The organism is Oscillatoria nigro-viridis PCC 7112, from assembly GCF_000317475.1.
Taxonomy (GTDB): Bacteria; Cyanobacteriota; Cyanobacteriia; order Cyanobacteriales; family Microcoleaceae; genus Microcoleus; species Microcoleus nigroviridis.
The window spans coordinates 6569586-6800271 of record NC_019729.1 but is presented as its reverse complement, the minus strand read 5'-3'; the positions used below and the strand labels follow the sequence as shown (position 1 = coordinate 6800271).

Annotated in this window: 173 protein-coding genes, 1 other RNA gene, 7 pseudogenes and 1 CRISPR repeat array (1 of these 182 running past the window's edge); of the genes and pseudogenes, 88 read left to right on the top strand and 93 right to left on the bottom strand. The window is 46.5% G+C overall.

Going from position 1 to position 230686, the window contains the following annotated elements; all coding sequences use genetic code 11:
- Window positions 1-32: 32 nt before the first annotated feature.
- The 11 genes and pseudogenes from OSC7112_RS28285 to OSC7112_RS28245 all read left to right on the top strand — a co-directional run.
- Window positions 33-1568, top strand: a pseudogene (locus tag OSC7112_RS28285) (ferredoxin--nitrite reductase); the annotation flags it as partial.
- Window positions 1569-1604: 36 nt separating this feature from the next.
- Window positions 1605-1916, top strand: a complete 312-nt coding sequence (locus OSC7112_RS42235) for a 2Fe-2S iron-sulfur cluster-binding protein (RefSeq protein WP_317623963.1) — start codon at window positions 1605-1607, stop codon at window positions 1914-1916.
- 91 nt (window positions 1917-2007) lie between these two features.
- Window positions 2008-3324 carry a CmpA/NrtA family ABC transporter substrate-binding protein gene (locus OSC7112_RS28280; protein WP_015179107.1) on the top strand — a complete coding sequence of 439 codons (1317 nt, stop codon included), beginning with the start codon at window positions 2008-2010 and terminating at the stop codon, window positions 3322-3324.
- 160 nt (window positions 3325-3484) lie between these two features.
- Window positions 3485-4354: a nitrate ABC transporter permease gene (gene ntrB / locus OSC7112_RS28275; RefSeq protein ID WP_015179106.1), complete on the top strand. Its 870-nt coding sequence runs from the start codon at window positions 3485-3487 to the stop codon at window positions 4352-4354.
- A 103-nt stretch (window positions 4355-4457) separates the two neighbouring features.
- The gene (locus OSC7112_RS28270) at window positions 4458-6482 is read left to right on the top strand and encodes an ABC transporter ATP-binding/substrate-binding protein (protein ID WP_015179105.1); all 2025 of its coding nucleotides are present in this window, start codon (window positions 4458-4460) and stop codon (window positions 6480-6482) included.
- A gap of 104 nt (window positions 6483-6586) precedes the next feature.
- Window positions 6587-8329, top strand: a complete 1743-nt coding sequence (locus OSC7112_RS28265; RefSeq protein ID WP_223300708.1) for an ABC transporter ATP-binding protein — start codon at window positions 6587-6589, stop codon at window positions 8327-8329.
- 374 nt (window positions 8330-8703) lie between these two features.
- Entirely contained in the window at window positions 8704-10887 is a 2184-nt protein-coding gene (locus tag OSC7112_RS28260; protein WP_015179103.1) for a molybdopterin oxidoreductase family protein, read from the top strand.
- Between the two features lie 296 nt (window positions 10888-11183).
- Window positions 11184-11330 carry a hypothetical protein gene (locus OSC7112_RS40290; protein ID WP_190274287.1) on the top strand — a complete coding sequence of 49 codons (147 nt, stop codon included), beginning with the start codon at window positions 11184-11186 and terminating at the stop codon, window positions 11328-11330.
- 16 nt (window positions 11331-11346) lie between these two features.
- Window positions 11347-11655, top strand: a complete 309-nt coding sequence (gene rbp, locus OSC7112_RS28255) for an RNA-binding regulator (RefSeq protein WP_015179102.1) — start codon at window positions 11347-11349, stop codon at window positions 11653-11655.
- Window positions 11656-12019: 364 nt separating this feature from the next.
- Entirely contained in the window at window positions 12020-12478 is a 459-nt protein-coding gene (locus OSC7112_RS28250) for a phosphate-starvation-inducible PsiE family protein (protein WP_015179101.1), read from the top strand.
- A gap of 268 nt (window positions 12479-12746) precedes the next feature.
- Window positions 12747-13959 (top strand): annotated as a pseudogene (locus OSC7112_RS28245) (RNA-guided endonuclease InsQ/TnpB family protein).
- An 11-nt stretch (window positions 13960-13970) separates the two neighbouring features.
- Here the strand turns inward: OSC7112_RS28245 and rimM are convergent.
- From rimM to OSC7112_RS28230, 3 genes are all read right to left on the bottom strand, one after another.
- A complete protein-coding gene (gene rimM, locus OSC7112_RS28240) occupies window positions 13971-14612 on the bottom strand; it encodes a ribosome maturation factor RimM (protein WP_015179100.1) in 642 nt (213 codons plus the stop codon).
- Between the two features lie 135 nt (window positions 14613-14747).
- Window positions 14748-15380 (bottom strand): response regulator, encoded by a 633-nt coding sequence (locus OSC7112_RS28235; protein ID WP_015179099.1) that lies wholly within the window; start codon window positions 15378-15380, stop codon window positions 14748-14750.
- A 147-nt stretch (window positions 15381-15527) separates the two neighbouring features.
- Entirely contained in the window at window positions 15528-16802 is a 1275-nt protein-coding gene (locus OSC7112_RS28230) for a molybdopterin molybdotransferase MoeA (protein WP_015179098.1), read from the bottom strand.
- Window positions 16803-16919: 117 nt separating this feature from the next.
- Between OSC7112_RS28230 and OSC7112_RS28225 the strand changes: the two genes are divergently transcribed.
- The 3 genes from OSC7112_RS28225 to cobO all read left to right on the top strand — a co-directional run bounded on the left by OSC7112_RS28225 (window position 16920) and on the right by cobO (window position 18976).
- Window positions 16920-17537, top strand: coding sequence for a DUF8692 domain-containing protein (locus OSC7112_RS28225; RefSeq protein WP_015179097.1), 618 nt, complete (start codon window positions 16920-16922; stop codon window positions 17535-17537).
- Between the two features lie 165 nt (window positions 17538-17702).
- Window positions 17703-18281, top strand: a complete 579-nt coding sequence (locus tag OSC7112_RS28220) for a Uma2 family endonuclease (protein WP_015179096.1) — start codon at window positions 17703-17705, stop codon at window positions 18279-18281.
- Window positions 18282-18340: 59 nt separating this feature from the next.
- Window positions 18341-18976, top strand: a complete 636-nt coding sequence (gene cobO / locus OSC7112_RS28215) for a cob(I)yrinic acid a,c-diamide adenosyltransferase (protein WP_015179095.1) — start codon at window positions 18341-18343, stop codon at window positions 18974-18976.
- Between the two features lie 147 nt (window positions 18977-19123).
- On the opposite strand, the gene OSC7112_RS28210 is transcribed toward cobO, so the two are convergent.
- The 7 genes from OSC7112_RS28210 to ribBA form a co-directional block, all read right to left on the bottom strand.
- The gene (locus OSC7112_RS28210; RefSeq protein WP_041622779.1) at window positions 19124-21661 is read right to left on the bottom strand and encodes a CHASE4 domain-containing protein; all 2538 of its coding nucleotides are present in this window, start codon (window positions 21659-21661) and stop codon (window positions 19124-19126) included.
- Window positions 21662-21864: 203 nt separating this feature from the next.
- Window positions 21865-22362, bottom strand: coding sequence for a hypothetical protein (locus OSC7112_RS28205; protein ID WP_015179093.1), 498 nt, complete (start codon window positions 22360-22362; stop codon window positions 21865-21867).
- Between the two features lie 391 nt (window positions 22363-22753).
- Window positions 22754-23758, bottom strand: a complete 1005-nt coding sequence (locus OSC7112_RS28200) for an RNA polymerase sigma factor, RpoD/SigA family (RefSeq protein WP_015179092.1) — start codon at window positions 23756-23758, stop codon at window positions 22754-22756.
- A gap of 886 nt (window positions 23759-24644) precedes the next feature.
- Complete coding sequence (locus tag OSC7112_RS28195) at window positions 24645-26378, bottom strand: helicase HerA domain-containing protein (RefSeq protein WP_015179090.1); 1734 nt, start codon at window positions 26376-26378, stop codon at window positions 24645-24647.
- A 129-nt stretch (window positions 26379-26507) separates the two neighbouring features.
- The gene (locus OSC7112_RS28190) at window positions 26508-27947 is read right to left on the bottom strand and encodes a pentapeptide repeat-containing protein (protein WP_015179089.1); all 1440 of its coding nucleotides are present in this window, start codon (window positions 27945-27947) and stop codon (window positions 26508-26510) included.
- A gap of 48 nt (window positions 27948-27995) precedes the next feature.
- Window positions 27996-28448: an HAD domain-containing protein gene (locus tag OSC7112_RS28185; RefSeq protein ID WP_015179088.1), complete on the bottom strand. Its 453-nt coding sequence runs from the start codon at window positions 28446-28448 to the stop codon at window positions 27996-27998.
- Window positions 28449-28839: 391 nt separating this feature from the next.
- Entirely contained in the window at window positions 28840-30555 is a 1716-nt protein-coding gene (ribBA, locus tag OSC7112_RS28180) for a bifunctional 3,4-dihydroxy-2-butanone-4-phosphate synthase/GTP cyclohydrolase II (RefSeq protein WP_015179087.1), read from the bottom strand.
- Window positions 30556-30725: 170 nt separating this feature from the next.
- Between ribBA and OSC7112_RS28175 the strand changes: the two genes are divergently transcribed.
- Window positions 30726-31034 carry a DNA methyltransferase gene (locus OSC7112_RS28175; protein ID WP_015179086.1) on the top strand — a complete coding sequence of 103 codons (309 nt, stop codon included), beginning with the start codon at window positions 30726-30728 and terminating at the stop codon, window positions 31032-31034.
- Between the two features lie 17 nt (window positions 31035-31051).
- Here OSC7112_RS28175 and OSC7112_RS28170 read toward each other — a convergent pair whose 3' ends face one another.
- Window positions 31052-31753, bottom strand: coding sequence for an MBL fold metallo-hydrolase (locus tag OSC7112_RS28170; protein WP_263053632.1), 702 nt, complete (start codon window positions 31751-31753; stop codon window positions 31052-31054).
- On the opposite strand from OSC7112_RS28170, the gene OSC7112_RS41340 reads away from it, so the two are divergent.
- The gene (locus OSC7112_RS41340) at window positions 31685-31996 is read left to right on the top strand and encodes a hypothetical protein (RefSeq protein ID WP_223300925.1); all 312 of its coding nucleotides are present in this window, start codon (window positions 31685-31687) and stop codon (window positions 31994-31996) included. The genes OSC7112_RS28170 and OSC7112_RS41340 overlap by 69 nt on opposite strands.
- 111 nt (window positions 31997-32107) lie before the next feature.
- Here the strand turns inward: OSC7112_RS41340 and OSC7112_RS28165 are convergent, their stop codons facing one another.
- Together OSC7112_RS28165 and OSC7112_RS40285 are read right to left on the bottom strand one after the other, a co-directional pair.
- A complete protein-coding gene (locus OSC7112_RS28165; RefSeq protein WP_223300707.1) occupies window positions 32108-32467 on the bottom strand; it encodes an SDR family oxidoreductase in 360 nt (119 codons plus the stop codon).
- Between the two features lie 1031 nt (window positions 32468-33498).
- Complete coding sequence (locus tag OSC7112_RS40285; protein WP_015179084.1) at window positions 33499-33795, bottom strand: hypothetical protein; 297 nt, start codon at window positions 33793-33795, stop codon at window positions 33499-33501.
- Between the two features lie 109 nt (window positions 33796-33904).
- Between OSC7112_RS40285 and rbp (OSC7112_RS28155) the strand changes: the two genes are divergently transcribed.
- Both rbp (OSC7112_RS28155) and OSC7112_RS28150 read left to right on the top strand, forming a co-directional pair.
- Window positions 33905-34225 (top strand): RNA-binding regulator, encoded by a 321-nt coding sequence (gene rbp / locus OSC7112_RS28155; RefSeq protein ID WP_015179083.1) that lies wholly within the window; start codon window positions 33905-33907, stop codon window positions 34223-34225.
- Between the two features lie 409 nt (window positions 34226-34634).
- Complete coding sequence (locus tag OSC7112_RS28150; protein WP_015179082.1) at window positions 34635-35246, top strand: hypothetical protein; 612 nt, start codon at window positions 34635-34637, stop codon at window positions 35244-35246.
- Between the two features lie 301 nt (window positions 35247-35547).
- Here OSC7112_RS28150 and egtD read toward each other — a convergent pair whose 3' ends face one another.
- From egtD to egtC, 3 genes are all read right to left on the bottom strand, one after another.
- Window positions 35548-36603, bottom strand: a complete 1056-nt coding sequence (egtD, locus tag OSC7112_RS28145) for an L-histidine N(alpha)-methyltransferase (RefSeq protein ID WP_041622777.1) — start codon at window positions 36601-36603, stop codon at window positions 35548-35550.
- 397 nt (window positions 36604-37000) lie between these two features.
- Window positions 37001-38353: an ergothioneine biosynthesis protein EgtB gene (gene egtB, locus OSC7112_RS28140; protein ID WP_015179080.1), complete on the bottom strand. Its 1353-nt coding sequence runs from the start codon at window positions 38351-38353 to the stop codon at window positions 37001-37003.
- A complete protein-coding gene (gene egtC, locus OSC7112_RS28135; RefSeq protein ID WP_015179079.1) occupies window positions 38325-39113 on the bottom strand; it encodes an ergothioneine biosynthesis protein EgtC in 789 nt (262 codons plus the stop codon). Before egtC ends, egtB begins: the two co-directional genes overlap by 29 nt.
- A gap of 186 nt (window positions 39114-39299) precedes the next feature.
- Here egtC and OSC7112_RS28130 point away from each other — a divergent pair, with 186 nt between their 5' ends.
- Window positions 39300-39518, top strand: coding sequence for a ssl0294 family protein (locus tag OSC7112_RS28130; RefSeq protein WP_015179078.1), 219 nt, complete (start codon window positions 39300-39302; stop codon window positions 39516-39518).
- 272 nt (window positions 39519-39790) lie between these two features.
- Here OSC7112_RS28130 and OSC7112_RS40280 read toward each other — a convergent pair whose 3' ends face one another.
- Entirely contained in the window at window positions 39791-39985 is a 195-nt protein-coding gene (locus tag OSC7112_RS40280; protein WP_190274286.1) for a hypothetical protein, read from the bottom strand.
- Between the two features lie 506 nt (window positions 39986-40491).
- Between OSC7112_RS40280 and rbp (OSC7112_RS28120) the strand changes: the two genes are divergently transcribed.
- Window positions 40492-40779 carry an RNA-binding regulator gene (rbp, locus tag OSC7112_RS28120; protein WP_015179076.1) on the top strand — a complete coding sequence of 96 codons (288 nt, stop codon included), beginning with the start codon at window positions 40492-40494 and terminating at the stop codon, window positions 40777-40779.
- A 269-nt stretch (window positions 40780-41048) separates the two neighbouring features.
- Here rbp (OSC7112_RS28120) and OSC7112_RS28115 read toward each other — a convergent pair whose 3' ends face one another.
- Both OSC7112_RS28115 and OSC7112_RS28110 read right to left on the bottom strand, forming a co-directional pair.
- Window positions 41049-41495, bottom strand: a complete 447-nt coding sequence (locus OSC7112_RS28115) for a hypothetical protein (RefSeq protein WP_015179075.1) — start codon at window positions 41493-41495, stop codon at window positions 41049-41051.
- A 468-nt stretch (window positions 41496-41963) separates the two neighbouring features.
- Window positions 41964-44450 (bottom strand): putative PEP-binding protein, encoded by a 2487-nt coding sequence (locus OSC7112_RS28110; RefSeq protein WP_015179074.1) that lies wholly within the window; start codon window positions 44448-44450, stop codon window positions 41964-41966.
- A gap of 72 nt (window positions 44451-44522) precedes the next feature.
- Here OSC7112_RS28110 and OSC7112_RS28105 point away from each other — a divergent pair, with 72 nt between their 5' ends.
- Complete coding sequence (locus OSC7112_RS28105; RefSeq protein WP_015179073.1) at window positions 44523-45209, top strand: ComF family protein; 687 nt, start codon at window positions 44523-44525, stop codon at window positions 45207-45209.
- A gap of 132 nt (window positions 45210-45341) precedes the next feature.
- Here the strand turns inward: OSC7112_RS28105 and OSC7112_RS28100 are convergent, their stop codons facing one another.
- Window positions 45342-45926, bottom strand: a complete 585-nt coding sequence (locus OSC7112_RS28100; protein WP_015179072.1) for a 2'-5' RNA ligase family protein — start codon at window positions 45924-45926, stop codon at window positions 45342-45344.
- 164 nt (window positions 45927-46090) lie between these two features.
- Here OSC7112_RS28100 and OSC7112_RS28095 point away from each other — a divergent pair, with 164 nt between their 5' ends.
- The 17 genes from OSC7112_RS28095 (at window position 46091) to OSC7112_RS28020 (ending at window position 61605) form a co-directional block, all read left to right on the top strand.
- Window positions 46091-47287, top strand: coding sequence for an RNA-guided endonuclease InsQ/TnpB family protein (locus OSC7112_RS28095; RefSeq protein ID WP_015179071.1), 1197 nt, complete (start codon window positions 46091-46093; stop codon window positions 47285-47287).
- 105 nt (window positions 47288-47392) lie between these two features.
- A complete protein-coding gene (locus OSC7112_RS28090; RefSeq protein ID WP_015179070.1) occupies window positions 47393-47659 on the top strand; it encodes a YciI family protein in 267 nt (88 codons plus the stop codon).
- 23 nt (window positions 47660-47682) lie between these two features.
- Window positions 47683-47779, top strand: an RNA gene (gene ffs / locus OSC7112_RS34865) — signal recognition particle sRNA small type.
- Window positions 47780-47802: 23 nt separating this feature from the next.
- Window positions 47803-48183 (top strand): phasin family protein, encoded by a 381-nt coding sequence (locus tag OSC7112_RS28085; RefSeq protein ID WP_015179069.1) that lies wholly within the window; start codon window positions 47803-47805, stop codon window positions 48181-48183.
- A gap of 198 nt (window positions 48184-48381) precedes the next feature.
- Entirely contained in the window at window positions 48382-48825 is a 444-nt protein-coding gene (locus tag OSC7112_RS28080) for a hypothetical protein (RefSeq protein WP_015179068.1), read from the top strand.
- Window positions 48826-48840: 15 nt separating this feature from the next.
- Window positions 48841-49416, top strand: a complete 576-nt coding sequence (locus tag OSC7112_RS28075) for a Uma2 family endonuclease (RefSeq protein ID WP_015179067.1) — start codon at window positions 48841-48843, stop codon at window positions 49414-49416.
- A 90-nt stretch (window positions 49417-49506) separates the two neighbouring features.
- Window positions 49507-50853, top strand: a complete 1347-nt coding sequence (locus OSC7112_RS28070; RefSeq protein ID WP_190274447.1) for a DNA phosphorothioation system restriction enzyme — start codon at window positions 49507-49509, stop codon at window positions 50851-50853.
- Window positions 50854-50938: 85 nt separating this feature from the next.
- Window positions 50939-51214, top strand: coding sequence for a hypothetical protein (locus OSC7112_RS28065; RefSeq protein WP_015179065.1), 276 nt, complete (start codon window positions 50939-50941; stop codon window positions 51212-51214).
- Window positions 51211-53277 carry an AAA family ATPase gene (locus tag OSC7112_RS28060; RefSeq protein WP_015179064.1) on the top strand — a complete coding sequence of 689 codons (2067 nt, stop codon included), beginning with the start codon at window positions 51211-51213 and terminating at the stop codon, window positions 53275-53277. Before OSC7112_RS28065 ends, OSC7112_RS28060 begins: the two co-directional genes overlap by 4 nt.
- Window positions 53267-53923 carry a Uma2 family endonuclease gene (locus tag OSC7112_RS28055; RefSeq protein WP_015179063.1) on the top strand — a complete coding sequence of 219 codons (657 nt, stop codon included), beginning with the start codon at window positions 53267-53269 and terminating at the stop codon, window positions 53921-53923. The genes OSC7112_RS28060 and OSC7112_RS28055 overlap by 11 nt, the downstream gene beginning before the upstream one ends.
- Window positions 53924-53972: 49 nt before the next feature.
- Entirely contained in the window at window positions 53973-54629 is a 657-nt protein-coding gene (locus OSC7112_RS28050) for a Uma2 family endonuclease (protein WP_015179062.1), read from the top strand.
- Window positions 54630-54641: 12 nt separating this feature from the next.
- Entirely contained in the window at window positions 54642-54962 is a 321-nt protein-coding gene (locus OSC7112_RS28045; protein WP_015179061.1) for a nucleoside triphosphate pyrophosphohydrolase, read from the top strand.
- Between the two features lie 92 nt (window positions 54963-55054).
- Window positions 55055-55525, top strand: a complete 471-nt coding sequence (locus OSC7112_RS28040; protein ID WP_015179060.1) for a DNA phosphorothioation-associated protein 4 — start codon at window positions 55055-55057, stop codon at window positions 55523-55525.
- Between the two features lie 10 nt (window positions 55526-55535).
- The gene (locus OSC7112_RS28035; protein WP_015179059.1) at window positions 55536-56582 is read left to right on the top strand and encodes an endonuclease/exonuclease/phosphatase family protein; all 1047 of its coding nucleotides are present in this window, start codon (window positions 55536-55538) and stop codon (window positions 56580-56582) included.
- A gap of 505 nt (window positions 56583-57087) precedes the next feature.
- Entirely contained in the window at window positions 57088-58680 is a 1593-nt protein-coding gene (locus OSC7112_RS28030; protein ID WP_015179056.1) for a hypothetical protein, read from the top strand.
- Window positions 58681-59025: 345 nt separating this feature from the next.
- On the top strand, window positions 59026-59412 hold the full coding sequence (locus tag OSC7112_RS28025) for a hypothetical protein (RefSeq protein WP_015179055.1): 387 nt from the start codon (window positions 59026-59028) through the stop codon (window positions 59410-59412).
- 252 nt (window positions 59413-59664) lie between these two features.
- Window positions 59665-61605, top strand: coding sequence for an alpha-amylase family glycosyl hydrolase (locus OSC7112_RS28020; RefSeq protein WP_015179054.1), 1941 nt, complete (start codon window positions 59665-59667; stop codon window positions 61603-61605).
- 203 nt (window positions 61606-61808) lie between these two features.
- Here OSC7112_RS28020 and OSC7112_RS34820 read toward each other — a convergent pair whose 3' ends face one another.
- Window positions 61809-62801 (bottom strand): DUF6006 family protein, encoded by a 993-nt coding sequence (locus OSC7112_RS34820; RefSeq protein WP_015179053.1) that lies wholly within the window; start codon window positions 62799-62801, stop codon window positions 61809-61811.
- 488 nt (window positions 62802-63289) lie between these two features.
- Here OSC7112_RS34820 and OSC7112_RS28010 point away from each other — a divergent pair, with 488 nt between their 5' ends.
- The 5 genes from OSC7112_RS28010 to OSC7112_RS27990 all read left to right on the top strand — a co-directional run bounded on the left by OSC7112_RS28010 (window position 63290) and on the right by OSC7112_RS27990 (window position 67400).
- The gene (locus tag OSC7112_RS28010) at window positions 63290-63514 is read left to right on the top strand and encodes a LuxR C-terminal-related transcriptional regulator (RefSeq protein WP_051041566.1); all 225 of its coding nucleotides are present in this window, start codon (window positions 63290-63292) and stop codon (window positions 63512-63514) included.
- 218 nt (window positions 63515-63732) lie between these two features.
- A complete protein-coding gene (locus OSC7112_RS28005; RefSeq protein WP_015179052.1) occupies window positions 63733-63954 on the top strand; it encodes a hypothetical protein in 222 nt (73 codons plus the stop codon).
- A 310-nt stretch (window positions 63955-64264) separates the two neighbouring features.
- Complete coding sequence (locus OSC7112_RS28000; protein ID WP_015179051.1) at window positions 64265-65104, top strand: caspase family protein; 840 nt, start codon at window positions 64265-64267, stop codon at window positions 65102-65104.
- 270 nt (window positions 65105-65374) lie between these two features.
- On the top strand, window positions 65375-66304 hold the full coding sequence (locus tag OSC7112_RS27995) for a thermonuclease family protein (protein ID WP_015179050.1): 930 nt from the start codon (window positions 65375-65377) through the stop codon (window positions 66302-66304).
- Between the two features lie 331 nt (window positions 66305-66635).
- A complete protein-coding gene (locus OSC7112_RS27990) occupies window positions 66636-67400 on the top strand; it encodes an alpha-amylase family protein (protein WP_223300706.1) in 765 nt (254 codons plus the stop codon).
- Window positions 67401-67500: 100 nt separating this feature from the next.
- On the opposite strand, the gene OSC7112_RS38710 is transcribed toward OSC7112_RS27990, so the two are convergent.
- Entirely contained in the window at window positions 67501-67707 is a 207-nt protein-coding gene (locus OSC7112_RS38710; protein WP_150111618.1) for a hypothetical protein, read from the bottom strand.
- A gap of 67 nt (window positions 67708-67774) precedes the next feature.
- A complete protein-coding gene (locus OSC7112_RS27985) occupies window positions 67775-69367 on the bottom strand; it encodes a DGQHR domain-containing protein (protein WP_015179049.1) in 1593 nt (530 codons plus the stop codon).
- 458 nt (window positions 69368-69825) lie between these two features.
- On the opposite strand from OSC7112_RS27985, the gene dndB reads away from it, so the two are divergent.
- Window positions 69826-70965 (top strand): DNA sulfur modification protein DndB, encoded by a 1140-nt coding sequence (gene dndB, locus OSC7112_RS27980; protein WP_015179047.1) that lies wholly within the window; start codon window positions 69826-69828, stop codon window positions 70963-70965.
- 6 nt (window positions 70966-70971) lie between these two features.
- Here the strand turns inward: dndB and OSC7112_RS27975 are convergent, their stop codons facing one another.
- Entirely contained in the window at window positions 70972-72147 is a 1176-nt protein-coding gene (locus tag OSC7112_RS27975; protein ID WP_015179046.1) for a DNA sulfur modification protein DndB, read from the bottom strand.
- Window positions 72148-72319: 172 nt separating this feature from the next.
- On the opposite strand from OSC7112_RS27975, the gene dndC reads away from it, so the two are divergent.
- The 5 genes from dndC (at window position 72320) to dndE (ending at window position 78084) form a co-directional block, all read left to right on the top strand.
- Window positions 72320-74005, top strand: coding sequence for a DNA phosphorothioation system sulfurtransferase DndC (gene dndC, locus OSC7112_RS27970; protein ID WP_015179045.1), 1686 nt, complete (start codon window positions 72320-72322; stop codon window positions 74003-74005).
- A 7-nt stretch (window positions 74006-74012) separates the two neighbouring features.
- Window positions 74013-74180 carry a hypothetical protein gene (locus OSC7112_RS40275; RefSeq protein ID WP_190274285.1) on the top strand — a complete coding sequence of 56 codons (168 nt, stop codon included), beginning with the start codon at window positions 74013-74015 and terminating at the stop codon, window positions 74178-74180.
- Between the two features lie 180 nt (window positions 74181-74360).
- Window positions 74361-74813 carry an IS200/IS605 family transposase gene (gene tnpA / locus OSC7112_RS27965; protein ID WP_015179044.1) on the top strand — a complete coding sequence of 151 codons (453 nt, stop codon included), beginning with the start codon at window positions 74361-74363 and terminating at the stop codon, window positions 74811-74813.
- A 605-nt stretch (window positions 74814-75418) separates the two neighbouring features.
- Window positions 75419-77416, top strand: coding sequence for a DNA sulfur modification protein DndD (gene dndD, locus OSC7112_RS27960; RefSeq protein WP_015179043.1), 1998 nt, complete (start codon window positions 75419-75421; stop codon window positions 77414-77416).
- 266 nt (window positions 77417-77682) lie between these two features.
- Entirely contained in the window at window positions 77683-78084 is a 402-nt protein-coding gene (dndE, locus tag OSC7112_RS27955; protein ID WP_015179042.1) for a DNA sulfur modification protein DndE, read from the top strand.
- Between the two features lie 192 nt (window positions 78085-78276).
- On the opposite strand, the gene thiD is transcribed toward dndE, so the two are convergent.
- Window positions 78277-79086 carry a bifunctional hydroxymethylpyrimidine kinase/phosphomethylpyrimidine kinase gene (thiD, locus tag OSC7112_RS27950; RefSeq protein WP_015179041.1) on the bottom strand — a complete coding sequence of 270 codons (810 nt, stop codon included), beginning with the start codon at window positions 79084-79086 and terminating at the stop codon, window positions 78277-78279.
- Entirely contained in the window at window positions 79079-79372 is a 294-nt protein-coding gene (locus tag OSC7112_RS38705) for a hypothetical protein (protein ID WP_190274284.1), read from the bottom strand. Before OSC7112_RS38705 ends, thiD begins: the two co-directional genes overlap by 8 nt.
- A gap of 46 nt (window positions 79373-79418) precedes the next feature.
- Between OSC7112_RS38705 and OSC7112_RS27945 the strand changes: the two genes are divergently transcribed.
- A complete protein-coding gene (locus OSC7112_RS27945) occupies window positions 79419-80198 on the top strand; it encodes an MBL fold metallo-hydrolase (protein ID WP_015179040.1) in 780 nt (259 codons plus the stop codon).
- Window positions 80199-80337: 139 nt separating this feature from the next.
- Here the strand turns inward: OSC7112_RS27945 and ftsZ are convergent, their stop codons facing one another.
- The 3 genes from ftsZ to OSC7112_RS27930 form a co-directional block, all read right to left on the bottom strand.
- Window positions 80338-81612, bottom strand: coding sequence for a cell division protein FtsZ (gene ftsZ, locus OSC7112_RS27940; protein WP_041622775.1), 1275 nt, complete (start codon window positions 81610-81612; stop codon window positions 80338-80340).
- Window positions 81613-81732: 120 nt separating this feature from the next.
- On the bottom strand, window positions 81733-82929 hold the full coding sequence (locus OSC7112_RS27935; RefSeq protein WP_015179038.1) for an RNA-guided endonuclease InsQ/TnpB family protein: 1197 nt from the start codon (window positions 82927-82929) through the stop codon (window positions 81733-81735).
- Between the two features lie 522 nt (window positions 82930-83451).
- Complete coding sequence (locus OSC7112_RS27930) at window positions 83452-84342, bottom strand: cell division protein FtsQ/DivIB (protein WP_015179037.1); 891 nt, start codon at window positions 84340-84342, stop codon at window positions 83452-83454.
- Window positions 84343-84680: 338 nt separating this feature from the next.
- Between OSC7112_RS27930 and OSC7112_RS27925 the strand changes: the two genes are divergently transcribed.
- The 3 genes from OSC7112_RS27925 (at window position 84681) to OSC7112_RS34815 (ending at window position 92934) form a co-directional block, all read left to right on the top strand.
- Window positions 84681-86012, top strand: a complete 1332-nt coding sequence (locus OSC7112_RS27925; protein WP_015179036.1) for a P-loop NTPase fold protein — start codon at window positions 84681-84683, stop codon at window positions 86010-86012.
- Window positions 86013-86695: 683 nt separating this feature from the next.
- On the top strand, window positions 86696-92170 hold the full coding sequence (locus OSC7112_RS27920; RefSeq protein ID WP_015179035.1) for a WD40 domain-containing protein: 5475 nt from the start codon (window positions 86696-86698) through the stop codon (window positions 92168-92170).
- Window positions 92171-92217: 47 nt separating this feature from the next.
- Window positions 92218-92934, top strand: a complete 717-nt coding sequence (locus tag OSC7112_RS34815) for a pentapeptide repeat-containing protein (protein WP_015179034.1) — start codon at window positions 92218-92220, stop codon at window positions 92932-92934.
- Between the two features lie 69 nt (window positions 92935-93003).
- Here the strand turns inward: OSC7112_RS34815 and OSC7112_RS37370 are convergent, their stop codons facing one another.
- The 6 genes and pseudogenes from OSC7112_RS37370 to OSC7112_RS37360 form a co-directional block, all read right to left on the bottom strand.
- The gene (locus OSC7112_RS37370; RefSeq protein WP_339374335.1) at window positions 93004-93555 is read right to left on the bottom strand and encodes a DNA/RNA non-specific endonuclease; all 552 of its coding nucleotides are present in this window, start codon (window positions 93553-93555) and stop codon (window positions 93004-93006) included.
- 118 nt (window positions 93556-93673) lie between these two features.
- On the bottom strand, window positions 93674-93940 hold the full coding sequence (locus tag OSC7112_RS27905) for a hypothetical protein (RefSeq protein ID WP_041622773.1): 267 nt from the start codon (window positions 93938-93940) through the stop codon (window positions 93674-93676).
- Window positions 93941-94011: 71 nt separating this feature from the next.
- A protein-coding gene (locus tag OSC7112_RS37365; RefSeq protein ID WP_150111533.1) for an IS5 family transposase occupies window positions 94012-95507 on the bottom strand; the annotation gives its coding sequence in 2 pieces (ribosomal slippage) (window positions 94012-95075 and window positions 95075-95507; 1497 coding nt in all).
- Between the two features lie 274 nt (window positions 95508-95781).
- The gene (locus OSC7112_RS27890; protein ID WP_051041564.1) at window positions 95782-96429 is read right to left on the bottom strand and encodes a hypothetical protein; all 648 of its coding nucleotides are present in this window, start codon (window positions 96427-96429) and stop codon (window positions 95782-95784) included.
- 137 nt (window positions 96430-96566) lie between these two features.
- Window positions 96567-96752: a hypothetical protein gene (locus OSC7112_RS40270; RefSeq protein WP_041622770.1), complete on the bottom strand. Its 186-nt coding sequence runs from the start codon at window positions 96750-96752 to the stop codon at window positions 96567-96569.
- A gap of 947 nt (window positions 96753-97699) precedes the next feature.
- Window positions 97700-98892, bottom strand: a pseudogene (locus OSC7112_RS37360) (ISAs1 family transposase); the annotation flags it as partial.
- 279 nt (window positions 98893-99171) lie between these two features.
- Between OSC7112_RS37360 and OSC7112_RS27875 the strand changes: the two are divergent.
- Complete coding sequence (locus OSC7112_RS27875; protein WP_015179033.1) at window positions 99172-100131, top strand: pentapeptide repeat-containing protein; 960 nt, start codon at window positions 99172-99174, stop codon at window positions 100129-100131.
- Between the two features lie 33 nt (window positions 100132-100164).
- Here OSC7112_RS27875 and OSC7112_RS34805 read toward each other — a convergent pair whose 3' ends face one another.
- From OSC7112_RS34805 to OSC7112_RS27830, 13 genes and pseudogenes are all read right to left on the bottom strand, one after another.
- Window positions 100165-102264, bottom strand: a complete 2100-nt coding sequence (locus tag OSC7112_RS34805) for a DNA/RNA non-specific endonuclease (protein WP_015179032.1) — start codon at window positions 102262-102264, stop codon at window positions 100165-100167.
- Between the two features lie 107 nt (window positions 102265-102371).
- Window positions 102372-103868 (bottom strand): IS66 family transposase, encoded by a 1497-nt coding sequence (gene tnpC, locus OSC7112_RS27865; protein ID WP_015176254.1) that lies wholly within the window; start codon window positions 103866-103868, stop codon window positions 102372-102374.
- 15 nt (window positions 103869-103883) lie between these two features.
- Window positions 103884-105239 carry a hypothetical protein gene (locus OSC7112_RS27860; RefSeq protein ID WP_015179031.1) on the bottom strand — a complete coding sequence of 452 codons (1356 nt, stop codon included), beginning with the start codon at window positions 105237-105239 and terminating at the stop codon, window positions 103884-103886.
- 48 nt (window positions 105240-105287) lie between these two features.
- Window positions 105288-105577, bottom strand: a pseudogene (locus OSC7112_RS38700) (IS4 family transposase); the annotation flags it as partial.
- Between the two features lie 194 nt (window positions 105578-105771).
- Entirely contained in the window at window positions 105772-106491 is a 720-nt protein-coding gene (locus OSC7112_RS27855; RefSeq protein ID WP_223300705.1) for an opioid growth factor receptor-related protein, read from the bottom strand.
- Between the two features lie 4 nt (window positions 106492-106495).
- The gene (locus OSC7112_RS38695; RefSeq protein WP_015179029.1) at window positions 106496-106882 is read right to left on the bottom strand and encodes an ADP-ribosyltransferase-containing protein; all 387 of its coding nucleotides are present in this window, start codon (window positions 106880-106882) and stop codon (window positions 106496-106498) included.
- Between the two features lie 86 nt (window positions 106883-106968).
- Window positions 106969-107169: a hypothetical protein gene (locus OSC7112_RS27845; protein WP_015179028.1), complete on the bottom strand. Its 201-nt coding sequence runs from the start codon at window positions 107167-107169 to the stop codon at window positions 106969-106971.
- Between the two features lie 107 nt (window positions 107170-107276).
- The gene (locus OSC7112_RS37355; RefSeq protein ID WP_015179027.1) at window positions 107277-107483 is read right to left on the bottom strand and encodes a hypothetical protein; all 207 of its coding nucleotides are present in this window, start codon (window positions 107481-107483) and stop codon (window positions 107277-107279) included.
- Between the two features lie 7 nt (window positions 107484-107490).
- The gene (locus tag OSC7112_RS27840; protein ID WP_015179026.1) at window positions 107491-107949 is read right to left on the bottom strand and encodes an ADP-ribosyltransferase-containing protein; all 459 of its coding nucleotides are present in this window, start codon (window positions 107947-107949) and stop codon (window positions 107491-107493) included.
- Between the two features lie 309 nt (window positions 107950-108258).
- Window positions 108259-108447: a hypothetical protein gene (locus OSC7112_RS37350; protein WP_015179025.1), complete on the bottom strand. Its 189-nt coding sequence runs from the start codon at window positions 108445-108447 to the stop codon at window positions 108259-108261.
- Between the two features lie 4 nt (window positions 108448-108451).
- Window positions 108452-108634, bottom strand: coding sequence for a hypothetical protein (locus tag OSC7112_RS27835; protein ID WP_015179024.1), 183 nt, complete (start codon window positions 108632-108634; stop codon window positions 108452-108454).
- A 7-nt stretch (window positions 108635-108641) separates the two neighbouring features.
- Window positions 108642-108842 carry a hypothetical protein gene (locus OSC7112_RS37345; protein WP_015179023.1) on the bottom strand — a complete coding sequence of 67 codons (201 nt, stop codon included), beginning with the start codon at window positions 108840-108842 and terminating at the stop codon, window positions 108642-108644.
- 4 nt (window positions 108843-108846) lie between these two features.
- Window positions 108847-118503, bottom strand: a complete 9657-nt coding sequence (locus tag OSC7112_RS27830) for a DUF4114 domain-containing protein (RefSeq protein WP_015179022.1) — start codon at window positions 118501-118503, stop codon at window positions 108847-108849.
- Window positions 118504-118531: 28 nt separating this feature from the next.
- Here OSC7112_RS27830 and OSC7112_RS41335 point away from each other — a divergent pair, with 28 nt between their 5' ends.
- The 3 genes from OSC7112_RS41335 to OSC7112_RS27815 all read left to right on the top strand — a co-directional run bounded on the left by OSC7112_RS41335 (window position 118532) and on the right by OSC7112_RS27815 (window position 121313).
- Window positions 118532-118888: a hypothetical protein gene (locus OSC7112_RS41335; RefSeq protein WP_015179021.1), complete on the top strand. Its 357-nt coding sequence runs from the start codon at window positions 118532-118534 to the stop codon at window positions 118886-118888.
- Window positions 118889-119761: 873 nt separating this feature from the next.
- Window positions 119762-120568 carry a TPM domain-containing protein gene (locus OSC7112_RS27820; RefSeq protein ID WP_015179020.1) on the top strand — a complete coding sequence of 269 codons (807 nt, stop codon included), beginning with the start codon at window positions 119762-119764 and terminating at the stop codon, window positions 120566-120568.
- A gap of 121 nt (window positions 120569-120689) precedes the next feature.
- Window positions 120690-121313 carry a precorrin-8X methylmutase gene (locus tag OSC7112_RS27815; RefSeq protein ID WP_015179019.1) on the top strand — a complete coding sequence of 208 codons (624 nt, stop codon included), beginning with the start codon at window positions 120690-120692 and terminating at the stop codon, window positions 121311-121313.
- A 116-nt stretch (window positions 121314-121429) separates the two neighbouring features.
- Here the strand turns inward: OSC7112_RS27815 and OSC7112_RS27810 are convergent, their stop codons facing one another.
- Both OSC7112_RS27810 and OSC7112_RS27805 read right to left on the bottom strand, forming a co-directional pair.
- Window positions 121430-122068 (bottom strand): response regulator transcription factor, encoded by a 639-nt coding sequence (locus OSC7112_RS27810; protein ID WP_015179018.1) that lies wholly within the window; start codon window positions 122066-122068, stop codon window positions 121430-121432.
- 167 nt (window positions 122069-122235) lie between these two features.
- Window positions 122236-123432, bottom strand: a complete 1197-nt coding sequence (locus tag OSC7112_RS27805) for a sensor histidine kinase (RefSeq protein ID WP_015179017.1) — start codon at window positions 123430-123432, stop codon at window positions 122236-122238.
- Between the two features lie 443 nt (window positions 123433-123875).
- Here OSC7112_RS27805 and OSC7112_RS34800 point away from each other — a divergent pair, with 443 nt between their 5' ends.
- From OSC7112_RS34800 to OSC7112_RS27785, 5 genes are all read left to right on the top strand, one after another.
- Window positions 123876-124325, top strand: coding sequence for a superantigen-like protein SSL4 (locus OSC7112_RS34800; RefSeq protein ID WP_015179016.1), 450 nt, complete (start codon window positions 123876-123878; stop codon window positions 124323-124325).
- 133 nt (window positions 124326-124458) lie between these two features.
- A complete protein-coding gene (locus OSC7112_RS41975) occupies window positions 124459-124581 on the top strand; it encodes a hypothetical protein (RefSeq protein ID WP_263053561.1) in 123 nt (40 codons plus the stop codon).
- 18 nt (window positions 124582-124599) lie between these two features.
- The gene (locus tag OSC7112_RS34795; RefSeq protein ID WP_015179015.1) at window positions 124600-126600 is read left to right on the top strand and encodes an efflux RND transporter periplasmic adaptor subunit; all 2001 of its coding nucleotides are present in this window, start codon (window positions 124600-124602) and stop codon (window positions 126598-126600) included.
- Between the two features lie 173 nt (window positions 126601-126773).
- Window positions 126774-129911, top strand: coding sequence for an efflux RND transporter permease subunit (locus tag OSC7112_RS27790; RefSeq protein WP_015179014.1), 3138 nt, complete (start codon window positions 126774-126776; stop codon window positions 129909-129911).
- A gap of 445 nt (window positions 129912-130356) precedes the next feature.
- On the top strand, window positions 130357-133497 hold the full coding sequence (locus OSC7112_RS27785) for an efflux RND transporter permease subunit (RefSeq protein WP_015179012.1): 3141 nt from the start codon (window positions 130357-130359) through the stop codon (window positions 133495-133497).
- Window positions 133498-133805: 308 nt separating this feature from the next.
- On the opposite strand, the gene OSC7112_RS27780 is transcribed toward OSC7112_RS27785, so the two are convergent.
- Together OSC7112_RS27780 and dapB are read right to left on the bottom strand one after the other, a co-directional pair.
- Window positions 133806-134522 carry a DUF8619 family protein gene (locus OSC7112_RS27780; protein ID WP_015179011.1) on the bottom strand — a complete coding sequence of 239 codons (717 nt, stop codon included), beginning with the start codon at window positions 134520-134522 and terminating at the stop codon, window positions 133806-133808.
- 168 nt (window positions 134523-134690) lie between these two features.
- Window positions 134691-135518 (bottom strand): 4-hydroxy-tetrahydrodipicolinate reductase, encoded by an 828-nt coding sequence (dapB, locus tag OSC7112_RS27775; protein WP_041622769.1) that lies wholly within the window; start codon window positions 135516-135518, stop codon window positions 134691-134693.
- 302 nt (window positions 135519-135820) lie between these two features.
- Here dapB and OSC7112_RS27770 point away from each other — a divergent pair, with 302 nt between their 5' ends.
- On the top strand, window positions 135821-138343 hold the full coding sequence (locus OSC7112_RS27770; protein WP_015179008.1) for an EAL domain-containing protein: 2523 nt from the start codon (window positions 135821-135823) through the stop codon (window positions 138341-138343).
- Window positions 138344-138811: 468 nt separating this feature from the next.
- Here OSC7112_RS27770 and OSC7112_RS27765 read toward each other — a convergent pair whose 3' ends face one another.
- The gene (locus tag OSC7112_RS27765; RefSeq protein ID WP_015179007.1) at window positions 138812-140686 is read right to left on the bottom strand and encodes an RluA family pseudouridine synthase; all 1875 of its coding nucleotides are present in this window, start codon (window positions 140684-140686) and stop codon (window positions 138812-138814) included.
- A gap of 300 nt (window positions 140687-140986) precedes the next feature.
- Here OSC7112_RS27765 and OSC7112_RS27760 point away from each other — a divergent pair, with 300 nt between their 5' ends.
- Window positions 140987-142669 (top strand): tetratricopeptide repeat protein, encoded by a 1683-nt coding sequence (locus OSC7112_RS27760; RefSeq protein ID WP_015179006.1) that lies wholly within the window; start codon window positions 140987-140989, stop codon window positions 142667-142669.
- A 526-nt stretch (window positions 142670-143195) separates the two neighbouring features.
- On the opposite strand, the gene OSC7112_RS27750 is transcribed toward OSC7112_RS27760, so the two are convergent.
- Window positions 143196-145658, bottom strand: coding sequence for an ATP-dependent helicase (locus OSC7112_RS27750; RefSeq protein ID WP_015179005.1), 2463 nt, complete (start codon window positions 145656-145658; stop codon window positions 143196-143198).
- 456 nt (window positions 145659-146114) lie between these two features.
- Here OSC7112_RS27750 and OSC7112_RS27745 point away from each other — a divergent pair, with 456 nt between their 5' ends.
- Window positions 146115-147110 (top strand): DUF4349 domain-containing protein, encoded by a 996-nt coding sequence (locus tag OSC7112_RS27745; RefSeq protein ID WP_015179004.1) that lies wholly within the window; start codon window positions 146115-146117, stop codon window positions 147108-147110.
- A 259-nt stretch (window positions 147111-147369) separates the two neighbouring features.
- Here the strand turns inward: OSC7112_RS27745 and OSC7112_RS27740 are convergent, their stop codons facing one another.
- A complete protein-coding gene (locus OSC7112_RS27740) occupies window positions 147370-148464 on the bottom strand; it encodes a RuBisCO accumulation factor 1 (RefSeq protein ID WP_015179003.1) in 1095 nt (364 codons plus the stop codon).
- Window positions 148465-148620: 156 nt separating this feature from the next.
- On the opposite strand from OSC7112_RS27740, the gene OSC7112_RS27735 reads away from it, so the two are divergent.
- The 5 genes from OSC7112_RS27735 (at window position 148621) to OSC7112_RS27715 (ending at window position 154020) form a co-directional block, all read left to right on the top strand.
- Window positions 148621-149565 carry a response regulator gene (locus OSC7112_RS27735; protein ID WP_015179002.1) on the top strand — a complete coding sequence of 315 codons (945 nt, stop codon included), beginning with the start codon at window positions 148621-148623 and terminating at the stop codon, window positions 149563-149565.
- A 510-nt stretch (window positions 149566-150075) separates the two neighbouring features.
- The gene (gene ubiE / locus OSC7112_RS27730; RefSeq protein ID WP_015179001.1) at window positions 150076-150789 is read left to right on the top strand and encodes a bifunctional demethylmenaquinone methyltransferase/2-methoxy-6-polyprenyl-1,4-benzoquinol methylase UbiE; all 714 of its coding nucleotides are present in this window, start codon (window positions 150076-150078) and stop codon (window positions 150787-150789) included.
- Window positions 150790-150906: 117 nt separating this feature from the next.
- Window positions 150907-152139, top strand: coding sequence for a DUF445 domain-containing protein (locus OSC7112_RS27725; RefSeq protein WP_015179000.1), 1233 nt, complete (start codon window positions 150907-150909; stop codon window positions 152137-152139).
- 232 nt (window positions 152140-152371) lie between these two features.
- Window positions 152372-153640, top strand: coding sequence for an RNA-guided endonuclease InsQ/TnpB family protein (locus tag OSC7112_RS27720; RefSeq protein ID WP_015178999.1), 1269 nt, complete (start codon window positions 152372-152374; stop codon window positions 153638-153640).
- A gap of 71 nt (window positions 153641-153711) precedes the next feature.
- Window positions 153712-154020, top strand: coding sequence for a DUF3493 domain-containing protein (locus OSC7112_RS27715; protein ID WP_015178998.1), 309 nt, complete (start codon window positions 153712-153714; stop codon window positions 154018-154020).
- A 297-nt stretch (window positions 154021-154317) separates the two neighbouring features.
- On the opposite strand, the gene OSC7112_RS40265 is transcribed toward OSC7112_RS27715, so the two are convergent.
- Complete coding sequence (locus OSC7112_RS40265; RefSeq protein ID WP_190274282.1) at window positions 154318-154458, bottom strand: hypothetical protein; 141 nt, start codon at window positions 154456-154458, stop codon at window positions 154318-154320.
- A gap of 158 nt (window positions 154459-154616) precedes the next feature.
- Between OSC7112_RS40265 and OSC7112_RS27710 the strand changes: the two genes are divergently transcribed.
- The 3 genes from OSC7112_RS27710 (at window position 154617) to epsE (ending at window position 158589) form a co-directional block, all read left to right on the top strand.
- A complete protein-coding gene (locus tag OSC7112_RS27710; RefSeq protein WP_015178997.1) occupies window positions 154617-155192 on the top strand; it encodes an alpha/beta hydrolase in 576 nt (191 codons plus the stop codon).
- 567 nt (window positions 155193-155759) lie between these two features.
- Window positions 155760-156977, top strand: coding sequence for a DegT/DnrJ/EryC1/StrS family aminotransferase (locus OSC7112_RS27705; protein ID WP_015178996.1), 1218 nt, complete (start codon window positions 155760-155762; stop codon window positions 156975-156977).
- A gap of 388 nt (window positions 156978-157365) precedes the next feature.
- Entirely contained in the window at window positions 157366-158589 is a 1224-nt protein-coding gene (gene epsE / locus OSC7112_RS27700) for an exopolysaccharide biosynthesis GT4 family glycosyltransferase EpsE (protein ID WP_015178994.1), read from the top strand.
- A 212-nt stretch (window positions 158590-158801) separates the two neighbouring features.
- Here the strand turns inward: epsE and OSC7112_RS27695 are convergent, their stop codons facing one another.
- The 10 genes from OSC7112_RS27695 to OSC7112_RS27655 all read right to left on the bottom strand — a co-directional run bounded on the left by OSC7112_RS27695 (window position 158802) and on the right by OSC7112_RS27655 (window position 171542).
- Window positions 158802-159026, bottom strand: a complete 225-nt coding sequence (locus OSC7112_RS27695; RefSeq protein ID WP_015178993.1) for a hypothetical protein — start codon at window positions 159024-159026, stop codon at window positions 158802-158804.
- 241 nt (window positions 159027-159267) lie between these two features.
- Entirely contained in the window at window positions 159268-160008 is a 741-nt protein-coding gene (locus OSC7112_RS27690) for a low-complexity tail membrane protein (RefSeq protein ID WP_015178992.1), read from the bottom strand.
- Window positions 160009-160451: 443 nt separating this feature from the next.
- Window positions 160452-163616, bottom strand: a complete 3165-nt coding sequence (gene infB, locus OSC7112_RS27685) for a translation initiation factor IF-2 (protein ID WP_015178991.1) — start codon at window positions 163614-163616, stop codon at window positions 160452-160454.
- 382 nt (window positions 163617-163998) lie between these two features.
- The gene (locus tag OSC7112_RS27680; RefSeq protein ID WP_015178990.1) at window positions 163999-164313 is read right to left on the bottom strand and encodes a YlxR family protein; all 315 of its coding nucleotides are present in this window, start codon (window positions 164311-164313) and stop codon (window positions 163999-164001) included.
- Between the two features lie 117 nt (window positions 164314-164430).
- A complete protein-coding gene (locus OSC7112_RS40260; RefSeq protein WP_190274281.1) occupies window positions 164431-164592 on the bottom strand; it encodes a hypothetical protein in 162 nt (53 codons plus the stop codon).
- Between the two features lie 5 nt (window positions 164593-164597).
- Window positions 164598-165887, bottom strand: a complete 1290-nt coding sequence (nusA, locus tag OSC7112_RS27675; protein WP_015178988.1) for a transcription termination factor NusA — start codon at window positions 165885-165887, stop codon at window positions 164598-164600.
- Between the two features lie 270 nt (window positions 165888-166157).
- Window positions 166158-166625: a ribosome maturation factor RimP gene (gene rimP, locus OSC7112_RS27670; protein ID WP_015178987.1), complete on the bottom strand. Its 468-nt coding sequence runs from the start codon at window positions 166623-166625 to the stop codon at window positions 166158-166160.
- A gap of 482 nt (window positions 166626-167107) precedes the next feature.
- Window positions 167108-167257: a ubiquitin family protein gene (locus OSC7112_RS42230; protein WP_015178986.1), complete on the bottom strand. Its 150-nt coding sequence runs from the start codon at window positions 167255-167257 to the stop codon at window positions 167108-167110.
- Window positions 167258-167328: 71 nt separating this feature from the next.
- Window positions 167329-168705 carry a hybrid sensor histidine kinase/response regulator gene (locus OSC7112_RS27660; protein WP_015178985.1) on the bottom strand — a complete coding sequence of 459 codons (1377 nt, stop codon included), beginning with the start codon at window positions 168703-168705 and terminating at the stop codon, window positions 167329-167331.
- A gap of 11 nt (window positions 168706-168716) precedes the next feature.
- A complete protein-coding gene (locus OSC7112_RS27655; protein ID WP_015178984.1) occupies window positions 168717-171542 on the bottom strand; it encodes a hybrid sensor histidine kinase/response regulator in 2826 nt (941 codons plus the stop codon).
- 698 nt (window positions 171543-172240) lie between these two features.
- Between OSC7112_RS27655 and OSC7112_RS38690 the strand changes: the two genes are divergently transcribed.
- Both OSC7112_RS38690 and OSC7112_RS36285 read left to right on the top strand, forming a co-directional pair.
- Window positions 172241-172441: a hypothetical protein gene (locus OSC7112_RS38690; protein WP_190274280.1), complete on the top strand. Its 201-nt coding sequence runs from the start codon at window positions 172241-172243 to the stop codon at window positions 172439-172441.
- Window positions 172442-172482: 41 nt separating this feature from the next.
- A pseudogene (locus OSC7112_RS36285) lies at window positions 172483-172623 on the top strand (transposase); the annotation flags it as partial.
- Window positions 172624-172636: 13 nt separating this feature from the next.
- On the opposite strand, the gene OSC7112_RS27650 reads toward OSC7112_RS36285, so the two are convergent.
- Window positions 172637-174088: a hypothetical protein gene (locus OSC7112_RS27650; protein ID WP_317623922.1), complete on the bottom strand. Its 1452-nt coding sequence runs from the start codon at window positions 174086-174088 to the stop codon at window positions 172637-172639.
- 609 nt (window positions 174089-174697) lie between these two features.
- Between OSC7112_RS27650 and OSC7112_RS27640 the strand changes: the two genes are divergently transcribed.
- Both OSC7112_RS27640 and OSC7112_RS27635 read left to right on the top strand, forming a co-directional pair.
- Window positions 174698-176197: a GUN4 domain-containing protein gene (locus OSC7112_RS27640; RefSeq protein ID WP_041622765.1), complete on the top strand. Its 1500-nt coding sequence runs from the start codon at window positions 174698-174700 to the stop codon at window positions 176195-176197.
- Between the two features lie 80 nt (window positions 176198-176277).
- A pseudogene (locus OSC7112_RS27635) lies at window positions 176278-177389 on the top strand (IS630 family transposase).
- Window positions 177390-177909: 520 nt separating this feature from the next.
- Here OSC7112_RS27635 and OSC7112_RS27630 read toward each other — a convergent pair.
- Entirely contained in the window at window positions 177910-178437 is a 528-nt protein-coding gene (locus tag OSC7112_RS27630) for a P-loop NTPase family protein (protein WP_015178980.1), read from the bottom strand.
- Window positions 178438-178791: 354 nt separating this feature from the next.
- On the opposite strand from OSC7112_RS27630, the gene OSC7112_RS27625 reads away from it, so the two are divergent.
- The gene (locus OSC7112_RS27625) at window positions 178792-179352 is read left to right on the top strand and encodes an adenylate kinase family protein (RefSeq protein WP_015178979.1); all 561 of its coding nucleotides are present in this window, start codon (window positions 178792-178794) and stop codon (window positions 179350-179352) included.
- A gap of 137 nt (window positions 179353-179489) precedes the next feature.
- Window positions 179490-180209 (top strand): ribonuclease PH, encoded by a 720-nt coding sequence (gene rph, locus OSC7112_RS27620; RefSeq protein WP_015178978.1) that lies wholly within the window; start codon window positions 179490-179492, stop codon window positions 180207-180209.
- Window positions 180210-180496: 287 nt separating this feature from the next.
- Here rph and OSC7112_RS27615 read toward each other — a convergent pair whose 3' ends face one another.
- The 3 genes from OSC7112_RS27615 to OSC7112_RS27605 all read right to left on the bottom strand — a co-directional run bounded on the left by OSC7112_RS27615 (window position 180497) and on the right by OSC7112_RS27605 (window position 187056).
- Complete coding sequence (locus tag OSC7112_RS27615; RefSeq protein ID WP_015178977.1) at window positions 180497-180844, bottom strand: hypothetical protein; 348 nt, start codon at window positions 180842-180844, stop codon at window positions 180497-180499.
- Window positions 180845-180871: 27 nt separating this feature from the next.
- A complete protein-coding gene (locus OSC7112_RS27610; protein ID WP_015178976.1) occupies window positions 180872-181948 on the bottom strand; it encodes an acyltransferase family protein in 1077 nt (358 codons plus the stop codon).
- 224 nt (window positions 181949-182172) lie between these two features.
- The gene (locus OSC7112_RS27605) at window positions 182173-187056 is read right to left on the bottom strand and encodes a CHAT domain-containing protein (RefSeq protein ID WP_015178975.1); all 4884 of its coding nucleotides are present in this window, start codon (window positions 187054-187056) and stop codon (window positions 182173-182175) included.
- An 81-nt stretch (window positions 187057-187137) separates the two neighbouring features.
- On the opposite strand from OSC7112_RS27605, the gene rnhA reads away from it, so the two are divergent.
- The 4 genes from rnhA (at window position 187138) to OSC7112_RS27585 (ending at window position 190274) form a co-directional block, all read left to right on the top strand.
- Complete coding sequence (gene rnhA / locus OSC7112_RS27600) at window positions 187138-188043, top strand: ribonuclease HI (protein WP_015178974.1); 906 nt, start codon at window positions 187138-187140, stop codon at window positions 188041-188043.
- Window positions 188044-188370: 327 nt separating this feature from the next.
- Complete coding sequence (locus tag OSC7112_RS27595) at window positions 188371-189159, top strand: HipA family kinase (protein WP_015178973.1); 789 nt, start codon at window positions 188371-188373, stop codon at window positions 189157-189159.
- Window positions 189137-189535: a DUF3037 domain-containing protein gene (locus tag OSC7112_RS27590; RefSeq protein WP_015178972.1), complete on the top strand. Its 399-nt coding sequence runs from the start codon at window positions 189137-189139 to the stop codon at window positions 189533-189535. The genes OSC7112_RS27595 and OSC7112_RS27590 overlap by 23 nt, the downstream gene beginning before the upstream one ends.
- Window positions 189536-189860: 325 nt before the next feature.
- Window positions 189861-190274 carry an MAPEG family protein gene (locus OSC7112_RS27585; protein WP_015178971.1) on the top strand — a complete coding sequence of 138 codons (414 nt, stop codon included), beginning with the start codon at window positions 189861-189863 and terminating at the stop codon, window positions 190272-190274.
- Window positions 190275-190431: 157 nt separating this feature from the next.
- Here the strand turns inward: OSC7112_RS27585 and OSC7112_RS27580 are convergent, their stop codons facing one another.
- Complete coding sequence (locus OSC7112_RS27580) at window positions 190432-191349, bottom strand: SDR family oxidoreductase (RefSeq protein ID WP_015178970.1); 918 nt, start codon at window positions 191347-191349, stop codon at window positions 190432-190434.
- Between the two features lie 132 nt (window positions 191350-191481).
- Between OSC7112_RS27580 and OSC7112_RS27575 the strand changes: the two genes are divergently transcribed.
- The gene (locus tag OSC7112_RS27575; RefSeq protein ID WP_015178969.1) at window positions 191482-192327 is read left to right on the top strand and encodes a helix-turn-helix transcriptional regulator; all 846 of its coding nucleotides are present in this window, start codon (window positions 191482-191484) and stop codon (window positions 192325-192327) included.
- 163 nt (window positions 192328-192490) lie between these two features.
- Here the strand turns inward: OSC7112_RS27575 and OSC7112_RS41325 are convergent, their stop codons facing one another.
- Window positions 192491-192811 carry a transposase gene (locus tag OSC7112_RS41325; protein WP_015178968.1) on the bottom strand — a complete coding sequence of 107 codons (321 nt, stop codon included), beginning with the start codon at window positions 192809-192811 and terminating at the stop codon, window positions 192491-192493.
- 188 nt (window positions 192812-192999) lie between these two features.
- Here OSC7112_RS41325 and blaOXA point away from each other — a divergent pair, with 188 nt between their 5' ends.
- A complete protein-coding gene (blaOXA, locus tag OSC7112_RS27565) occupies window positions 193000-193872 on the top strand; it encodes a class D beta-lactamase (RefSeq protein WP_015178967.1) in 873 nt (290 codons plus the stop codon).
- A gap of 292 nt (window positions 193873-194164) precedes the next feature.
- On the opposite strand, the gene OSC7112_RS27560 is transcribed toward blaOXA, so the two are convergent.
- Window positions 194165-194710, bottom strand: coding sequence for a protein-tyrosine phosphatase family protein (locus OSC7112_RS27560; protein WP_015178966.1), 546 nt, complete (start codon window positions 194708-194710; stop codon window positions 194165-194167).
- A gap of 57 nt (window positions 194711-194767) precedes the next feature.
- Here OSC7112_RS27560 and OSC7112_RS27555 point away from each other — a divergent pair, with 57 nt between their 5' ends.
- Window positions 194768-195406: a pentapeptide repeat-containing protein gene (locus OSC7112_RS27555; RefSeq protein WP_190274279.1), complete on the top strand. Its 639-nt coding sequence runs from the start codon at window positions 194768-194770 to the stop codon at window positions 195404-195406.
- A gap of 356 nt (window positions 195407-195762) precedes the next feature.
- Here OSC7112_RS27555 and OSC7112_RS27550 read toward each other — a convergent pair whose 3' ends face one another.
- Complete coding sequence (locus OSC7112_RS27550; RefSeq protein WP_015178963.1) at window positions 195763-196827, bottom strand: TIGR03032 family protein; 1065 nt, start codon at window positions 196825-196827, stop codon at window positions 195763-195765.
- Between the two features lie 484 nt (window positions 196828-197311).
- On the opposite strand from OSC7112_RS27550, the gene OSC7112_RS37335 reads away from it, so the two are divergent.
- Window positions 197312-202783 carry an Ig-like domain-containing protein gene (locus tag OSC7112_RS37335; protein WP_015178962.1) on the top strand — a complete coding sequence of 1824 codons (5472 nt, stop codon included), beginning with the start codon at window positions 197312-197314 and terminating at the stop codon, window positions 202781-202783.
- 188 nt (window positions 202784-202971) lie between these two features.
- Here the strand turns inward: OSC7112_RS37335 and cruG are convergent, their stop codons facing one another.
- The 8 genes from cruG to OSC7112_RS27500 all read right to left on the bottom strand — a co-directional run bounded on the left by cruG (window position 202972) and on the right by OSC7112_RS27500 (window position 219058).
- Complete coding sequence (gene cruG / locus OSC7112_RS27540; RefSeq protein ID WP_015178961.1) at window positions 202972-204174, bottom strand: 2'-O-glycosyltransferase CruG; 1203 nt, start codon at window positions 204172-204174, stop codon at window positions 202972-202974.
- 233 nt (window positions 204175-204407) lie between these two features.
- The gene (gene cruF / locus OSC7112_RS27535; protein WP_015178960.1) at window positions 204408-205349 is read right to left on the bottom strand and encodes a gamma-carotene 1'-hydroxylase CruF; all 942 of its coding nucleotides are present in this window, start codon (window positions 205347-205349) and stop codon (window positions 204408-204410) included.
- Window positions 205350-205611: 262 nt separating this feature from the next.
- The gene (locus tag OSC7112_RS27525; protein ID WP_015178959.1) at window positions 205612-208227 is read right to left on the bottom strand and encodes a CHAT domain-containing protein; all 2616 of its coding nucleotides are present in this window, start codon (window positions 208225-208227) and stop codon (window positions 205612-205614) included.
- A gap of 120 nt (window positions 208228-208347) precedes the next feature.
- Complete coding sequence (locus tag OSC7112_RS27520) at window positions 208348-211269, bottom strand: two-partner secretion domain-containing protein (RefSeq protein ID WP_015178958.1); 2922 nt, start codon at window positions 211267-211269, stop codon at window positions 208348-208350.
- Between the two features lie 168 nt (window positions 211270-211437).
- Complete coding sequence (locus OSC7112_RS27515) at window positions 211438-214386, bottom strand: two-partner secretion domain-containing protein (protein WP_051041562.1); 2949 nt, start codon at window positions 214384-214386, stop codon at window positions 211438-211440.
- Between the two features lie 106 nt (window positions 214387-214492).
- Window positions 214493-215110 (bottom strand): Uma2 family endonuclease, encoded by a 618-nt coding sequence (locus OSC7112_RS27510; RefSeq protein WP_015178956.1) that lies wholly within the window; start codon window positions 215108-215110, stop codon window positions 214493-214495.
- 143 nt (window positions 215111-215253) lie between these two features.
- Window positions 215254-217416, bottom strand: coding sequence for a ShlB/FhaC/HecB family hemolysin secretion/activation protein (locus OSC7112_RS27505; protein ID WP_015178955.1), 2163 nt, complete (start codon window positions 217414-217416; stop codon window positions 215254-215256).
- Window positions 217417-218050: 634 nt separating this feature from the next.
- Window positions 218051-219058 (bottom strand): protochlorophyllide reductase, encoded by a 1008-nt coding sequence (locus OSC7112_RS27500; RefSeq protein ID WP_015178953.1) that lies wholly within the window; start codon window positions 219056-219058, stop codon window positions 218051-218053.
- An 81-nt stretch (window positions 219059-219139) separates the two neighbouring features.
- Here OSC7112_RS27500 and OSC7112_RS27495 point away from each other — a divergent pair, with 81 nt between their 5' ends.
- Window positions 219140-219397 carry a hypothetical protein gene (locus OSC7112_RS27495; RefSeq protein WP_015178952.1) on the top strand — a complete coding sequence of 86 codons (258 nt, stop codon included), beginning with the start codon at window positions 219140-219142 and terminating at the stop codon, window positions 219395-219397.
- 191 nt (window positions 219398-219588) lie between these two features.
- Here OSC7112_RS27495 and OSC7112_RS27490 read toward each other — a convergent pair whose 3' ends face one another.
- The 10 genes and pseudogenes from OSC7112_RS27490 to OSC7112_RS27450 all read right to left on the bottom strand — a co-directional run.
- Complete coding sequence (locus OSC7112_RS27490; protein ID WP_015178951.1) at window positions 219589-220707, bottom strand: alkene reductase; 1119 nt, start codon at window positions 220705-220707, stop codon at window positions 219589-219591.
- A gap of 36 nt (window positions 220708-220743) precedes the next feature.
- Window positions 220744-221032, bottom strand: a pseudogene (locus OSC7112_RS41320) (transposase); the annotation flags it as partial.
- Between the two features lie 29 nt (window positions 221033-221061).
- A CRISPR array of direct repeats spans window positions 221062-222554; the repeat unit is 37 nt; unit sequence GTTTCAATCCCTGATAGGGTTTTAGGTTTATTTCGGC.
- Window positions 222555-222805: 251 nt separating this feature from the next.
- Window positions 222806-223081, bottom strand: coding sequence for a CRISPR-associated endonuclease Cas2 (gene cas2, locus OSC7112_RS27485; RefSeq protein ID WP_015178950.1), 276 nt, complete (start codon window positions 223079-223081; stop codon window positions 222806-222808).
- Window positions 223082-223083: 2 nt separating this feature from the next.
- Window positions 223084-224085 carry a type I-D CRISPR-associated endonuclease Cas1d gene (gene cas1d / locus OSC7112_RS27480; RefSeq protein ID WP_015178949.1) on the bottom strand — a complete coding sequence of 334 codons (1002 nt, stop codon included), beginning with the start codon at window positions 224083-224085 and terminating at the stop codon, window positions 223084-223086.
- Between the two features lie 27 nt (window positions 224086-224112).
- Window positions 224113-224706 (bottom strand): CRISPR-associated protein Cas4, encoded by a 594-nt coding sequence (gene cas4, locus OSC7112_RS27475; RefSeq protein ID WP_015178948.1) that lies wholly within the window; start codon window positions 224704-224706, stop codon window positions 224113-224115.
- Window positions 224707-225128: 422 nt separating this feature from the next.
- Window positions 225129-225971 (bottom strand): CRISPR-associated endoribonuclease Cas6, encoded by an 843-nt coding sequence (gene cas6, locus OSC7112_RS27470; protein WP_015178947.1) that lies wholly within the window; start codon window positions 225969-225971, stop codon window positions 225129-225131.
- Window positions 225972-225974: 3 nt separating this feature from the next.
- Window positions 225975-228251 carry a type I-D CRISPR-associated helicase Cas3' gene (gene cas3, locus OSC7112_RS27465; RefSeq protein WP_015178946.1) on the bottom strand — a complete coding sequence of 759 codons (2277 nt, stop codon included), beginning with the start codon at window positions 228249-228251 and terminating at the stop codon, window positions 225975-225977.
- Window positions 228232-229035 carry a type I-D CRISPR-associated protein Cas5/Csc1 gene (gene cas5d / locus OSC7112_RS27460; protein ID WP_015178945.1) on the bottom strand — a complete coding sequence of 268 codons (804 nt, stop codon included), beginning with the start codon at window positions 229033-229035 and terminating at the stop codon, window positions 228232-228234. The genes cas3 and cas5d overlap by 20 nt, the downstream gene beginning before the upstream one ends.
- A 176-nt stretch (window positions 229036-229211) precedes the next feature.
- Window positions 229212-230228: a type I-D CRISPR-associated protein Cas7/Csc2 gene (gene cas7d / locus OSC7112_RS27455; protein ID WP_015178944.1), complete on the bottom strand. Its 1017-nt coding sequence runs from the start codon at window positions 230226-230228 to the stop codon at window positions 229212-229214.
- Window positions 230229-230239: 11 nt separating this feature from the next.
- Window positions 230240-230686, bottom strand: partial view of a hypothetical protein gene (locus OSC7112_RS27450; RefSeq protein ID WP_015178943.1) — the final stretch only. 2295 nt of this gene lie beyond the right edge of the window; the window shows 447 of its 2742 coding nt (coding positions 2296-2742); the start codon falls outside the window, past its right edge — the gene reads right to left on this strand; its stop codon occupies window positions 230240-230242.

Genomic DNA, 230686 nt, shown 5'->3' with positions numbered 1-230686 from the left:
CTCCCCAACAAGCCAGCAGCGAGGGTAAACCGATGACCCAAACAGTAGAACCCAAAGCCCAAGCGAGCCTGAACAAGTTTGAAAAACTCAAAGCCGAAAAAGATGGCTTAGCATTAACAGCCGAACTCGACCACTTCGCCGCAATCGGCTGGGAAGCAATGGACGAAATCGATCGCGAGCACCGCCTCAAATGGCTCGGCATCTTCTTTCGACCAGTAACTCCGGGCAAATTTATGATGCGGCTGCGCTTGCCCAACGGCATCATTACTAGCAATCAAACCAGAACGCTAGCAGAAATCGTCCAACGCTACGGGGACGACGGCAGCGCCGACATCACCACCAGACAAAACCTGCAATTGCGCGGAATTCGCATCGAAGACGTACCCGACATCTTCCGCCGCCTCAAAGAAGCGGGCATGACCAGCATCCAGTCTGGCATGGACAACGTGCGTAACATCACGGGTTCCCCAGTCGCGGGGCTGGACGCGGACGAACTGATAGATACGCGAGAACTGGCGAACCAAGTCCAAGATTTGATTACCAACAGCGGCGAAGGCAACCCCGCGTTTTCAAATTTGCCGAGAAAGTTTAATATTGCGATCGCAGGCTGCCGCGACAACTCAGTCCACGCAGAAATCAACGACATCGCCTTCGTACCCGCTTACAAAGACGGCAACATCGGCTTTAACGTTTTAGTCGGCGGTTTCTTCTCCGCCAAACGCTGCGAAGCGGCAATTCCCCTCAACGCATGGGCAAGTCCCAGCGACGTTGTAGATTTGTGCAAAGCAATTTTAACTGTGTTTCGCGATCGAGGCCCGAGAGCAAACCGCCAAAAATCGCGGCTGATGTGGCTGATTGACGAACTCGGAATCGAACAATTCCGATCCGAAGTCGAACAAGAATTAGGTCGCACTTTGCCCGCCGCCGCGCCTAAAGATGAAATCGTCTGGGACAAACGCGACCACATCGGCATCTACCCCCAAAAACAATCAGGGCTCAACTATGTAGGGCTGCACGTTCCCGTCGGACGGCTGCAGGCATCGGATTTGTTCGATTTGGCCAGAATTGCCGAGGTTTACGGCAGCGGCGAACTCAGGCTCACCGTTGAAGAAAACGTGATTATTCCTAACGTTCCCGACTCGCGGATTGAATCGCTGGTCAAAGAACCGCTGTTGCAGCGTTTTTCCATCAACCCCGCACCCCTGACGCGAGCCTTGGTTTCCTGCACCGGCGCTAAGTTTTGCAACTTCGCCCTCATCGAAACCAAAAGCCGATCCGTGGCAATGATTGAGGAACTCGAACTCGAACTGTCAGTTCCCAAACCGGTCAGAATTCACTGGACGGGTTGCCCCAATTCCTGCGGTCAACCCCAAGTAGCAGACATCGGTTTGATGGGAACAAAAGTTCGCAAGAACGGCAAAACCCTCGAAGGTGTAGACATTTACATGGGAGGCACAGTCGGAAAAGACGCTCATTTGGGTACTTGCGTCCAAAAAAGCATCCCTTGCGAAGACCTCAAACCAGTGCTGCGCCAACTGTTAGTCGATAACTTCGGGGCCGTTCCCAATCCATCTCAAGAAAATGTAGTTTCGCTCAACCGGCAACTGCAACTGACGGTTGACAGGGACGAAACGGCAGTCCCGGCAGCCAAACCTCAGACATCTACTGTTATTTTCGCTCGATCGGGCAAAGAAGTTGCTTGCAGCGAAGATGAGTTCATTCTCGATGTTGCCGAACGGGCCGGAGTCGAACTTGACAGCAATTGCCGGTCGGGAAGCTGCGGCACTTGCCAGCAAAAACTCCTAGAAGGCCAAACAGTCTACGACAGCCAACCCGACGCGGCCCGAGACTTAGAACCAGGGTTCATTTTAGCTTGCAGCGCGCGGGCGATCGGCAAAGTGTCGATCGACGCCTAATCTCATCATGTGAGATGCGATGCCAAAGTCACCAATCAATCTCACATTTCACATTTCCAAGATCTCAAAGTACAACAACAATTCAAGACAAATGAGCAACCTTTCTAGAAGAAAATTCATTATAACCGCTGGAGCAACAGCAGCCGGCACCCTCCTAGCCCACGGTTGCAGTTCCGGTTCCACCACATCTAACGCAACTCCCAGCAGCGCCACACCCAGCGCCGCCCCAGCAGTCAACATCAACCCCGCCGACGCCCCAGAAGTTACCGCAGCCAAACTCGGATTCATCGCCCTCACCGACTCAGCGCCCTTAATCATTGCCCAAGAAAAAGGGCTATTTGCCAAGTACGGCATGAAAGACGTACAAGTTACCAAACAAGCATCTTGGCCAGTTACTCGCGACAACTTAGAACTCGGTTCCGACAAAGGCGGCATTGACGGGGCCCACATTTTATCCCCGATGCCTTACCAGATGACATTAGGCACTATTACCAAAGGCAATCAGCCAGTGCCGATGAACATTGTTGCCCGGTTAAATACTAACGGTCAAGCAATTTCCCTCAGCAAAAAATACCTAGATTTAAAAATAGGTACTGACAGCAAACCTCTCAAAGCAGCCCTCGCCAATCAAAAAATTGCTATGACCTTTCCCGGCGGCACTCACGACTTGTGGATGCGCTATTGGTTAGCAGCCGGCGGTATTAATCCAGATACAGATGTTTCCGTGATTCCCATACCGCCGCCCCAAATGGTAGCGAACATGAAATCTGGCAGCATGGAAGCCTTTTGCGTAGGCGAACCTTGGAATGCTCAGCTAGTTACTCAAAAGGTAGGATACACCGCCTTAGTAACCGGAGAACTTTGGAAAGACCACCCAGAAAAAGCTTTAGGTTTAAGAGCAGATTGGGTTGCAAAAAACCCCAAAGCTACTAAAGCACTTACAATGGCCGTACTGGAAGCCCAGCAGTGGTGCGATAAGGCAGAAAATCACGATGAGATGTGCCAAATCATCTCTCAAGATAAGTGGTTAAAAGTTCCAGTAGCAGATATTATCGGTCGCTCTAAAGGTCAAATTGACTACGGTACCGGTCGCGTTGAAGCTGCCAGCCCAGTGGCGATGAAATTCTGGGCTGACAATGCTTCCTATCCCTACAAGAGTCACGATGCTTGGTTCATCACTGAAAATATTCGCTGGGGTTATATGCCGGCAACTACCGACATCAAAGCCACGGTTGATAAAGTTAACCGCGAAGATATTTGGAAAGCTGCAGCGACAGCACTTGGCGTTCCCGCCGCCCAAATTCCTGCTACGACTTCTCGCGGTGTCGAAACCTTCTTTGACGGCGTGAAGTTTGACCCCGAAAAACCAGAAGAATATCTGAAGGGTCTGGCAATCAAGAAAGCATAATTAGTTTGTTGACTGTTGACTGTTGACTGTTCGCTGGTGATAGTTGACCGAGTTTAAAATTGAGTGGAGTTGGGTTTCCTAACTCAACCCACCCCAGACACGGCGATAGTTTCAAAGTATCTACAAATAATCGATTATTCACAATACTCCAAGAACAAAAATGGCAACAAACCTCGCTGTTACTAAAAGCAAAAATCCCGTAAATTTCGTTTTGGATCGGGTTCAAAAAAACCGCAGAAAAATCATCCGCCCGCTAGTTGCGATCGCAGTTCTGCTCGTAGTTTGGCAAATCCTCTGCCACGATGCCTCATCCAGCTTGCCGGGGCCAATTAAAGCTGTCCAAGAAAGCTGGGAGCTGATTATCAATCCGTTCTTTGACAGAGGCGGCACCGACAAAGGCTTATTTTGGCAACTGGCGGCAAGCTTGCAGCGGGTGGCGATCGGATTTACTCTAGCAGCAGTTCTGGGTATTGGTTTAGGAATATTGATCGGTACAAACTCTCTAATGTTCGATGCTTTAGACCCGCTGTTTCAAGTATTCAGAACTATCCCGCCCCTGGCTTGGCTGCCGATCGCCCTGGCCGTATTTCAACAGTTCAATCCCTTTGAAGGCATGGGGGTGAAAGCTAACGAAGTGTCAGCACTGTTCGTAATTTTAATTACAGCAATTTGGCCGATTTTAATTAATACCACAGTAGGCGTTCAACAAATACCCCAAGACTACAGAAACGTCGCCCGCGTCTTGCGCCTCCCCAACCAAAAATACTTCTGGAAAATCCTGCTCCCTTCTTCAGTTCCTTACATTTTCACTGGCTTGAGAATTGGTATCGGTTTGTCTTGGCTGGCGATCGTAGCTGCGGAAATGTTAGTCGGCGGCGTCGGCATCGGCTTCTTCATCTGGGACGCTTACAACAGTTCTCGACTCAGCCACGTGATTTTGGCAGTGCTTTATGTAGGAATCGTCGGTTTGATTTTAGACAGAATTGTTGGTTTCATCGCTTCCAAAGTTGTTCCAGAAGAACAGAAATAGAATTGGCGCATAGGGCATAGGGCATGGGGCATGCCCGATGCCCGATGCCCGATGCCCCATTAATAATCAGCATCTAGAAATTACAAACTAACCTAAAATTACCATGTCAGTATTTGTTGAAGTAGACCACGTTGACCGCGTATTTAACTTGTCCAATGGAGAGCAATACATCGCTCTTAAAAATATCGAACTGAAAATTAAAAAGGGAGAATTCATCACCTTAATCGGACACTCCGGCTGCGGCAAATCTACGCTGCTAAATATCATCGCCGGCCTCGACAAAGCAAGTCAGGGCGGGATTACTTTAGAAGGGCGCGAAGTCCGCGATCCAGGCCCCGACAGAATGGTGGTGTTTCAAAATTACTCGCTGCTACCTTGGCTGACGGTGCGCGAAAATATCGCCCTAGCAGTAAATGAAATTTACAGCGGTAACTCTCAAGAAGATCGCGAGTTGGTGATCGAACACCACATTAAATTGGTCGGACTCGGGCACGCCGCCGACAAACGCCCGGGCGAAATTTCTGGGGGGATGAAACAAAGAGTTGCGATCGCCCGCGCCCTAGCGATTCGCCCGAAATTGCTGCTGCTAGACGAACCCTTCGGAGCCCTCGATGCTTTAACTCGCGGCGGTTTGCAAGACCAGTTGATGAAAATTTGCGAGGAAAGCAAAGTCACCAGCGTGATGGTAACTCACGACGTGGATGAGGCTTTATTATTGAGCGATCGCATTGTGATGCTCACCAACGGCCCGGAAGCGCAAATCGGGCAAATCCTCGAAGTGAACATTCCCCGCCCCCGCAAGCGCATGGAAGTTGTCAACCATCCGAGTTACTACGCGCTGCGGAACGAAATGGTTTACTTCCTCAACCAGCAAAAGCGGGTCAAACAGCGCCGGGCCAAACAACAACCGCCTGCGATCGCCCGCAACGGCTTGGAAAAAATCAACCTCGACATCGGCTTTATTCCCCTCACCGACTGCGCCCCCTTAGTAGTAGCCAAAGAAAAAGGATTTTTCCAAGCGCACGGCTTGGAAGAAGTTACTCTCAGCCGCGAACCTAGCTGGAAAGCGATCGCCAAAGGAGTCGCCGAAGGACGGCTGGACGCGGCGCAAATGGTCGCAGGAATGCCGGTCGCCATGCTGTTGGGCCTCGACGGTGAAGCCCCTGTGCCCGTCTGCAGCGCCCTCACTCTGTCCCGCAACGGCAATTCGATTGTTTTCAGCAAAGAGCTTTACAAACAAGGCATTCGGACGTTAGAGGATTTCAAAGCTGCGATCGCCAAGAGTCCCGATAAAGTTCACACCTTGGGCACGGTACACTCCGCCTCCATGCACAATCTGCTGTTCCGCTACTGGCTGGCCGCCGGCGGCATCGACCCCGACCTCGACGTGGGCTTGACCGTGATTCCGCCCCCGCAGATGGTAGCGAATTTAAAAGCAGGCAATATTGACGCCTACTGCTCGGGCGACCCCTGGAACTCCCACGCAGTCAACAGCGGCACGGGTTTTGTCATGGCCCGTTCCCTCGATATTCTGCCCGGACACATCGAAAAAGTTCTCGGTGTTACCGAAGATTGGGCTCAGAAATATCCTCAAACCCACCTCGCCCTCGTCAAAGCGCTTTTGGAAGCCTGCGACTACTGCGACGACCGCCGCAACCGCGAAGAAGTCCTAGTATTGATGAGCCAAGAACAATACATCGGCGCCGATCCGAAAGACATCCGTCCGGGATTCATCGACCCGTACAACTCCGGTACGGAGGCAGAACCCGAAATGCTCTACAACTTCAACCAGTTCTACGTTGACAAAACCAATTGTCCAGACCGCCTAGAAATGGTGTGGGTGATGGCGCAGATGGCTCGCTGGGGACTGATCCCGTTCCCGAAAAACTGGGTGGAAGTGGTCGATCGAGTTTTGCGTCCCGATGTTTTCGGTCAAGCAGTGCGCGAATTGGGTTTGCCGGATATTGCAAGAGATCGCCGGACGATCGAGCTATTTGACGGCACTGTGTTTAATCTCGACGACCCGATCGACTATCTTCACAATGTCAAAATCAAGCGCGCCGTCCGCATTGAAGAAATTTTAATTGAACAAATAGGCAGTCAATGTTCTATCAAACTGCCAGCATAACCAGCAAATAGGAAGAGGGAATGAGGAGCAAGAAATCAGGAAACAAGACTCCACATTTTCCGCTTCCTAACTCCCTCATTTCAAATTCTCAATCGAAAGTTGTCATGTCTAATTCCCCTACCCAAAATCCCTCTCCTGAAAATATGCAAACTCTCAAAACCCTCCAAAAAACCACACTTCAAACGCCCAAGCAAGACTTTCTTACTATTAAAGACGTATCGAAAGTCTACGAAACTCCTAAAGGCCCTTACGTCGTTCTCGACGGTGTAAACCTGACTATTAATGAAGGCGAATTTATTTGTTTGATCGGTCACTCTGGCTGCGGCAAATCAACTTTGCTGAATATGATCGCGGGATTCAACGGCCCGACAAACGGAGAAGTGGCCCTGCAAGGTTCGCGGATTACTGAACCTGGCCCGGACAGAATGGTGGTATTTCAAAACTACTCGCTGCTACCGTGGCTGACTGCTACTGAAAATATTCACCTCGGCGTTGAAAATGTTTACCCGGAAAAGTCCGCAGACGAACACAATACGATCGTCAAGGAACACTTGGAATTAGTGGGGCTGACCGAAGCTTGTAACAAAAGACCGGGCCAATTGTCCGGGGGGATGAAACAGCGGGTGGCGATCGCCAGAGCTCTGGCAACTCGTCCCAAACTGTTGATTTTGGACGAACCTTTCGGAGCTCTAGACCCGATTACCCGGGAAGAATTGCAGGAAGAATTGCTGAAAATTTGGCGGAAGGAAAAAATTACCGTCATTATGATTACTCACGATATTGATGAGGCTTTGTTTTTGGCCGATCGCATCGTGATGATGACCAACGGGCCGGCAGCTTCCATCGGCGAAGATATGCACGTTCCGTTCAGCCGTCCCCGCAACCGGGCGCGGATTATGGAAGACCCGAAATACTACGAACTGCGTAACTTTGCTTTGGAGTTCCTGTTTTCTCGCTACGCGCACCACGAAGAAGGTGAAGCAACGGACTCGGAGACAGAAGCCGTGGCGCTACCGATGCCCTTACCTGCTAGCAAAAAGCCTGCGCTTGCGGAGACTGCTAACAAGCCGATCGCACCTGCACCTTTTGTGGCTAACCCTGCCGAACCCCCAGAAGCTTCGCCGGTCAAACGCGGCATCCTGGCAGCCTCGTGGTTCGCAGCAATGGTTACTTTAGCTGCTGTCAATATGTCTGGTATTTCCAGCCAGCTAAAGCAAGCGAAACTAGCAGAAACTGCACCGCAGGCGGCGACTGCGGCGGCGGTTGTGAGTTCTCCCCCCAGCCCGCAAATTGCAGCAAGTTCGATCGCACCCAATGCAAGTCCTGCACCCGTCGCTGCTGCAAGTCCTGCACCCGTCGCTGCTAGCCCTGCACCCATCGCTGCAAGTCCTGCACCCATCGCTGCAAGTCCTGCACCCGTCGCTGCTGCAAGTCCTGCACCCATCGCTGCTGCAAGCCCTGCACCCGTCGCTGCTAGCCCTGCACCCGTCGCTGCTGCCGCTAACAGCGTCGCGCCCAATGCAGCAACCAGTGCCACATCAGAGATTTCTGACCAAGCCGAACTCAATGCGATCGGAGAGAAGTTGTATGCACAAATCGACCAAACATGGAGAACAACTCCGACATTTACCGAAAGTTTGACTTATCGGGTCAAAGTAAAACAAAACGGCGATATCCTACAGTTCGATCCCACAAATAAAGCAGCTAAAGATTTCGTCAAAGAAACTCCTCTGCCGGTTTTGCAAACTCCTGCCGGTGCCGCAGCAGGCGCTGAAAAAACTGCTGAATTCCAAGTAACTTTTAGCCCCAGCAACGGCGGCGTATTTGAAGTTAAATCAGGAAAGTAGGCGACACACTACTCCCGCACTAAATCTCAGATTGCTATCAACAACCAGGTCAAAAGTAGTACCTACACGCTGTTTGAGTCCTGCCAAAAATCCTCCTAGCTACCCTAGCTGGTGGTGACAAGATTTAGGCATGGATTACCTCTATTTGAGAGGGATTGAGGAGCAGCGCTCCACGGGCTAAAAGGGATATCAATCGCGGGTTGTAGTAAGATAGCGGTTAATTTTAAATCAGGGTATTGTCCGTTGCTGTGAAGCATTTTTGCGGTAATTTACTAATTATTCACACGTTATTTGCAGGAGCCCTCAGTTCCGACTATAATGACGAATTACGAATTACCCATTAGCTTTCAAAAATTAGCATCTAAAATCACCAGATGGAAACTATAAAAACTCTTTGCCCATACTGCGGTGTAGGTTGCGGTCTAGAAGTTGTTCCCGACAAAAAACAAAGTTGGAAAGTGCGGGGCGATCGCAATCACCCATCGAGTCAAGGCATGGTTTGTATTAAGGGAGCAACAGTAGCAGAGTCGATTAGGAGCGATCGGCTACTGTATCCGATGATGCGAGATACTCTCGACCAACCGTTCCGCCGCGCTAGCTGGGACGAAGCTCTCGATGCAATTGTTAACCGCATCCAAACAATTCGCAGCACCAGCGGCCCCGATGCTTTGTGCGTTTACGGTTCGGGTCAATTCGTTACAGAAGATTATTATATTGCCCAGAAACTACTGAAAGGTTGTCTGGGTACTAATAATTTTGATGCTAATTCTCGCTTGTGTATGTCTTCAGCAGTCTCTGGATACGTTCAAAGCTTTGGCTCGGACGGGCCGCCTTGCTGTTACGACGATTTAGAATTAACAGATTGCGCTTTTATTATCGGGAGCAATGCAGCGGAATGCCATCCGATTGTGTTCAACCGATTAGCAAAGTACCACAAAAAGCATTCACATGTCAAGATGATTGTGGTAGATCCGAGGCGGACTCCGACTGCTGAAGCGGCGGATTTGCACTTAGCAATTAAACCGGGTACGGATATAGATTTGCTTAACGGAATTGCATATTTGCTGTTACGCAGGCAAGCAATAGATTCTGAGTTTATTGAAGAATGCACGGCGAATTTTTCAGATTTTGCTGAGGTTATTAGCAGCTACACGCCGGAGTTTGTAGCCTCGCGCTGCGGCATTACTATCAGCGATTTAGAAACGGCGGCAAACTACTGGGAACAGTCGCAGCGGGTTTTGTCTCTGTGGTCGATGGGCATGAATCAGTCGTCGGAAGGCACGGCAAAGGTGCGATCGCTGATTAATTTGCACTTGATGACCGGTCAAATCGGCAAACCGGGATGCGGCCCGTTTTCCCTCACCGGCCAGCCAAACGCGATGGGAGGGCGGGAAGCTGGAGGACTGTCTCACTTGCTCCCAGGCTACCGCTTTGTGAAAAATGCCGAACACAGAACCCAAGTCGAGGAGTTTTGGGGAATCGCACCGGGAAGCATTTCCCCGAATCCGGGCCGCACAGCTTGGGATATGATTACCGGTTTGGAAACTGGGGAAGTCGAGTTGCTGTGGATTGCAGCTACCAATCCGGTGGTGAGCATGCCGGATTTGGAACGTACTAAAGCCGCTTTGCTGCGATCGCCCTTTACTATTTATCAAGAAGCTTACTATCCCACTGAAACCTCGGGCTACGCTCACATCCTGCTGCCTTGCCGGCAGTGGAGCGAAAAAACCGGAGTAATGACGAATTCCGAACGCCGCGTTACGTTTTGTCCCGGTTTCGACACTCCCTCCGGGGAAGCCCGCGACGACTGGAGCATTTTCGCCGAGGTGGGACGGCGGTTGGGTTTTGCCGAACACTTTGCTTTCGAAAACAGTGCGGAGGTTTTTAAAGAGTACGCGCAGTTGACGCGGGGTCAGCCTTGCGACATGACCGGTCTGAGCCACGAATACATCCGCCAAGAAGGGCCGCAGCAGTGGCCTTGCCGGGAAAACGAGCCTGTGCATCCACCGAACGAAGCGAAACGGCTGTATACTGACCGGCGTTTTCACACTCCTGACGCGCGGGCGAGATTTTCGGCCTATCACTCCCGGGGACTGGCAGAACCTCCCGATCCGAATTATCCGTTTGTGTTGACGACAGGGAGAGTTTACGGACACTGGCACACGATGACGCGGACGGGTAGAACAGAAAAAATTAATCAATTGCACCCCGATCCGTTTTTGGAAATTCACCCCCGCGATGCTGCCACATTGCAGATTAAGGAGGGTGATTTGCTGGAAGTTCGATCGCGCCGCGGCAAGGCCCAGTTTCCGGCCAAAGTCACAAAGGCGATCGCCCCAGGTACGCTATTTGTACCGATGCACTGGGGTTATCTGTGGGCCGAAAGTGCTGAAGCCAATGCCCTGACTCATGCTGCAAGCTGTCCAGATTCCAAACAGCCAGAGTTAAAAGCTTGTGCGGTGCAGTTGGTGCTGGTTGGGGCGGAAACTGCGGCGGAAGTTGTCGCAGAAGTTGGGGAATTTAATTGGGCAAAATCCACCCTCGCCGTCACTTCTTGAGCTGCCGTCAAACTAGGGGATGTTAAAACTCACATAGTCGTACCAAGGTCGTGACCTTGATTTCTTGGTAAAGACTCACGTAAAATCCTAGTTTTTTGTCAAAAAACTAGGTTTGCGAGCAGTTGCTGAGGCACAATCGCAGGGTGCTCTACTGGACTCAAAAACTCTGTCGAGCGAGCAATTTTGAGCCATTACGCACCCTAAAAGCTAGGTTTCCCCGGCAAAACCGGGGAACAAGGAAAATTAAATTATTCTGAGTTTTTCCTTCTTAAATTCGGGGTTTTTCCTTGTGAGGAATGACTTCTGCCTTGTTTGTAATTAATCGAGTCAGACAATTGCAGTTTGCACCCATAGGTGCTATAATCGTTTTACAAGGCTTTATTTTCGGCAGTACAGTTCGTTCGATCGGCGTTCCTCCGGATTTAAATCTCTACACCCTCTAATTCTGGAGAATGTTCAATGTCAATTTATGTCGGCAATTTATCCTACGAAGTAACGCAGGAACACCTCAACCAAACTTTTGGAGAGTACGGAACAGTAAAGCGCGTTCAGTTGCCTGCTGACCGGGAAACAGGTCGGATGCGGGGCTTCGCTTTTGTAGAAATGTCTACTGAAGCCGAAGAAGCCGCAGCCATTGAGGCTCTTGACGGTGCTGAGTGGATGGGTCGCGACCTCAAAGTCAATAAGGCAAAACCCCGCGAAGAACGTCCTAGTGGCGGCGGTAACTGGGGTAACAACGATCGCGGTGGCAATTCTCGTCGCTACTAAACCACCCGAGCTAAATTTTTAGCTATCTTGTATATTGCGTCGGAGCAAGCTGGGAGTCAACAATCATTCTCTGTTGAAAATAGATAGTTATTTCAGCGATCGCACCGCGCTTTGAAGTCCTCAAAATATTGCTAGACAATAGTTTGAGGTTTTTTTATGGCAAAAATTATTAATCAGGAGGTCGATCGGGTGCGATCGATTCCTCACTGACACGAAAAACTATAAAATATAACAGGCAGAGAAAGTCGCCTTCCCCAGTGCCCGGGCGGCCCCTTAAAACCAGGCAATCACAGAGTTTTGCGCTTGCCAAGTGTACCGAACAATGACAAAATCATTAATTAATAATGAAGACTAAATCACTTTTATGCTGAAAAAAATATTTAGGCAAATTTCCAGGTCAAGCAGTGATGAAAATTTTCTGCATTTTACAGAAAGTGTAGAAGTAGTAATATCGAAAATTTTATCCCTGGCGATGATTTGGGTAATTCTCCTCAGCGTTTGCGATTTGCTGATTTTTTTAGCAAAAGAATGGGCAACCCACGACGATAATTTGTTAAAAGACACGTTGTTTGTCATATTTGGGTTATTTTTAAATGTTTTAATTGCTCTGGAAATCTTGGAAAATATTACAGCTTATCTGAAAAAGCACGTAATTCAAGTAGAGCTAGTTATTGTAACTTCTTTAATAGCAGTATCTCGAAAAATCATTATTCTTGACCTGGAAAAGAAAACCGCAGCCGACTTGATTGGTTTGGCGACTGCAATTTTCGCGCTTTCCATCAGTTACTTGATAGTGCGAGCCACCAATAGAGGAAAGGATTAATATCGGGAATTGAGAAGTGGGAATTTTCAATAACTAATATCATACCCGATCGAGCGACCGGACATGATCTTATAAAGAACACCCTGAAAACCCCGCGACTTCAGTCCGGGGATGAAAGGGGTAAGGAGGCTTTAGCCTCCCAGTATTTTTCATGAGATTTCTGAATTGTATGTACTGTAAATTACAACTATGTAAATCTTTGTGAACAATGAGAACCGGGTTAAGCCAACGCTGCTAGCATAAACCTATCGTGATGAGGGTCGAAGTCATGCTAGTTTTCGAGTTGAAAGCATACGGTAAAAAGCAGCAATTTGAAGCTGTAGACGAAGCAATTAGAACGGTGCAGTTCATCCGCAACAAAGCATTGCGCTTTTGGATGGAAAACGAAAAAGTCAACAAATACGACTTGAATAAATACAGCGCCATTCTAGCGAAGGAATTCCCGTTTTGCGACGACTTAAACAGCATGGCCAGACAATCGAGTTCAGAAAGAGCGTGGTCGGCGATTTCACGATTTTACGACAACTGCAAAAAGAAAGTCCCAGGAAAAAAAGGGTTTCCGCAATTCCAGAAAGACAACCGCTCGGTAGAGTACAAAACTACGGGCTGGCGTCTGGCAGATGACCGGAAATCAATCACTTTTACCGATAAAAAAGGAATCGGAAAGCTCAAGTTAAAAGGAACCCGCGACTTGCATTTCTACCAGCGCAGTCAAATCAAACGAGTACGTTTGGTGAGACGAGCAGATGGATATTACGTGCAGCTTTGCGTGCAAGTTGACCGTTCTGAAGAAATTGAAGTTACCGGAAAGACCATCGGATTAGACGTGGGACTCAAAGAGTTCTACACGGATTCTCATGGCGTTGCAGTTGATAACCCGCGTTTCCTCCGCCAGGGAGAACGCAGGTTGAAGAAAGCCCAAAAACGAGTTTCAAAACGAGTTAAGGGTTCGCAAAACCGGAAAAAAGCTAGAGCGATTCTAGGAAAGCGCCACCTCAAAATAAGCAGACAGCGTAAAGATTTTGCCGTGAAGTTGGCAAGATGCGTCATCCAGTCTAACGACTGTGTAGTCTACGAAGATTTGAGGATTAAAAATATGGTGAAGAATCACTGTCTGGCAAAATCGATTAACGACGCTTCTTGGTATATGTTCCGAATTTGGCTGGAATATTTTGGCAAAGTATTCGGAAGAATTACGATTGCCGTGCCAGCCAATGGAACCAGCCAAGAATGCTCTAGCTGCGGAACGATTGTTAAGAAAAGTCTGTCAACGCTCCCCTCACGCTTGTCGGTGCGGGCTTGTCTTTGACAGAGATTGGAACGCAGCTAAAAATATCCTAAGTCGGGGATTGAGTACGGCGGGGCACGTCGGAACTTGGATCTTAGATCCGAACGCTTGTGGAGAATTGACCGCTACCGATGTTGAAGTAATTCTGCATCGGCAAGTCGATTCTGCGAATCAAGAATCCCCTCGGCTTTAGCCAGGGGAGTGTCAATCCAATAAACCAGGAGGAGGCACAATTTCAATTCTGCCTTGTTCTAAGTCAACAACTGGCACAATCTCTTCCACAAAAGGAATCAAGATTTTTGTGGATTTAGGCTCTTTAACGCGAATTTTCCGTGGTTTGCGAGTATTTCTGGGGTCAGCGTTTGGTTGGGGAGTTTCAGGCTGTTTTGGCTTTTCTAATTCTGCAGCGACAGTTTCCGGCGCCGTTAGATTCGTTTCTACTTCTAAAAGGTCGTTACCTGCGGGAATAATATCACTTACCTTGCCTAAGATTTCCCCGGTTAACTGGTTATAAACTTCCATACCGATCAAATCTTGGACGTAAAACTCATCAGGTTCGAGGTAAGGTCGATCGGTCTTTTCAACAAACAACTTGCAGCCCCGCAGCGCCTCAGCACTATCGCGGTCTTCCACACCCTCTACCTCTACAGCATACAGCCCTTTGCCCGGAATGTAGCGACCGCCCAAAAACTCGATCGGTTCCGGTTCACTTTTGTTAGGGCGCAAAATCCACCGCTTCCCCGGTTCGATAAACCTTTCGGGGAAATCCGAATCGGGATAGACTCGCACTTCCCCGTCCAAACCTTGAGCTGCTACAATTTTACCGATTTCTATCCATTCAGACATAAACTTTTTGGGAATTAGGAATTGGGAATTAGGAATTGGGAGTTGGGAATTGGGCATGGGGAATTGGGCATGGGGCAGAAAAGCATTGGTAGCAGAAAAGCCTTGGTAGCAAACAACAAATAACTACTGACTTCTTTACACCAATCCAGTTCTCAGCGCTACAACTGCTGCTTGCACGCGGTCATCCACTGCCAACTTATTCATAATACCGCGAACGTGAGTTTTAATAGTATTTGGACTCAAGTAAAGCGCCGCTGCTATCTCCGGATTGCTGTTACCTTCAACCATTAATTTTAACACCTCCAATTCCCGCTGCGACAACTGGCCAAAAGTAGTTGTAGAGGCAGGTATCGGCGGTTTGAGGTGTTCGATGACAGTCCGGGCAATTTGAGGGTCAAGATATGTAGCGCCCTCTGCTGCGGCTGCAATCGCTGCTAACAGCCTGTCAACGGAAGCACCTTTAATACAATAAGCATCAGCCCCACTAGAAAGGGCAGCAATAATTTCAGTTTCTGCCGTGTGAGAAGTTAACATTACTACTCGAACTTCTGGCAGTTGTGCTTTAATTTGCTGCGTCGCTGCTATGCCGTCGAGCCGCGGCAAACCGATATCCATTACAATAATATCAGGTTTGAGTTTCAGTGCGGCTGCTACGCCTAAATAGCCGTCTTCTGCTTGTCCTACTATTTCTATTTCTGGGGAATCGGCTAAAACTTGCTCTAATCCCAGTTGCATCATCGGGTCATCTTCAACAATTAAAATTTTCATAATACGAAGGAAGTTCGGCAACGAGCAATGTACGGGATGTAACGGATGTAACGGATGTCAGCAAGAAGGAAGATTACTTAGTTATTAATATTTTACATCAACTTACACCGAACCAATAACAAATGACTAATGACAAATGACAAATGACTAATGACTAACTTTTAAAACTTCAACGAATTCGCCCGGTACAATCCAGGTGTCCGCTGGTGGCAAAACTGCTAAACCACTCGTATTTGCGAGGTTAATTAAATTCGCTGAATTTTGGCTGCCGCTAGCAGGTTCAAATTCCCACACCCCCGCAACTAAATGTAGTTTACCCCAAACATAAGTTTCGCGTCGGCCGGGCGATCGCAATTCAGCATTACACCTAGCTTTGACAAACTCCGGCCCCCAAGCATCCGCGCCAAGCCCAGACATCTTTCTCAAAGCAGGCACAACAAACCGCCAACAGCAGACTAAAGCCGAAACCGGATTTCCCGGCAAACCAAAATAGAGACAATCCGAACTCAACCTCGGCGAATCCTGATTTTTTTCACCTCGTTGAAACCCAGCAACCGTTAAAGGTTTCCCCGGCTTAATCGCCACAGAAGTAATGTGAACTTTTCCTCCCAACTCTGCCAATATTTTCTCAATATAATCGTAGTCTCCTACCGAGACGCCGCCCGTAGAAAGCACCACATCCGCCGTCGCCACAGCCCGGGATATCGCCTTGTTTAACGCCTCTTCATTATCAGGAACAATGCCCAATCGAATCGGTTCAAATCCCATTTGTGCCAACAAAACTGTCAAAGCATACTGATTCGAGTCTACCAGTTTCCCCGGTGCCAAAGGTTCGTCTGGCGATACCAATTCGTCGCCAGTCGAAAAAATTGCCACCCGCAGCCGCCGATAAACGGGAACTTGAATGCACTGTGCAGTTGCTAACACCGCCATTTCTGGGGCGTTGATAACCGTACCGGGAGTTAGCAAAGTTGTTCCTGCTTGATAAAAAGCGCCTTTGTGTCTGACAAATGCTTGCGGTTTTTCAGGAGAAACTAAGATAAAAATACGATCGCCCTCACGCCTTGTTTCTTCCTGCATTACCACCGTATCAGCACCCGCTGGCATCATCGCACCTGTAAAAATTCGCGCCGCTTGCCCCGATTGGACGGTATTTTGAGGCTGATATCCGGCTGGAATCTCTTCAACTACTTCGAGTACCGCTGGTGTTTCGGCGCTACAGTTTTCCACATCAGCAAACCGCACCGCGTACCCATCCATTGCTGAATTATCCCAATAAGGAAAATCCAGCGAACCAGTGACGGGTGCAGCCAAAATGCGCCCCGATGCTGCCAGCAAGTCTACAGTTTCTACATCCCGCTGACTGTCGGGGGGTTGCGCTAAATTTAGAACGATCGATTCTGCTTCTTTCACTGACAGCATGACTGTCTCCTTGTTTTGATAACACTCATGATTAAGTTTAGCAAAATATCCCCAGATAGTGGTGATATAATTTTTTTGTATTTCGGCAGTAAACCTAATTTTTGGTATTCATAGCTTATGACTATTTCTCGTTTGGTTGTTAGACTAAATTGTTTATCCTTATTCCTGGTGACGCTGCTAATAATTATAACTCAATTTTCCGGCTTAAAAGTCAGCGATTTATTCTTTCATCCTTATTTTTCCCCCAATCCCAATGTCGCCTTATTAACTCGGACATTCCAGATTTTATGTTCTGTACCAGTCATTGTTTGTACTTTCACCTATGGGTTAGCACAAACTCTTCAACCGCGCCATTTAGAAAATCGATTTATTTTATTTTCCGCTCTTTTAACAGGTGGATTTCTGCTCAATGAAATTTACAGAATTCATATATATATGATAGCATTAGGAATTCCCAAGCTAGGAGTAAGTCTTTTGTACGCCGTTGTTTTGTCCTCCTACGGATGGGTTTTTCGGCGAGAACTGCAGTTGACTCCCTACCAAATATTGTTAGCTGGTTTGGGGCTGTTGTTTTTGGCGATCGGCGTTGATGCGCTCCATTTAAAAAGCAAGATAATTTCCAGTTTGCTAGAGGGAGTACCTAAATTGTTTAGCGAAATCAATATTGCATTTTATTATTGGTATGTATGCAAGTGTTTTGTAGAAAAAGCTTTTTATGAAAAAATTGATTCCTAGTTATAAGTAGATGATATAATTATCTCACAAGTGCCTCCAAAAAACTCCCATTCAAATCCTCCTTCCTCCCTCAATAATATTTACGCCATCCGCATTGCTCGGCATTTATCTGCCTTCATCTACATTATGTGGCTTAAAAATCGCAACCCATCCTGATAAAATACCATGATAGCAGTTACCATCAAATTTAACTCGATCGCCCAAATCACCGACGACCAATTTTATCAACTGTGCCGCGAAAACCCCGATGTCAAATTTGAACGCAACGCCAAAGGAGAAATAATCGTCATGCCACCCACAGGAGGAGAAACTGGAAATTACAATTTTGAAATAGCGACTGATTTTGGAATTTGGAACCGACAAACTCAACTGGGAATTTGTTTCGATTCTTCAACTTGCTTCAAACTGCCCAGCGGTGCCAACCGTTCTCCCGATGTCTCTTGGATTGAAAAATCAAGATGGGATGCACTCACTCCCGAACAAAAACAAAAATTTCCTCCGATTGCCCCAGATTTTGTCTTAGAGTTAATGTCGCCCACCGATAGCCTAAAAGACACTCAAGACAAAATGGAAGAATACATGAATAACCAAGTAAAACTAGGCTGGTTAATTAACCGCAAAACCCGCAGAGTTGAAATCTATCGCCAAGGACAAGAAATAGAAGTTTTGGAATGTCCAACAGAACTTTCAGGAGAAGATGTTTTGCCCGGTTTCGTGCTAAACTTGAAAACACTGTGGCAATAACTAGACATCCTGCACCTATCAGCGTTTATTTGCGTTCATCTGCGGTTAAAAAAAATCTAATGGAAACCAATACAGAAACCACTGCAACCACTGGCTTAACAGCCCAACAACACAAACAGAAAATGCAGCGGCGCCAAGAAGTGCAATCACAGCGAATCGCTAACTCCTCCAAAGAAAAAGGTTTAATTATAGTCAATACGGGTAACGGTAAAGGCAAAACCACGGCTGCCTTGGGAATGGTTGTGCGATCGCTCGGTCACGGATACCGCGTCGCCATAGTACAATTTATCAAAGGCGCGTGGGAACCCGCAGAAAAAGCCGTTTTTCAACTCTGGGAAAAACAGCTAGAATTTCACGCAATGGGAGAAGGTTTTACCTGGGACACGCAAGACCGCGATCGAGATATCGAAACAGCTCAAAAAGCCTGGGAAAAATCCCTAACTTTTATCTGCAATCCCGAATTTAAATTAGTTCTTCTAGATGAAGTCAATATAGCATTAAAATTAGGTTATTTGCAAGTCGAGCAAGTGCTTTCCGGGTTAGACCAAAAACCAGAAGAAACCCACATTATTTTAACCGGCCGAGGCGCCCCGCCAGAGCTCATCGAACGGGCAGACTTGGTGACAGAAATGACTTTAGTTAAGCATCCATTCCGAGAACAAGGCATTAAAGCTCAAGCAGGTATTGAGTATTAATGTTGTTTGCAGTCAAGAGTTTAGTCCTAATTAGCTAAAAGCTGATTAGGAGTGAACTGAAGCCCTGACTACAAACCGTATTTATGTTGTTTCTAGTCAGGACTTTTTACCCAATCTAAAATCTAAAATCTAAAATCTAAAATAGAGCTATGCTGGCAACATCAGAGTAAAAGTTGACCCCTTACCAAACTCGCTAATCACAGTAATTTCTCCCCCCAGCATCTGAGAGTATTTCTGCGCTATTGCCAAACCCAAACCCGTACCGCCGTACTTGCGGGTAGTCGAAGCATCAGCTTGCGTAAAAGGTTGAAATAACTTTTGTAGCTGTTCGGGAGTAATCCCAATCCCCGTATCCGTACACTTAACAATTAACTCTTCCGAATCCCAACTATTTTCATCATTTTTAATTCTTTCAACGCTGAGTGTAATTGTCCCTTTATGAGTAAACTTAGCTGCATTACTGAGCAAATTAAATAAAATTTGAGTAAATTTAATTTGATCGGAATACAATTCGCCAATATTATGAGGACACTCTACATTCAGGCGATTAGTGTTTCGCAAAAATAGCGGTTCAACAGTTCGGGCTACATCTTGAACTGCCTCCGACACGTCAAAAGTTTCTAATTCAAGTTCCGCGTGACCGGCTTCAATCTTCGACAAGTCCAGAATATCATTAATTAAGGAAAGTAAAAGCTGGCCTGAATTGTGAATCCTCTCCAAATCAGATACAAAATTTTCTTCGCCCAAATCTAAAGCCTCTTCTTGCAGAATCTCGCTGTAACCGATAATCGCATTCAGAGGAGTTCGCAGTTCGTGGCTCATGTTAGCTAAAAACTGACTTTTAGCCAAACTAGCTGCTTCTGCGGCTTCCTTTGCCTTGTAGAGTTCTGCCTCGGCTTTCAAGCGGTCGGTCACGTCGTGAGCAAGCACTAATTCAGCATTTCTGCTATCAAATAGCATGGCATAAGAAGTAATTTCTACATCAATAATTGTTCCGTCTTTTTTCAGGTGCTGCCACACACCTGCAAACTCAATACCGACATCTAGTTGGGATATATTTTCTAGCAATTTCGGCAGTTCTTGGGGGGGGCGAATGTCCGCAACGGTCATGTTGAGAAATTCGTCGCGAGTGTAGCCGTAGTGTTGGATAGCAGCCTGATTGACGGCTATAAATTCCAGAGTTTCTAAATCGTAAACCCACATCGGATGGGGGTTATTTTTAAACAAAAGTCTGTAGCGTTCTTCCGAGGCTCGCAGTTCGGCTTCTGCTTGCTTGCGCTCGGTAATGTCGCGGACAACAGTGCAAATAATCTCGCGGCCTCCGTAGGAAATCACGCTCCCGCTCACTTCTACATCCACGCAGGAACCGTCTCGGCGGCGGTAGAGAACTTCGCCAATTCTGAATTGTTTGTCCGTCAGCAGCAAATCGATATTGCTGTCAATTAGGTCTTTAGAGTAAGCGATGATATCGTAAATAGTCAGTTGCGAAATCGCATCAAGACTGTAATCGAGCAAGTCGGTAAACGCTGTATTGGCTTCCAAAAGACGTTTGGTTTGAGCGTCCCACAGGAATATACAATCTGTAGCTTGCTCGACTACGGCTCTGTAGCGGGCTTTTTCCTCAAGTTGTTCGCTTTCAGCTTGGGCGATCGCGCTCAACATTCCGTTGATAGTATGGGCAAGGTCTGACAACTCATCTTCGCCCGTCACCGGCAGTCGCACCGAGAGGTCTTGGCTGCTGCTGATTTGGTTGACCGCTTTCGCCAAACCGCTCAACCGAGACAGTACAAGACGCTCTAGCAGTAGCAGAGTGCAGCCGACCAACCCAACTCCAGCTAAGGCTACAGACCCCAGCAGGTACAGCAAACTAATTTGACCTTGCCTGTATATTTCTCTGGGGATATCCACTCGCAATAGCAGCGCAGGTTGGTTGTAAATATCCCGGATCAGGGCGTAACCCGCCATCGACTCTTCGCTTAAAGGACGCACCAAAATCTGTTTTTTTTGCGACAGTTTCTCCCGCGCTTGCTGAAAGTCGGCAGGCAACCGAGCCTCATTCACGCTGTGTACGATTAGCGGCAAGCGAGTAATTTTAGAAACCTTCGCAATACCAGCAGCATCCAAAGTGCGCCCGAATATCAGCGTACCTCGGATCGGGCCGGTGCTTTTAGTCGTGAGAATTGGGCGGGAAGCGATCAGTATTGGCCCTGACGGTAGCAGCAGGATACCAGCGAGGCTGCTTTTGGCGTTGGGGTGCTGCAACAGCGGGTCGCTGAGAGAAATGCGCCGTTTTAGCGCTTCTGGAACAGGCGTTAGTTTCAGCTTTTCGCTGTCTAAACCCGTACCGTAAACTATTTGGCCAGAAGTATTGACAAATACGGCTATATTAACTCTTATATTAGCCAGCCCTTCGGGAATTAAATTGGAGGCAATGAATTGTGAGTTGCGGTTTTGGATAAAATCGTAGGTGTCGTCCCAGGCAGACCAGTCGGCAAAGCGCGAGTTGAAGTCATCTGCGGTTTGCCCGAACACGCTGAGCACTCCCTTGATAACCTGTGTAGCTTCTTGTTCCTCTGCTTTGATCAGGCTGCCCAAGAGGATGCTTGAGGAGGCGACATACAGAATGCTCGTCAGTCCAGCGATGGTAATGCCAATTATCGATAGTGTTTTCCGACGCAGTTTCATCGTGCCATGTGTGTGGTGTCCGTCCGAAATTCTCAAACCTAGGAGCAATTTTACTACTGTTTCCTGAACCCTGACCGAAAGCAATTTAGTCCGGGGGCCCCCGATGTATCAGTGGAGTTGCTTTCTTCAATTCTCAAATCTAAAATCTCAAATCTCAAATCTCAAATCTAACATCGATTGACTGGTCTCCCAGCGCGTGTTTCCTACTTTTCCCACACCTGCTGTTTGTGAGCTTCCTTGCAAATACCTAAGATACGCCGATCGTTCTCGCTGATGGTGGAAATTGGGTAATATTGTTGCAGGTTTACCGAGTAGGGAGAGCGACTGCCGTCGTAACTGTCCACTACTATTAAATTTAACTGAGTTCGATCGCTTGTGCCGTAAAAACAGTAAAAATCAGACCGAGGCAGGTAAAAAGCGCCGACTACCTTACTCTGCCGCATTTCAAATACAAAATATTCTTGTTTAATTTCCTCTGGCTGGCTCGACTGACCGTAGAGGTAAATGCCATCTGCTAAACCTGTGCTAGCTGTATCTTGCCCGGGATTTGGCGGAGATTGCGAGCTTAAAACGCCGGATTTGATGTCCGAGTTGTGTGCCCGGCGTGCGGGGAATGCGATGCTGAAGTTACCGGGCGAGAGAGCAAGCAAGATCGCGATCGCTTCTAAACTTCCTGTTAATATCAAATAAGTCAAAACCACTCCAGACCCCAAAATTTAAAATAGCTGGTTCCAAGCGCCTCTTGTACTACTTTCAAAAATATCGCAGAGAAACCGGGTATTTGGCTTAATGTTGGCTATTAACTTCAAGGAACGATCGCCCGCCCGATGCCTGAACTGAAATCTAAGATTAGTTTTCACAAATTTTGCGTCCGCCCCGATCGGGCGATCGACCCCTCAAATAATACCATTTTAGATTTTTAATTTTAGATTAAAGAATTGAAAAATTTGGCGTGACCTATCCCATAAGGGTTGGGATCGCGTGCCTACAGTTGCAGTCTTTTTTTTAACTGGTATAAAAGTATCAATCCCAGCAGCGCCAACACGAAAAAAAAAGTTGAGATTTTGGGAAAAATCTCAACTTTTTTAGTGACTAACTCGCCAAGTATTCTCGGACTTGAGATTGGCGGCGGCGCAGGTGGGCAAGGGCTTGATGTTCTAGCTGCCGCACCCGTTCCCGGCTGAGATTTAGCCGTTCTCCGACTTTCGCCAGAGACATTTCGGTGCCGTCTTCCAAACCGAAGCGCAGAATTATTACATCTCGCTGCTGGGGGGTAAGTTCTGATATCAAAGTATCGAGGTCTTGCCGCAGCAATTCCGAGGTAATGTAGTTGTCTGGAGATGCCGTTTCGTCTTCTAAGAGTTCTTGCAGTTCGGTATCTTGGTTGTCTCCTACCCGCAAGTCCAAAGAAACTGGATGTCTTGCCATCAGCAGGTATTCCCGAATTTGGGAAGGGTGCAGTTCGAGGGCGGTGGCAATTTCCCCAGGGGAGGGAGACCGGCCCAACTGCTGGGTGAGTTCCCGCTGCACTTTTTTGATTTTGTTGAGTTTTTCGGTGATGTGAATTGGCAGTCGAATGGTGCGGGCGTGTTGGGCGATCGCGCGGGTAATTGCTTGCCGAATCCACCAGTAGGCGTATGTCGAAAATTTGTATCCCCGCATCGGGTCAAATTTTTCGACTCCTCGTTCTAAACCGAGGGTACCTTCTTGAATTAAATCCAAGAATTCCATATTGCGTTTCTGGTATTTTTTGGCGATCGCCACTACTAGCCGCAAATTCGCTTCAATCATCTTTTGCTTGGCCCGCCGCCCTATGTGTAAGATGCGGCTAAGTTCAGGTTCGGTCAACTCCATTTCGGCAGCCCACTCTTGATTCGTCAGATCCCGCTGCCATTCTTTAGCAAGTGCTTGTTTTGCTTCGATTAATTTCATCATTTGCTGCACCTGCTTCCCGAAAACAATTTCTTCTTCTCGGGTTAGCAGGGGCACGCGACCGATCTCGTGCAGATAGGCACGAACCGTATCCGTTGAGGAGTATGGCCGGCTGCCCATGCGATCGGCTTTCACTGTTTTGTTTTTGGGGGTTGTGGTGGACATGGGTGAGTATTGCACTCCTTGTAACAACAGATAAAAAGTTGGTGATACCCTGTCCCACTTTTACAAGTGGGATAAAGACTGCGACAAAGGGGATGTTTCCCCTCTTGTTTATCGGTGACGATCGGTAGAAGCTTTTTGTTTGGGATTACTTTTGTGCTTGATTTCCAGTAATCGCCGTCGATTTTCGGTAGCTTGCTAGCTTGAATGGCTAGTTTAAGGCGAAGTGAAGCAAGAGTTTAGTTTTCTCAATATTATTCCCAATTTTGAGGATCGTAAAGAGTAAAAACCTCTGTCTTAAGGTCAAGATTCTACATTTTTCCTTAAGGTTTTGAATTCCCTGTTCGTTTTAACTGCAACTCAACTTCACAATACTCATGCAAACAGACTCATGCAATTCGAGGGCTTTGTTTTGCTCTCTGTTCCATCATCGCTTGAAATTTTCTCGCTGCCTAGATGGTGGGATGCGAGATAACCGAACTCGATCGCCGTATCAGATGGGAGTAACTGTTTAAAATATTTCTTGACATTTTTATGAAAATATGCTATTCCACTTCTGCTACGAGTAACGACAAGGTGTATAAAGGCTGGCTGTTGCCCTGTTTGACTTTCATTGTGCCCCTAGGCTCCATCATCTCCATCATCTCCATCATGTTTAAGCTTAAGCAAATTTTGGGCTGTTAGGGATGAGGGGTGAGGGGGTGAAAGGGGAAAAGCTTCTGACTCAAAGCTGGGGCCTAACTTTTTTGACGTTCGATCGCACTTTTTCGTTTATAACTGAGGCAAAAATGAGATATTTCTGTCATTGCCAGCGATCGCCAATTGTTCGCACAGACTAATTTACAGTAACATTTGCCTAAGTTCTGTAATGAATCTAGCCGTTGTCAATCTAAAATCCCAAATCCATTTTAGCAGATTCTGCCTCGGCAAATACTTGTTCGTCGGGCATTTCTTGCCAGTCAATATCCCCAATCTCTCTGTAGAATTGCTCGTCATAGGGGCGAGTTTGCACGACTACGGGCATCGGTACGGCGTGCCCCAAAACTAATGCTTGCTGTTTGGAGTCGAGTTTTGCCAAAACAGAACGCAAACTCTGCCCTCCCGAAACGCCGGTAAAGATAGCATCAATGTCTTTATCGTCGTTTAGCAAAGCAGTGATCCGCGTTCCGACTTGCGACATGACTTCGGCATCGATGCCGGACGGACGCTGGTCTACAATTAGCAGGGTGACAAAGTATTTTCGCATTTCTCTGGCGATCGTACCGAAAATAGTCGATCGCACGATCGCCGGATCGAGAAAGCGGTGAGCTTCCTCAATGGTAATCACCAACGGCTGCGGCTTGTCGCACGGATTTTTGCTCATCAAAAACTTTTCAGCTTTCCCCACGTAAGATTCGTGAATGCGGCGAGTAATCACATTTGCTGCTAACATATACGACAGCAAATCCGAGTGGGAACCGAACTCAATCACTACATTTTTTCCACTATCCAAACACTGCAAAACTTCAGTTACATAATTTTTCGGACAGCGTTGGCGAATATATTTCAACTCTTTCAACCGCTCTAATTTCCGCTGCAAAGCCATAATCGAAGATTTATTCCCGCGCTTTTCTTCACAGAACATTTGGATATCTTCGTTGGTCATTTCCAGCAACTTGTTGATCCAACCACTTCCCAACTCATTTCGCAAAATAATCGCATTTTCGATACTAGCTTCCGACAAATTTAGCTCGCGCTGCACCAGCGCGATGTCTTCGACTTCAATTTGATCGAAACTCAAAAACAACTCTTGAGCGTCGCGGACTCCCCGGCGTTTGGTCGATTCTGGATCGAGGGTATAAATCTGCATTTTATCGGGAAACAACTGCCGCAAACCTTTAACAGTGCTGAACTGTTTCCCTTCCGAAACTGCTTCCCACCCGTACTCCGAGTGCATATCAAAAATTAAATTAACAGCAGCTTGCTTCCGAATAATTCCCGACAGAAGCAAGCGCGTCAGAAAAGATTTTCCCGTTCCCGACTTGCCAAAAACTCCGTTGCTGCGTTCCACAAATCGGTCTAAATCCAAGCACACAGCAACGTCCATGTCAATCGGTTTGCCGATCGCAAAATTGCGGCGGTACGGGTCATCTTCCCAGCCAAAAACTGCCCGAAAATCAGTTTCTTTGGCATCAAACACCTGGGAAAAGTGGCTGGGAATAGTTTTGACAGGCAGCAACTCAATATCCGCGCCCGTTTGTGACTCAAAAGAAGCCAAATTTCCTAACGCCAGCTTATTCTGGCGAACTCCGCCGTTTTTCGTCGGGTCGAAAATTGCCTGCTGTTTTTCTCGTTCCGCAGTCAACATCAACATCGGCGACAGTTCGATCGTACCGTAGGTGCTGCTACCGGCTAGCACTGCTAGCAGAAAATCGTCGTCGGGATTGGGAGGATTCGATAAAATGCGGGCGCTGGATGTTCCGAGAGACACGTCGGTGAGCATGCAGAAAAAGTGCGATCGCACCCCCCGCACTACTAGAAATTTCCCCACCCTCATATCTTCCACCGAAACATCGGCGTGCAGTCGCACTTCTAATCCCTTGCTCAGGGAACCTTGAATAACAGAGCCTAACGGTCGATCCATTTTAGATTTTAGATTTTAGATTTTCGATTGTTCAGATAGATTTTAGATTTTAGATTGTTCAGATAAATGACTGCTTTCCTGTCAAATCTCAAATGTCAACTGCCAACTGCTTTCCTGCCAAATGACTAATTACCATTCCGATTCTAGCGGCAATTCAAAAAAATTCGGACTCAGATCTATATCTGTCACATCCGTTTCGCTCAAATAAGCGTCAGTCAAAAATACCCCTTTTAAACTTGCGCCTTTGAGGTTAGTACCTTTCAGGTTAGCACCTCTGAGATTAACTCGGAATAAATGAGCATCGCTCAAGTCGGCCTCAGTTAAATCTGCTCCCTCCAAATTTACTCTCATCAAATCTGCTTTTCGGAGATCGGCTTCGTTTAACTTAGCGCCGCTGAGGTCAGCTTTTGTCAAGTCTACACCTCTCAAGTCGGCCCCGCTCAAGTTAGCGAACAGCAAAGTAGCTCCGGTGAAATCTGTCTCCCTCAAATCGGCATCCCTTAAATTAGCGCCGCTGAGGTCAGCCCTTGTTAAGTCTACACCCCGAAGGTCAGCAGAACTCAAGTTTACTTGGTGTAAAATTGCGCCGCTTAAATCGGCTCCTCTTAAATCAGTTCCCTCCAAGTTTGCACCTTTGAGGTAAGCTTTTTTTAAGCTAGCTCTGCTGAGGTCTACATTTTTGAGATTGACCGAAGTTAAGTTAGAAGCGCTCAAATTAGCTCCGCTTAAATCTGACCCGTTTAAGTCGGCTCCGGTTAAATTTACCCCTTGCAGCGATACATTGGGAGCAATTAAATAAGCTCCCCCCAGAGCGGGGTCAATGCCTTCTGAAAACAAAGTCTTGTTGCTGTAAACAGCTTTCTCCAAAATCGTGCCGCTCAAACTGGCTTCCCTCAAGTCCGCTGCGCTGAGGTTGGCTCCTGCTAAGTTTGCCCGATCGAGTTTGGCGCCAAATAAAATAGCTTTGTATAAGTTTGTCCGCCGCAAATCGGCTCCTTTTAAATCGGCTTCGGTCAAATCTACCATAGCCAGATTTAAGCCGGGGAGCGAAGCATTGGGAGCTAGCAAAAATGCTCCCATTGCACCCGGATCGATATCCTCGGGAAAGATAGTCCGGTTGTTGTATACGGCCTTGTCTAAAATGGCACCGCTCAACTGAGAACCGCGCAAATCGGCTCCGCTGAGGTTGGCTCTGGTTAAGTTGGCTTCGTGGAGATTGGCTCCAACTAAATTAGCCTTGATCAAACTTGCTTGTTTGAGGTTGGCGCCGGTGAATTCGACTCCTACGAGATTAGCTTCTCGGAGGACAGCACCAGTCAAATCGGCTCTAGTGAGGTTAGCTAAATTGAGAAATGATTCAGCTAAATCCGCCCCGCTGAGATTTGCACCGCTGAGGTCGGCTTCAATCAGGTCTGCATACCTGAGCATAGCGCCGCTGAGGTTGGTTTCTCGGAGATCCGTGCCTCGGAGGTTGGCTCCCCGGAGTTCCGCACCGCCAAGGTTGGTGCCTTTAAGTGCTTGTCCCCTGAGGTCGAGTCGGTGCAGAAAGTCACCAACGTTCATTTCCATGTCAAATTTACCCTCTCTATTCCGATACTTTTTTCCTAACCTTTGAAATTAAGTTAGATATTCTGAAAGTATCTTTGCTGAGTTCTGGTCAAAACCATTGTAATCATCAATAGCCACAACAGGTGCATCTGGCGGATAGTGTTCTGGAATATCGTCAATGGCTACCCAAGGTGAGTTTTCGGCTTGATTTTGTCGAAGATACTCAAGAACTTCCTGGTGTCGTAAATATTTGTGTTGGTGAATATTTTTGGGGTTGAGAAAAGGGGTGAATCCGATAATACGGGTAGCGATATCTGGTGAAAATAATGGCGGGATTACCTCGAAGGGGAATATTTCACGCCATGATGATGAAATTACTACTCGCACATTAGGATAGGAACGAAGCACATTCTCAAAGTGATTAAGGCAAGTTGAATTAAATTTCATTGTATCTGTTTGCAAACTCGATCCATTTCTTCTGTCAGGAATAAGTACACCATCAATGTCTAAAAAAATTAACATTAACTAAAAGTCCTAGTGAATAATTTGATGAGTATTAATACTGCTTAATAATATAAATGTGCAGCGACAATTCTCTCTCAAGTGTTCGCTGCATCGACTTGTTATATCATGTCCGATCGATTGACCATAATATCTCGGTCGGGCGGGTTTTTGAGATTGTCAATTATTGGTCGATATTGTTGGTGAACCCGCCCCTACCTGATTTCTGGTAATCGACCGGACATAATATTAGACGGCAATCAACATTGTTATTCACTGTTTTTCTTGGCTGCTGCTTTCTGACGAAAGGAAGATGCTGGTATCAACCAGTATTGTTCTGTAATTCACAGTTTTTCTTGGCTTCTGCTTTCCCCCCTGCTGGGGTAGGGGGGTTGCCTTTTACCTTCTGCCTTCAGCGAATAGGGGCAAAACTGTAGATTTTTTGAGGTTCGAGCCGATCGCAAATTCCGGTTAATTCCGACAAAAGGAATGTCTCGCGATCGAGCTGGACTTGCAGGGTTTTGAGCGGATCTGCACCGGAGGAAACCATGAATTCTAATGTTTGCAAATTGGGCTCAGTGCTGATTTCTGCCAGAATGTGGCCGATCGCCTTGACGTAAGGATGGTTTACCTCCGAGTACCAGTCGGGGGCTGCGAGTCCGGGTTGATCGAAGCCCAGGTGAACGATGAGGGAGCCTTCTCCGAAAAGGGCTATTCCCACCGGCCGCGCTTCTTCTTGCAGCAGCAAGTGCTGGTTAGCCGCCAAATGCCGCAGTTTTTCGAGGTGTTCGTACCGATTTTGAATAGCAGAATCTTCCTCTTTTCCTTCTGCTTTCTGGCTTCTGGCTTCTTCCTTCGTTTCGTTCCACTGAATTGCCACTGTTACTAAATAAGTTTGCAGCAGCATATGACCGAGTTTTTCGGCTTTTGTTGCCAGATAGATCGAGTTGTAATCTGTGGCTTCAATTAGTAATGGGACGCGATCGGCTACTTCAATGCCGTAACCTTTCAACCCTGCAATTTTGCGCGGGTTGTTGGTAATCAACCGAATTTTTTGCACTCCCAAATCGTTGAGCATTTGTGCTCCGACGCCGTAATTCCGCAAGTCGGCGGGAAATCCCAACCGTTCGTTAGCTTCTACTGTATCGAATCCCAAATCTTGCAGCGAGTAAGCTTTTAGTTTATTTACCAATCCAATGCCCCGACCTTCTTGGCGCAAGTAAACGATAACGCCAGAACCGACATTTTCGATCATTTTCAGTGCCGCTTGCAGTTGCATCCGGCAGTCGCAGCGCAGGGAACCCAAAGCATCGCCGGTCAGGCATTCGGAATGCACCCGCACCATCACGGGTTTGTCTTTAAATTCTGCCGGGTCGCCCTTGACAATAGCAACGTGTTCTGAATTGTCTTGGGTGTCGCGGTAGGCGTAAATCATAAACTCGCCGAATTGAGTGGGCAATTTGGCGACGGTTTCGCGGCGGACGAATCGATCGTGCTTGAGCCGGTAGCTAATTAAGTCGGCAATACTGATTATTTTAAGGTTGTGGGTTTTGGCGTAGTCGATTAATTCGGGCAGCCTCGCCATCGAACCGTCGGGGTTTTGAATTTCGCAGATGACGCCGCTGGGATACAGCCCGGCGAGTCTGGCGAGGTCAACCGAGGCTTCGGTGTGACCGGCGCGTTTGAGGACGCCGCCGTCGATCGCCCGCAGGGGGAAAATGTGACCGGGACGGCGCAAGTCTTGAGGTTTGGTGTCCGGGTGGATGGCTACTTGAATGGTGCGCGCCCGGTCTTCGGCCGAGATGCCGGTGCTGACGCCGTTGACTGCATCGATGCTGACGGTGAAGGCTGTTTGGTTGTTGTCGGTGTTTTTGCTGACCATCAGGGGCAGTTCCAGGCGATCGAGCCTTTCGCCGCTCAATGCCAGACAAATCAAACCCCGCGCGTTCACGGCCATGAAATTGATGTTGTCGGGGGTGGCGAATTGGGCGGCACAAATCACATCGCCTTCGTTTTCGCGATTTTCGTCATCGACTACTACCAGGGGGCGACCTGCTTTCAGGTCTGCGAGGGCGCTGTCAATTGAGTCAAATTGAAAGGATTGAGTTGAGGAGTTGTTATTGGGCACAGAGAAGTTCAAGCTATAAACAGTAATGTTATGGAAATAGAATCTATTTTTGATTGTAACCTTTTGTTTCCGGCAGGGCGATCGCCCAATCCAGATGAGTTTGACAATATTTCTCAAGTCACTTACTATAAACCTTGTACTTTGTCAACAAAATATCTCCCTAATATTTCATGAGCTTGACTGAGATCGCGAATATTTTAGGTAAACCGTACTTCCAAGCTCCTAATTGCCTAATTTATAACCTGGATTGTTTGGAGGCAATGAAGTTGCTGCCCGATCAATTTGTAGATTTAACCCTTACCAGCCCGCCTTATAACATCGGCAAAGAGTACGAAAAATTCTTGGTGTTAGATGAGTATTTAAACTGGTGCCAGCAGTGGATAGGGGAGGTTTACCGGGTAACGATCGATCGAGGAGGGTTTTGGCTGAATTTAGGTTATTTGTCAATTCGCGATCGGGCAAAAGCAATTCCGAACTAAGGATGAAATTTCTAGTTTTAAGAGCTCCTAGACTCGTCAACGAAGGCTTTTAACTCAATAGCATCGTGACTGCAAAACAGGCGCACATCTTTACTATGCTGCACCGATAATGCGTGCAGCCGGCCTTGATTGAGCAACCTAGCCTTGCGATCGACCTCCATCATCCATTGGTAGGCGCGCAGACCGGGCGTGCAGCGTCGGTTAGCCGCATCCATCTCGTGTCGGTAGAAATAGGCATCCCCTGCGTGCAGAAGCCAGCCATCGGGTGTATCAATGGCAATGCCCGCATGACCGCGCGTGTGCCCCACCAACGGGATTAACAAAATTTCCGGCGGCAACCCGTCGAGGTCGCGGACTGCTTCAAAACCGAACCAAGGTTCGCCACCCGCCGAATAGTATTTCCAGTGTTTGACTTCATCCCACTGCCCCGGACGATAGCGCCTTTTTGTGATGAAACCGTGCCGATCGTGTGCGGCATCGATTTCAGCCTGCATGACGTGTACTGTTGCTTCAGGGAAATCCTCTAGACCGCCGGCACGATCGAAATCGAGGTGGGTTAGCACAATATGGCGCACATCGCTTGGTGAAAATCCGAGCTGTTCAATTTGATGGATTGCCGTGTACTTGCGATCGAACTGGATGTTATTAAAATGGACGAAAAACGCGCTGAGTCGCGAGTAAGGGGACTTGATATCCCGCAATCCGAAACCGGTATCAATCAGAACCAGCCCCTGATTCGTTTCAACAAGCAGACAGTGGCAGACGAGGTGAGCCGTCAGACCGCGACTAAAGCCATCGAAAAGCGCCCCTCCAATGGGACACATACAGCCACAATTGAGATGATGAATTTGCATAAATGTCCTGTACTAAATTACTTAGGCGGGAACCATTTATTCCTCAGTTCGCATCCAATGCCAATGCTGCATAATGCCATCGATGAACGCCTGAGAAAACTGTGCTAAATTGCCACTACTGGGAGAAGTAAAGACGATTTTATTGGCAGCGACCCTGCCATGATCTGCGATATTTACTTTCTTTAAATCTGCACATAAGAATAGTAAGACGGGCGCGAATTATTTGTGAGCCGATCCCGGTTTAGTAAGTTGACTGTGCAGTTCGGCATTGACGGTATCAGGTAAAACTTGGCTCGCGCTGGCCAAAATCTTGGTCTTGAGTGAACCTGCAACGATCTTGTCCTTACCGGCCATCAAGGCTTCAAATCCCTGCTTGGCAACCGCGACTGGATCGTCTTTCTTGTCGGCGCCCGCCTTCGTGTCGTCCATTCCCGCCCGATGGAAGAAGTTAGTATCGGTTGGGCCCGGCATGAGCGAGGTGACAGTTACAATGCTAGGGATGCAGGAGTGCGATCGCATCTTTCCCAGAACATAAGCTGTTAGGCATTTAAATACGGTACAATCGCCAACTAAATTCATGCAATTAGTGTAAAAATAACAGCAGATAATCCTCTCAGAGAAAAAGCCAATAGAGAAATTACAGAAAGCGTTAAAAAATGAATAAAAAGAAAATTTTAGAGAAACAAGTTGATTTTTTTGTAAAAAAATGAAAAATTAGCTAATATTTATTACTTTTTTGTTAAATAAAGTTTTTTTTAGTGCATTTTGGCCAATCTAGACAATCTAGCAAGTCTAAGATACGAACAGATTGATATATTGAAATATTCTTAAATTATCTCACCCAATCAGCCAATAATTAGGATATAAATTTGACAGATAGACAGCTCTAAGATTAGCTGATAATTTTAAAAATAGCGTCGCTACAAAATTAAGTAGCTTACAAATACAATCACGGATACTTTGTATAAGCGACTCGCCATCGTCAACTATTTTGTTTTTTTTAAAATCAGTTCGTGTCTCGAATCCCTCACCTCTCGTCTTCCCCCATCTAGAAATTTAAATTTTTTTGTCCTTGTGAGTGCGACAATTTTTTACAATATATTGAGAGTCGCAACTGGGATATTGAATAAGCTAAAACATAATCTACAGCGGTTCTCAAGCGTGGTGAGGTATGCCCGCTCCAGCCCGCGGAGACCTAGAGTACCTCATATGAGAGCTCGAAAGGCTATATTTTGAATAAAAATTACAAGTAATTGTCCTCAGCATGCAGGAAGACGCGCAATTCAAGAGGGCAATTTTGGCAAAGTGGCTCTATCTCTTGTGAACTTTGATGTCTATATGTATAAAATGCGCGTAGATATGGCTAATAAATCTTTTGATAATTATTCGGGAACCGCCATTCTCTGGCGCTAAATCGGATGCGATGAGAGACGGGAGATGGAAGATGGGAAATTGACTCCGAAGATTAATCCCGGGCTAAAAACATTTATCTCTGGTGGAACGGGCAGGAGGCTTGTCCAGGGAGAACAGTGCGTGATGTCAGTTATAACTGAATCTCATGCACTGCGATCGATCAGACCCAATAAACCTGGTAACAGCGACGAAAAATCTCAGATATCAGGTCGATCGCGCAGCAAGAAACCAAGTGGATGATGCCAAGAGTGTAAGATGTCAGTTGGGAGCATCTCATATTTGTAAAAATACTTCTTCTGGCTCCTGACTTCTGACTTTTTCCCCGCAGCAAGAGAGCCTCGCAGCAAGAGAGCCTCAAAACTCCAATTTATAGCTGGGCTGCTTTCATTGAGATGCTTCCTGTCAGTTATCACGAATACTTTCTGTTGGCGATTGCCCGACGCCACCGAAAATTGAAAGTTATGACAGCCAATTGCTGATTCTGCTGACTTCATGTTATAGTGGTTGTCCAAGAATTAAATTCGGTTGCGTAGTTTGTTGGTGTTTATTTACAAGCGTCTCTCCGAATCTAAATCTCTGCACCCTAATGATTCTGGAGATTTTATGTCGATTTACGTGGGTAATCTTTCATATGAGGTAACATCAGACGACCTCAACGAAGTATTTGCCGAGTACGGTACTGTAAGCCGCGTCCAAGTGCCAGTGGACCGGGAAACAGGCAGGATGCGGGGTTTTGCATTTGTGGAAATGGCAAGCGAGGCAGAAGAAGCAGCAGCCATCGCAGCTCTAGACGGTGCTGAATGGATGGGCCGCGACTTGAAAGTCAACAAAGCCAAACCTCGCGAAAACAACAACAACAGACGCTCCTCGGGCGGCGGCGGTGGCTGGGGCGACAACGATCGCTCTTCACGCGGACGCTACTAAGCTTTGATACTGAAAATTTGAGTTTTGGTAGTTGACGGCAGGTGCGAATGCTGCTTTTTTTTCGGGTTGTTCGATCGACCCATTAAATAAAACTCCCAAACCTCTAAATCAGTTTTGCCCCCTCCTTCGAGGGGGCTTTATTTTTGGCGAAAAATCCCGCGAGGTACGTCGGCGGTGCACTTCCCAGTCTAGTTCGTGATTCATTACCCTCTTAACTGCTTTTGTTAAGAGGCTGTCGGGATTTCGCGGCTCGACTCCTGTAAACTATCAAACTAGAATTAAGCAGCAAGAAAAGTTAGAATAACGGCAAAACTGAATATTGCCCAGAAGTGCCAAACTATCTTTACCGAAGATTAGTCGAGAAAACCAGCCGAATATCAGCCAATATCTTGATTTTGCCTCAATAAAGATGTCCAAGGTCTACAGCACGGCGGAACTCATTAAAATCCTCGAAGAAGAGCGCCAAGCCTGCTTGCATGGGCGGCGTCTCAATTTGACTGAAACTCCTGCTACAGGCAACCCCGTGATTGACCGCTTTCTCAAATCTGAGGGAGTTCAGAAGTTCACTGCTTATCAAAATTTTAAGGCTGCCGTGCACGAATACCAGCGCGAACATCAAGTTTCTGGGATTGTCTGGCGGGAAATGGCGGTTAAAGGCAATACTCTACGCTATCCGGCAGTGGATGACGAATTAATAGCTCTACCGGTTGATTTGATAACGCTCAAGGCCGCTAAGATTTCTATGTTGGAATTCTGGCAGCAGGTAACTGCCGGGATGGATTTGTATTTAAGCATTAACAGCGGGAAGGATTTTCGATCGATCGAGCCGGTTGATGTAGAGGCTATAGCCCAGCGCACAGAATGGGCCAGTCTCTCGAAGTGGGAAAAGTTGGATTTTCTAGAAATTTTGTTGCAGTTGGGCTGGGGGAAGCCGGAGGAAGCTTATTATAAGCGGGGATGGCCGACCTCGGGCAGCGAGTACATTCACGCCGTCAAACCCGGACAGCAGCCGATTTGTTAATTGGTAATTGGTAATTGCTAAGTGGTAATTTGTTTGTAGTAAGGACTTTAGTCCTGATTTGACTTGTTAAACGTTAAACCCACAATCCGGCAGGGAATGAATTCCCTGCCTCAAAGCGAAAGTCCTCGCTATGAGGACTGAGATAGGACTTACGCATTAACAACTAACTATGTCATTCTGAGTCCTGAGCATTGCGAAGGAACTGAAGAATCTCAAAGCCTTGCAACACCATCTAGAGTGCGTAAGTCCTGTTAAACTCCTTAGTCCTCATAGCGAGGACTTAAGCTATTAGCCGGGGAATTCATTCCCCGGCGGAATTAACAACTGACATCTGACAAAGCATCAAGCCAAACCACTGATTTGGATCTGTCCAAACCTGCACAGGCATTAAACCACGCTGGGAAAGTTCTTTTTTTACCGTATTGAGATTAAACTTGCGCGATATTTCGCTGCGGATAGTTTCTCCCGCTGCAAATTCAACCGTTAAATTGAGAGAACGCAACTGCACTGTTTGCGCTTTTTTACTTTTTAAGTGCATTTCAATTTGACATTCCTCTTGATTGTAAAAAGCCCAATGCTCGAACTGTGCTAAATCAAAATTTCCCTCATATTTTCGATTTAAATGCCGCAGCATATTCAAGTTAAATGCTGCCGTTACTCCCTGACTGTCATCGTATGCAGGCTCTAAAATATCCTTAGATTTGTCCAAGTCAATTCCCAGCAAAAAATACTCTCCCGGCTGCAATGCACCCACAATTTGCGAGAAGAATAAATCGCATTCTCGATCGTTGAGATTGCCGAGGGTACTGCCGAGAAAGCAAATCATTCGGGTTGGCAGCGGCGACGGTGCAATTTTAGCTAAGGCTAATTCGTAAGTGCTGACAAGTCCGTGAATCTGGAGCGACGGATAATCGGCCAACAGTTGACAAGCGCTGGTTTCTAGGATAGTAGGACTGATGTCGATCGGCAAATAATGCAGGGGATATTCCAGTTGACTGTAAGCATCAAGGAGAATCCGAGTTTTGGTGGAACTGCCGCTGCCGAGTTCGACGATTTCGCAGGGGCCCGTTAAATTTGCGATCGCCCCCGCGCACCCCTGCAAAATTGCCGTCTCAGTGCGCGTCAAGTAGTATTCCGGCAACTGGCAAATCAACTCAAACAGCTTCGAGCCGCGATCGTCGTAGAAATACTTTGGAGGCAGGGATTTGGGGGTTTGAGTCAACCCCCTAACTGCATCGCTGCCAGCATTGATTTCTGCGGGTGTCAGTGCCGCAGCGCTCACCAGGCGCTCTAGGTGCAGCCGGTTTTCTTTCGTTGAGGCTGAGTTGGTTGTGTCGGACAGTCTTGGGGATTTCATAGAGTAATTTTTAGATGCACATATCGGTATAGCACGCAGTCGCGTTGCCAAATATCGCGCTCAAGTCAGATTTTTTAGGCCACTCTCCGTTATGTATTGTCTCACCCAATGGCGATCGCATCCACAATTAAAACTTATCCACAATTAAAACTTAAAGTTTCTCCACAAAAATTATTAAATACTTAACCAAACTTGTTTTCTTTGAGCTTGTTACATGGAAAAAAGTTGGCTATTTCGCAAACAATTTTTTTTCCCTATTCCCTCTCCAGCCATTTATCTGATGTTCGTCAAATAAGCTTTATAATGCAAGTATTAAGGAATTTGTTCATCAAAAAAGTCCGATGAATAAATTTTTCACTATCAACAAATTTGATGGTAATTATAATTACCTAGCAAACTAATTAGCGCAGCGAAAACCAGCAATAATTTGCCGCACGCCCGGATAGTACCAATTCCGAAAGGTCGATCGCAGTGCCTGCGGAAAAGTCGCCCAACTCCCCCCTTTCAAAACCCGGTGTTCTCCATCAAAATAAACTTGAGAATATCCCCTGTAAGGATAACTTTCAAATCCCGGATAGGCGTCAAAGGTTGAAGCCGTCCACTCCCAAACATTGCCCAACATATCCCAGCAGCCGATCGCACTTGCTCCTTTGGGAAAGGCATCAACAGGCGAGGTATTGGCAATATTATTGCCGTGATTGCACAGGCTGCCGTTTGGCGGTTGTTCTCCCCAAGGATAGATGCGATATGTTTGATTTGCGGCGTCCCAACTTGCCGCTTTTTCCCATTCGGCTTCCGATGGCAAACGCTTGCCGATAAAGTTGCAGTAAGCTTCGGCTTCGTACCAACTGACTCCGCAAACTGGATGGTTGTTGAAAGCAGGATTTTCTGACCAGTAAAGCGGTTGAGAGACGGCTTCGCCTTGCAGCCATTTCCAGCCGTCGGCTGACCACCAATCAGGGTTTTGATAGCCGCCGGATTCCATGAAATCTCGGTATTGACCGCAAGTGACGGGATAGCGATCGATCGAGTATGCTTCTAAATAACACAGGTGGCGCGATCGCTCGTTATCCAAAGCCTCAGCAGCATCGCTTCCCATGTAAAATTCCCCGCCCGGAATTTCAATCGCCGAATCGGTAATTGGGAATCGGGAATAGGGAATTGGGAATTGGGAATTGGGCATTGGGAATTGGGCATTGGGCATGGGGAATTTCTGCTGCTTTATTCCTCGCTTTATTCCTCTCTGTTGTAGAGAATTAATCCCTGTATCCGTGTCCAAATTCGTGTCGTGCCTTCCTTCCTTATTCCTTTGCATTTGCAACACAAAAGCAACAGTTTCGCAGTGCTGGCTTTCGTGCTGAATAATAAACCGCCAGAGACGTTCTTGCTCGTCGATCGGCGCTACTTCCAAATAATCTAACACCTTTTTTCTCACCGCGTCCAGATATAATGCAACTTCAGGTAACGTCGGCAGAAAAACCCGTTGTTTTTTCGGCAAAATATCAGCAGCAAACAGTTGGTGATACTGAGGAAAGACAGGTTGCAACCCAGCACACCGCTGCAACAGCCACAAATCCTCAGTATAAGCAATGTGACCTAAGTGCCAGCCAACTGGACTGAAATCAGGATGAGCTTGACGGCAAAAAGTATCATAATCTATGTCTGCAAATAGCTTGAAAGTGCCGCTGCGACACTGCTGCAAATCGCGATAAATTGCCTCTCTACAAGATTGGATAGATTTCGATATCACGCTCTACTCCGGTACTGATAATGCTCTGGACTGGGCACGAGTGCCAATTGCCAGCAAATAAAGGTTCAGAAGCAATGATGACAGAATTCGGGCAATTTAAATCGTCTCGCAGCCAATAGAGGGAAGGAGGGGTTTTTTGGGAAGCAAAGCGAGAGGCAACGAGCTGGTGTCCGTCGCTGATAATTATATTAGCTGAAAATTCTACTTGGTGAAAGTTTGCTAGCTCTGCCAAAATTTTCAGCGACTTTTGCAAAGCTGCTTGTACGGTCAGATTTCCGGCTGTCAATTCATTGACAAACAAGCCGAAGATATGCTCTGAATCTGTAGTACCGTTAATTGATTGATACAGCGTATCGCTGAGCCGATCGCGAATTGGTCTGTAAAGAGTTTGCCGAAAATTCTTCACGAAGCCGTTGTGTACGAACAGCAGGCGATCGTTCTGAAACGGCTGACAGTTGCTCAAATCTACAGCTTGTCCTGAAGTAGCACTGCGAACGTATCCGATCGCGCATCTAGATTCAACGTATCGACTGATACTCGGAAGGTTAATGTCGCTCCAAATTGGCTGTACATTTTTATAGGTAAACGGGTCAGTCTCTAAGTGCGGGTGATACCAACCAATACCAAAACCGTCAGCATTGAGTAGGCCAGAAGTCATTTCGCGGGGCTCGTAACTCTGCACAATTAGGGAATGTTCCGGCTTGTACAGAATAGCATCGAGTAAAATCGGCTCCCCGAGGTAGCCAAGCAAACGGCACATAAAATTTTTGCAGCAAATTGATTAGCATTGTAAGTCATGAGCCGAAAAATTGCCCGTTAGCGAAGCCCTCGAAGAGGATCGGGCATCTTCAGCGCTGGCAACAAGGTTTTTTGTAGCCCGCTGCCAGCATCGCAGTACAAACGATACAGTTAAGGTAGAACCCCAGCAGCACAAGGAGACTCTTGAATGTTCCTCGACGAACTCATCCCAATGGCGAAAGAATTGATCGAACAGCCGATCGCCTTCGCGGGCGGATTTTTATCTGGCCTGCTTCGACTCAACCTTCACGAAGATCCCGTTAAAAGCTGGATCGACTCGCAAGCTGGTTCAACTTCCTACACTGCTCCCCCAGCCGAACCCACCAACGGTAAAAGCACGGGGCCTCAGTCAATCTCGATCGACTAAGGAAAAGCAGTAACATCCTCCCAACGCCAAACTGATTACAGTTATGGCGTGGGTTTCCAAACTTCACAGTTTGGCTTTTCGCGTTTTTCCCTGACGGGATTTCCACACTTGGCTAGACTGAATTTCTCAGTCCCCGCTAGTCAGTCTGCACAGACACAAGCAATTCCCGTATAGCCTTTCTCAGATAGATGAAGTACAATAACAGCAGTGTGTAAACAAGTTCCAAATATTTTGCTGAGAAAGTTGACGCAATGCAAACTCGATCGCCTTTCCTAATTATTGATAATTTGTTGTGTTGATAAAACTGAAAATATTTTTAAGTTTTGACCGTAAATTCTCAGGTTTGTGATAAATCGGGTGAAGGGGGCGACAAGTATATTACTTTCGCCCTTTTTCTTGATTACTTTCTTTACTGATTTTGCCGATTTATATGACCATTCTCTCTCGCTACCAATATATTTTTCCATAGTTTCGGTAGGTTTTCGGAGCATAAAAGTATCAAATGTAATTGTATCATTTTCCTTCTTAAGTTAACTTATATTAGAACTTTATGAAGCGTTATATAGCAATCGTAAATGAGTCGTAAATTTTTTACCCCACCCCAACCCTCCCCGAAGCCGCGGGGAGGGAGTAAGAAATTCACAAATGATGCGAGGATTGCTATACCTTGTGAGTCGCTTTGTTTCCGAAGATGCTTGGTGGTTCGTCGCCCACCTATCACCGATCTGATTAAAATCAAGTATTGTTCAGGGGTGAGATTCCTCGCCGCCCCAAAACTCATATCCTGACTCGCCCTGCGGATGAGTGAGGATATGAGTGTTGATTAAGCTAACTATTCCAGCCAGTACCAAGGGTTGGTGAGTGTGGCAAACCCTTTTAGTCAGAGTCGATTGCCCTGTTGTATGCTAGATAGCACTTGACAGTTAAATTAAAAGGTTATTATGTATAGCACAATAAGTTCAGTTCGATCGACATGACTATCTACATTGGAAATCTGTCTTACCGCGCCACCGAAGAAGACCTGAAAGCAGTATTTGCAGAATACGGCACAGTCAAGCGAGTTGTCTTGCCTACCGACAGGGAAACCGGTCGGATGCGCGGTTTTGCATTTGTTGAGATGATGGAGGATGCCCAAGAAGACGCTGCAATTGCCGAATTAGACGGTGCAGAGTGGATGGGACGCCCCTTGCGAGTGAACAAAGCTAAACCGAAAGAAGAGGGAAATCGAGGCGCCGGTATCAAGAGAAACGACGGATATTAGTCCCCGATGCGGCGGTTGACATCCTCTCGAAACCAACCTGATGCAGCAGTGCGCCACTAGCGCCGAATTGCTAGCAGCAGTTGATTTTGGGGATGCAATGTCAAATCCGCTGCACAAAAACATCGATTCTTTGTGGGCTGCACTTGATTGATAAATTTTTGAGAAAGACAGAATTTATGCACGCTAGTCTAGAAACCCGATTTCTTCCGCGATACCTCGCTGCTAAAAGCAAAATTTATCAGGAGAAACCGGGTTGATGAGCGTTAATCTTAGAAAGAGTAAACTCGCCCTTTTTCATCAATATAAACCGATCGGTCTTGCCTAGTGCGGGGGTCGGATCTGGTGATGCGAATCGTCACAAGGTTTGTCTGCGAGTCAACGTTATAGTCGTATTTCAAAGTTGCGGTTCCTCCTGTGGCATTAATCGGAATATTGGCAATGTCGCCGGTGCGATTGCTGATACGAACAATGATGTTTTTGCTGGTTCCGACGGGCAAGGACGACAAGCTGCCACCTGATGGGCCGTATTCTAGGTTTAATCCAGTTTCATTTAACAGTCTGAGGGTAATGTTGCGAGTATTGTCAACCTGCGCTTGAGGTTGCCAGAATCCCGGTTTTTTGCCGCCGTCAGTTGCAGGTTGAGATAATGCTGGGTGAGGGTGCAGAAAGGCCAGGGCGGCAAGTATTGCTGCGGTTGCAATAATTTTTGATTTCACGGTTTGTACCTCCGGGTCATTCGATTTTAGATTTGAGATTTGAGATTTTGGATTGACCCCACGGATAAATGCGGGGGCTTGAGGATTGGAGATTTTCGATTTGGGATTGATTCCACGGATAAATCAGGTGGCGGGTACCACCTTTGAAATTCGCGGTCAAGAATTGGTGATATTTCTATCCTAGCTTTAAAATCGGATGTTAGAAGAAGGAAGAAGGAAGAAGGAAGAGGAAAGAAGGAAGAGGGAAGAGGGAATAAAAGGAATGAAAGCCGGGGTTTGAGAAATTAAGAATTTCCTAACCGTCGGGCGCGGTTGGTAGATATACTCAGAAACCGGGCTTCTGTAGTTGTTAATATTCCTGGACGCACGGGTTGTCTAGAAATCCGATTTCTGAGCTGGTGGCTGCTTGCCAAAGCTATGATTTAGAGTAGAAACCGGATTTCTGGGGTCAAGTGCGTCCGGGAGTGGTTAATTGTTAATTATCGATCGAGCGGCTTCTAGCAGCAGGCGCTGTTCGGCGCGGACGATCGCCCTGGCAGTTTGTTCTGCAGCATCGACATTGACCGAAATAGACGAAATTCCCCACCGCACGAAGGATTCAACTGTCTCGGGATACAATGCGGGAGCGTCGCCACAAATCGAGCAAGGAATGCCGGCGGCCCGGGCCTGTTTGATTAATTGTTCGATCGCCCTCATCACTGCTCGATCGCGCCCGTTGAAAGCACCTGCTACCTGGTCGGAGTTGCGGTGAATGCCTAACAGCAATTGGGTTAAATCGTTGGTGCCGATGGAAATTCCTTGAACTCCTGCTTTTACGTAATCTGGCAATAAAAATAACACCGAAGGAACTTCCGCCATAATCCACAGTTGAAATTCGGATGAGCGGTTTTTCCAAATTGTTTCTAAGCGCTGGCGGCAGTAGATAAACTCGTCAACCGATCGCACGAAAGGCAAAATTAAATTAACATTGGTATGGCCTGACTCGCCGACTTTTTGAAGTACGCAGAGTTCCCAATCAAATAATTCCGGTTCAAAGGTATAGCTGAAACTGCCGTGGGCGCCGGACTCGCGTAAATCGAGAGAACGATAAAATATTGGCTGCGGCGAAACGGCTGCAGCAAACAAGCTGAGGCAATCCGCCATGCGATCGACAAATTCTGATTGGCGGCCGTCTTGTAGCCAAACTTTGGGGTTTTGACAGTCCAAAGCTTCTAATGCCATTAATTCCGATCGCAGCAATCCGATGCCGTCTATTGGCAGATTTTTGAGGCGGTCGATCGAACTTGTTTGGCTGACATTAACTAGCAGTTGAGTCGCCGTTGGTGGGCCCCAAACATATTGATTAGACTCAGATTGTCGAGATTTAGGCCCGGAATTGAACGGTCGATCGGAAGTAGAAGATTGGTGCTTGGCTATTGACATTTTGGCTGCTGTACTGTATGTATCTGCCTTTTTTGCTGTGTCCCGAAGTCGGCGGCTGTCTCCTGTCTCGACGGCATCGGGTTGGGCGAGGGCAAAAACTTCTCCGCTATCGCCGTCTACCAACACCGAATCGCCCGAGGCGATCGCCCGAGTGGCCCCGGCCACTCCCACAACGGCGGGAATCCCCAATTCTCTCGCTAAAATGGCGCCGTGGCCTGTCATACCTCCTTGTTCCGCAACCACCCCAGCAGCAACCTTCAGCCAAGGCAGCCAATTCGGATCGATTGCCCGGGCTACCAAAATGCCTCCGGCTAAGAATTCCGCGTTTTCTGGGTGGGAATTAGTCATAACTTGGGCAATTGCTTCGGCTTTTCCTGATGCTGCTGCCACACCTCTGAGTATGGCAGGAGTTCGGGTTCTTGCGATCGAGTTTGGGTGCGGGAGGGCGATCGAATTTTCCTCTAGTGGGGCGACTTTTTCCCCTTTCACCAGACGAACTTGAGTGAAATAAAACTGCGGTTCGCCGCTGTTTGCTGTCTGGTTTAGCGTCCACTCTAAAATTAAATCTGAGTCAAATTCTGCGCTTGCTTTTTTACTCAATTCAATGATTTCTTGCAGTTGCGATTCCTCTAAAACGTATTCTGTTTGTGCTTCCTCTCCCAGCCCTAAAACTTGCACGCAACAGTCAGCAAAATCAGGAATTATAAATGGAGAATCGGGAATTGGGAAAGCAGCAAACTTGCCCAGCAACAGTTTTTTTTTCGGTTCACCATCGCCGACTTTGAGATTGTATGCTAAGGTTTTGTAACCGATCCGCTGGAATTTAACCGCGCTTGTTTCCGGCTGCACTTGATAGTAATCGGGGATGGTTTCTCCCCTAGCGAGGGACAATCCCAAACCGCTGGTGGCTTGGATTTCCCACTGTGCACCCGCCTTTGTTTTCACCTCGCCCGCGGCGATCGCTTCTTGAAGTGGCTGCACCAAAACTGCAGGATTGATTTGCTGTACCCGCAGCCCGCACCGCTGCCAGTAAAATAGACTTCGGGCTCTGAACATTTCTGCCCAAGCTCGTTTGAGTCCGACCCCAATGGCTTCGGGTTCTGCCCGAACTGCCTGAGATTCCAGAATGCCGACTGTTTTCGGGTTCCAGGAAGTCAGGGAAGGGCGAAAAATTAAGGCTGTGGAGTTTAAGTTTGACTGTGAGTTGAGTTGAGAAACAGCAGACTCTAGGGTGGAGAGCAGTGAATCTGGCAGTTTGCCGGCGAGGATTTGGTGGCGGATGCTGCGGGCGATCGATTGCAGTTGTCTGGGTTCATCGACATTCAAGTGCAGGGAAGAGTGTGGCCAGTCAGCAAACAGCGGTTCTAGGCAGTCGATCGACTCTAAAAACTGCCAGAATGTGCTAGCCGGCACGACAAAACCCGGTACAACAGGATGATTTTTCTGGAGCAAACAGCTCAAGTAAAATGCTTTTTCTCCCACTGCATCTCGGTCTGAAAGTTGAATTTTGTCTAACCAGTAGAGGTTTTTCACGCTGCGAGCCTGTCGGTGGAAACTGATTGAAGTTGAAAGTTTTTCCCATTAATCACTTACGATAATTTTAGGATGAACAAGCGACAATGGACGGGATTAGTCAAATCTTTTCTCAATCTATTTCTTAAGTCTAACTGTCCTCTTTGTCAGCGACCGGCCGCCGGAGAGTTTTGTCCGTACTGTCACAAGCAACTTCAGCGATGTCAGTTAAGCGATCCCGGTCGATTTTGGCATTCTCAACAGCGTGTTTTTGTGTGGGGTGAGTATGGCGGGGCTCTCAAACGGGCGATCGCAGCTTTGAAATATGACGGCAATCCGCAATTAGCCAAACCTCTAGGCGGCTGGCTGGCGGAAGCTTGGCTGAGTTTTCCCGAATTAGCTACAGACAATTTAACAGTTGTACCGATTCCCCTGCATCAAGAAAAGCTCGAGCAGCGCGGTTTTAACCAGGCGGAACTTTTGGCTGAAAGTTTTTGCGATCTGACTGGTTTACCTTTGCAGCGGCACGGTTTGGAGCGGGTGAAAAATACTCGGGCTTTATTCGCTCTGACGCCACAGCAGCGACAAGCGGAAATGAAAAATGCTTTAGGTTTGGGGAAAGATTTTCGGCGCAGGCTCCCGCGCGATCGAGTGCTGTTAGTTGATGATATTTACACTAGCGGTACTACGGTTAAGTCGGCAATTCAAATATTGGAACAGTCGGGAATTTCGGTTTACGGAACTGTGGCACTTGCAACTCCGAATAAGATTAATCGGTAAGCTGTGAGTGGCTTTAATTTTAAACAGGTTTGTAGTGAGTAAATGATATTTATCAGGATTGGCTAACAGGATTTTTTTGCAAAAACTAACCGCGAAGACGCTAAGGACACGAAGAAAGAGAAGTGAGAGGGTTTAGGAGGGATTTAGTAGGATGGTTGGAGGCTCGGCTGCAAGCGGGAATTGGTTGCTGATGTTCCACCGGCTGCCGTCGTGAAGCAGTAAAGTTAACGCCGAAGCGGTAAACTCAAAGTGGAGCGATCGCCCGGAGAATTCCAACCAAGCCGTTTGAAAATTCTCCTTACTTAAATCGCGAAACGCTACTGTCATGTGCGGTACAAATGGGCGACTTTGAGAAACTCGATCGACAATTCCCAAATTTGCCTCCAAATAACTCATCAAATCTTTGTGTATTTCCAGCAATGCGGGCGATTTGACAGCATCAACGTAAATGACGCGGGGCGCGAAAGCAGCAAAACCGGATAGAGTAACGGGAATTGGCAGCCGATTGGCAGAAAACTCCTTCAAACTTTGCTCTAATTTGGGGACATCCGCCGCTAACCATTCAAAAGGAGGTTGCAGCGTGATGTGCGGCGGTGAATTCAAAGCACCGCGACTGTTGTAGTGTTCCGCAAAATATAGTTTAATCTCAGTAATGTGTTGTTGAATATCGGGAGGCGGCACTAGGGCAATAAAAAATCGCTGTTTTGACGGGCTCATAGGATAACATCGCAGTGAGGAAGAAATGGCGAAGTATGGAAAATCGAGTATTTACCGAGAAAATGGGTTTAAAGCCCTGCCCTTCTAGGGCGACTTTTTTCTTATAAATCGTGTTGTCCCTTTGTAACAGTATGGTACAATACTGAGACAAGGAGGTACTACAAGTGTTTTCTCTAACCTACGAGTTTAAGCTCAAACCTACCGTCAGCCAAGTTTCACTGTTTGAAGACTGGCTAGAACAGTGTCGGCGGGTGTATAACTACGCACTTGCTGAACGGAAGGCTTGGTATAAGTCTCGTAGTTGCCTGGTTAATGCTTGTTCCCTACATTCCGAGTACATTATTCCTGCTGATGCTAAGCGTCCTACTTATGCTTCTCAGTGCAAAAGTTTAACAGCAGCAAAAGAAAAAATCCCCGCTTTGAGGGTAGTTCAATCGCAAGTTCTACAACAAACACTTAAACGGTTAGAACAAGCTTTTGTTTCAATGTGGGAGAGAAACTTTGGCTTTCCTCGGTACAAGAAGCCAGGTCGCTGTAAATCTTTTGTTTTTCCACAACTGGGGAAATCGCCTTTGAAAAACGGGATGATTAACCTACCCAAAATAGGTTGGGTTAAGTTCCGACAATCAAGGGAGATACCTGGTGATGCCTTGGTGAAACAAGCTCGAATTGTTAAACGAGCTAGCGGTTGGTACGTGATGCTTAGTTTGCAATGGGGTGTATCTGTACCTCAAGCAACACCATCAGGAGAAGCAGTAGGAATCGACGTAGGATTAATCAGTTTTCTCGCTACATCATCTGGGCTAACACTACCAAGACCGAGGTTTTTTGTAGACCTTCAACGCAAGCTTAAATTGCTGCAACAAAGAGTCAACAGAAAGAAACTTGGGTCAAATAATTGGCGTAAAGCTCAAACGAAAGTGGCAAAACTCCATGAACATATAAGCAACACCCGCAAGAACTTTCATTGGCGTACTGCTCACTTGCTTTGCAATCAGGCAGGAATGATATTTGTTGAAGACTTAAATTGCAAAGCTCTAGCTGCGGGATTGTTAGCCAAGCACTGCCTAGATGCGGCTTGGGGACAATTCTTCAACATCCTGAAACAGTGTTGTTTTAAGCGTGGAGTCTTTTTTATGGAAGTTGACTCTAGAAAAACAAGTCAAATTTGCCCTAACTGTGGAGTTGAGACAGGTAAAAAAGATTTGTCAGAACGTATCCACAAATGTAATAGTTGCGGGTATACAACTGATAGAGATGTTGCCTCCGTCCAAGTAGTTCTACGACGAGGACTTGCAGCGGTAGGACATACCGTCAAGATGCTTAATGAGGGCAAGGTCGTTGGACTCCCTACGAGTTAAGAATCTTCGCGCTTATAGGGCGGAGAGTGTCAATCAAGGCTTGTACCAAAAACTCCATTCCCAATCTACAATCCAAAATCCAAAATCTAAAATCTAAAATTTAAAATGCCTTGGTTTGTCAAAATTGAGCAAGGAATTGTCGAAAAGCCTGTCTTTGACCAATACGTGCCAGCTCACAGAGCTTATGTCCGAGAGTTGATTTCTAAAGGACACCGAGCGAAAACTGGCTACTGGGCGCGGCGGGGCGGGGGTATGTTGCTGTTTGAGGCGGGTTCGATGGATGAGGCGAAGGCGATCGTCGCTGAAGACCCGCTGGTGAAGAACGGTTGCGTTATTTATGAAATTTATCACTGGTGTGTGGTTGAAGAATAAATAACTGTGTTATACTCAGAAATGAACTGGACCCACGCGATTCCAACGCCCAAATCTTGTCAGGACCGGAAGGTAGCAGCAACACGGGATGCTTGTAATAGGCGTGGTCTCCGGTTCACCCAGTTTTATGAGGTGTAGCTCCTATGCCTGGTTTTGGAGATATTTTACAAAAAGCAGTGTACCTTGGTGTCGGGCTAGCTTCCTACGCTGGTGAAAAAGCTGGCAGCAAGTTAACTGAATTACGCACTGAAGCCCAAAAGCTGGCAGACGAATTGGTGAAGCGGGGCGAGATGTCCACGGAAGAAGCTCGCCGCTTTGTTGATGAAATGGTGCAACAGGCTCAGCAGCAGCCCCCCGTAGCCTCGGCTGGGAACGAAAAACCCCCTGAACCTCGGCGGATTGAAATTATTTCTGAGGAAGAAGATGTCTCGGCAAAAGATGCTAAAGAGACAGGCGGCGTAGACAAGCTCCGCGAACAGGTGCAGAATTTACAAGAGGAATTGCGGCGGCTGAAGCGGGATTAAGCAGGAAAAAGCTCGCTCAGCAAAGCATGAAGGGAACTCAAGATTATTATCTTGAGTTCCCTTTTTGAATATCTCCCCTGTCAGATGTGGACGGATATCAGGCAATAGGTAATAGAATTGAAAGTAGGTGCGATCGCTTCGCATGAGGCTGGCTCCACCTGTCTGTAAAATATTTTGTAATAGCAAGCTGTCAAATTCATGGAAGATTGGTCTAAAGATTTTTTTGGAGTAATGGAAAATGCTGTTTCTGAAGTAGAGCATTTTTTCAGCGAAATGAGCGAAGAGTTTGTCGAAATGCTGGACGTTTTGGCAAAAATGTCGGAAGAGTTTACAGAACAAGTACAAAATAATCTGATTAACGACATTGACGGTTATTTCAATGAATTTGACGGTTTATTTAATGAATTTATCGAACCGATAATTGAAATTTGCCGCGACTTCGACCCGCAATTGAATGAGATAGATTTGTCGATGGTGACTTATGTAGACCCTTCGCCGACGCAGCAGCCGGCTTGTCGCGGTTGTCGCAACTATCACGGTCAAGTTTACGGTGGCAATTTGTTGGTTTGTGCGATGCACCCTACCGGTGTGGAATCGGAGAGTTGTGCGGATTGGGAAACTGACAGCGATATGAATTTTTAGAGGGGTTAATGGCTTATGGTAACGTCAATTCAGTCTCCGTCCAAGATTTCTCTGGAAGAGTTTCTGCTATTGCCGGAGACTAAGCCGGCTAGCGAGTATCTTGACGGTGAAATTTATCAAAAAGCTATGCCCCAAGGAAAACACAGCACGTTACAAATCAAATTTTCATCCGCTATTAATCAAGTTGGCAAACCGCAAAAGTTAGCTTTTGCTTTTCCCCAATTGCGCTGCACTTTTGGGGGAGGTGCTGTTGTTCCAGATGTAGCAGTATTTGAGTGGCCGCGGATTCCTCTGAATTCTCTGGGAGAAATAGAAAATAGGTTTGAAATTGCTCCAGATTGGATAATTGAGATTTTATCGCCGGATCAAAGTTCAAGTCGCGTGATTAAGAAGATTCTGTTTTGCCTCAAAAATCACACTAAATTGGGTTGGCTGATTGACCCGGAAGAAGAATTGGTAATTGTTTTTAAACCGCAGCAAGAACCTGAGATTAAGGAGAATGAAGATATTTTACCTGTGCTCGATGTGCTGTCGGGTTTGCAAATGTCGGCGGCGGATTTGTTTGGGCTGTTAAGTTTCGATCGCCCGTGAGTTAAAGTTGAGTATAGGGAATATTGCATCTAACGGCATTTAAAGGTGAATCGCTCAACGGCTAATAATTCGCAATTTGGGTTTCCGAAGATGCCGCCATCGCTGCAATTGCGACAGTATCAGCGAGTGGCGGTTGCTAATTGGTTTGCGAATCAGGGACGCGGTACGCTGAAAATGGCGACGGGTAGCGGCAAGACGATTACTGCGCTGGCGATCGCCACTGAATTATACAATAAAATTAACCTGCAAGTCCTGCTCGTAATTTGCCCTTACTGCCACCTAGTTAATCAGTGGGCGCGCGAATCCGAGAAATTTGGTTTAAAACCTATTTTGGCTTTTGATAGCGCCCGCAGTTGGCAGAATAAGCTGGCTGCGGGTTTGTATGAAGCGATCGCGGGCGATAGAGGATTTCTCACAATCATCACTACTAATGCTACCTTAATGGGAGATAGTTTGCGATCGCAACTGCGCTATTTCCCAGAAAAAACCCTGATTATTGGAGACGAAGTTCACAACTTAGGCGCGCCCCGTTTAGGAGAAAGTTTGCCGCGCAATATTGGACTGCGACTCGCCCTTTCCGCCACCCCAGAAAGGCATTTCGACGAACAAGGAACCGAAGCTATTTTAGATTATTTCGGCCCTGTTTTGCAGCCGGAACTCACCTTAGCCGACGCCATCCGCCAAAAAGCATTAGTACATTATTTATACTATCCAATTTTAGTGGAATTGACCGAAGCTGAAACCCGGAAATATTCCCGCTTAACTCAAAAGATTGGCTGGGCGCTTTGGGGCGATGAAAAAGTAGAAGAAAACGATGCTTTAACAACTTTATTAATGCAGCGATCCCGATTAATTGGGGCAGCGGCTAATAAATTAACAGCTTTGCGAGAATTAATGATTCACCGTCTCGACACAGCCCACACTTTATTTTACTGCGGCGACGGTACGATCGAAGGAGGTGCGCGCCGAAATAACAACCGCCAGCTAACAGAAACCGCGAAGTTATTGGGTTCAGAATTAGGCTACCGAGTTAACACTTATACGGCGGCAACTCCTTTAGCAGAAAGAGAACGATTGCGCCAGCAATTTGAAAGCGGAGAATTGCAAGGTTTGGTAGCGATTCGGTGTTTGGATGAAGGCGTGGATATCCCTGCAATTCGCAATGCTGTAATTTTAGCAAGCAGCAGCAATCCGCGCCAGTTTATTCAGCGCCGGGGACGGATTTTGCGGCCGCATCCGGGGAAGGAAAGGGCAACTTTATTTGACATGATAGTTTTACCTCCAGATTTGGGTCGGGAAACCTTAGAAGTCGAGCGCAATTTGCTGCGAAAAGAGTTGAAGCGCTTCTTGGAATTTGCCGATTTAGCTGACAATGCTGGGGAAGCTAGAGTGAAATTGTTGCAACTTCAGAGGCGTTACGGGCTATTAGACATTTGACATTTATTAAGGTTCGGTTTATGTTTGAGAATAGAGAATTATTCGATCGTAGTTTGAGTTGCTAGTTTTTAATATTTGAAAAAAAATGACTGAAAATCTGCATGAAAATCTGATTATGGCATTTAGATATGAAGATAGTGCGATCGCAGCCGTACCGACAAGCATTTTAGCAGAAAAGCGTTCTTCTTATCACACTCATCAGGAATTCAGCGACGTACAGCAACCAATTACTAGCGCGCCACCGGAAGTACGTCAAATTATCGAGCGGGTATTGGAAATTGAAAAAGATAAGTTGTACATGAGAGCTCCCCGCCACATTAACGATGACATTTTAAAAATTATTAAGGAAGCAATTGTATGAAGTTAATCTCAATTACTCTGTGCAACTTTCGTCAATTTTACGGCAAAAGTCCGGAAATTAAACTAGCTTCTGACCTGCAAAACATTACAGTAATTCACGGCAATAATGGCGCTGGAAAAACGGCATTAATGAATGCCTTTACGTGGGTACTTTACGGAAAATTTAGCGCGGCTTTTGCGGCGGAAGAACAATTAGTAAACAAGCGCGCTCTGGCTGAGGCAGAAATGGGAAAAGCCGTAGGTTGTTGGGCGGAAATTGTGTTTGAACACGACAGCACGCGCTACCAAGCAAGACGGATTTGTCGTGCTTATAAAAGTGAAAATACTGTAGAACATGGCAAGGCTGAATTGTTCCTGAATGTAGCCAAAGATAACGGTCTCTGGCTGAAGCCGGATCAGCATCCCGATGATATTATCGGGCGGATTTTGCCGGAAAGTTTACATAAATATTTCTTTTTTGATGGGGAGCGAATCGAGCAAATTGTCCGCTATGACAAGAAGGCAGAAATTGCGGAAGCTACTAAGGAGTTGCTGGGGGTGGAAGTCTTGAATAGATCGATCCGGCATTTAGGAGAAGCAAAAAAATCTCTGGAGACAGATTTAAATATAATTGGGAATGCTGAAACAAAGAAACTTTTAAAAGACAAGCAAAAATTTGAGCAAGAAGCCGAGCAACTTTCTGGCAGACAAGTAGAAATCGAGCGGGAATTGGCGAACCAAGGGGAGTTGAAAAAAGCAGTTAATGGTAACTTGTTGGAACTTAGCGGTGCGGCAGATTTACAAAAGTTGCGAGACGAATTGGAAATGCAGAAAAGTTTACTTAAGCAACAAATTTCACAAGCTACAGATGCTCTCAAGCGATCAATTTCTGTGCGCGGTTACGCGGTATTTCTGTCAGATGCGGCGGCTGAATTTGAAGTAATAGTCGGGGGTTTGCGGGAAGGTGGCTCGTTGCTTTCGGGGATTCAGCGACCGTTTTTGGAAGAGTTATTAGCGCAGCAGCGGTGTATCTGCGGTGCGGAATTAGTGGAGGGTTCAGAGTCTCGCCAACAGGTTAGCGGTTGGATGGATAAGGCGGGTGTTGGGGATGTGGAAGAAACAACTATTCGGATTAGCGATCGGGTAAATGAAATTGACAGGCAAGTGGCTGAATTTTGGGAGGAAATTGACCGACACCAAGGCAATATCAGCCGCGACAGAACCGAACTTTCTAGGGTGGAAACGCAGTTAGACGATATTCATAGCAAGCTGCGAAATTTTCCTGACGAGGATGTCAGCCGCTTGCAAAAGCGCTTGGATGAAATTGAGGCAAAAATTGGCGATTTGCACCGGGAAACAGGCTCTAACCAGCAGCAGATTGAGAGTTTGAAGGCGTCGATCGCCAATCTGGACAAGCAAATCGACAAGCAGCAGCTAAACGAGCAAAGGCAAGTATTGGCCCAGCGCCGGATTGCTGCGACTCAGGATGCGATCGATCGCCTAACTGAAGTGCGATCGCGCTTAGAAAAACAGTTTTCTTCTCAGTTGGAACAGCGGGTGCAAGATATTTTCAGTCAAATTTCTTTTACTCCTTACATCCCCAAGTTGAGCGATAAATACGAACTGACGCTAGTAGAAAATACGTCGGGCAAAGAATCTTTAGTTGCCGCTTCTACAGGAGAAAATCAAATTCTCAGTTTATCGTTTATTGGCGGGATTATTCAGGGCGTGCGGGAGTGGAGTCAAAAGAATACCTTAATGGGCCCGGATAGCAGTACGTTTCCAATTGTAATGGATTCTCCCTTTGGCAGTTTGGACGAGATTTATCGCAAGCAAATCGCGAATAAGCTGCCGAAGTTGGCGAATCAATTGGTAGTTTTGGTAACTAAAACTCAGTGGCGCGGAGAAGTTGCTCAAGAGATGGAAAGTTACACCGGCAGGGAATACGTGCTGGTGTACAATTCTCCGAAAGCTGATTGTGAAGAAGATGCGATCGAACTTGGCGGGACGCGCTATCCTTTAGTTAAGCGCAGTCCAAATGAATTTGAATATACGGAAATTGTAGAGGTGGATTATGGCTTCTAATTCGGCAATTACGCAGGCTTTGGAAACGGATATTTGGGTGAAGGCGACGTGGGAAGAGTTTCTGAATTTTGCTGAGGATTTAGCATGGGAAAAGGGCAAGTTTTATTACTATCAAGAACATATGAGGGTAGAAATGTCACCAGTAGGGCCATTGCACGGTAGCGATAATTCGATTGTTTCCTATGCGGTTATTCTGTTTGCGACGTTGAGAAATATCCGAGTAGTTCAGTTTGCAAATACCAGTTTTCGCAAAGCAGGTATCCGCGAGTTTCAACCCGATCTAGCTTACTACATCGGTTCAGATTTGAGAGTGCCTCCTAAAGACAGCAATTCACCTGTTAATTTGGATCAATACGATGCGCCTAATTTGGTAATAGAAATTGGTGCATCTTCTTTTAATGATGATTTAGGCAGCAAGCGGTTGCTTTACGAAGACGCAGGAATTAGCGAATATTGGGTGGATCGTGCGAATACGCAGGAGGTTTTTGCGTTTGCGATTAATGGCGGAGGTAGCGGGAGAATTCAAGAGTCGCGGGTTTTACCTGGGCTAGAAATCCGGTTAGTTGAGGAAGCTTTGAATCGGAGTCAAACGCAAGATGATGGGGAAATTAATCGCTGGTTGATTCAAATTTTTAGTCAAGGTTGAAAGGAGTTTGACGTGGAATTTGAATATACGGAAATTGTAGAGGTGGATTATGACTTCTAATTCGGCAATTACGCAGGTTTTGGAAACGGATATTTGGGTGAAGGCGACGTGGGAAGAGTTTCTAAATTTTGCTGAGTCCTCAGCATGGGAAAAGGGCAAGTTTTATTACTATCAAGAACATATGAGGGTAGAAATGTCACCAGTAGGGCCATTGCACGGGCGTCAAAATTCAATTATGGCCTGTGTAGTTATTCTGTTTGCAACATTGAGAAATATCCGAGTAGTTCAGTTTACTAACACCAGTTTTCGCAAAGCAGGTATTGGGGAGTTTCAGCCGGATTTAGCTTACTACATTGGTTCAGCTTTGAGAGTGCCTCCTGATGACAGCAATTCAACTGTTGATTTGACTGAATACGATCCGCCTAATTTGGTAATAGAAATTGGTGCATCTTCTTTTAACGATGATTTAGGCAGTAAGCGGTTGCTTTACGAAAATGCAGGAATTAGTGAATATTGGGTTGAACGTGCAAACACGCGGGAGGTTTTTGCGTTTGCGATTAGTGAGGGAAGTAGCGGGAGAATTCAAGAGTCGCGGGTTTTGCCGGGGCTGGAAATCCGGTTAGTGGAGGAAGCTTTGAACCGGAGTCAAACAGAAGATGATGGGGAAATAAATCGCTGGTTGATTCAAACTTTTACTCAAGGTTGAAGGGGGTTTGACGTGGAAAAAGAGTATCATAAGTTGGTGCGCGATCGCATTCCTGAAATTATTTGCAAAAGCGGGAATGAATGCGAGTTTGTAATTTTGTCGGAGGCAGAATACCGTCAAGCTTTGCTGCAGAAATTGATTGAAGAAGCGGGGGAAGCGGCGCAGGCCCACGACGAAGATTTGGTGGCGGAATTGGCGGATTTGTATGAGGTAATAGATGCGGTGATGGCGAGTTTTGGCATTTCCGGCGATCGACTTTTGGCGGAACAAATGAAGAGGCGGGAAGCAAGAGGAGGTTTTGCACAAAAAATTATGTTGTTGCGGACATTCTGAAAATTATCTGCGTTAATCTGTGTTTATCTGCCTCTAATCTGCGGTTACTCTATCAATCAAATTACTCAGTTAAAAATTACATATTAATCCCAATGGCTGCTAACAAAATTAGAATTGCTAAAGATAAAGCGGAGTTAGTCAAATCATTAACTTTATCGGATAACAACTCCGCGCCATTTCAGACTTACGCCGATGTCATCGCTTTCGCCGCATCCTTGGGAAAACAGCGAAAAAAACGATCGCCTTTGGGGGAAATTTCTAAACGAGAACCGGGTGCGATAGATGTTGATATTTTTATATCGAGGGGTTACGATATGGCAATTAAATTAATTGCGATCGCCGAAACTAAAAATCCTCAAATTCTCTCCCATCTAGACGAAAAATTGGAAGCAGAACGCTTGCACATTTTTGAAGAATATGCTAACGGCGGACTGGAAATTTTGCGAGAAGAGTTGCGGGGGGCGGCGGATTATACCGATCGCCTTTTGTTGGTTTTGATTTCTGAAAGAGACAACCAGCATCGGTCAAATGAAGAATTCGATTTAAGCAAGTTTTTATTTTAATAGGTTTTCAATGAAGCACATCCCAAAAGATATAATCAAGAGATGCTTAAAGCAAGCTGCAAAATTTCTTGCTTACAGTTACTCAGCATTTATTATTTGCTATTTCCTTCTCAAACTAATCTTTTGGGATAGAATAGGGATTATTGCCTTAATTAGCACTTTTATCCCCTTAATTTTCTTCCCTACTTTCCTGCTTCCCATCATCGGATTGTTAATTATCAAAAAAAGATGGTTCACTATTATTTCTGCGATCGCCTGCATTATCCTAATAAGTTGGCTGCACGTCAAATACTTTAGCCCAAAACCAATAAACATCACAAATTCGCAGCCCAGCATCAAAGTTTTATCTCATAACCTCAGTTGGTATAAAACTCAGTCACCTACTTTATTTAAACTGATTGACCAGCAAAAACCAGATATTATATTTTTACAAGAAATCGTTAAGAAACATACCCAAAGAGTTTTTACCTGGTTGAAAGCAGACTACCCCTATCAAATTGGCACTCCCCCTGTAGGAATTGTCAGTAAATATCCAATTGTATCTAGCGAAATACTGCACTTAGCAGACCATCCTGAAACGCAGCAGCGGGCAATTATTAAATTTAACGAACAAGAAGTAGTGATTTATAATATGCAAGCTACCGGGCCGTGGTTGAAGATATCTAAAAAATTGCCTTTTCTCAAAGTTCCAGTTTACAAATATGACAAACGATCGCCTGAAATTCAAGACTTAGTGCAGCGAGTTGAGCGAGAAACTCTGCCAGTAATCGTCGCAGGCGATTTTAATATGACAGACGAAACTCAAGACTATGACAAGGTGCAGAAAGTCATGCAAGATGCTTTCCGAAAATCGGGATGGGGGTTGGGTTTTACCTGGCCTCACGGTTGGGAACTTAAATTCTTGGTAAAAAGGTCGAATTGGAGATTAAATTATCCGGTTTTCCGGATTGATTATATTTGGTATTCAAAGCATTGGGGTGCTAAATCGAGTTCGGTTTTGGAGGCAACAGAGTCTGACCATTTGCCGGTAGCAGCCGAATTAATTTTGTTAAAATGAAGCGGCATATACCATTTCTCAGTTGAGTGAAATACAGCAGATGTCCGGTAGGGACATCGGGAGCATCTCATATTTGTAAAAACACTGATTCTGGCTCCTGACTTCTGACTTCTGACTCTTTTCTCCTGGCTTCTGACTCCTGACTCCTAACTCCTATTTCTAGCTGGGCTGCTTTCATTGAGATGATCCCGGGACATCTGCTGTATTTCATCCGATTGAAAACTGCTATAGATAAAGTGCTGGGTTGCTGTGAAGGAACAGTGCGAAAACATTTGGAGAATCTTTACAAAAAACCATACAAACTCGAACGGTTGCGGTGATGGTTGCCAAGAGAAAAGTTGGGGCTACTCAAAGGGTAATTTGTTGCAATATCTTCATAATCCTATACGCAGATCATCGTATTGTTTCTCAAGTTTATTTGGAGGAGTATGAGAGCAAAGGCTATTCAATGAAATCTGCATTTTTGAATGGACAAAATGAAGACAATATTTGAGAAGGAGTAAAAATGACAACTGTAACTAGTCATTGGGCCACAACACCGATCTCGCTATCTGGCAGTTTCTCTCCAGGAGAATGGACAGACGCTGGTGTCATGCCAATGCCCAATGGGGTAATTCTGCTCAAGAATGATGCTACATTTCTTTATCTGGCTCTAGACCTGATCGGTGACACTGGTAATTCACCCGGGGTAGATGACTATTTCTGGTTAAGCTTCGATGTTGACCGGAGCACCAGCATTACACCAAATTTTGATGTGAATTATGGGATTTATCCGTCCCTACCCATCAAAATAGCAAGACAGTACTATCTGGGACCAGGAAGGTGGACAGGCATTCTCGGTACGCCCACCTCGTCTGTAGTTCGGCAAGGATTTGGACCCTCTCCGAATTCGGCGACCCCTCACCGAATTTGGGAGATGCGGATTGCGTTATCGGAAATTGGGATCGCTGGATTGGGAGGTATGACGCTACCCTACGTGCGTTTTGGGCTAAGGGTCGCCTCAACGTCGCCTTCGTTTGTGACCGATTTTCCACCAGCGTTCTTTACCAACTTTGCATCCCTGCACCAGATCTATTTAGCTACGGGTCCAGATGCGATCTATCCGCCGGGGATGGCTGGACCTGTCATCGGTGGCGTGGGTCTGATTCCCGCTACCACTATCAGTGGCGGACGAGCCACCACGACAGCCCCCTATGTGCCGACGGTAACGAACGCAGCTTTTGGCGGAACGCTCAACTTTATCTATAATCGTCCCAACATACTAGCTTTGTGGGGGGCTGGGGCCAGGAAATATCGCATTCTCCATCGATTTGGCAGTAGTGGCAGTTTTGTACCGCTACGCCGGACATGGGCAAACTATCGGTGGACTGGCAGCACTTACGTGCTGGATTTTTTTGGTCCCGATAGCAATGATTGCTATGGATTGCAGAATCCATCGTTGGACTATTCTACGAAGGATCTGCTATTCCAATTGAACTCGGCAGGTGGCTCGGGCGATGCACCACTACCCACTGGGGTGCATGAGTTCCAGGTGGAATTTCAAAATGCTGTAGGTGCTGTCATCATTTCACCACCGCAAACACTGCAACTCTACATTGATAACGCCATGCCGGAGTTGCAGATCTATGGCATCACCTATAAAGTGGCTTCAGTTGCGCCCTGTTCCATCATCGACATTACAGAAACACCAGATCCTGTACGTGTGCGCTTCCGTGCCTACGATCCGGAGGGGAATCTCCTTTTCTTTAGACTACAGGCATACTATGGAGGGCCAGGGACTCCGCCAATTAACCTATTGCCGTCTGGTATGGGTTCCTATCCAGGTGGAAACTGGCAGGGCGTGGCTGACCAATGGATTGATTGTCCGGTTAGCCCAACGAAATTTCCGCCTGTCACCTGTGCTTATCAAATACGGCTCAGTGCTTATCCGCGGACAACTAACGGATATGGCTATATTGGCTATAAAGAAGTCACAACCCATGTGACTTTTCGGAGAGCAGGGGTCGCACCGTTTAGTGTTAGTCAACCCCTAGAGGTTCCATTGGGATTCCAGTACGATCCTGAAAATCTTTATGTAGTTGGCATCGATCGTGCATGAACCTTAAGAGCAGTTGCTCCAGAAACTCGTTGTCATGTAATCGACACGATATGGAATTAATACAAAGTGTTAGTTTGCTTGAAGGTTCACTCTAGAGTGGAAGGTCATGCGATCGCTGTTTTGATGGCAAGCTGCGATCGCACATCTTGAATATGCGAAAAGAGCGATCGACAGGATGCAACTGGAGTTGAAATTCCACTGACCGGATTTAACTTTGCCAGAGGGCTACTTAAACGATAGTTTGTTGCAATTTCGTCACAATCCTATACGCGGATCGTCGTATTGTTTCCCAAGTTTATTTTGCTGAGAATTAGATCGAAGGCTACGTCTAGTAAGTATGGACAGATGGGCTTTGTGGGGATTTCTGGCATAACTTGGACAATTCTCCCTAATGGGACTTGTCAGGCTAGTCGTTTTATCAACGATACAGTGTCATCTCCCCATCAAATATGTCAATTAGAGCGACAGGATTTAGTAATGCTTGCCAACATTCTGTCCGATCGGAATTTTGCCGACCTACCCTCTGAGATCCCATCTGAACCTACCCTCAACCCCCACCGGCTCACTATTCGCCTGGGGGAGAAATCATCAACATTGGTATTGCCAACAGGTCAAAGTATTGATAATATTCTGACAACACTCCATAATCAACCCGAAACTCCTCGATCGAGATTCCTAACTATTGCACAGGCGATCGATCGACTTGTGCGGCAGCATTGCGGGGACAATTAGTCTGCTGCTCAGTAAGTGCGATCGCCATCTTCTAGCAAGATCGGTTGAGGGCACGAAACCCATCATCCCAAACCGATCGCCACAACAAAAAATCTGGGTTTCATAGAAGTTTAACTCAGTCCACACAAGATCGGGCGCTCGCCTGAGTCCAGTCCATTCTTGACAGAGTGCGATCGCCGATTTCCTCACATTAACAAAAAAACATAACTTCAGAAGACCGAGCAAAACTATTCACCAATCTGAGATAACTTTATGACATTTACCGATCGGAATCTAACCAAGAAGCGCCCGGATAGTCTAAAAGACTTTTCTTTACCCCGACGTGAGAGTTACTTTCCATCCTCTGCCGATTGGAGAAATGAGGTACTTTACTTTCTCTTACCCGATCGCTTTAGCGATGGTCAGGAGGACAAACGCCCTCTACTGAATCGACAGCAACTCAATCAAGCCCGACCTAATCTGCCCAATGGACAGTCTTGGCGATTTGACAAATGGGCAGAGTCGGGAGGCGATCGCTGGCAGGGCGGGACGCTCAAAGGATTAGAGTCAAAGCTGGATTATCTCAACCAACTAGGCGTGACGACGATCTGGGTAGGGCCAATCTTTCAGCAACGGGGTCACTTGGATACCTATCACGGTTACGGCATTCAAGATTTTCTAGAGGTCGATCCTCGCTTTGGGACTCGCCAAGATTTGGTCAGTCTGGTCAATAAAGCGCACTCCAAGGGGCTACGCATTATCCTTGATATCATTTTTAACCATTCAGGGTGTAACTGGATCTATGCCCCTGGTACCCCTGGGGGAGAATGGGAACCACCCTATACGTCTGGTTGGTATCAGTTTGGCTCGTGGCTGGGCGATCGCGGACAACCCATTGCGGGGCAACCTCAAACGGACCCCGAAGGAGTCTGGCCGATCGAACTCCAGGAACCAGATTGCTATACTCGTGCCGGAAAGGGCGATTTAGGGCGGGGGGAACTCGACGATCCCAATGCCGAATTCCGGCGATCGGATTTCATTACACTGCGAGATTTCCAGTTGGACTATCCCCACCTCTTAGATAACTTAGCCCGCTGTTATAAATACTGGATTGCCCTGACAGACTGCGATGGCTTTCGGATTGATACCCTCAAGCACGTTACCTACGATCAAGCCCGAAATTTCTGCGGGGCGATTAAGGAGTTTGCGGCCAATCTGGGTAAGAGTGACTTCTTTTTGGTAGGAGAAATAGCAGGCGGAGATTACAACGAAGACCGTTATCTGGATGTGGTGGGGCAAAACTTAAATGCTGCGTTGGATATCGGCGAGATGCGGGGAAATCTTAACCAGGTTGCCAAAGGGCTGATGGACCCAAGAGCCTACTTTAATGGGTTTGATCCAGGGAACGCTGTAATGGGGTCGCACCGGAATCTCGGGCGGCGTCATGTTTCAATTTTGGACGATCACGATCATGTATTTGGTGAAAAAATCCGCTTTTCCAGCGAAGCTGCATCGGATCATCAGGTGATTGCGGGAGTGGCATTGCAACTGTTCACGTTGGGGATTCCTTGCATTTACGCGGGAACCGAGCAGGCATTGGCGGGGCCAGAACCCTCTGAACGCAAGTGGTTGCCCGACTGGAAGGGCTCCGATCGCTATTTGCGGGAAGCCATGTTTGGCCCCTCGCATCCCCGGCAATCGGGAGTAGCAGGACTACAAGCCATCGATGAAAACTTACCCGGCTTTGGGCCGTTTGGGACAGCCGGTGCTCACTGTTTCGATCCGAATCACCCTGTATATGTTCGGCTTGCGGCAATGGCGGCACTCCGCAAAAAGTTCCCTGTGCTGCGGTTAGGACGGCAGTATTTGCGACCAACCGCGATTCCCTTCTTGAATTTGCCCTTTGGCGATCGCGGACTGAGTGGAGAAATTATTGGTTGGTCGCGGGTTTTAGATGATGAAGAGGCGGTTTGCGTGCTAAACAGTCATGGAACGGACGATCGGGGAGCGAGAGTGCTAGTGGATGCCAATCTCAACCCAGTTGGAAGTTCAATGACGGTAATTCTGAATACGGCCCAAGTAGGGAATCCGGGTTACAGGGGTGCTCATCATGTGGGCTCGACGGTGGCAGTGCAGCGACAAGATGACATTGCTTATGTCGAAATTCAACCGATTCCAGCATCCGAGTTTTTGATTCTGACGAATTATCCCTAAAGTTAAGTTGAGGTGGTGCGATCGCGGCGATCGAAATTTAAAAGTCAACTTTTCACCAGTTGACCGCTTTAGCTGAAGTCGCGATCGCTCAAATATTTGAATTTCAGGCTGCATTTACAACCTTTATCCGCGATCGGAGAAATCCCGCCAGGTATGGGAGACGGTTCATAGGTTATTGACATCAACTAAAGGTTAACAAAGCTCTATCTATGACACTGTATTCCAAAAGCTCTACCTTCCCAAATAGTGTAGCCACTCATATATCTCTTATCCCAAGTATGTCTGAGTAGCAACCAAGGTTGATTATTTAATTTCAAGGGAATTATATGATCGTATTCTCGGCGTTCACCTCGTTCTGGGAAAAAAGGTCTGACAGAAAGAGTTTGCCAAGCTCTACCATTATCGCTCAATCGTCCTGCGACATTATTTCCTGAGCCTATAAGAGTACAGAGGTTGCCTTTGTCTGTCACAGAACAAGTGTTAGGATCTAAATTTCCAGTAAGTTCTATTATTGCCGGACGACCATCAAGATTACAATTCCATTTACCACTCCAATCAGGTTTATTGGCGGACTGATTTAAAGGCGCAATTTCATCAAGTTTTGTGAAAATACTGTCACTGTTTTTTACTTTCCAAGATTCTATATACGCTTGCTTTAATTGGTCTGAATCATAGGTAAGTGGAATGTTTTTTGGATTGCCTTTTAGATATTTACCTTGAATGATTGTGAGGGGAACAGCATTCCCAATTCCCTGACGATTATCCAACAATATTTTTAAGGCTTGAACTAATGATGGATATCCAGAATTTGGATCTTTTAACCACTGCTTAACAATTTCTAATTGACTTTTATTATCCGCGTAAATTATGTTTTGTTGTTCAAGTCCTGGCACTAATTCTCTTAGTGTTTCTGTGACAGGCGCAATAGTATCAAGCTCTGACTTGGATAATTTTATATTATAAGATAAAGTGTCTGAACCAGCTCGATCATTAGGTACAAGCGATGATGCTGGAATTTCAAGTTTTTTTCCATCAGGACTAACAATAAAAATCTCTGGACGTGGTTGTGGATTTAATTTTGCTATAACTATTGTCACAACTCCTGTTGCAATTGCACCTGCAATTGCACCTACAATTGCAGCAAATGTCTGGTTATCAGGTCTCGCCCATTTAGAGATCCCTTGAAAAATAGACATAGAATTAATCTCCTTTAATAATATTCATTTCTTCATCAGTCAGCCCATACATATGAGCCACCCTATCGTTTATCTCTGCCACTCACTCTTTCACACCCTGACCTTTAGTATCAAGGCATTTTTGCACTAAGTAGATGCCAATAAATCTAACTATCTAATATTATTAAAAACCCGTGACACCAGACTAGGTTGCCAATTTGGCATAAATTTATAATTATTTACATAACCGCGTTGAATTAGGCGATCGAACTTAACAGGTTCTGTAATGCGTTGATTTGCTGGCGGTATTTCGGTAAACAGCACCACAACTACAGACAAAATCGAGCCAACCAGGGCTAATATCTAGTCGAATACTAGACAAACTGGACAAGCTGCCGAGAAGCGATCGCCACTTAGAAAAATTCCCTAAACTCAGACAAGGCGATCGCCCTATTCTATGACAATAGCCTGAACTCAGAAAAAGGGCGATCGCAAAGGATCGTGCTGAAATGGGTCGCCCATACCTGCGCCCCATTTCAGCCGCGCAATCCTTCTCTCTTGCTGCTTTGGAATTACTACGACTCACCAAACATGAGGCTCCGGTTTTGTTTTGGATTGCTAAGGATAAAAGCAATGCCTCAATTGCTAGAGTGCTGGGTTGCACTGAAGGAACGGTGCGAAAACATTTGGAGAATCTTTATAAAAAACTGTACAAATCCGGATGGATGCCGTGATAGTTGCCAAGAGAAAAGTTGGGACTACTCAAAGGAGAATTTGTTGCAATATCTTCATAATTATATACGCAGATCGTCGTATTGTTTCCCAAGTTTATTTGAAGGAGTATTAGATTAAAGCCAAAACATGACTGCTCAGATGAAGTGCTTTGGTTAACTGGCTAAAATCCAGATTCAAAGATCGGAAACTACTCTTATTAAGCAAAAGGAGTTCTCAAATGACTACAACAACTCATTCAGATCATGATGCTGCCCTGATCGCTGCCAAGCACAACATAGCGGCTGAGAGCGATCCCGCGGCAAAAACGTGGCGTGCTTACCTCTTTAGCGATCCAGCAGCAGCAGCGGCTTATGCGAACAGAGCTCCTGCACAAGGAGCTGGGGAAGCTGTCTTTTCGGTTCTCCCTGATGGAAAAACGTGGGCATTCGTCTACTTTTAACTCTCAGCTTGTGAATCAATCTCAATGACGCTGGTTTGAGTATTGGAAAAAAACTGACTATTCCAGGTATTTTTAAACCCTTACTCCACAGCGCAAGTACCAAGAAGATCCTTGTCCTATTCTATGCTTTTGAACATCTTAGCTTGCGACTGGACAAGGATCGTAAATCAGGTTTGGCAAATACATAAACGAATTGACTATTCACTTTTCAAGCCTTGATCCTGCATTCAAACCATTCCCAAAATCGGTAACGAATTGAATGAAGTAGACCGAAAAAATCACTGATAAGATGACTAAAAGGAGATAAATTATGCCACAAGGACTTGCTTTAACAATCGGTCTGAATTCCGTCGATCCTGCTCATTATGGCGGCTGGTCGGGTGAATTGAGAGCTTGTGAAGCCGATGCCGAAGATATGGCTGAAATTGCCAAATCTAGACACTTCACCGTCAAAACGCTTTTAACCGCATCTGCGACGCGATCAAAAGTCATCAGCGAGATGAATCAAGCTGCTACAACCCTACAATCAGGTGACATATTTGTGTTGAGTTATTCTGGTCATGGCGGACAGGTGCCTGACTTGAATGGAGATGAAATCGATGACAGAGATGATGAAACTTGGTGTCTTTATGACGGTCAATTCATCGATGATGAAACCTACAATTTACTGGGAAAATTTGCGACGGGTGTCCGCATCCTAGTTTTTTCTGATAGCTGCCATAGTGGTACTGTTACCAAGCAGGCTTATTATCAAGGGACAATTGCCGCTCGGAGTGCTACTCCTGCTACCACAGACGTAAAATATCGCCATATGCCAAATCCTATTATTCTGCGAACCTACAGGCAGAATAAGGCTTTTTATGACTCTATCTTAGAAAACAAGACCTTGAAAGAATCTCGTGAAGCGGTGCGCGCATCCGTCCTCCTAATTTCTGGATGTCAAGATAACCAATTGTCCGCTGATGGCAACTTCAATGGTCTTTTCACCGGCAATCTGCTGCGGGTTTGGAATAATGGACAATTTAAAGGAGATTATCGACGTTTTCACAAAGCAATTAAACGAAATATGCCACCGGATCAAACACCGAATTATTTTCGCGTCGGTGCTATTGACCAAAATTTTGAAAAGCAACCACCGTTTACGGTGTAAAGCTTGAAACTAGAATTGAGGGATTGCAAGTTTCTTGTGCAGTGTGGCGGTGTCTTGAACCTACTGCATCTCCATCCGATCCGGATCAAAATCACTGCTCTAAGTAGGGGGTTCTGCGGCACCGAATTTTCAGGAATTTAGCACAGCTTTCGGTAACGAGGGGACTTTAAGTCCTTAAATGCTGAACGCAAGTCAAAGTTGTGTACCTGGCCACAGATACAACCAATTTTCATCCCTCATTACAATGTTTACGAACAAGGATGAAAGCTAATGAAAGGCACTGTCATCAACAATCTAAAACTAATCAAAGTCATCGACGGTGACACAATTAAGGTACTTCTGGAAAACGAGCAAGAATCCATTCGGTTTGTTTGTCTGGACACTGAAGAAAGCCAGCATGGAAGCGATAAACCTGTCACTAATGCGGGTATATTGGCATCGAAATGGGCAAAGAATTATTTCGGGGCAAATGAGCAAGGCATACCTAGCGGCGATGTCCGAGTCAATCTCGAATTTGATACGAATGACCCCGTTCAGGTTTGTTTGGTTAAGCATCGGGACAATTATGGGCGGTTGCTTTGTTATGTCTACAAAGCCGGAGATCGTGAAAATTCTAATGTACGAATCGTGCAGGAAGGATGGAGTCCTTACTTTGTCAAATACGGTCGTTCGCGCCTCTATCATCGTCAGTTTGTAGAAGCGGAGGTGGAGGCTCAAGTCAAAGGGCTGGCTATCTGGAATCCAGCAACCAATGCGGGCGGTAATCGCAGGGACTATACGACGCTAATTCCCTGGTGGCATCTGCGGGACAGTGTGGCAGAGGACTACCGGTACTTTGGCATTAAAGCCGGAGTGTTATCGGTGCGCCTGGACTATAATCGCCTGGTGGAAGCTGCCAAAAATGGCAACCAAGTTACGGTATTCTGTGACTTGCAATCAGGCATTAATCAATGGACTGGAAATGGTGCGCTTATCTATGCCGGGTCAAAATTTCAAAAGTTTAATCTGTGGATTCCAGATAAAAATTCGGCAGTATCTCAGACCATTTTGCGACTGATTGAAATCCGCTATGCCAAATCTGGTCGGGGTTATGTGTATGTCTCTGGAACCCCGAGTCTTTATCCACCGAATGCGGATGGGAAGCCTCAAATCACGATCGCAGATGCCAAGCAACTCGCTGATTTTCCACCGGTCGAGTAGGGAGAAATGCGCTATGTTCGCGAACATGGCTGTCTATTAAAAGAGGGGCTTATTTCCTCCGCTTGTGCGATTCGACAGGCGAAATCATGTTGGGGATGTTTCATAAAGTTCAGCATTAGCCCAAATTTGTAGAATTCTTTCTTAATTCAGAGATTAGCTTTTCTGCAACAATCGTGATTTACTGGGAATGGGCTTGATTAGTGTGGGAGAATCCAGCTTACTTGGTGTGAAAACCACAGACACATTTGGCACAAACTAATCATCAAAAAACCAAATATTTCAATTCCTCTGCCCGTCACACCGAAATCTTGGACGGCGCCATGTTTCAATTTTGGACGATCGCGATCGTGTGTTCGGTGAAAAAATCCGCTTTTCCAGCGAAGCTGCATCGGAGCATCAGGTGATTGCCGGAGTGGCACTGCAACTGTTCACCTTGGGGATTCCTTGCATTTACGCGGGAACCGAGCAGGCATTGGCGGGACCAGAACCGTCTGAACGCAAGTGGTTGCCGGACTGGAAGGGCTCCGATCGCTATTTGCGGGAAGCCATGTTTGGCCCCTCGCATCCCCGGCAATCGGGAGTAGCAGGGCTACAAGCCATCGATGAAAACTTACCCGGCTTTGGGCCGTTTGGGACAGCGGGTGCTCACTGTTTCGATCCGAATCACCCTGTCTATGTTCGGCTTGCGGCAATGGCGGCACTCCGCAAAAAGTTCCCTGTGCTGCGCTTGGGACGACAGTATTTGCGGCCAACCGCGATTCCCTTCTTGAACTTGCCCTTTGGCGATCGCGGACTGAGTGGAGAAATTATTGGTTGGTCACGGGTTTTAGACGATGAAGAAGCGGTTTGCGTGCTAAACAGTCATGGAACGGACGATCGGGGAGCGAGAGTGCTCGTGGATGCCAATCTCAACCCGATCGGGGGTTCAATGACGGTAATTCTGAATACGGCCCAAGTAGGGAATCCGGGTTACACGGGTCCTCATCAGGTGGGCCGGGCGGTGGCAGTGCAGCGACAAGATGGGATTGCTTATGTCGAAATTCAACCGATTCCAGCATCCGAGTTTTTGATTCTGACGAATTATCCCGAAAGTTAAGTTGAGGTGCCGTGCGATCGCCGGAATCAACCAGTGGGTGACATCACCTCGAGCAAATCAACTTTGCAACTATCTTGAATGGGCGAAAAGAGCGATCGAGTCAGTGGAGTTGAAACTGCACTGACTCGATTAACTTTGCCACGCCGTGCGATCGCATATCTAGAGTACGAGAAAAACAATAAATTGGCGCAGCTATGTGCAGTCGATCGCCGATCGTGAAAAAACATCTGCCTGCATCGTGGCACGGGCGTCCCGCCTGTAGTTCCCAAGTGGCACGGGCGTCCCGCCTGTAGTTCCCAAGTGGCACGGGCGTCCCGCCTGTAGTTCCCAAGTGGCACGGGCGTCCCGCCTGTAGTTCCGAAGCGGTGACAAAATCAACTCAGCACCGGCGGCAATCCTACCTCTTTCGGAGGCACAAATCGGCCGTTAAAACTAATAGCTTTATCCTCAAAAGTCCTCGCCTCCGCTACCGCTTGCCGCAAATGAGCTCGCTCCATATCGTCCTGAATTCCCCCCACCAAATATACAATTAACTTCGTCGCTAAATCCTTTCCAGAAACTAGCACTCGCTTTTTGTTCGGATCGTACAAAATCCCGTACCACGCAGACTCAGGATTGTCCATGTGGCTAAATCCTTCATCGACATCGAATCTGCGGAGTTTGTCGAAAATAGATTTCAGGGAAAGTTTCTTTCTAAATACTAGAATTCCCAAAGCATTAGCTAAAGCAATTTGACCGACTGGACGGAACAAAATATTTCCCTCGCCCCCCGGTTTCTCAAAACTAAATCGGCGCAATTGGGCCGTTTCTTCGCCGCTTTCAATTCTTTGATAGCTGGGTAAAGTTGCTAAATGATCGAACAATTTTTTAAACTCTTCAATTCCCTCTTTGAGTTCTTCATCTTCGGGACGCATGGGAATTAAACCTTTTCGTTCCGGCTTCCAATGAGGGAATTTGTATTCTAAATACCGTTCGGACATATCTTGCAGCGCTTGCAATGTGGTTAAGACTGTTGATTTTGCTGCGACTGTGGCGCTGTCCCAATTGACGCGCGGGTTTCTGTCATCTTGTTCTTTTAATAAGGGATGGGTGACGGCAATTTTTCGGGCCGCGATCGCAAATCCGTTGTCCTCGTTCAATAATGCTAGCTGGCCCTGACTCAGCGTTACCGCCATTAGGTTAACGTGCACAAAGATCGATCGCACGCGCCGTTGTGCTTGCTGTCGCGTTTCCCCCGCTACCGCCGCCGGGATAAACTCTATTCCGATTTTTTCGTGAGCTAATTTATACACTGTTTCGGGGTCGATTTGATACTCTTCTGCTAAATCTTCTAGAGTAATTGCAGCGCCGACAGGTTTTTTATTTTTGTTGTATCTTTGCAGGATTCCGGTTTTAATTAAACTCATTAAACCTTGAACTCCCATCAGCCGATGCTGGCCGTCTAAGGCAAAAATTGAGACTTTTTGAGAGACATTCAACAGCCCTAAGTTCTCGTTTTTATCAAAGGATGTAAATTCAGCCGCCGATTTAGTTGCTACGCCATTTTTATCCCATTCCTCGGCTAAAGGATTATCTACCCACGGGGGACTGACTACTACTAAAACTGCGGGGAATTTGTGCGATTTTCGGGCTGCTAAATATTGAGTTAAGGCGGCTTGGCGCGACCAATCTAAGGGACGCTGGATAATTTCGTCAATGGTTTCGTCGTCGCGGACGATGTTGTTGGTTTGGAGGTCGAATTTTTGGCGGAAAAGCGGCATCTGGGAGGCGAAACGGACGCGAGAGTCTAACCATTCTAGGGTGACTGAACCGATGTATGCTTCGCTGTTTCCCATCTGGGTTTTTTGGACGAAAATGCGATTGTCCTTTCCTAAATAATTATCTAATAAAAGTGCGATTTCCTGTCTGTCGCTATTTTCTTTTTCTAAAATTTTGCTAGCGAGGTCATCCGCTGGATTGGCGTTCATCGGCGGTTTCTATATAATTAGGCTATTTTTTCAAAAATATCATAGGTTAAATTGTATGTCAACTCTTGTTTTTAAAAAATTTTTGTGAAATACTTAAAATACTAATAAGTTCAACCTTACATATCATTTAATGTTTTATTTGTCAATAGCTGAGGGGCGATCGGGCTTGATGCAGATGCGTCTGGGTGTCACGCGCCACCGTCTGACTCCGCCAGGGGTTGAAAACCGGTCACCATCCGGGCCCGCCAGGGGTTGAAACCCCTGTCTCATAGCAAAAGTCCTCGCTATGAGGACTGAATACGGATCAATTTCGAGGTTTATGTTTAGTCGGTTTTAACCGACTTTCGCTATCAGACGGGGGTTTCAACCCCCGGCGGAATATCGAGGAAGCGAGTGAATTGACGATGGCACTTGCCCCTGATTTCTTCATACTTCGCACCTGCAACCAACAAAAAAATATGTCTACTCCTTCTTTTGAATACATTTTGCCGGTTATCCGGGGAATTCAAGCGGGCCGCGAATATTACGTGTCGATGTGTCCGGTGCGTTTTTTGCCGAAATTGTTTCCCTTTGAATCTGAAGATTTGCCGCCGTCTATGCGGGCAAAACGCGCGCTTAACAAAGCTAGGATTCCCGAAATTGCTGATTATTTTGTCAAGAATCCTACAAATTATACTTGTGGGGCAATTGCTGCTTCGATTGATGCGGATATTACTTTTGAAGCTGTGGGAAATGAGGCAGAAGAACGGAAAATAGGTCGCTTGCGAGTGCCGATGGATGCTAAGTTTACTATTAATGACGGACAGCATCGCCGGGCGGCTTTTGAGATGGCTTTGAGGGAAAATCCGCAGTTGGGATATGAGACGGTGGCGCTGATTTTGTTTCTCGATATTGGGTTGGAAAAATCGCAGCAGATGTTTGCTGATTTGAATGGTTTTCAAGTTCCTTTGGAGGCGTCGCTAAGTCTACTTTACAACCACCGGGACGATCGGGCTTTTGTGGTGAAGGCGGTTGTTAAGCAGGTTGAGGTTTTCCGGTGTTTGACTGAGATGGAGAGGGGGAGTTTGAACGGGCGATCGCACAAATTGTTTACGCTGAGTGCGATCGATCGTGCGATCGTGGCTTTGCTGTCTAATATTCACGGCAGCAAACAGGCACAACCCTCTGGTTCTCGCACCAAAAAAGAACAGAAAGAGGAAGAACTCGCTCAAAAAATACAACTGGCGGTTAGTTATTGGAATGCGGTTAGCAATTTTATTCCAGATTGGCAATTAGTTCTGCACAAGCAAGTTGCGGCGGGGGAAATGCGCCGGGATTGCGTACACTGTCACAGTGTTGTGCTTGAGAGTTTGGGGGAAGTTGGGGCGGCTTTGCGATCGGTTTTTCCTGAGAGTTGGGAGGAACGTTTGAGCCTTTTGCAGCAGGTTGATTGGTCGATTTCTAATCCTGATTGGGAGAATGGGATTTTGTTGAAAGGGGGGATTTCTAAGTCGAGGGCGAGTGTTAGTTGGATGACTGATTATTTAAAAAATCGGTTGGGTTTGGAAACCGCAGATACAGCACAGGCGGGACGCCCGTGCCACAAGGAAGGCGCATAATATGGGTTAAATCCATTCTAGATGGGCTTTTACTTGATTTACTGCCATTTTTACAGCATTAACACTAGCTGTTATTCTATAGTTACGAACAAGATTATTGGGATTATTGTTCGACAAAACCACATTTCCTTCCCAAAGGTGGCTTTTTCTTGACCAATCAAGTTGAGCAAGTTCTGATACTTGTTCTGGATCGAAGCAATAGCTATCAGCATCATAAGTGCAGTAGAGTAACTTTCCTAATATTTCTATTCCCACGCTCCTGCCCAATAAACAACTTTCTTTAAAGTTATCAATTTCATTAACTGTCAAATCATGAGCCTCTGTCTCATAAATGTATTGAGTTAGACTGCATTCTGTAAAAAATTGAGTGAGACCACTAATTATAGCTGCCGAGCATTCTGATAAATCGCAATCTTTCAGCTCGTTATTCGGATCGTTAGCAAAAGCGCAACTAACAGCCTTTACTACATAATTCATTGTATATATTCGCTTTTCTTTAGATGATGGAGAACCTTTAACTTTCTCTGTCTTGCCCTTAAAAATTGGCACTTGTTCAATTAACTGTTTGCAAATACCTATTCGACCTTCCATTTCGCCAAAGGACAAGAGTAACGATTTATCCAGCGCTTTTGTTTGCGCCATATCTCTAAAGTCTCTTTGACACTGATTTAAGTTGCCTTCTAAAACTAGCGTAATTGGGAAATCATTATCTCCAATTAACTCGCCGTTAGCACTCTCAATCAATTCGTGAATCGCTCGCTTACGGTGCTGTCCGTCAGTAATATCTAACTTAACGCCACGAGGGATAACTACTAAGCAAATGCCCCGACTTAGTTCGATAATTTCAATCTTCTCTGGATCGACATTTGCAGTGAGTGTACCCACAATCCAGGGTTGGTCTTTTCTAACGCGCTTGAGAATGTACTCCTTGACTTCCTCAGCATGGCCCTTAATCTCTGGACGGTTTTTACCAGACTCAGGCTCGTTATTTGTAGAAGGTTTTGCTTGAAGGAGAGTAGGTAAGTCATCAGCAGGCACGTTGAATTGTACCATTTTTCGCTTTCCATGCTGAAAGATTAAGCCCGGATAGCACTTCTGACGGTGGTATCTGGCGAAGTACGGCTCAAGGAATTCATCTAGTCGCTGGTTGAGTTCTGGCTGATTCGAGTTGTCATTAGGCATAGCTTGTAAATTAACTTAAAGGTTAATCTTTAATTATAACTCATCACGGGGTATAGTAGTTAGGCAGACCATTACGCTCAAAGCTCAACGATCAAGGGCAAACAATTATGTTGCGTCACAGGGTGGAATTCACAGCACAAGTGTTGATGCTTAGCAAGAGGAGATTAATAAAATGACACAAGCTCAGCAGATGCCACTATTCCCACCGCGCAGCGTTACTGAGTTAGTGGATGATGTAGAAAAGTTAACTCAAGAAATTCAGGATTTGTATTGTAGCGATGAAATTCCCTGGGTTTTAGGCGTATCTTTTGGAAAAGATTCGAGTGCAGTATTGCAGTTAATATGGTATGCAATCGCAGCACTCCCACTGGAAAAACGCACAAAAACAATTCATTTAATTACAACAGATACGCTGGTTGAAAATCCGATAATTTCTACCTGGGTTCGCAATTGCATTAAATATGTTAAGCTAGCAGCTAACCAGCAAAAAATGCCAGTCGAACCTCATCTGCTTCATCCTTCCTTTCAAGAAACATTCTGGGTATGCTTAATGGGGAAAGGCTATCCAGCACCTCGAAATGGATTTCGCTGGTGTACCGATCGTATGAAAATTCAACCTGTTAACCATTTTATCCGTGAAATGGTTAGGGTTCACGGTGAAACTATTGTTGTTTTAGGCACTCGAAAGGCTGAGAGCAGCAAACGCGCTGCAACAATGAAAAGACATGAAGCAGGTAGAGTGCGCGAGCGATTGAGTCCTAATTCTCGTTTAATTAACTCTCTAATTTATACTCCTGTGGAAGACTGGCGGGATGATGAAGTTTGGCTTTATCTAATGCAGTATCCTAACCCTTGGGGAGGTGACAATAAAGACTTGTTTACCATGTATCGCGGTGCGACAGCAGATAACGAATGCCCTCTAGTCGTTGATACTTCTACGCCTAGCTGTGGAGATTCTCGCTTTGGCTGCTGGGTTTGTACAATGGTAGACCAAGATAAATCTATGCAGGCAATGATTTTGAATGATGAGGAAAAAGAATGGATGCAGCCTCTCCTCGATATTCGCAACGAATTAGATATAAAAGACGATCGCCCAAAAAGAGACTTCCGACGCATTTACGGTAGAGTAGAACTGTTTGAACGCAACATGGGCGACGACACAACCTCCGTCGAACCCATCCCAGGGCCTTACACCAAATACTGGCGAGAACACTGGCTGAGACGAGTCTTGGAAGCACAAACCCAAATCCGCAAAACCGCACCCCTAGAAATGCGCGACATCACCTTAATTACCCCGGAAGAACTTAGCGAAATCCGCCGAATTTGGCTGGAAGAAAAGCACGAATTTGACGACTCTTTGCCCCGAATTTACGAAGAAGTCACGGGCGAACCTTTTGAAGATTCCCGTCCCGCCGCCGAAAGAAAACTCCTAGGTAGCGATGAATGGACTGCGATCGAAGAGATTTGCAGCGAGGACAAAATGCACCTCGAATTGATGGCAAAACTCCTCGATACAGAACGCCAATACTACACGAAGCCGCGCCGTACAGGCATTTACGCCGATTTGGACAAATGCTTTGAAACCAGTTCGCGATCGAAGGAAGAAGCGATTGGCAACGCCCACTATCAACGCAATTTAAAAAAAGCGGTGGAAGATATTAAAGCAAATCCGACGGAAAAAATTCAGCAATTCAAAGATGCGATCGCCCAAACCAACAGTTCCGCAAAAAACGAGACGGTTGATATTGCCAAGCTTAAAGAAGAACTCGAAAGCAGCAGCAATCAAAGCAGACAGCTATCTTGGGCGGATATTAAATTTTCTACTCCCGATGTAGGAGAGAAAAATAGCAAAGATTAGGTCAATAATGTCGATCGGGCGATCGCACTTTGGGGCGATCGGGCTTTGGGGCGATCGGGCTTTGGGGCGATCGGGCTTTGGGGCGATCGGGCTTTGGGGCGATCGGGCTAACCCGAAGATCCGCCGGGGATTGAAATCCCCGTCGAGAAAGCGAAAGTCGGTTAAAACCGACTGAAGGGCAAAATCAAACAATGGCAGACTTCAGTCCTCTTTAAGAGGACTTCAGCTATGAGACAGGGATTTCAATCCCTGTCGGACTGTCGGACTACGGGACTCCCCGATCGACCCCGATCGCACTCTCGGAGTTGGTCGCAAAATGATAAATTAACCTAAAAAATTAGGAGGAAAAATTTTTATGGCAATGTGGCTGCTGTACTATCATTTAGTTTGGGCAACAAAAGAGCGACAGCCTCTCATATCTCCCGCAAAAGAAACCGAACTTTACTCTTATATCACCGGCAAAGCAGACACCCTCAATTGCATCCTTCATGCGATCGGCGGCACAGAAAATCACATCCACTTAATAGTTTCCATTCCTCCGACACAATCGATCGCTGAATTCGTTAAAAATATTAAAGGTAGCAGCAGCCGTTATCTCAATCAAACTTTGCAAAATCCCAATAAATTTTCGTGGCAAGAAGGATACGGAGTATTTTCTTTAGGACAAAAACAACTAGACTCAGCAGTCGCTTATGTGATAAATCAAAAAGAACATCACTTGCAAAAAACCACAAATTCGCATTTAGAACAAATCACGGATCGAGACAATCCACCTACTCGGTGGCACCCGAATTCGGCAGAGAATTAATTGAAAAACATTGGCAGACTCTCCGACTCGCGGCATCTCCAGCTATTCAGACTTTGGGGGCGATCGGGCTTACCCACAAGTCCGCCGGGGATTGAAATCCCCGTCTAATAGCGAAAGTCGGTTTTAACCGACTGAAAAGCCAAATCAAACGATCGCCGACTTCAGTCCTCTTCAAGAGGACTTTCGCTATGAGACAGGGATTTCAATCCCTGTCGTACTAGGGGACTCACAGATCGACCCCGATCGACTCGATTGGTCGATCGCCCTTACCCCAAGATCCACCGGGGATTGAAATCCCCGTCGAGAAAGCAAAAGTCGGTTAAAACCGACTAAAAACCCCGATTCAACAGTCACAAATTTCAGTCCTCTTCAAGAGGACTTCAGCTATGAGACAGGGATTTCAATCCCTGTCGTAATGGGGGAATCACAGACAGACTAAAAACCCCGATTCAACAGTCACAAACTTCAGTCCTCTTTCAGAGGACTTCAGCTATGAGACAGGGATTTCAATCCCTGTCGTACTAGGGGACTCACAGATCGACCCCAGACTGTCAGACACACCGATCGCACCCACCAACTTTCATCCCATCTCAACAACATCTACAATGCAATTCCTCGAACTCGTCCTCAAAAACTTCGGCCCCTATGCAGGCACCCAAACCATCAATCTCCGCCCCGAAAAAGACGGAAATCCCTGCCCAGTCATTTTATTTGGCGGCATGAATGGCGGCGGCAAAACCACCCTCATGGACGGCATTCGCCTCGCCCTCTACGGTGGCCGCGCCCAATGTTCTACCAGAGGCAATTTAAGCTACAGCGACTTTCTCAATCAATGCGTCAACCGCCACACCCCCCCATTAGAAGATACCCGCGTCGAACTAACATTTGAACAAGTCCAAGATGACAAATTAGCTCAATTTAAAATAGTTAGATACTGGAAAAAATTAGATATCAAAGACACCTTAAGCATTCTCATATACAGCGAGATTGTCAGCGATTGGTGGTCGGACAAAGCAATTACTAACACTTGGGACGAATACATCGAAACCCTTTTGCCAGTTGGAATATCCAACCTATTTCTGTTTGACGGCGAACAAGTAAAAGAACTTGCCGAACTCGAAACACCGCCAGAGTTTGTCGTCGGGGCGATTAAATCTCTTTTAGGTTTAGAATTAGCAGAACGCCTCGCCGTCGATTTAGAAATTTTAGCCGGCCGCAAGCGGAAAGAAATTGCTGGCAAAAAAGACTTGGCTGCTTTAGAGAAAATCGAACAAACTTTTAAGGAAATTACTGATAAAATAGACTCAGCTAAGCAAGAACAAGCCAGCTTTAAAAACGAATTTGATAAAGCTCAAAAAAATCAGAAACAAGCATCAGAAAAGTTTATTTCTGAAGGCGGGAAAATTGCCGCCGATCGCAGTCAGCTAGACAGACAGCTAAACGACTACAGAAATCAGGCAGAAAAAACCCGTCAAGCCATGATGGAATTGGCATCAAATACGCTACCGCTAGCCCTTATTTCGCCCTTGCTAAGTGAAGCAAAAACTCAAGCAGAAACAGAAGCCAGCCAGCAGCAAGCAAAGATTGCCAAAAATGTTATCAAACAAAGAAGCGATCGCCTTCTCAACTATATCGCCGAAATCTCTTTAAACCCGCAACAGCTAGATAAAATTCAAGACTTCATCCGCCAAGAAAACCAAGAACTCGAACAGCAAGCGGGAACAGACGCCCCGCCCTGGATGAACGCCGACAACAACAGCATCCAGCAACTAGAAAATCTCCTTAGCTACCAAATCAAAGCCCAGCAAATCCTAGCCCGCGACCAAATAGAAGAAATCAAAAGCATCGAAGCAGAAATCGACTTCACAGACAGACAACTCGCAGCCGCCGCTTCCCCCGAAGCCTACGAAAAGCTAGAAGAAGAGGTCAGGAAAGCCCAAAAAGCAGTCGCTATTGCAGCCGCAGCCTGCGAATCAGCCAACCGCCGCGTCGATGAATTAGAGAGAGAATTAGCCAAAAACCAAAAAGAACTAGAAAACTACAGCAGCGAATACCTCACCATCAGAAACAGCCAACACGTCATCGCTTCGATCGCCAAAGCCCAAGCCACCCTGAAACTCTTTAAAGAAAAACTCACCCTCAAAAAACTCAACAAACTCGAAATAGAAATTACCGACTGTTTCCGCTACCTGTTGCACAAAACCGACCTCGTGCACAGAGTTGCGATCGACACTCAAACATTTAGCCTCTCGATTTACGATCCAGAAGGCAAACCAGTACCCAAACACCGACTTTCAGCCGGGGAAAAACAATTGCTGGCGATCGCCTTTTTGTGGGGATTGGCTAGAGTATCCGGGAGACAATTGCCAGTGGCGATCGACACTCCCTTGGGCCGCCTCGACTCCTCCCACAGAAACAACCTAGTCGAACGCTATTTCCCCTCGGCCAGCCACCAAGTCATCCTGCTTTCTACCGACACGGAAATTAGAAAAGTAGAATACGAAAAACTCCAAGAATTAGAGGCGATCGCCCACAGCTACCTCCTCAAATACGACTCCGCCAAACACCAAACCACCGTCGAAAAAGGTTACTTCTGGGAATAAAAATTCGCGCTAAAAAATAGCCGCAACCCCCTTGACTTTGCTGGGGAGTTGCGGTAGTATATATAGCATAATGGGATGGTTGCGAAAATTTTATTTTTGCCACCATCCCATTATTAAGGATAAATCCTACTACAAATACAATACCAAAAAAAACAGATTTAATCAAGTCGCGCCGTGTAAAAAAATGTTAATTATTTCGGGTTATCTAGAGGCTTTGCTTCCCCAACATTAACACTTTTTACAATATACCAAAAAATCTTAAACCTATGGAACCACCAGTCGATCGCATCCGCCTCTCCCAAACAGGCAAAGACCAACTATCAAAACTGAAACGATCGACCAAAATCGATCAGTGGAATATTTTATGCAGGTGGGGATTTTGCCGATCGCTCGCCGAGCCCAGCATCCCATCGCCAGTACCAATTCCCAGCGACAGCAACGTCGAATTAAGCTGGGATGTCTTCGGCGGCGACATGGCCGATATCTTGATAATGGCCCTGAAGCAGCGGTGTCACCAAGACAATTTAGGCACAGAAAAAGAAACTCTAGCGAAACAGTTTCGCCTGCACTTGCACCGAGGTATTGGTTATTTGGCCGGCGATCCGAATATTAAGAAAATCGAAGACTTGGTGGCGATCGCTTTATCGCCTGAAAAATTAAGAAATTAACTGACTGTTGACTGTTGGCGCTTCACTCGTGTTATTGGTTATATCAATTCCGGTTGGATCGGAATGATTTAACCGCAGAGTACGCAGAGAACACAGAGGAAGAGAAGAGAGAGAGGAATAATTTCCATGCTAAGGGATTTGATATTATTACAGACTCAAACAAATAACCAATAAGAAGTAACAAATAACTTATTACTTCAGTAAAAGGGGGAAAAAATGACCTACTGGCCCTTGGCCTTCCCCAATATCCAAAGCATATTTGAGAGCAGTAGTCACATAATCCTTAGCCAATCTCACCGCTGTAAACAAATCTTTACCCAAAGCTAAATTAGCGGCGATCGCAGCACTCAAAGTACAACCAGTCCCGTGAGTATTCCCAGTATCAACATTTTCAGTCTTCAACACATCCAACCGCGTACCGTCAAACCAAACATCAATCCCCCGCAAATCTCCCGCCATCCCGCCGCCTTTCACCAAAACAGCCTTAGCCCCCAAACTGTGAATTCTTTCTGCAGCCGATCGCATATCATCCACAGAAACAATCTGCAAACCGCTTAAAATCTGAGCCTCAAACCGATTCGGAGTCACGACAGCAGCCATTGGAATCAAAACATCCCGCAAAAATGCGATCGCCCCCTCGTCAATCAATCGATCGCCCGATCGCGAAACCATCACCGGATCGACAACCAAATTCCCGATTCCCAAAGCCTCAACCTGTGAAGCCACCGCCGCCATAATTTCCCGGTTCAGCAGCATCCCAGTCTTCACAGCATCCACCCCAATATCCCCAACCACCGCCTCAATTTGAGCCGCCACAGCCTCCGCAGACAAAGCATCCACCCGCATCACCCCCAAAGTATTTTGAGCCGTCACGCAAGTCAAAGCACTCGTACCGTGGACGCAGTGAAACGCAAAAGTCCGCAAATCCGCCTGAATCCCGGCCCCACCGCCACTGTCAGATCCAGCCACAGTCAAAGCCACAGGAATCCTCGATTTAACCATCTTCTTTCAACCGCCGATAAACGCCAACTTTCCCCACACACATCCCAATCATATCTGTGGCACGGGCGTCCCGCCTGTGCTTCCCTGTGGCACGGGCGTCCCGCCTGTGCTTCCGTGGCACGGGCGTCCCGCCTGTGCTTCCCTGTGGCACGGGCGTCCCGCCTGTGCTTCCCTGTGGCACGGGCGTCCCGCCTGTGCTTCCCTGTGGCACGGGCGTCCCGCCTGTGCTTCCCTGTGGCACGGGCGTCCCGCCTGTGCTTCCCAAGGGGTTAAAATGCCCAAACAAAATTAGCTATGATTAAAACAAATGTAAAGAATTATTGCAAACAACTGTGAAAATCACCCGAATCGACCTCAACTCTTGGATCTTCCACATCGCAGCCCAAACCATCCTCGTCGATCCCTGGCTAGTCGATCCCCTCGTATTTTACGGTCAACCCTGGCTGTTCACCGCCTACCACAACACCCCCGTCGCCTTCACTCCCAGCACCTTACCGCCGATCGACCTCATCCTGATTTCCCAAGGATTAGACGACCACTGTCACAGACCAACACTCGAAAAGCTCGATCGGACAATTCCCGCGATCGCCTCACCCACCGCCGCCAAAGTCCTCAGCCGTTTAGGCTACACCAATATCACATCTTTAGCAAATTGGCAAGAATTTAATTATCAAGAAAAGTTACAAATTACCGCCGTACCCGGAGCCGAAATCCAGCCCGGACAGGAAGAAAACGGCTATTTGCTCAAAGATTTAAGCAGCGGCGAGACACTTTATTACGAACCGCACCTGCCACCATTAGAAAAAGTCAAACAGAAAATAGACACAGTAGACGTAGCCATCGCCCCAGTCATCGGTCAAATTTTCCCCTTCCTCGGACAAGTCATCATCGGCCCTTCGGAAGCCCTCAGTCTCGCCCAAACACTGAAACCTCGGTTTTTCCTGCCTACAGCGGCGGGAGACATCCGAACCACAGGCATTTTACCAATGTTAGTGCGATCGGTCGGCAGCATCCCCGAATTTCGCGATTTACTAGCAAAATCGGGACTCTCCACCCAACTCCTCGAACCCGAACCAGGTCAAACCCTGGAAATTTTAGATTTTAGATTTTAGATTTTAGATTTTTTCGATTTTAGATTTTAGATGCTCGATATTTTCGATTTTTTAGATGGGAGATTGGAGATGCAATGCCAAATCCCCAATCTAAAATCTCAAATCCCAAAATCCCCCATCTAAAATCTAAAATCTAAAATCATCTTGGCGGGCGACGGTTGCGTAAAAACTCAGGAATATCCAATCCCAAATCCTGCGGCGGTTTCGCTTTCGGATCGGGCGTCTGTTGAGCAGGAGTCACCGGCACAGTTGCAGCCCGCCAAGGAGCATTAACATTTTGCGTCCGCCCCGGAGTCGGAGGCGACGGAACTTCTCCCGAAAAACCAGTAGCGATCACAGTAATCTTAATTTCGCCCTGAAGCCGCTCGTCAATCACCGCTCCAAAAATAATATTGGCATTCGGATCGACAACCTCGTAAATCGTCTCAGCAGCCGCATTCACCTCGTGCAGCGTCATGTCAGTACCGCCAGTGATGTTAAACACCACACCTCTAGCGCCCTCAATAGACGAAGCTTCCAGCAGAGGCGAAGAAATAGCCTGCATCGCAGCCTCCCTAGCCCGCGACTTGCCAGAACCCACGCCGATGCCCATCAAAGCCGAACCCGCATCCGCCATTACTGCCCGCACGTCAGCAAAGTCAACGTTCACCAAACCGGGAATAGTAATAATGTCAGAAATACCCTGAACCCCTTGGCGCAGGATATCGTCAGCAACTCGGAAAGCCTCTTGTACCGGCATTTGTTCGGAAATCACAGACAGCAGCTTGTCGTTAGGAATTACGATCAGCGTATCCACCCGAGTTTGCAAAGCCGCAATCCCTTCCTCAGCTTGGCTGGTGCGCCGCCGTCCCTCAAACGTAAAAGGCCGCGTCACTATGCCCACAGTCAAAGCGCCCATTTCCTTAGCCACCTCAGCCACGATCGGAGCCGCGCCCGTGCCCGTACCGCCGCCCATGCCGGCCGTGATAAACACCAAATCCGCATGATTCAGAGCATTAGCCACCTCGTCGCGAGATTCCTCCGCAGCCTTTTGGCCGATCGCCGGATTGCCCCCCGCGCCCAAACCGCGCGTCAACTTCTGTCCGACTTGCAAGCGTTTCGGAGCATTTGAGAGAACCAGAGCTTGGGAATCTGTATTCACGCACCAAAACTCGACACCAGAAACCTCGCTAGCAATCATCCGGTTAACGGCGTTGCCCCCACCACCGCCGACGCCAATTACTTTGATTTTGGCGGCACTGCTGGGCATTATGTCTTTGGGATTGACCATAGGATCGATATCAATACTATCTACATTTACATAACCAGACTTGCGTCTAAAGGGATTGGCGGAATCTGCTGCCACCGGAAAATTTTTTACTTCTTCCGAAGGGGGACTGTCTTGGTCAGACCCGTGTCTATTATTAAGCTTCATTACAGTTGGGGGTAGTAGATTACAGCTTGGTGACATCCTCCATACACCGATTTGGAGTACCAAATGAGCGTGTAGGCTTCCCAAATTCACAGATGGGCATTCCTGCTTCATTGGTCGTATCTAGACCGAAGTCCCCGATAACGATACCTCCACAGGCAACTTGACTGCGAGTCCCGCAGCGGCAAGACCCCTTTGTTCTACTACCATTGCAGCAGCAACATCGCGGTCTGTTGTGTATCCACACTCATGACAAGCACGAATGCGATCGGACAGCTTTTTCTTTCCTGTATGAGTGGAACACTGAGGACAAGTTTGGCTAGTGCCATTCGGGTCAACTTTAGCAAAGTACACGCCACGTTTCCAGCAAACCCAAGATAGGATATCGAGGAATCCGCCCCAACTAGCATCAAGACAGTGTTTTGCTAGCATCCCGCGACTCATCATTTTGAGATTCAACTCCTCAGTAAAAATCATTCCAACTCCCAAATCGCATAAAGCATGAGCTGTTTTGAAATGAAACTCTTTACGGAGATCGTGAATGCGCTCGTGCAGAAGGCGGACTTTGTGTTGGATCTTGCGGTAGTTAGCAGAACCCTTAGTTTTGTTTCTCAGCTTGCGTTGCAGCCATTTAAGCTTGTTTTCCAAGTCTACAAAGAAACGCGGTCTTGAGAGTAACTTACCGTTAGATACAGCCAAGAATTTCTCCAATCCCAGATCGATGCCAATAGACAAACCCTGAGGCATGAGATCGGGAACAGAGACATCACACTGCAAAATCAATTGAGTGTACCATCCTGATGCTTTGTTGATTACCCTCACCTGTTTAATGACAAACCCATCTGGGATGGGGCGGTGCAAATTAATTGGCACTGCTCCAATCTTAGGCAGCTTTATTTGTACTCCTATCAATGGATAGTCTTTGAACTGAGGGAAAGTAAACGACCGATACGAACCTAACTTTTTGAATCTAGGAAACCCAAAACCACGTTCTTTCATAAACTTGAAAGCCCGATCGAGTCGCTTCAAGGCATCTTGTAAAACTTGCGATTGAACCTCTTGGAGTTCGGGATTTACTTTTTTCGCTCTTGTCAGGGCCTTCTGTTGTTTGTAATAGTCAGGATAGGCTGCGTCAGATGGAATGATGTACTCAGAATCAATACTGCAAGCGTCGATCGCACACTTACGCGATGCTATCGAGTCTTTTCGCTCTCGCAAAGCGTAATTATAAACTTTGCGACAAATCTCCATCCAAGCAAGCATTTTGGCTTCTTGACTGGCATCTGGATAAATTCGGTATGTGTACGTCAAACAGAGCATTGTGCAACCTCCCATCGAATTCTAACAGAATTTACAATTTTCTTAGAATACTGGAGAAATTGTGATATATTTAACCGCCTTATTCCCTCACTTGCTTGTAGTAAATATCGATCGCAGGGCGTTTCGTTTATAACTACCTTATATCCCCCCACCGATAGGGAGTACCAAATTAGTTTGGGGGACGAGGGCGCGAAATTGTTAACTAAACGCCAATTCACGATCAACTATAGGCTATGTTGCGCGAAAAACTAACACCGATCGATGCTCAATGTTAGCAATCTCGGATTTTGCAGGCTTTGCAAAGCTCAGACCTCGATTGACCCCAATCCGGGCGCTTGTACGCTGCGTCAGAAGGAAAAAAAGTTGATACTAGCCTCCCGCATCGGGATAGAAAGAAAAATCAGATTTTTTTTCCCGACTCGATATCAAAAAAGTGTCCTTATTTGCAGCCCTGCCTATCGATTCCGACCCGCAAAAATTCTGCCTGTCGATCGATCCCTTGTACCTTCTGTTGGCAGAGGATCAATTCTGGGCGCGAGTGGAACTCTCCAAACTGGGGGGCAGTTCTGGCAAATGGACCATCGGCGAAGCAGGATTTTTCAAGTCAATGTAGGCTATTTTGCTTGAATCTAGCTGTTTTGGCAATTGTCGCATTCGGTCTAAAACCTTAAGTTGCTCCGCAGTCTTGGAACTGTAAGGCCCTAAGTGTACGGTACCGATCTCTGTTTTCAAGATCAAATTGTTCGGGTCTTGCCAATTAATCTCAAATACTTTCACCGTCAAGCCGCTGAGTCCTTGGTAAAACTTCGGCCAATAGGCGCGATACTGTTCCAAAGGCCCGATGACTTTTAAAGTGGGCAAAGAACGCTGAGGCTGCGTTCCCGGAATGCTGCCGGGCCCGATCGAACTATTCTGCGATCGTACAGCAGTATAACTATCCGACGGCATCCAACCTCCGCGAGCGTCCAGCCACCCCACTTTTTCCTTGTCACTGTTCGATCTCAACACCGCAGTCGGCTGCGCCACCGCCACCGGCAGGCGTTCTGCCACTTCTACAGTCAAACTCGGCGGAAACAAGTTACGAGTCACCTTCGCTTTGGCGATCGGCCCCGTTGACTCCAGCTTTTCGGCCAGGGCCTGCGGTTGAATCCCCCACAGCGACTGCGGGTAAGACAGCGGCACCAAAGACCGCACCGCCTTATCCGACAGCCACTGATTGCCCTCCACCTTCACTTGTTCCGATCGGGCAATCAACCAAGCCGGCTGAGCAATCCACCACAGCAAACCTCCAGCCATTGCACTCGCTGCCAGCATTTGCCACACAACAGCCGCCAATCGAGCGCGCCTCTGCTGGCGCAACTTTTGGCGCCTGCGCCCTAACTCTGTTTGAGAAACCGCTCCAAAACTAGCCATCTACGTCTTGAGAATATAGTAATTAAGGATTTGCACAACTTCAAAACTGTTTAATCTCTCTCTCTGGAACCCTGTTTTCCCCTACCATTTAACCAGATCCTCGCAAATTTACCCAGCCGCCTGCCAATATCAGTAATATCACTGATGCCGTTAAGTAATAAAAAATTATTAATTAAAAATTCCAAATTCCAGCGCCGGGAAAACCCCTTACCAGATCAAGGTTCTTTGGGTATTTAGGGCATTACCCCACAGGGCAAAAGGTTACAAATCAAACTAAACTCAACTAAAGAAAGTTTAGACTTTCGATTAACTTTTTTAACTTTTATTCGGCTTCCATTGTGATCGCACTCGAATTAGACAGATTCTATAAAGCCTGCAACCCCAGCAAGACCCTTGTTGCGGGAGACCCAGGAGATTATCAATACTACATTGATTTTGGTTCCGTGCGTGGCGGCAAAATCATTGAATCTTTACAGCGAACCATTACTCGCATCTCGCCTGACCAGCCAACCTGTCAGCTATTTACAGGACATATCGGGTGTGGCAAATCTACCGAATTGTTTCGACTGAAAGCTGAGTTAGAGCAAGAGGGTTTTTGCGTCGTCTACTTTGAGTCTTCCCAAGACTTAGACATGGGAGATGTAGACATCAGCGATATTTTGCTGAGCATTGCCCGCCAAGTCAGCGAAACTATGGAATCGACTAAAATCAAACTCAGACCGAGCTATTTTACCAATCTGTTTGCAGAAGTGGCAGAATTTTTGCAGACTCCCATAGATTTGTCAGCGGAAGCGGAGTTATCTATAGGCATTGCTAAAGTTACGGCTAAAACTAAAGACTCTCCCAAACTGCGATCGCAACTCAGGCAATATCTCGAACCCCGCACCAACAGCATCTTGCAGTCCATCAACGAAGAACTCCTCAACAAAGCTAACGCCGAACTCAAGCAGCAAGGAAAAAAAGGACTCGCAGTCATCGTTGACAACCTCGATCGCCTCGACGCCTCCCTCAAACCCAGCGGACGCACCCAGCCAGAATACTTGTTTTTAGACCGCGGCGAACAGTTGAAAAAACTCAATTGCCACGTCGTCTACACGATTCCCCTGACTTTGATTTTTTCCAACGACTTCGGCCGCCTCGCCAGTCGATTTGGAGTCAAGCCCAAGGTGATGCCGATGGTACCCGTGCAAATGCGATCGGGCGACGACCACATGGAAGGAATGGCACTGCTGCGGCAGCTAGTATTAGCTAGAGCTTTCCCCGCAGTTGCTCCCCATCAACGCATCGATTTGATTTCCCAGGTGTTTGACTCTCCCGAAACTTTAGACCGGCTTTGTCGGATTAGTGGCGGTCACGTTCGCAATCTACTGATGCTTTTGTATAGCTGTTTGCAGCACGAAGACCCTCCCTTCTCTCGCGAATGCCTCGAAAGCGTCATTCAAGAATATCGAGATGACCTTTTGGGAGCCATCAATGACCTGGAATGGGAATTGCTGTTTCAAGTCGTCAACCGACAAAGTGTAACCGGCGAAGAAGAGTCTCAAATCTTGTTGCGAAGTATGTTTGTCTTTGAATACCGCGATCAAGAAGGTCGTTGGTTTGGGATTAATCCAGCCCTAGCAGAGACCAGAAAATATAAGGAGTGGCTGCAGCGCACAGAAGCAAAATAGTTGGGATTTTTGAGATAGCTTCGCGACTCCAAGAACCCTTAACCACGAGGGACTTATAAAGTATTTAACTGAAAATTCATCGCTCAAAACTCCGAAATCTTACCATTCAATACAGAAATCAGTCAGCGGTTTTTGCCACTGGCTGATTTCTGTTGAATGCTGGCTATAGGCGGTGAATGTTATTGCCGCGTAAAACTTGGCCGCCACTAAGGACTTTGCCCACTCTCAACTCTCATATCTGCAATGTCAGACCCCCTACGTCTGTTTTTACCTGTTGTTCTTAATTTCAACTAATCCCATCCCGGAGGACATTTTGTTTGGCGGCTGTGTTAAATGCCTGCTACAGATATATCGGAGTTGTTTACTAATAGCTAGTCGTCGGTACGATCGTAAACTTAGCGGTTGCCTATTTACTATCTGTAGTCCTTTATATATAGCTGAATCAAAAAATCTAAGGTAACCTTAAATTTTTATTGGGAAGTCTAGCATTCTCTGAGATTGAGAGGTATGATATCTTTACATTGGACCTAATAACTATGTAAGTATTGATAGGACAAGTACGAAAAACTACGTATTTATACAGAGATAAAGCGTCAGACAGAGACGGCTATCTCTAAGTAGATACGCTTTCAGTCACGATTGGCGAGCGTTAGGTAATTGATTAATGCAAAAGAGGTGCACGCATGACCGATCTAATTAAGGTACAAGAAACTGCCAACTACAACGAGCGCTCGCTCAAAACTCTGGTCAGATCCATCACAATGTCTCAACACCAATTCTCGCTAATTTTGGTGCGCTGCAACTACGAGCAGTTGCGGCAGAAAATAGCGCGGCGGCTGCGAGAAGTGTCCCCAGTTCCAATTCAAGATATCGTCTTGCCACCTTCAGTTAAAACCCTTTACACTACTCTGCAGGCAAGCAGTTTCCAGGAGGGGTACTCGCCTGTCGGTGCCGCCTCAGCTTTGATGGTATTCGGTTTAGAAACAGTAGTAGCGATCGACGAACTGATGGCTTCTACCAATCAAGTGCGAGACGAATTTCGCAAAAATTTTTCCTGCCCAGTGATTTTGTGGGTAACAGATGACATCGTGACCAAAATGATTCGTCTGGCCCCGGATTTCAAAAGTTGGGCCGCCGCCACAATTAAATTTGAAATGGGCGTTGACGAATTAATTAATTTCCTCGCTAAGCGGGCCGATACTATATTTAAAATAGGCGAACTCAATCAAGAACTCGCCAGCAGCAACGTCAGCACCATCGCTAATTGTGAGACCTGCGAAACCCCGTGCGAAAAACGCGACCTGGAGCGCGAAATCAGCCCTGGAGAACGCTTTCTAACTTTTAACTCAGGGCCCCAAAACCGACGACAATCAGATGTCCACTCGTATTCGCCATTGAGTCCGGGCAATACCTTCGATTTGGCGATCGGCTCTTTGCCGCGCCGAGAACTAGAATTAGCTTTAAGAGATTTACAAAATCGCGGTGAAGAATTAGAACCCGCCCTCAAAGCCAGCCTGCAATTCGTTCTGGGTCGAGATTACTATGTGAGCGACCAAACCGAAACTGCCTTAATTCACTACCAAGAAAGTTTAGCATTTTGGCAGCAGAAAACGGGCAACTGGGAACTGGCAAACTTAGAACTTTCCGAAAACCCAGAAACCTTCTCCTCCTTGTCGAAGCCTGTCCCCAAAATTTTATTCTTAGAGAGAGAAGGCATAGTGCTGTTTCACATAGCCCTGTGTCACCGCTTGCAAGCAGCCAGAAACCCGGTAGCCAACCGCCAGCACTGGGAAGAAGCTTGGATTAGCCTGGAACAATCTAGAAACGCTTTCTCCCTTGCCTCACGCCCGGAATTGGTAGCTGAGGTGACAGCACACCTCGGAGAAGTGCTGCAGCGCCTGAAAGCTTGGGGAGAGTTGCAAGCATTAGCTGAAAATTCTTTGCAGTTGCACTTCACTTACGGTACTCCCAGCCAACTAGCTCAAGATTACGGCTTTTTGGCTGAAGTTGCCCTGCAACAGTCGAGGTGGAGCCAAGCCCGCCAGCTAGCCGAGTTGGCTTTGGCGATTTTGGATCAAACGCCTAATGATTTGAGATTGCTGATTGAAGATTTGAGATTGGGGTTTGAGGGAAATTATCCAGAATTTCTGGGCCCTAACGAGTCAAGTAACGAACCCAAATCTCAAATCCAACATCCCAAATCCGACAGGAGTTCGTATCTTTTACTTTTAGCCCGAAGTTTGCGGCAGCTAGCCCAGTGGGAAGCGGCGGTTCATTCTTTGGAGTTGGCTCAATCTCAAAGCGAGCCGAAGTACGACCCCCGACTTTACATCGATATTTTGACGGAATTGCAAGCGGTTTATTTCGAGCAGGGAGAGTATCTTAAAGCGTTTCGGATTAAAAAAACCCAGCGTTCGATCGAATATCAATACGGATTTAGAGCTTTTATCGGAGCCAGCCAATTGCAGCAGCAGCGCCAAGCCGTCAATCCTTCGGGGCCCTCAGCTCAAAACCAAGCCGCGATCGCAGCGTCCATGACAGCTTACTCGCGCCAAACAGATATCAATAACTTGCTAGAAAGAATTAGCAGGGACGACCATAAATTAACTATTATTCACGGGCCCAGCGGAGTCGGGAAAAGTTCTCTAGTCAATGCCGGCTTAGTACCAGCTTTGAAAAATATTACTCCGGGCGCGCGGGATACATTGCCCGTAGTAGTCAAAGTTTACACCGACTGGCTGGTGGAGTTAGAAAATGCTTTGAACAGCGCCCTGTACGACAAACAAGCCGAAGAGGAAAGTAAATTACTCTCGAAAGGACTACAGGAAATCCACAAAAAAAGTTGCTCGGTTATTCGTGAGCGCAGCTCGGAAGTCTCTTCTTTTATCATAGATCAGTTGCGCGAAAATGCCACAAATAATTTGTTGACAGTGCTGATTTTCGATCAATTTGAAGAGTTTTTCTTTGTTTCGACTTCAGTGGCACAAAGACAACTTTTTTATAATTTTTTGCGTGTATTTTTAAACTTGCCTTATGTCAAGATAATTCTCTGCTTGCGCGAAGATTATTTGCACTACTTACTAGATTGCGACCGCTTCCCTAATCTTGACGCTATTAACAATAATATTCTCGACAAAAGTATCCGCTACCAACTGCGGAGTTTTTCTATCAAAGACGCGCGGGCTGTCATCAGACACTTAACAGAACGGGCGGAATTTTATTTAGAGCCGGCACTGATCGATGCCTTTGTAGAAGATTTAGCAGACGAACTGCAAGAAGTGCGGCCGATCGAATTGCAGGTAGTAGGAGCGCAACTGCAAGAAGAAGGGATTACCAGTCTAGCACAATACCAGCAATTGGGGGACAATCCCAAAGCAGAATTAGTGAAACGATCGCTCGAAAGAGTCATCTCTGACTGCGGGCCCGTTAACGAAGACGCAGCTTGGAAAATCTTGTTTTCCCTGACCGATGAAAGAGGCGTTCGCCTGATAAAAACCAAACACGAACTCTCGTTAGTTACAGGTCAGCAGCCAGCCGATGCTGGGGAAACCGAATTATCGGCGATCGGCAGCACCGGCAGAATTTCCCTACAGCGACAGTTCGCAAAAGACCCTGAAAGCCGACCCAAGAAAAACGACAACCTCGACTTAATTTTAGACATTTTAGTTGGTCACGGTTTGCTATTTCTGCTACGGGAAGCGCCCGAAGACCGCTATCAATTGGTACACGACTATTTAGTGCGGCCGATCCGCCAAAGATTCGGCTTAGAAGCCAGACTGCACAAAGCAGAAGCGGACAAAAAGATGAGTCAAGCACAGCTCTACCGAGCCAATACTTTTCTCAAACAACTGCTGGGATTAGCAGTGATCGGCGTCATGCTGCTAACCAGTTCCACCATCGCCGCCGTAAATTTTTGGTGGCGGGCTGTGGGTCAAAAACAGCTAGCTGTCGCTCAAACTCAGCGAGCCGAAATCAGTACCCTGACAGCCGCTTCTGAAGCACTTTATTTCTCAAACAACAAATTTGACGCCATGATGGAAAGTTTGAGAGCTGGTAAAAAGTGGAAACACATCGAACACTCCCAACAAATGTATACTCTCAAAGACACCGAAATTCTGATTTCTGCCGCCCTCCAGCAGGCAGTTTATGGAGTCAAAGAACGCAACCGCTTGGAAGGACACGGCGATGTAGTTTGGGGTCTTAGCTTCAGTCCCGACGGCGAAACAATAGCTTCCTCCAGTGTAGATAAAACCGTCAAACTTTGGCGGCGCGACGGCAGTTTGCTGGCAACTTTCAAAGACCACACTAACAGTGTCTCCTGTGTGGCGTTCAGTCCGGACAACAAAACCATAGCCTCGGCAAGTTTAGATAAAACTGTCAAGCTTTGGCAAACAGACGGCAGTTTGCTGGTAACTTTCAAAGGGCATACTAATAGCGTTACCAGCGTTGCTTTTAGCCCTGACGGTCAAACGATCGCCAGTGGATCTACAGACAAAACTATCAAACTTTGGAAAACCGACGGCACGCTGCTGCGAACGATCGAACAATTTGCTCCCGTAAATTGGCTCAGCTTCAGCCGCGACGGCAAAATAATCGCTGTGGCGAGCGATGACGGTACTGTGAAACTGTGGAGTTCCGACGGTAAGTTAATCGCTAATTTATGGCACAGCGACAACAGACAACCCTCGAAAATTTACACCGTCAGTTTCTCCCCCGATGGTGAAACGATCGCCAGTGCGGGTGAAGATAAAACGGTGAAAATCTGGAGCATCGCTGCACTAAAACACCCACAAACAGAAAATTCAACACCAGCAAAAAAAGCTGAACTGCTAACAACTTTGCGGGGACACAGCAAGTGGGTATTTGGTGTCAGTTTCTCCCCCGACGGTCAAACACTTGCTTCTGGAAGTGCAGACGGGACTGTCAAACTCTGGAATCTTGCTGGTGTTGGCGACAAACGCCCAACCGATGCTAGCAACATTAAATCAGAGAGTCGCTTACTGAGAACTTTTGAGGGACACGCCGATCGAGTTACTCAGGTGAGTTTTAGCCCCGAAGGCAAAACCTTGGCTTCGGCAAGTTTTGACAAAACTATCAGGCTGTGGCGACTCGATGACGTGCCGCTCAAAACCCTCGACGGACACCAAAACCGGGTGCAAGGCGTTACTTTTAGCCCCGACGGCCAAAGGCTGGCTTCTGCTTCTACGGACAAAACTATCAAACTCTGGAGCCGCACGGGAGTTTTGCTGGAAACCTTGGAAGGACACACTGAGAGAGTCGCCAGCGTCAGTTTCAGCCCCGACGGCAAGCTACTTGCTTCTGGGAGTTACGACAAAACGGTGAAAGTCTGGAGTTTGACAGAAGATGGCATGAATAATATTCTCCCTTGTCCTTCGGCTCCGCTATTCCCGTGTTCGCCTTCTGTGCTGTTCACTCTCGACGGCCACGCCGACAGCGTGATGAGCGTGAGTTTTAGCCCCGACAGCGAGATTCTCGCTTCGGCGAGCAAGGATAAGACTGTGAAACTCTGGACGAGAAACGGCAGGCTGATTAAGACTTTGACGGGACACACAGGCTGGGTGACTGGGGTGACTTTCAGTCCCGACGGCTCGATGCTGGCTTCTGCAAGCGATGATGGTACTCTCAAACTCTGGAATCGGGACGGTCGTTTGCTGAGAACTTTTGAAGGAGCTCACAACAGTTTTGTGTTGGGGGTTGCTTTTAGCCCTGACGGCAAAATGCTGGCTTCGGCTGGTTACGACAATTCGGTGAAATTGTGGAAGGTGGACGGGACTTTGGTGGCGACGCTGCTGAAGGGTTCTAGCGACAGCGTGACTAGCGTTGCTTTTAGCCCGGACGGTTTGTTGGTTGCTTCGGGCAGTTACGATCATAAGGTGAAGCTTTGGAGTCGCAGCGGGACTTTGCTGAAAACTTTGACGGGTCACAAGGATAGCGTGATGAGCGTGAGTTTTAGCCCGGATGGGAAGGTTCTGGCTTCTGCCGGCCGGGATAATCGGGTGATTTTGTGGAATTTGGATCTTGACGATTTGCTGGTGAGGGGCTGCGACTGGGTGGGGGATTATCTGAGAACTAATCCTAATGTGAGCGATCGCGATCGGCGTCTCTGTGAGGGGGTGGCGGCAAAACCTCAGTTTTAGTCATTTGATTGTTGACGGTTGACTGTTACAAATTAAGGATTCAAGTTATGGATGCAGAAGAATTGATCGGACGGTATGCTGCGGGAGAAAGAGACTTTGCAGGCCTTGACCTAAGTGGAATTCTTTTGGGTAGACGTTACGCTGACGGGTTAATCAAACGATATCAAACTGAAGAAAACACCAGAATTGGAGGAGTCAACCTGCGCTGCATAGACCTGAGTGACGCTAATCTTGAAGGGGCTAACCTAGAAGCCGTTGATTTTATGGGAGCTAATTTTAGTTCAGCCAACTTGGCTGGAGCTATATTGCAAGTTGCGAGACTCAATGAAGCTAACCTGAGCGGAGCTAATATGAGAAAAGTTGTACTTTGCGGGGATCGCTTGCATCAAACTAACTTAAATAAAGCTGTTCTAGAGTGGGCTAACTTAGGCGATGCTAGACTAAAGGGAGCCGTTCTACAAAGGCCAAAGCTTAGAGGTGCTGATGTATCCACTGGTGAGTGTATTGATGTTGACTTCAGCCGGGCTGATATGAGGGAAGCTATCTCCAGCTTTTGTCCTCCCAAAGAAAGATGCAATTTTAGCAAAGTTAACTGGAATCGAGGGTGTATTCAACAATGTATGTTCATCGATTGCAATTTTACCAAGGCTAGCTTTAGCAAAGGTGGGGCGATAGAATCGAGCTTTATTCGGTGTAATTTTACGGATGCTAAATTGGAGAGAGTGAAAATTTTTGATGCCGATACGACAGGTTCTATTTTTTAGATGGTTAGAGTGATAGAGGGTCAATAAATGTTGAATTTGACCATCCGGCTGACTTGGGGAATAAATCTCTCAACCACTCGTTGGTGGCAAGCGCTCAAAAATTGTATTCTTAATCCGTTCTTTGCCTAAAGACTCTGGCAGGTTAGACAAGAATTGGTATTGGGGAGATATATCTGGCAAATCTCCATTGAGCAAGTTTCCCAAGTTGTGGCTCGATTGTTTTTGATACCCACTTCTTGCGTCGTTACCCAAATAGATACCATAGTGAGCATACTGAGGGAGTTCGGTGTTTTTGTCTTTGGTCATAACTACTTTCCACAGACCGACTGGGAATTGGATGAGGGGATCTAAGTTTGAATTCTGCGAGTTCCCCGTATAAGGACGCTGGCTGGGATTGTCATAGTACCCATATCCCCCGGCAAACATATAGGTTTCTAGACCGCTTGAGTTAGGCGAATTAATTACACCTCTGATTTGGCCTTCAATAGTCTCCCAAATTCCTTGATTGTTACTGCTCTCTTGAGGAACTAAGTTCGTCGTTAAGAAAGTGGCATACAGATCCTTAGCTGTCCTGTTTCTATCAGCAACCGGAGCCAGGTGCCCCCGATCTATTCCGAGGATAGGAATGTAGTTCCCGTTGCCATCAATTTCAAAATCTACGTATCCATCGGCATACCGATCGCCTTTTCGGTTGTCTACTACTTGACCATCTTTATCTCTGGGGGGGTGACAAAGAGGCCTAGGAGATAGACCGAATCAGGGTTGCAGCCCGCATACCTTGTTGATAAAAGCGACGTTTATTTGGAGTTAACTTTATTAACTGTTCCACCACATCAGAATATTGTTCGAGATAATTAACCCACTTTTCTCCATCTAAGCCAATACCAAATGTACTCCGTCTTCGATATCTTTTTTTAGGTTCTTGACGCCGACATACATATTTTTCTACCTGCTTTTTCCGAAGAGACGTGCCTTCAAATATTGCGGAACTGTAGGCGAGTGTCATGAGCAGAATTATGTTAATTAGGGCTTGCTGAATAAGTCCAAAAAACTCAAAAAAGTTCCATCGCGCTATTGCTAGCCTACGCTCAACTTAAGTTTTTCTTTTAGTTGTAATACCAGGATATAACTTTTGATAATCGTTGCCTTCTTTCCAGTTGTTATTAATAAAAATTGACACACAAAAAGCCACAATAACCGCAATAACCCAGCCACAAGGTTCATAACTAAAAAAGCAATTGCAATCGTTGTTTGGGATGTATTATCGAGTTTAGCCATCACTCGATCGAGATTAAATCTTCTTTTTGCTTGACCAAATTTTCCTTCTATAGCTTGACGAGCTTTCTCATCTTCTTGAGCTTGCTTTTTTGTTGCTTTACTCACATGGGCTGGTCGTCTTCCCAAGGGCGGACCACTCATCCTAATTCCTCTTTCTTTACACCATGCTCTATTCGATAGAGTGCGATAAATTTGGTCAACGTGAACTGATTCTGGGTAATGTCCTGTGAATTCTTTAAATGCTTCTACTTGGGCTATTAAGTCTCCTGATTCATTGAAGTTATCCCAACTAATTCGATCTAAAAATATATACCCGTCACAACTGCTCGCTGAGATTTTGGCTCCAAACTCTGTGGCTTTTCCTGCTTTTCCTCTAACTATGGGACGAACATGGGGTTGGGTTAAACTTACTATTCTATCGTCAATTCTATTTGTTTTGTGTTGGTACATCCAGGATTGTTGGCGGTAAACTTCCTGACAGACTAGCAGCAGTTTATATTGTCGCTTACTCAAGTTCTCCAAAAGAGAGCCTAACTCGATTAATTTCTCAATATGAGCTAGGTTTCTTTTGATATATTGCAGTTGCTTTTTAATGGCTGTTCTTTTTTTGCTCTGCGTCGGTCGGCGCTGCTTGGCAATCGCTAGGTAATCTTTACGAGCTTTTTTGCGGTAGGTTCTGGGTTTTTTCAGGCATTGGTCTTTGATTGACTCGTAGAGGATATCTACGATTTTTTCGGTTTGCATTCTTGTTCGATTGAGAATTCCTATGTCAGTTGGATAGGTGATATCTGCGCTAGCACAACTTGCATCTAATAATAATTTTCCCTGATTTTCACTCTCATTTAGTTCTGCTGGTTTTTTTTGCTTGATTCAGGTTGAGGTGTCGGGGATTCTCGGAGATTCTTCACCATCTTTTGGTTCACTTTATTGACGAGATTGACGCTGATTCTTTGTCGAAAATGAACCAATAGGGAGGCATCAAATGGAATCTCATTGCTATAGAATGAGAGACCGATAAAGTATTGTAGATAAGGGTTTTCTCGAATTTGTTCTACAGTTTCGCGATCGCTAGTTCCCAATTTCTCTTTGATGATTAATGCCCCCAATGCTATCCTAAATGATTTAGCGGGTGCCCCTATAGATGAGGCAAAATTTTCAGCATATTCTGCTTCAAATTCTGACCACGGTATCAATTGGGCCATCATTACCCAACGGTTGTCTGAGGCTAATTTTCCTCCATGAGGAAATTCAAAGCTTTCTGGTGGGGTGCCGTCTGGGTCAACTTTTCGGTACACAACTGTTAACGGTGGTGCAAGGGTTCTGTACTATTTTACCTGTATTTGTTGCACTCACCACCCACGCTCGGGCGATCGCAGCCCTCATGTGGTGAACCTTTCAGCACTTATTCAGCAAGCCCTAATTAGTCGATTTTCTTTTAAGCTAGTTCCTTCCAGATCGTAGCCGACTGTTTTACAATCTCTAAACATTTCTTCAATGCCCATCCGTTGCTTGTAAGCATCGATAGCTGCCGATAATGAACCTAAATCTGTGAGAATAAACCATGCTTCATCAACCTTCCATGCTCCATAGTTTCTTTTCCACGCTACTTGCAACATCAAATCCAGTGGCAGGCCGAGTTTTCCTAACTCTTTTACCTTGAAAATATAAAGAGGTTCCCGGCACTATTCCTAATTCATCTAACCGCTGCCAAACTAAATGTTCTATTTCAATACAATGATTCCTCTTTATTCTTAAGCAAAAAGACACACCCTTTTCCTTCAGCCAGTTTCCTAAATCTACCGAACAAAATTCACGATCTCCTAAAACGATGACTTTATATTCTGAAAACAATGGTAAAACTTGCTGTAGATTTGTCGTTTGTGACTCGAAGTTGCTGCTACCCAATTTTGGTAACAATGACCAGTATAATGGAATTGCTCTTCGCTCCCAGATTAAGCTAACCATGAACAAATTAATACAGCCCCATTGACTGCGATCGATTGATCTTGATAAGCGAGTACCAACACGGCAATAAGTGGTCAACCAATAAGTAATTAATGGGAACCAAATTAATTCGATTGTTAAGTGAGGTAAATCTAAAAATCTTTGTAATTTACGTCGCCGACTTTCGGCTGTAATTAGACAGGGAAATACTCGGGAGAGCCGCTCTAATCTCACTTGTTTTTCTGATTGCATCAAGGATAGCAAAATTGTCATCACCAAAAACTGAGATGGCGTCAGGTGTTTTTGTCTAGGAGTCTGGTAGAATCTTGGTATCATTATTTTTTTGGATAGGCAAGCGTGTAACAACTCTGCTGCCTATCTTTTTTTACCACAAGTTGGCTCAATCCTTACTAACTATGGGTTTGGGGCGGGTCGTCACCCCCCCAGTCTTTATCTTTGAGATAAAGCGCATCATAGTCACTATCTTTTACCGAATACCAGCCAGTTTTAACTAATTCCGTGTCTTGGGCAAAGCCAAAGAACAGCGGTATTTTAATATCTCCCAACCACGTTTTATCTAATTTCCAACAACCCAATTAATGGTGTTTTTGCTGCGGTTATAAGAAAGGGTGTATTGAGGCTTTTTAATCAAAAAGTTATTTTCAAACTGAAGATCGTTTCTGGCTTCAGTAGGATTCCCCCACTTGAGAACTTCACTCTTGAAGAATGCGTTGTCTATATACACAGGCTCCTCACCTTGCAATTCCAACGTGAGTTTGGCAGCTTTACCTCTCAGGCTGGGAGGTACATCAATATGGAAAGTTTCAAAGCCAGATGAGCCGTAACCAATGGTATCCTTGTCATAGCCGTAATTGCCAGGTATATTAACCTCATATGTTTGGCGACTCCCATCTGGCTCTCGCTCTCTCAAGCTAGTTCTTGTGGCTTTCTCCATTGTGGGTTCAGATTCTTCTAGCGAAATTTCTCCTATTTTTACATTTTCCGGCGAACCTACTTCTTCCAGATACACCTTGAGTCTTCCACCTTTGTTCAAAGATGACTCTGGAACGTGAATATCTAAACGCAATACTCCCCAATCCGGTACGACAAAGCGATTGTGCGTAATGCTCTCGCCCGCACCTAATTTTAGAGCATAATTGGGTTGATAATTTTGAGCTTGAGAGTTAATACCTAATAAGCTCAAGTAATTGGAAAAATTGGGATATTGTTGAGCTATCTGACTCCACTCTACGAGGTTGTTAATAGGTGACACCAACTTTGATGTGGCACTATTGTGGAAAGACCACCCAGGAATTTCCTGAGAGATAGTATTCCGACCCAAATTTTCAGCATCGCTTTTATTAGGAATAAACTGGTCAAAATTCCCATTAAACAGAGTAGGAACCGCATAATCCCCCCGCATACCAGCAGATAGCGTATTATCAAAACTCACCGGAACGCGCCCAACAGAACTAAACGTCCGCTGCTCTTTCCCCCCGCAGGGTAAGAGCATCTCAATCAGGCTTGACACAAGCACTCTTTGAATCTGCATCATATAGTCATCATTCATCGCCGCTCGTTTCTTTTTTTGTCGCAAACTACGTCGGAGAGTCGTTTCTTGATTGATGGCATTAAGTGCCATTCGTCTTAGAAGAGCCAAGTTTTGAGGGCTGTTTAACGACCGAATGCGGCATTTGTCTTCATTAAAAGTGACATCTAAAGTCCAATGAACTTGGTTTTTAATCCCCCAATGTTGACGAATTACACGACCATTAAGCTGAGCATCAACTGGTAAAAAACTTAGGTAAAACTGTACCTCTTGAGTCGTTTTGTTCCAAAGATGACGGACTCGTTCTACACAAACAATAGTCTGAATATCTGTCCATTGTTCTTGTTTATAAATTCCTCCTAATGCCGCCACTGGCACCGCCCAAACTTTTCTAATTTCGACGCGATGATGTCCCTTTTCTGTGCGGAAATCATGACTCACTTCAATTCCCTCAAACTGTTGATATTTAGCCATCTCAAACAGGTTTTAACTTGATTATAAAGAGTTGGGTGATTACTTTTTAAGGTGACTAAATAATCGCCTTTTTTCTCACGAATTAAGCGAACAATTTCGGCTTGAGTCCCCATCGCATCAATCGTAATAATGGCTCCGGTGATGTCAATTAATTCCAACAATGCCGGGATGGCTGTGATTTCATTTGAATGGTCTTCAACTTTGACTTGTCCCAAGACTAACCGATGTTCACTCGCCCATGCCGTCACTAAATGTAAGTTTTTTACCCCTTTTGTTCGGTCATAAGACCCTCTCAGACTTTTTCCATCAATCGGGATCACTTCTTGAGCAACTGACCCGATTAATTGGTTCATCCATGTTCGCAATTTTTGAAGATAAAATTTTTGGATCTAGCTTTTCAAAGACCCGACGGAATGTATCGTCACTTGGGATGCCATTGGGTAACTTTAAAAACTTTTGTAACCAGGTAAGCTTACTGATTCGATAATTTTCCATGTCTTCCCACCCATGGGCTCCGGCTATCACAGCTAATAAGGCAATGACGAGAATATCTTTGAGTAAGTGGTGTTTGGTTCGCTCCACTCTTGGATCTGGTACGTCATCAAAATAATTTGAAAAGCCAGCTTGTAAATTTTCCATAGAGATAGGTTTTGACTTGTTGAGCGAGCGAGGATTTTTCCGCTCGCGCAAGAGGGAGCGAATCCTTTACTCATACCCATAAACTTTTCCTTACCTTGATGACTTAGCTTTTGAGGCATTATAGAACCGTTAATGATGAGCGGGCTCCCCTGTGTATTTTGTTTGTTTTGTCAAGTACAATTTATACCAAATTAGATGAGCTTACCCTGGAATTAAACCCTGTTTGGTAAGGGGTCATCGTCAAGTTAGGAATCAATACCAAAGGCTAACCGAAATTCTGGCTATAGAATGTAATCTGATTTGGCTAATGACATACTATTATTTATAATGTGAATAGCTCGCACATCAAAATTATGAATGACGAAGAATTTCTCGACCTGGAACAAGAAAACGACGAAGCGATCGTGCTTCCTTGTCTCAACGAGCATTGGCCAGAAATGCAAGGTTGGGAGGTAGTCAATTTGTACAAAGATGGATGGAGAGATTTTTCCGGGATGAATTTAGAAGGAATTGTTATCCAAGGTAAATACTTGATTGAGAGCGACTTAAGTGGCTCCGATTTGCACTCAAGTATTTTGCAGGGTTGCGACCTGAGCTGGGCTAATTTGAGTAACGCGAATCTAGAAAATGCTAACTTGAGTAGCGTTTGTTTAGTAGGTGCAAATCTTAGCAACGCGAATCTGGCTAATGTTAATTTATGGAATGCTGACCTGAGCGGTGCTAACTTAGAGAATGCTAACTTAAATAATGCTAACCTGGCTAAGACGAATCTAACTGGTACAAATTTTGGTGCGGCTCGCTGGCAAAATATTAACACAGAAGGTGCATTATTTTGCCATACTATTATGCCAGATGGGAGGGTTAAAAATGATCCAAGTAGAGTCATGGAAACTCAGGAATTGCTGCAGCGTTATGCTGCTGGAGAAAGAAGATTTGAGGGGATAGTTTTGTATCGGGCTGACCTCAGAGGAGTCGATTTACATAACATCATTATGCCGAATGCCCACTTGGCTAATGCTAACTTAAGCGGTGCCAATTTTCAATATTCCTACTTGACAAGAGTTAATTTTAGGGGGGCAAATTTGAGCACTGCTGACCTTAATAATGCTTGTCTAGATGCGGCAGATTTAAGCTATACTAACTTAAGGGATGCTAATTTATTGACATTGGATATGGATGGTGTCTATTTCACAGGCGCTAATCTAGTTGGTGCTAAGATTTTTTTCTCTCAAACTGGCTTGTTTCGCAATACAACTTTACCAAACGGAGAAGTCATCGTTGGTCCTAACATATATCCTTCAAATCAAACATAAGTTTTTTGTCTGATTTGAAGGATGATTGAGGGATTAGATAATTGGATCTAACCGCTCTTTGAGATAAGTCTGAATGTTTTCAGGAAGATTAGACAAAAAGTCGATCTTTCTACCTCCTTTGCCATCAATTAGGTTTTCAAGCTGATTGATTGTGATCTGCCAAGTAGAAGGATTGCGCCATTCAACTGCATTTTGGATATCCGGGAGAGGAGCAGTTAATCCTAGCCGATCTTGAATTTGATTAAAGGGATGAGGTACTGGCTGTCCCGTAAGAGTCCAATTAGCAAATGGTTCGGCTTTATTAGGTGTCAAAAATGTATACACTTTCGTGTTTTGACTGACATCTGCTATACCTTGACCAGGGCGATCCATAATGAGAAGCGTTTTCCAAGTCCATGCAGGGATGTTAATCCCGTTTTCGCGAAAAGCTTCTGAATTTGTGTATCCTCGATCGATTTCATCAGGATGAGCATTACTTCGCTTCTGGGAATTCCCATCTGTGCCATAACTGCCCGCAACGACGTAAATTTCTTTACCTTGTTTAGCGAGATTCCGCGTCAGTTGTTCTACGTTATACCAAGCAGATGCTTGTGCGGGATCGTTTGGGTTTCCAAAAAATCGATTGTTGTCTACGCTTTGTGGAATCAAATTTGTTCCTAAAAAGGTAGCCAAGTTATCTTTTTCGTGATTTGTTCTATCCCCTGAAGGAATTCCGTGACCTTGATCGAAACCCCAGCTCAAATTCTGAGCATTTTTATAGTAGCTAGTGTCAATCTTGGGCCATCCTTCTGGTAGTTGAGGATCTCCGGCAAAGATAGTCTCAGGGCGAGTTGAATTACCTAGCCAAGATTTATTGACTTGCCAACTTACCCACGCAGGATTCAGGTTACTGCGATCGTAAGATACCACGTATTGAGGTTTTTCAATTAGCAAGTTGGTGGTATTTGGATTAGTAAAGTTCGGGGGTGCTGAGTTGTATCTAGCTTCAGAGGGATTACCAAATTTTAGATGATTGCTCTTAAAGAAAACATCATCTAAATAAACTCTGGTGTTTCCCTCAACTTCAAACCTCAACTTAGCGGCTTGACCTCGAAACTTATCTAGCTTAACGCTATCTACATGAAATGTTTCAAAACCTCCTCTGCCAAAACCAACTTTGTCAATGTCGCTTGCGTATGTTTCTAGTGAATTACCTGGATCGGCAGCCAGATCTATCTCTTTGAGAACATGAGTACCACTGCCAATTATTGGTCGTCCATCCGAGCCGATCTCCGGTTGAGTTTCCAACACAACCTTAAGCTTTCCAGGATTCTGATACGGTGCATGGAGGTTAAACCGCAAATCTCCCCATTCTGGCATCACAAAATAATTGTGTGTTATTTGCTTTGCCCCACCTGCTCCCATTCTCAAAGCAAAATTAGGCCGAGCTACATCGTAGCTTATGGCATCTAAATAACCGCTACCTATCAGACCGTTTCCGGCAGTGTTTTGCTCTTGCTCTCCGATGGTATACCAATCAACTAAGTTGGATTGTGAAGTATCATCAGATGAGCCATTAAATAAAGACCAACCAGGGATATTTTGAGCGCTGATTCTGCCAGCGATCGCATCAAAATTCCCATTAAACAAAGTCGGAACCGCATAATCACCCCGCATCCGAGTTCCAAAGGACTTAGTGATATCTGTGTAGGTATTATCCTCGTAAACAGCAGCCCGATTATTGTTCAGGTAATCCTCAAAATTACCCAACTCAGTTTTCCCTTTCTTGCCGCCAAAGTCGTAGGGACGCAGTTGAGAACCTCCCCCTAAAACAGAGTGAAACCAACCCGTACCGATTCCTTCCCAAGGTGCATTAGTGTCACCATTACCGCCAGTAAAATTAGCATTGGTATGGTCGGGAGTATACCAAGTCTTAGTCGCATCGGTGATATTATTTGCTGACAAATCGCCCAAGCGACGGTAAATCGGATCGCCATTTTCTGATGGCAGCCGGCTTTCATTGAGATTCGCCGTTCCCGCATACCAAGCCCCTGTGGCCCGATGGGAAGCACCGGCCCCATCATCCGGCGTAAATCCAGCCAGATTGTGTAACTGCTCACCGCAACTGCGTTGCAGTATCGCAAATGGAGCCACAAATGGTGATGGAAAAATTTGCGCGTTTTGTAGAAACGGGAAATTTCCCAAGCTCAAAATGCAGGCTGCCACTGAAAATAGCTACCGTCACAAGCCCACAATTAAGTTCAACTGAACTGTAAACCCGGAGGACTACGACCTGCTAAACAAAGTAACTGATAAAGTTGCGCGATCGCTTCATGTCCTTGCAACCGAACTGTTTCGAGAAAGCTGAACATTTGAGCCACCAGTTGAGCGCCCCAATCGCTGCGCGCCCCGCCAGTTACTTTCCGATGTACAACTACTGGACGTAAAGCTCTTTCGGCATCATTGTTATCAGGTTTCACTTGTGGATAATCTAAAAAGGTGAACCACTCTGTCCAATGACGTTGCATTCGGTTGGTTAATCGTTGGGCATCGGCAGGCCATCCCGTAACTGGTGGATTGTGCAAAACTGCTTGCAGTTGAGCTTCAATTACCGAACGATTGCCAGCGAGTTGAAGGCAACTCAATTTCCCAGCATGATAGTCCCTGTGCAAAGTTCTGGCAGTGGTTAAAATCTCACCCACGCCTTGGGCAAACAAACGATTAGCTTCAAATCGACTGAGCTTGAGTGCTTCTAAATCTCGTTCCAGATGTGTTAAACATTTCTGTTTCGCCGCTGCTGATTGTCGGTTGTAAGCACTGAAACAATCGCTGCTGAGAATGCCTTCAAAGTTTTGTCCCAATAACTGCTGAAGTTCGGCACTACTCCGAGTCGGAGCTAATAATAGTACACAAACTCGATCGCTGGTGGCTACCCACAACCAATACTTGATGCCATCAATACAGTAAGTTGTTTCATCTACGCAGCGCACTCCCGGCTGTTGCACGTAGGTGAGCCATTGTTGATAAATTGGCTGCAAACTTTGCTGAAAGTAGCGCTGCATTTTGGCTAAACTTCCTTGAGAGATGGGTACTCCTAAGACGTGTTCCACAAAATATTCTTGTTTTCTCCAGGGTAAGTTACCACCATATCCCAGCCAACCCACCACGCTACATAACCTGCTACCATAGCTAAACCCTTCGATGACGGAGGGTGGTAGTTGAGAGTATCCCGACCAGCCACAATCAACACACTGACATAATGGGCGACGGTATTCTCTGATTTCTACTGGTTGCTCTACCAATTCGGCTACTTGTTGCACTTTGGTTGGTGTTGTTGTGATCGCCTCAACTCCTGCCTGACAAACTGGACATCGCTCGGGTTGTAACTCAATGATGTGGTCGGGTTCGCCAAATCCATTTCGTGTCTTGCCCGGATGGTCGTATTTTGGACCGCGTTTTTTTCCTTTTTTTCGCTTGCTTTTGTCGCTAGGTTTTTTAATTTGGTCGGCTGATGGAGGGATAGAACTGTTTGATGAGGAGCGGTTTTTCAGCTTGGATAATGCTTCTTTTAACTGTTCGATTTCCTGTTGTTGTTCTTCGATAAGCTGCTGTTTTTCTGCCAGTTTTCGCTGTTGCTGTTTGAGTTGCTGTTGTTGCTTGAGCAGCCATTCTCCTAATGACAGCATTGTCTGTGCCATCTGCTCTACTGCGATGGCTATCTCTGGTGGTTCGCTGGTCAGTGCTGGTGTTTTAAGCATGAAAGCTACTATACTCTATTTTCGTCGGCTTTGGCTCAACCCCTTACTACACTTGCAACAGATGCAACAGAGGCCAGCTCGATTGCCATCATTAGCAATACCGCAACGCAGTTGCGGTGAGCAGTTACCCAGATTGTTAAGCGATACATTCCAATCCGATTTCCAATTCGTTCCAGAAAGTTCCCGCCCGTTCAGCGTCTTGCCGATACCATTGGTTTGGTAGTAATTGTCAGCATAGGTGACATTATTCCACACTCGAATTTCCGGGTCGAGAATGTTACGGTAAGGTCCTGATAAATCAGTGGATTTGTAATTGTAAGGGTCAACAGTCGTCATTTGCAAATCGCGATTGGCCGGACTCGTACCGCCAGCATTAGGGAAAAACGTACCCAAACGCTGAACGATTTCGCTGTTAATAACTGCCCCTTGCCCGAAACCAACAAAATGTAACGGCGAGTTGAAAACACTGCCGCTCGTGCGGATTAATTTACCCGTACTGTCATAGAGACCACTCGGGCTGCCGATCGAACCGCCTTTCTCCAAATCGAGTTGTACCATTGAGGCAAATAAACTATCTGCGGCTGCTTCAGCAAATCCTGAATTATAAAGTCTTTGCTGTTCGATCCCCTCCATCCAATTAGCCAGCAGCACTAATGGCTTGCCCGCAGAGGGAGAGCGAGAATTGCTATCAAATATCCAGTTGTTTCCTTGGGGACTAACTGATTGCCACTTGCCTGTGGCGGGGTTGTATTTCTTAACGGCACCGCCCGCATCGTAAATGTGTTTTGCTACTCCATTCAGTTGGCTGTCAATTAGTTGGCTGTGTTCGGAATTAGCCGGATTTTCTGGTTCGATACCCCGCGTTAAAACAGTAACGCTGCTGAAAGTATTACTGCTATTCATCGGCGCAGGCAGTAAGGTTTCAAAGTTGCCAAAAGCAGTTGTCTTTTCCCCTTTATCCGTCTCGGCTTCCACAGCCCAATAATACTTCTGACCCGCCGTCAACATCCGGTCATTAGAAAGAGTAAACTCCTCAGGAGAACCCGCTTGACTGATACCGTTCCAAGTCCACGTACCGTTTTCCCATTTAGCAGTTAGAACCCGATTGGGATTGTAATCCTGTTCGGTTGTTGCACTCCCTAACCCCGACCACCGATCGCCCGGCAACAAACCCTCACCCTGCGGGAACACGCTGACATAAAGATTGACCTCGCTAACATCAGTATCGGGATTAAAACCGGGAAGCCCGCAAAATTCATCCTCACCCTTCAAATCCCACTTAAAAGTAGGAATTAAAGGAGTGCTATCGTTTTTGCTATCCCCGATCGGTCCTTTTAATTCCAGCCAATTTCTCGCCGAAGCGATCGCCAAACCCTTCGGATTGCCACCGATACCTATGGGAGCCCGGTTCGTAACAAGTTAAGCTTGTATGCCAGTTGTCAAGAGGGTTTGAGAAGATGTCTCAAATAAAAATTGGTTTTGACCTCGCTGTCAATCGTCCAAGCGCGCAATAATTAACTTAACATTGGGCTTTCGCGTTCGATTTAACAATACCTAAATCTCGATTTTCTCTTCAAGGCAAAATACTCTCGCGGGTCAGTTGTCTTACCTTGTTGGCGGGCTACATAAAAATGGTAAAGACCCCGGTAAATCATTTCTAATGAAATCGAATCTATTGGTAAAGAGAGTCGATCGGCAACGGCATCACCTGGAGGTAACGCTCGCAGAGAAACCGTAATTTTTCTTCCCGCACCTACTCCCTTCCCACCCTCCGAATTTGTATGGCGATCGACTGCTTTCAATTCACGCATACGCTCCGTCACAGAGCCGAAGTACCTAATCTTATACCGGGAAGGGAGTAGTTGGTCTTCGGGTACTGCATACGATCTGCAATTTACTTCTATCAACTATTTACAGCGTTTTTCCAATAATTATAAGTCGTTAAACCAATAACTTCCTTGTTTTCATTATAGAGTTCATCCAAACAATTGAAAAGAGCTAAAGCATAATTTTCCAATCCCAAAATTGTCAAGCTTGTCAGTATCCTAGTCAGGCGCAGGTAATTGTGATTCAATCTTTCAATCCACTTTCGGCTTCTGGACAAATATTCCTCAGATTTGGCAATGACAATTTCCGCGTTTTCTTCTGTGCGGCATTCCAACCCGTAAAAAGCCAGCATGACTTTGAGAGATTGAATTAAACGATTTCTCAACTCATCGCTTGTTCTAAAAGCTTGAATCGCCCGATCGTTCAAAGTAGGAGCGCTCGTATTGACGTAACTTTTTTCTGTCAGCGGAAACAGCCATTGAATGTAGTCGTGTATCGCTTCCAACTTCTGGTAATCCCACGACCAAATCTCCTCGATCGCCCGACCTTGCGAATTTGGCTGCTGGCCGAGATAAAAATCTAAAATTGGATCTCTCAGCCAAAAAGGTTTTTCGGCTGGTTCATAAACAATTGTATTGTCCTGATCGGGTAAAGGTTTTGTATGTTGTATATTTCCTACGAAAATAATTAATGGTATTCCTTCAGGAAAGGCGCGACAAGTTGGCATCCCGTCTACACTACTATACACGCGATAAAACAAGTGACGGCAGGCACGGCATCCTCCATATTCAGCCATTTGATTAATCCTCAACAACAACTACTTGTTTGGGGTCGAAAACTAAATGATGTTGCATCATTTCTGGGGCTCTAGTCGAGATCGCATCATACCCCTGAGATTTGAGATACTCTACATATCTAACAGTCGCCTCTGGTTCTTGTAGACCATTTTCCAGACCGTAATTAGCTGCCCGCTCATCAAATTCATCTAAATTCTGATAAACTTTGGGGTTTTTTACGTTCAGCATAATCTTTAATACTGGACCCACCCTTGGATTGCCATTCTCATCGCTGCTAAAATCACTAGCCCTCTCCTCCCGATTTGTCAAATAAAAACCTTCTCCGAGGAAACCTCTTGTGAACCTAGCGGGATTTACGCCAATATTCGTACATTGGTCAAAAGATACCAACCTTCATCCTCGTGTTTTCCTCTATATTTTCCTCGCCAATAACAAGAGTCAAAATCCGCCACCGGTGGGGCTTTTGACTCTTGTTGTCACTCCGTCAGCCAAAAAGGTTTTTCGGCTGGTTCATAAACAATTGTATTGTCCTGATCGGGTAAAGGTTTTGTATGTTCTTTTCCGACGATAATAATTGGTGGAATTCCTTCAGGAAAGGCGCGACAAGTTGGAATCTCGTTTACATACACGCGATCTAAGAAGTGACGGCAGCCAAGGCATCCTCCATATTCAGCCATTTGATTAATCCTCAACAACAATACGATCTATAAATTAATCTAAACTTTTACATATCGTATCATTTTTTACGTTTTTAGCGTCTGGCTCTGCCCAGCCAATTTTATTTTTACTCTTCCATTTTGTCTGTTGTACTTTTTTTAATTGCCTCATAAACAATTGTATTTTTCTGCTTGGGCAGAATTTCAGTATGTTGAATATCCCCTGATAGTATTCTCAGAGGTATTCCTTCAGGAAAGGCACTGCAATCTAGCTCACCTAAATAATGCCGACAACCACGACACCCTCTATATTCGCTCATTAGATTTTTATTCATTGGAGTATTAAGGACGAACAACTACTACCTGTTTTGGGTCAAAAACTAGGATGCTTTTTCTCGAAGGAACTTGAGGATTTCCTATTTGAAGAGCATCGTAACCTTGAGATTTTAAATATTCTGCATATTGATTAATCAACTCTTGGTCTGACAACTGTAAACCATTAGTTAAACGGTAGTTTTCTAAGCTGGACCTGTATGCAGAATCCTGTGAATATATTTTGGGATTTTTTACATTTAACCTTAGATCCAATACGGCATCAGAGGTGCTGTAGATTTCGGCTACCCTTCTATCAGTTGATATATAAAGTCCCGGTCCATACACTGAGTATCCTCTGTTAAAGTAAGCAGGATTTACACCAATATTCGCAATACTAGCAGCACCATCTGGGCTAGTTCCATGATAGAGCACGCGTCCGCTGTAGTAGCTATTTTTTGTATATTCTTCAGCCTCAGCGAGAGTCATAGAAGATTCCCACTTCTTGCCAAAAGAAATATCGTCAACGTAAACAGTGCCGTCATTGATTTCAAACTTGAGTAAAGCTGCCTTACCGCGTAGTTCTTGCGGGACATTTAGGTAGAAACTTTCAAAGCCTTCAGTCCCGTAACCGATCTTGCGAATGTTGCTGTCGATCTCTGCAGGAGAGCTATTGATTCCAGAGCCTCGCTCTAAATTGATAGTTCCTATTGAACTAAACTGTTCGTAACCAGCTACGTCTGCTCGCAGAGAAACCGTAATGTTTCTTCCCGCACCGAGTTGGTCTTCGGGTACTGTCTACTTAGCTACTTCGACTGGTTCATAAACAATTGTATTGTTTTGGTCGGGTAAGGGTTTTGTATGTTCTATAGTTCCCGTGATAATAATTGGTGAAATTCCTTCAGGAAAGGCGCGACAAGTTGGGAGCTGGTTTATATACACGTCAGAAAAGTGACGACAGGCACGGCATCCTCCATATTCAGGCATTTGATTACTCCTTAACAACAACTACTTGTTTGGGGTCGAAAACTAAATAATATTGCATCATTTCTGGGCTTCTAGTCGCGATCGCATCATACCCCTGATATCTGAGATACTCTGCATATCGAACAGTAGATTCTGTAGGTAGGGTTCGCTGGCGCTCTACCCAACCTACAGTATTTACTTCCCGCACAAAGTTGTCATTCCGTCAGCCAAAAAGGTTTTTCGGCTGGTTCATAAACAATTGTATTGTCCTGATCGGGTAAAGGTTTTGTGTGTTCTTCTCCGACGAAAATAATTAGTGGTATTCCTTCAGGGAAGGCGCGACAAGTTGGCATCTCGTTTATATACACGTCATGAAACCAGTGACGGCAGGCACGGCATCCTCCATATTCAGCCATTTGATTACTCCTCAATAACAACAACTTGTTTGGGGTCGAAAACTAAATAATGTTGCATCATTGTTGGGGTAGTCACGATCGCATCATACCCTTGAGATTTGAGATACTCTGCATATCTAACTGTCCGCTCTGGTTCTTGTAGACCAGTTTCCTGACCGTAATTGGCTACCTCATCCGCAAATTCCTGTAAACCCGGATAGATTTTGGGGTTTTTTACGTTCAGCACGGTTTTTAATATCGGACCCTGCCTTAGATTGCCATCCTTATCGCGGCTAAAATCCCTAGCCCTCTCCTCCTGATTTGTCAAATAAAAACCTTCTCCGAGGAAACCTCTGATGAACCTAGCAGGATCTAAACCAATATCCGCAATATTAGCAGCACCATCTGGGTTAGTTCCATGATAGAGCACGCGTCCGCTGTAGTAGCTATTTTTTGTATATTCTTCAGCCTCAGCGAGAGTCATAGAAGGTTCCCACTTCTTGCCAAAAGAAATATCGTCAACGTAAACAGTGCCGTCATTGATTTCAAACTTGAGTAAAGCTGCCTTACCGCGTAGTTCTTGCGGGACATTTAGGTAGAAACTTTCAAAGCCTTCAGTCCCGTAACCGATCTTGCGAATGTTGCTGTCGATCTCTGCAGGAGAGCTATTGATTCCAGAGCCTCGCTCTAAATTGATAGTTCCTATTGACCTGAACTGTTCGTAACCAGCTACGTCTGCTCGCATAGAAACCGTAATGTTTCTTCCCGCAGCGAGTTGGTCTTCAGGTACGTGCAGGTCTAACTTCAAACTATCGTGTAAGCTGTTTTGATCGGGTACAACAAAGAGATTGTGAATTATCTCTTGAGGTCCATCAGTACCTCCCATCTTAAAGGTATAGTTTTGTGAAGCAAAACCGTAGTTTAATATTCTTTGCTCTTCAGTTAAAAAGGTATCAATCTCATCCCGTTCGTGCAAATGCCTTTGCGACACATTAGGATTGTCGGATACAGTTAAAGAGTTGTAAAAAGACCAGCCTGGAACGCTCTGATATGTAAAACGTTTGCTGGCGTCAAAATTACCATTGAAAAGGGTGGGAACTGCATAGTCACCCCGCATCCTGTTACCTATAGTTTCGTCTGTGTAGGTGTTGTCCTCGGTTAGGGGAACGCGGTTACTTACGTTAACACCATAGGGGCGTAATTGAGAGCCACCGCCGAGTACCGAGTAAAACCAGCCTGTACCGATACCTTCCCAAGGAGCTTGTTGTTCGCCGTGAGTAAAATTAGCGTTCGCATGAGCGGGCGTGTACCACGTGGGTGTGGTTGGATTGCCTGAACTATCTAGTTCCAGATCTCCGAGCCGACGGTAAATCGTCTCTCCATTCCTTAAGGGGAGTTGACTTCCGCTAAGGTTAGTTGTTCCTCCATACCAAGTGAGAGCGTGCATGTGAGGCCTTCCATCCGTGCTGTGTTCAGTAAATCCCATCCGGCTCGAGCCATCAACAGAGCCTGTTCCATCAGAACCACCAAGATGTACGTTCCAATCCGCCTCGGCAATTCGCCGACCAGCACGGGTATTGGTTTCCTGTGTATCCAGAGCGGGGACGTTTTGATAATAGTTATCGGCATAGGTAACATTTTCCCAGATTAGCACGGATGGATCGCGGAAGCTTTTTAAGGAGCCTACCAAGTAATCTTGGTCGAAATCATGAGGATCGAGCGTTGTCATCTGGAGGTCGCGGTTTTCAGAGCTAGTACCGCCAGCGAGGGGAAAATAAGTCCCCAAACGCTGGACAATTTCATTGTTGATCGCTGCACCCTGACCAAACCCAATAAAGTGCATAGGTGAATTGAAAAGGGTGTTTTCCAAACTTTGATTTAAAGCTACCATTGAAGCAAAAAAGGCATCTGCGGCTGCTTCAGTAAAGCCAGAGTTAAATGCGGTTGCTTCTGGTGGCTGTTCCCATCCAGGGATTAGTATCAGTGGTGCGCCAAATTTATGACTTGGAGGGGAGAAGGTTTTGGAGCCATCAAAATTCAGCCACCCCCATTTGTTAGTAGCCCGATCGTAACGCATGACCAAAGCATTTTCTTCAGTCAGGTGAGAAGCCATCTGCTCGAATTGGCGGTCTATCAAATTAGGTTGAGCTTCTAAGCCTCGCGTTAAAACAGTAACGCTGCTGAAAGTATTCGCGCCAGCTATCGGCGCAGGCAGTAAGGTTTCAAAGTTGCCAAAAGCAGTTGTCTTTTCCCCTTTATCCGTCTCGGCTTCCACAGCCCAGTGATATTTCTGACCGGCAGTCAACATTCGATCGCTAGAAAGAGTAAACTCCTCAGGAGAACCCGCTTTGCTGACACCATTCCAAGTCCACGTACCGTTTTTCCATTGAGCAGTCAGAACCCGATTGGGATTGTAATCTTTGTCGCCAGCCGAATTTAACCCCGACCACCGATCGCCCGGCAACAATCCGTTTCCTTGCGGGAACACGCTGACATAAAGATTGACCTCGCTGACATCAGTATCGGGATTAAAACCGGGAAGCCCGCAAAATTCATCCTCACCTTTCAAGTCCCATTTGAAAGTAGGAATTAAAGGAGTGCTATCGTTTTTGCTATCCCCGATCGGTCCTTTTAATTCCAGCCAATTTCTCGCACTGGCTATCGCCAAACCCCTCGGATTGCCACCAATACCGATCGGAGCTCGGTTCGTACCCTCCGGTACGCTGAAGGTGAAATTATTAATCCCATTTCCCCCCGTAATTTCGTAGTCAGCCGCAATACTCACAAGAGGATTGATATCGTCAATCGGCACGCGGGCGAGGTCGGCAGTTGTCGCATCTCGCTGATTGCTTGCCTCGAAACCCCAAGTACCCACACCCCTGTTGCGGGCGTCAAGCTTGTAATTCCCCGGATTCTCTACAGCTTTAATCATTTCCTCCACATCGAAAACGTAGGCACTTCCTCCCCCTTCTAGGGTGGGATAAGAAGCAATCAAATACTTGCCATCGCTCGAAAGCGCTACGTTGTTAGTTAAGCTGCCCGGAATCGGTCGAGTTGCAGCCACCAATCGAGGATTTGGTCCGAGGGGGTCAAAGATAATGCCAATATTGCCGCCGGAGCGCGCGTCGCTAGGGTTGACGTTTCCCCTATTGTTGCGGCCTGCAACAAACGCATATTGCCCGTCTTTCGTTATCGTTACAGCCACTCCCTCATTGACATCAAAGTAATCGGAATCGCTACCCAGTGACAAGTTCGCGTAGCGTGCCGCCGCCGCCAAACTCAGGGGGTCGCTGTCGGTAATTTCCAAGACACCCAAACCGCTGCCGTCTGTAGCGGTATTGCCGCTGGTAAAAATTATCTTCGACGGGTCAGAAGTTGCAGTTATCCCCATTGCCCCATTTGGAGTTAATATTTTGCCAATTTGTTCGTGCCACTTGCGGGGATTAGAACTAGAATTGGTAGGTTTGTCGCTCGGGTCGATGTTAACAACGTGAATATTTCTGTCGGAACCAGTTACAAAAAGTTTGCGTTCGTCGCTGTTAATTGTTAACTGTTGCAATCCCGACGGCGAATCAATCGCAATTGTCTCAACTACGGTATGATAAGTTGCCGAATTCGGATTGATGTCGAGGACGTAGATGTTGGGACGACTCTGGTCAGCAATGTAAGCGTAATTGTCTTTGGGGTCAATAACAATACCTTGCGGCCTGGCCCCAGAAGGCAAGGTAATCGCATCCACAGTAGCCGTTTCTGGGGTAGTATCTATCTCTCGCAGCGCCATCAAATCCACCACCGACACGCGGCCGGTATTCCCCAGAGTTACATAGGCGCGGGTAGCATTATTAGTAGCCGCGATTGACTCCGGTCGGTCTGATGGAATATTGGGATTGCCTACAGGAATGTTAACAGCAACCGCCAAGTTTTCACTGGTCTGAGTTTCCACAGTCGATGCAGCATTTCTGAGGTTAATAACGTTAATTCTGTCGCTCGAACGTTCTGCTACCAATCCCCATTCAAGGCAGGTAGGGGCGAGGCGGATATTTTCTTCACTTGAGAGTTCGACAATCTCATAATCTGCTGCTCCGTGCCCTAAGCGTTTTTTCTGCTTCCTCGACACTACAATGCTGGCATCGCCGACAGATACGGCGAGCGGAATTTCGACAGCAATTTTGTAGCGATTTTCTCCTAAATCGGTGTTTTCTTCCGGTATCAAAACACCGGGATAACTCTTGTCACCGACGCGGAAGCTAACAGTTAAATCCTCAAATTCCGCACCCAAATCCCCGGAGTTATTCAGGAAATTGCTGCCCGTCAGGACGACTGTTGGGGTGCCATTTTCTAACTTAAATTCAGCTCCTTGAAGGACTGGAGGTGCCTGGGGGTCGGCGGGGAATAATGTCGGTATATTTAGGGTCGCAGTGACGCTGGGAATTCCATCGGGGTTGAGTTCGACACCCGCTGGAGTAACTACGGGCAAACCAACTGGTGGAATGGCAATAACTTGCAATCCAGATTGCAGGTATTTAGCCAAGTAAGCCAGTACCAAAATTGTAGCGGCGAATTGAGCTCCAGTGACCGCAGCGATGCCGATTAAGCCGGCGTTCGCTGCTAAAAAGCTGTTTTGGAGACCGACATTTGTGGAAAGATTGAGTGCTTTAGTAGCTGCAAGGGTAGCATCGAAAGTAGCGTTATTGAGCAATCCTTGCAGTGTCGGCGCGCCTACTAACCCCAGGGTCGGCCATGCAAGTATCGAGTATTCCCCGCTATCCAAAAGGCCGCTCAAGGGTGGAGAATTAGTGCGGATAGTACCGTTGGCATCGACTACACCGGATTCTTGAATCAGCCAAGTTGGGCTTTCAACATTGAACGCAGACGGTAGCGAACCTTTGCGCAAAAATAAAACTTCAGTACCTGGAGACAAGCCGGCGGGGGCTGGAATTGCTAGTTGGGCGGGCAATTTCAACTGTTTATCGCCCACATCCAAATTGAACCCTCCTGCAAACTGCAAACCTTCTGGAAGCGGTAGCGATAGATTGCTGCTATTTAAAGCTGTAAAACTAACCGCTGTATCTCCGGCAAGAGCTCCCTCAGGCAGCATCACAATTGAACCGTCGCTGCCAGTAACTGCACCGCCATTTACTCCTAAAATTGTTCCGGCGGCGGCAGGAACGGAGACTCGTACCGGCACGACTTGTTCGACGGCACCGTGAATGACTGTAACGTTGGTAACTCCTTCTTCTGTGGCGGTAATAACGCCGTCTGAATTCACTTGCAATAAGTTGGAGTTGCCGGGGAAATAGCGAGTTCCTGTCGCACCAAATTTTAAGTTGGGGGATTGTTCTATGTTGTCAATTCCTACTAACAGCGCTCGTGCCATTCCTGCTGTCATCGTGACTGCTTTGGGGTAGACATTCAAACCGTTAATCTCTGCTAGCGCTGCATTAAATTCTGCATCATTTGTTGGGGCTGGCAGTTCTCCAACTCGCAGCGCTGTTACTGCTTGCAAGTTATTTCGAGATGCGCTCAAAATCGAAGTGCCGTCTCCCTTACCTGTTACATTTCCAGAAGAGTCGATCGATGCTACTTCTGGATTGAATGAAGTGTAAGTTAGATAAGAATCTGGCAGCACTACACCTTTTTGGTCGGCAAAATCTCCCAGCACAATCAATTCCGTATTTTCTCCTGCATTGAGGAGCGGATTTCGCTTCACAAAATCTAGATTCAACAGCGGAACATCGCTGACGTTGACTGTCACCCGCGCGGGAGTTGAACTCCCAAAAGCGTCGCTGGCAAGGAAATCAAAGCTGGCAATTCCAGAGAAACCAGTTGCTGGTTTAAACGATGCTTTGTTGGTTGATGGATTGAAAATTACTGTGCCGTTAACTGGATTGAGGACGCTAATTGTCAGAGGGTCGCCCTCTGCATCTGTGGCAAGATTTTCTAATGAAATAGTTGTCTCTAATTCTGTATAAGTCCGAACGTTTGTCGGTGAAACAACGGGCGGATTGTTGTCAGAATTCGGGGGATTGGCTTCGGCGAGCAATTGCTGTCCTAAAGCTGTATTGCGCCATTCTCTGTCAGGGTTGATGACTGTAGAAAGCAGCGGTGCGTTTCCGGTTGCGCCACTAATTTTAAAGATTAGGTCATTGTAATCTCTGTCCGAGTTAGCGGCCGACATATCTTCGAGGGTAAAGGTGTTGCCGGTGCCCGTAACGTCGGCTATTTGTAGCAGATGAGCGGTATCGTTGGGATTGGCTGTGGCGATACTGAATAAGGGACGGTGTGAGGGGTACAAATTTCCCTCATACGAGGATTGGAGCGATGACTGTACTGTACCGTTGGGGACTAACATGACGGCAAAGGTGTCGCCTGGGCTCATGGAGAAAGTTTTGATACCCTGATATTCGCCGCTGCCCCAATCCCCGTCGAACGGCATCGCACCGGTGAATTTGGCTCCTTCTTTCGAGTCGCTAATTACAATGTGTCCGTCGGTGGAATTGCTTAAAACTCTACGGGATGCTTCGGCAATGAATTCTGGAGTTCCTGGTGTAAATGCTTCCATTCCTGCCAGGCTAAAAACTCCAAGTTCGCCTTCAAAGTAGCCGCCGTCAAATACATAGTCGAATCTGACTTTTCCTTGGTTATCTACAAGGAAAGTACCGGGGATTGGTAAATTGGCTGTTGTTGTTGTTGAGAGATTTGTTGGGGGATTGATATTGCTTTGGAAGTTGCCTGCACCCTGTGTTGAATAAGATTTACTGTCTGCAATACCGTCCGAAAATTGAGCCGATTCTTCTACTTCTAACGGCGGCAGCCAACCGCTCGATATATCTGCGGGTTTTGGCGCTATTTTGGTATCGGAATACGCGGGTTGAGCGACGGTAGTTTCTGTTGGAGTTGAATTGCTATTATAAGTGTTTGAAGTTGGTGAGGGTGGGGATTTAAGAGTTGATGGTGAAACGCTGGTTTCGACTGAGGCTATCTGTGCTGTACCTGCTGCTGTTTCTAATGGAGTTGAGAAAAGTGCCGGTATGGGAGAATCGGTTTGTACGCTAGAGTTTGAGTGGGAAATTAGCGGGTCGGTTTCGAGAGAATTAACGACAATTGCCGGGGAGTTTTCTGTCTCTAATTCTGCTGCTGTGAAGGTGACAGCGATGTCCGTATCAATTGTATCAGCAGTGAATTCTGCAAGAGCGAAATCGTCTGTTTTTGGTGGCAATTGTTGGCTTTCAAATTCGGCTGTTATTTCAGCAACAGGGAGTTCGCGTTCAACCGTATCATCCGCTTCGGGTGCGGCAACAATTGACTCGGTTTTTGTCACCAATTGTTCGGTTTTAAATTCGGCTGTTATTTCAGGGAAGGTGGTGTCATCTTCAATTAAATCGGCAACGTTTTCTGTTTCTGTAGCAATAATCTCAGCGGTTGTTGTGGGAAATTGTTCGGTTTCAAATTCGGCTGCGGTTTCGGTAACATCCCGGTCATTTTCTTGGGTATCAACAGCTTTGGATGCGGGAATAACCTCAGTAATTTGGATCGGCAATTGTGACGCAGCATTAGGAATATTGTCATCGGTTTCTCTTGGCAATTCTTTGCCCAAATTATCGGCAATCTCAGATGTTTTTGCAGGAGGCTGTGACGCGATGGGAGTGGGAATCAGCAGAGTTTCAGCGGTTGGTGGAGAAGCAGCATTGTTTACACCATAGTCGGCTTCAGCCGGCAATTGAGGAATGCGATTAGTTGCAGTTGTGTCGGTTTTAATTGATTCAGTATCTGCTGACTCGCTGACAAGAGATTCTGCTAATACTGGCAGTTCAATTTCCGAATTTAATTCAGTAGGGCTAACACTGGGTGTCTCTGGGGGAGAGGCTGTTTGTTCTATTTCTTGCGATTCTTCAGTATCGGATTTACCAACTGTTGATGTTTCTGTTGGTGGCGATTCTTGGCTGTCTGAGTTAGCAACTGTTGATGTTTCTGTTGGTGGCGATTCTTGGCTGTCTGAGTTAGCAACTGTTGATGTTTCTGTTGGTGGTGATTCTTGGCTGTCGGATTTACCAACTGTTGATGTTTCTGTTGGTGGCGATTCTTGGCTGTCTGAGTTAGCAACTGTTGATGTTTCTGTGGCTGGCGATTCTTGGCTGTCTGAGTTAGCAACTGTTGATGTTTCTGTTGGCTGAGGTTTTTGTTGGTCGTTATCAGCAGTTATCGATGGTGTTTCTCCCTGGGATTTATCACCGGAATTGGTAACAGTTGATTCTCGGGTAAATTTCGGCTCTGATTTATCCGATTCACCCTTCAGTTTTTGAATTAACGGGGAGTGAATTGATGCAGAGAAGGAGTCAACTAATTCGCTGAGGGGAACTATTTTGGATGTAGCGCCCGTGACACGGAATGTGATATCATCGTAATCCCGATCGCTCCCTTGAATCAGCCCCATGTCTTCCATGACAAAGAGTTTGCCTTCTCCTGTAATATCGGCAATTTGACCGATACTGAAGCCGTCGCTGGGATTGTCTGTAGCTATTGAAAATAGGGGTTTTTTGTCGCCGCCGATTGCGGGGTTGTCGTATACTTGCTGTACGGTGCCGTTGGGTACTAGCATGAAGAAGAATTTGTCCCCAGGCGTCATGGCAAATGTTTTTGTGCCGAGGTATTGCCCGGAATTGAGGTTTTCTGAGCTGTTAGGATCGGTGTAATATGCTCCTTCTAAATCGTCAGAAATTGCGATGTAGCCCTTTGTCGAGTTGCTTAAAGCTCGACTTGCTGCTTCTTTGATAAATGCCTCGGAACCGGGAACGAATTTTTCCATTCCGAGTAGGCTGACGATGGCTAGTTGTCCGCTATACCACCCGCCGTCGGATGTGAATTGTATGCCGATTATTCCTTTTTCATCGACACTGAATGCGTTTGAGTCAAAGTTGATGTTGGTTGAAGGAGTTGAGGTTCGATCGGGTTCTGGGGTTGAGGTTTTATTGGGTTCTAGATTAGTGGCTGTATCTAAGTTGTTGGTGGTGGAGATTTCGGTAGGTGAAGCTTTGTTGGATTCTGATTTGTCAGTCGTTGATGCAGTCGCAGGTGATGTTTGATCTGGTTCTGATTTGTCAGTCGTTGATGTAGTTGCAGGTAATGTTCGATCTGGTTCTGATTTATCAATCGTTGATGTAGTTGCAGGTGATGTTCGATCTAGTTCAGGGTTTTCAGCGACTGACGCAGTTGCAGGTAATGTTTGATCTGGTTCTGATTTATCAATCGTTGATGTAGTTGCAGGTGATGTTCGATCTAGTTCAGGGTTTTCAGCGACTGACGCAGTTGCGGGTGATGTTTGATCTGGTTCTGATTTATCAATCGTTGATGTAGTTGCAGGTGATGTTCGATCTAGTTCAGGGTTTTCAGCGACTGACGCAGTTGCGGGTGATGTTGTATTTGCTCTTGAATTGTCAGTCGTTGATGCAGTTGCCGGTGATATTTTGTTTGGTGATGACTCGAAGAAGAGTGTAGTCTCTGATGATAAGGGCGTTTGGTGTTCTTCGGGTTTTGAAGTCGTTTCAGCGGTAGCGGGTAATGGTGTTTTGTCCGAAGCTTTTTCGCTCGTGGTAGATGCAGTTACAACGGGTAATGTTTTGTCCGAATCTTGTTCTGATTTTGTGGAGGCGGTTGGCGAGAATTGTGTTTGATTTTCCAGCAATTCATCGGGAACAGCGGTTGTAGCTGCTGTGGTTTTATTTAGTTCTGAGTTGCTGATTGACGAGTTGACTGGAGGTACGTCAGTCGCAGATTTATTAGCATCAGAAGAAACGTTATTTGATGCAATTCGATTCGGGTTGATTAGGGGGTCTGCTAAGTCCGAGTCGAGTTTACCAATTAGAGGGTCAACTTCAGAATTTGTTGTATCCCTGAGAGTGCTGTTAGTTATCAGAGGGCTGGTGTTGGCAGAAGGTATGCTGTTAATATCGGAGGCTTTATTAATAATAAAAGCATCAGCTTCTGTTCGACTGAATTCGGATGCGGGCCCGCTTGCGGGTTCTATTAAGTTAGGTTGTTCGGAGTTTTCAGAAGAGCCCGGAGTTTGATATAATAAGGTTTTGTTAGTCTGAATTCCCGGCAGTTGTGGGGCGAAAGTTGGGGCAAGTTAGGGAATTAAGGATTCCACTTCTGTTAAAGGTTCTCCAATCGGGTCGGTTAAAGGCACTCGCTCGCACTCCTTGAGAAATGGTTAATTTCTTTTAAATCATTATTCAGCGATTACTCATCTCGATCATCGGCTAGACTCGATTATAAATAAATTCGGGAAAATACAGAAATTCAGAGTTTTTTTGGGTGTTGCTAGTCTGTTTGATTTCCTGTATATTTACTGAGAGTTTTTCAACTTATGCTAAATCTTTATGAAAGTAAGTTTTTTGAGGCATGAAAATACTTAAATCATCGATCGCACATACGGTCTCTCTCTGTTAGCACCGGCTTCAATGATTATCAATCCCAGATGTTGCACCAATATCAATAAGTAACCAAACAAAATTAATTACATAAAGACTCTTTACGCTTGTAAGGGTTTGAGCCGAGAATCTGTGTAATTAATTATGTGCAACTACTTAAGGGGCTTTTTTGTGGGTGGGGGCGGGTTTATTTAACCTGTCTGCACCCCTTAAAGCTTTTGGTGAACCCGCCCCTACAGGTTTTTGATTGCGGGTGCAATATCTGGGCTCGATACTCACCCCGTCAGGAAATCGAGCTTTTGTTTAACGGTGGTTGGCCTTGGATCGCGCGCGCCCTCTACAGTTAATTGTCAGTCCCTTCCCTGTTCAAAACTTTCCTTCCCCGAACCCTTCCCCTTGCTCTCGGCTTCCTGTAAAGTAAATAATTGTAAAGAAAAATGAGTTTTCTCTTATCCTCTGGTTAAGACCGCCAGCTAGCATTCACCATTAAGACCCGGATTATAAGTTCCTATGTCACAGCTTTTCCCGCGAAAATTTCTAGCCTCTGTTGCCGCATTTTTTCTGGCTTTGTCCGTGTGGACGATCGCACCTGCAGCCCACGCTTTCAATAATCCCGATTTGTTGCCTTCAACTCAGACGCCGATCATTGACTTAGCTAAAGCCCTTACGGATATTGAAGAACAAACTTTGGCAAAAAATTTAAAGGCATTTGAAGCCGAAACCGGCTGGAAACTGCGAGTGCTGACTCAGTACGATCGCACCCCCGGTTTGGCTGTCAAAAGCTATTGGGGGCTAGATGACAAGAGTGTGTTATTAGTTGCTGACCCCCGAGGGGGCAATTTGCTCAATTTTAATGTGGGCGACTCGCTGTATCCGCTGCTGCCGCGCACTTTTTGGGTAGAACTGCAAACCCGCTACGGCAATCAATTTTTTGTGCGGGACAATGGGGAAGATCGAGCGATTATTGAATCTTTGGAGTCGATCGAAGGCTGTTTGCGTCAGGGCGGATGCCGCGTGGTTCCCGGTTTGCCGAGGGAACAGTGGGTTCTGACCTTAATTACGTCGGTGGTTGGCGGCGTCATCTGCGGGTTTGCGGCTCAGCCTCGGAAGCCGGGACAGGTTGTGGCTTGGCAGTGGGCGCTGATTTTTTCGCCGCTGTGGGGCATTCTGTTTTTCGCTTTCGGACTCGGGCCGGTGGTGACTCGGACTTCTGACTGGTTGCCTGTGGTTCGGAATGTGTCCGGTTTTGCGATCGGAGTTTTGGTGGCATTCCTGACTCCGGTGCTGGGCAAGTCTTCTTCGTCGTCGGAAACTTAGTTGTCACTTTGCAGTTGGCACTCAACAGTCATCAGTCAACAGTCAACAGTCAACAGTCAACGAATGACTAAAAGCTGGTAAGCTGATACCTGACAACTCACAGGCGACAGCTATCCAACAAATGGAATGGCACGTAAGCGATGCCCAGAGTCTGGGATTAATCGATAACGAAATTGGCGACCACGGTTTTTCAGCGGCGGAGTACGAAATAGTCCGCCGCGTGATTTATGCGACTGCTGATTTTGAGTACAAGTCTTTAATTAGTTTTTCCGATCAGGCTTTGCAGGCTGGGGCGGCGGCTTTGGCTGCTCGGACTACAATCGTGGTAGATGTGCCGATGGTGCAGGTGGGCATTACGCCCTTGATCCAAAGTACCTTTGCGAATCCGGTTTACTGTTCGATGGAGGCTTTGACGCGCCCCCAAAAGGAAAGGACGCGGGCGGCTTGGGGGATTGAAACTTTGGCAAGACGCTATCCTGAAGGGATTTTTGTGGTGGGTCAGGCTCAAACTGCTTTGTCGGCGATCGTAGATTTGATTGAATCTGAGGAAATTCGGCCGGCTTTGGTGATTGGGACGCCTTCTGGGTTTGTGGGGGTGGACGTGGCTAAGTCGCGGCTGCATGATTCGATGATTCCTCACATTCGGATTGAGGGCCGCAAGGGCTCTGCGGTGGTAGCTGTGGCTATTGTTAACGGGCTGGTGGATTTGGCTTGGCAGGCTTACGGCCAAGAGGGAAACAGTTGATGATTTTGTGTGCTGCTGGCGCTGATGGGTGGGTGTAAAAAATCGGGTGGTAAGAAAGTGGCTGAATCTGTCTCTGAGCAAGGCTTTGATTGCCACTTTCAGGCATCGGTAAGTCCCTAATTGAAGAGTGAATGAGCCAACAGCGCGGCTTGAGTTCGATCGCGCAAATTTAACCTACTCAAAATATTCGTTACATAGTTCTTTACCGTGTTTTCCGACAAAAATAAGGTTTGAGCAATTTCTCGGTTGTTCGCGCCCGAAGCTATTAAACGCAACACTTCTAATTCTCTGGGCGTGAGTTGCTCTAATTCTGGCGGAGAAACAACCGTCGGATTGGTTACAGCAGGAGTCATCAGGGCTTTCTCAAATAATCCCGGGCCGAGTTGCGTGTGTCCTTTATAAACAGCGCGAATCGCTAAGGCAAGTTCGTCGGGTTCGGTATCTTTGAGCAGGTAGCCTTTTGCGCCCAGCCGCATTGCTTGGCTGACATATTCATCGTCATCAAATGTGGTTAAAACCAGCACTTTTGTATCGGGATAAGATTGGGCGATCGCCCCGGTTGCTGCTACGCCATCCATCACGGGCATCCGAATATCCATCAGCACAATGTCGGGCTGTAGGATGGGAATTTGTGCGATCGCCTCCTGTCCGTTTTCAGCTTCACCAATTACCTGCATATCAGAATAGCATTCCAGGATACTCTTGATTCCCCGGCGAATAATATGCCGGTCGTCCACTAGCAAAATCCGAATCATACAACCATCCTCATATTAATTACCGTGGGGAAAACAATCTATTTTTAATAAGGTTTTTTAGGGCGGGAAAGATGCCCACCCCACAAGAAATTGATTCTTTGTGGAACAGGCATCTTGCCTGTTCATTACAACATCTCGGTTTAAACCGCCGGGTTTTCTGCCGAGTTCTATATGTTTTGAGATGGCAAAGAAACCGAAATCCGGCAACCGTTTCCCGACTTGCTGTAAATCGCAAATTGACCGCCTGCTGCCGCCACTCGTTCGCGCATTCCCTGGAGTCCGAATCCAGTGGTATTTTGTGCAGGGTCGAAGCCTTTGCCGTTGTCAGCAATCGACAAATAAACCTGTCCTGCGTGTTGCTGCAACCCAACAGTCACCATCGTTGCATCAGCGTGTTTGTGAATATTTGTGAGCGATTCTTGCACAATTCTGTAAAGTGTTGTATTCATTTCCTGAGATAGCAGAACTGGTAAGCGAATCGAGTTGGAAACTTCGATCGCAGTCATACGTTGAAAGTTTTGAAGAAGTTTGTCGATCGCACTTTCGAGCGACAATCCTTGCAAAGGATTCGATCGCAACACCGAAACAGATTTGCGAATTTCTAACAAAGCTTCCGATCCGAGTTGTTTCGCCTGTTTCAGAAACTCCAGGGCTTTCTCATCCTCCGATTTCCAGAACAAGAGGGCATTATTGAGCTGAATCGTTTGAGCCGCGAGGGTGTGTCCGAGTCCGTCGTGGATTTCGCGGGCAATCCGATTGCGTTCCTGCAAAGTTGCCTGGTCTTCAATTCGCAGTGCATAATGGCGGAGTTGTTCGTGAGTTAGGGCTAATTTATCGTGAGCGATTTCTAATTGCTCTCGGCTTTGGCGTTCCGCAATCAACGCATTAATTAACAATAAAGCGAACACTAATGTCAAGCCAAATAATAACACATTGCTAAATCGCCATTCCCAAACAGTTGCAATGACTTTTTCAGGTAAAATAGGTTTTAATAACAGTAGCGAGCTATAGGAAAGCAGGGCTACACCCAAGACTGTCACCTGCCCCGGCTGGCGGAAGATCAGACAACTACGCATCAGCAGCACGAGAAAAAGCAAAAAGCTCGATCGGCTCGATAACCCTTCCTGGACAATTGGCAGCAAAATCAAGCCAAATTCTAGGGCTGTAAATAAAACTTTTCTACCTAACCGAACGGTTGGCAAACGCAACCCGATCGCGCCGAAAAGTGCGATCGCGCCAACCCGTAACAGCAGCGACCAGAGCGACTGAAACGGGTGCAGCACTTCCATCAAGGCTGCCGTCGCCAGCAGCAGCCACTCCAAATAAAGCAACAAACGAAAGGACGGATAGGTCAAGCGAATCATAGAACTTTTCCCCATCAAAAGCTGGAGCGATGCAAGCAAGGTCGCTGACCTAATTGTAGAAGGTATCTTGGAGTCAAAAAACACGTTACCCCCTTATGTTTAGAAGGAAGTTCGGCAACGAAGCAGTGAATGGGGATTTAACGGATGAATGTTGAGGGAATTGGTCATCGGTCATCGGTCATTGAGCAATTCTCCCACTCTCCCACTCTCCCCCTCTCCCGCGCTCCCCTTTTGCCATAACAGACAAGTTATGTGTAGCAGCTTAGCGAATCTGCCAGCGATCGCGCTAGAGCCTTTTCGGCTGATTTTGGCATTTGGGACTAGGAAAAAAGTCACAACCGCAAAGTGCTTTTTGACTGGTCAAGTTAGGAATCTTGGGTCATGCGCTGGCTGATTTTAGCCTATAAGATTTGGTGGTGAAGGTTAATTAGAGGCAGTAAATCATGAAAAAAACAACGATCGCACCAGCATTTCTCCTCGTCGGTGCACTTTTGGTAGGCGGTTTGTCTGCTTGTACGCAATCCAATGCCTCCGAAGCTACCCAACCTGACACGACGGCGGCCAATCCAGTAAGTTCCGACCAAGCGAAGGCGGATTCTGCTTCCACTCAAACTGCTCAACCTGTCGCGGCGACTTCAACTCCAAGTTCAGCGCAACCGAAAGCAACGGATGCAGAACGCGCACAGAAACGCGAGGAAATTCGCAAACAAGTCGAAGCGGTGTTGACGCCCGAGCAGGTACAACAGTTAGAAACGAAAGTCAAGGGAGGTGAAAAAATGCGGAAAGCTTTGTCCGAGCTAAATCTCACCGCCGAACAAAAGACAAAAATTAAAGGCATTCTCAAGACTGCTTATCCTCGGGGACAAAAGCAGTCTCAAACAAGTTCGCAATAACGCTCTGATTGGGCAACTTGCAGTGCGAAACAGATACAAAACTTGCGCGGGTTCTCCGGCCTACTCCACAAGAAAATTGATGTGTTGTGGAACAGGCATCTTGCCTGTTCTTGACAATGATAAATGATACAAGATGTTAATTACAACTGAGATGTTGCTCACCTTTTGCACCATTGTCAATCCTACTCCCCAAGAAAATTACTCTCCTGTAGAACAAGCCGGAAAGCCTGTTTTTGAGAATAGTGCAAGATGTTAGTTACCAAAGAGGTTTGTGATGATCGAGGAAATTATTAGTGACAGTCGGAATGGCACTCGCCCTAAAGTTTCTGACGAAACTCTGAAGCTGAACGAGCAACCGACGCATAAGGTAGAAATTGTTAGTGAAACTCCAAAAGACGCTCTCCGTGAAGTTTTTCAGGAAGCTCCAACATTGCCGGAGAGCGAACCGGCGGACAGTGTTGCAGCCAAACAACCGACGGAAAAGGTACTGGCGAAAGGGCGGATTGCGCTGTTTCTACTGGGGTTGCTGCTGGTGGGTGGGCTAGGATTTTTGGTTTGGCAGCGATCGACTGCTCCTAAAGCGGAAAAACCGAGCCGCAGCGGCAGACTGCAAGTGACTCCGGTGACAGTGGCAACAGTAACGAAAAAAACGGTGCCGATACAGTTGCAAGCCATCGGCAACGTGCAATCGAGTTCTACTGTCTCGGTGACACCACAAGCTAGCGGGCGGATTACAGGAGTTTATTTCAAGAAAGGGCAAGAAGTTAAGAAAGGACAACTGCTGTTTTCGATCGACGATCGCTCTCAAACTGCCTCGATCCAGCAAGCTCAAGGAATCGTAGCAAAAAGCCAAGCACAGGTGCAACAAGCCGCAGCCAACCTTTCTAAAGATCGAGGAGTTGTCGAACAAGCTAGAGCAACCCTGGACAAAGACCGAGGAATTGTCGAGCAAGCCAAAGCGACTCTTCAAAAAGACCGAGGACTTGTCGAACAAGCCAAAACGACTCTTAAAAAAGACCGAGGACTTGTCGAACAAGCCAAAATGACGCTCGAAAAAGACCAAGGTGCAGTTAAGCAAGCGATCGCCACCTTGACCAAGGATCGAGCGCAAGCACAATATGCCGAAGCACAAAGTCAACGGTACGCAGCCCTCTACGAACAAGGAGTAATCAGTCAAGATCAAGCCCAACAATACGCTACCAGCAGCCGAGCCGCTGCGGCAACGGTCGATCTTGACCAGCAAGCGATCGCCAATGCTGAGACGGCGGTGAAGAGCGATCGCATCGGCATCGCCAATGCTGAATCTGTCGTCAAAGGCGATCTCGTGGCGATCGCCAATGCTGAGACGGCGGTGAAAAGCGATCTAGTGGGGATTGAGAATGCTGAGACGGCGGTGAAAAGCGATTTAGTAGGGATTGAGAATGCTCGGGCTGTCGTGGAAGGCGATCGGGCCGCGATCGAGGGTTCTCAAGCTGGGTTGAGTGCAGACGGCGGTGCCTTGAAAAATGCTCAGGTGCAATCATCCTATACCAAGGTCTATGCGCCGATCGACGGGCGTGCCGGAAATATTCTGGTGACGATCGGCAATGTGGTGCAAGCAAGCACCGACAAACCCTTGGTGACAATCTCCACAATTAATCCAATTCAAGTTGCCTTTTCGGTTCCTGAATCCAACCTCCCACAAATCCAAAAATACGCGGACAACGGCAAACTTAAAGTTGATGTCACCTTTGCCGGAAACAATCGTCCGATATCGGGAACCTTGTCATTTGTGAACAATACGGTTGACAATGCCACTGGCTCAATTCAACTGATTGGTGACTTTAATAACGCAGATGGCAAACTTTTTCCAGGTCAATTTGTTAACACAACTCTAACATTAAGTCAACAACCAAATGCGATTGTTGTTCCCTCACAAGCTGTACAGACAGGGCCGAACGGACAATTCGTATTTGTTGCCCAAGAAGACGATACAGTGGAAAATGTGCCTGTAGTTGTCAGCAATACAATCAACGGCTTAACTGTCATCCAAAAAGGTCTGGATGCGGGTGATGAAGTTGTCACCGACGGACAAGCAAATCTGGTTGATGGTAGCAAGATTCGCATTAAAACAACATCGGATGCTAAAGATAACTCTGAGGGTTTAGGCAAGAGTTCTGATAGAAGTCAAGGGAATAATTCAGACATATCTGGAGCTAAAGAATCGGGTGTAAAATCTGGTAGAGACTTGAATTCATCGGGAAATAAGTCATGGAAATCACGCCAGAATCCCTAGGGCGATCGTTCTTGTCAATCGGGAGACAAGATCATTTCCGGTTGAATAATTATCATACTTTTGCCCAATGCCCCATGCCCAATGCCCCATGCCCAATGCCCCATGCCCCATGCCCTATGCCCTATGCCCTATGCCCGTATAAGTTTGATAAGTAATTAACCGGACTTTATATAATGAATCTCTCAGAACCGTTTATTCGCCGTCCAATTATGACCACCTTGGTGATGGCGGCAATTCTGATTTTTGGTTGGATGAGTTATCGTTTACTGCCGATTAGCGATTTGCCAAACGTCGATTATCCCACGATTCAAGTCAGCGCTTCCCGCCCCGGCGCCAGCCCGGAAACGATGGCGGCATCGGTGGCGCGCCCGCTAGAAAAGCAATTTTCCAGCATTGCTGGACTCGATACGCTAACCTCAACGAGTACCAGCGGCAAAACTCAAATTACGCTTCAGTTCAATCTCAGCCACAATATTGACGATGCGGCGCAAGATGTGGAATCGGCAATTTCTTCGGCATCCGGCCAAATGCCCAACGATTTGCCAAATCCGCCGACTTACAGCAAAGTCAACCCCGCCGACGGGCCGATTCTTTACCTTTATCTCACTTCACCAACGCTTCCGCTTTCTGAGGTTGATAAATACGCACAAACCTATCTAGCGCAAAAGCTTTCGACAATCGCCGGTGTGGCGCAAGTACAGATTTACGGTTCTCAAAAATATGCTGCTAGAATTCAACTCGATCCGCAACAGTTAGCAACGCGGCAAATTGGCATCGATCGAGTGCAAAGTGCGATCGAACAAGGAAACGTCAACTTACCCACAGGAAGCCTTTCCGGCAGCCATAAAAACTTTACTGTGCAAACCAACGGACAGCTTCAGGATGCTGCTGCATTCCGCCGTTTAATCGTGACGTATAAAAATGGACAGCCTGTTTATCTCGAACAATTAGGACGAGTCATTGACAGCGTAGAAAATACTCAACTTGCGAGTTGGTATAACAACGATCGCGCAATTATCCTCACGATTCAAAGACAGCCGGGTACGAATACTGTAGAAGTTGTAGATACGATTCAAAAATTGCTACCCAACTTAAAAACTCAGATTCCGAGTTCGATCGATCTTGGGGTGATGTACGATGCGTCTCAATCGATTCGCGAGTCGGTTGACGACGTTCGGTTTACCCTCGTTTTGACGATCGCCCTAGTTATCTTAGTAATTTTCTTATTTTTACGCAATCTGTCTGCCACAGTCATTCCCAGCTTAGCGCTGCCGGTTTCGCTGATCGCAACCTTTGGCGTCATGCACTTATTGGACTACTCGCTAGATAACTTGTCGATGATGGCACTGACGCTATCCGTAGGCTTTGTAGTCGATGATGCGATCGTCATGCTCGAAAACATCGTCCGCCACATAGAAGAAGGAGAAACCCCGCGAGAAGCGGCGCTAAACGGGTCTAGGGAAATCGGCTTTACGATTTTATCGATGACGCTTTCCTTGGTGGCGGTGTTTATTCCGATGTTATTTATGAGCGAGTTGTTGGGGCGCTTGTTTCATGAATTTGCAGTGACGATTGCAGTTTCAATTTTGGTTTCAGGCTTTGTATCTTTGAGCTTGACACCGATGTTGTGCAGCCGTTTTTTGCGTCCGGTCAATCACGCCAATCAAAGCCGGCTTTATCGAGCTTCAGAGTATGTATTCGAGGTCTTTTTGAGTTGGTACGATTGGAGCCTCAAGAAAGCTTTAAAATATCACCGCACCACAATGATTTTGTCCTTCGCAATGGTGTTTGTCACAGTTGGATTATTTATCGCGGTTCCCAAAGGCTTTATTCCCAGCCAAGATACCGGACAAATCACGGGCATTACTCAAGCTGCACAAGATGCCTCTTTCGATGAATTAGTTCGCCACCAGCAAGCCGTTGTCAGCGCGATTCGCCAAGATCCGAATGTGGAAGCAGTTAACTCGAATATCGGGGCAGGAGCGAGTGCAAATGGCGGCGGGGCGGCAGTTGCCGGAAATTCGGGAAGCTTGTTTATTCGGCTGAAACCCCGATCGCAGCGGCAGATGGGAGCCGACGAAATTGTGCAGAATTTGCGATCGCAACTAGCAGAGATTCCCGGCATTCAAGTCTTCTTGCAAAATCCTCCGGCAATTCCTTTGGGAACCCAACAAAGCACAGGATTGTATCAACTCGCGCTGCAAAGTTCTGACGTAATTCCGCTGCGGCAGTACGTCCCGCAACTGGTTGACAAAATGAAAGCAATGCCAGAAATTCAGGATGTGAACAGCGATTTGCAGATGACTTCTCAAATCAAAGTTGATATCGATCGCGACAAAGCCTCAGTATTAGGAATTACAGCTCAACAAATTGAAAACACCCTGAGAAATGCCTACGGCGCTTACCAAGTTTCCACGATTTACGGTGCAAGCAACGAGTATCAAGTTATTTTGGAACTAGAACCAAAGTATCAAAAAGATCCCAATGCTTTGATGCAGCTTTACATCGCGACAACAGGCAGTAATTCGAGTGATGCTTCTGGCGGTCAAACACAAGTACCGCTAGCAACCTTTGCTAAAATCACTCCGGGAACTGCACCGTTAATTGTCAACCATGTCGGGCGGATGAATGCTGCGACCATTTCCTACAACCTCGCGCCTGGGGTGGCGCTGGGAACGGCAAATAGTGCGATCGACAAAATCGTGAAATCGGTAATTCCTGACAGCATTTCTACCAATTATAAGGGCGCGAGCCAAGTATTTCAAAGTTCGCTGCCGAGTTTAGGGTTTCTGTTGGCCGTGGCAATTTTGGTAATCTATTTAATTCTGGGTATTTTGTACGAAGATTTCATCCATCCGATTACAATTCTGTCGGGATTGCCTTCGGCGGGCTTTGGCGCGTTATTAACGCTGATGTTGTTTGGCGTTGAACTCAACGTTTATTCATTCATCGGTATCATCTTGCTGGTAGGGATTGTTAAGAAAAACGGCATTATGATGGTGGATTTTGCGATCGAAGCCCAGCGCGACGACGGCAAAAAACCAGCGGAAGCAATCTATCAAGCCTGCTTAGTGCGCTTTCGGCCGATTATGATGACCACAATGGCAGCTTTAATGGGAACTTTGCCGATCGCCCTAGGAGTTGGTGCGGGTTCGGAATCTCGCCGCCCGTTAGGAATTGCCGTTGTCGGCGGACTTTTGTTTTCACAAGTTTTGACACTGTATCTCACGCCCGTATTTTACATCTACATGGAATCGTGGCGGAAAAAGCTCAATGAGGTGAAGTTTCGGCAAGTTTTTTCATTTAAATGAGGACGGTAAAACAGTCGTTTTAATAGGACACGGCAATGCCGTTTTCTTACCCCAAAATAATCGATTATCCTCACGAAAAGGACACGGCAATGCCGTTTCCCTACCCCAAAACAATCGTAACTCTGGACAGGGAAATGCCGTTTTCTTACCCCAAAATAATCGATTATCCTCACGAGGAGGACACCGCACCATGCCCATAGCTGTCAACTTGTCAGACCCGCAGTCCGGCAGGGGTTGAAACCCCTGCCTCAAAGCTAAAGTCCTCGCTATGAGGACTGAGAAGAAAAATTTTAAACTCATTAGTCCTCTTCAGAGGACTTTAGCTATTAGACAGGGGTTTCAACCCCTGGCGGACTAGCGGACTAGCGGACTAACCCCTTAAGTTGACACGCCTTGAGCACTGCCGTGTCCTCATGGTTCGACATCTCACTACCAACCAAGTTTTATGAACCTATCAGAAATCTTTATCCGCCGCCCCGTGATGACTACCCTAGTTACCACCGGCATTCTAATTTTCGGTTTGATGAGTTATTTTCTGCTACCAATTAGCGCCTTACCTCACGTTGAATATCCCTTTGTGAGTGTCTCTGCTAGCTTACCCGGTGCCACCCCCGAAACAATGTCATCCTCAGTCGCCGCGCCGCTAGAAAGACAGTTCACTGAAATAGCTGGCCTCAATTCGTTTAACTCCACCAGTTCCACCGGTAGCGCCAACATTTCCCTACAATTCGACTTCAGCCGCAGTGTGAATTCTGCTGCTAAAGACGTACAAGCTGCGATCGCCGCCGCCGCAGGTTCATTGCCATCGGGAATGCCCAAACCGCCTACCTACCGGAAAGTTAACCCTTCAGTTGCGCCGGTTCTATACCTTTATTTGTACTCCAAAACCCTGCCAATTGCAGAAGTGGATGAAGCCGCAGAAGTGACGATCGCACAACCCATCTCAGCGATCGACGGCGTGGCGCAAGTGCAGGTTTACGGGCAGAAACAATATGCAGTGAGAATTCAACTCGATCCGCGAGAATTGACCTCCAGGGGAATCGGATTAGATCAAGTTAGAACCGCAGTTACGCAAGGAAATGTCAACTTGCCAACCGGAAGCCTTTCTGGTGATAACAAAAGCTATTTAATTCAGGTAAACGGTCAATTGAACCGTGCTGCAGAATATCGATCGCTGATCGTTGCTTACAAAAATGGCGCAGCAGTGCGGCTGCAAGATTTAGGAAACGTGATTGACGACGTGCAGAACAACAAAGTTTTGAATTTATACAGCGATAAAAATGTTACAAATCAACCGGCAATTTTGCTAGCCGTCCAGCCTCAACCGGATGCCAATACTGTCGAAATTGTCGATGCGATCGTGCAAATGTTACCTGCACTCAAACAACAAATTCCCCAATCGATTGAAATGGGAATTATGTACGATCGCTCTCAATCAATTCGGGCTTCTGTAGATGATGTGAAGTTCTCCTTAGTTTTGTCGGTGTGTCTGGTTGTCTTAGTAATTTTTCTATTTTTGCGGAACCTCACAGCGACGTTAATTCCGAGTTTAGCTTTGCCTGTAGCGATTATCGGTACGTTTGCGGTGATGTATCAGTTGGGATACTCGTTAGATAACCTGTCTCTGATGGCGCTGACGCTTTCAGTGGGGTTTGTGGTGGATGATGCGATCGTGGTTCTCGAAAATATTGTCCGCCATCAAGAAATGGGAGAAGCACCGCTAGAAGCAGCATTAAAAGGGTCGAGAGAAATTGGTTTTACCATTATTTCAATGACGCTTTCATTGGTCGCCGTATTTATTCCCATCATGTTTATGGGCGGGTTGATCGGTCGGTTATTCCACGAATTTGCTGTGACAATTTCTGTCGCAATTTTGGTGTCTGGATTTGTGTCTCTGAGCCTCACGCCGATGTTGTGCAGTCGATTTCTCAAATCGTCCCACCAACACCCAAAAAACCGCTTCTACCACCTCTCAGAGCGGGGATTCGAGCTGCTACTCCAAGGATATGAATGGACGCTAAAACCTGTTTTGAAATACCGTTTCGTGACACTGATTGTTTCTGTAATTCTGCTGGTATTGACGGCTTATCTGTTCGTTCTGGTTCCGAAAGGCTTTATTCCGACTGAAGACACCGGACAACTGATGGTTAACACAAAAGGAGCGCAAGATATTTCGTTTGAAGATATGCTGCTTCACCAACAAAAAGTCGTTGATATTATTCGGAAAAATCCAAACATCGCAGCGTTGAACTCAACCGTAGGTGCGAGCGGCCCGAACGCATCCGCGAACAACGGACGCATTACAATTAGGCTCAAACCGCGATCGCAGCGCCGCCTCAGTGCCGACGAAATCATCCAACAACTCACTCCTAAATTGCGCGGAATTCCCGGCATTCAAGCTTTTATACGCTCTCCTGCTGCGATTCCGATCGGCGGTCAACAAACGAATTCACAATATCAGTTTACGGTGCAAAGTTTAGACTTGCAAGCGCTGCGTCAAGCGGTGCCGGAATTGTTAGCTAAAATCAAAACGCTACGGGGATTGCGCGGTGTGGATAGCGATTTGCAACTGAGCACGCCTCAGCTTCAAGTTAAAGTCGATCGCGACAAAGCCGCAACAGTCGGAGTTAGTGCTCAACAAGTGCAAAAAACCCTCAGCGCAGCTTACGGTTCAGGACAGGTTTCCACGATTTATACCCCGAACAATCAATTTACGGTTGTGTTAGAGCTCAAGCCTGAGTTTCAGCGCGATCCGAGTGCTTTGTCGATGCTTTACGTGCGATCGAACACCGGACAAATGATATCGCTAAGCGCGATCGCAAATGTCACCCAAACAGTCGGGCCGCTAACCGTCAATCACCTAAGCGGATTGCCCTCTGCTACAATCTCCTTTGACACTCTCCCAGGTACATCGCTGAGTCAAGCAACCGCAGCTATCGAGAAAGTTGCAAAGGATGTTTTGCCGCCGTCAGTGACAACAAGTTTCCAAGGTGCAGCACAGGTATTCAACCAATCTTTTAACGATCTAGGTTGGTTGTTGCTGGTTTCTATTCTGGTGATTTATTTAATTCTCGGCATTTTGTACGAGGATTTCATTCACCCGCTGACAATTTTGTCAGGTTTGCCGTCAGCCGGATTTGGTGCACTGTTAACGCTGGTAATCTTTCAGGTTGAACTCAATCTCTATTCGTTTATCGGGATTATTTTGCTGGTGGGAATTGTCAAGAAAAACGGTATCATGCTGGTAGATTTTGCGATCGAGAAACAGCGCCAAGAAGGCAGAAGCGCGTTTGAGGCCATCTACGAAGCCTGCATCGTGCGTTTCCGTCCGATTATGATGACAACGATGGCGGCTTTAATTGGAACTTTGCCGATCGCCCTGGGAGTTGGTAGCGGTTCCGAATCGCGCCGTCCGTTGGGAATTGCGATCGTCGGTGGATTGCTGTTTTCGCAAGTTTTAACGCTGTATCTTACTCCGGTATTTTACACTTATATGGAAGCGTGGCGAAAACGGCTAGGTCAACCAAAAATGAAGCTGTCTGAATTTTTCTGGCGTCCGAAAACTCGACCTTCTACCCGCAATTAAAATTGGTTCGTAGGGGCGGGTTCACCAACAATCATCGCCGGAAACCGACCATCCCAAAAACCCGCCCTAACCCAACCAATAATCATCACCAACATCTTAACATTCGAGCCAAATTTTAGGTTGATGTGGGTTATTTGTGGGGTGGGGGCGGGTTTATTTAGATGGTTGATAATTGTTAGATATAGTTGGTGAACCCGCCCCTACAAAATTTGAATTACTAGGGGCGGGTTTTACCAACAATCATCGCCGGAAACCGACCATCCCAAAAACCCGCCCTAACCCAACTTCCGATGCGAACGCATTTGATATTAATCGTAATCGGGGGATAAGTTCCTTTTTCTGTCTCTGCTTTGATTGCTGCTATTTTCTCTTTTTTTCTGTCTACCTTTTTTAATCTGTTGGCTCATCTCGACAAACAAATCTCTGCGTAAATAAGGATAGTCGCTCACCCACACGTCACGGCTGGGAATATAAATATCTGAAACTTTGGCAATTCTGCCTAAATCTTCTTGATTTGACATAATTAACATTAAAGCAGCTTGGCCGGGGACAATTCCTTGGTGATCTTTCCGTAATGGAGCTCGAAGTGTAGTAGTAAATCCGGTTTTGTCGCCAACTTCTAAGTTGATGCGCGGTTCTAGGTTGTCAACTATTACGAGTTGTCCTTTTTGATTGACAGTTTCTTCTTGACTTGTGACTTCATCTGTGATGTAAACATCCAAAACTCGCCCTTGCCAAAAACCGCAGTATTGATATTTGCGGCATTCTGCATTCCGCAAACTCGCCCACAAAATTGGCCCCCACAGCCAGTACAAACCAGATATCAATCCGGTGATTAAAACTAGCGGCCCGACATCGGAACCGGCGAGGTTGTAAACTACCAGGAGGAAAACTACGCTGACTGCTGAGATTAACATTCGCCTCAAAAAATCGGGCGGTTTTCCCCAGATATATTTGTATTGCGCTCCCGTGGCGACGGCAGGAATTAGTTCTTGAAAGGTTTCACGGGTTAAGGGAAGTAGCATAGGAATTTCGGCAACGGATGTCTGTTCGGAAGCGGATTATATTGAGGGGTTTAACAGATTTAACGAATTGATGTTTAAGTCAAAAATCAGAAGTTAGAAGTCAGATTAATTCCACATTACCAATGACTAATGACTGATGACTGATGACTGATGACTGATGACTAATGACTACAAGATTTTTTCCAATCCGTAAACGAGCGATCGCAGTTCAAGGACTTTGCGTATAGACAGCAAGACTCCGGGCATATAACAAGCTCGATCGCTCGTATCGTGTCGTAAAGTATACACTTGACCGGCGCCGCCAAAAATTACCTCTTGGTGGGCAATTAAACCGGGTAAACGGATGCTGTGAATGCGAATCCCTTCATCCGCCACTGAACCCCGAGCTCCGGCTAATTTTTCGGTTTCCTCAACTTCTGGCGGATTGAAAGTTTTTCCCATTTCTGCTAACATCTGGGCAGTTTGAATTGCCGTACCGCTGGGGGCATCGGCTTTTTGATTGTGGTGCAGCTCGATAATTTCTACGTGTTCAAAATACTGAGATGCCGTGACGGCGGCTTGTTGGAGCAAAACCATGCCGATCGAGAAATTGGGTACGATCAAACACCCGATGCTCGCTTTATCAGCAAATTCAGCTAATTCTTGAATTTGCTCGCTACTCAAGCCAGTAGTGCCGACTACCGGGCGAATGCCGTAAGCTATAGCCGATCGCACGTTTTCATAAACAGACGAAGGGTGCGTAAAATCTACCATCACCCCTAACTGCTTTTCTTGGGCTGCTAATACCAGCATTCCTTGCAAGTCGTCCGTGATGGGAACTTCTAACGGGCCGCATCCGGCTAATTCCCCGGCATCGGCGTTGAGGCACTCAGGGGAGCGGTCTACAGCCCCAAATAAGGTCATGTCACTAGCACGGGCGATCGCCTTAATTACTTCGCGGCCCATTTTGCCCGCAGCACCGTTAACAATCACCGGAATCGGAAGTTGATTCGCCATAATCTCAAAAATATCCTGAAAGTTCGATCGACTAAATTTTAACGCTTGTGCGAATTTGGGGAAACAAGGAATGAAAGACAGGATTTGTCGGCAAATCTTCAAAAACCCGGTTCCCATTCCAGAAATACTTTACCAAATCGAGTAATTAGCTTAAAGAAACTCGGTTGCGGCACAAGTTCTGAAAAAATTACATTCAATCTCATATTAAGCTCAATTCTGTAAGAACAGACTTGTGCAAAGCTAATTTGCACCGACATATTTTTTCTGTGACTGCCAAATTCTCTCGAAATCTTCGATATGTCATGTCTGTGGCAACTGGCCTGAACCTGAGTTCTCAAAACCGACGGGTCAGGATTTTGCCTGCAATGCTTGTGGGCGCGACTGTAACGCTGCTGAATATTGGAGTGCGGCAGTTGGGAGGCCTGCAAAGCTGGGAATTGGGGAGTTTTGACTCGTTAGTGCGCTTGCAGCCAGATTCCGGCCCCGATCCGCGACTGCTGGTAGTGGCAATTTCTGAAGCCGATATTCAAGCTTTGGGGAGATTTCCGATTTCCGACGGTGCGATCGCTCAAACGTTGGCAAAACTGCAAAAGTATCGGCCAAAAGTCATCGGTTTGGATTTGTACCGGGATTTGCCTCAAGCGCCGGGACACCAAGAATTGCTGGCCGAGTTGAAAGCACCGAATGTGGTGGCGATCTATAAATTGAGCGATTCAGAAAGTCAGGGAGTGCCTGCGCCTCCGGGGATACCGCCCGATCGACTTGGTTTTAACGACTTCGTGCTCGATCCTGATGGCGTTGTACGCCGCAATTTGCTCTCAGTCTCGCAACCAGACAAAAAGATTGCTTTATCGTTTTCTTTGCAAGTGGCTTTGCTGTATCTCAAAGACAGAGTACAGCAGAAAAATAGCCCTGTTCATCCCCACCAAATCAACTGGGGAAAGGCAGAATTTGTGCCTTTAACTTCTGACAGCGGCGGCTATGCAAATCTCGACGCCAAAGGCTACCAAATTCTGCTCAAATACCGTTCTGGTAAGGACGTGCCGCGACAAGTCAGTATCGCGCAGGTATTGAAGGGAGAAATTGAACCAAGCTGGGTTAAGGACAAGATTGTGTTGATCGGGACGACGGCACCGAGCACTAGAGATTTGTTTTTGACGCCTTACAGCCCGGTTAAAAAGCAAAGTCCGAAAATGCCGGGGGTGTTGCTGCACGCGCAAATGCTCAGCCAAATATTGAGTGCGGTTTTGGATGGACGATCGCTGTTTTGGGTGTGGCCGGAATGGGCGGAAATTTTGTGGAACGGTGCTTGGGCGATGGTTGGCGGGGTTTTGGCTTGGCGGATTCAGCATCCTGGGAGGGCGGGATTGGCTGGGGGTGCGGGATTGATGGGACTGTTGGGGATTAGTTACGGGATTTTTACTGGGGGTGGGTGGGTACCGTTAGTGTCGCCGACTTTGGGTTTGGTGGTGACTGGTGTGGGTGTCAGTGCTTACAGGAAGCTTTACGATGCTTTTCACGATTCTCTAACGGGTTTGCCCAACCGGGATTTGTTCGTGGATTGTCTGGGGCGGGCGATCGCCAATACTAGGGGCCGGCGCAGCTATTTGTTTGCGGTGCTGTTTCTAGATTTAGACAGGTTTAAGGTAATTAATGATTCTTTGGGTCATTTGGTGGGGGATGAACTGCTGATGGCGGTGGTGGTGCGGTTGAGGGCGATTATTGGCTCCGGGGATATTGTGGCGCGGGTGGGAGGCGACGATTTTGCGATTTTGGTGAGGAATGTTGATGTTGACAGTGCCGTGGATTTGGCCGATCGAATTCACCAAGCTCTAATTGTGCCTTTTGAGTTGAACGGGCAGGAGGTGTTTGTGACGGCAAGCATCGGGATTGCCCTGGGGGGCGAACCCGCTGCGAATGTCAGGGAACAGCCGGAACACTTGCTGCGGAACGCCCACACGGCGATGTACCGGGCGAAGGCTTTGGGAACGGGAAGGTATCAGGTGTTTAATGCTTCGATGCACGCTTTGGCGGTGGAGAGGTTGCAGTTGGAAACTGATTTGCGGATAGCCCTCAAGCGTCAGGAGTTTTTGCTGCACTACCAGCCGTTTGTATCTTTGGCAAGCGGGAGGATTATTGGGTTTGAGGCTTTGGTACGCTGGCAGCACCCGCTGCGGGGTTTGATTCCGCCGATGAAGTTTATTCCGGTGGCTGAAGAAACGGGGGCAATTGTGCCGCTGGGTGAGTGGGTGCTGGAGGAGGCTTGCCGGCAGTTGCGGCTGTGGGAGGAAATGTTTGGTTTCGATCGAGCTTTAACTATGAGTGTAAATTTATCTGGGAAGCAGTTTGCTCAGCCGGATTTGGTCGATCGCATTCAGGTGATTTTGGAAACAACGGGTTTGAGTGCCGAGAGTTTGAAGTTGGAGATTACTGAGAGTGTGGTGATGGAGGATGTGGAGTCGGCGATCGGGGTTTTGAAGCAGATGAAAGCGTTAAATGTCAAGTTGGGAATTGATGATTTTGGCACGGGTTATTCGTCGCTGAGTTATTTGAGCCGGTTTCCTACGGATACTTTGAAGGTTGATAAGTCGTTTGTGGGGCGGATGGAGATCGAAAGCGAGGGGGAGAATGTGGCGATCGTGCGGACGATTGTGGCGCTGGCTCACGCTTTGGGTATGGATGTGATTGCTGAGGGTGTGGAGACGGCGGCACAATTAGCTAGGTTGAGGTCGATCGGCTGCGAATACGGTCAGGGTTATTTTTTTGCTAAGCCGTTACCGAGCGAGGCTGCGACTGCTTTGATGGCTTCCGATCCGCAGTGGTAGTTGTGGGTTATTAGTTATTAGTTATTGTACGTTAGAGCTAAAATTGAAAGTCGATCGGGTTCCCAAAGCAGATATCTAATATGTTAGGGACTAAAATTACTGTTAGGTACCCAAACATGAAGCTGAAAGAAATTGTCAGCCACCTGGTTATCGAGCCTCGAAACTTAACAGAGTAGGCTCTTAATTTAAATAACGCTGTCGGTAGCAATAAAGCTGTATTATTTCAGCGTCGTTTAGGATTAAATCACTAAAACTATGAGTTACTGTCAGCACCGGTTTCTACTAAAACTCTTGATGCTGAAGCAATTATATCAAATCCGTTAGCATCGGAATAGTAAATTCGAGTTCACGGCGTTGACGGTTGGCGGTTGACTGTCAACCGTCAACCGTCTACATCATTCCGGTGTAACCGGAAAAGAGATTACTTGTTATTCTACAGATACCGATCGTTGCCCGATCGCCCTTAACTCAAAATGGTGTTTCTGCCTGTAGGTATAGCGTTTCTCCCAACTGCGGATGCTTAAAGGAAAGTTCCCGCGCGTGCAAGTGTAGCCGATTCGCAGCAGCCCGACATCCGTAAAGTCGATCGCCCAAAATCGGTATCCCCAACCCTCGAACATCCGCTGCATGAACCCTCAATTGATGGGTGCGTCCCGTCAGCGGCAAAAACTCGACGCGATCGCAATTTCCCTCCCTCGCCATTACCTGAAAGCGAGTAACGCTGGGCTTTCCGCACTCCCAATTGACTTGCTGGTAAGGGCGATTTTCTGGATCGCCCCAAAGTGGGAGTTCGATCGTCCCCGCATCAATTTTTACAGTACCCGAAAGCACCGCTTCATAAACTTTGTGAACCTCCTTTTTTGCAAATTGCTGCCTGAGTTGACTGCTAGTTTCTTTGTCCCGCGCCAATAGCAAAATTCCCGATGTTTCCAAATCTAAACGATGCACCACCGTCAAATCCCAACTATCAGGTAACAAGTTACGCAAACGACTGAAAACACTATCTTGATTTTCCCGATAACGACCTGGAACTGACAGCAACCCAGAGGGTTTATTGACCGCAATCAACCATTTGTCTTCATAAACGATCGGTAGCATTTGGGTAACGGGCGTAACGGGCAAGATGCCCGTGAAGCGAGCAATATGATGATTTGTGGGGTGGGCTTCTAGCCCGCCCTTTGTAACGGGCAAGATGCCCGTGAAGCGAGCAATATGATGATTTGTGGGGTGGGCTTCTAGCCCGCCCTTTGTAACGGGCAAGATGCCCGTGAAGCGAGCAATATGATGATTTGTGGGGTGGGCTTCTAGCCCGCCCGTCAAACCCTGATTTATATTAGAAACAGTCGGATTTTGAGCCAATCCTGACAGCAAAAAACCCATCAACGGCTGACACCGATCGCCACAAGCACCGTAAAATTCTCCCTGTATCTTATCGCCCGATGGCGGCCCCCACCAAAACTCAGCCATTGCCAGCGGTTTCAAATTGTTTGCTGCCGCGTAGTGGAGCAATTTTGGCGCGCAACAGTCGCCGGTGCCAGTGGGAATAGAATTGCTTGGCATCAATGAGGAGATCGATCGCGATTTCCCCAAAAAATTGACCAGAGTGTAAGCCGCGTGCATTTGCGTCTGAAGTTCGCGGGAAAGTTCTTTTCGCTGCTGTTTCAGCGCCCGCATCCGCCGATCCGCAGCTTCAATTAATTGTTTTAGCGGCTGCAATGTTTCATCCCGCTGCCGTTTCAATTGTCTGCGTTCAATTTTCTCCAAACGGCTTTCTTGATTCAGTTGTTCCAGGGCAATTTCTAGTGTTTCTGCGGCGAGAGTTTGACACAGTAACTGGCGTTTTTCGTCTCGCTGCTGCTTGCAATTGCGGTGCCGATCGCTCAAAACTTGCATTTGCACTTCAAACTCCCGAAATAAGGCTTCATACTCTTGTCGCTGCGGGAGTTGATGGAGTGCAATAAGTTCCTGTTTCATCGCCTCCAATTGAGTTAACGTGCGGGCTTCCTCGAAAGCAACTCGATCTCGCCCCGGAATCGGCGGCACCCAGCCTTCAACAAGGCTGCAACCGTTCAGCAGCCCGGAAAATGCTTTGAGTATCCCCTGTTCCCCCGAAGGCATCTCCACCAGTAATATGCCGTACATCTTCCCTTCGCGATCGTAGGCACCGTCAGCCGCCAGGTACTGCATCAAACCCCGCGCGAGCTCCTCGGACATTCGAGTTCGCGGCAGTCTCAGCAGCTCGCCGCTTTGAGGACAACGGCCTTCGTACCAATAATTTGGGTGCGAGTCGATCGACTCCCAATGACAGTCCGTGAAATCTAAAAGCGCGTGCAACTCTAGCATCTTAAAATTTGGTTTTAAACCTGAATTAGGGCCTATGTGCTTGCATCCTGGATGCTTGATTGTCAATCGAAAATCGAAAATCAAAAATCGAAAATCGACTGACCGTATGTTACAGCGGTGTACATAAAGCGGCAACGGGGCATAATTTTATACCTACTATAATTACGTAAAGAATGATTTGTCGCACCAAGCCTGATATGCTAAATTTGTTTCAAAACAGCAGCGAGATTAAGAAAAGCATAAGTTAATATATAAGACCGCAAGCTTGTTATCCCACTAAATTTTTTATGTGCAAGGCGTATGCCAGACCTCTCGACTTCGGCTCCTGAAAACTCCTCAAACCCCCAACCAGCTCTGCTGCCGCCGATTTTAAGAATTTTTGCAGCATTTCCAGATTACGATCGGGGCAATAGATTGTACGCATCGGGAAGGTACGAAGCGGCAGTCCTTTGCTACGGAAAAGCGGTTCAAATTAAGCCGGACTGGGCCCGGGCGTGGCTGAATCTGGGCAAAGCTTACAAGCAACTGCATTCCTACGCAGAAACCGTAGCCTGCGCCGATCGAGCTACAGCAATTAATCCCGAAGAATACTGGGCTTGGATGCTGCGCGGGACAGGGCTGTTAAGTTTGCAAAATCACTCAGAAGCGATCGCGGCTTTCGACACCGCAATTCAAATCAATTCAGAAAAGCACGAAGCTTGGTATCAGCGGGGCAGAGTTTTAGAGGAATTGCAGCAGTGGGATGCAGCAGCAACTTGTTACAAAAGAGCAACCCAACTTCATCCGAATTTGCCCGCCATGTGGTACCGGCAAGGCAACGTGTTGCTGCAAGCTGAGCGCTATCCTGAAGCGGTGGCGGCTTTCGAGCGCGCGCTGAAACTCGTCCCGACAAATTGGGAAGCTTGGCTGAACCGAGGTTTGGCTTTGATGAAAGCCGAACGCTACGCTGAAGCGGTAACTTCTTACGATCGCGCCATTCAACTGCAACCGCAAAATAGTCTGGCTTGGTTCAATCGGGGCATTGCTTCAGCAAAATTGCACAAATATGCAGAAGCGGTGACAGCTTACGATCGCGTACTGCAAATGCAACCGAACGACTGCGAAGCCTGGTTTTATAAAGGAATGGCCCTCAAACACCAGTGGGCAGACGCGGCAATTGCTTGTTTCGATCGGGCAATTCAAATTAATTCTTTTTATCCCGAAGCATGGATCGGGCGCGGTCAAACACTGTCAGAATCGAGAGATTTTGAAGGGGCGATCGCTGCATTTGACCAAGCCATTCAAATTAATCCGAATTTTCCCGAAGCTTGGCTGGGTAGAGGCATCGCCCTGGCAGGATTGGAACGCTACAAAGAGGCAATTATCGCTTACAGCAATGCCCTACAAATTGAAGGTAATTTTCTAGAAGCTTGGAACTTGCGAGGCGAAGCCCTGGAAAAATTGCAGCAGTACGAAGAAGCGATCGCCTGTTTTGATAAAGTAATCTCTCTGACTTCAGAAGCAGAAATTACATCAAAAGTAGGGTTGCAGCAAGGCGCAGCGCTGGAAAAATTGCAGCAGTACGAACAAGCCGTCGCAGCTTACAACCGCGTAATTAAAATCGTGCCAGACAATTTTGAAGCTTGGTTGAAACGCGGCAATGCTTTGTCAAAATTGCAGCAGTACGAACAAGCTCTAGCATCATACGATCGAGCAATTACTATCTGGCCCGACAACTATCAAGGCTGGGTACAGCGAGGTCTGATCCTAGGGGAAATGCAGAACTATTCCCAAGCACTCGTCGCTTTCGATCGAGTGATTCAACTCAAGCCAGACAACTGGGAAGCTTGGGCGCAGCGGGGCGACGTTTTGCAAAAATTGCAGCGAACTCAAGATGCCATTAGCTCTTACGGAGTCGCCCTCGAAATCAAACCCGATTACTACGAAGCTTTAGTCAGTCGAGAAGAATTGAGACTCAAAGACGCGATGTCAGGAAAGTGGTAAGCTGTCGCGCATTTAAATTGTATATTCAGGGCGGGCTCATAGGCCCACCCCACATGACTTTAATTTTTTTTGAAATACTCTTTAAATACAGAACAGCTTCAGGGGAAATTGACAAAAATTTTTGAGTTTTGAAATTGCTTTGTTCTTCGTAACGCTGCGCTGGGGTATAGTTTTAACCTGAACTTCCCCTGCAAATAAGCTAATCCGCATTTAAATTGCATGGTAAAATAAATTTTCACTCTTGTGGTGGGGTGGGCCAGAAAGCCCGCCATCAACATACAATTTAAATGCACAACAATTAACAATCAAATTAAGTTAATTATGCGACAAAGATAGGGATTTTCTAACGCCAGATAACTTGTGATAAGCTGATGCACATCAGCTTAATATCATGTCCGATAGATTGACCATAATATCCCGGCCGGGCGGGTTTTTGAGATTGGAGATTGTTGGCAGATATTGTTGGTGAACCCGCCCCTACCTGATGAAGGGTAATCGATCGGACATGATATAATTCTTACTTCTTTTATATCGCATTACTCGGAAATCTCTGCTTCAAAACAGGCATTACCGGACAAGGTTTTTGCTCCTGTAAATTCTCCGGTTTGTTCCAAGTAAAAGGGCCTTTTTTCTCCGCCGCCATCCACAGCAAGCTTTTTGCTCGCGTCATCGCCACATACAGCAGTCGAAACTCTTCTGCTGTTTTCAAATAACCAGCTTGTTCCCAGGCTTCGCCTAGATTTGGTAAAGGATATTTTCCGTGCAAACTTGCTCGAATCTGTGCTCTCGCTACCTCTGCTAAAGTGAAATCTCCTAAAAATCGGGCTTGCGGCAAAACTCGCAAATTTCCGGGGATGGTTTGTTCGTGCAGAAACGGCAAAAATACGCAATCCCAATCTAATCCTTTAGCTTTGTGCATGGTAATAATTGTTAGTTGACCTTTGCTGGTATAGCGTTCTTCTATTTTGTCGTCTGCATCCACAGGTTCAAATCTTTCGGAACTGACAATTTCGCTAAGTACGTCCAAAATATTCCGCATTGAATTGTTGCCGGCTGTTTGAATTGCTACCCGTTCTGCTAATTTGTCGGCGGTGGCTAATTCTGTTTGGTCGTATTGCAGCGCTAAGGCTAAAAATGAGATGATTTGGTAGGGCGGCAGTTCTAAGCTAGCTTGCAGCAAACCGCAGCAAAAATAGCGGCATTTGCGAACGGGGTCTGACTGCTGCGGGTCTAGGGGGCCTGGGTAAAGGAATTGCTCGGGGCTAGTCGCAAAAGCATTGTAGTCTTGTTTGGGGATGAGTTGCCGATCGCTCAAAATCTTTAAGGCTGCTTTCAGGTAGTCTGGAGAGTGGGGGCGATCGAGAAATTGCAGCAGTGTTAAGATTTCCCAAGGTACTTGAGAATGTCTGTCCCGTTCTCCCACATCTTCAATTTTAATCCCATATTTGTGCAAATCAAAGCTTAATCCGTGTTTGTGAGGATTTTCTAGCACTTCTTTGATAAACTTACCTTGTTTGTTTTCCCGCACCAAAATAGCCATCGACTTCAGATTTTCTAAAGGCAATTTTGCGCTATTTTCCCCCTCGCTAGCTTCCGTGCCTGAATGGATAGCTTTTTCATTCCTTGCAAATTCAAAATCGGCAGGTAAAAATTCCTCAACTAACTCAATTACCCGCTTGCCAATCAACTCAACTGTATGGTAAATATCGCGGGGAGTATGCAATTCTAAGCCTCGACCAATGGGAGCCGGATTGGCATTTTGCTGCGGGTCATAGCTGGGTACAGGCTTAATAGTTTGGTCGCGAAAAGGCTGTTCCGTTCCCGCTAGTTTTGAGCTATTTACCCATTTCAACATAAAGTTAGCTGCATCGATAATCACCTGGGTGCTGCGGCCTGCACCGTCCATTGTCGCTAACTTATTCTCTACTTCGCACTCATCACAAAATTGGTTAAAATAAATCGGGTCGGCGGGTGTAAAAGTAGAATTAATTGCTTGATTTGGGTCGCCAACTCTAATAAAATTGGGAGGTGAGTTCGGACGCTCTGGATCGATCGCCAATGTTTCCAAAAGCCGAGTTTGCAAAGGTGTCGAATCCTGCGCTTCGTCCTCAAAAACGGCAAATACTTGCTTTTGCTCGATCGCCCTCGCCTTCGGATTGTCCAACACCCGCAAAGCTGCTAAAATCATCTCGTCGTAATCGATGAATTCCCGACTCCTCAACAAAGCCTGATATTTTTGATATAAACCGCCCGCTACCGCTAAAATCTCATAACCGTCCCCAGTATCAAGAGCGCTCATTTCTAACAACTGTTCGGGAAACAAACCAGAAGATTTTGCCTCGTGAATCACTGTTTTAGCTACCTGCGGCAAAATTTCCGTCCGCAAAACCGATTGTCGCCGCAATCTCTCCGTTTCCTCTCCGTCGAATTGCTGTCCTTCTAACAAAACTTGATATCGGCGGGGATTTTCCGCAATCCAAAGTTCTACACAGGTGCGAATTAATCGGTGACTTTGAGTTGGAGTAACTAAGGTTGAATTTTCTAAATTTAAACCCGACAAATCGGGATGGCGCATCGCAATATTCAAAGCTAAACCGTGCAAAGTGTGCACCGCAAAACCGCCTTGAGATAAAGACAATTCTGTCAATCTTTCCCGAATTTTAGTTTTAATATTAGCAGCAGCCGATCGCGTAAATGTCACGACAATTAACTGGCGGCGGCTGTGAAGCCCGTTGCGGGCGATCGCAATTGCCGACGCAGCAGCCATTCCCGTAGACTTCCCGGCCCCCGGAACCGCAGAAACAGCAAGGGGGCCGCCTTCCCAGTCCGCCATGTCCTGTTGCCCCGCACGCAAGCTTTCGCGAATTTTAAGGCAAGCTTGTTCTCGCAAAACGGCCGCAAACCCTGATTCTGAAAGCGCTGAGGCTACATCCGGGCGATCGGTATTGGTTGTCGATCGCATAAAATCAGTATCAAATTCATCAGTCATTCGATTTTAGATTTTAGATTTGAGATTTTAGATTAGAAAAATATTGGTCGCGTTCAGCCTTTTCAAACGGTATCAGAAACCTAGTTGCTTTAGTTGCGATCGTCTATATCCAGAACCCAAACCGTCAATCGATTTTAGATTTTAGGTTTTAGATTTTAGATTGAATAAAGCAACCTCGCTCATAAATCCGGGGGCTGGCGATGGGGAGCGAGGAGCTTTTTTCTCCCTCCACGGATGAATCCGGGAACTTGCGACCAAATTGTTTTCGCTCATCACACCGATATTTATTGGCTTTCATCTGCGTTCATCTGCGTTCATCTGCGGTTAAAAATCCCAAAGTATTCAACCTCTACCGTTTCCATTTCGGTATCGGCTAAACTAATGCTATCTATTGAAGCTTAAATTGAAACCAGCATAAAATTCAATACCCAAGCCTTTTTTAGAGGAGTCACCCAAATGAAAACTCACCTCAAAATCAATTCCCCCCCGCCCAAGCCAAACCCAAACCCAGCCAACAACAGCACAACTCGTTTTGCTGTGGCGGTATTCTTAACTTTATCTTCAGCCATTGCTTTGCCTAGCTGCGGATCTCCACTGCCCAACGCTACAGGCGGCGCAGGTTCATCCAGCAGCCGCGAAAACCAAGTGGCCGCATCGGCTCCACCACCCCCACCCGCACCAGCAGCCCAAAGGCCAAAAGCTCCTGCTTCATCAAAAAAAACAGCAGAAACTCCAGCCACCCGTCCCCAACTGATTAAAAAAGCCGAACTCACCGTAGTTGTCAAATCTATTGACGCCAGCACTAAATCTGTTACTAATATTGTTGAAAAACAGCAAGGCGATATCTTGGGTTTCCAAAATCAAAAGCCGCCGGATTCCAGTGTCCGCCAAACGGCGTCTGTGGAGATTCGCGTGCCTCAAGAACGGTTAGAAACTACTTTAGACGCTTTGGCAAAACTCGGAACTGTAGAGAACCGTTCTCTGACGGCTGAGGATGTTACCGATCAATTAGTTGACAGCGAGGCTAGGCTGCGGAACCTCCGCAAATCGGAGGAAATGGTGTTAAAAATTATGGAGCGATCGGGCTCTGTCGGCGACGTGCTCAAAGCTGCTCAAGAGTTGAGCAATATTCGGGAGTCGATCGAACGCATTGACGCTCAGTTAAAAAGTTTGCGAAATCAAGTAGCCTATTCGACTATTAGCTTAACTCTAGAAGCAGCAGTATCGGCTCAACAAACTCCCGAACCTTCTCTAGGTTTGCGGGTGCAGGAAACTTGGGGGAAAGCGACTCATTCTGTGGGTGAATTGACGCTCGGTTTGTTTGGTTTGGGTATTTGGCTGTTGGCTTACAGTCCTTATTTGCTGTTAATTGCGGCTGCGGTTTACGGCTTTAATCGATTTAAGAAACAGCATTCTGTTCCACAAATTCAAGAACCGAAACCGCCTCAGTAGTCAGTAGTCAGTAGTCAGTAGTCATTAGTCATTAGTTATAGCCATCCTAAATCATTTGTGCATTTCTTACTCCCTCCCCTTGATAAGGGGAGGGTTGGGGTGGGGTCAAAAATTGACGACTCCTGCAAGGATTGCTATAGTAGTCAGTTGTCATTCCACCCACGTAAAATTTATGTATTGTGGAACGACCGGAGAACCCGTTCTTAAAACCAACTGACAACCGTCAACTGATAACTGACAACCGTCAACCGTCAACTAACTAATCATCAATTTGCCATCCATCTTTGGTATAGTCTTCATCCACAATCTTTTTCGGACGCATTACCAGAACAACTCGCCCCAAAATAGGAATATTTGGGGATTGTTCAAACCAGTACAATTCTAAATTGCCAGCGTTATCGGCGAGGAAATAACTGTCAGCATCCCACTGTCTTTGGGCTCGATCGGCAATAATCAAAACTTCTTCAACTTTGCCTTGCAGCGGTACCGGCAATCTATCGCTCATTTCCAAAACGGCCACCGGATCTTCAGCGTTCAAAATTACCTGCCATCCGGGAATCGCCACCCAAGCTCCGGCTCCGGAAAATTTTACCATTCGGAACGGCTCGATTTCCTCCGGCAAAGGCACTGCCAGCAAATCAGTCGTAGAAAGCGGCAATTTGCCCACAACCGGGACAATGCGCGGCAATTGTTCCTCGGTATCGAGCCGGTAGACGGGCAAGCGGGGCGCTTCCCGTCTCGGAACTACGGTAAAATCGACGAGCAACTGCTCGATTTGCGCCCTAGCGGTTGGGCTGCTAGCTAATTTTAAACCGCGAGCAATTAGGCGCGATCGCTCTTGCAAATCGCTTTTCTGTCTCGCCAATTGCCAGCATTGGTAAGCCATAGCATCGCCGGGAGTGTCTGTGAACCCTTGGGGGAGACTCCCCAAGTGCGAAAACTCCTTGATCGCTTTAGCAACTTGGCGAGCATCGTCAACATCCAAATTGTGGGTTAGCATCAAAGCCGCCGCCCCGGCCCGCTCTACTTGAGAGAGAATCCGAAACTCGTATAAGATATCGCTACCTTTGCCCAAAAAGTGCGATCGAACTTCCTCTGAAGCCCCAGCATTTACCATGCTGGTGTAAACTTGGGCTGCGACGCTTACTTGATTTTGCTGAATTGGCTCAAAACCAGTTTCTTCAAAAATCCTTTGAGAGTTGTAGCCAGCTTTTAGCAGTGCGGTGCAGGCTTGTCCCCACTCTACCCAAGTGCCTTCTTTGCGGCGGAGCGATCGAATTAACTTTTCGGCATCCACAGCATTTGTGGAGGATGCAGATGCAGGAGGGGATGAATCTTGCGGTGTATCAGTCATAATTGAATCAAAAACTAGCGCTAAGTTATGTGTGATTGGATACCGGCAAGGCTCGTGTCGCGGCAGAGCGATAGATTAATAGTAAGTGAGTTATGAGACTATTGTTACAGAATAGTTGCTCGCCTAAATTTACAAAGGGGAGTTTATCGTATTGTTATGGATAATGCCATTTCAGAGCTAGATCAAATTAAACGCCAGCTCATGACCCTACACAGACCGAAAAAGCCCAAAATGCTGGTAGTAGACGACGAACCAGACAATCTGGATTTACTCTACCGCACTTTCCGACGAGATTTTAACGTGCTCAAAGCTGAGAGCGGAATTCGCGCCTTGGAAGTCCTCGGCATCGAAGGCGAGGTCGCCGTGATCATTTCCGACCAGCGGATGCCCGAAATGAAAGGAACGGAGTTTTTGAGCAAAACCGTGCCCCAGTTTCCGAACACGGTCAGAATTATCTTGACTGGTTTTACGGACATTGAAGACTTGGTGGATGCGATTAACTCAGGACAGGTTTACAAGTATATCACCAAGCCTTGGGACCCGAACGAACTGAAAATGGTGGTGCAAAAGGCGGCCGAGACTTATGAAATTCTCAAGCAGCGGACTGAGGAATTGGATCGCGCCCAAAATCAAATACAACTGTTAGCAACAATCATGCAAACGGCTGTGGATTATCCGAGTTTGGAAGCAAGTTTAGATCCAATTGCTACTGCTATAAGTGATAATTTTTTGGCGGACTCTTGCATTTTGCAAATGGTGGAAGGAAATGTTTTAATACCAGTCCAAGGCAGTCACACTACTGGTTCAACTGTGGAAAATTGGCTGGCAGACGATCCTCTGGTTCGAGAAGCAATTACATCTCAAACTATTCAGGGTGCTGTGAATATTGGGCTCGACACAGCCTTAGCGAGTCTGCCGCACTATCAGAAATCCGGCATTCAAGCTCACCTGAGCATCCCGGTGATTCACAAAGGTCGATCGATCGCCCTGATTTCCATGCAGTGGAAGCAACCTTGTTCCCTGCGCCCCGACGAACTCACAACAGTTCACCTCGCCGCTCAAGAAGTTGCTTTGGTATTGATGAGTTTTCAGGGTCATTAGTCATCAGTCAGTCGATTTTAGATTTTAGATTTTAGATTTTAGATTTACTTGCAGCGCAGTGAATCTTGGAGCTTGAACAAAAGTCTAAAATTTGGGAATCTCCACGACGATTGTCGGGAGCTTGTACCTGTTTTTGGGCGTGGTCATCAGTCATTAGTTGTCATATCAAATCCGTTAGCATCGGAATAGTAAATTCGAGTTCACGGCGTTGACGGTTGACGGTTGACGCCGCGAACAGTCAACAGTCAACCGTCAACATCATGTATAAGTGTAACCGGAAATGATATCAGTCATTAGTTATTAGTTGGCTCTCTGTCTAGAGTTTAAAATAATAGCAAACGAAGGATTCAAGACCAAATCTCGCGGATAGCTAACAATAAAAAGCATTGATGACTGGCGACAGCATGACATGAATGGACGGATTAATTATTTTTACGTGATGAGAAACTAGCAATTACCAGTTACCAATTACCTTTTCCCCAATTACAAATTACCAACCACCAATGACTAATGACTAATAATGCCGAACAAATTAAAACTATATTTAATCGAATTGCACCAGTTTACAACCAATTGAACGACTGGTTGAGCTTTGGGCAACACCGGATTTGGAAGCAAATGGCGGTGCAATGGAGCAGTGCGGGCCCCGGAAATACTTGTTTAGATTTGTGCTGCGGTAGCGGGGATCTAGCTTTGTTGCTGGCCAAACAAGCAGGGCCGACCGGTTGCGTATTTGGAGTAGATTTTTCGGCAGAACAATTGGCCGTTGCCGCCAAGCGCGATCGACCTTTTCTTACCCCTGCCAGTCCCATTTCCTGGGTAGAAGCTGACGCCCTAGACTTGCCTTTTGCTGACAATTACTTCGACTGCGCCACAATGGGTTACGGGCTGCGTAACGTGACTGACATCCCCCGCAGTCTTCAGGAATTGCACCGCGTGCTCAAACCCGGTGCCAAAGCAGCTATTCTCGACCTCCACCGCCCCAGCAATTCCCTAATGCGGAGCTTTCAGCAGTTTTATCTAGACACTCTCGTAGTGCCCGTTGCTCAGCAATTTGGCATGACTCAAGAATATGCTTACATTAATCCTAGTTTAGAAAAATTCCCGATCGGCCAGCAGCAAGTCGCGATCGCCAACAAAGCCGGATTTGCCAAGGCCACCCACTACCCCATTGCCGGAGCTATGATGGGAGTATTGGTATTAGTCAAAGCAATTGAAAATTAAAAGTGGTTGCAGTTTCAGTCGATCGAATACCCCCGATCAAAATTTTAGACCAAGGTTCACCCCCCAGATTCATCTGTGGAGTAAATCTAAAATCTAAAATCTCAAATCTCAAATCTTATGAATCCCTCTGACATTTGGCTGTTGTTGGCCCCACCTGTAGTGGGAGGAATTATTGGCTATTTCACTAACGATATAGCTATCAAAATGCTGTTCCGCCCCTATCGACCTATTTACATCAAAGGGCGACAGTTGCCTTTCACTCCCGGCTTGATCCCCCGCAACCAAGAGCGCTTGGCAAAGCGAATTTCCGACACAATTATGGGTTCGCTGCTGACGCCGGAGGAACTGCAAAACTTGGCGCGCCGCCTCCTGCAAACCGAGCGGATGCAGTCGATAATTCTCTGGCTGTTGCAGTTGGCGCTGGATCAGGTAAAAGCAGACGCAGAGCAAAAAACCGCTAAAATTCTCGCTAACATTCTGCGAGATTTGCTGGGGGAATCTGTGCCGCGAATTCTCAAAGTTTTGGCGCGCCGGGAAGATTTTTTAGAAGTTCAGCTTAATCAAGTTTTTGACCAAGTTTTGCTGGAGATTCAGCTAACGGAATCTCAGGCAGCTCAGCTTGCTGATTGGTTGTTGCAAGTAGTAATACCCCCGGAAGTGCTGCGTCAGGCTTTAATTGACTTTTTGACGGATCGCAATATTTCGATCATCGATGAAGGGTTTCGAGAAAAAACCAGCGGCACTTATTGGGTAGTAGCAAATTTGTTTGGTTTGCGGAACACTTTAACTCGGCTGCGGACTTTTTGTCTGGATGACAGAGAAGCGACAAATCAGCGGTTAGCAGAGTTAACTGTTGCTTTGGGAATTCGCGGGCGAATTCAGGAATGGCTGCAAAATTTGTCGATGCAAAATTTACCGGTTTCGACTGTGAGACAGTTGCGAAAAACTATGCGCGACAGTGTTCGCAGCTACGTTCAACAGCGGGGTACAGAGGTACTTGAGGGGTTGAGCAAATCTATTGACTGGGAAAATATTTCGCGGTTGATTCTCAATCGATTGCAAACTTCCGCAGTGATGAGCGCTTCCCTGGAAATTGTCAGCAAAGAACTGGCTTTGGTTTTAGAGCGCTATCTAGAGCGGGATTTAGAAAATATTGTAGCTCAGGCTATCCCGATTTTGAATATCGACCAGGTGATTGTCGATCGAGTGAAAGGTACTTCTCCTGAAGAGTTGGAGTTAGCAATTCAGGGAATTGTCCAAAGCGAGTTGCAGGGAATTGTAAATTTAGGAGGTCTTTTGGGAGTTTTTGTCGGCTGTTTGCAGACTGTTGTGCTTTGGATTCAGCGGTGATTTATTTCGGCAGTTGTGAGATATTTGTTCTAGTCTAATATTCACTCGACTTGCGCCCCCAGTACCAAAAACCTGGTTTTTCGACCGTATTGGCCACCTCAGCCAGAGAATTTTTGGTATTGTAAAACTTTATTGAGTTTATAAGCAATTATAAACAATAATGGTATTATATTGTTGTGAGTGCGACGTGTTGAACAAGGAATACGCATAGCCCAAAAAACGCAAGTCTCAAATGCAACTAACAGAAAGGCACATCATTAAATCAACTTCACACCGTTTCGCCCAAATTGACGAACTAGCTTTCAAGTCCAAAAACCTCTACAATGCCGCCAATTACGTCATTCGTCAGAGCTTTATTTATGGGTGGGGCTATGTCAGTTATAACGAAATGAACAGATTGATGAAGTCTCACGAAGCATATAAGGCTTTGCCTGCTAAAGTAAGTCAGCAAATCTTGATGGTGCTAGACAAGAATTGGAAATCGTTTTTTGAAGCCATTAAAGCTTACAAAGCTGACTCTTCAAAATTCACGGGTCGCCCAAAATTGCCAAAGTACAAAGATAAAGTTAAAGGGCGAAACCTTCTCATCTACACAATTCAAGCGATTAGTAGCAAACAGTTGAAAAAGGGAATCATTAAGCTTTCGGGTACTGAGCTTTCAATTAAAACCCAAGTCAATCCCCACCAGATTTGTCAAGTTAGACTGGTTCCGAAATGTGATTCTTATGTAATTGAGGTGATTTATGATGAACCGGAGTCCACCCTTGGCAACGCAAATTCTGTAGCTAGTATTGATTTGGGGCTGGATAATTTAGTAGCGCTAACTTCAAATCAACCGGGATTTATCCCTTTGTTGATTAACGGGCGACCATTAAAATCGATCAACCAGTTCTACAACAAACGCCAAGCCAAATTACAATCCCAATTGAGAGGAAATCGCAAAACTTCACCACGGATTCAGCGCTTAACACGCTGTCGCAATCAGAAAGTCGATAATTACTTACATCATACCAGTCGTGGGATAGTTAATATTTTGACAGCCAAGCAGATTGGGACGCTAGTAATTGGCAAGAACGCGCAGTGGAAAACAGAAATCGAGTTAGGGAAGAAAAACAATCAAAACTTTGTCAGCATTCCTCACTCTCGATTAATTGAAATGTTGGAGTACAAAGCTCGGTTGGCGGGAATCACAGTAATTGTGCAGGAAGAATCCTACACATCCCGCTCCAGTTTTTTAGGTTTAGACCCAATTCCTGTTTACGGTAAAACAGAAAAAGAGCCTGTGTTTACAGGGGGGCGGATTAAGCGTGGTTTGTACAAAACATCGACGGGTCAATTAATTAATTCTGACGTGAATGCTTCGTACAATATCCTCAGAAAAGCAATCCCAAATGCGTTCAGCCATGGGATAGGGAGCTGCGTAGTTGGGCCAATGCGGGTTAATCCGCTCAAAGTAAAAGCGAAGGGGGAGGGACTGTGCGCCTCCCATGTCATGCAATAAATGACTATACTTTTACCAGCTATAAATCGGGTTTTTGTGGCCCAATCCTAATTTACCTATTTCCTAAATCTATGCCAGCCCCCAATTCAGACGATCGCACATACATCCCAAAAAACCCGCGCAACCTCAGCCGCCAACAATACGAGCGTTTAACCGCAGAAATGTCAACTCCCTATCGGCCTCTGCGACAGTTTGTTTACGTAGCTTGTGGCGCTTCGGGCTTTATCGGCGGCTTGGTTTTCCTCGCTAAAATTGCCTCTGGCCGGGAAATTGGTTCTGCTTTGCCTAATTTTGCCCTCCAAGTCGGAGTGGTGGCCCTGATGGTGTTCCTGTTTCGCTGGGAGCAGCGCGCCGAGGGCCGATCCCCGAAGTCTAAGTAACAAAAGTTTACAAATCGAGACAAAAATCTATATGAGGCAAGGAAAAGTTATAAATATAAAGAAATTATTATGAAATCCTGGTTTGCCAGCGATCCCTGTAATGATAATGATGTGGATTCAATTGGGCTCAGCAAATTTAAAGGCCCTAATCATAAACCGCTTGTAATTCATTCAATTGGGGTCAGCTTTCATAAAGACCCTAAATATATAAAATCAATTTAAGCCCAGCGCCAGCCTTCACTGATAGAAGAGCTGGCGTTTGGCATTTGGTTAGGATCGGGAGATTCGGAGATATAATCAGTAGGGTGCGCTTAGCAAGCACTCAGAAGCCCGTACCAGCGCCGTGAACCGAGTTTTTTGCCTAGCATCCGGTATAGGTAATACCTGTTCCCAAAAATCATGCAACTCTAGGCAGATGCTGGAAACCACGATCGTCATCAGTCATTCGCAATTCTAAAATCTAAAATCTAAAATCTAAAATGGTATAAGTGCTGGGGCGATCGAATAATTTGACCTTTCCCGAAGACCTTAGCCTGTGCAGTAATTAATGAGATGTGTCAAAGTCGAATTAGAAAAAGATGTTGGGAGATTTTACTATGGGTCGATCGTTTTTCCCCGGTCGGTGGACGTTATTTTTAGCAGCGGGGGCGGGAATTGTATTGTACAGCAATGCTGCGGCGGCTGCCGAAAAGGTAGTGCTCAAATACAGTGCGATCCGAATGACTTTACCCGTCAGCGAATTAGAAATTTTTGCAGAAACGGGGAAAATGTCGCCCGCGTTAGAAATGCTGCTGGGAAAGGCAAAAAAAGAGCCGGAAGCGGTTCGCACCAGTCTGACGAGACCGGTAAAAGTCAGTCAAGGCTTTTTGGATCGGACGCTTAACAGCAAGGTTGGGGAAATAATTCTCGATGAAGTGGGTCAGGTAATTCGCACTCCTTCTGGGAATGCAAATCGAGAAGCTTTGCGCGAGGCCTTGGTGCTGTCTGCAACTAATGATAACGAGATTACTCTGCTAGAAGCGATGAAGAATTATCCTTCTCCAGAAGTTTATGTTGAGGGCGATCGCTTAGTTGAAGCTTACGGCAAACTTGTCGCTTTGTCAGAACAATTGGGCGGCGTTTCAGAACGGCTGCAAGACATTTTGAACAAGATTCGTCTGCCTCGATTGTAGTGGATGTGGTCAAAGACGGTTGATTGCTTCGACCGATCGCAGAATGTTGCTGAACCTGAATCTACAGGGGAGTTACATTTTTTTTGTGCAAAATTTGCCTAATTTTGACACGAGTAAAAAAAATCTAACTCCAGGCAAGCTCCAAACCAGACGGGAATCAGTTATTCCTAATTCCTAATTCCTAATTCCTAATTCCTAATTCTAAAATCATATAACTTCACTGTAAAATCTATCTCGGGATAGATGTTCGACAGCTTACAAAAAGTTTGTAGAGGAGTAAAATTTTTTCTTATGAACCTATGTAAAGCAAAAAATGCGGGAAAGAGCTTGTGTATCACCGATAAACTGAAAGGGGATCGGGTGGAGACTCCAGATTATCTATCTTAAGATAGAGAAATTCTGTCAGAGTCAGGCGCTTCCGGAAAAACAGCTTATCATTAGTAAAATTGTTATAGAGAAGATGCCATTACACAAAGTATTAGAAAAAAATATGGATACAAAACTCTGATACTGCATTCATTAATACTTGCACTCGATCAACTTTACTTACTGGGTAAGACTAGCAACATGAAAAACAATCCTATTCGTTCAAAAGACCGTTTTTTGGTTTTCGGCGCTCCGGCGATCCAAGATGCTGAAATTCAAGAAGTGGTGTCAACCATGAAAACAGGTTGGCTGGGTACTGGCCCGAAAGTGATGAGTTTTCAAGACGAATTTAATGCTTACAAGGGTTCCCAGTACGCGATTGCAGTCAATTCTTGTACGGCGGCACTGCACTTGAGCATCCTTGCTGCTTCGTTACAACCGGGGGATGAAGTCATTACTACTCCAATGACTTTTTGCGCTACAGTTAATGCGATCGTCCACGCCGGGGCAACACCGGTACTGGCGGATGTAGATCCGGTGACAATGAATATTGACCCGGCTCAAGTCGAAGCTAAAATAACTTCAAAAACTAAAGCAATTTTGCCTGTTCACTTCGCAGGTCGTCCCTGCGATATGGATGCGCTTTGCGAGATTGCTCGCCGTCACAACTTGAAGTTAATTGAAGACTGTGCTCACGCGATGGAAACAGAGTACAAGGGGCGGAAAGCAGGCACATTTGGGGACTTCGGATGCTTCAGCTTTTATGTTACCAAAAATATCACGACGGGTGAAGGAGGAATGATTCTGGTTGCCAGTCAAGAAGATACCGACAGGCTCAATATTTTAGCGCTGCACGGTATGAGCAAAGATGCTTGGAAGCGATTCGGAGACTCGGGTTACCAGCACTACGAAGTGGTGGGAGTCGGTTTTAAATACAATATGATGGATCTGCAAGCTGCGATCGGCATTCATCAAATGAAACGAATTACTCCTTATTGGCAGCGGCGGGAGCAGATTTGGCAGCGCTACAACGAAGCATTTGCGGATCTGCCGATTACTTTGCCCGCCAACCCAGAACCGGATACAATTCATGCTTATCACCTGTACACCATTCTGGTAGATGAAGCCAAAACAGGAATCAGCCGCGACAAGTTTCTCAACGCTATCAATGCTGAAAATATCGGTGTCGGCGTGCATTACATGAGTATGCCCGAACATCCTATTTATCAAGAAATGTTTGGATGGCAGCCGGAAGACTATCCGAATGCTGGGTACATCGGGCGGAATACAGTTAGCTTGCCGATTTCGGCAAAATTAACAGATGCAGATGTGGAAGATGTAATTGCTGCTGTTAAAAAATGTTTGGCGATGGGCCAACCTCGCACTCGATTATCAGAGACAGCAGGCCAAACCGCCTAGACTATTAGTCACAAAACAATGTGAGAGTTCTCCGGCTAGTCAGCATCTATTGAATGACCGCTCACATTCAGTACCCTAAAATTTTACACCCTCTAAACCTAGTGGGATTGGAGTTTTTGGTTGATACATCTAGAGTTTTTTTGGTATCCCCAAACTATATTTGTAGCTATTAAAAATTCTGAGATGTTAAATGTCTGGGGTGCCGAATGTGAGTCAAAATCCTGTGAACCTACATTTTGTAAAGCGAGCATTTATTGAAATCACCGAAAACCTGTTCCCAAAAATTGGCATGGAGTGGGTTCTGCAGGCTCATTTTTTTAGTCATAAACAAATAATTGATTGTTGAGCAGATTTCAATTTGTCGATTAGTTAAGAAAAAAAATCAATAATGAATAAACACATTGGCTACTTTATCCCTGAATTTCCCGGACAAACTCATACTTGGATATGGCGAGAATATCAAGCACTCCTAGAGCTTGGTATGAAACCTCACATGATATCAACCCGCCGTCCGCCCACTAAAGTTGTACATAATTGGGCTGAGAAAGCGCAAAATATGACTGATTATTTACTTCCCTTAAAAATCAAAGATTTTGTTAACGTTCCCATAGAACTGATCGAAGCTGGCCCGATTGCTTGGTGGCGCTGCCTCAGTGTAATTGCTAATACTAAAAATATATCCTTTTCTCAAAGGCTTTACTATTTGATATGGGTTGTTATGGGGGCCAAGCTAGCTTGGCTTGCCAGAACCCAGGGCTGGTCTCACGTCCACGTTCATTCCTGTAGCAATGCTGCTAATATAGCCCTATTTGCCTCCATACTTTCTGACATCACTTATAGTCTGGCTCTTCTAGGTCAGTTAGAAGATTTTGGGCCCAATCAAGAACAAAAATGGAAATATTCTGCTTTTGCTTCTGTAATGTCTGAACAACTCCTCAATTCTGTCAAAGATGAGCTGGCAGGCTTTTTGCCCAAGGATGTGAGGGTGTCACCAGTCGGTGTAAATCTAGATGAAGTTAAGCGTGAAACTCCCTATACTCCTTGGCAGGAAGGCAGTCAATGCCGAATTTACACTTGCGGCCGTCTGAATATAGCAAAAGGACAAAAGTACCTGATTGAGTCAATTAAGTTGCTTCGACAACAAGGGTTTGATGTCTGCTTGCAGATTGCTGGTGAGGATGCAGAAGCTGGCAATGGCTACCGTAAAGAACTCAAGAAATTCATTCAAGAGCAATCAATGTCTGATTATGTTGAGCTGCTTGGTTCTGTCTCAGAAGAACGAAATCGCCAAGGTTATCAAGAGGCTCATATTTTTGTTTTACCCAGCTTGAAAGAGGGAATTTCTGTAGCTGTTATGGAAGCAATGGCTGTGGAAACTCCTGTAGTAGTGACGCAGGTGGGTGGAATGGCGGAATTGATAGATAACGGTGTTGACGGTATGCTAGTCCCGCCGGAAAATCCCGAAAAAATGGCAGAGGCAATAGCAAAATTGCTAAAGGACAAAGAATTAACATTGAGCATGATTCAGAAATCTCGACAGAAGATTGCTGCTAAATTCCACCATCGGCGTAGTGCTCAGATATTACTTGAATCCTTGGAGCAGCTCAGCTAATTTTTGGAAGATTCAATCCAGGGATTTTTTAAGTTTTAAGTAGGTATCGATAACGTCCTAGCTCCTGAATAGAAGGAGCTAGGATATCTATCCTAATTCTAAAACGCCCTTTGTTCTGAAAAATCGTGAAATTAACGCCGTGTTTCAAGTTGGTTTTAAACATGGGGCGATGTGAAGCTACTATCGGTTACAGCATTTGGCTTTGCTGCTGCTCAATAAGCCAAAGTTTCTAAAGTTTCCCGCAGATAGGAACGAACCTGCTGATCGATGGTGGCATTTTGCTGCTGACGCTCAAAATTGAGTTCTAGCTGCCAGCGTTGAAATCCTGAACTTGCGCCGATCGCAGATTTGAGACTGCCCCAGATTTCAGAATCTTCGCACAGCTCGATCGGCTCTGCGGCTTGAGGTTCTTCTGCAAGCGGTAGATAATTCGCCATATTTTTATACCTCTGTTTTAATCCCTTGTAAGGATTGAAAGCTGACCTTGACACTCTCTATTATAGATTCTTCTCTCCAAAGAGCCAACCTAAAATATCCACAACCTGCGGTTAAAAATTAAATATTAAGACTATTAATAATCTCTATCCCAAGAGGGGCCTTGCCTATTTTTTTCACAGCATACATCTGTACAAATTAAAGTAGCTTAAACTACAATTGTCCCCGTCTTAATTTTTTCTTTCACTTTTTTTCGCTCGACTCTTCGGGTAGAGATGTAACGCCGTTGGTGTCAGCAGGTTTTGGGTTGACAATACTGCCGGCTGACGAATTCCCTATGCCGGATGCTGGCCCAATTGACTCTACGGGTGCAGCCTCAGTGACACTTGTCTCGGCTGCCAAAGCCGGCAAAAGTCGATCGACTTGCCAAGGCGCGATCGTAAAATCCTGCCGAATTTTTTCTAAAACATGAGGCTTTGTCGCTGAAAATTCTGATTCCGGCGTCAGCAAAACCGCCATCACACTAGCAGACACCTGCAAAAACAAATTGCTAGCTAAAAAAGCAGCAACTGCCAACAACAATCCAGCCCACCGCCAGGAAGGAGGAAAGGGAGCCACCGAAGCCGCCAGGGGGGCCAATCGGTAAAGCTGCCACAAAATTACTGCCAGCAAAACAGCGACAAAAAGAGCGATTCCTTGATTTAACTTAGTTTTAAACCGAGTCAGAAGCCGGTGCTGCACAGAAGTTAAATTCTGCGGTTTTACCGCCACAACTAAAATACTAAAAATGTAAAAAGGGCGGAACCACTGCATCCACAGCACAGGAACAATACCTGCTACAGCCACTAAAAATATTTCTAACCAGATAGGGAGCAGGGGAGAACCCACTGCGAGTCCCAGCAAGCAAAGTCCCAGGAATATCGGCAGTGTAGCCGCCCCAGAAAGGTGAATCCACAAAAAAGGATCTGACCAAAAAGAACGCACTTTAATTAATTATTAGTTATGAATTAGGAGTTTTGAATCTGGGATTTTGAGATTTTGGGATGCACTCTTGACTCTGAAATCCGATGGGAGGAGTAAATATTTAGCTATCAAACCGAGGACTTACAAGCAGAAATCTGGTTTATTTCGGTAATTCTTATTGGAGCGAGCCAATTTTCCATTTTAAGCAAGGATAAAGACGATTAGGAAGTTCTTAATTCCTTCTTCCTTCTTCCGACTTCCCTTTTCCTTCGGTCAACCCAACGACTGCGATCGGGGGGCAAGCTGTCAACTCTTCCTTCTTCTTTCTGTCAACTGTCAACTGTCAACTGTCAACTGTCAGATGAATTTGGGAGTATTGAGTGAAGAGAATATTTGCGAGCGATCGGCAATTTAGTTGCCTTCACTCAAAAATTCTCTTCCAACTCAACACTCACAACTCAAAACTATTGAGAGAGAGTCCGGCGCTTAGTAACCATCCGGTAGGCTTCAATCATATCGCCCTCCGCCCAGTCGCTAAACCCGCTCAAGGAAATGCCGCATTCAAAGCCAGCATTGACTTCTTTGGCATCTTCCTTCATCCGTTTTAGGGAGTCGAGGACACCTTCGTAAACGACATTGTTGCCCCGGCGCACCCGCACCTTGCAGTTACGGATGACTTTGCCAGAGAGTACCATACATCCAGCCACAGCCCCGCGACCGATCGCGAACACAGCGCGCACTTCGACTTGACCCAAAGGTTCTTCCACCAATTCGGGTTCCAGCAGGCCTTCCATCGCCCCTTGAATGTCATCCAAGAGGTTGTAGATGATGCTGTATTCCCGCACGTCTACCCCCGCTTGGTCAGCCGCGAGGCGAGCGTCGGTGGCGAGAGTAGTATTGAACCCGATAATTACAGCATTACTAGCTGCCGCGAGGTCAATATCCGTTTCTGTAATTTCCCCAGGAGCAGATAGCAGCAGTCGGAGTTGAACTTCTTTTTGAGGAAGTTGAGTCAGAGCGCCGACAATTGCTTCGAGGGAGCCTTGGACATCTGCCTTCAAGATCAAGTTGAGTTCCTTGAGAACGCCTTCCTTCGCTTGTTGAGAGAAGCCGCTGAGGCTGATCCGTCCGCCTTGCAGCAGGCGGGAATCTCGTCGGGAGGTAGCTCTTCCAGAGGCGATCGCCGCAGCTTCTTTTTCGTTTGCGAAGACATCAAACTCGTCTCCGGCGCGAGGAACTTCCCGCAGCCCCAGCACTTCCACCGCGAAGGATGGAGTTGCTTGGTCTACGCGATCGCCCCGGTCATCGATCATGGCGCGCACCTTGCCCAAAGCCGAGCCTGCGACCACAATATCGCCCACTCGCAGAGTGCCGTTCTGCACCAGCAGAGTTGCCACCGGCCCCCTTGCCTTGTCGAGGTGAGCTTCAATCACAGTACCCTTAGCCGGTCGGTGCGGGTTGGCGTTGAGGTCTTCCATTTCCGCCACTGTCAGAATCATTTCCAACAGAGTATCCAGGTTTTCGCCTCGGATCGCGCTGACTGGAACCATCGTGATATCCCCGCCCCAGTCATCTGCCACCAAGCCGTACTCAGTCAGCTCTTGCTTCACCCGTTCCGGCTGAGCGCCCTCCTTGTCTACTTTATTGATAGCCACGACAATTGGTACTTTCGCCGCTTTCGCGTGGCTGATAGCTTCAATTGTCTGAGGTCGCACCCCGTCGTCCGCCGCCACCACCAAGATGGCGATGTCCGTAACCCGTGTTCCCCGAGCCCGCATCGCTGTAAAGGCTTCGTGGCCGGGCGTATCCAAAAATACCACCTGCTGGCTCTTGCCTTCGTGTTCCACATCTACGTGGTAAGCACCGATGTGCTGGGTAATGCCCCCAGCTTCTCCCTGAGCCACCTTGGTTTTGCGGATCGAGTCGAGCAAGGTAGTTTTACCGTGATCCACGTGACCCATAATCGTTACTACTGGGGGACGGCGTTCGAGGTATTCCAAATCCGCTGCGTCCAGCATCTCGATCACTTTGATAGCTGGGGCTACTTTTTCTGGGGTTTCCACCTCTACGCCCATTTCTTCGGCTACCATCCTCACCGCTGGAATGTCCAGGGTTTCGGTAATATTTACCGCAATGCCTTTAGAGAAAAGCCGCTTAATAATTTCGGTTTCGGGAACAGCCAGACTAAATGCTAGTTCTTGAACGGTCATCGGCCTGCTCAGCAGCAGCTTTTCTGGACGTTCTACCTTAGCTTCGGCTGTTTTGCCCCGGTTGCCGCGTCCCCCGCTCGAACCTGAAGAACTTTTATCGTGAGAAGGGCTTGGTCGCTTATTTTTGCCGCTGCTTCCGGGTGCGCCCGGAGTTGGTGTTGACTTGGGTGCTGCTTGTCCCTTCGCTTTAGCTGGGCGGGCTAGGGACAGGCTGACCGTGACTGGTGCTGGCAGATCCAAGCCGTTTTCTAACTCATCGTCATCCTCGTCTATGGGTTTGAGGCGAGAACGTTTTGCCTTAACAGCCTTAGCAGCTTTAGCTGCATCTGAGTTTTCGTCATCATCTTCTTCCCAAATGACCGATGTCTTTTTGGCAGGACGAGGGAGAGTTGGCCTGCTGAGGAGAGGAATCTCCAGCAACGGCGTATTATCTTCTTCATGGTCATCAGTGTCATCCCCTACGGCTCCGGTGTCACCGCCCCGGCTGCGCAGCCCGGTAGCTGACGTTGCGGGGGCAAGGCTCCGGCGCGGGCCGCCGGGCTGGGGTCGATCGGCCAGTTGAGTTTTTACTGGGCCACCAGCGCCTTCCCGGCGCGGTCTTTGAGCGTCGCGAGATTCGGTAGCAGAGCCCGGTGCAGGTCGGCTGGGGCGGCTCGGTTTAGCCGGCGCTTCCAGAGTTTCTGACTGTCCTGATTGCTCTTGCTCGGTTTTTGCCAGTTTGAGTACCGGCTTGTTTCCCAGATTTTGTGGGGTACGGCTAGGCGACTCGGATGCCGCTCTGACTGGCGGCGACGTGAGTTTTGCCGAGGGCGCGGGAGGGGCGGTCGGCGGTTGCTGGGTGCGTTCTGGAGCCTTTTCCGACGGCGGTTGAGGTGGCGCAGGTGCCTGCGCCTGGGCGGTTGTTTCCGGGGCGATCGCACCTACAGTTTCCGACACTTCTGACGGAGCCGCCGACACAGCGACATTTGGCTTCGACAGTACAGGTCGATTGATATTCGGTTTAGCTGGAGGCTGGAGTTGTTGAGCAGCAGGCGACTTGGGAGGAGTTGCCACGGTTGCCGCAGGCTGGTTTTTTTTCTCCTCGTTGCCTGCAGGCTGGGAGGAAGCACCAGCCGGCCGTACTTTTGGACTGCGTATTTCTAAAATTTGCTGCTTTTTTTGTTGGTCGTTAGGGTGAGGGCCAGATTCTCTAGATGGCGCTGCAGCTCTTTCGGGTGGAGCTGGCTTGCCGGGGGAAGAGTGGCTACTGGCTACGTATTTTTCCGCCGTTTTGCGAATGCGCTCTGCTTCGGATTCTGTAATTGTGCTGCTGTGGCTCTTGACTGAAATATTGAGCCGCTCGCAAACTGCCAAGATGTCTTTATTATCCAAATTTAGTTCCCGTGATAATTCGTAAATTCTTACTTTGCCGTTGTTCATCCACTCTGCCCTCTTTTGTGCCAACCAGTTTTTACATTGTGATTTTTTGTTCTAATGACGACATCATTCGCTGTGATTGATTCAGTGTCAGGAATCGGGGTTTTGGTACTCGCTCAGCAATTTTATCTAAAAGATGCAACTCGCTGAAGTCTGCGGTTGAAGAATTCTCAAGTCTGTTTGGGAACTTGGAACTCCGAAGTCTGAGTTTTGGCAAAACCCACTCTCTCAAGCTTCAAAGTTTGCCTTTCCACCTTGAGGATACCTCTGCTAGTACCCTACCCTTATCTAATCTGACACAAATCTTTCCAGACTGGTGGGCAGATCGGATTGGGGTTTTATAGCTGGCGCTACCGGTAATTACTGGTAGGGCTGCCAAGAGGCTTTATACAGTCGATGCCGAACTATTGTCGGTTTCTCGTCCTGCCCGGCCAGAGTAAGATGTACAGTCAGATGTGGCTAAACGCTGCCAAAGTTTTTGGTACAGTTCGTCAGACACAGGCGCTTTGAGCGATCGCCCAAGTCGATTTTTTTTCTGAGCTGCTTTGAGGCATTCGGCTTCCCGACAAAGGTAAGCAGAACGGCCCATGCCACGATCTAATTGTACCTGATGAGAAGGATAGAGCCTGACTACTCGCCAAAAAGCTTCCTTTGGAGCTATTTTTCGACAACTTGCACAGCACCGGTAGTTCGGTTTCATTTCTTGTCAGAGGGGGAGTAGAGGGAGAGGAGGGAGTAGAGGACAAGTCCTCCTTGTCTCCCGAAGATAGAAAATTTTATGAAAAGGAGTCAATAGTCAGAAGATAGAATTCAGAATTCACAATACGCCATGCCCCAAGTCAGGGGTAACGGTAACAGAAAGAATTTTTTGCGATCCGCGATTAAAATCGGAGGCTTTCAACCTCGATTCTCCATCCTGTCGCACAGTACCCATTCTGGATTCTGGCTCCTGAATTCTGAATTCTTCGGTAAATGTCACAGTTTTTAGACTGCGGCTTCGGTTTCCTCCGTGGCGGCTGCCTCCTCTTGCTCAAATTCTGCGCTTTCCTCGTCGCCGTCGTAGTCGCCTGCTTCGTCTGCGTCGTAGTCGTCTGCTAGTTCTTCGAGCCTAGTTGCTTCTGCTGCCAATTTGCTGTCTTCGGCGGCGCGATCGTACTTAGCAATATCTTTGATATCGATTTTCCAACCTGTCAGGCGGGCTGCGAGGCGGACGTTCTGACCTTCTTTGCCAATGGCAAGACTCAGTTGGTCTTCAGCGACCAAAATGTGAGCTCTCCTGCCTTCTGGAGCAACTAAACGCACTTCATCTACTCTAGCGGGACTCAGAGCGTTAGCAATATAAGTTGCTGGGTCTGGAGACCAGCGGATCACGTCGATTTTTTCGCCCCGCAATTCGTTGACTACTACCTGAATCCGCGATCCCCGCGCTCCGATGCAGGCTCCTACAGGGTCTACGTCGCGATCGAGAGTATCAACTGCTATTTTAGTCCGGGGGCCGACGTGCCGGGAGGGCGGATTTGCCTCCCTGGCTACGGCGACAATCCTCACCACCCCGTCTTCTATTTCTGGTACTTCGTTAGCAAACAGGTAAACCACCAAACCTGCGTCCGCTCTAGACACGAGTAACTGCGGCCCTCTAGTAGATCCTTCGCCTACTTTTTTGAGATAAACCTTGAATGTAGCGTTTGCCCGGTAATTGTCGTTGGGCAACTGTTCGCGCTTAGGGAGTTCGGCATCTACTTCTGGCTGACCGAAGCTGCTGGTAACTGCTAAAATTACCGACTGCCTCTCAAACCTGAGAACTCTTGCTTGAAGAACGGTTTCTTCTAAATCTTTAAACTCTTCTTGAATCATTTTGCGCTGTTGGTCGCGCAGTTTTTGAGCGAGAACTTGTTTGGTCTGGATGGCCGCCATGCGACCAAATTCTTTTTGATTTGGTGTTACGTCTACGAGTACGATGCTGCCCGGTTGAGCTTCCGTGGCTACTTCTTGCACTTCCGAAAGTGAGATTTCGTGATCGGGATTTGCGACTTCTTCGACAATAGTTTTGTTGGCTAAAACGCGGAAACCTTCTTGTTCTGCGTCGAGTTCTACATCAAAATTGTCGAAGTATTCTTCGCTGAAGTGATCGAGTTTTTGGGTGCGGCGGTAGCGTTCGTATCCTTTGAGCAGGGCTTCTCGCAAGGCTGCTTGGACGGCGTGCTTGGGTAAATTGCGTTCTTTGCTAATACCTTCGACCATTTCTTTTAGTCCGGGCAGGGGAACCATTGACATATAAAACTCTCCTTTTGTGCGTTGGTAATAAGTAACTGGTAATCGGTAATTGGTACTTGGAAATTTTCCAGGAAAAGTGATCGCAGAGGAGTGATGAGTTACTGGGTAGGATTAGGGAAGCTAGGTGCTGTAACAATTTATTTGTTGTTCCTATTCAACCCGCTGCTACAGATGTGCTTGTTAAAAATTAACTCGCAGCCAAGCGTTTTCAGCTTGCTGCGAGGCAATCTCAAAACTCAAAACTCAAAACTCAAAACTCAAAATTTCCCTTTACATCTCCTTTCCTTCGTCTAGTTCAACTTTGACAATCTGAGGGCGGGGAATTTTTACCTGTCGCCCTTTTTGATTGAGATAAACCGCTGTTTCATCCCGGCCCAGGAGTAGTCCTTTCCACTCTTTGATTCGCGAGTCCGGTTCGGTGGTTTTGGCTGTCACGGGGAAACCTTTAAAGGTAATGAATTCTCGATCGCTGCTGAGCAATCGGGATATTCCCGGACTGGAAATCTCTAGCACGTAGGCATCGGGTATGATGTCGGCTGCATCTAACTCGGCATCGAGGGCTGTACTCATGCGCTCGCAGTCGGCTAAACCAGTGTCTTGTTGGAGGTTGCGGATGTCTACCCGCAAGACGGGAGGATTTTGGTTGGTGTGAAACACTGCTCCCACTACTTCCAATCCCAGTGTTTCCGCAACGGGGGTAGCTAAGTCAATGATTTGTGGGATTAGAGGATGAGTCATATCGAATACTTAAGTTAAAACTCCTAAACTCGGACACGGGCAAGGAAAAATTTGGTGTTGAGATTGCTTGGCTTTGAGGTGGTTTGATTAGGTGGCTGCGACTTTCGTCTTCAACTTTGGGACTTACCCAACATCCCAGCAGGGATCTCAAGCGGGGGGGGTACCCCTACTAAATCAGTCCTCAACTTGCAAGTCAGACGCCCTGAGCTCTTTTCCTGCGACTAATGCAACAAAAAAAGTGGGGTTGACCCACTCCTAGGTAAAACAATTTCTTCCAAGAAGTTTGAGGACTTCTTCCGATCGAAGCGAGGCCTCTGTTCTCAGTTTAGCTCGATCGCCCGTCCGGTGACAAACCGATCGCCCTCGGCGGACTGTCCGAGGGCACAAGGGGAGCTGACAGAGGGAAGGAGGACGACTTCATCACCGTTTTGGAGTGGGGTGAGGGCAAATTCCTGGTTGATACCGAAGCTGGTGGGGCGCCCCTAGAACTGTTGGCGATCGGCACTCAGGCGTTCTAGGACTTGCGATAGGGGAGTTTCTTTGGGAAATTCTAATTTCAGTTCGGACAAGCCCTCTGCTTCTTGATAGGCGGCCAAGAGTTTGACAGTAATGGTGATTGGTAGATTAGACATGGGCGATCGCACGATCGACGGTATATTGACAAAACAGCAAAACTAAGATTCACCATAAAAAATCCCCCTTACTAATGCTGAATAGGAAGCTCAATTACAAACTCTACCCCCCATTCTGGCGAGGAAATGCAGGTCAGCTTACCACCATGTTTTTGTTCTACGATCTCACGGCTAATAGACAAACCTAAACCTGTCCCTTTACCTACTGATTTGGTAGTAAACATTGGCGTGAATAAATGCTGCATTACTTCCTGAGTTATGCCAACCCCATTATCAGCAATCCGAATCACCACTCTGTCATCCTGAAGCATTTCAGTGCAGATCCGAATCTGTGGAGTGTCATTGCTCTGTTTCTTTTCCCCGCACAGCGGACAACTAATCGTAGACTCTTCTAAAGCATCAATTCCATTCGCCAATATATTCATAAACACCTGATTGAGTTGCCCCGGATAACACTCTACTAGCGGCAATTCCCCATACTCTTTAATCACTGCAATTCCTGGGAAACTTCCTTTAGATTTCAGTCGATGCCCTAAAATTAATAAGGTACTATCTAGCCCATCGTGAATATTCACTGGCGTTAGTGCCGATGTATCCAACCGAGAGAAATTACGCAGTGACATAGAAAGATTGTACAGTCGCTCTGTTCCGACCGCCATTGAATCAATAATTTTTGGCAAATCTTCAACAATAAAATCTAACTCAATCTCCTGGGACTTATCCTCAAATTCTGATGTCGAAGTAATGTTGTCCTGGCAAAGCCGAGTCATCTCGATCAAATCGGCAATATATTCCTTGGCAATAGGGATATTATTGGAGATAAAACTAACTGGATTGTTAATTTCGTGAGCCACCCCAGCTACAAGTTGACCAAGGCAAGCCATCTTTTCACTTTGAACGATTTGCACTTGAGCTTTTTTAAGATTATCCAAAGCTTGAGAAAGTTCAGCCGTTCGTTCTTCCACCCGTTTTTCTAACTCCTGCGCGAGCTGATGTAACGCTGCTTCTGCTGCGAGTCTGTCTTCAATTTCCCGTTTGAGAAGCAGATTTTGGTCGGCGAGAGTTTTAGTCAAAGCACGCAGCTTTAAATGGAGGTTGACTCGAGCTAACACCTCCTTTTGTTCAAAGGGTTTAGTAATGTAATCTACAGCCCCTAGATTAAAGCCTTTGACCTTATCTCCTATGTCAGAAAGAGCCGTCATAAAAATTACCGAAATTTCGTTTGTCAACGGACTTGCCTTCAGGCGGTGGCAGGTTTCAAACCCGTCAATTCCTGGCATCATCACATCTAAAAGAATCAAATCAGGCTGAGTATATTCAGCCTGTTCGATGGCAGTTTCGCCATCAGTTGCTACCAAAATCTCCCATCCAAAACCCGCTAAAGCTTCAGAAAGCACGTCCAGATTGCTAGGATTGTCATCGACGATTAAGATGGTACTTGTTTCCATATTTGCTGCCTTCATTCTTTTTCTATTCTGTGGGATGTAATAAACTCTTTGATTTTTTTGACCTGATAGCCTTGGGCTAACTGGCGCAGCTCAACAGCAAAGGGCACAAATTTTTGATCCAATTTCTCTAGGTGTTCACTGCGCTTCACAATTCCTTTCACGTTGCCTCTCATCGCCAGTTCAAGTAGGAGTTCAATTTCTCCGGGCGGGGGAGCCACTACAGAGGTAGATTCAGAAAGTGATTGAGGATCGGAGGAAAAGGGAATAGTGTTGATTTGTTCATTTTTTCGTTCCTCATATATCCATTCAAGTTTTAAATACTTTTGCAACATCTCAAATAGCTCTTCTGCCTGCACTGGCTTACCGAGAAAATCGTTTGCTCCCCCCTCCAAGCTTTTATGTTGGTCGGTAGCAAATACACTGGCCGATGAAGCAATGATTGCCACGTCTTTATAGTGTGACAAATTTCGGATACGGCGCATCATCTCAAAGCCATCTAACACTGGCATCACTAAGTCAGTGATAATCAAATCGAACTTAAACTCTTCTACTTTTTCTAAACCTTCTTGACCGTTTTTAGCTTCGGTTACTTCAAAGCCGATGGGTTCCAGCAGATTGACAATGACCGAGAGGTTTTCCCATTTGTCATCCACAACCAAAACTTTCTGCTTTCTACCTTGGTAGCCAACCAGCTTTCTTTGCTTGGCAATCGTGGCTGTATTTGCCCAGTCTGCCGCTTCCGGTAATTCCAAATCCAGCCAAAAAACACTGCCGACTCGTGACTGACTTTTTACTTGAATTGTACTACCCATCATTTCGACAATTTTCTGGCTAATTGTTAAACCGAGTCCGGTGCCTTCCGCCTGACGATTGCTGTCTCCTACCTGTTCAAAAGGCAAAAATATTTTTTCTAATTGTTCTGGTGTCATACCAACGCCAGTATCTTCTATTTGAAACCGAATTTTGTGAATTGGTGAGGCTGGCTTTTGGTCATTGCTTTGTACCTTTTCACCTGTCTGCTTTTCCAGATGTTCTATCTTAAAAGTCACTCGTCCCGAGTCGGTAAACTTAATTGCATTGCTCAGTAAGTTAATTAGTACCTGTCGCAAGCGTTTCTCGTCAGCGTAGATGCCAGCAGGAATTTCCGAACTGGGTTGATAAACAAAAGCAATTCCTTTTTGTTCGGCTCGGATGCGGCAGATTTCCGCGACTCCCTGCAAAAAGGAAGGAAAATGGAAATCTTTCGCGTAGAGTTCCAATTTCTGAGCTTCAATTTTAGCGAGGTCTAAGATGTCATCGATCAGGGTTAGCAGGTGGGAGCCACACTGGTGAATAATACTGATGCCTTGGAGTTCCTTCGGAGCCATCGTTTTTGAGCGTTCTAGGATTTGAGCGTATCCTAAAATTCCATTGAGTGGCGTTCTCAATTCGTGACTCATATTCGCTAAAAATTCACTTTTAGCTTGGTTGGCAGTATCGGCGATTTGTTTGGCTTCGGTGAGTTCGGCGGTGCGTTCTTCTACTCTAATTTCTAGCTCGGAATTGGTCTTGGCTAGCGCCTCAAAGGATTCGCGCAACTGCTGGGCCATAAGGTTGAAAGCCTGGCCCAGAACTTCTAGTTCTTCTACGCCTTTTACCTGCACATTTTTCTCTAAGTCGCCACTGGCGATCGCCCTAGAAGCTGCGCTCAAACGGAGAATGGGGCTGGTAATCCAGCGTGCGGTTAAGATTCCCAAAACGGTAGCTAGCGCCAAGGCTCCCAAACACAACAAAATGGTAGTCTGGGTATTGGCGTTAATTTGATCCATGAAATCGCTTTCAGGAACTACGACGACGATCAGCCAGTCCAATCCTCGGCTATCCTGAAAGGGCATAACTTGGAGGAATTGCCGCTGACCGGCGATCGTAAAATCTAATTGCTGAGAGCTATTAATTTTAGTGAGGTTGCCAAAGCGTTCTTTTAAATGCGCTGTTGTCAGCCGAATTAAATCATCTCTGCTATCTAAAGCATTCAGGCGATCGAGCTTGTCATTGTTGGTGATAAATGCTTCTTTGAGAGTTGAACTCGCTACTAGGAGTCCAGAACGTTCCATAATGAATGTCTGTCCCGATCGACCGATGTTTAAGCTGTGCAGGAAGTCACTGAGGAAAGAGAGCAGAAAATTAGCAACGAATACCCCGCGCAGCTCGCCACTTTCGTCATAAACTGGATGACCGGCAGGAAGCGAGAGCGTTTTCTGACCTACAAGCGAAAAAATTTCGCTCCATGTGGGCTTGCCTAAGCGTACACTGTCTTTATACCATGAACGGCTGAGTATATTGTAGTTGCGGGAGACTGTTAAGAGCTTCGTTTGATTGCCTTTGCTATCAGATTCATAAATATGAAGTTCATTTCGATGCTCTTTGTCTGCTATTTTAAAAACTACTTTGCCATTCTCTTGGCGTTCAATGGCAATGAATTCTCCTGTTTTACTAGCAAAACCCATGTTGGGCAGAGAAGGAAAGGCTTGAATTTGCTCCCACAAATAGCGCTCCGTACTCTCCAATTCGTCGGGATTTAAGTACCCTAGTCGAAAGGCATTGGCATTCAGTTGATTGACGCGAGGGGCTGTATCTAGGTATGTGTTGAGCTGCTGCTGGATGCGGGCCGTAATTTCACTTCGCAACTGGCTAGCAACTTCGTTGACTGCTTTTTGCCCGTTGCGTAAGGATAGCCAGCCTGTCAGCCCGACAGCGGCAAATATTTGTAGAACGAATGGGAATACTAATATTAGGCGCAGGGACACCTTTTTTTTAGAACGGTTTGACAGGAAAGTGGTTGCAGAGGTCTGTGACATTGATTGGTGTTACTCCTGGGGTAACGAGTTGGCGGAAAAATCTCAGTGAATTGAGTGCAATGAGGCTGAGGAAATATATATTGACAAGCAATCTATAATAGTTAGTGAAAAGTTTGAGACAGTAACTTGCTTAAACAAGCATGGCTACTTACGTCTTTTCTCTGAAATGGCAAGAATAGCTGACTAAAGATACTGACGCGCCTGATTTTTTCCTAGCATTAGTCATTTTTTTTAGCTTTCAGGAAACCAGTTAGCAATCATATCTAATAGATTACTTGGTTTAGAGCTATTTGTAGTAGTTTTTAACTTTACTTTACAGATTGACTCTAAAAAGTAGAATCTCATCAAGATTACATAAAAATTACATAAAAATTGATATAATGTACGTCTAAAAAAATTGACAATCAAGCATCCAGGATACAAGCCCCCCGATTCATTCCGAAAGCAGACTCAGGACCCAGAAATAAAAAACCTGTATCCGATGAAACTTGCCGAACGTATTTATCTCGCGCAAGTCAATGCTTAAATCTAAAATCTAAAATCTAAAATCTCAAATCGATTGACAATCAAGCATCCAGGATACAAGCCCCCCGATTCATCCGTCCAGAAATAAAAAACCTGTATCCGATGAAACTTGCCGAACGTATTTATCTCGCGCAAGTCAATGCTTAAATCTAAAATCTAAAATCTAAAATCGATTGACCTTTCTCGCTAAAAACATGACACCCCAGCCCGCTGAGAATCCTAACGGCGGTCTAACTCACTACCGCGCTGAAGATGTGATGCACCACCCTGCCGATGACTTTCGTAGAGAATGCCGATCGCACATGAAACTTTACAATTCCGGCCAGTTTCATTTGCAGGAGATACAGCCGACTAGAAGGATTCGATCGCCATGACAAGCCGCCGTTATGCCCTACGGGATTAACAGTGGGAAAGGATCGAAGATTTGTTGCGGGGACGTGAAGGTGATGTGGGTGGGACAGTCTGCCTACAATCGGTGGTTCGTGGAAGCGGTGTTGTACCGCTACCGAGGGGCATCGCGTGGGGAGACTTGCCCGAACGGTTTGGGGACTTCCGAGTGATGACACGCCCTAACGCGGGGCTATCCGTTGCAGTTCTTTGGCTTGTTCTAAAATTTTCTCGAAGTCTTCTTCGCTCAACCGCTGAATGTAGTTGATTTTGAACTCTTCTAGGAAGTCGCACAGCAGCAGTTGTATTTCTTGCCAGGTTTGCTGCTGTTGCAGTTCGGTTCCTAAAGCTTGCCCGAAATGTTGGACTAGCTGGCTGGAGAGTTTGATGCTTATGGGGTCTTCGCTGGCGATTTTGAAGGCTTCGTAGGCATCTTGGGGGCCGAGGGTGGCTAATTTTGAGAGTTCTGCAACTAATTGCTGTGCTAGCTGTTCGGGCAGGTTTCCCAGCCCGGGTACTTGCTTCCATCCTTGATAGAGGGGGGATTGTTTGAGGAAGGTTTCAATATTGTACCGGAGAAGGGCTTCTAGGTCTGGCTGGAGTTGGGGAAGGACTTTGTAGACGGTTATTTGGACGAGATGGGTGGCGATCGCTTCTATTTCATTGATATTGTTGATGTCTAGATAGCGCTGTTTTGGGGATTGAAAGAGTTGACGAGCGAGTTCGCCTGTGGTAATTGATTGCTGCATCTGGTTGATGAGTTGAATTACTACAACTTCGGTCAATTCTTGGGCGAAGTTGGCGACGAAACCTCGGCTGATTTGGGTGCGTATGGGTTGGAGATCCGGCATTTTGGCTTGGTGGATGCGAATTGTGACGGGTAATACTCGCAACAGGCGCCAGAATGGGAGCAGCAGGAAGATGTCGTACCATCGCCAGAGCATGGCTGCTCGCCAAGTGACGCTGCGGTGGCGGCGGCCGATCGAGTAGGTACGGGCTAGAAATTCGATCGCGAATATGGCGATGAATGGCAGGTCTATTAGCCAGAAGTTATCGGTGAATTCGCCGTTTTCTCCGATCTCGCGGTAATAGTTGGTGGCGATTAATGGCTTGATTTTGGAGTCAAACCACTTCATTTCTTTTTGCCAGCCTTGTTTGTTTAAATAGTCAGAGTTCCAGAATGTTTGGAATGATTGTTTAGCGGAGTCTTGCGGATTTGGGACGCGATCGCGCATCCGGTCTTTTATTTTTTCTAGGGTGCCGCTTTTTGATGCTACTCGAAAGGGATCTTCGTCGATCATTTTCGCGCTCAGATTGTTTATTTCCTGCAATTTGGCTGCTACTTGGGGAGAGGGCAACCCTGTTTGCACTACTTGACTTTTTAATTCTTCTAAGGTTTCCAGATATTGCTGGGTGTCTCGGTGGGGTTTAATTCCTTTAAATGGGTCGTATACTTGAGTTATAACTGGCAGTTGCCGGAAGTAGAAATCTCGCCAGGGTACGTAAGTTAGGTCAAATAATACTAGGCTTAAATTTCCTAGGGCAACCAGTGCCATGAACCGCTCGAACCAGGGGACTTTTGGTGATTTTATGCGGGAGTTTGGATAGGGAGATGGCTGTAGTTTTGGTGTCACTGGCGATTCCTAATTAAGTAGACCGATCGGATTAGATGTAACTGGTAATAGCTGAAAAAAGGAAATAGGGAAAACTGGCTAAGTGTCTGGTCGCGCTCGGATTGCGCTCGCGGAAGCTAGTCTTTATTTTAACGTGCGTTTGTTGGGGATTTTTGGACTGTTGATTAGGCTTGGTTCTATAAAAAATTATACTTGTAAAATATTAAGGTCGATCGAAGTTGACGGAAGCTGTTGCTCCCGTTAGTGTGCTTCTCTCTGGCAATAAAATTATATCTCAGGCGGAATCCTCAGTTTTTTTGGCGTGGCAGAGCTCACGGGGCTGGTAATAAATTACTATTTCTGTTTGATCTACGGGCTATTTGAGCGCTAAATCAAATGTATTGCAAGGATCGGAGTCTAAGGTTAGATATGGACTTCGAGTTTGAGGTCAAACCCTCAAGAGAGTTATACTTGCTCAAAGGTAGTCTGGCGAGAGCGCCCCCTCCGATCGCGAGGGTGGCTGCCACCTCCGTAAGGTTCGAGGTTTCGCCTCTACAAAAACCAGCTCGCGATCGGACTCTTGAATAATATAAAACCCTGAGTATAATTTTGTTCGCTTTTTTTTAATATATGACATACTGCCTTAATCTCGATTGCCCAAGAGACAAGCGTCAGAACCCACCAGGCACAAAGTATTGTCTTAATTGTGGTTCAAAGCTGCTGCTAAAAGACCTTTATGCAGCAACTGAACCGCTGCGCGACGGGGGATTTGGCAGGACTTTCCGAGCTGTTAATCATGGAAAATTTGAGGAATTGTGCGTGATAAAACAGTTGTCGCCCCCTCAAGATTTTCAGCGAAAGCAGGGTCATTTTAAAAAATATGTTCGACTTTTTGAACAAGAGGCAAGGCGGTTATACGAACTGAAGCACCCGCAAATTCCTCAGTTAATTTCTTATTTTGAGGAAGATGGGCGCTTGTATTTAGTCCAAGAGTTTATTGATGGGAATAATTTAAAGGATGAGTTAGATAAGTACGGTGCTTATAGCGAAATTCAAACTTGCGAACTGCTGTTAGATTTGTTGCCTTTATTGAAGTTTGTTCACGACAGAAATGTAATTCACCGCGATATTAAGCCTGAGAATGTGATCCGCAGATCTCGCGATAGTAAGTTAGTGCTGATAGATTTTGGGGTTTCCAAACAGGTAGTAGCTGCTGCTCCGACTAAAACTGGAACGAAGTTGGGAACTCCTGGCTACGCGGCTCTAGAACAGCGTCACGGTAGGGCTGTTCCTGCTAGCGACCTTTATAGTTTGGGGGTGACTTGCATTCGCTTGCTGACTTCTGTTATGCCTTATCTCGATATCTACGGGGACATTCACGATGACCTTTACGATCCGCTTGAAGGTCGGTGGCTTTGGAGGGAGGCTTTGCCAAAAGGAACACAAATTAGCGAGGATTTAGGTCAGGTTTTGGATAAGTTGATTCAGGAATATGTTAAGAATCGCTACAAATCGGCTGTGGAAGTTTTGGATGCTTTAAAACCTCCTGTTGTTGTTGTCCCCGTCCTGGAAAAGTCCCAGCAGGCAACGGTCATTAGTCCTGCGGTTCCGACTCAACCTGTGACTGAGACTCTGCTAGTTTCTGTGAATTTTGAGTCCGAAAAAGGTATTGATTATTCTCACTTGGCAAGGCTGCTGGCTGCTAAAAATTGGCGTGGTGCTGATGAGGAAACTTCTGTGAAAATGCTGGAGGTGATGCAGCAAAATTCACGGGGTTATTTGAGCGAGGAAGATATTAGGAAGTTTCCAGCTAAGGATTTGCAGACTATCGATCGACTTTGGGTGCGGCACAGTCACCGCAGATTCGGTTTTTCTGTGCAAAAGGGTTTGTGGCTCAAGTTGGGGGGAAAGCCTGGTGTTTATGATGCTACAGTTTGGGAGAAGTTTGGCGATCGAGTGGGCTGGCGGGTTAACAGCGAGTGGGTATACTATTCGGAGCTGAATTTTACTTCTAAAGCAAAGCCTGGACATTTGCCGGGGGGGACTGTTTTTGGGTGGGAAGGCGGGGTTTTGTGCGGTGTTTTGGGTTTGGGTGGGATCTGGTTTCTGCTGTCGCGACGGGATTTGTAGAAGGAAGGTATCAGGTAAGCTGTTGTGCATTTAAAACGCATATTGGTATAATATAACATAATGATATTCAGAAAAAGTGAATGCCTGCTAAAAACTTTCTAAGTTCCGAAACAAAGGAAAATCTTCAACAAGTATTAAAAGAGCATGAGCATCCAGATATTCGGCAAAGAGCCTTAATTTTTTGTTACTAAATAACGGAAATACACAAGCTCAAACTGCTGAACTAATTGGATGTTCTCTAAGAAAAGTTGCTTATTGGAGTATTCATGGTGATCCTGAGAATTTAGACAGTTTTAAAGATGATAGGATGAAGGGTAACTACCGAAAAGCCACAGAAGAATACATTGATTTACTTCTAGAGACAATTGAAGTAGAACCTGAGAAATATGGCTATGAATTCGGGAGATGGACAACAGCTAGACTTGCCATATATTTAGGAAAAAAGACAGGAATTGAACTGAGTAGCACTCAAGTAAGGAGGATTTTAAAGTCAAAAAAGTATGTTTACCTTTGGGCAAAATATAGCTTAGAGGATAAACAAGATACCGTAGAGAGGGGTTTATTTAAAGATAAATTAGCTGAATATCTAAAAATAGAAAAAGAATCTCCTAACCTTTTACAGGTATGGTTTTGGGACGAGAGTGGATTTAGTTTAAGAGTAATCAGAAGGAAGAACTGGTGTAAAAAAGGGACTCGAAGTAAAAAAAGAGGAGAGCGACGAAAAGGTCGTATTAATGTCATGGGTGGAGTGAGATATTCAGATAAAAAAAGATGGGTAGATTTTATTCCATCTGGGAATTCTGCTAATTTTTATGCAGTGCTAAAAAATTTTTATGAAGATTTAAAAGCCGAGTGGATATTGCAAGGAAATTTAGCCGAAGACTTTAAAGATAAGGGCTGTAAGTTTGTGATAATTTTGGACAACGCTAGTTTTCATAAAAAAGCCGAGACTTTGCAGAAAATAGCGTCAGAAATGCCGAATCTAATCATAGAGTTTTTGCCCAAATATAGCCCTGACTATAACCTAGTTGAATTAGTATGGCATTCTGCCAAGGAATATGTTGCTAATAGATTATTTGAATCCATTGAAAAACTAGAATCACTGTTACATAAACTTTTAAACGAAGGAGGACTAATTATGAAATGGAACCGAAAAATAAAAAATAAAGGTAACTTGGTTAATGCTGTTTAGATGTCGAACAGCTTAGAAGGCAGAATTTATTACTCAGGCTGCACCCGAAGCGAAGTCGAAGTGTTAGTCATGAAAGAGTTTTGAGTGGGGAATTAAAGAGTTAACAAATTTTGAGTTTAATCATCTGTTATGTAGAAATTAGCTCTAAAAAAAGCGAAAAATAAGATACAATCACAATCCCTTCGCTTCCAAATCTGGCAAAGGTGGTTGTGGGTGAGTTTCGCAGTTTGTCTGATGCAGAGGGTCACTTGAAAATTATCAAGGGGATGGTGCCGGCGGATCGATTGAGTGTTGTGTTCGATCCGGTAGTTCAAGCGTAACGTCGCTGGTAAATCGATCGGCGTGCGTGAAGCGCAGCTATCCCTTTCCCCGCAGGGGTTCCCGTTCCCCGTAGGGGTTCCCGTAGGGTAGGGTAGGGAATCGCTCTTCGATCTCAGCGATCGCCTCTTTTTTTAGATACTGTTTTTTTACATAAAAAATGCGACCGCTACAAAGGCGATCGCAACTTGAATCATTGTCCTTAACTGCGGCGAATTTCAGTAATTTGGTCGGCAACATCCAAAATTCTTTGGGGCATGGATGGCCCGGTAAAAATCATATCCAAATGATGGGGCTTGCTGTCAATCAATGCCACCACTTCGGCTTCGGGAATCAAGCCCAAATTAACCGCTAAACTCAATTCATCGAGAATAACTAAGGAATAACGACCTTCGCGCACCGCCTTTTGAACATACTCCCACAATTGTTCGATCGATCGCGTCTCCAGCTCATCTAAATCGGCATTCTCAATGCAGCGTGACAAATCGCAGCGCACCCAATCTAAATTTTGCCCCAGCCGCACCGGATGCTGATGCCCTTGATTAATTCCCCCTTTGAGGAACTGCACCGCTAGCACGGGAGATCCCTGTCCTGCAATTCTGAGGGCTTGAGCCATGACACTGGTAAAAAAGCAGCGGTGCGGGGCTGTAAAAACTTGCACCAGCCCTTGAACTGTGTAGGGCAAGCTGTGGGTTAAATTGAGTTTAGGGGTTTGTAACTGAGCAACCATAGGGCAATATTTAATCAGCAACTAAGTCTTGAGTGCAGCTCCGACCTTGACACGGCCCAAGCCTGCTTGACAATATATAGTGTACGGGGCCGAGCGCACATCGGATCGAACACTAGATATACAAGTTGTCAAAAGCTAGCGGCAGTGGCATTCGCAGTCTTTTGTTCGATTTTTGAACTCAATTAGCACTTACGCAGAAACGGGGTTTTTTACTAAAATACGGCGGGGAGCGCCCCAGTTAGATAGTTAGACGGTGAAAAAGCAAAGCGATGAGAGTCTTGGAAAGTCCAGGACTGTTAAGTGAAGGTACACATCGCGTAGAATTTGAATGTCGCGGCACTAGGAGCAAGGACTGTGAGATTGGTGATTCTGGGAGGGCCAGGAGCGGGGAAGGGAACGCAAGCTGAAAAACTGTGCAGCAAAGTGAGCATTCCTTTGCTTGCAGTAGGGGACATTCTCCGCGCGGAAATCGCCGGTGAAACAGACTTGGGCAAGTTGGCGGTGTCTTATGTGGAAAAAGGGGAGCTAGTTCCCGATGAAATTTTGATTCGATTTATCGGCCGCCGGCTGCTGCTGTGGGATGTCTTTAATGGCTGGGTATTGGAGGGATATCCGCGAACGGCTTTTCAAGCTGAGGAGTTGGATTTTTTGCTGGACGATTTGGCGCAGGAGCTAGATTGGGCGATTTGGTTGAAAGTGCCGATCGAGGTTTTGCGGAGCAGGTCGATCGAACGGGATCGATCGGATGACCACCCTGAAATTTTACAGCGCCGGCTCGATTTGTTCCACGAACGCACTATTCCTCTTTTAGAGTATTACGAATACCGCAACAAATTGTTAACTGTCAATGGCGACCAATCGCCTGAACAAGTCCAGCAGGATCTTCTCAAATTGCTCGAGGCTAAGGTCAAATAGTCAGATCATTTTAGATTTTAGATTTTAGATTTTAGATTGAATGACTGGATATGTAACGAATCACAAAAAGCCGGAATATTAATGCTCACTTCCCAATTTTTAATTCCCAATTACCCATTACGAATCACCTAAATCTTATGTCTTTCCAGCGTCCCGACGGCAGACAACCAAATCAACTTCGTCCGATTAGTTTCGATCGAGAGTTTACCAAATTTGCTAGCGGTTCCGTGCTCGCAAAAAGTGGCGATACTCAGGTACTTTGCAGCGTTACAATCAAGCCGGGAGTGCCGAGATTTCTGGAGAATACCGGACAAGGTTGGCTGACAGCGGAATACCGAATGTTGCCGGGATCTACGCCGCAGCGACAAGAGCGGGAATTTATGAAATTATCGGGACGGACTCAAGAGATTCAGCGGTTGATTGGGCGCAGTTTGCGATCGTGCTTGGATATGCAACTATTGGGAGAACGCACAATACTTGTCGATGCGGATGTTTTGCAAGCGGACGCGGGGACTCGCACGACTTCAATTACTGGCGGGTTTGTGGCTGTGGCTGATGCTTTGAACAAGTTGGTGCAAAAAGGTGATTTAGTGCGATCGCCCTTGATTCGCCAAGTGGCGGCCGTGTCTGTGGGACTTTTGGAAGGCGAGCCGTTTTTAGATTTGAATTATGTGGAAGATGTGGCGGCGGAAATTGATTGTAATGTGGTGATGAATGGAGATTTGAATATCATCGAAATTCAGGGAACTGCAGAAGAAGGAAGTTTCAGTAGGAGTCAGTTAAATCAAATTTTGGATGTGGCAGAAATAGGGATTCAGGAATTGTTGGAGGCTCAGCGGCAAGCTTTAGTTGAGTAGGACTTACGCATGGGAGTCAAAAAACCCGGTTTTTACGATAATACTTCGTTTCAGTCAGGAATGAGAATTAAATAACTTCCACTCTTGAAAGTGGGATGGGCGTCCCGCCCGTTCAAAAAGGACGGGCGGGACGCCCATCCCACAATAACAATTAAAATTGTAAGTTATTTAATTCGCGATCCTCAGTAGATTTGGTAAAAACCGGATTTCTTTGGTGCAAGCGCGACAGTAAGCCCTTTTAGGGACACGTCAATGGCTATTGATTGGTGTCAACTTAATCCCAAATATCACTTAATCCCAAATACCGGCAGGGGTTTAAATCCCTTGCGGACTGAGGGTTTGACGTGTTTGTTGACACAAATTGGCACGGCGCCGTGTCCTCTATATAATAATTCCGGTGCAACCGGAAACGATATCAAGCGATCGTGTGGTGGCGGACTCGGCATAAAAAATAGTGAAAAGGCCGATCGCACTGAGAACTTGCTGGCTTGCGGGCGATCGACCTTTCCCGATAAAATCAGTAAAACCCCAGCAAAATCTTGCCTGAGCTTGACCACATCCCATACTATAGCAACCGCCAAGATTGTTAGGAATTTCTTGATTACTTCCACCCTTTCTTTTATTACTTTCAGCATAAATGCCCTCAGCATAAGTGCGGTAATTCACTGGTTGATACTTTTTTTTTGACGGTTGTAGCCCAGTAAAAATGGCACATAGCGATTCAAACCCCAAGCGATCGGAATCAGGATCAATGCAGATAATATAGTGTAAGCTAACGCAACAATATTGGAGTGTTCTAGGGAACTTTTAGGTACTTTAAATACATAGACTAAAACACCTGTAAAAAATGGAAATAGCAACAGATGCAGCGGAAAAATAACCAGAGTATTTTTACCGATTTCTGTTAACAGCTTATTCGGCTTAATCAATCGAGAAATCTGTGCCCAAAATAATATTCCAGACAGTGCTGCCAAGTAAAAAAAGAAATAGTTATTACCAAAATTTCCAATAATAAAAGCACTTTGCTGATTGAGATTTGAAAACACGATATAAGCTAACGTTCCCAGTAGCAAAAGTGGCCACTGATACCACACTTTAAAGCTATCATTCAAAACATAAGGTTTAACTAAGTAGCCTAGGCCATAGAAAACTACCGCTGTTAAGGCAATGTCAATGCCAAATGGCAGTCTAAATTTTTGGATATCGACCACTTTAAAGAAAAAGTAGCCAATAACAGATAAACTAAACAGGGCAACTCCTAGGCTTTTACGAGAGGGTAAACGAATTAGGAAAAAGAAGAGTAATTCCGTGACAAACAAACAGGGAAAGAACCAGAGCGTAATATTAAAATCTAGCCATCCCCAACCCCCGACTCCGTATATAATATTAGTTAAAAAATGTACTATTGGATTAATCGGCAGCGCATCTTTCTTGATTTTCCCTATTATGAAAAACCACATTATGTAGCTAAAAATGCCAAAGCTTAAATAAGGAATTAGTAGCCGTTGAGCCTTGATTTTTACAAATTCAATAAATTTCTCTTGTCGAATAGATTCTTTGACAAAAAATCCAGAAATCAAGAAAAATAAAGGCATAAAAAATGAAGCTGCATATAAATCAAGTCCACTATCTAGACGCCCTGTATGCACCAATACGATCGATAAAATACCAAAAGCTCTTAAGTTGTCAATCCAAGAAATTCGACTGCTACTTAATTTTTGTTGCGCTAGGTCACTCATTTTTCCCTCAATTCTCACACTACAGAATATCTTTCGTTTAGTTTATTTAATTTAACTCATGTACTTATGAGGCCTTCATTACTTTCTGAATTGTCATTGTGCATCTAATCTATTAGAATTAAATATATGATTTTCCATCCTACTTTACTTCCCAAATATTGTCAATTAATTAAGTATGATAGTCAGGTGCGAATTTATACCTTACATTAATTTTTAATCCTGCTTTACCAAGGACTCCCAATCATCACAAAAGCCGACCAATAATAAGGATGCGACAACTTTAAATCCGCAAACCCTTGCAGCGAAGCCGGCAACTCCACCCCCTCACCCCGACTCGAACCCCGCAATCTTCCCCCCTCCAAACGCACATCTCCCCGCAACATCGCAATTTGCGCTTGTCGCAGCGCCGCCCCCTTAATTCGCGCCGTCTTCAACTGCTGGTAAAACTCACTCATCAATCCCAAAGTACCTTCATCACTCACGTACCACAAACTCCCCAAAGCCGTTTGCACCCCCGCTTGCAGCGCCAACCCCCCAAAACCCAACTCCGCCTGTGCATCTCCCACCGCAGTCCGACAAGCACTTAAAACTAACAGATTCACCTGCGGATCGTTCAATCTCAAATCCCGCAATTGATCCAGTCGCAGCCGACTATTCCACAACTGAATAAAAGAATTATTCGGTACTCCAGGTCGAAATTCGCCGTGAGTAGCTAAGTGAATAATGCCAAAAGGTCGGCTTTGATGCTGTCGCTTCAAATTATCCAAAGTGAAACCCTCATTCAGAAAACTAACTCCCGGCCACTCTCTGGAAATAGCAGCTATTTCAGCAGGAACCGCAGGTAAAGGATTCAACTCGGAAAATTCCGAGGCACCCATTGCTAAAACTTGAGAATTTCTGATATCTACGTAGCGAGTATCTGTTAAATTAATGCTGGGCATCAGGCTGAGATTGTACTTTTCCACCAAAAATTGTTGTCCGTCGTGCAAAGCAGCAAAGGGCATACCTCTCAAACCCCGATCGACAACAAAGGAAATAGTATCAGTTCCGCACTTTTTCAAACTGTCCTCTAAAGGCGCAATCATCCACTTATAAAGCTGTTGCGAAGATGGTAGATAACTTGTAGTAGCCCGCACCCCCGGTTTGGTAATCTCATCCCTGAACTGAGTTACAACTTTCAGCAGTGCTTCCCGGTTCGCGGCCGGCACGCTTTTGTGAACAACTTCACCGCAAGAAGTTATTAGCATTAAATTTAATTTTTCCGGTTGCGAGAACAGATAAATTAAGCTGGGTTTCGTGACAGTTTCTTGCCCCACGGATGCTAATTTTATTTTAATTTCGTCTGGAGATATCAGTTCGTCTCTGAGGTTGAGACCGAAATATTCCCCGAATTCTTGGCTGAAAGATTTGTCCAGCAGAGACAAAGCTGCCGATATTTTGCCTGCCTCCAAATTCCTGCCGATGTCGCCGCGAAATGCCGGCTGAATAACAGAATCTCTGATTTTTGAATCGATGAAATTTCTGAGTCCTCTGGGAAATTGCATTCTTTCGGGCGGCATCCTGTCTCCGGGTTTTCCTATATCTCGCGATATTCTATTTTGGTTCTGTCGCTGTTGGCGGCTAAAGGGTTGGTTGGGATCGGGGAAAAGCAATCGCCCTCGATCTAATGGAAATCTATCCCTTGGTGATATTGGGGGCGAATTGGGGTTATTGGGATTTATGGGATTATTCGGATTGATGGGATTGAGGGGATTATTCGGATTGTCGGGATTGAGGGGATTGAGGGGATTGTCGGGATTGAGGGGATTGAGGGGATTGTCGGGATTGAGGGGATTATTCGGATTGTCGGGATTGAGGGGATTATTCGGATTGTCGGGATTGATGGGATTATTCGGATTGTCGGGATTGAGGGGATTATTCGGATTGTCGGGATTGAGGGGATTATTCGGATTGTCGGGATTAGTGGGTTGGTTGGTAGTGACGATCGCACTATTGCCTTGAGTGTAAGAATTGATAAAAGATTGCCCCCGAGCAATCGTACCCACACCATTACTGGCGATCGCCCCAGCAGTACCGTTAGTCGTCGCATCTCCCACCGAAAAAGCCGTCGGCGGATTCACATCGCCCCCGCCGTGGCGGATCGTAACTTTACCGGGTTGAGTGTCGCCAAGAGTCGAGATGCTAACAGGAGTGCCGTTTTGGTCAAAAGTACCCGTCACTCGAACTAAACCCGGAGTTGCGATCTCAACATTACCGCCCGGAGCCTCGATCGATGCAACACCAATATCATTTTGAGCGTTAAGATTTACTGTAGAAGTGCGATCGGCACTAACAACAGGATTAACATTTATTCGCCCAATTGCGATTTCGTTCCCCGCTAAAATTCCCACACTTTCGGCAGCACTTATATTACCAGTGCTGACAGTTCCCCTGCTGCTAGTGACATCAACTGCAACTCCCCGCAAATCCCCTGAATTCACATCGAGCGGCGCTGTTAAATTGACATTTCCTGTTGTGGCGTCGGTATTGCCAATATTAATCCTTCCCGAGCTGCTATTTACATTAGCTCCCACGCCCCGCAAATCCCCTGAATTCACATCGAGCGGCGCTGTTAAATTGACAGGATTTTGTGTTGCTGTAGCGCGTCCAATACCAATACTTCCCGAATTGCTATTTACATTAACTCTTGCTCCCCGCAAATCCCCTGAATTTACATTGACCGAACCTATTATATTAATATTCCCAATAGATGTAGTATTGCCGATCGCAATATTTCCCCGATCGCTCTTGAGATCGACCGATCTCCCCAGCAAACTCCCTGCATTTAAGTTGCTGGTTGCTCTCAAAGCAATCGTAGCCGCCGGAGCATTGATGGCATCAACGCTAATATTAGTTAGGGCGTCCAGATTGACTGTAGGGATAACGGGATTAACTGGATTTGTGGCGGCAGGATTAACAGTTATTGCCCCTGTGTTGATTTGCTGTCCGGCTAAAATTCTGACATCTCCGGTAGTAGCGATCGCACCCGTATTAACACGCCCATTGCTGCTGCTAGCACTGACAGTCGCAGCGGTGAGATTGCCTACCGTTAAGTCCCTAAAAGCTGTCAAATTGATATTTTCAGTTGCTGTGATATTGACTGGTGTAGTATTAGGCACGATGGTATTGGGATCGGTCAACACTCCCACTGCCCCGGAGTTACTGGTAATATCAACATTAGATCCCTGCAAAGTCCCAAAATTCACATTGCCAAAAGCTCTGAGTTCGATCGCCCCCGAAGTCCCAGTATCGATCGACCCTGTTACTATATTACCTCGAACAGTATTCAGACTAATACTGCCGTTGATATCAGCACGAGAAATGTCACTTGTCAATATAATATTGTCATTAGCTTGAATATTAATTGTAGAACTAGACGTTAATCTGCCCCCAGCTAGCACTCCTGCTTCCCTACTTTCGAGACTAATTTCACCGCCATTAATATCTCTAGTTGCGATACTTCCCGGCGCTGATAAAATCACGGGCCCGGCTGCAGAAATATTTTCAACCGAAATCAAATTGCTTGATAAAAGTGGACTTGTAAATATTGAATTTTCACCTAAACTGTTACTAACAGGATTTAGCAGATTTGCCACTCCCGCCCGCAGAATTAAGGCCGGACTTCTGGTTAAAATAGCAATATCTGGATCGCCACTCACATTTTCCGTACCCAATGCAATATCGGGGCCGGTAATTGTAATATCTTCGGCAACAATGCTCCCCTTCGCCTCGACTTTCAGCGAAACTCCGGTATAATCTCCCAAGAAAACATCTGCTTCTGAACTGATAATCGGGTCAAATAAACTGACAAAGTTTCCCGGCATTCCCGACAAATTGCGAATCGAAAAATTGCCACCAGAAACAAAGTGAGAATCCCCCGAAATAACGCCGTTGCTAACCAAACTCAAATTGCCGCCGCTTTGGAATTGCGGGGGAAGAGACAAGCCGCCGATCGCATTTTGAGTCAGAATATCAATAGTGCGATCGGCCTGAATGTATAAATTCCCCCCAGCCTTTGCCAAAAAAGGATTCTGGGCGCTGTCCCTGACCCGCACCGCATCCCGGCCCAGCAAAGTCAAATCCCCCGCAGTTTGCAGCCTAGCGCCCGCTAACGTGAGATTTTCCGCAGCCCGTAAATTCGCACTTCCCGCATTCAACTGCGGCAGCCCAGACACATTAGCAGCAATCGCCACATCCCCAGAATTCACCTGCAAACCAGAACCCACAAGCCGAACAGAACCGTCATCGGCAACCGCAACACCCGCCGCCTGATTTTGCCCAGTACCTGTCAGCAACTGCGGCAAAGAAACAGGATTCAAAGTCTGTTGAAAATTGCCAAAATTTCCGCCAGTTGCTATTTCCAAACTCAACAAATGCCCCGGTTGACTAATGCGGATAACATTATCTCCCCCAACAGCAGCAACAGTAATTTGCCCGCCCGCAGCCGACAACTGCCCGGTACTGACAACCGTACCGCCAAGCAAAGCCAAATTTTGCCCCGGAGTCACAGCCAAATTGCCAGCATTAACAATACTTCCCGGTACACCCGCACCAAAATAAAAAGCATTTGGCGTACCAACCAAGGCGCTAAAATTATTTGTACCCGCAGCATTAAACCAATTTGAACCAAAACCGACACCAGTAGCAGTAGTTGCAGTAAAAGCCGCCGGCACATTCAAACTCGCGTTCGGGCCAAACACAATCCCCGCAGGATTAATTAGAAACAGATTAGAATTGCCGCCCGTGACAGTAATTAAACCGTTAATTAACGAAGCCTCCCCGCCAGCAATTCGAGCTAATATATTCTGAATAGCCGAATTAGTCAGAAAATTAGCAATTTGACCTTCATTCAAGCCAAACTGCCCAAAACTGTGAAAAAGATTCGCGCCGTCTCCCGACAAACTGCCGCCGTTGATATCATAGCGGTTGCCGCTGGGAGTGACAACAGTACCCGTACCGTCAGCAGCAGGCACTATGGGCTGTGCTTGCGCGAAAGTATTAAAAATTAACAAAGAAAACGGACAAATAAATAGCGCAACCTTTTTAATCTTTAAGTTGGCATTTTTCATAGCAGCAAGTAAAACTATCGCAATTGCCTTAATTATCGCACTTGCAAACAACTTACCTGTAAATAACAAATTAATTCGCTCATGACAACTCCCAAAATCAAAAGCCTCTACACAGACGGCGCTTGTTCCGGCAACCCGGGCCCAGGCGGCTGGGGTGCAGTAGTTTGTTTCGCCGACGGCAACTGTCACGAACTCGGAGGTGGAGACCCCCAAACTACTAACAACCGCATGGAAATGCAGGCTGCAGTCGCGGCGCTGGAATTTTTTGCCAATTCCGGTCAAAGCGAACCAGTCACGGTTTACACCGACAGCGAATACGTTAAAAACGGCATCACTAAATGGATTCAAGGCTGGAAAAATAAAGGCTGGAAAACCTCAACGGGCAAAGAGGTTGTCAACCAAGACCTCTGGCATCTGCTAGACAAGCTGAATTCCCGACAAATCAAGTGGGAACACGTCCGCGGCCACTCCGGCGACTTCTACAACGACAGATGCGATGAAATCGCCCGCAGCTTCTCCCGCAATCTCACTCCCGAACTGCAACAGCAGAAACCAACGGGAGACGAGGCCGGGGCGGGGACGGGGGCACCGCCCCTACACTTTGACAACACAATTGTTTGGGAAGAAACGGACACAACTGGTAACAAAACGATAGAATCCTATGTCATAACTTCTGACCTTCCGATCTCCAACTCTACCATGATGGATTCAACTGCCGATACCCTGGAGAACTTGCCCCGCGAGGTGAGGGTTCAGGACCTCCGCAATCTGATCGAAACGTTGCACATCGCCGACGAGGTTGCGACGAAAGGCTACTTGATTACCAGTTCTGAACTGGCTGATTTGATGGATGTAAATGCCAGCGCTGTCACCAGTCGCGGAGACAATTGGGTGTGGCGAAATTGGGTAGTTTCGCGGGTGCGCCGCGAAGGCAACCAAATTCTCTGGCAATTAGAGAGAATCGACCACGTTAGTACAACTGATTAGTGGTTGGTCATGAGTTATTGGTTGATTAATAACTGATGACTAATGACTGTCTCAAAGCAAGATTTGGCAAAATTCCGTAGGGACACAACAATGTTGTGTCCTTTTAGCCATCTGTTTACTAAACAAACTAAGCTGTTGTGCATTTAAATTACATATTGTCTGTTCCCCGTTTCCCGTTCCCTGTTCCCTTTCACCCTATTTAAATGCACAACAGCTTACTTAACATAAGTCCCAGTTAAAAGAAAGAATCCAACTGTCTGTAAGCCCGTGATCTGAACCCTCATAAAATCAGTGATTTCCCATCGAAAATCTCAAATCGAAAATAGCATGAGTATCAGCTTGCGAACAGTCATTGCTACCAGGTATGTCACTCCCTTGCGCGAGGGCGGATCGCTGCCGGCGATCGTCGAAGCAGATGATGATGGTATGTACGTGCTCAAATTTCGGGGTGCGGGCCAGGGAGCAAAATCTCTGATCGCCGAGCTAGTGGCGGGAGAGATTGCTCGCGCCTCCGGGCTGCCAGTCCCCGAACTCGTCTTTGTTGAACTCGATCCCGAACTGGCTCGGACTGAGCCTGACCCGGAAATTCAAGATTTGATCCGAGCAAGCGCTGGCCTCAACCTCGCCCTCGACTATCTCCCGGGCTCTATCACTTTTGACCCGATAGCGGGGAAATCAGAGGCGGATCTCGCCTCAGAAATCGTCTGGTTCGATGCTTTTGTGACCAACATCGATCGCACGCCGCGCAATGCAAATATGCTGGTATGGCACCGCCGGCTTTGGCTGATCGATCACGGTGCAGCCCTCTACTTCCACCATACCTGGAAAGATTATCTCTCGCGCAGCCGCGATCGTTTTCCCCCAATCAAAGACCACGTTCTGCTGCGTTTTGCCAACACGCTGGAAGCGGCTAATTCAAAGATGACTCAAACGCTAACCCCGGAGATCATTGGCAACATCGTTAAACTAATTCCTGATACTTGGCTGGTGGGAGATTCTCCTTTCAGCGATCGCAACCAACATCGGGATGCTTATATCGAGTACCTGCTAAATCGGTTAGAATCACCACATATTTTTTTGGAGGAAGCGATTAGTGCCCGATCGATTTCTTTATGATTATGCCATTATCCGCGTCGTTCCCAAAGTCGAGCGCGAGGAGTTTATCAACGTCGGGGCGATCGTTTCCTGCGCTGCGAAAAAATTCCTCGAAGCCCGTATCGAAATTGATGAACAGCGCTTGATGGCGATCGACTCAACCTTGGATCTGGAAATGATTCGCAATCACCTAGCAGTCATTCCCATCATTTGTGCCGGCGGCAAGGAATCTGGCGCGATCGGTCAACTGCCCCACAGAGAGCGCTTTCACTGGCTCGTAGCACCCCGCAGCACGATCGTTCAGACATCGCGGGTACACACTGGTTTTTGCCAGAGTCTACCGGGTGCGATCGAACACTTGCTCGATACAATGGTGCGATCGTCAAGTCGATGTTAGATTTTAGATTTTAGATTTTAGATTTACTCATGTTAGCTAAAGATGAGAACGCCAGAACTATTGTACTGACGGGAAGCTTTTCTAAAATGTTATATCGTGGGCGATCTATCGATTTCCGAAAACACTCAGAATATCCGAATTATTCATATCTCTCTTCTCGACCTCTGCGTGAATGGGCGTCAATCCATTGTCCGGGGCGGTTATTCTCTTTTTTTTACCGCAGATACAGGCAGATCGACACAGATTAACGCAGATGACTGGACGGTGCTACCGGATTTGATATAACTTTTATAAAGTCTTAGCCGCAGTTTCGCAAGGTAGAAAGATGATGCAAATTGAACCGACAAATATGACTTTCCCTCTCTGGGGTTTAACAATTTTCATTTTGTGGACGATCGCGGTTGTTATCATGCTGCTAACAGTCAGGATTCGGCATCTATCTGCGGGCGGATCTGTAAAAGATTTCGGCACACAAAACGACGACAGCTTGCTTTGGCGACTATTTCGAGTACAATCCAACTTGATAGAAAACCTGCCTTTGTATTTGGGAGTTGTTTTCCTTCTAACAGTTAGGGGTGTTTCAGGAACAGCAGTAGATTTGCTGATTGTTGTGTACATTCTATTTCGGCTTGTACATTCAGCGGTTCACATTGCTGGCCTCGATCCCAAGTTTCGGTTGTTCAGCTTAGTAATTCAGTTAAGCTGTTTGGTCGCCTTAACTATTATGGCAGTTTTATAGTTGAGAACATAGGCAATTGAAAGCTATATAGAACCCATTTGACATCTTCTTGAGATCTCAAATGGGTTCTCTATGGAAAGTTGCAGCCTAATAATAGTTTTACTGCTTAAGTTAAAACGCTCACAATAGCTTGGACGACCATCCTATTTTTGAGATTCTAGTTCTGCCATTGGGCACGATATGAACCAAATTCAATATCCTCTAGGATTGTGGTTTCGATCTCTGGTCGCCAACCTAAATCTGTTTCAGCTCTTGTGCATGAAACCTGATTATGAATGGAGAAAAACGTCGTTAAAGACAACCCCCACGACTGAATGGCTTCTTCCTTCGACATTCCTTTTACAGCACAGCCGAGTAACCGAGAAATAGCTTCGGCGATCGCTTTAATGCTAATTCCTGATTCAGAAACTGCATGATATATAGCTCCCGCTTGCCCTTTCTCTAAAGCAAGTACATACAGTTTGGCAACATCATCTACATGAATGACGGAGTATTGGTAATCCCCTGGTTCAATAAACCGTGCTACCCCTGCTTGTTGGGCATCCTGAATCAGAATGGGAAGAAACTGACTGCTACCGCGACCATAGACAAAAATCGGAAGACGTAAGGCAATACTACGAATGTTTTGCTGGGCTGCTTGCAGAATCGCCTGTTCAGATGCTGCTCTAGAGGCTAACGCATCTTTAGGAATAATCATTTCACTATCATCAATGATGCGATCGCCAGTATCTCCTAGCAATCCTGTCCCAGAAGTGGCAACAAAAGGTTTCCCCGATCCAGCCAAGGCATCGATAAACGTTGCAATCGCCGTTTGTTCCACTTTGACTGCTCCTTCAATATCACTAAAGTCGTGAATAAAGGCAGTGTGAATCACACCATCTGCTGCACGCGCTGCCTGCGCTAATGTTTCAGTATCGCGTAGATCGCCAAGCAGTGGTTTAATGCCCCGCTGCCTTAGTTTGTCAGCCGCTGCTTCTGTTCTTACCAAACCTACAACCGTATGCCCTGCTGCTTGCAACTGTTCGCCCACCAATGAACCGACGTACCCCGTTGCACCTGTTAGAAAAACGTTCATGCTTGACTGGCTCATGCTGTGTGAGAGTGTGAATACAAAACCTTGTTTTCAACCTATCAGGGAGATCGAGATATAACCAGAGCGAACTTATACTGGTATTGACACTACTAGGTTGAGGGCAACGGTTCAGCGATGGCAACGAGTAAGCCACATCTTAAAGAACTCGCCGATTTTCTCAAAACACGCCGCGATCGCCTGACCCCTGCGGATGTGGGCTTACCAAGTGGAACACGCCGACGTACCCCGGGATTAAGGCGAGAGGAAGTGGCTCAACTGGTCAACGTCAGCACCACCTGGTACACATTCTTGGAGCAAGGGCGTGACATTCGAGTGTCTGCCCAAGTATTAGAAAGTCTCGCTCAGGCGCTTCGATTGACATCGGAGGAGCGCACTCATTTATTTATGTTGGCGTTGCAGCAATTGCCGCCAGAAATTCCGCATGGCAAGAGCGCGGTTAGTCCTGCCATTCAGCGGATGTTGGATCATCTAGCAGACTGCCCAGCTTACGTGGTGGGATATCGCTTTGATATCCTGGGCTGGAATCAAGCTGCTTGTGCCTTGTTTGGCGACTTTAGCAAGATGACAACCCGTGAGCGTAATAAAATCTGGTATTTCTTTACGAATACCGCTCATCGTCAGATGCTTTTGAATTGGGAAGGGCAGGCTCAGTTAATGCTGGCACGGTTTCGTAGTATCTGTGGGCGTTACCTGGGAGATGTTGCACTCATTGAGCTAGCAGAAGATTTGAAAAAAGTCAGCCATGAATTTCGGCAGTGGTGGTCACAACACGAAGTTCAAGCAAAGCTTGAAGGTTTCAAGTCATACGAACATCCGATCGTAGGACATTTGGTGTTTGAATACGCTTTATTTCAAGTCACAGAAACACCAGAATTAACGCTCGTAGTCTATACTCCTTTGCCTGAATCTGGTACAGTCGAGCGACTCCAGCAATTAAAAACCCTGATGTTGAAAACTTAGAAAAACTGGTTAAGTTGATTAATCACAGGGCGACGCAGCACAACAATTCGTTGGAGCGGCGAATAGAGCTTCTTTGCTGCATTTTGGGCTGATATATTGCCGCTCAACTCTGCAGTTAGACTGAGTAAAGTTGCTGGTTAACAAAGGTTTCTGTCGGAATTACTCAAGCTACAGAATGCGACAAATTTCTGAATGCTCCTTTACCAGGCGTAGAGATACAGATCAGTTTGCCCTGATGTTTCTCGGTAATGATTCGATAGCTCATTGACATCCCCATTCCAGTTCCTTTGCCGACAGGTTTTGTGGTGGAGAAGGGTAAGTCTTCCCAATTGCAGCCATTCTTGAGTTGATAGAGGATGCCATCGATGAGCTCCCGCTTCGTCCAATCACAGGGTCGTGTCCGTTTCTTCTGCGGTAATATCTGAGGCAACAGCGGTTCCAGAAGTCCCCATTCGGCGTCAGTGAGACTGCTGGAATATGTCATAGCAAATGAATTAGAGGGTTGTAGGTGTCTTAATTTAATATTATAAAGATATCAAATGGGTTCTATATAGTAGGGTGCGTCAGGGGCAAACCTTAATTGTTTCTTACACAGCATAAGTCAGACGCACCTTACAAGTCGATCGCCCCTGTGACCTTACTGCCTGTGATTTTGCTACCTTATTGAAGTTTATGAACCGAATATCTCGTGCGATCGCTGTTGTTTTAATTGTATTAGGCTGCATTACTTTTGTTTTACTTCAGCCACCGCAATCAGCCTTAACCGTGCCACCTCCTGTGCAAGAATCTCCACGACGCGGAGGAGATGTTGCTCAGACAATGAATTTTGGACGGCACTTTCAAGAACTAGGAGTTGAAGGCTCGATCGCAATTTACGATTTGAACAGCGATCGGCTTTATCAACACAACCCGCAGCGTAACGCCACAGCTTTTTTACCAGCATCTACATTTAAGATTCTCAACTCTCTGATTTCATTAGAAACAGGGGTGATTTCAGATGAGATTGCCGTGCTAACTTGGGATGGAATTCAAAGGCAAATTCCCGCATGGAATCGAGACTTGAATATGAGAGAAGCCATCAAACTTTCCGCCGTTTGGTTTTACCAAGTTCTCGCCCGCCGAGTCGGGCACGAGCAAATGCAAAAATGGGTAACTAAAGTCGGTTACGGCAACCAAAAAATCGGTAACAAAGACGATATTGACAAATTCTGGTTAGAGGGAGAACTGCGAATCACACCCAACGAGCAAATTCAATTTCTCCGCCGTCTGTACAAAAATGACTTACCCTTTTCTGAGCGATCGCTGTCTCTGGTGAAAGACATCATAATTGTCGAACAAACTCCCGATTACACAATTAGGGCAAAAACAGGCTGGGCAAGCTTTGGAGAACAAACAAAGCCTCAAATTGGCTGGTATGTAGGTTATTTAGAAAAGGATAAAAATGTTTACTTTTTTGCTACAAACATTGACATCCGCAACAATAATGACGCCCCTGCAAGAATCGAGTTAACCCGCCGTTGCTTCAAGGATATGGCGCTGCTGTAAGTGCGTTATTTGTTCTCTAATATTCGCAAAAACGCCAGCGGATCGGCTAACGGTGACAGCCAAAACACCCTTTTATGCGATGCCTGAGTTCGATCGTAGAAAGCGGAGTCTTTTAAATGTTTTAGGACTTAGGAGCGCGAATTAAATAACTTACAATTTTAATTGTTATTGTGGGATGGGCGTCCCGCCCGTTCTTTTTGGACGGGCGGGACGCCCATCCCACTTTCAAGAGTGGAAGTTATTTAATTCTCATTCCTTACCCACTTGGCACATATATATACTTGCTATAGTGCTATATATCATGTCTCGCAGCCAGGCGACAATCATCTAAGATAGCATTAAGTTCTTCAACGACTAGCCAGGGGTTTCGACCTTTCAAACAAGCTGCGATTGCTGCTTCATAGGGATTTCTGCCAGTTTTTTTTACTGCCGCGATCGCCTGTTTGTTAGACAATCCCCGCGCGCTGACCAACCAAGCAGCCAAAACCTGTCCTGTACGTCCGATCCCCCCAGAACAGTGAACTACCACCCGTTCGCCTTTGCTATTTGCAGATTCCAAGAACGGCAATATGCGATCGATTAAAATATGGCGATCGACCAATTCAAAGTCTGCAATCGGTGCCCAGCAAACTCGATCGCACCCAAAGATGTTCCGATATGTTCCCAGTAAATCAGTGTAGCGGATGAGTTGCGTTTGAGCCAGCAAGCAGCAAACTTGCTTGATATTATGCCCCTGCATAAATTCAATCCAGCGAGCAACTTCTGCATCGCCGTATCCTGGTCTGGCTGCACCAAACACAATTAATTCATTCTCTGAAGCCGCAGCGAATTTGTGCATACTGGTTTCAATATTTTTACCTATAATTAAGAAAGACGCACAAACCCTGAATCAATAGTGAAAAACAATAGCTCGATCGGTTTAATGAACTGGCTGCCACCCAAACCAGAAACCGTTTTGCTGTGCGACTCAATAGCAGCAGCTTCTGACATGGCATTTATGCTCAACGGTGAGTGGGATGGGTGCAATAGTTTGGTGCTCCCTAAATGCGACAAGGTAGCAATTGAAGCAGCCGCTAGTTTGCTGGAGACATCGTGGTGCTACCAAAATACTTGCGAACCGGTTTTAATTCGGCTGGAAGTTGACGAATTGCTGCGCCGTTATGCGGTGGGAGACAGGTTTTTTATCAATGCTAACTTGCGATGCGCGCAATTGAGCGAACTTTGCTTTGAAAACATCGATTTGAGTTATGCTAAATTGAATTTGGCTAACCTCAGCGGCACTAATTTAAGCAAAGCAAACTTAATGGCAGCACAAATGCAATCTGCAAATTTGAGTGGCAGCAATTTGAGTAAAGCGCAACTTGTGAGGGCGAATTTATCAGGAGCAAATTTATCTGATGCTAATCTCATAGGTGCCGATTTGAGTTATGCAGATTTAAGCAATGTTTGCTTAACAGGTGCTGATTTAAGAGGTGCAAATTTAGCGAAAACAGACTTAAGAAAAACAAGCTTAGATGGGGCAATTTTTGAGTGATACCAAATCCCGCTTAAATACTTTTTCTCACACCCTCTGCGTACATCCTGTCAACATTTTAACATCAAACCGACAGTCCGGCAGGGGTTGAAACCCCTGCCTCAAAGCGCAAGTCCTCTAAAAGAGGACTGATGAGTTCTTGAGTCCTCTTTTAGAGGACTTTAGCTATTAGACAGGGGTTTCAACCCCTGGCGGTAGCGGGTGGGCGGGAGAATTGGCGGTTGCTATAGCTTAAGTTGACACCTATGGGCAGTGCCGTTTCCCTACGGCGATCGATCGCACTTGCGGGGTGTGCTTGATAAACGTGAAATCTGCTGTATCTGCGTCCATCCGCGTACATCCGCCACCCTCAGCGGTTAAAGTTCCAAAGTAATTAACTGAGCAATTTCGTCAGTCTGAAAACCCAACGCCATCGGCTTTTGCACTGTCGGAATCACTTGCACATCATAGAGTTCGGTGACAATTCCTTCAAACCGCAACCAGTGAACGATCGCCCCAGTATTCAAATCGATCGCCATCATACCACAGCGAGGCTCAGCATCCTTGGCGAGCAACAACTCATCCAATTCTAAACCGCTAAAAGTGTTGTCACCTCCCCGAGGTTTCGAGAGTCCAACAATTGCCCAATTTTGCCAAAAAGCCAGCCCTCGGACATATCCCGGACAAAACGCGATCGCCTCAAATTTCCCTGTGTCTAAATCCGCATATCCTAATTCGCCTCTCCCCGAATTCAGCAGCCACAATTTATCTCGATACCAACGAGGTGAGTGTGGCATTGACAATCCCGTGACGATAATATCATTAGATTCAATATCAATAACTATACCGCCATTTTTTCTGCGATCGCGCCACCCATCCACCACATCCGACTGACTCGACGCTGTGACATATTTCGGTTCCCCGGACACCATTGCTAAACCGTTGAGGTGACAGCGGTCTTCGTTGATGTATTGTGAGATAAAACCAGGTTTCCAGAGAGGTTTGCAACTGTGGCGATCGCTCACTGTAGCGATACAATTAAACAAAGTGCTAATAAAAATGATTTGATTATTTTTATCGACAGCGATATCGTGAATGTCGATATCTCCTGTAGTATAGCCGATTCTTGGTATATATAATTTATCGTAGCCTTGGTATAATTTACCGCATTCTAAGACATTATCTAATTGCCAGAGTTGATATTTTGAACTTAAATAAAGGCGTTCCGGGGTGCAGAAAAGCCCCATTGCGCGATCGAATATTCGCCAAAAAGCCGATATTCTGTTGGTTTCTGGCACAGCGCCGATTAACATTAACCTGCTGGTTTGATAGGTAGTGCAAGCGAGGCTGATTTGTTGTTGGGTTAACCAAGATGGCAAATCGCGATCGCCAAAAATTTCGTGTTCGTGGGTTGTATTAAAAGTGGCTTGTTCGTTATTCATAAAATCTATAAAATCTTTATTTCCGTAGGGGCGGGTTTTACCGACAATAGCCTAAAACGAACAATCTCGTAAACACGCCCCCACGAACACGTCAAATCCCCATCTACGTCTTTAGATATACAAGGGGTGGGTTTTACAGACACTAATTGCCTAAAATCAATACTCTTATAAACTCGCCCCGACTTCGACTTTTTATAATTCTTTAAAATAACCCCATAAATATAAAGGTTTTGTAAAGACGAAGCTCAACTACTGACAGTACACTCGAACCCTGCTAAATTTCTAGTAGTTAAAAATCTAGCGCGTCATCTGCCACCTGGTAGAATTACCGCCTCCTAACTCAAATCCGGCTACAGAGCCTTTGCAGCTCAAAAACAAGGCATTCTACTAGAACCAAAAACAGATGAAAACTCTAGTTAAAATTAACCCCAACAAAAAATTTTTTCTTCCGTTGCTTGGTTGCTAAAGCAACCAAGCAACGGAAATAGTCATCCTTGACCCCACAGTACCCGACAGCAACCACATCGCCTCTGGCATCAAACCGGGCACAGCAACCTACATCCTCGAAAGCCAGCCTGATGCCATAGAGCAAATCACCACAGTCCTAGCTCAGCATACAGGCATCGAAGCCCTACACATCATCACCCACGGTAGCGCCGGCAGCCTGTACTTAGGCACAACAGAACTAAACAGCAGCAACATCGAAAACTACAGCCAACAGTTGCAACAGTGGCGAAACAGTTTCACCGCCAACGCCAGCATCATCTTATATGGATGCAGCGTAGCAGCCAGGGACACAGGCCACCAATTCCTCACTCAACTCCACCAACTCACAGGCGCAAACATCGCCGCCAATCCCACTACCACAGGTAATAGCGATCGAGGAGGCACCTGGGACATCCCCCAACTCATCCCCCCATCCCCGCAAGCGCCCAAACTTGCCCTCACAGAAACCACCCTCAAAACTTACAACGGCCTACTAGGCTTAGCCCCCAGAGTTCGCTTCGCAACGGGCGATACCCCCACTTCCGTCAGCATCGGCGACTTCAACGGCGACGGCAAACCTGACTTAGCTGTGGCGAACTACAGCAGCAACACCACCTCCATCCTGCTCAACACTACGGCCACCGGAGCCCCCACTCCCACTTTCGCCACCAGTGTCACCTTCGCAACTGGCACTGCGCCCATCTCCATCACCATCGACGACATCAACGGCGACGGAAAACCAGACTTAGCAACGGCGAACCGCAACAGCAACGACGCCTCGATTCTGCTCAACACCACCGCCACCGGAGCCACCACTCCCACTTTCGCCCCCAAAGTTGACTTCCCAACTGGCACTGACGCCAACTCCGTCAGCATCGGCGACATCAACGGTGACGGGAAACCAGACTTAGCTGTGGCGAATTCCAACGTCGACACCACCTCGATCCTGCTCAACACCACCGCTACCGGAGCCCTCACTCCCACTTTTGCTACGGGTGTCTCCTTCGCAACTGGCAGTGTGCCGTACTCCGTCAGCATCGGCGACATCAACGGCGACGGGAAACCAGACTTAGCTGTGGCAAACGGGTTCAGCAACGACGCCTCGATCCTGCTCAACACCACCGCCACCGGAGCCACCACCCCCACTTTCGCCACTCAAGTCACCTTCGCAACAGGTCTTCGCCCCAGATCCGTGAGCATCGGCGACTTCAACGGCGACGGAAAACCTGACTTAGCTGTGGCGAACTACAGAAGCTCCACGCAAACCTACAACAGCTTCACCACGTCCATCCTGCTCAACACCACCACCACCGGAGCCACCACCCCCACTTTCGCCCCCCCAGTTCCCTTCACAATTGGCTATAGCCCCAGATCGGTGAGCATCGGCGACATCAACGGCGACGGGAAACTTGACTTAGCTGTGGCAAACGGCAACAGTGCCTCCATCCTGCTCAACACCACCCCCACAGGAGCCGCCACCCCCAATTTCGCCACTCAAGTCATGTTCTATATTGGCTCTTCCATCTTCTCCGTCAGCATCGCCGACTTCAACGACGACGGGAAACTTGACTTAGCAACGGTGAACAAGGACGACGACGCCGCCTCCATCCTGCTCAACACTACTCCCAAAATTAATGCTGTGACCGCCACCACTCCCGATGGCAGCTACAAAGCAGGTGATACCATCGCCATCACCGTCACCTTCGATGATTCTGTCACCGTCACCGGCACACCCAGACTCCAACTAGAAACCGGCACAACTGACCAATTTGCCAACTACACCTCTGGTAGTGGAAGTACAACCCTCACCTTCAACTATGTAGTGCAACCAGGGGACGCCACCCCCGACTTAGAATATCTCGCCACAAATGTCCTCACCCTCAACGGCGGCACAATTAAAGATAATTTGACTGTGGATGGTATCTTAACTCTCCCCGTCTTAGCCTCAGCTAACTCCCTCGGCGGTAGTAAAGCCATAGTTATTGATAACGTTGCACCCACCATCACCAGCGTCACCTCTACCACCGCCAACGGCCTTTACGGCACAACAAGCAACATCAACGTCACCGTCAACTTCAGCGAAGCAGTTACCTTAGCCGGCGGTAACATGACAGTCGCCTTAGACACAGGTGGTATTGTCACTATTGCACCTTTCACAGGCACATCTGCTGTCGGGACTTATACTCCAGCAGCCGGACAAAATAGCACCGACCTCAACTCAACTGGGATCACTTTAGCAGTCGGTGCAACATTAAGAGATGCTGCTGGAAATAATGCAACAACATTGACTATTCCTGCGGGGCAGTCTTTAGCAAATAGCAAAGCCATAGTTGTAGACACCGTTGTCCCCACAGTTGCCTTAACATCCGCAGCCCCAACAACCACAAACGCACCATTTTTAGTCACAGCAACATTCAGCGAAAGCGTCACAGGATTTATTGCCAGCGACGTTAATCTTACTAACAGTACGATTAGCAATTTCACGGGTAGCGGCACAACTTATAATTTTACCGTTACACCGACTGCTGATGGCACTGTCACCGTTGATGTTCCTGCTGCTACAGCCACTGATATTGCGGGTAATAACAATACCGCCGCAACTCAACTGACTCGTACTGCTGATATTACAGCCCCCACAGTTGCCTTAACATCCGCATCCCCAACAACCACAAACGCACCATTTTTAGTTACAGCAACATTCAGCGAAAGCGTCACAGGATTTATTGCCAGCGACGTTAATCTTACTAACAGTACGATTAGCAATTTCACAGGTAGCGGCACAACTTATAATTTTACCGTTACACCTAATGCTGAGGGCCCTGTCACCGTTGATGTCGCTGCGGCAATAGCAACGGATACAGTCGGTAATAACAATACCGCAGCCACGCAACTGACTCGCACGTATGATGCTACAGCCCCCACAGTAGCCTTAACATCCGCATCCCCAACAACCACAAACGCACCATTTTTAGTCACAGCAACATTCAGCGAAAGCGTCACAGGATTTATTGCCAGCGACGTTAATCTTACTAACAGTACAATTAGCAATTTCACAGGTAGCGGCACAACTTATAATTTTACCGTTACACCTAATGGTGATGGTAATGTCACAGTTAATGTCCCTGCGGCAATAGCTACCGATACAGCCGGTAATAACAATACCGCAGCCACGCAACTGACTCGCACCGCCGACATCACCGCACCAACAGTTACCTTAACATCAACTTCAACACCAACAGTAACTGGTTTATTTAGCGTCACCGCTACCTTTAATGAAGATGTCATCGGCTTTGATAATACTGATATCACCGTAGCCAATGCGACTGTCGGTAACTTTGTTAAAGTTGATGCCAAAACATACACCTTTGATGTCACTCCCGCTGCTAGTGGTAATGTCACAGTTGATGTCCCAGCAGCCAAAGCAACGGATACAGCGGGTAATAACAATACCGCAGCAACTCAACTGACTCGCACTGCTAATATCACCACACCTGACATCACCGCACCAACAGTTACCTTAACATCAACTTCCACACCAACAGTAACTGGCTTATTTAGCGTCACTGCTACCTTTAATGAAGATGTCACCGGCTTTGATAATACTGATATCACCGTAGCCAATGCGACTGTCGATAACTTTGTTAAAGTTGATGCCAAAACATACACCTTTGATGTCACTCCCGCTGCTAGTGGTAATGTCACAGTTGATGTACTTGCTGCCAAAGCAACTGATACAGCAGGTAATAACAATACCGCAGCCACGCAACTGACTCGCACTGCTAATATCACCACACCTATTGTTGATGTCACCGCACCTACGGCTAACTTGGCTGCAATTTCTAACCTTACTACAGCGGGTGGTACAAGTCAGACATTGACAGTTACTTTCAGCGATAGTAGTGGAGTTGATGTTAGCAGTTTAGATAATTCTGATGTTATTGTAAATTGGTCAAGTGCCGATCTTCCTGCTACCTTTGTTAGTGTTGATATTAATAGCAATGGTACGCCGCGTACAGCAACATATTCATTTACTCCGCCTGGTGGAATTTGGGATAATGCTGACAATGGTACTTACACAGTTAATTTGCAAGCATCGCAGGTGAAGGATGCTGTTGGCAACTTGTCTGCTACTAGCAGTTTAGGTACTTTTGGCGTGAATATTCCCGCACCCGTCACCACACCAACTCCTGTAACAACACCAACTCCGGTAACAACACCAACTCCGGTAACAACACCAACTCCGGTAACAACACCAACTCCGGTAACAACACCAACTCCTGTCACCACACCAACTCCTGTAACAACACCAACTCCGGTAACAACGCCAACTCCTGTCACCACACCAACTCCGGTAACAACGCCAACTCCTGTCACCACACCAACTCCGGTAACAACGCCAACTCCTGTCACCACACCAACTCCGGTAACAACGCCAACTCCGGTAACAACGCCAACTCCGGTAACAACGCCAACGCCTGCGGAAACACCGACACCCGCACCAACGCCGACACCGACGCCAACACCGACGCCAACACCATCGGTAACACCAATAACTAATAACATTCCCAAGGATGATTGCATCTGCGACGATATTGTTTATCCCAACTTAAACCAACCTAACTCAGTTGAAAACACTATCATCGGTCTATCCAGCGTTCAAGTAGGTACATCCCAAAATGACAAGTTTTTAGGTAGCAACACTGGCAATATATTCGATGCCAAATCTGGGGATGACAACTTATATGGTGGCGACAGCAGCGACATCCTCAACGGCAACACAGGCAATGATTTTATCAGCGGTGGTAGTGGCGATGACATCCTATTTGGGGATCAAAATAATGACATTATTCTTGGCGAATTGGGCAATGATTTAATTTTTGGGGGCAAAGGCAATGACTCCATAAATAGCCGCGAAGGTAATGACATCGTTTATGCTAATAGAAATGATGACTTCATCGATGGCGGTAAGGATAATGATACCTTATTTGCAGGCAAAGGAAATGACATCGTGCTTGGTAGTCAAGGTGATGACTACCTGTTTGGAAACCAGGGTTCGGATACCATCTGCGGCGGTGAAAGTAATGATTTCATTAGCGGTAACGAATCAGCAGATATCCTGGGAGGATGTGAAGGAAATGATACTCTTTACGGAGGCGAAGATAACGATACTCTCACTGGTTGTCAAGGTGATGATATCCTTTACGGAGAATTGGGTAATAATAGTTTGATTGGCGGTAGCGGTAACGATATCTTTGTCTTAAAAGCTGGTCAAGGATTTGATACTATTGCTGATTTTACAAGCGGTCAAGATTCGATCGCACTAACCGGAGGTTTGAGTTTTGGTCAGTTAGCAATCACTCAAAATACTCAGGGAACTCTCATCAAAAATGTCTTGACAGGAGAGGAGTTAGGTGTGATGATTGGAGTGAGTGCCAATACGATTACATCGGCTAACTTCCGGTTGATTTAGGAAATCAAGAAAAGTACGATCGCCCCTTCGATACAAAAGATCGATCGTACTTCTACGAATATTAAAAGGTCTATAGCAATCCTAAATGAATCGTAAATTTTTTACCCCACCCCAACCCTCCCCTTACCAAGGGGAGGGAGTAAGAAATTCACAAATGATTTAGCATTGCTATAGCAAAAATTTAACGCTTATTCATACTTTCGGCCGCGCCACTGAGTAGGCTGATTAAAAGCAGAAATGAGAATTCGCAAAAACGCCAGCGGATCGGCCAAAGGTGACAGCCAAAACAGCCATTTACCCGATGCCTGACTTGTATCGTAAGAAGGTGCGATCGCCAAACACAAAGCCGATCGCACTGCAACCAAAAATACATTCAATCCCAACAGCCAAAAGTGCGGAAATACTGCAATCGGCGGCAGCAAACCAAACAGCAAATAGCACAATACAATCGGTACCGGCAAACCTTGAACCGCCAGCAACAGCCACAAATCGCCCCAAATTTGACCGCTAGAAGCAGCATCTTTCAAATCGAGCGATCGGCCCCATTCGTTCCAAGTCTCGATCGCCCCCTCATACATCCGCACCTTCAACACCTTAGCCCCATCCAAAAAGCCCACCTTAAAGCCCTTAGCAGCAGCATAGCGAGCCAAAGTCACATCATCGCAAAAAGAACCCCTCGCGACCTCATAGCCCCCCAATGCCACCAAAACCTCGCGCCTGCACAAAAAACACTGACCGTTCGCCATCACCCGTTCCGGCACATCCCCGCCAGTCCCCGTCGGCCCGAACCGATAAACCAAAGTCATTAACAAAGCAGGTTGCAGCCACAACTCCCCCGGATACTTGAGGATAAACTGCGGCGAGAGCGAAATCAAATCGTAATTTCCAGCCGCCGCCGTCTTCAGCAAACTCGCAATCAAACCCGGATGGGGCACAGTATCCGCATCTATCCCCAAAATCCACTCGCACTTCTCGGAACTTGCCAAAAAACCTGCATTCAGCGCCCACGGACGCCCTACCCAACCCGCCGGCAGCGGATCGTCGTTAATCAAGCGAAACCGGGGGTCTTTTTGTGCTGCTGCTTTGACTAAATCTCCGGTTCCGTCTACCGAATAGCTGTCAACCACGATCGCTTCTCGGAGTTCGTAACTTTGGCGGCTTAATCCTTCCAAACAAGGCGCAATTCGATCGGCTTCGTTCAAAGTCGGTACTACAGCAGTACAACTACCTAACAAATCCAGCGTCGGCGAATCCGGTTCCAGGGGCGGGATGCGCGATGGGCCTTTAATCAAACGCGACATCAGAATGGCTGCGGCGGGCAATTGCAGCAGCAAGAGTGCGACAGGGATGATAGTTGTCAGCGGTTGGGAGAACAGGTGAGGGGCGATCATGGGATTTTAGATTTTAGATTTTAGATTTTAGATTTTCAATTGAAGAATTGGGAATTACGGTTGGTGTCAATTGAAAAAACTTAATAAAATTTTGACCTCACACATATTACAGGAATAGGGAATGAAAAAATCGCCACTTAAAAACCCGGTTTCTTGTAGAAACCGGGTTTTTAAACTAGCTCAAAAATTAGTGTAAGTTTTTGCTAAATCAGCCGGGGTTGCTCGCTAGCAACTCACTTACGCAAAACGCCCACGGGCTGAGGTGGAATTTCAGCCGCGATCGCAGATGTCTCCAAAGACGGCATTGTTTCGGTTACGTCACCTGTTGCGGGTTTAGCGATCCAGCTTAACGCGATCGCCGGAACTACACCCAGAAGCACCGCTAGCGATGTCGGGAACCAGAACCGAGAATCCAACGAAGTTACAGTGATAATTGCTCCGAAAGCAAAGTTTACCAAATAAACAATTAAGGGCAAACCCAATTCCGATCGCTCTAATTTAATCGGTGTTTTTCTCCACAAGAAAGCGGCTACAGACATAAATAGCGCCCCCGTACCCATCCAGCCAGCCAAATTGCGGTAAGGCATCCCAAAGAAAGCCCCAAGTTCCTCAAACTCCCAAAAAGGTACAGAAGTTTGACTCATCGCCGGATCTAGTACAAAATCCCAAGCTGTTAGCAGCAAAGCACCCAGGGCGATCGCCCCAATTTGGCGCACCCAGTTGAGTTCACCTTTACCAACCGCTACTCCAGCGCGAGCAATTATGTATGAAACCAGTCCCAGATAAAACCACGAAAGGGGAATTGTAAACGGAACCAGCCCTGCAATTTTGTAGCCCAAACCGCTCAAATAATGGTAGTTGCCGAAGGGAAAACCCGTACTCGTGCCCAACAACTCGCTACTCAAGGACAAAAACACAGAAGGCAGCAAAAAACCCAGAGTTGCACCCAAACCCAATGTCCGCAAGGAATAGAGAGCAACTGCTGCTGCACCAAAAATGATATAAACTACTCCACCCCCAGCCATCCCCCACTGGAATAGCGTTTGCCCCGCAGGTGGCAAACTCATCACCAATTCGGGACGGGGTAAAATCAGCAGCAACCCTGCCAATCCAAAAGCCATTGACAAGACGTGGGCAATCAGGCAAAAGCGCTCAGCAATCAAAAGTTGCTTCATGGGACTCCTCGAAAAAATATTAGATGCAGAAAGCACTCTTAACAGTTTACAAACTTTAACAAAAAACCAACTGCATTTCAGTCAGTTGCCCGATGCCCAATTTCCGATGCCCTCTTTGGCCGATGCCCTCTTTGGCCAATGCCCTCTTTGGCCCATGCCCAATTCCCAATTCCCGATGCCCTCTTTGGCCGATGCCCTCTTTGGCCGATGCCCTCTTTGGCCGATGCCCCATGCCCAATTCCCCATGCCCAATTTCCGATAATTACTGCCAATTGCCCACCAGCACGAAAGGTGCCCAGAAATACGGATTCTGATACTGCTGGTTTTGCAACAGAGTTAATTGAGCGTTGCGGAGGGCTTCAGCTTTGCTGGTTTTAGAAGAAGCAAGCTGCTTGTAAAACTCAGTCATAAAGATAGCTGTAGATTCGTCGTTGACTTGCCAAAGGGTGGCGGCGGTGCTGCGGGCACCCGATCGAATTGCGGCCCCAGCCAAACCCAAAGCCGCGCGGTTATCCCCCGAAGCAGTTTCGCAAGCACTCAAAACCAAAAGTTCGATCGGCTGTTGTTTTTCCCCAGTGCGGACTCGCAGCAGTCGATCGAACTCCTTAACATTCACTTTCTGGTCCCAAGTCACAATAAAAGTATCCGCCGCATTCGAGCTAAACTGACCGTGAGTTGCCAAATGGACGATCGGGTAAGACAAAGCTTTAATTCGATCGTGCAACCGCCCGCTGACAAAATCTTGATTCAGCAGCGAACTCGCCGGCATCTCGGCTGCAATTTGCTGAATTTCCTGCGTCACCCCCGGCAAAGCCGAGAAGCCTTGACGCGCTTCGGAGAGGGCAGCGGCGAGCACTCTTAACTTGACTTTGTTCAGCGGTTTCGGTGCCAGCAATTGCAATCCCGGCGCCAAAGCAATACTGTATTTTTCTACCAAAAACTTTTCACCGTCGTGCAGTACCGCCATCGGCAGATTTCGCAAGTAACCGTCGAGTACAAATACCAGGGTTTTAATCCCGCTAGCCGTCAAATCCGCTTCTGCGGGGCGGATTAACCAGTCGTAAACCTGTTCAACCGCTTGCCTCCTGTTGCGGGGGAAAGAAGCAGGCCTGATGGTATTCTTGGCTTGTCTGAAGGCAGTTTCCAACTCGGCTTGAGACTTGTTAGTAGTGTAGCGGCGCAGGGGTTTGCCGGGAATTGACAAAATTACCTCCAAACGATCGCTCAAAATAATCGGATAAATCACCGCCGCTGTCGGATCGATTTCCTCGATCGACTTTGGTTTAGCATCAGCGCAAGCATCCCGAAAAAAGTTGTCCAATTCCGCCAACTGCAAAGATTCCACCGTTTGGCGCGCCAGTTTCAATTTAGCTTGACTGGGAGATTCCTCTTGCAAAAGCAGCCCGACTAATTCCCGATAAACCGGTTCGGCACTTTCCCGAAACGAAAATTGCACTTCGGGATTGACTGTCACCAAATCGCCCCGCAAAGAAGACAGTACATTCACAGCTTGAGTATATTGAACGATCGCCCCTTCTGTATTTCCCTGAGCTTTCCGAATCCGTCCCAGTTGCCAAAACAATTGGTAAGCAATATCGGGAGATTGAAACGCCGGTGCTAAACTCAAAGCCTGAATTGTGAGATTTTCCGCTTTCTGATACTGCTTTTCGATTTCCGATAGTTTGCCTTTTGCTGCCAGAATATAAGCTTGTATCCGTTGGTCGCCCAAACTCTTTGCCGGTTCGAGAGAGCGATCGAGCATTGTGTCAATATCGCTTAAACTCAAAGTTTTCGCAGGCGACTGAGCTAATTTCATCAAGCTTTGAGCTAGATTAATTTGAGCGTAAAGTCCGGCGCGGTTCGACCCAAATTGAGCGGTTTGAGGTTCGATAGAACGCCACAAACCCTCTGCTTCAGACCAATCTTGGCGATCGACCAAAAGACTCAATTGGTTTAACTTCGCTTGAATTTGTAAAAGCGATCGCTCCGGCATCGCCTCGATCGATCGAGCATAATACTCTAGGGCAAAGCGTTCCCAATCACCCCGCTGTTCTGGTGTCAAACCCGGTTTATTGCTTTTAGCCCGTACCGTATTGCCCAGATTGAGATAAATTGCAGCCTCCTCTGGTCGGCTACCTAATTTTTGGGCTGCTGCGAGTCCCACCAACAGTAAATCCTGCGATCGTTCCAGTTGTCCCAAAACCCGCAGCACCCGCCCTAAAGCATGAATTGCCCGGACTTGTTCGAGAGAAACCGGCTGATTTTTCAAAGTTTCCAAACCCGCTGCCGAAACTTCGCAAGTTTGGTTTTCCAGCTTGAAAGAAGCTAACAGCATTTTACAAGCTCTGGGGTAAAGTCCGAGAATTTCCCAAGCCCGACTTTGATTAATTTGAACTTGAAAAAGTTGATTTTTACTATCAATTTGCTCAAAAATTTTAGCAGCTTGCTTCCAAATATCGATCGCATCTTGAGTCTGCCCCCGTTCGAGTTGCAACTGTCCTTGAATGTTCAGAGTTTCAGCCAAAATCCGCTGCTGTTCGGGAGTTTTTGCCTGTGTTCGCACAGCCGACAAACTCGAATTCACAGCTTTTTCTGCTTCTTCCCAAAGCCCCAACTGCCCGTAGGTTGCAGCTAAATTGCTCAAAGCCGCGGCGCGATCGAGATTTTCCCCTTTTGCCTCAAACTGCGCCGCCGCTTGCTGCAACAGCGGTACAGCTTCCGAAAAACGTTCCTCTCGGTACAGAGTTCGAGCTTGTCGGACAAGCTGCACCGCTGGTGGTGGATTAACCCGAGCAACTCCCGGAGGAATCGCAACGGATAGCAGACAGGAAATCACAAATAACAGAATTACTTGTCGGAGCGATCGAGAAAACTTCATATTTAAAAAATAAAATTACAGCAGCAGACACACATACTAACTAACCCAAATCCATCTTATTCTTTATCTGCGTTAATCCGCGTTAATCCGCCTACATCTGCGGTCAAAAAAAACCCAACTTCAACGCGGCACACAACCATAACTCCGTCGAGGATTGCGAGAGTCAGCAGCATTACCCGGATTATATCCAACAAGCATAACTTCTCCTTTCGCATTCACCACCCAACCTTGCGCCGGAACAACTTCCCGATCCCGGATTTCCCCCTCTTCCAACTTCGCTTTATCCGTTACATCGGTTAAATCCCCTACATTGCTCGTTGCATTTCTTCCTGCCTCTTCCACCCAAGGAAAAGGCGCTGCAGCGCTGCTGAGGGCATCATTAGGACTGGCTGGCACTCCTCCTTTCCCAGTCACGGTAAACTCGTTTCCTGCCCCTTCTATGCAAGGATTAGCAGCAATTAATCGGCTGGGATCGACTACATTTTGCTCTAATTCTACTAACCCTTGAGCGGGATTTACCCCCGTAGAGCTAAACGTTACTGCTCCTTGTAAAGCCGGGCCTGCCTGTTGAGAAATAGCTGCAATATCGCTAGTGGGAAGTAAAGAAGTTGGATTCACTTGTAAAGCTGCAAATTCAGCATCGCTCAGTCCTAAACTACTCCTGGCTTGTTCGCGGTTAATACTTGTAAAGCCAAAGATATTTGGTACATTGACCGTCACTTGTCCGCCCATAGCTGTGCGAGCATTAGCTGTAATATCACTGTTTTCTCGCGGTAAAGCCACCAAAAGATCGCTATTAATTCTGATATTTCCACCGTCAGAAATACCTGCATCGGTGGTAATTGTGCTACCGCGCCGCAACTGAATATCTTGCGCTTTTAGGTTAATATTTGCACCGGAACCAGTGACGGTTGTGCCATCAATTATGCTTTTATTGTCCAGGGCAATTGAGTTAGCTACAACGTTTATATTGCCAGCCCTACCTGTTCCTAAAGACTGAACGTTAACCACTGCACTATCCCGAAGCATCAATTGATTAGCATTCAAATTCAACGAGCCTGCATTTCCGCTAGCAGTGGGATTGACAGCATTAAACGCCCTACCAGCCGAGGCTTCAATTGCACTACGGCTCAACCGACTGTTACTCCCAATACCTTGCACTTCTAAGCTATTGGCATTAATTGTAATATCTCCTGCATCTGCTATACCCAAAGAAGCCGCAGAAATAACGCCGCCATTCTGCACAGTTAGTTTAGGTGTTGAGAGGCGGATATCTCCACCTCTACCAGAACTTGCAGTTTGAGTAACAAAAGAACTTGCTACATAGCCCGCATTCCCCAAAAATCTGGACTCGCCGCTCACTTCTATAGACTCGGAGGCTCTCACAGTTAAATTTCCTCCCGTCCCCCCACTTGTAGAAAATACAACTTCGCCAAAAATTGCACCCGTCGTTAAACTAATTGTGGCTCCATTAGAAACACTCAGCCGCTTAGTGTCGATGCTAATATCCCCACCTTTTCCATTCCCATCAAAAGTATTCGTGCCGAGCCGAGTTTGCCCCAGACCTACAGGAAGACTACCCGATAATTCCACAGATTCACTCGCTTTAATCGCGATATTTCCCGATGCTCCATCACTAAGGCTGAAGCTGGCAAAAGCACCGCCATCGCGCAGTATTAACCGTTGGGCTTCAACAGTGATGTTTCCGCCTTGACCGGTGCTTTCGTTCGTTGTTCCGTTATAGAGCGTTGAACTGACGAGTTCGACGGTGTTGGCGCGGATAGCCAGATTTCCGCCATTCCCAGCACCAAAGGTGGGGGCACCGCCCACTACCCCATTGCTCATCAACAGCCGTCCGGCTTCAATGTTAATATCTCCGGCTGCTCCACTGCCAATAGCGCTAGTAAACAGAACGATTTGCGAAATAAAAGGGTTGCCTGTTCCAGATGTCTGAAAATTTTCTGTAAGCTGCTGATAGCCCTCAATTCCCAACCCGATCATTTCTACTGAGTCAGTAGCGCGGATTTTGATATCGCTTCCTCTCCCCTCTCCCAGTGTGGAGGCGAAAATTTGCGACCCCCCCTCTACTCGCAAATTTTGGGAATTGATATTAATGCCTCTACCATCAATATTTCCGAGTGTCAGTCCATAAATTCCTGAACCGTTAAGATTGATATTTCCCCCTCGAATATCGACTTTCCCACCTCCTAATCCGCTGGTATTTATAAAGGCACCGTTCATTTCAATATTGCCGAAGTTCTGAATATTGCGATAGTTTAAATTCAGACCTAAAGCTGTTGGTTCAAATTGCACTAAACCTGGACTTTTCACACTACCCAGAAGAATTTGTCCGGTATAAGCAGTTAAATTTCCTCCTTGGAGTTGAATGTCACCGCCAATTAATGCTAAAGTTTGACCGGGATCTACTGCTAAACCGAGTTTTTCAAAAGCAGGAATTTCTATGGGGAGTGGCGGTAAGGCTGATGTAGGAGCCAGTGTTTGGGAAGAGTTGACAATTGTACCGGGATTGTCTCTAAATCTTAAACCCACAGGAATATTAATCGCTAACAATGGCACTGCATTAGAATTAGCTGCACTAAATTCAAAGCCATTATCAAAGAGAATTCCGCTACCAGTTGAACCGATAAATGAGCCGCGCAAATCTAACCTGGCATTGGGGCCGAAGACAATCCCTTTCGGATTAAGTAAAAATAAGTTGGCATTTCCTTGGACTCCCAACACACCTAAAATATTAGAAGGGTTGCCACCAGTAACGCGGGTGAAAATATTCGCAATTCCGTTAGGATTGGCAAAATATGCTCCTCGGGCTTCACCAACGTTAAATTGTTGGAAACTATGAAATAAATTTGCTCCGCGAATTGCACCGCCAGTGATTCTATCTGAGGGTAAGTTGTTGATAGTATCGGGAACTGTTCGCGAACTTTCCGCGCCCAGGGAATTATCGGGGACAATTTGGGCGATCGCACCGAAAGGACACAGCAGTAAGAATGCAAAAAATAGGGCGGAATATTGGCGGGGCATCTTTTAATTCCTGTTAATTTAGTAGGAGTAAAATAGCGACTGGTTAGCTAAAACCTGAAGAGTAAGCTGTTCTACATTTAAATTGTCTGTTAAAAAACAATTCCCCGTCTTGTGGGGTGGGCCTATGAGCCCGCGGAGAATATACAATTTAAATGCGCGACAGCTTACCTATCGAGGTACGCAAACACCCGTCGGTTTCGGACGCAGAAGAGATGCACCACCACGTGAATTATAGGCTACCAGCCTTACTTGTCCTCGATCGTCCATTACCCAACCTTGAGCGGGAATAATTTCTGTTGGTCTAATTTCTATGGATGCTCTTTGGCTTTCTACTTGCTGACTTCCACCTACCGCTGGTTCCACCCACGGAAACGGTTCTTCTGCGCTGCTGAGAACTTCATTAGGACTCGGTGGCACTCCCCCCCGCCCAGTCACGGTAAACTCGTTCTCGGCCCCTTCGATGCAGGGATTTGCGACAATTAACGCAGCCGGATTCACCACATTTTGCGGCAGTTCCACTAAACCTTGAACGGGATTCACTCCAACAGAACTAAATGTTACCGCCCCTTGCAAAGCTGGGCCGCCACTTTGGGAAATCGCGGCGATGTCGCTGCTGGGAAGCAGAGAGGTAGGACTTACTTGCAACGCTGCAAATTGGGCGTCACTGAGCCCTAACCTGTTTCTGACTTGTTCGCGACTCGCTGCTGTAAAACCGAAGACATTGGGGACATCGATATTGACGCGGCCGCCGCCTGCTGTGCGGGCGTTGGCTGTGATGTCGCTGTTTTCTTGGGGGAGGGCGAGAAGAATGTTGCTGTTGATGTTGATATTGCCGCCGTCAGAAGTGCCTGCATCGGTGGTAATTTGGCTGTTGCGGCGCAATTGGATGTCTCGCGCTTGCAGGTTAATATTCGCCCCAGTACCGGATACAGTCGTACCGTCAATCCTTGCTTTGTTGTCAAGGTCGATCGAATTTGCGACAATATTGATATTACCAGCGCGTCCGGTTCCCGTAGCCTGTACCGTCACTGTAGCTCCATCTCTGACAATTAGTCGATCGGCCTTCAGATGCAACGAACCGGCATTTGCAGTAGCATTGGGATTAGTACCAAATATCTTGCCCACCGAAGCATCAATTGTACTGACAAACAGACCATTATTTCCGCTGCCGCTGACCTCGATGCGATCGGCATTAACAGTAATATTCCCCACATCTCCTACACCCAAAGAACTCGTAGAAACTATCCCCCCATCCCGCACGGTTAGGCTTGGCGTATCAATACGAATATCCCCGCCCCGACTAGAACTCAAAGTTCCAGAAGTCAGCGCACTCGCATTCTGAATTCCGCTGCTCAAAAGTTGAGAAATGCCTGAAATTTCTACTGATTCAGTAGCCCTAACTGTTAAGTTTCCAGCAGATCCGCCCTCCTGAGAAAACAAAAACCTGCCCACTAAAACACCCGTTCCCAATGTAAACGCCGAACCTCCAGAGAGAGTCAACCGTTTAGTATCAACGTTAATATTCCCCGCCCTGCCGTTAGATGCGATACTCAGCGTGCTGATTCCGGTTGACACAACTGTTGTCGGGCCGCTGTTAGACAATTCTACTGATTCAGCAGCTTTAATGTTGATATTCCCCGACGGGCCGCTGCTGTAGCTCGTCGTACCGAGAATAGAACCGTCGCGCATAATTAATTTCTCGACATCAACACTAATGCTTCCTCCCGCACCGCTACTTTCTTTAGCTGTCCCGCTGTTAATTCCAGAACCCACCATCTCAAAAGTATTGGCGCGAATGATTAAATTTCCGCCATTTCCACCACCAAAAGCGATGCCGCTACCTACTACGCCATTGTTGAAGAGCAGGCGGCCGGTGTCGATCGTAATATCGCCCCCCGAACCGCTACCAGCACTAGCATTAAACAGCATCATTAGCGGGTCAAATGGGTCTGTAGTTCCCGATACCAAATATTTAATTGCAACCTGTTGATAGCCCTCAACTCCCAGCCCGCTCATTTCTACTGAATCAGCAGCCCGGAAATTGATATCGCCTCCTGCACCATCTCCTAGAGTCAGGGTAGAAAATTGCGTTCCGTTTTCCACTCGCAACTTTTGAGCGGTGATATCGATACCTCTACCGTCAATATTTCCCAGTGTCAGCGCATAAATTCGCGCACCGCTGAGGGCGACATTTCCACCTTTTAACTCTATTCTGCCGCCACCAATGCCGCTGGTGTTAATCAGTGATCCATTGGATATTTGAATATTGCCGAAGTTCTGAATGTTGTCATAATTAACAGTTAAATTAGCCGGCTGTTGCTCAGCAGGGGTTAGTGCAAAATTAACTAAACCGGGACTGGCGACGCTACCGAGTAAAATTTGTCCGCCGCTGGCGGTTAAATTGCCGCCTTGGAGTTGGATGTCGCCGCCAATGAGTGCTAAAGTTTGACCTGGTTCTACGGCTAAACCCACTCGATCGCTAATCGGAATCGGCACGGGAGAAGCTGGCAGGTTTACCTTTCCTAAAGCCGTCGATTGGTTGACAATTGCACCGGGATTGTCTCTAAATCTTAAACCTACGGGAATATTAACGGTTAACAGCGGGGATGTTTGCGGGTTGGTGCTGCTGAATTCAACGCCGTTATTAAACACAACACTGTCAGCGGTTGAACCGATAAAGGAACCGCGCAAATCTAACCGCGCATTCGGGCCGAATATAATTCCTTTTGGGTTAATTAAAAATAAGTTACTGTTTCCCAAAACTCCCAGAGTTCCTAAAATATTAGAAGGGTTGCCGCCCGTAACGCGGGTGAAGATGTTGGCAATTCCGCTGGGATTTTCAAAATAAGCTCCCCGCCCTTCACGGATGTTAAATTCGCGCAAGCTGTGAAAGAGGTTAACGCCGCGAATTGCGCCGCCAGTGATTCTATCTGAGGGTAAGTTGTTGATAGTATCGGTAACTGTGCGCGAACTTTCCGGGCCCAGGGTATTATCGGGAATGATTTGGGCGAAGGTTTTCGAGGGAAATAGCAACAGGAAAGCAAACAGTAGGGAGTAACTTACGGGCGGGCAAAATGCCCACCTCACAATAAAATATAGTATTTGTGGAACAGGCATCTTGCCTGTTTTTGAGAACGGTGAAAATAGTAAAGAGTAATGGACGGGAGGCATAAAAATACTCTTTCCAGGATAAAATTTATCGGTGTAAGCTCATCTCGTTTCTCTAAATGTTTTGAATTTGGCTGCTGAGTACAAGTTGCTCTACAGTGATTTCTAGTTCGGGAAAAGTTTTAGAGATAATTCGCTCATTACCTCTAAAACTTTGAACTAAATAACTGCCATTTTCCAAAGAGTAAACGAAAACGGTGGGAATTTTGGGATTTCCTAGATAAGCCCTAGAAGCGATCGCTAAATAGTCCACAATCCAATACTCACAAATGCCGAGGCGTTGATACTCATCTAGTTTATCCACATAGTCGTCTTCCCAGTTAGTTGAGGTAACTTCTACTGCTAATTGGATAGGTTCGGTAAGAGCTCCGTAGCCGCGTACATTGCTGTTCCATACTGATGCCTTAACCACGCCAACATCAGGATTTCTGCCTTGTTCTTGTCCAGACGCTGTTACAGTTCTCAAAACTATATCTTTGTCAACGATATAGTCAAGTCCCAAGCGATCGCTTTCTCTGTCGAAAGACTTAACAAGAAATCGTGCCACATTTTTATGAGCTCTGGTTGCTTCCACTTTGACAATCTCTCCATTTACAAGTTCGTAGATGCCCGATCCCTCTGGGTACTTTTCGAGAAACTCTGCAAATGTTAGTTTAGTTTTTATCTGAACCATAAGACAAGCCCTCTTGTGTGATTTTAGATTTTAGATTTTAGATTTTAGATTGAAGTCGATCGGGGAATTAGCTAAACTATATTTAGTCGTCCTAGTGGTAGAATTTCACTATAGACAGGGGTTGAAAATCCAGGTCGAATTAGCTAGAAAGCAAAGTAATTAATCCGAAAGTATAAGCCTTTTTCCTGCAAAGTTCGATCGCCCGATCGAGCATTAATCAAAGGAATACCGTAGTCTAAACGCACATTCAACCGATCGCCCATTTGCCAAACCAGCCCCAAACCCGCACCCAGCAGTTTATCCGAGTCGGGATTCGGCTTTTCCTCCGAATGGTTCCACCCTACCCCAAAATCGATAAACGGAGCCACTTGCAACAATCCTTGGACTTCCGGGACACGCCAAACCGGGATTCGCACTTCAGCAGACGCGATCGCACCGCTATCAGTTAACAGCAAATCTTGGCGGTATCCGCGCACGCTTTGAACGCCGCCGATCCCGATTTGTTCGAGGGAAAGCAGGGGGCGATCGGCTAATTGAATGTCGGAACGCACTATCAGCAAGGTTTCGGGCGCTAACAGCCGCACGTATTGCGCTTGTCCGCGCCACGCCAGAAAGTGGCTGTCGGGCCCGCTATCGTTCGCAGTAGCGCCGAACAGATTAGTGCCGAGAGAGAATTGCGATCGCGCCGCGAACACTTGGCTGGAACTCCGCTGCACGTATTCTTGAAAAAACCGCACAGCCGAAACCCGGGTTTCACCGCGCTCATTTGCTCCCGCCGAAAGCGCAAATCGTTTCCCCGACAGGAATGTATCGCTTTCTTGCCGCGAAAAACTCAGTCCCAAAGCCAAAGTGCGATCGGGCTTTTCGACAATCGGCTGGCGGTAAGTTAATTCGTAAGTCCGCGATTTCCCCTCAATTTGGGCAGCATCGAACGGTTCCTCGATGATGTTAGTGCTAGCAGCACTCGCAGCGAACCCAATCGTGCCGTTGCGCGCGTTGACGGGGACTGTGTAGCTGCCGTTGAATTCGTTGCTGCCGTCGGTGTTAGCATAAGATACCTCTAATCCGTCGCCCAAACCGAGCAAATTTGCTTGATTGATGCGAACACCGCGCCGAAAACTGCCGACGCTGGGCGATCGGTTGTTGTCTGCGAACACTTCAGCGCTAAAGCTGTCTGCTTCTTTGACGCGCACTTCTAAGCGACTGTTTTCCGGGCGGCTTCCGGCTTGCAATTCGGCCGAAATATTGCCAATTAACGGGTCGAGTTGCAGCAGTTGCAAGGCTTCCAGCAGCCGATATCGGTTGAGGGGGCGTCTGGTGGCGCGATCGAGGCGCGATCGCACGTAATTTGAATTTAAGCGCCTGTTTCCAGTAATCACAATTTCATCTAATCCGCCTTCTACAATCCGAATTTTCACCACACCTCCTTCTCTCGGAAAGGTTTGGTTGGCGGGAATTACAGCGCCGGAATTGATGTATCCCGCGGCTACATATTTTTGAGTGACGGCTGCTTCGGCTGCGATCAGTTCGGCAAAGGTGATTTCGCGCCCCGCAAACTGTTGCGTAACTTCTGCGAGTTCGCGATCGCTAAAAGCTGTGTTGCCCTCAAATTCAAAGCCAGCGACCTTAATTGTACCGGGAATACCCGGTCTAATTTCGCTTTCAACGGGTGTTGGCCGGGTGGGTTGGAGGGGAGACGGCGCAGGGGGTTGCGGCGGCTCAGGAGCTGGCAATTCCGGTTCTCGCGGCAGAATTGGGTTGGGCAGTTGGGCCAGATGCGAGGCTCGATCGCCACCCAAATCAATTTTTTTGCTGTCAATACTTTCTTCTAGTTTTCGAGCTCGGTTAAAAAGCTCGGTTTCTTGAGTTTTTGTGCTGAATGTGCGATCGGGCTGAGATGTTGCACCATTGTCAATAAGCATTTTACGGGCGGGCAGAATGCCCACCCCACAATCAAACTCACTCCCCGCTTCACAGGCATCTTGCCTGTTCTTGAGAATGGTGTAAGATGTCGCATCGACTGAATTTGCCGCAGACGGCGGTAAGTCGGGAGTTTCCGCCGCCGCCGATCGTTCTGACTCAGCGGGTAACTGCGTTTCCTCGTTTTTTACGGGCAAGTCTTGGCGTTTGTCAAGATTAGTATCGGGAAGGAAAGCTCGATCGTCTCCGCTGCTAACTGCTGCCAAATCCTCAACATTTGAGGTCAAAATTTCAACTGTGCTAGCGGATGTTTTCGCTGGTTTTCCCAGCCAAACTAACCCAAAAATTCCAGCGAGTAAAAATAGTTTTTGTGAGCGACCAGCCATAGGATCTAATTATTATCTCGCTTAAGTGGGGGAAAATATTTTCAGGAAGTGAGCACCCTCAAGTAAAAATCAATCTTAACAGCAAAAAAGGAAACAGCCGTCGCAGCCAACAGTTTCGCAACGGCTAAAAACCAAAAGGTCGATCGACTGCTGTCCATTTCCCAAGACTTACGCACCAATCGGGTTCTTATCCGAAAAAATATCGTGTAAGTCGATCGTAAACAGTAAAAAAAGACAATTTTTTTTAGTTGCAAAACTTACGCTTTCATGCTAATGCAGCAACCAGAATAGCCCTGTACACCAGGGTAAACCAGAAACCGGGTTGTGTCCGAAAAAACCCGTTACAACTGAGTTATGGCACCATTCTCAATAATCTTTTTATGAACAGGCAAGATGCCTGTTCCACAAGAGATAAATTTTCTCGCTTCACAGGCATCTTGCCTGTTCTTAAGAATAGTGCCAGATGTGAGTTACAACCCGCAGAGCGACTAAAAAAGCCGGTTTCTTTGATTTTGGTGCATCATCCCAAATCCGACTTTAATACCCCCTTGATTATTGAGTCAGCGTCTACCCACATCCTGTGCGTAGACGCCGTTTCAACCGCCAAGGTCGAGAGGGGATTTGTAACTTTGAATTATGCAGAGCGGCCCGCACCAGCCGCAGCACCCATTTGAGCCCCGTCAGTCAATCCCACCAACTTAGCACTCAACTCCCACATCCGCTCGCCTTTTTCATCATCGCGGGCCTGGGGAGAAACCTTCTGTACAAAAGACTTACCATCTTTTTTCTGGCGATTTCCCCAACTCCAATAAGCCCCAGATTGCTTGTATTCTGGATCGGCAACCACCATCGCCAGCCTTTCTCCCGCCAACTCCTGCGACACGTAACCCCCGGTGATATTCTTCTGAAACAGCGGGAACAGCTTCTGAAACAAAGGATAGTGGTTGCGGAACAGCGGCGTATCCGCAACGCATCCCGGATACAGCGAAGTGAAAGTAATCCCCGTGGATTCGTGAAAGCGGCGGTGCAATTCCCGCATCGTCAGCACGTTGCAAACTTTGCTATCTTTGTAAGCCTTGACCGGTTCAAACTTCTTGCCGTCAACCATCGAAATCGGGTCTTTGAAACCCGCTTCAAAACCCTCAAACTTGCCCAAATCCGGGCGCGGCGGAATCTTCCCGCCCAACTCGTCTGGATTGTGAGTCACGGTTCCCAAAATCACGATTCTCGGATCGGAATAATAGGAAGGCTTCATATTTTCCATCATCAGGTTGCACAGCAGGAAATGACCCAGGTGATTGGTAGTCATCGTCAACTCGTAACCCTCCGGGCTCCGCAGCGGTTCCTTAATCAAAGGCATATAAATGGCGGCGTTGCACACCAAAGCGTCCAGACGCCTGCCGCTGGCCTTAAATGCCCGAGCAAACCTACGCACGCTTTCCAAATCGCCCAAGTCAATCTCCATGATGGAGAAACTGCCTTCAGGTATACCCAACTCTCGGGCGGCGTCTCCGGCTTTCCGCACGTCCCGACAGGCCATGACTACGTGCCATCCTTTGTCTGCGAGAGCTTTCGCGCCGTACAAACCGACGCCGGAGGAAGCGCCGGTAATGATAACCGTTGATTTGTGATTTTGTGCCATCTTGTTAAAAGCGCTTCCGCTATTGATTTTTTTCAGGCACTCAAACGCTGAGCTAGCAGCTTGGATGTTTGGAAGTACCCTATGGTTATTAGGATATGGGGAAACGTTCTCGATCTCAACTGGGAGCCTCTCACTTTTGCAGCCAAGTTAGAAATTGGAGCCAGGAGACAGGAGGCAGGAGGCAGGAGGCAGGAGGCAGGAGGCAGAAGAAAGGAGCCAGAAGAAGTGTTTTTACAAGTAGGAGATGCTGGCTCTCAACGGGCGATTAAAATTAAATATGACTCCAACTCCGACTCCTATTTTGAGCAAGTAACCATACATCTTTTAGGGGCGGGTTGACCACGATCTATGATGCACATACTCGGTATTTATTGATAAACCCGCCCCAACCAACTCAACTAAGGATCGCGAATTAAATAACTTACAATTTTAATTGTTATGGTGGGATGGGCCGATTCCGCCCGTCCAAAAAGGGCGGGCTATAAGAGCCCACCCCACTTTCAAGAGTGTAAGTTATTTAATTCTCATTCCTAAGAAATAGCTGCCGGTTCCTGATAGGTAGGGAAATCGATATAACCTTCTGGCCCAAAAGAATACCAGACGCCGACTTCAGCAGGGGGATTGAGCGGCCAACCATTAGTAAAACGCTCTACCAAATCGGGATTGCTGATAAAATCCCGACCAAAAGCTATTAAATCCGCAACTTTGCTGCTCAGGGCCGTTTCAGCCTGTTCTTGAGTATATCCGCAGTTGCCGACGATCGCCCCTGCAAACACATCGCGAAATTCACTTATCATCATCGGCGTTCCCAATTCGTGAAAGCCAAAAGCCAAACCGTCCACCAAGTGAAGGTAAGCTAAATCACAGGCATTTAACTGCTCCGCGAAATACAGAAAATCTTCGCGATATTCTGGAGAACCCATGTCATTGTAAATACCGTTGGGAGAAAGCCTAACTCCCACGCGGTTTGCGGGAAATACTGTGATAATCGCCTCGACAATTTCCTTAAGAAAACGGTAACGGTTTTCAACTGAGCCGCCATAGGAATCAGTGCGGTGATTGGTTTTGGTTTGCAGGAATGTGTCAATGAGATAGCCGTTTGCCGCGTGAATTTCTACACCGTCAAAACCTGCCATTTTTGCTCGTTCAGCCGCCTTGCGATAATCTTCTACAACCAGGGAGATTTCATCGGTTTCTAGAGCGCGGGGAGTTTCGTAGGGTTGTTTGCCTAGAGGGGTATGAATGCCTTCTCCGTTTATTTTGATGGCAGACGCTGCAACTGGCAATTGATTGTTTTCATGAAAACTGCTGTGGGAAGCTCGTCCGCAGTGCCAAAGCTGCATGAAAATCGGGGTTTCGCGGGCATGAACCGCAGTCACAACTTGTTTCCAAGCTTCGCCTTGCTCGTCTGAATAAATACCGGGCGTATTGAGCCAACCATTACCTTGACTAGAAACCACTGTGGCTTCTGTAATGATTAAACCAGCGGAGGCTCGCTGAGCGTAATACTCTGCTATCAAGGCGTTGGGCATCCGCGCTTCACCGGCTCTGGATCTGGTCATGGGTGCCATGAGTACCCGGTTTTTTAAGGGTAAATCTCCGATTTTGAAGGGACTGAGTAGGAGTGGAGAAGTTGTTTGAGTGGTCATAATTTTGAGGTTTTCTCAACTGAAGAATCTGGGAAATCACATATAGCAACGGCTCGTGTTAGGATGCAAGGCGCAAGACATCCAAGGGTCGCCAAAATGTAAGCAATCAAACTCATCAAGCTGTTTACGAATTTGACTTTTTAGCCAAGACTCTTCTTTGTTCAATTTTGTTAAACTCTGGAGAGTATGGCGGTAAATATAATAGTCTACACCCTGCTGTTTGAATCAATTCCTGAATCCGACCACTTTTATCAAATGTGAGATGATCCATGACCACCACCTGTGCTGTGACAAGTGTTGGAAGTAAACTTGTTTCTAGCCAAAGAGATGAGTAAGGAGATGGATAGCTGCGAAGTTTCAATCCCTGATAGGGTTTTAGGTTTATTTCGGCGCCAGTGAATTTGATCCGCCTAACCGTTCCATCATAAGGTTTCAATCCCTGATAGGGTTTTAGGTTTATTTCGGCTTTAGCTGTAAGCGTGTTAACATCAATAAGGAAAAGTTTCAATCCCTGATAGGGTTTTAGGTTTATTTCGGCTCTGGTGTGGCGACATCATCTACCAACTTGCGAAGAGCGGAAGTTTCAATCCCTGATAGGGTTTTAGGTTTATTTCGGCGCTCATGGAAAACGTCAAATTCCACATCTATGAAGTTTCAATCCCTGATAGGGTTTTAGGTTTATTTCGGCCCTCAAGGACGATTTTGCTATCAATGCTTGGCAAGTTTCAATCCCTGATAGGGTTTTAGGTTTATTTCGGCGCTTTGGAAATCAAAAGATTGGTACAAAGTGAAGGTAGTTTCAATCCCTGATAGGGTTTTAGGTTTATTTCGGCGAGTTACTAGAATCAGTTATCCGAGGCTGGAAAGTTTCAATCCCTGATAGGGTTTTAGGTTTATTTCGGCTCCTATTAGGTAAAGTGAATTGGAATTGCAGATGTTTCAATCCCTGATAGGGTTTTAGGTTTATTTCGGCAACTGTTACAGACCAACTGTTACCGTCAGGGATAGTTTCAATCCCTGATAGGGTTTTAGGTTTATTTCGGCTAAAATTCTGTGTTTGAGAAGTGATTTATTTGCTCAGTTTCAATCCCTGATAGGGTTTTAGGTTTATTTCGGCTTTCAGAGCACCGTACATCTTAATCTAAAAATACTTTTCCAGTTTCAATCCCTGATAGGGTTTTAGGTTTATTTCGGCGCTCGACGACAACCGTTACGAATGTGGCGCTCGCGTGTTTCAATCCCTGATAGGGTTTTAGGTTTATTTCGGCTTGAGTCAGAACCCAGCGGCGCGATTGAGTTCAAGTTTCAATCCCTGATAGGGTTTTAGGTTTATTTCGGCACAAATGCCGCTTGGTAGGTTTACCAGAATTGCGTTTCAATCCCTGATAGGGTTTTAGGTTTATTTCGGCATGCGATCGGCGTGAGCCTGAGAATATTTCGCCAAACTTTCGTCAGTTTCAATCCCTGATAGGGTTTTAGGTTTATTTCGGCCGAATTTTATCGATTAGCTGGCACACCTGCTGAATTGCGTTTCAATCCCTGATAGGGTTTTAGGTTTATTTCGGCAAAATATTTCCAATATTTCTAAAAATGATATTGGTTTCAATCCCTGATAGGGTTTTAGGTTTATTTCGGCCCCGATAATTTTACATCTGGAATTGAAGGAGCGGTTTCAATCCCTGATAGGGTTTTAGGTTTATTTCGGCGGTTTTCGATTAGCAGAAAAATACGTTGCAGAGTTTCAATCCCTGATAGGGTTTTAGGTTTATTTCGGCGGATTGGAGCTGTTGGGCTGCGGTGCTGCTGTTGAGTTTCAATCCCTGATAGGGTTTTAGGTTTATTTCGGCCGCCCGTTCCAGAAGCCTTGCTGTATTTGGTTTTCAAGGTGCAGTTCCGTGAATCTAAAACCAAAGTATCATTCCAGCCTGGGCCTTGTCAATAGCAAATTCTTCTTCCTTACTCCAAAACCTTATCCTGTAAAGCTTTCAGACTTTCCGTGAATCGTTTTTTCAGGTTGGGGGCATCAAACTCTTGCCGGACATGAGTTTGAGCCGAAAAATTTGATACCCCGATTTTAACACCTACCGATTCACGGAAACTAAGCAAAAAATATTGTGCGATCGACTGGCACTACGCCACCAATACGTTCGATCTTACCCTGACAGCAGGCGCACAGCGGGAAAAACAAAATACTGTCTTCGTTCGGTTTGATGACTTTGTTCAGGCGCGATCGCAACTTAGCATACTGAGTCTCGCTCAAATCAGCACACTCGAACACACTGTACTGCATCCACTGCCCGTAAGACTTGAGCATTTTGTGAATCTTTATCCGGCGCTTGTCTTCGGAAATATCGTAAGAAATCAGAATGTGCATATCTAGTACAAAACTAAAGGTGGATATTTGTCAATCTCGCCCATCAAATATTTCGCCAACATCCGCCCTTGAATTTCAAAAGCTTCTTGATAGGTGCACTTGCGTTTCAAAACAGGATGCTTAAACTCAGACTGCTTTTTCTTTTCATACAACTTCAGAAACTCTTTCCGTCCCGTTTCCGACAGTCGCACCACATTACTCAGCGGTTCCACAGTAAAATCATTCGGCGTCAGAATTCGGCGGTTAATCGCATTCAAAATGATACTGTCTGCTACCAAAGGGCGGAATTCTTCCATCAAATCAAATGCTAAACCCGCGCGGCCGTAGCGCTGCATGTGAAGGTATCCTAAATAAGGGTCAAATCCCACAATATTAATGGCGCTTTGCACGTCGTGACGCAGCAGCGTGTAAGCAAAATTCATCAAAGAATTCACCGGATCGGTAGCAGGGCGGTGTCGCGGTTGAAACACAAAGCCTTCCGCGCGAATTAATTGGTTGAAAACCCTGAAATATGCCGCGCTACCAGCACCTTCCTGTGCGCGCAAAGAGTCAATATTGTCAGTTTTGTCAAGTTTGGCGATCGCATTGGAAATCTGCATAATTGCCGAGGCTAAATTTAGTTCGGAATGTTCCCGCTGAGTTTGAGATAAACTGCTGCGATAATTTTTCATTTTCCCGCGAATAAAACCCCGGACAACATGAATAGCTTGCGGAGTTTCCCCCGCCGCTTTCCACTGAGCATTGCGAACGAAAATGTTTTTACTTAATTCCGGTTCCAGCTTACCCAAATAGTGACCGGTATCGGTGATAAAAGTCAGAGGAATTTTGCGTTGTAGCAATTCTGCGATCGCCGCCGGAGAAATAGTCGCCCGTCCCAAAATCACCACTCCATCTAAATGAATCAAAGGCACATCCTGTAACATTTGATTTTTTGCCTTGACATTGAGGCGTTCATCTGTTTTCCCAATAAACACATCATCTTGATTGATATACAGTGTCCCCACGATTGACTCCTAAATTTGTAGTTTGGATTAATTAGCTTCTTGATAGCGCAGGACTTTATCGGCAGCTTGTGGCAAACATTGCTGATAAAGGCTGCAACCTTGACAGCGTTTGGTATAATTAGGTCTAGGCATTGTGCCTGTTTGCAGCAAAAATTGGATAGCGGTGATAGTGGCGATCGCCTCCTGTCTCAACCCCTCAGAAATCTCGACTAATTGCCGCTGATGCGACTGCGCGTAATACACATATCCAGTCGCAATAGTTTTCCCCGTCATCTCCTCCAAACAAAGCGCTTGGGCGCAAACTTGCAACTCATCGTTATCCCATTCTCCCTTCCGTCCCCGCTTGTATTCCACGGGATAAAGTTCGCCCTCCGCCGACTCAATCAAATCCGATTTACCAATGAGTTTATACTTTTCAGACTTCAGCCAAATCGCCCGCACCTGCCAATTTTCATCGCGATTAATCTCGCCCATCGTGTGAACGCGATCGTGCAAACTCGTGCCTTCTATGGTATACTGATTATCCGTAAATTCTCCCGCACAGGACATTCGCCAACAGCGGTGAGGACAGTAAGAATACTGGTTCAGAGATGCGATCGAAATGTAATCAGAATCGTTCATAATTTTAAGGGTTTGTAATAGATTGGTAATTGGAATTAATTAGTGATGCCCCAGTCCGCCAGGGGTTGAAACCCCTGTCTCATAGCTAAAGTCGGTTGAAACCGACTGAAGAAGTAATTTAATCATTGATGAAGTATGTGCCGTACCTCCAAGCTTACGAATTACTGCGTTGAAACCGACTGAAGAAGTAATTTAATCATTGATGAGATTTTGAGCTTGTAGGTAACAGTAAGCGCAAAGGTTGAAACCGACTGAAGAAGCAATTTAATCATTCATACTTGCAGTCCTCTTTAGAGGACTTTAGCTTTGAGGCAGGGGTTTCAACCCCTGGCGGACTATGGGTTTTACGTTAAGGCTTGCCCTTGCGTATCCCCTACTGTAAAAATCGCGTTTCAACCGCTGGCAGACTATGGGTTTTACGTTCAGTTATCAAGAACTTTTTTAACAACTATTCGCCTAGTCATTCCCATCCCCATCGGAGTTTTCCTGCCCACACCGCAGTAAACAGCAAAATCAGCCAAAGCATTAATTTGCTTAATCACTAAAGGCTCGACATCTCCCAAAATCCGATAACTAACCTCCCCAACCATGCCCACAAAATCGCTTTGATAGTTAGTCAATCTTTCACTTCGGATATTGACAAAACTGGAAAAAAGTGCATCGAAGGAAAGATCGGGAATTGCGATCGGGCTGTACTTATTCCAGCGACTGAGTAGACTGTTAAAAACGCAATCTCTAGTAGGAATCACTGAATCGAATTTGCCTTGCCTAAAAGTAGTAGGAGTCGCAAAACTGAAAGCAATTAAACGATTAGTTTCGGAAGCTTGTTCGTAAAGTTGAGAGTAACTACAAGCATTAGCCCAAGGTTGATCTACTTGGGGCGTTCCGAGAATTTTAGCAATCATCAAATCGGCGGGCCCGAGATGCCACGGCTTCGACGGATTGAGATTCAGCCAAAGATTAGTTAATTGGCCGAATAGAGTGTCATCAAGCAGAGTAATCCGCCACCAACAGAGGGTATGTTCTGGAATCGGTTCTGTGTGTTCCCATTGCAGGAAATGGTGTTTTTTGAAAGGGCATTTTTTAGTTTGCAAAGGGCTGAGAGTGAAGGATTTTTGGGCGGCGGCATCGTGGAGGCGATCGCCGAGTTTTTTGTCAACGGAGCTCACGAGGGTGAGAAAGAGGGCGTGCAGGTGTCTTCCGGTGAGGTATCCGGGGGGAATTGGGGCCAGGGGAAGGATGTTGAGAACCAGGCTGTGCGGCATAATTTAGATTACCCAGAATTCTTGATTGTCAGGACATTTTAAGGTAACGCCAGCGGAGGCGATCGCCAAAATGCCGGATAAACTTGGAAAAAATGTATATTCTTGTTCGTTAGCAAAGCTATCTTTGACCGTAATCGGATAGCATTCGATTCCTTGTTTTCTGAGTTTGAGAATTGCCCAGCGATTTTTGCGATGTTCTCGGACAATCACACCGGGCATTAAGGGTGGTGTAAGCTGGGAAATTAACGCTGTGGGACGGACGTTATCGCCGATCGTCCGTTCGATCTTACAATTTTTAAAAGCATAAAGTTTGCCAAGATAGTGGTTCGCAAAATCTTCTAAATCTGCAACTTGCAAGGCAAATTTGAGCCCGTAAGTTTCGGTGGCGCGATCGGTAAGCACAATCCCATTTTCATCGGACGCAAATTCAAAAAATCTCAGCAGGTGAATGGGATCGAGATTGGTTTCGCCGACTTCATCGAGTAAAAAGTTTTTGGGGTCGTAAATTTTGACATTTTCAAACAAACTTTCTCGAAATTTGAAAAGTGGTGCATAGCTGGCTTTGAGAATTGTCGCGTATTCTTTCAACTCTTCGGCGACTTTTTGGTTTTTGCGGATTTTTTCCTCAACTAATTCGATTGACGTTCTCCCAGAATCTATTTCTGCCCAATCTTCTGGATAGTTTGCTTGCATAAAACTGATGACGCAGTTTTGACCGCCTTTAATGTATTGCCACTCTTTTTGAATTTGTTTGATAGTGGATTTAGCCACATTTTCGGCACCTTGCAATACTTTCATCCGCCGCCGGTAAGAATTCCAGTCTCGTTTACCTCCCAACACTATTTGCATGGTTTGATAAAGCTGCATAACTAAACTTGCTTCGGGCAAATTGTCAAACACTATTTCTAGTTCTAATAATGGTTTGGCAATTTCTAGAAAAGCTTCGGAACGCCAGTAAATGTCGAGAAACGGACGCTTCATGCAGTCTAGACTTTCTAACATTTCCGTCAGGGCTTTGCGTCCGCCAAAACAGTCAAGTTGTTCGATGCCTTGTTCCCAAGCGCGATCGGGTAAATAGGCGATCGCCTCAGAAGGAATTTCGGTTTGCGTTTTCCCTAAAACCCTTCCGACACGCCCGATGCGCTGCCAGAATGAAAAGCGATCGCGCGTGGAAAAAATCAACCAATCGAGATTTTGCCGGGGCGTTTCGTTCTCCCGATCGAAGTTGAAGCCCACATCAACGGTACTCGTAGCTAGAATCACTTGTTTTTGGGCGGCCAGCGGGCGTTCTTCCTTCGGTGTATCCCCCGTAATTCGCCCGCAGAAATCGGAAAATCCGCGATCGCGCAATTGGTCAGAAATGCGCCCTAGGGTATCTTTGGCATCAAGAATTACCGCCCCATTTTGGTCAGGATTTTCTCTGAGTCGCCGTAGAACTTCTTGCACAATTTCTGCGATCGTAGTTTCTTTATCAACCTGCTTGCGAATTTCTAGATTGACTTCAGTTTGAGAAGGACGTAGATAACTAATTTGACTTTTGCCATCGATTCGAGCAATTTTTACCCCATTTTTTCCTAACACATTTAAGGCTTCTTCACAAGCAGGTTCTGGTGTTGCCGTCAACAGAACAATTTTTCTCTTGTACTGAAAGTAGCCAAACTCTTTAGATAAAGCGAGATAGAAAAACAAGCTAACTAATTGTTTGGCATCGTAAAGGTGAAATTCATCGAAAATTACAGTCGAGAAACTGCTGTAAAATTCACTGGCAATATTTCCGCGATCGAGTGGATTGTATTGAAAAAATGCAGCGTAGTAGAAAATATCCGGATTTGTCACCAGCAAAATTGGTCTACCGCCACCGCATTCGGGAAAAATAGTTGCAGGTTCGCGCAAAACATTATAGATTTTTTCCCCTGAACGTTTCCCAACGCGATCGTCGGGCCAGGAATTGACTTGTTTAGCAGAAGCAGCTTTCACGAGATGAGGTAAACGCGCATCCAGAACAAATTTTTCGGCGGCTTCCGTTTGCTGGTCAATTAAGGCATTTGTCGGGGCGATATAGATAGCATTGCGCTGAGAATTGTGCAGCAAAACACTCAATCCGGCTTTGGTTTTTCCCGTTCCAGTCGGTGCGAGGTCTAGAATGATATCATTATTTTCGGACGCTTCATAAACATCGACTTGATGCTGCAATGCTTGTCCCATAAATTCCAATGGTTTAGGCAATTGGGGACAGGCAGAAATGCTTGCTGGTTCGAGTTTAATTTTCAGATGATCCATTGTTGTTTCCACCACAAAATTCAAGGTTAGCTGGGAGAATAAAATCACCGGCTTGCAGCGCTTCACCGCGAAACGAAAGATTTTTCAATAACGATGCGGGCGGCATCGAAATTAAGTCGAAAGCGAGGAGTTCGATATTTGCAGGTAAGTCGGCAGCGCTGAGATAAGTATTGCAGCGATAATCGCCCCTCGGAAGTTGCACAAAATCGAGTTTTTTCACGATTTCAACGCGGACTTTGCTGGTAAATTTGCCGACGCGAATGTATTCGGGCAATTCGCGATCGCCAAATACTAATGTCTGAAACCGATTTCCCCGTTCAATTACTCGCAATCGCCCGGTTTGGGGGAAGTTGCTAGGGCGATAGGTACTGGGTTTTTTCCCCGTTCTACTGAGGGGTAAATCTTCGCGCGCCGTTGCTACTCGGTTATTTGTCATCGCATACCAATAGGAGTCAGAAAGAGCGTTAAACCGCTCAAATCGGAAGGATAAAGTGCCGCCAGCCGGCCATGCGGGGAGGATGTAGCTATTACCGGAAAGGGGCGTTAAATCTTCTATATACCGAGGTCTGCTGGTGTCTTGGCCGGTAAGGCGATAGGGCGATCGCGCCCAACCTAAAGCATAGGCTAGTGCATAATTGCCGATCGCCCCTTCGGTATAGTAAGTATCGGACAATTCCCGCGAGGCAAAAAACACGGGTTCGGCGCACCAAAGTTCGACTAAGCGTGCGGTTTGATAGGCAATTATCGAAGTGAAAGAAGTTCGGAAAAGTTCTAATTGCGGCATGGTTGAGATTAATTTAAACGATTATAGGAATTACGCATCGGGACTAAGAAACCGGGTTTTTTACTAACATTAAAAGCCCGGATGCACTATTTCCGTAAAAAAACCCGGTTTCTCTGCTCCGATGGGTAAGTCTTATCCTGGATATTTGTAAACCCGTCCCGACACACCGAGAGGATTTATGATTCCTCCGATTTTTTACCTCGCCCTTTGGTCTTGTTTTCACTCTTCACCTTCCGCCAAGGTGCATAGGATTCATCGAGGCGTTTGAGGAAGGTTTCTTGTTCCGGTAGCGACCAATGTCGATCGACATCGGCAATCAGCGCGTCACATTCGGCTGGGGAAAGCTGCATCGAAATGCCTCGTTTATTTGTCCAACTGCCGATTATTTCCTGAGTTGCATCTACTAAAGATGCGGTTTTTAAAGGATGTTCTAGGGCGGTATTTTGGGCTTTCAACTTGTCATAAACCCCTTGTACTAATTCCAGAGAACTCGGCAGTTCAGCAATACCGCCAAATACACCGAGAATTTGATTGTCCATGCGTCCCACGCGGCTGGAAACTGCACCGTAACGACTGGTTAATAAAATGTTGCCGAGGGTGTAGCGCAGTTCGTCAGCGGTGACATCTTTGAGGGTGACAATATCGAGGAAGTGAACCCCAGGTTTGATGTATTCGCTGGTGTTGAGGGCCGTCGAAGCGTTACCCTTTTCATCGCGCATAGTTCCGGTTTCAAAGATAGCATTGATGGTGCGATCGGCAATTAGTTCTGTCGAATGCAACACGCTAAACGCATCCTCTGTCCACACCCGGCTTTTTTGAGCCCCTTCTCCCCCCGCTGCGAAGCCGTAGAGGAAGCAATCAACGCACATTTCACAAGGCGCATTAGTATTGAGAGCACAAATTGCATCAGTTTTTGGTGCCGTGTAGAGAAGATTGTGCGATCGCAAAAACTCTCGTCCTTTGCGCCTTTCCGGTGCAACTTGTTTGCGTTTTGTCATCACCAGCCGAGGAATTGATTCGGTATCTTCAATGCCAGCTTGCACGTATTCATTACACATCGGTTCGCCCGTTCCCTCTGTCCGAAAAATGGTTTCCGATTGCGTGGTACGAAGGACAACAATCCCGATGGTGCGGCCTTTGGGGAAGTTTTCGTAGCTAGGTGCGAGGAATGGTTGCAATTTTGCGATCGACATTTTGTATTCTCCTAGTTGTTTGCAGGTGTGGATTCAGATTCTGTTTTAGACGTGGTTGCAGATTCGGTTTTAGACTTAAGTTCTTGACGCGCTTCTTGTAAAAAAAACAAGTAGGCAGCTTCGAGGGTTTTGCTATCAGTTAGCAGTCGTTCGGGACGCGAGTGATAAACCTCCTCAAATAGTTGTTGCAAAACTTGATAAAACTGCTTGATTTGTTCGTATTTTGTCGCACCCGCCCCGTGTTCTCGAATGCGATCGAGACGGTTGTGATATTGCTGCACTAGGGAGGCAAATACCGTGTCCCAATCCATATGAGATTTTCGCGATCGCACAGCTTTGATAAATTCCGAAAACGGTTCAGTTTGGGCAGTGCGGCGGAAGGAACTGCCCCGCAACTTGGCAAATTCGGCAATGTGTGCGGCTTGCTTGAGATAGCTAGAAACGCGATCGTGTTCTTC

Excerpts from the sequence above, each read along its gene's own strand:
- OSC7112_RS27780 (WP_015179011.1), bottom strand. The coding sequence starts at position 134,522 with ATGCTACTTCCCTTAACCCGTGAAACCTTTCAAGAACTAATTCCTGCC.
- OSC7112_RS34800 (WP_015179016.1), top strand. The coding sequence starts at position 123,876 with ATGAAAAAAACAACGATCGCACCAGCATTTCTCCTCGTCGGTGCACTT.
- OSC7112_RS40265 (WP_190274282.1), bottom strand. The coding sequence starts at position 154,458 with ATGACGATCGTGGTTTCCAGCATCTGCCTAGAGTTGCATGATTTTTGG.
- OSC7112_RS27610 (WP_015178976.1), bottom strand. The coding sequence starts at position 181,948 with ATGAGTGACCTAGCGCAACAAAAATTAAGTAGCAGTCGAATTTCTTGG.
- OSC7112_RS28190 (WP_015179089.1), bottom strand. The coding sequence starts at position 27,947 with ATGGAAATGAACGTTGGTGACTTTCTGCACCGACTCGACCTCAGGGGA.
- cobO (WP_015179095.1), top strand. The coding sequence starts at position 18,341 with ATGGAAACCAATACAGAAACCACTGCAACCACTGGCTTAACAGCCCAA.
- OSC7112_RS28075 (WP_015179067.1), top strand. The coding sequence starts at position 48,841 with ATGGTAACGTCAATTCAGTCTCCGTCCAAGATTTCTCTGGAAGAGTTT.
- cruF (WP_015178960.1), bottom strand. The coding sequence starts at position 205,349 with ATGAAGCAACTTTTGATTGCTGAGCGCTTTTGCCTGATTGCCCACGTC.
- cruG (WP_015178961.1), bottom strand. The coding sequence starts at position 204,174 with ATGATCGCCCCTCACCTGTTCTCCCAACCGCTGACAACTATCATCCCT.
- OSC7112_RS28200 (WP_015179092.1), bottom strand. The coding sequence starts at position 23,758 with ATGTCCACCACAACCCCCAAAAACAAAACAGTGAAAGCCGATCGCATG.
- OSC7112_RS27660 (WP_015178985.1), bottom strand. The coding sequence starts at position 168,705 with ATGGAAACAAGTACCATCTTAATCGTCGATGACAATCCTAGCAATCTG.
- thiD (WP_015179041.1), bottom strand. The coding sequence starts at position 79,086 with ATGGTTAAATCGAGGATTCCTGTGGCTTTGACTGTGGCTGGATCTGAC.
- OSC7112_RS42230 (WP_015178986.1), bottom strand. The coding sequence starts at position 167,257 with ATGTCTAATCTACCAATCACCATTACTGTCAAACTCTTGGCCGCCTAT.
- OSC7112_RS27500 (WP_015178953.1), bottom strand. The coding sequence starts at position 219,058 with ATGGCACAAAATCACAAATCAACGGTTATCATTACCGGCGCTTCCTCC.
- OSC7112_RS40280 (WP_190274286.1), bottom strand. The coding sequence starts at position 39,985 with ATGGAAAAATATATTGGTAGCGAGAGAGAATGGTCATATAAATCGGCA.
- OSC7112_RS37355 (WP_015179027.1), bottom strand. The coding sequence starts at position 107,483 with ATGAATAAAAATCTAATGAGCGAATATAGAGGGTGTCGTGGTTGTCGG.
- OSC7112_RS28065 (WP_015179065.1), top strand. The coding sequence starts at position 50,939 with ATGACTGAAAATCTGCATGAAAATCTGATTATGGCATTTAGATATGAA.
- OSC7112_RS28020 (WP_015179054.1), top strand. The coding sequence starts at position 59,665 with ATGACATTTACCGATCGGAATCTAACCAAGAAGCGCCCGGATAGTCTA.
- rbp (WP_015179076.1), top strand. The coding sequence starts at position 40,492 with ATGACTATCTACATTGGAAATCTGTCTTACCGCGCCACCGAAGAAGAC.
- OSC7112_RS27820 (WP_015179020.1), top strand. The coding sequence starts at position 119,762 with ATGTCACAGCTTTTCCCGCGAAAATTTCTAGCCTCTGTTGCCGCATTT.
- OSC7112_RS34820 (WP_015179053.1), bottom strand. The coding sequence starts at position 62,801 with ATGTCTATTTTTCAAGGGATCTCTAAATGGGCGAGACCTGATAACCAG.
- epsE (WP_015178994.1), top strand. The coding sequence starts at position 157,366 with ATGAATAAACACATTGGCTACTTTATCCCTGAATTTCCCGGACAAACT.
- dndD (WP_015179043.1), top strand. The coding sequence starts at position 75,419 with ATGCAATTCCTCGAACTCGTCCTCAAAAACTTCGGCCCCTATGCAGGC.
- OSC7112_RS27515 (WP_051041562.1), bottom strand. The coding sequence starts at position 214,386 with ATGCCTGTTCCACAAATACTATATTTTATTGTGAGGTGGGCATTTTGC.
- OSC7112_RS27505 (WP_015178955.1), bottom strand. The coding sequence starts at position 217,416 with ATGGCTGGTCGCTCACAAAAACTATTTTTACTCGCTGGAATTTTTGGG.
- OSC7112_RS27840 (WP_015179026.1), bottom strand. The coding sequence starts at position 107,949 with ATGACTCTCGCTGAGGCTGAAGAATATACAAAAAATAGCTACTACAGC.
- cas6 (WP_015178947.1), bottom strand. The coding sequence starts at position 225,971 with ATGCCGCACAGCCTGGTTCTCAACATCCTTCCCCTGGCCCCAATTCCC.
- OSC7112_RS28150 (WP_015179082.1), top strand. The coding sequence starts at position 34,635 with ATGTCCAAGGTCTACAGCACGGCGGAACTCATTAAAATCCTCGAAGAA.
- OSC7112_RS27935 (WP_015179038.1), bottom strand. The coding sequence starts at position 82,929 with ATGCTCTGTTTGACGTACACATACCGAATTTATCCAGATGCCAGTCAA.
- OSC7112_RS37350 (WP_015179025.1), bottom strand. The coding sequence starts at position 108,447 with ATGCCTGAATATGGAGGATGCCGTGCCTGTCGTCACTTTTCTGACGTG.
- OSC7112_RS27785 (WP_015179012.1), top strand. The coding sequence starts at position 130,357 with ATGAACCTATCAGAAATCTTTATCCGCCGCCCCGTGATGACTACCCTA.
- OSC7112_RS28070 (WP_190274447.1), top strand. The coding sequence starts at position 49,507 with ATGCCGCCATCGCTGCAATTGCGACAGTATCAGCGAGTGGCGGTTGCT.
- OSC7112_RS41340 (WP_223300925.1), top strand. The coding sequence starts at position 31,685 with ATGGACGAAAAACGCGCTGAGTCGCGAGTAAGGGGACTTGATATCCCG.
- OSC7112_RS27845 (WP_015179028.1), bottom strand. The coding sequence starts at position 107,169 with ATGGCTGAATATGGAGGATGCCTTGGCTGCCGTCACTTCTTAGATCGC.
- OSC7112_RS27550 (WP_015178963.1), bottom strand. The coding sequence starts at position 196,827 with ATGAATAACGAACAAGCCACTTTTAATACAACCCACGAACACGAAATT.
- OSC7112_RS40275 (WP_190274285.1), top strand. The coding sequence starts at position 74,013 with ATGTCGATCGGGCGATCGCACTTTGGGGCGATCGGGCTTTGGGGCGAT.
- OSC7112_RS27725 (WP_015179000.1), top strand. The coding sequence starts at position 150,907 with ATGAATCCCTCTGACATTTGGCTGTTGTTGGCCCCACCTGTAGTGGGA.
- OSC7112_RS27490 (WP_015178951.1), bottom strand. The coding sequence starts at position 220,707 with ATGACCACTCAAACAACTTCTCCACTCCTACTCAGTCCCTTCAAAATC.
- OSC7112_RS27790 (WP_015179014.1), top strand. The coding sequence starts at position 126,774 with ATGAATCTCTCAGAACCGTTTATTCGCCGTCCAATTATGACCACCTTG.
- OSC7112_RS28050 (WP_015179062.1), top strand. The coding sequence starts at position 53,973 with ATGACTTCTAATTCGGCAATTACGCAGGTTTTGGAAACGGATATTTGG.
- rnhA (WP_015178974.1), top strand. The coding sequence starts at position 187,138 with ATGACAACTCCCAAAATCAAAAGCCTCTACACAGACGGCGCTTGTTCC.
- OSC7112_RS41975 (WP_263053561.1), top strand. The coding sequence starts at position 124,459 with ATGTTAATTACAACTGAGATGTTGCTCACCTTTTGCACCATTGTCAAT.
- ntrB (WP_015179106.1), top strand. The coding sequence starts at position 3,485 with ATGGCAACAAACCTCGCTGTTACTAAAAGCAAAAATCCCGTAAATTTC.
- OSC7112_RS27770 (WP_015179008.1), top strand. The coding sequence starts at position 135,821 with ATGTCTGTGGCAACTGGCCTGAACCTGAGTTCTCAAAACCGACGGGTC.
- OSC7112_RS27605 (WP_015178975.1), bottom strand. The coding sequence starts at position 187,056 with ATGAAAAATGCCAACTTAAAGATTAAAAAGGTTGCGCTATTTATTTGT.
- OSC7112_RS28090 (WP_015179070.1), top strand. The coding sequence starts at position 47,393 with ATGCCTTGGTTTGTCAAAATTGAGCAAGGAATTGTCGAAAAGCCTGTC.
- OSC7112_RS27525 (WP_015178959.1), bottom strand. The coding sequence starts at position 208,227 with ATGAAGTTTTCTCGATCGCTCCGACAAGTAATTCTGTTATTTGTGATT.
- rph (WP_015178978.1), top strand. The coding sequence starts at position 179,490 with ATGTCTTTCCAGCGTCCCGACGGCAGACAACCAAATCAACTTCGTCCG.
- OSC7112_RS27695 (WP_015178993.1), bottom strand. The coding sequence starts at position 159,026 with ATGGCGAATTATCTACCGCTTGCAGAAGAACCTCAAGCCGCAGAGCCG.
- cas2 (WP_015178950.1), bottom strand. The coding sequence starts at position 223,081 with ATGCACATTCTGATTTCTTACGATATTTCCGAAGACAAGCGCCGGATA.
- OSC7112_RS27495 (WP_015178952.1), top strand. The coding sequence starts at position 219,140 with ATGGTTATTAGGATATGGGGAAACGTTCTCGATCTCAACTGGGAGCCT.
- OSC7112_RS27710 (WP_015178997.1), top strand. The coding sequence starts at position 154,617 with ATGGGTCGATCGTTTTTCCCCGGTCGGTGGACGTTATTTTTAGCAGCG.
- OSC7112_RS27735 (WP_015179002.1), top strand. The coding sequence starts at position 148,621 with ATGGATAATGCCATTTCAGAGCTAGATCAAATTAAACGCCAGCTCATG.
- OSC7112_RS28130 (WP_015179078.1), top strand. The coding sequence starts at position 39,300 with ATGTTCCTCGACGAACTCATCCCAATGGCGAAAGAATTGATCGAACAG.
- OSC7112_RS28270 (WP_015179105.1), top strand. The coding sequence starts at position 4,458 with ATGTCAGTATTTGTTGAAGTAGACCACGTTGACCGCGTATTTAACTTG.
- OSC7112_RS27520 (WP_015178958.1), bottom strand. The coding sequence starts at position 211,269 with ATGCCCCGCCAATATTCCGCCCTATTTTTTGCATTCTTACTGCTGTGT.
- blaOXA (WP_015178967.1), top strand. The coding sequence starts at position 193,000 with ATGAACCGAATATCTCGTGCGATCGCTGTTGTTTTAATTGTATTAGGC.
- cas3 (WP_015178946.1), bottom strand. The coding sequence starts at position 228,251 with ATGGATCATCTGAAAATTAAACTCGAACCAGCAAGCATTTCTGCCTGT.
- OSC7112_RS27750 (WP_015179005.1), bottom strand. The coding sequence starts at position 145,658 with ATGACTGATGAATTTGATACTGATTTTATGCGATCGACAACCAATACC.
- dndE (WP_015179042.1), top strand. The coding sequence starts at position 77,683 with ATGGAACCACCAGTCGATCGCATCCGCCTCTCCCAAACAGGCAAAGAC.
- OSC7112_RS41325 (WP_015178968.1), bottom strand. The coding sequence starts at position 192,811 with ATGACATATTCCAGCAGTCTCACTGACGCCGAATGGGGACTTCTGGAA.
- OSC7112_RS28220 (WP_015179096.1), top strand. The coding sequence starts at position 17,703 with ATGATAGCAGTTACCATCAAATTTAACTCGATCGCCCAAATCACCGAC.
- OSC7112_RS27720 (WP_015178999.1), top strand. The coding sequence starts at position 152,372 with ATGCAACTAACAGAAAGGCACATCATTAAATCAACTTCACACCGTTTC.
- OSC7112_RS27705 (WP_015178996.1), top strand. The coding sequence starts at position 155,760 with ATGAAAAACAATCCTATTCGTTCAAAAGACCGTTTTTTGGTTTTCGGC.
- ubiE (WP_015179001.1), top strand. The coding sequence starts at position 150,076 with ATGACTAATAATGCCGAACAAATTAAAACTATATTTAATCGAATTGCA.
- OSC7112_RS28265 (WP_223300708.1), top strand. The coding sequence starts at position 6,587 with ATGTCTAATTCCCCTACCCAAAATCCCTCTCCTGAAAATATGCAAACT.
- OSC7112_RS27930 (WP_015179037.1), bottom strand. The coding sequence starts at position 84,342 with ATGGCTAGTTTTGGAGCGGTTTCTCAAACAGAGTTAGGGCGCAGGCGC.
- OSC7112_RS27580 (WP_015178970.1), bottom strand. The coding sequence starts at position 191,349 with ATGAACGTTTTTCTAACAGGTGCAACGGGGTACGTCGGTTCATTGGTG.
- rbp (WP_015179102.1), top strand. The coding sequence starts at position 11,347 with ATGTCAATTTATGTCGGCAATTTATCCTACGAAGTAACGCAGGAACAC.
- OSC7112_RS27985 (WP_015179049.1), bottom strand. The coding sequence starts at position 69,367 with ATGAACGCCAATCCAGCGGATGACCTCGCTAGCAAAATTTTAGAAAAA.
- OSC7112_RS27745 (WP_015179004.1), top strand. The coding sequence starts at position 146,115 with ATGAAAACTCACCTCAAAATCAATTCCCCCCCGCCCAAGCCAAACCCA.
- OSC7112_RS28085 (WP_015179069.1), top strand. The coding sequence starts at position 47,803 with ATGCCTGGTTTTGGAGATATTTTACAAAAAGCAGTGTACCTTGGTGTC.
- OSC7112_RS28195 (WP_015179090.1), bottom strand. The coding sequence starts at position 26,378 with ATGGATCGACCGTTAGGCTCTGTTATTCAAGGTTCCCTGAGCAAGGGA.
- cas4 (WP_015178948.1), bottom strand. The coding sequence starts at position 224,706 with ATGAACGATTCTGATTACATTTCGATCGCATCTCTGAACCAGTATTCT.
- OSC7112_RS27890 (WP_051041564.1), bottom strand. The coding sequence starts at position 96,429 with ATGACAATTTTGCTATCCTTGATGCAATCAGAAAAACAAGTGAGATTA.
- OSC7112_RS28235 (WP_015179099.1), bottom strand. The coding sequence starts at position 15,380 with ATGAAAATTTTAATTGTTGAAGATGACCCGATGATGCAACTGGGATTA.
- OSC7112_RS28175 (WP_015179086.1), top strand. The coding sequence starts at position 30,726 with ATGAGCTTGACTGAGATCGCGAATATTTTAGGTAAACCGTACTTCCAA.
- OSC7112_RS28055 (WP_015179063.1), top strand. The coding sequence starts at position 53,267 with ATGGCTTCTAATTCGGCAATTACGCAGGCTTTGGAAACGGATATTTGG.
- OSC7112_RS28280 (WP_015179107.1), top strand. The coding sequence starts at position 2,008 with ATGAGCAACCTTTCTAGAAGAAAATTCATTATAACCGCTGGAGCAACA.
- OSC7112_RS37345 (WP_015179023.1), bottom strand. The coding sequence starts at position 108,842 with ATGGCTGAATATGGAGGATGCCGTGCCTGCCGTCACTGGTTTCATGAC.
- OSC7112_RS27760 (WP_015179006.1), top strand. The coding sequence starts at position 140,987 with ATGCCAGACCTCTCGACTTCGGCTCCTGAAAACTCCTCAAACCCCCAA.
- OSC7112_RS28250 (WP_015179101.1), top strand. The coding sequence starts at position 12,020 with ATGCTGAAAAAAATATTTAGGCAAATTTCCAGGTCAAGCAGTGATGAA.
- tnpC (WP_015176254.1), bottom strand. The coding sequence starts at position 103,868 with ATGCTTAAAACACCAGCACTGACCAGCGAACCACCAGAGATAGCCATC.
- OSC7112_RS27640 (WP_041622765.1), top strand. The coding sequence starts at position 174,698 with ATGACATACTGCCTTAATCTCGATTGCCCAAGAGACAAGCGTCAGAAC.
- egtC (WP_015179079.1), bottom strand. The coding sequence starts at position 39,113 with ATGTGCCGTTTGCTTGGCTACCTCGGGGAGCCGATTTTACTCGATGCT.
- OSC7112_RS27630 (WP_015178980.1), bottom strand. The coding sequence starts at position 178,437 with ATGGTTGCTCAGTTACAAACCCCTAAACTCAATTTAACCCACAGCTTG.
- OSC7112_RS28080 (WP_015179068.1), top strand. The coding sequence starts at position 48,382 with ATGGAAGATTGGTCTAAAGATTTTTTTGGAGTAATGGAAAATGCTGTT.
- ftsZ (WP_041622775.1), bottom strand. The coding sequence starts at position 81,612 with ATGAAGCTTAATAATAGACACGGGTCTGACCAAGACAGTCCCCCTTCG.
- cas5d (WP_015178945.1), bottom strand. The coding sequence starts at position 229,035 with ATGCCGCAATTAGAACTTTTCCGAACTTCTTTCACTTCGATAATTGCC.
- OSC7112_RS34815 (WP_015179034.1), top strand. The coding sequence starts at position 92,218 with ATGGATGCAGAAGAATTGATCGGACGGTATGCTGCGGGAGAAAGAGAC.
- nusA (WP_015178988.1), bottom strand. The coding sequence starts at position 165,887 with ATGTCAATGGTTCCCCTGCCCGGACTAAAAGAAATGGTCGAAGGTATT.
- OSC7112_RS27815 (WP_015179019.1), top strand. The coding sequence starts at position 120,690 with ATGGAATGGCACGTAAGCGATGCCCAGAGTCTGGGATTAATCGATAAC.
- OSC7112_RS40285 (WP_015179084.1), bottom strand. The coding sequence starts at position 33,795 with ATGAAGTCAGCAGAATCAGCAATTGGCTGTCATAACTTTCAATTTTCG.
- OSC7112_RS28225 (WP_015179097.1), top strand. The coding sequence starts at position 16,920 with ATGACTATTTCTCGTTTGGTTGTTAGACTAAATTGTTTATCCTTATTC.
- dndB (WP_015179047.1), top strand. The coding sequence starts at position 69,826 with ATGTCTACTCCTTCTTTTGAATACATTTTGCCGGTTATCCGGGGAATT.
- OSC7112_RS27585 (WP_015178971.1), top strand. The coding sequence starts at position 189,861 with ATGATGCAAATTGAACCGACAAATATGACTTTCCCTCTCTGGGGTTTA.
- OSC7112_RS34795 (WP_015179015.1), top strand. The coding sequence starts at position 124,600 with ATGATCGAGGAAATTATTAGTGACAGTCGGAATGGCACTCGCCCTAAA.
- tnpA (WP_015179044.1), top strand. The coding sequence starts at position 74,361 with ATGGCAATGTGGCTGCTGTACTATCATTTAGTTTGGGCAACAAAAGAG.
- OSC7112_RS27810 (WP_015179018.1), bottom strand. The coding sequence starts at position 122,068 with ATGATTCGGATTTTGCTAGTGGACGACCGGCATATTATTCGCCGGGGA.
- OSC7112_RS28035 (WP_015179059.1), top strand. The coding sequence starts at position 55,536 with ATGAAGCACATCCCAAAAGATATAATCAAGAGATGCTTAAAGCAAGCT.
- rimM (WP_015179100.1), bottom strand. The coding sequence starts at position 14,612 with ATGTCTGAATGGATAGAAATCGGTAAAATTGTAGCAGCTCAAGGTTTG.
- OSC7112_RS27975 (WP_015179046.1), bottom strand. The coding sequence starts at position 72,147 with ATGCCTAATGACAACTCGAATCAGCCAGAACTCAACCAGCGACTAGAT.
- OSC7112_RS28060 (WP_015179064.1), top strand. The coding sequence starts at position 51,211 with ATGAAGTTAATCTCAATTACTCTGTGCAACTTTCGTCAATTTTACGGC.
- OSC7112_RS27560 (WP_015178966.1), bottom strand. The coding sequence starts at position 194,710 with ATGCACAAATTCGCTGCGGCTTCAGAGAATGAATTAATTGTGTTTGGT.
- OSC7112_RS27805 (WP_015179017.1), bottom strand. The coding sequence starts at position 123,432 with ATGATTCGCTTGACCTATCCGTCCTTTCGTTTGTTGCTTTATTTGGAG.
- rbp (WP_015179083.1), top strand. The coding sequence starts at position 33,905 with ATGTCGATTTACGTGGGTAATCTTTCATATGAGGTAACATCAGACGAC.
- OSC7112_RS27510 (WP_015178956.1), bottom strand. The coding sequence starts at position 215,110 with ATGGTTCAGATAAAAACTAAACTAACATTTGCAGAGTTTCTCGAAAAG.
- OSC7112_RS28100 (WP_015179072.1), bottom strand. The coding sequence starts at position 45,926 with ATGAGCCCGTCAAAACAGCGATTTTTTATTGCCCTAGTGCCGCCTCCC.
- infB (WP_015178991.1), bottom strand. The coding sequence starts at position 163,616 with ATGAACAACGGCAAAGTAAGAATTTACGAATTATCACGGGAACTAAAT.
- dndC (WP_015179045.1), top strand. The coding sequence starts at position 72,320 with ATGACACAAGCTCAGCAGATGCCACTATTCCCACCGCGCAGCGTTACT.
- OSC7112_RS27995 (WP_015179050.1), top strand. The coding sequence starts at position 65,375 with ATGAAAGGCACTGTCATCAACAATCTAAAACTAATCAAAGTCATCGAC.
- OSC7112_RS28025 (WP_015179055.1), top strand. The coding sequence starts at position 59,026 with ATGGGCTTTGTGGGGATTTCTGGCATAACTTGGACAATTCTCCCTAAT.
- OSC7112_RS28040 (WP_015179060.1), top strand. The coding sequence starts at position 55,055 with ATGGCTGCTAACAAAATTAGAATTGCTAAAGATAAAGCGGAGTTAGTC.
- OSC7112_RS28000 (WP_015179051.1), top strand. The coding sequence starts at position 64,265 with ATGCCACAAGGACTTGCTTTAACAATCGGTCTGAATTCCGTCGATCCT.
- OSC7112_RS27595 (WP_015178973.1), top strand. The coding sequence starts at position 188,371 with ATGAGTATCAGCTTGCGAACAGTCATTGCTACCAGGTATGTCACTCCC.
- OSC7112_RS27680 (WP_015178990.1), bottom strand. The coding sequence starts at position 164,313 with ATGAAACCGAACTACCGGTGCTGTGCAAGTTGTCGAAAAATAGCTCCA.
- OSC7112_RS27575 (WP_015178969.1), top strand. The coding sequence starts at position 191,482 with ATGGCAACGAGTAAGCCACATCTTAAAGAACTCGCCGATTTTCTCAAA.
- rimP (WP_015178987.1), bottom strand. The coding sequence starts at position 166,625 with ATGACTCATCCTCTAATCCCACAAATCATTGACTTAGCTACCCCCGTT.
- OSC7112_RS27855 (WP_223300705.1), bottom strand. The coding sequence starts at position 106,491 with ATGGCTGAATATGGAGGATGCCGTGCCTGCCGTCACTTGTTTTATCGC.
- OSC7112_RS27615 (WP_015178977.1), bottom strand. The coding sequence starts at position 180,844 with ATGCTGAAAGTAATAAAAGAAAGGGTGGAAGTAATCAAGAAATTCCTA.
- OSC7112_RS28005 (WP_015179052.1), top strand. The coding sequence starts at position 63,733 with ATGACTACAACAACTCATTCAGATCATGATGCTGCCCTGATCGCTGCC.
- OSC7112_RS28010 (WP_051041566.1), top strand. The coding sequence starts at position 63,290 with ATGGGTCGCCCATACCTGCGCCCCATTTCAGCCGCGCAATCCTTCTCT.
- OSC7112_RS27655 (WP_015178984.1), bottom strand. The coding sequence starts at position 171,542 with ATGTCACAGACCTCTGCAACCACTTTCCTGTCAAACCGTTCTAAAAAA.
- OSC7112_RS28185 (WP_015179088.1), bottom strand. The coding sequence starts at position 28,448 with ATGTTAATTTTTTTAGACATTGATGGTGTACTTATTCCTGACAGAAGA.
- OSC7112_RS28230 (WP_015179098.1), bottom strand. The coding sequence starts at position 16,802 with ATGCTGTCAGTGAAAGAAGCAGAATCGATCGTTCTAAATTTAGCGCAA.
- OSC7112_RS27905 (WP_041622773.1), bottom strand. The coding sequence starts at position 93,940 with ATGACACTCGCCTACAGTTCCGCAATATTTGAAGGCACGTCTCTTCGG.
- OSC7112_RS40290 (WP_190274287.1), top strand. The coding sequence starts at position 11,184 with ATGACTTCTGCCTTGTTTGTAATTAATCGAGTCAGACAATTGCAGTTT.
- OSC7112_RS28105 (WP_015179073.1), top strand. The coding sequence starts at position 44,523 with ATGAACAAGCGACAATGGACGGGATTAGTCAAATCTTTTCTCAATCTA.
- OSC7112_RS28260 (WP_015179103.1), top strand. The coding sequence starts at position 8,704 with ATGGAAACTATAAAAACTCTTTGCCCATACTGCGGTGTAGGTTGCGGT.
- OSC7112_RS27715 (WP_015178998.1), top strand. The coding sequence starts at position 153,712 with ATGCCAGCCCCCAATTCAGACGATCGCACATACATCCCAAAAAACCCG.
- OSC7112_RS28165 (WP_223300707.1), bottom strand. The coding sequence starts at position 32,467 with ATGAATTTAGTTGGCGATTGTACCGTATTTAAATGCCTAACAGCTTAT.
- OSC7112_RS27875 (WP_015179033.1), top strand. The coding sequence starts at position 99,172 with ATGAATGACGAAGAATTTCTCGACCTGGAACAAGAAAACGACGAAGCG.
- OSC7112_RS28210 (WP_041622779.1), bottom strand. The coding sequence starts at position 21,661 with ATGAAACTGCGTCGGAAAACACTATCGATAATTGGCATTACCATCGCT.
- dapB (WP_041622769.1), bottom strand. The coding sequence starts at position 135,518 with ATGGCGAATCAACTTCCGATTCCGGTGATTGTTAACGGTGCTGCGGGC.
- cas7d (WP_015178944.1), bottom strand. The coding sequence starts at position 230,228 with ATGTCGATCGCAAAATTGCAACCATTCCTCGCACCTAGCTACGAAAAC.
- OSC7112_RS27740 (WP_015179003.1), bottom strand. The coding sequence starts at position 148,464 with ATGACTGATACACCGCAAGATTCATCCCCTCCTGCATCTGCATCCTCC.
- OSC7112_RS27765 (WP_015179007.1), bottom strand. The coding sequence starts at position 140,686 with ATGCTAGAGTTGCACGCGCTTTTAGATTTCACGGACTGTCATTGGGAG.
- egtD (WP_041622777.1), bottom strand. The coding sequence starts at position 36,603 with ATGAAATCCCCAAGACTGTCCGACACAACCAACTCAGCCTCAACGAAA.
- OSC7112_RS28030 (WP_015179056.1), top strand. The coding sequence starts at position 57,088 with ATGACAACTGTAACTAGTCATTGGGCCACAACACCGATCTCGCTATCT.
- OSC7112_RS27920 (WP_015179035.1), top strand. The coding sequence starts at position 86,696 with ATGACCGATCTAATTAAGGTACAAGAAACTGCCAACTACAACGAGCGC.